We start from the raw sequence: 230686 nt of genomic DNA on the forward strand, positions 1-230686 counted from the left end.
AAATATACACTGTGATGTAATTATCATTGGAGGAGGATTTACCGGGCTTTCAGCTGCCTATCATTTAGCTAAAGTTGGAGTACATGTTGTTTTATTTGAAGCTTCACGTTTTGGTGATGGTGCCTCAGGGCGCAATGGTGGGCAATTGGGAACGGGGCATCGACAATGGGTAGAAACATTAGAGAAAAAATATGGTTTTGAACGCAGCAAAGCACTCTTTGATTTAGCTGAAGAAGCCAAAAGAGATATTTTATCTTGGTGTGCGCTACCCAATTGTCAGTGTGACTTTATGAGAGGACATCTTTCTGTTACCCATAAAAAACGTGAGTTAATATCTTATCAACGGCATGTAGAGATAATGCAACGTTATGGTTATTATGGTCTCACTTTTGTAAACAGGGATGAAACAGCTCAGCGGCTTGGTTCCTCTTTTTATCATGGTGGTATTTATGATGCAGAGACTGGCCATATCAATCCCTTAAAGCTGGTTATTGGATTGGCAAAAAAAGCAAAAAATGCTGGTGCTAAACTTTATGAAGAGACACAAGTCACTGCAGTGGAGCGTAACGGTGGTCACTGGAAGGTGACAACAGAACGGGGCAATATAAAGGCTGAGCATATTTTATTAGCGACAAATGCGTATAAATTAGGACTTCAACATTTTGTTGAAAAAAATATTTTTTCTACCCACTCTTATATTGGAGCAACGGAACCGTTATCAAAAGATACTCTGATTCTTCCGGGTGGCGAATCGGTAGATGATTCTCGTTTTATGGTTCGTTATTTTCGCAAAAGCATTGATAATCGTTTATTATTTGGCGGAGTAGAAAGTTATAGTCATCAATATCCCGCAAATTTAGATGACCGTATGCGACGGCAGATTGCTGAAATTTATCCTTATCTACACTCTATAAATCTGACTCATTATTGGGGCGCGACGGTTGCTATCACAGTTGAACGTATGCCTTATGTTCGCCAACTTTTCACAGGCTTAACTTATTGTGGTGGTTATTCGGGGCATGGTGTTATGCTTGCTCCTTTTCTAGGAAAATTATATGCTGAGTGGCTAACTGGGAATCGTGATCGTTTTGCGTATTTTCAAGATTTAAAGATTTCGCCTTTTCCAGGTGGGAAAGTTCTGCGTTATCCGCTTATATTTTTAGCGATGCACTGGTTTGCCTTGATGGACCATTTTTAACTTTCACACCATTTGCAATGAAGAAAATTATGGCTTGTTTAATATCTATCTGCTTTAATGATTAGAGCTTCTATAGAGTGTTTAAGCTTTTATAATTGAATGGGAAGAGAGACAGATTCATGGCGAGTAAAATTATTCCAGTCTCTCCCTTTGATTGTGTTGTTTTTGGTGGTAATGGTGATTTAACATCGCGCAAACTTATACCTGCTCTCTATCATTGTCAGTGTGTTGGGCAATTTAGCGAGCCGACACGTATCATTGGTGTTGCGCGCTCTGCCTGGAGTCATGCAGAGTATCGAAATTTTGTTCGCGCTTCTTTGGAAAAATATATTCATCCAAAAGATCTCAACCAAATTGAGCTAAACCGTTTTCTTGCACGTTTAACTTATGTTTCTGCTGATGTTACATCAAATCGGGGATGGCGAGATCTCACTGTGTTGCTGTCAAAAAATCCAGCTGATATTCGGGCTTTTTATTTAGCAGTCGGATCGCCACTTTTTGGTGAGATTGCGATGCGATTAGGGCAAAGTGATTTAATGACGCAGCAAACACGGATTATTATCGAAAAACCTATTGGCTGTGGTGTAAAAACAGCAGTTGAACTCAATGATATATTTGCAAAAGTATTTCATGAAGATCAAATCTTTCGCATTGATCATTATCTTGGCAAGGAAACTGTTCAGAATGTAATGGCATTGCGGTTTGTTAATACACTTTATGAGCCATTATGGAATTCCAACTATATTGATCATGTTCAGATAACGGTTGCTGAATCTCTAGGATTGGAAGGACGTGCAGAATATTATGAGAGTGCAGGTGCACTACGCGATATGGTACAAAACCATATGCTACAATTGCTCTGTTTGGTTGCCATGGAAATACCATTTACCAGTAAAGCAAATGCTGTACGTGATGAAAAACTGAAAGTTTTGCATTCTTTAACGCCTCTTGATATTCATAATGTAGAGCAAGAGACTGTGCGTGGACAGTATCTTTCCGGTACATTAAATGGAGTTTCTGTAGGGTCTTATCTTGATGATCTGGGAAAAAAAGTCAGTAAGAGCGAAACATTTGTGGCGTTGAAAGTGAAGATTAATAATTGGCGTTGGGCGGATACGCCTTTTTATTTACGAACTGGTAAGCGCATGTCCACGCGGATGTCTGAAATTGTTGTGGTTTTTAAACCTATCCCTCACAATATTTTTGAGACGAATTCGGGTGAAATTTTTTCTAATCGGCTTGTTGTTCGTGTTCAACCTGATGAAGGCGTAAAACAATGGTTGATGATTAAGGATCCAGGTCCTGGCGGTATACGATTTCGTCATATTCCATTGGACATGAGTTTTGCCTCTGCATTTTCTCAACGTAATCCTGATGCTTATGAGCGCTTGTTGATGGATGTTATTCGCGGGGATCAAACGCTCTTTATGCGTCGTGACGAGGTTGAGGCAGCTTGGCGTTGGATTGATCCTATTCTTGAGGGATGGCAAGCAATAAAGCAGCCCATTTATGGATATAGTGCTGGTTCATGGGGGCCATCTGCCTCAGCACTTTTGATAGAACGCGATGGGCGTATGTGGAATAATTTAATTTAGAGCAATAAGTATGCATGGAATGAATATTGACCGTTTGAATTTTGAAACACCTACTATCCTCGCTTTGGCATTGGCTGATCGCGTTGCAGCAGAGCTTAGTATAGCTATTCTTGAGCGTAAGCGTGCAACTCTAGCAGTTTCTGGTGGTAAAACACCAGAATTGTTTTTTCATTATTTGTCAAAAGCTGATATCGATTGGCAAAATATTATCATTACTTTGGTTGATGAACGTTTTGTACCTGCTCATCATGAACGTTCAAATGAGGATATGGTACGGCATCATTTGTTACAAAATTTTGCAGCGAAAGCGCATTTTGTAGGACTTTATTATAAGGCACTTACTGCTGAGCTTGCTGCTTTTTCGGCAGCCAGCCGTATCAACACTTTGCCTAGACCCTTTGATGTTGTTGTGTTAGGAATGGGGGTTGATGGACATACTGCTTCCTTTTTTCCTGATGCAGATCGTTTAAAGCAAGCGCTTGATCTTCAAACGCAGGCACTTGTTTTACCACTTCATGCAAAAAGTGCTCGTGAACCAAGACTCACACTGACTTTACCAGTCATCATACAATCTCGCTGCATTATACTCCATTTTGAAGGTTTTCAAAAACGCGATTGTTTTGAAGTGGTTTGTCAGGAAGGACCTGAAATGGAAATGCCTGTTCGCGCAGTTTTACGCAATGCCCATCATCTTATTCAGGTTTATTGGTCTCCGGATGAAAATGAAATAAGCAAAGTGAAAACATGATAGAGATGTAGGTAATACGCAATCTCTCTTACGCATGATGAGATGCGTAAATGAAAGGGAGAAAATAACATAGCACTTTCCAAGACAATTGCTACGGTGACACGAAGGATTTATGAACGTTCTCTTCCAACGCGAGAAATTTATTTAGACCGTATTGCTAAGGCACGAGCAAATCGTCTCAAGCGGAGTTTTTTGGGATGTACTAATCAGGTGCACGGTTTTGCGGCTTGTGGCCAAAGAGGCAAAGAGCATTTGAAGCGTAATATTGTTGGGAATATTGGTATTGTTACGACGTATAATGATGTGCTTTCCATTCATCAACCTTTTGAGTCTTTTCCTTACTTGATTAAAGAGGCTGCTCGTGTATTTGATGATGTAGCTACAAGTAGTAGGTGGTGTTCCTGCAATGTGTGATGGTGTAACACAAGGGAATGCTGGGATGGAGCTTTCTCTTTTTTCACCTGATGTGATTGCAATGGTAACAGCTATAGGCTTATTACATGATATATTTGATGCTGCACTATATCTTGGGGTATGTGATAAGATCGTACCTGGTTTAGTGATTGGAGCATTAACATTTGATTACTTACCAGGAATTTTTATTCCGGCTGGTCCCATAACAAGTGGTTAAAGCAATGATAAAAAAACAAAGATGCGCCAACTTTATGCGGAAAATAAGATAGACCGGCAAACATTGTTGGACTCAGAAGCTCGTTCTTATCATGGGCCTGGGACATGTACATTTTACGGAACCACTAATGTAAATCAGGTGATATTGGAGACGATGGGACTACATATACCGGGAAGCGCTTTTATCAATGCTAATACGTTGGCGTGATGCTTTAACGCAGGAAGCCACTAAGCGCGTACTTGAAATGGTAGCTCTTAGCGATGATTATAGCCCACTTGATATGATAGTTGATGAGTGCTCTTTCGTGAATGCTCCTGTAGGATTAAATGCAACGGGAGGAGCTACCAATTATACGATTCATTTGATTGCTATGGTTGCAGCTTGCGGTATACAGTTGACATGACATTGCAGAAATTTCATCAGTTGTACCTCTTTTTGGCACGAATTTATCCTAATGGTTTGGCGGATATAAATGAGTTTCATGCCAGCTGATGGTATGGGGTTTGTCATTCGCGAGCTCATTGAAGCGGGTCTAATACATGAATGATGTCTGTACAGTTTTCGGTACAGATCTTAACGCTTATGCAATTGAAGTAAAGCTTTGCGCTGACGGTAATATAGTACGTGAGCCTGCTCTTAATGAAAGTGGTATCATAAGATATTGGCAGGGTGGCAAAAACCGTTTCAATCTGGTGGTGGTATTCGCGTTTTATCGGGAGGTCTGGGGACAGCTATTATGGAAGTTTCATCTGTTAAACTTGAACATTGGCAGATTGAAGCGCCAGTTTTTGTCTTTAATGATCAAGAGGAACTACAAAAAGCTTTTCAATCTGGGAGATTGAACGGCAAAGATTCTAGTGCTGTCATACGTTATCAAAGTCCAAAAGCAAATGGTATGCCAGAGTTTCATAAATATTAACGACAATTTTAGGTCTTTTACAAGATCAAGGTCAAAAGGTAGCGTTAATAACGGACGGTCGTATGTCAGGTACATCAGGAAAAATTCCTACAGCAATCCACGTAACACCAGAAGCTTTAGATAACGGTCCCATTGCGCGTCGGTAAAATGGCGATATCGTTTGTCTTGATGCGTATGTAAGTAAAATAGAACTTTTAGAAGATTTATCAAAATTTAATGCACGAATAATTGTGCTTCCCCTGATTTTTCAAAAAATGAATACAGCGTTGGGCATGAACTTTTTCACATTTTTTTCCAATCCGTTAACCGTGCAGATTAGGGAGCAATCTGTTTTTACAACATACGTAAAATGTGAAAAAGACTAAAGCGATCTACATGCAATGAATACGCGTAAAACTTTTTAGAATTTTGGCACGAGTAGATTGTGTGCCCGAGCAGCTGCTTTAAGTGTATTGACCATAAGCATAGCAATTGTCATAGGTCCAACGCCTCCTGGAACAGGAGTGATTGCGCCAGCTTTTGATTTTATTTCTTCAAAGTCGACATCACCAACAAGACGTGTTTTTCCTACACCTTTTTCTGGAGCAGTAATGCGATTAATGCCAACATCAATAACAGTGGCCCCCTTTTTAACCCAGTCTTTTTTAATCATTTGTGGGCGGCCTACAGCTGCTACTAAAATATCGGCACTACGGCACACATCATCAAGGTCACGGGTACGACTATGAGCGATTGTTACGGTAGCATTGGCTGCTGTTAAGAGAGCGGCCATAGGTTTGCCAACAATATTAGAGCGTCCAACGACAACAGCATCAAGACCAGATAAATCTCGTCCACATTGTTGTTCAATCATCATCATGGCACCTGCCGGTGTACAGGGAATAATAGCGTCTTCAAGATCATTGGCTGCGAGTTTTCCTATGTTAATATAGTGAAAGCCATCAACATCTTTTTGGAAAGCAATAGCTTGTGTGATACGGTTTGTATTAATATGGGGGGGCAAGGGAAGTTGCACGAGAATGCCATGGATTTTAGGGTCAGAATTTAATATTGCAATGCGTTGAATGAGTTCTTGTTCTCGTGTCTCTTTCGAAACCATATGTTTGATTGAAAAAAAACCACACTCTTCGGCCTTTTTACTCTTTGATGTTACATATACTTGACTTGCGGGATCATCTCCGACAATGATAACAGCAATACCAGGTTGTATATTATAGTGATTACGGAGTTTTGTTGTTTCAGCCTTAACTTTTACAATAATCTCTTCAGCGAGTTTTTTTCCGTCAATAATATGATTCATAAGAGAGATCCTTTCGGTGGGGCTTGTTTATTTTTTTGTAAAACATTTGCTGACAACACAATAGAGTTTTATAGCAATATTCATGTAAGAGCGGTAAGAATGGTTCGATAGCATTTATATATTTTATAATTTTGAAAACTCTTAAGGTAATTGCTTTGTAATGAAGCAGCAACATTGCTGTGTAAATAAATTTTGAACAAGAACAAGAATAATGAAGTTATTAAATGAAATATAGCGAGTTTTAGGATTATAAGAAGTTTTTTTACGATCATTTGGATTTTTTTAATCTATTGTAGGGTTGAAAGTATAGAGGAAAATTGTGTGCGTCAGAATAATAAAATTTTTGAGCGGAATTTTTATTACAATTATTTTTTTGTTTGGGGTTGGTCTTCTTATTTTACCTTATCTTGTATCTACAGATATGATTCGTATCCGTTTAGCACAGGATTTGAGTGCTTGGACAGGCTATAATGTGCAATTACGTGATCCACCGCGGTTGAATCTTTTTCCTTATCCTAAAGCATATCTTTTCGGTGTTACTTTAACATCAAAAATGAATAGTATTATGCCGTTGATGGAAGCTGAATCAATAGAAGTTGATCTTTCTTTAATGGATCTTCTTTGGGGGAAGATTGCTTTTTCAGAGACACGAATTGTTCGTCCCCAATTTGTTATGGAAAAGCCTGTTAAAACAGTAGCGGATTTTTTTGATAGATTTTCACGCTCACAGGGTGCGTTAGGATTAGCGATACGCAATGTTCGTGAAATGTTGAAGCATAATCCTGATCATCCAGATATAAAGCGTCTTTTGAATCAGCCTTTTGGTCGGATTGCTATTGAGAATGGTGTGCTCGTGTATCATGATAGTATTTCCAGTGTAGCAGAAAAAATAACGGGATTAAACGCCACTTTAGATTGGCCCGAATCGACTCAAGAAGCACGATTTCGTGCAGATGCCCGTTGGCGTGGAGAGTTAACAAAATTATCAATTGATGCCGATCAAGCATTGCTGCTTTTAGCAGGAGGAAAAAGCCAGGTTAAGGCAAGCCTCAATTCTGTACGTGGTGGTATAACCTTTATAGGGCAGGCACGATTATCTGAATATTATAGCTTTGACGGGAAAGTATCGATGCGTTCTCCGGGTTGGAATCAGACATTAGCTTGGATTGGAGGCAATCAATTTTGGGGTTATAGGTTGAAAGCACCTATTGTATGGGAGTCTCGTTTTTTAGCACAGCCAATGCATATTCAAATGAATAGTATTACATTTACGATCGATACAGCAAATGCGCGTGGAGCTTTAGAACTTGATTTTCAAGACTATGTACCGATTATAATGGGATCTTTAGCATTTGATCATCTAGATTTTAACCTTTTGGGATCAGTATTTTCTTCTGTTAAAGAAGATAATCCACTCTTTGATATGACAATTTTTGACCGTATTGGAGTGGATATACGGCTTTCTGCACCACAAGCAAAAATAGGAAGTGTTGCACTCACGAATCTAGCTGCTACGGTACAAATGAGAAATAGACATGGCATTTTTGATCTTGGACATGCGAATGTTTTTGGTGGATCACTTCAAAGCAATATTGAAGTTACACAATCTGGTCAGAAAATTCGACTTGAAGGACGTACTTCAGGGAATGCCATTAATATACAGGATGCCTTAGCGGCTCTAGGAATTACCCCATTTGCACAGAGCGAAGCGAATTTTACTATGACAGTACGAACCTTTGCCAGTTCTTGGTCAGAAATTTTTTCAAAAATGCAGGGTGAATTAGCACTAGATATGTCCTCTGGTCGCCTATTAGGGTATGATTTGCATGATTTACAAACAAGGCTTTCAAAAAATGAACAATTTCTTTTAAGAGGTCATAAAACCCTTTCAACAGCTTTTAATTTTTGGAATATTCAAGCAAGCTTGTCGGATGGTACGATAAAGGTAACAGATTCATTGATGCGTACGGCAGACTGGAATTTATCCATTTGGGGAATAATTTCATCTTCTATCATGCAAGATCGACAAAATGATTTTACATTGCATGCACAATTGCGAAAAAGTCATAGTTCAGAAACTCTCTGTAGAGATGTCGAATGTCTTGCTAACAGTCTCGCGTGGCCTTTTACTTTTTCTCTCAGCTCTAAAGAGCAAGATCACGGTAGTTTTTGGGTTACAAAAGACATTGATGCAGATTGATCACCGGCCTTTATTATTAACATCAATAACGATTCTAGAAAATCTCTCAAAGATATTGCGTCGTTACAAAATTTTAGGGGTAAACTTGCCGATGTTTATTGAATTTCAGAAGAAATACCATAGCCATCTGTGGAGATTGTGTGCTTCCCATCTGCCCCAACAGATCCAATTCCTACAGTAATCAGGATAAAAACTAAGAAGGAGGTAATAGCGATAATTGTGGCTTTTTTAGCAGACATCTCTCTCTCCCATCATGCGGCCAATGATTGAATGCAATGGTGAATAGTGTGTTTTTATAAAATTGTCGATAAGTAGAATCACTGAGTGCTCTATTTGTTCCACCATTATCTCATAAAGCTAAAAAAACTCTATAGCCCTTTATATATTATAGTTCTATAGATATAATTTTTTCTTTTTGTTATATATTTTTCTTCATTTTCCTGATGATTATATTTAGCTTTAGCACGGTTTTTATGCGCATAAATTATAAACTTAAAAGATTATTTATCCGACAGCCACTTGCTTTGAACGGAGAAATAAAGATAGAGGGGGCACAAGCTTCTTATCTTATCCATGTTTTGCGGATGCAAGAAGGAGCCGAAGTTTTACTTTTTAATGGACAGGATGGTGAATGGCTTGCTAAACTCACTACCATTAAGAAAAAATTTGCTGTAGCCCAGCTTATTCACCAAGAAAAATTGCAAACGACGGGTTCAAATCTTATTTACTGCTTTGCTCCACTCAAAAATGCGCGTTTAGATTATATGGTGCAGAAAGCTGTTGAAATGGGAGTATCGACTTTGCAGCCTGTTATAACGCATCATACACAGGTTACGCGTATCAATATGGTACGTATAGAGGCTAATATTATTGAAGCTGCTGAACAGTGTGGTATTTTATCTTTGCCTGAATGTGTTTCTGCTGTCTCATTAGCAGAACTTTTGGTGCGTTGGGATGAGACACGGCCTTTATTCTTTTGTGATGAAGCACACAAGTCGCATAATCCATTAGACCTTTTAGAAAAGTACAAAAGTACGACGTCTGGTGTTCTCATTGGACCAGAAGGTGGGTTTAGTGAAAAAGAGCGTAGCTTTTTAAAAAAACATCCTTTTGTGATTCCAATATCTCTGGGACCTCGTATTTTGCGTGCTGACACTGCAGCTGTTGCCGCTTTAGCTCTTCTTAATGTTACCGTGGTGGATTGGTCAATTGATTGAGAAGCTCGTAAAATCATTCTAAACGACCCATTATAAATGATAAAACTGGTGATAGGATACAATAGGTTATGGCGCTTGATATAAGTGATGAGAGTGAAATTTATAACTTAGATTCCTTGGTGAGCTATTTCCAAGGGGGGTGTAAAGAAGAGCATGATTGGCGTATCGGTACAGAACATGAAAAATTTCCGTTTTATATAGATGGTTTTCATCCCGTTCCCTATGAAGGTTCAAGAGGGATTCGCGCAGTTCTAGAGGAAATGCGGGATGCTTTAGGATGGAAGCCTATTATAGATGAGGGGAATATTATTGGGCTCGTAGGACCTGTTGGTCAAGGTGCCATTTCTTTGGAGCCTGGAGGGCAATTTGAATTATCTGGTGCACCTCTGAAAACAATTGGTCATACGTATTGCGAGCTAATGGAACATTTAGCTCTTCTTAAAAAAATTTCAAAGCCATTGGGGATCGGTTTTCTCGGTATGGGTGCTAGTCCAAAGTGGACTTTAGCTGAAACTCCAAGGATGCCTAAATCACGTTATCAGATTATGACCGATTATATGCCAAAAGTTGGTCATAGTGGTCTTGATATGATGTATCGTACATCGACTATTCAGGTTAATCTTGATTTTTCATCTGAAGTTGATATGCGGCGAAAAATGCAAGTATCCATGAAGTTGCAGTCCATTGCGACAGCATTATTTGCTAGTTCACCTTTTACAGAAGGGAGTCCAAATGGCTTTTTATCTTGGCGCTCTAAAATTTGGTGTGACACTGATAATCAAAGGACTGGGATTCTTCCCTTTGTATTTTCGGAGTATTTTGGTTTTGCCGATTATGTTGAATGGGCTCTTGATGTACCGATGTATTTCGTGGTGCGTGACGGTCGTTATTATGATTGTACACATATAACTTTTCGTCAGTTTATGAATGGAGCATTAAGAGGACAGATTGCAAATCCAATGCCCAATATGGGAGACTGGATTAATCATCTATCAACTTTATTTCCCGAAGTGCGTTTAAAGCGATTTTTAGAAATGAGAGGTGCTGATTGCGGTTCTTGGAAGCGTATCTGTGCGTTGTCGGCTTTTTGGGTTGGGCTTCTTTATGATAGTGAAGCGCTTAATGAAGCAGAAGCTTTGACAAAAGATTGGTGTTTTGAGGAAGTTTTGAATATGCGCAAACGTGTTCCTAAAGGGGGATTAAAAACACCTTTTCGTCAGACGATTATTTTAGAAATAGCCCGTCAGGTTATGGCTATTTCGCGTAAGGGGTTAAAAAATCGTAGACAATATGATGCAGATGGTATGGATGAGACACGTTTTCTCGTTCCTTTAGAAGAGATAATTGCAATGGGTCAAACAGATGCTGATAAATTTTTATCTCTTTATCATTCTATTTGGGGCGGTACTGTGGAACCTATATTTTTAGAATGTGTCTATTAAGTTTGAAAGCAAAGAGAACTGCTTTGCACTTTCGAAAAAGTACAAAGTGTTGCTACTTCATTCGTGAACTCTCTTTAGAAAGATATCTCATCCTATTTTAAACGCCATCTTCGGGTATAGTTCATGGAAAGAGATAATAAAAAAATTATTAGGCACTATCATCTGTAAGTGGCAGACTCGTATCCTCAAGACATTATTTAAAGTTGTGTATCTGCTCTTGCGTTTAAGAACGTTCATAGGAGTGTTTTGTTTTTTTCTTCAATAGCTTTTACCGACACGCCAATCCTGCTAGTGATGTACAAGAGAATGATTTTTATTGTTCCACCGTGAAAGGGTTTAAAGTGAGGCAACTTTATGCTATTTAAGCTTCTTATTCAATGTATAAAACTATTAATTATCATTATAAATCAAAGTGTTATTCAAAAAAATGCTGTATATTTTAAATAAAGTGATAATGTAGGTTGCTGAGAATAACAATAATACACTGGGGCATGATGATTTGATATTACATGAAAAAATAAAGCATGGAATTGTCCAGCAGTTTATTTATTTTTTTGAAGAAAGATTTATTGCTTTAAGTAGCCTGCAAGGATGATAATATTATTCAAATAAGAAGAGATGTTTAAATTATTTTTTTAATATGGGGATCCCATGAGGCTATTTATGTTTTATCTTCTTTAAGCAGTTACTATTAGATAAAAATTCCCTTCTAACCTATAAAATTAAAAAATAATAATTTTTAAAAGCCTCTTGAGCTTTATATTTTATGTTCGGATAGCATGCATTGATTTTTAATTATGCATATTATTCGATATCAAGCATAATAATAGTGAGCATAAACAATGACATTTAATTTTTTCATCAATTTATTTCTGTTTATTATTTTTTTGTTATGGCTTGCTCAAAGTAGGGGGATGAAATGGAGCCTCTCGTTGCGTGTTATGCTAGGACTTATCCTTGGCTTGATTTTTGGCAGTGTTTTACAAATTGTTTATGGAGAAGGTGAAACCACTTTGTTGAAATCCGTCGAATGGTTTAACATTGTTGGTAATGGTTATATTTTATTACTCCAAATGATTGTTATGCCATTGGTTTTTATCTCTATTGTCTCAGCGGTTGCTCATTTGCATTCTATTTATGCTGTTGGTAAAATGAGTATAATGACAATTTCAGTATTGCTCTTTACAACTGCTCTTTCAGCGTTGGTTGGTATTTTGGTCGTTAATGTTTTTGGTTTAACGGAGAATGGTTTGGTACATGAAGAGCAAAATATTTCTGTTATTTTCGAGGATCGTATTTCTCAACTTGGAGATTTGAGTATTCCCAAAATGATTTTATCCTTGATTCCTAAAAACCCATTTTCTGAGTTAAGTGGAGCTAAACGTACATCAATTATCAGCGTTGTTATTTTTGCGTCCTTTTTAGGGGCTGCGGTTCTTCTTTTAAAGAAGGATGATCCGGAAAAAGGGGAAAAAGCGCTTTTATTTATTCAAGTAGCACAAGCTTGGATTACGCGATTAGTCCGCATTGTGCTTGCCTTGACTCCTTATGGTATTTATGCACTTATGACGAAGGTGGGGGCAACCTCGCATGTGACAGATATATTAAATTTATTGGTTTTTGTTATTTCTTCCTATATTGGTATTATCCTTATGTTTGGGATTCATGGCGTGTTGCTTGGTATATCAGGAATTAATCCGTTTCGTTTTTTCAAAAAGGTTTTGCCGGTTTTGACGTTTGCTTTTAGTAGTCGTTCAAGTGCTGCAAGCATTCCTTTGAATATCGAGGCTCAAACACAATGGATTGGTGTTCCACAATCCATTGCGAGTTTTGCAGCCTCTTTTGGGGCAACAATCGGACAAAATGGTTGTGCAGGCCTTTATCCAGCGATGCTTGCGACCATGATTGCACCCTCTATAGGGATTAATTCTCTTGATCCTACCTGGATTGCTACTCTTGTTGGTGTTGTAACATTGAGCTCTATCGGTGTTGCTGGCGTTGGCGGTGGTGCTATTTTTGCTGCATTGATCGTGTTGCCAATTATGGGACTTCCTGTTTCTTTGGTTGCTGTACTCATGTCTATTGAACCCTTAATTGATATGGGGCGTACAGCTTTAAATGTAAGTGATTCAATGTTGGCTGGAACTATAACCAGTCAGATGTTAGGGACAACGGATAAAAGCATTTTTGAGAAATAACTTGCGTGTTGAGTTTATGGCTTTTTTTGCTGTTTTGCTAAAACATCTGCAAGAGATATCTGTGCGGAGCCTGGTGGTATAGGTTTTTGCTGATTTGGGTGAGGAGCCCAACCAGAAAGCCAAATAAAAGAAAAATGTGCGCGAATACGACCATCAGGATCGCTAAATCGTTGTGCGTAGATTTCAGCTGCACGGAGAAAAAAACGCTTGGATACAGGACGCCGTGAGCGCTTTATAAGTGCATTTTGCATTCCCATAGCTTTAAGATCATTTATGAGATCAAACATTGTATTGTAGCGTATTGTGACATCTTCAATGTCTACGACAGGTAGAGAAAAACCAACACGCTGTAAAAGAGCGCCTACCTCACGAATGTCGGCAAAAGGATAGATTCTAGGACTTACTCCGTCATAGATTTCAATTTCAGCTTGTAGGAGACATTCGCGTAATTCTCTTAGTGTACCAGCTCCAGCCATAACAGCCAAGAATAAGCCATCTGGTTTCAGAATATTTTTTATCTGACTAAGAACACCAGGGGTATCATTAGTCAGTTGTAGTGAAAGAAGTGAAACAACAAGATCACAATAATTTTGAGGAAAATCAAGAAATTCTCGATAACGTAAATGGAATTTTTTGTCATGGCTTTGATAAAGCATGTCAGTTTCAACGCGTTCTATGGAATGGACTTTTCCAGATCTCAATAAAGCTTGTGCGGCAAGATCTGTATGGCTGTGTAAATCGAGAGCTAATGCAAAGAAACGGTCAACAGTACAAAGACGTTTATAAAGATCTTCAGCCATGTGAAACAGTAAAAAATCATATCCTTCTTTTGCTTTTTGGAAAGCACGTTTGCGAAATTGTTCAATGCGGTCGTGATCAAAAATTAAAGGATGCGCCATATTATTAAGGTCTTTCGATTTGTAATGCGTATGTCTTAAGAAGGTTCATTTTTAAGCAAGCTCTGTCAAGTTTATGATGTGAAAGAAAAACAAATTTATAAGAAGTAAGAATTTTTAAAGGAATTAAAGTTAAAAAATACAAAAGATTTTTTTTGTATGGGGAAGCTATAAAAGCCTGAATTAACGATGTTATGCTTTCAAAAAATGGCTTTAAACGGCGGGAGTATATTAAGTAAATTCATTGAGCGTTTGCTGACAATTTTATATCCACCAATTTGTCCTGGATGTAAGCAAAGAGTTTCTGCTTGCGGTACTATTTGCTCTGAGTGTTGGAAAGGCCTTCAGTTTATCACAAAACCTTATTGTCCTGTTATGGGAACTCCTTTTGTTTGTGATATGGGGGATGGTTTTCTCAGTGGTGAAGCTCTTAAAAGCTGTCTTCCTTTTTCACGTGTTCGCTCGGCTATTGTTCATAAAGGGATGGCGCAAGTTTTGGTAACGCGATTGAAATATAGTGATCATATAGAATTAGCATCTTTTATGGCTCATTGGATGGTATCTGCTGGGCGCGAGATTATTGATGATTGTGATGTTATCATATCTATTCCTTTGCATTTTCGTCGTTTTTTGAAGCGACGTTACAATCAATCTGCAGAGCTTGCCCGTTATATTGCCATAGCGCAGAAGAAAATTTTTAAGCCCGGTTGGCTTGTGCGTTGTAAACATACTCGTTCGCAGGTGAGTTTATCTGCTAGGGAACGAAAAATGAATGTACAGAATGCCTTTGAGGTGCCACATAAAGTTAAAAAATATCTAAAGGGGCGTTCTATTCTATTGATTGACGATGTCTTCACAACAGGTGCAACCGTTACAGCGGCAGCTGCAACATTAAAATGTGCAGGTGCACGGCAAGTTGATGTTCTAACATTTTCTCGTGTACTAAAAGAGGCTTCTATATTTCCTAATTCTTGAGAAGAGTTTTAAGTTGGCAATATTTTGAAAACACTGGAGAATAACACTATGAAACAAATAATACTTTATACACGACCGAACTGCCCTTACTGCACGAAAGCACGTGATTTGCTTGATAAAAAAAAGGTAAAATATACAGATATTGATGCGTCAACGTCTCTTCGCCAAGAAATGGTGCAGCGAGCGAATGGACGTAATACATTCCCACAAATTTTTATAGGTGATTATCATGTCGGTGGTTGCGATGATCTATACGCTTTAGAAGATGAGGGCAAACTCAATTCTCTGTTGCAAGACGTACAGAAATTGTAAAGCATGCTCACCGAAGATTTTGTGCCAGAAGAAGATAGTTAACATCCATATCTTTTGAGCGATTCCAGCTGTCGTTTAGCAGATTATAAGCAATACCAGTCTGATCAATGACAGTGAGAGCATTTTTTGATAAGAGATTTTTTAATTCCTGAGGTTTTAGGAACTTTTTATAGTCATGGCTTCCTTTCGGGAGCCAACGTAAAATATATTCAGCGCCTATAATAGCTAGTCCCCATGCTTTCCACGTACGGTTGAGTGTTGAAACAAACATCAACCCTTGCGGTTTAAGCATTTTTGCTGTGGCAGTTATAAAAAGGTTAACGTCAGCGACATGTTCAACAACTTCCATATTGAGGATAACATCAAATTGCTCTCCTTTATTGGCTAGTGCTTCTGCGGTAGTGGTACGGTAATCAATGGAAAGGCCATTTTGAGCTGCATGGATTTTCGCGACTTCAATATTCGTTTGTGCTGCATCAGCGCCTACAACTGTAGCACCAAGACGTGCCATTGGTTCGCATAGCAAACCACCTCCACAACCAATATCAAGAATTCTCAAATTTTCAAAGGGCATAAGTGACACAGGATCGCGATGGAATTCTAAACAGATTTTTTCTCTAATATAAGCAAGACGTGCTGGATTGAATTGATGAAGTGGGCGAAATTTTCCTTGAGGGTCCCACCATTCCGCAGCAATACGTGAAAAACGATCAATTTCATTTTGATCAATAGTGGTAGACGTTTCATTTATCATGTCGCTCTCCTTTTACTTTTTTTGACCAAGACAGGTGGATTTTATTATAAAGTCAAGGGAAATTAATATAAACATAACTAAACTTGCACAAATTGTAGATATTCGGTATGTGAAAAAACAATTTGTTGATACGGTAGTAAGATCTTATCCGTATTATCGTTTAAGATAAGAAACGCAAAGGTGAGAGTGTTATTGATGGCACGTATTGTCATGAAATTCGGTGGGACATCTGTGGCAAATATTGAACGTATTCATAATGTTGCACGGCATGTCAAAAGAGAGGTAGAAGCCGGGAATGAAGTTGCTGTTGTAGTATCTGCGATGGCTGGAAAAACCGATGAGCTTGTTCAATGGACGTATGATGCTTCACCGATGCATAAAGATGCTTACGAATATGATGTGATTGTTGCTTCTGGTGAGCAGGTAACAGCAGGTTTATTAGCTCTTACACTCCAAGCAATGGGAGTAAATGCTCGTTCATGGCTTGGTTGGCAAATTCCTATTCATACAGATAGTGGGCATGGTAATGCACGTATCAAAGATATTGATGGATCTTTTTTAATACAATGTTTTAAAGAAGGTCAGGTAGCAGTTATTGCTGGTTTTCAAGGGATAGCTCCGGATAATCGGATTTCTACCTTAGGGCGTGGAGGATCAGATACGAGCGCTGTTGCTATAGCGGCAGCTATACAAGCTGATCGCTGTGATATTTATACAGATGTGGATGGCGTTTATACAACAGATCCACGTATAGAACCTAAGGCACGTCGTTTACCAAAAGTTGCTTTTGAAGAAATGTTGGAAATGGCTTCTCTTGGGGCGAAAGTTTTACAGGTTCGTTCTGTTGAATTGGCAATGGTTCATAAAGTCCGTACCTTTGTGCGCTCAAGTTTTGAGGATCCCGATGTGTTAGCCATGGATGATCCAATGAATTCTTCTGGAACACTTATTTGCGATGAGGATGAAATTGTGGAACAACAAAATGTTACAGGTATTGCTTTTGCTAAGGATGAAGCGCAAGTTTCACTCCGTCGGCTTGCAGATCGCCCGGGGATTTCTGCAGCAATTTTTGGTCCCTTAGCCGAGGAGCGTATTAATGTCGATATGATTGTACAAAATATTTCTGAAGATGGTTCAAAAACCGATATGACTTTTACTGTACCGTCAGCAGATGTAGATAAGGCGGTTGCGCTTCTTAAGAAAAATCAGAAAGAGATTGGATTTGATGTGATCCAATTTGAAAGCGATCTTGCCAAGGTATCTGTTATTGGTATCGGAATGCGCAGTCATGCAGGTGTTGCTGCTACAGCATTTAAAGCTTTGGCTGAAAAAGGGATTAATATTCAAGCAATCACAACTTCGGAGATTAAGATTTCTATTTTGATTGATAGCGCTTATACTGAACTTGCGGTCAGAACATTACATGCTGTTTATGGACTTGATAAGGGCTAAGCATTTTTTTAGCTCTAAACAAATTTTCAATAATATGGAGCGTTTATATATATGTAGCCAATCGTCAATTTCTTGCTAAGCATTTAATGGGAGAGAGAAAGTATGCTACATGTTCAAATATATCTGCGAATTAGAAATCTTTGTGAATGCTCAGCAAAATGATAGAATCTTTAGATTTGATTTTTCAGATTGTTCATGAAATTACGCAAAATGGAGTTTGATAGGATATATTCCATTGAGGTTTTGCTTTTCTCAAATGATTATTGAAAGCTTTATGGATGTCCTGTAGATTAATTTATTCTTTGCAGAAGAAATAAAAATCTGAGCTCAAAATTTGTTTAGCAATTATTCGTAGAGAATACTCTTAATGGGGAGATGTATACAAACCTTCTTTTCCCTTTGGCATACTGATTTTTATAGTTCTCGATAAATCAAATGACATATGTTTTATTATAAAAAGTAAAGTTTGCGCAATGATCGTAAGAATGTGTTGAGACGTTTGAAATTATCATCTACTTTACTACAAACACTTGTCAATGAGCAATTTGTTTTGTATTTCTTTTGGGGTGGTTATCCCGATACACAAATCCAATTGCATTAATCAGTTAAGATTTTGATATTTTATCAGATGAAGACATATTATTGCAAACAAGCCACACGTTGTTTTTGGTTAGATCGCTTTCATAAAGTTAATCAGTAAAGTACAATAATAGATTTCAAAGGAGATGAGCTTTTTCTTTTGTTCGTTGATGGAAAATAAAATAAGCCAGCATGTTTTTCCTTCTTTATTTTTTTGATTATGCTAAACTACAGCGCAGCAACAAGCCAACTTTCTTTTAAGAGGTTAGCATAAAGGGTATTATTTTATTTGATTTATCGAGAATTATCAGGCACTTTTTTATTGCGCTTGATGTAAAAAACACCATATCCAAGGCCGATAAGAGCAGATAAGCCGGATCCACAAAGGACACCAATTTTTGCAGAATCAAGTAAAATGATATCTTTAAAAGCAAGCATTGAAACAAAGATAGACATTGTAAAGCCAATTCCTGCTAAAAATCCAATAAGCAAAACACCTGTCCAAGTCATTTGGGGAGGTAGGCGGCATAGCCCTGATTTTACTGCTAAATAACTGGCAGTAATAATACCCAAAGGTTTACCAACAAAGAGACCAATAACAACACCAAGCACAATAAATAGTGATTCATAAGAAGAAAGGTCAAAATTTGCAAAACTGACACCAGCATTTGCAAAAGCAAAAATTGGCATCACACCGTATGCGACCCATGGATGCAATGCTTTTTGAACACGCGTGACTGGCGCAATCATATCGCGTTGTCCTTTGCGCATTTTTTTCAAGGCAGTTGAAATATGATGTAGGTCTGTTTTTGCGTTTTTTTCTTGAAGAACTTGCATTGCATTACTTAACATGGTGAGTGGAGCTACAAGGGTGCGGGTAGGAAAAACTGGAGTCATCATGCCTAAAATCACACCAGCAAGTGATGGATGAACACCTGTTGCCATTAAACCCCACCAAATGATTGCGCCAGGCAGAACGTAAAGCCATGCCGATGCGAGTCCAATCCATTGAAAAAAGAGCACCAAAACAATACCCACTGCTGCAATAACGAGACCACTAGGATCGATATTTGTTGAATAGAAGAAAGCAATAATAAGAACGGCGATAATATCATCAATAATTGCTAAGGAGAGGAGAATGATATGAAGGTTAGAAGGAATTTTTTTCCCAAGAAGAGCAAGAATACCCAGCGCAAAGGCAATGTCTGTTGCTGTTGGGACAGCCCAACCATGTGTATGTCCTCCATTAAAGTTAAAGCCGAGATAAATAATTGCAGGGAGGCAAACTCCACCTACTGCTGCAACAATTGGTAAAATTGCTTGTTTAAAATCAGCGAGAGCACCTTCATGAATTTCACGCCGGATTTCCATTCCCGCGACGAGAAAGAAAATAGTCATGAGAGCGTCATTAACCCAGAAATGTAAGTCCCATGATAGGTTAAAATGGCCAAAGCTGAAGCCGAAAGGTGTATGCCAAAAGGATTCATAAAGAGAAGCATATTCAGAATTGGCAAAAATGAGTGCCGCAGCAGCAGCTAATAAAAGAACAATACCGCTGAGAGCTTCAATATGGAGAAAACGCTCAATAGCAGAAAGCGCTTGATTTGTGACACGAGAAGCACGATTAGGCAGGCGATTTGAAGGTAAATCAGACATGAACAACTCCAACTATCGGCAATTCTATAAATATATATGTTTTTGCAAAAACCACCCTATACAGTACTCTTTTGTATCATACAAAAGAAAAAAGGGGAATAAAGCACTTAAATTTATAGACAAGATCATCATATTGAGAGCTGGATATGTCTTTTAAGGTGAGATTTCATTCTTGACAGTGAGATGTAGTTTGCTCAAAGCTGTGGAAAAATCATTTTGTAAGATATATCCAAGATCCGTTATTGTGAAACCATTGTTGTCTTTCGCTTTAATTTTAATGATCAATGTTTGTGGATTTTTGGCAAATTCACCTAAAGATTTTGAAATATTTTCAGCTTTATCATAATCTTTTAAAAATATTTTTGGGCTTTGTGTCATCATCAGATAGAAATTATCATAAAGTTCTTTTTTGAGATCATGTTTTTTGTCATTAAGATTTTGTGCAAGATAAGAAAAAAGCTTATCAATGAAACCAACATCCGTATAGCGGATACCAATATCCGTAACACCAATATCTTGAAAAGCAGCAATCATTAAGTCTTTTTGAGCAGAAAAAAGCCTTTCATCAACATTAACAACCTGTGCTGATATTTCTCCAGATCCAACATTTTTTATAAAAGACATTGTATTAAGAAAAAGCATACGTTTTTTTTCATCATAAGAAATATCTAATTTTCCCGAAAAATCAAAGCGCTCAAGATTGAGCTTTTTGAGCAAATCTAAATCTTTTTCGTTCATTTTTTTAGAAACAACTGAGAGGTTGTTAAAAGAGATAAAAAGTTTTTTTGGTATAGGCTGTTTCCATAAGCTTTGCTTAAATTCAAGTGAATCAAGAGTTTCTTTAAACTGTGGTGTGTCAAGGGAAAAGTTACGCACTTCTGTATCAGATAAAGTAACGGTAGAGAAGTTATTTATAAGAATATTATGTATTGCTTTTTTTTCAGCTACAGGATCATTTTTTTCTTGTGTATTCAAGTAAGCATCAACCAATTGTTGAGGTGTTTGTTTTGACAATCCCACTTTAAAACCAGATGTTTTCAATGCACCAACAGTCAGAGAAATATTTTTCTCTTTTCCTTCAAAAATATTAACTGTTAGATTTTTTAGAGAAATAGGACCAGTAATGTTTTTTAATTGATTGACAGACTTACCTTTTCCCAGAAGAAGAGCATAGAAATAGTTTATATCAATATCATGTGCTTCTATTGCACCACTTTTAGTCATCAGAGGTATCTGTTTGTCACCATCTACAACGATCGCTTCAAGGTCCATATTTTTGATGTCAACAGAACGAATATGACCATTTCTAAAACCAGAAAGCTGAAAATCTTTTATCTCAAATTTTTCAACGCGTTTATTTGTATTGTATACAGAAAGCTGTATATTTGGAGCGATGATTGAGGAAATATCAATGCGCATAATGGATTGCAAAAGATGCGGTGTGATTTTGCGATCTTTTTCTTTTAAAAGGATGCTATTGAGAGAAATTTGGGGAATTTTTATACGAATATCGTTATGCTTATTATTATATCTTAAATCAACATCATAGAGTGTGAAGGTTCCAGGAATAAAAAAAATAGGAGGGCGGGCAGAAATAGCACCAATTTTAAGTGATGTACCTGAAGGAACTGGGAGCGTAACATTTGTCAAATTAATTTTTCCTAGAATACTAATTTCAGATGTCTGTGCTTTGATAGAATGGCGGGCTATTTCTCGTCTGACAAAACTGTCAAGATAAGGCTTTGTTATATAGAATCCACCGACAACTATAATCGCTAAGATAGCAATAAATCCAAGAATACAAGTTAGCCAGTATTTTAGATTACTTCGATATCCACTATTAAGATTAGCCATCATTTCTTCTTTCGCTTTGTATTACTCTTTAATGAGGATGGAGATGAATTTCTTAAAGCAACAACAAAATTTTAGACATCGTGTGCATTGATTTTAACAATCTACTTTCACCCTTTTTTATATCATGTAGAGTCATTCTCATCTTTTTTACAATACGCTTTTATCAAATGTCACCAATTTTCTTTAATTTCAGGATTTTATAACAAGCACATATAATAGGCAGAGAGAATGATATGCTGGTCATAATTTTTACCATTTTCAATTATTCTAAAATATACTCATGTTTACTTTTATATTGCTGCTGTTTATTGGAACAGCTAATAAAGAGGCGTATATGTTATTCATTGTCATTTAATGGGGAGAGATAGGTATTATGACAGAAGATCAAATAATGGCCTTTTCTATCATTGGTCTTATGATGGTTGTTTTTATCTGGGATCGATTCCGTTATGATCTTGTCGCTATTTGTACATTATTGATTTCTTGTATCGTTGGCCTTGTGAGCCCGAAGGAGGCGTTTAGCGGTTTTAGTAATGATATTGTTATCATTGTGGGGAGTGTGTTTGTTGTCAGTACGGCTGTATCGCGTTCTGGTATAATGGAATTTATCATCCAACGGATATGGCCAGATGTGAAATCAGTGCGCCTTCAATTGGCTTTTTTGGTTATTTCTGTAGTATTTTTGTCAATGTTTGTTAAAAACATTGGTGCTTTGGCTATCATGCTTCCAGTTGCTTTTCAATTTGCTCGTCGTTCTCAGGTTTCACCCTCTGTCTTTTTAATGCCCATGGCATTTGGTTCTTTGTTGGGTGGTCTTATGACACAGATAGGGACTTCTCCTAACGTTGTTATTTCAGCTATGCGGGAACGTTTAGTGGGGGCTCCTTTTACTATGTTTGATTTTACACCGGTTGGTGCAGCTATTGCTACTGCTGGTGTATTATATTTGATCTTTTTTTCTTGGCGTTTGCCTGTGCGTGTCCGTTCAGGGGTATCGTTTGATGATGCAATCGATATTCGCAACTATGTTTCAGAAGTGCATATTCCAACAAATTCACCGATTATAGGAAAAACCATTGTTGATCTCGTTAAGCCATCGGGTGGTGATGTCATGGTGATTCAAATCATTAGAAACAAAGCCTCTATTTCACCATTACCAGATTTTGTTTTGTCTGAAAACGATATTGTTTTGCTAGAAGGTTCGCATACAGGGTTAGATAGTGTGATGAATTCTGCTCGTTTAGAATTTTCTACGGGTCGCACTCTTTCTGCGGGCGATAAGGATAGCGACATCGATATTATTGAAGCAGTTGTCACCCATAATTCGCCTCTTATTGGTGTGAGTGCGAAAGAATTTTCGATCTTTGATCGCTATAATGTAAATTTTCTCGCATTAAGTCGTCAGCATGAAAGGGTGCGGGGAAGGCTTGGCGATATTGTTTTCCATCTTGGAGATGTGATTGTTTTGCAAGGGCAGGATATGGTTATTCCAAATTTGTTACGGGAATTGAAATGTTTGCCCTTAGCCAAACGTAATATTGTATTTGGTAATTTACGGCATGGTTTCGTCTCTTTGGTTATTCTCTTTATAGCGATCATTTGTACAGCTTTTCATATTGTACCAGTTGCCTTTTCTTTTTTTTCTGCTGCTGCTACAATGGTTATTTTTCGCGTTTTGCCAGCGCGTGATTTGTATCAAGCATTAGATGGACAAATATTAGTTTTATTAGCAACTCTTATTCCCGTAAGTGAAGCGCTAGAGAAGACAGGATGTACAGATCTTATAGGTCAGTGGCTTAGCCAATTAGCGGTATCTTTCCCACCATCTGGTGCATTAGCACTTATGTTGGTGACAGCCATGTTGGTAACGCCATTTTTGAATAATGCAGCGACAGTTATGATGGTAGCACCAATCGCGTCAAGTTTTGCTCATTCTCTCCATTATAGGCCGGAAGCTTTTCTGATGGCTGTTGCAATTGGTGCGGGGTGTGAGTTTCTTACACCTATTGGACATCAAAGTAATATGCTCGTGATGGCACCGGGGGGATATCGTTTTAGTGACTACCCACGTTTTGGTGCTCCGTTGGCGGTGTTAATAGTCATTGTTGCTGTCCCAATGCTTATGTGGATTTGGCCATTACAATGAAGTATTTTAGAAATTATGAGTATCAATCTAAAAAGTCACCAATCAGATAAAGACAAGCTGAAGAGATATATTTATGCAAAGAGTTTTGCTGAAGGTTTGGATTTTGAATTGCGCTCTATCATAAAGCTCCAACATTTCTTTCATTTTAAGAATACAATTTGTTTATTTTATTATAGAAATTTTCAATTATGGAAATTAAGTGATATCTCTTTGAGTAAAGATTTTTTTAGTAAATTGCTTTTCTACTGCGATTCTACAACTAAGAGTTTTGAAAAATGCAATATATAACTATTGATCTTAAAGCTTTTAAAGGTGATTGCTTCTGTGTGATAATGAGGAGGAGGCTCAAATAGTTCTTGAAGTTATAGGCAACATACATGATAGAGCTGAAGGCAGTGATAATTTTTTACAGAATAAATAAAGATATATGCACTACAATCTAAACAAAAAGACTGTTACATCGTTTTTTATTGATACAGTTGTAAAAAAGTCGCGTCGATTCAGATGGCGCGCATTGACTTAAGGCAACGGGTGAGAAGTTTTAAGTTTTTTAGTGAATTAGGACTACCATCTTTGTCCATTTATGCGTAAAAGCTCAGAAAAGTAATTTTTTCAAGGTATGATATATGTCGTATGATAGTTTTATTGCTGAAGTTAATGCAGAATTTCGTCAGGAAAAGGCTCTTGCTTTTTGGAGACGTTACGGTTTTTCGATGATTGGGGCAGTCATTCTCTTTATACTGATGATCGTTGCCTATCAAATTTATCATCAGGAACAAATAAAGAGAGCCAGTCATATCGGTGATACATTTGTCAAAAGCCTTGAGTTTGCAGATGCACGTCATTTTGACGAAGCAATAAAGCAATTGGAAGATGTTAAAGCCTCTAACTTTGGGGGGTATCCTTTTCTTGCTCGTTTACGTGAGGCTTCTTTACTGATGGAGAAAGGTGATGTTGTTAAAGCGGTGGAAGTCTTTGATTCTGTTGCAGCTGATGAAGCAGCACCGCAGATTTTACAAAAAGTTGCAAAAATTCGGGTGGCTTATATTTTAGTTGATACAGGGACCTTTGATGATGTCAAAAAGCGCGTCAAAGATATGGCGAATGATATTGATCCTATGCGTATGTCTGCAAGAGAGGCTTTGGGCTTAGCAGCATATAAAGCTAATAAAGTGGGTGAAGCAGTCGATTATTTTCAAAAAATTTCTCAAGAAGGTGCTTTAGGATCAAAAGTGATAGATCGGGCTCGAATTATGCTTGAGCTTATACAAGCTGAGGGCAAGGTGAATAAGGAATAAATTTATGAGCCTTACCATTGCTATAGTTGGTCGCCCTAATGTTGGTAAGTCAACACTCTTTAATCGTTTGGTTGGGAAAAAATTGGCTTTGGTTGATGATAAGCCAGGTGTTACGCGTGATCGGCGTATTCATGCGGCAAAACTTCAAGATCTGCGTTTTGATGTGATTGATACAGCTGGGCTAGAAGAAGCAGGTGATCATACACTTGAAGGCCGTATGCGTTCTCATACAAAAGCTGCTATTGATGAAGCGGATCTTATTTTATTTGTATTTGATGCAAAAAGCGAGATCACGCCGAGCGATTTAAATTTTGCTTCATTGGTTCGCAAATCAGGCAAACCAATAGTGCTTGTTGCCAATAAGTCTGAGTCAAAGGCAGCTACAGGGGGAGAATATGAAGCGTGGTCATTAGGTTTGGGCGAAGCTTGTCTAATATCTGCTGAGCATGGTTTGGGGCTTACGGATCTTCGTGATGCGATTATAGATGCTGTTGGGAGGGAGCGGGCTTTTGAAAGCAATGAGGAAGAAGAATATATTGCTGTACAACCTGCATCTTTTGGTGATGATGTGGATGCTTTGCAGGATGAGGGATTTGTTTACGATGACAGTAAATCTATTCGAATTGCAATTGCGGGTCGCCCAAATACGGGAAAGTCAACCCTCATCAATAGTATGTTGAAACAAGATCGCTTATTAACAGGTCCTGAAGCAGGGCTTACACGTGATTCTATTTCTGTAGATTGGGAATGGCGTGGTCGTTATATTAAACTTTTTGATACTGCAGGTTTGCGTCGAAAATCAAAAATTCAAGAAAAATTAGAGAAACTTTCCGTTGCTGATACTTTACGCGCAATTCGTTTCGCAGAGGTGGTAGTAATTGTTTTGGATGCAACTGCACCTTTTGAAAAGCAGGATTTACAAATTGCTGATCTTGTGATTCGTGAAGGGCGGGTTCCACTTATTGGTTTTAATAAGTGGGATCTTGTTGAAAATAGTCAGGCGACATTGATTAATTTACATGAACAATGTAACCACCTTCTCCCGCAGGTTCGTGGTTTAAGAGCCGTTCCTTTATCGGGTCAATATGGTCACGGGATTGATAAATTGATGGAAAATGTCATTATGATGCATCGTATATGGAATCGTCGTATTTCCACGGGGAAATTGAATCGATGGCTTGAAACGGTCGTTGCGCATCACCCACCACCTGCAATTTCAGGACGTCGGCTTAAGGTTAAATATATAACACAAGTTAAAACACGTCCTCCTGGATTTGTAATTTCTTGTTCGCTACCAAAAGTAATGCCTCAATCGTATTTACGTTATCTTTCCAATGGATTACGTGATACGTTTGATATGCCTGGTGTACCAATTCGTATATCATTACGGGCATCTGGTAATCCTTTTGCACCACGTTCCAAAAAGAAATAATTTTTCTCTATTTTTTAAGTGAATGAAATCTACATTTGAGAACCGGTTTAAAAAATATGCTTTTTTATAAAGTAATAGATTGATTTACAAAAATGATTTATCGTTGTAGTGAATAGAGACATCGAATACGGTAATACTTTTATACTACAACTTCTCTTAATTCGGAGTCAAAGAGATCTTTTATTCATATGTTATAAAGGGAAGTAATGTGTGAATTAAAATTGTTTGAGAAAAAAATACAATTTATTTAATGAATTATCTTAATGCGGATTAGGTACAATAACTGGAGGCTAGAAGAAATAGTTATGGCACGGGCTTGTATGAAGGAAGTTTTTAGTATTTATAATTGTTCGATAGGTATGCTTATTTTACGTCTGACCTTTTAAACCAAAAACAAAATTTTTTTCTAAATCTATCAATATTTAAATGTAGAGAAAAAGACTAAAAAAATTGATTACAGTTGTACAAAGTGGTGTAGTAAGCATATTAAAAATCGTGTTTACGTAAATCTATCGCATAACGTGTCTCGATCCTAAACTTCTATTATGCATTAAAAGAAATAGAAGTCTTATTGGTGCCATTTTTTATTTATTAACGATGGATGAAATGTACAATATTTCTGAAGGATATTTTCTCACTATATTTTCAGAGTTATGGCTTTGAGGACAGATAGAGTTTGCTAAAGATGATGTAGCAACGGATTTTCTGCAGGCAGTGGTTATTATTTAAAAATATGAGTGATGGAGATTTATAAAATTGGAAGAGATATTATTTTGCGATAATATTGTGATAGATCTCTTTTAGCGTCTTGACGAATAAATTCGTGAACAATATGATGCTTACGGTTTTGAGAGATACGTTTTTACTCTGCTTTTTGACTAAGGAGCTTGGTTATGGCAAAGGGTGAAGGGCCCGTTATGCCACTGAAGGAAGTTGAAGGAAAAAAGCCAGAGAGCTGTCTTCATTCAGAGGATTTAGAATGTCGTAGTAGGAACTTAGGGTTAGCTTTAATGCGTAAACAAGCATTAAAGAAGCAGAGCTATAAAAAGAGGGGGGGAGAGAAAAAAGGGAGAATTGCGTATGCGGTTAAGCTTTCCAGTGAGTTTCTGGGGAGTGTTATTGTTGGTGCTGTTTTGGGGCTGGGGTTTGATAAGATAGCAGGTTCATTACCATGGGGATTGATATTTTTTCTTTTTCTTGGATTTGCTGCTGGTATATTGAGTATTCTTCGGTCTGTGGGCTATGTTACCCCCAGTCAGTTAGGGCAAAAAGGCGTATTGCGCCAAGGTAAAGGGACCGATGAGAGGTCCGATAAATGAGGTTAAAGTGACATCGCACGCTCCAGATCCTATCCATCAGTTTGAGGTTTCGCGGCTAATTAAGATTTCTATAGGAAATATGGATTTGTCGTTTACAAATGTATCATTGTTTATAGTGGCTACAGTTGTTCTAACCTCAGTTTTTCTCTTTATTTCATCATCAAGTCGCGGGTTGGTTCCAACACGAATGCAGTCTCTTTCAGAAATGGCGTATGAATTTGTAGCGTCAACTTTGCGAGAATCATCTGGTGTGCAGGGAATGCAGTTTTTTCCTTTAGTTTTTTCCCTGTTTAGTTTTATTTTGGTTGCTAACTTTATTGGCCTTTTCCCTTATTTTTACACGATTACTTCTCAAATTATGATCACATTTTCGCTGGCGATGTTGGTAATCTTGACGGTGATTTGCTATGGTTTTTATAAACATGGGACCAGTTTTTTGAAACTGTTTGTTCCCAGTGGTGTACCGGTGATGATTTTACCTCTTGTAACGATGATTGAGGTTATTTCTTTTCTTTCTCGTCCTATCAGTCTTTCACTTCGTCTTTTTGCTAATATGCTTGCTGGTCATATTACCCTCAAAGTATTTTCTGGTTTTGTTGTCTCAATGATTGGGGTAGGGGTCGTAGGTATTGGCGGTTCGATTTTACCACTTATTATGACCGTAGCGATTACCGCTCTTGAATTTTTGGTTGCATTTCTTCAAGCTTATGTCTTTACGGTTTTAACTTGTATGTATCTTAATGATGCAGTTCATCCAGGACATTAATAAAACTGGCGGTTTTCCGTCAAATGGTGCAATTTCGCTTTAAAGGAGAATAATATGGAATTAGTGCTTGCAGCAAAATATATTGGTGCTGGTCTTGCTTGCTTTGGTATGGCAGGGACAGCTTTGGGTCTGGGAAATATTTTTGGTAGCTATCTTTCTGGTGCATTACGCAATCCATCAGCAGCCGATAGTCAATTTGGCCGCCTAGTCTTTGGTTTTGCTGTTACAGAAGCTTTGGGTATTTTTTCACTGCTCATTGCTTTGTTACTTCTTTTTGCGGTTTAATCGGCTTTAAGAAGGGTATGTCGATTTTCTATACGAGAGGTAGGCATACCCCTTTGGCTTTAGTAGAAGAAACATGAGTTAATTGTCATCAGTTTAAAGAGCTTTAGTAAGTTGTTTGAAGGATAAAAGAGGATGTTGGTTTCCGGCACTTATGAACAGACCACTAAAACATCGATAGGACATATCAAGAATGCAGCAGAGCATGTAGATCGTGTATTTCCACCTTTCGATTTTGTACATTTTGGTTCACACCTTTTTTGGTTGGTAATTTCTTTTGGGCTTTTTTATCTCTTCATCTCTCGTGTGATTGCACCACGTATTGGCGGTGTTATTGAGACACGTCGGGATCGAATTGCATCTGATTTGGATCAGGCAATGCGTATGAAACAGGAAGCAGATACCGTAGTTGAAACTTATGAGCGCAAATTAGCAGAAGCCCGTTCTCAGGCGTATGTTATAGCCCAGGCTGCTGGTGAGGAAATAAAAGAAAAGGCTGAGCTTGAACGAAAGGAAATTGAAGCAAGTTTAGAGAAAAAGTTAACAGATGCTGAAAGAAAGATAGCGAAAATACGAGATAAAGCTATGCAAAATGTTGGCTCAATTGCTGAAGAAGTAGCCCTTGAAATTGTAAAAAAATTGATTGATGTTGATGTTAACAAAGAGTCAGTTCGTTCAGCTATTAAAGCTGCAGATTACTAAAGGATATAAAAATGACTGATACTTTTTGGGCTTTTGTTGGGTTAGTTCTTTTTTTGGCTCTTTTAGTCTATTTCAAAATTCCGCAGATGGCTGTCTGTCACCTTGATGCACGAGCAAAACGTATCAAAGATGAGCTTGATGAAGCTCTTCGTCTTCGTGAGGAAGCACAAGAGGTGCTTGCTGAATATCAGCGCAAACATGTGGAAGCAGAGAAGGATGCCCAAGAGATTATTGCAGCAGCTAAGCATGAAGTTGCAGCTGTTATTGCTGAAGCTCGTACAAAAGCAGAGGAATATGTAAAGAATCGCAATAAATTAGCAGAACAAAAAATTGCTCAAGCAGAAGCTGATGCGATACGTATGGTTTCTTCATCTGCAATCGATTTAGCGGTTTCTGTTGCCCGTACGCTTATTACAAAAGAGTTGGATTCTAATAAAGCAAATGAACTTATTAAAGAGTCTCTTAGTGAAGAATCCCTTATCAAGGTGAAAACGTATCTTAATTAATGGTAATTGAGGCATTCAAAGAATTGATCCTTCAGCAGTAGAGCTTCTTTTCAGTGCTGAGAGTGTTGTTTCTTTTAGCCTTATCTTGTGGTATTCATTTGTATACTTAGTTTTAAAGAAAAATGTCTGCGGTTCTTAATATCATTTTTCAATTATGATTCATTCATATGACTTTTATAAAAGTGTGTGTGCGATGTTCATTAATGCTGCCTGTGTGAAGGGTTATAAGGCAGGATATCAAAGGGTATCATTGTTTTTACTTTTACTTTATGAAGGTACAAGGGTAGAATCTTCATTTTGTAGTTTGGTTTAAAATGTTGTGATTGCTCTTGCATTTAGACAATACATAAAGGCCGTATTTATTCTTTTCTTAAATAGTTTTGTCTATATTCTTCCCCTTGTGAAGTGTAAGTAGACGGTTTTCTGTTCATATTGAGAGAGTTTAAAGTAGGGGAGACTTATACTATATTCTATTTTAATATGTAAAACGATAGATTATCATTGTAAATCAATATATGTCTATTTTATGATTTGCACGGCTTTTTTATGAATTGTTATTTATACTATAAATTCTACAATGACTTAAAATTGTTTCAAACCTTATATTGGAATTTTCTCAGAATGTTTCATGCTAAAAAAGAGAAGAATTTTATTTTATCATTTTTCCAATTTATAGAGTATTTCATTTTAGATTATAAGTTTTGAGAAGTCTGCTACCGCTTCTATAATGATACGGATACGTTTGAGAAGAGCGAGACGGTTGGTGCGAATACTGGGATTTTTATCATTCACCAATACTTTTTCGAAAAATGTATCGATAAATTTTCCAAGCGGTGCCAATGTATTGAGTGTGTGGGATAAGTCTGCTGCACTGATGTGATCAGGAATCTTGCTTTCTATTTCAATGATTGCTCGATAGAGTTGTTTTTCTTCTGTTTCAATAAAAAGCCCAGAATTAATTTCGTTTGTTGTTATTGTATCTCTTTGGAACTCATTTTCAAGAAGGTTTGCCGTGCGTTTCACAGCGGCTAAAAAACTGCTTCCATCATCTGTATTGATAAAAGCAATGAGTGCTTCGACGCGACGTGTGACTGATAAAAAATCATCAACATCTTCCTTTAAGACTGCTTCAATAGCATCATAACGAACGCCTTCCTCTTTTAGATAGATTTTCAAACGTTCATGGAAAAAAGCTAACAGATCTGATAAAATATGTTCTATTTTTTCTAGAAATAGATTGTGCGCTTGCATATCTTCTTTGTGATATATCTCATATTTAATTTTTTGTTGTAGGAAAAGGTTTGCTGCCAAATGAAGCAGTGGCATAAGATTTATTTTCCAGTCATGCAAAAGTACAAGTCTAATAATTCCCAATGCTGCCCGCCTTAATGCATAGGGATCTTTTGAGCTGGTTGGTTTTTCATTAATCAGCCAAAAACCAACAAGCATATCAATTTTATCGGCTAGTGCAATTGTTATAGCAAGAGGTTCTTTCGGAATACGATCTGTTGGTCCTAGGGGTTTATAGTGATCTTCAATTGCTTCAGCTACGCGAGGATCTTCGCCCTGAAGAAGGGCATATTTTCGTCCCATAAGTCCTTGTAATTCAGGAAATTCTCCGACAACTTCGGTTTGCAAATCAGCTTTTGCGAGCACTGCTGCACGTTTAGCTAACAGTGGATCTGCTTGTACCAAAGGGGCAATTTTTTGTGCTAGGACTACGATACGCTCTACTCTTGCACCCTGCGTACCTAATTTTGCATGAAATGTTACATTTAAGTGATCAAGTCGTGCCATTCTTTGATCGAGAGGTTTTTTTAAATCAAGATCAAATTTTTTGACCGAAGATTCCAAGTGTTTTATATCGGGCAAATCACGCTGGTCTGTTTGCCAAAAATAGAGTGCGTCAGAAAGACGAGCGTGGACGACTCTACTATTTCCCTTAGAAATTTCTTTTCCTTCATCACTTGCAAAGATATTAGAAACGAGAATAAAATGATGAGAAAGTTTAGTCTCTTCGCCTTGTTTACGGGTTACAAAACATTTTTGATTAGCGCGAATGGTTAAGCGAATAATTTCTGGAGGAATATCAAGGAAAGATTTGTCAAAACTCCCCATAAGCACAACAGGCCACTCAACAAGTCCGGCGACTTCTTCTAAGAGAGCATTATCTTCAACCAATTCTAAACCGTTTGCAAAGCAAAGATTTTGAGCATCTGCCGAAATAATATTTTTTCGCCTTTCTGCATCGAGAATAACTTTGTGGGTTTTAAGTTTGGTAATATAATCCTCAAAGCGACGGACTTGAAAGGGGGTTCCATCACTTAAGAAGCGATGACCATAGGTCATATTATTACTTTTGAGAGAACCAACGGTAAATGGAACGACATATGTTTCACCAATTTCTGGGCCGAAGATGCAAAGGATGTTTTGTAAAGGTCGAATCCACTTTAATGCTCCACTCTTTGCTGAATCTTTGCCCCAACGCATAGATTTTGGCCATGGAAAGTTTCGAATAATATTCGGTAAAATATCGGCAATAATTTCTTCTGCCTTTCGACCTTTCTTTATGATTTTAGCGATATAAAAATCACCTTTTTTACTATCGTGCGCAATGTGTGCTTCAGAAATATTGCTCAGTCCTGTTGAGCGTAGAAATCCATCAATAACATGCTGTGGTGATTTTGTACTAGGACCTCTCCGTTCTTCATGGATATCTTTTGAGCGTATAGAAAGACCGCGTATGTCTAATGTTAGTCGACGAGGTGTCCAATACTCACGAGCAGCTTTATAGGTCAAACCTACATCTATAAGTTGATCTGTAACAGATTTTTTGAGATCTGCCGCAGCTTTTCGTTGCATGCGTGCAGGGATTTCTTCGCTGAAAAGTTCAAGAAGGAGATCGGACATTAGGCTTCTCCTTTAGTGTGTATTTGACCAGCTCCTGTAAGTAAAAAAGCTTCTCCACAGCGGCGTGCAAGATCGCGAACACGAAGAATATAACTTTGTCGCTCAGTTACAGAAATGACGCCACGTGCTTGCAAAAGATTAAAGATATGGCTGGCTTTAATACATTGATCATAGGCTGGAAAAACACACAGATGTTGACTATTCTTTTTATTTGGTTTTCCAGCTTCAAGGAGTGCAATGCATTCGCGTTCTGCATCAATAAAATGCTGGTGTAGCAGTCTGGTATTAGCAAATTCGAAATTATAGTATGAATATTCCTGTTCTGCTTGTAAAAAAGCATCTCGATAACTTATTTTGTTTTCTCCATCCAAACCATTAAAGTTAAGATCATAGACGTTATCAATACCCTGGATATACATTGCTAAACGCTCAAGCCCATAGGTAAGTTCTCCTGAAACTGGAGCACACTCAATGCCACAAACCTGTTGAAAATAAGTAAATTGAGAAATTTCCATTCCATCGCACCAGCATTCCCATCCGAGCCCCCAGGCGCCGAGTGTTGGACTTTCCCAATCATCTTCAACAAAGCGAATGTCATGAAGTTTTGTATCAAGACCGATGGCTTGTAACGACTTGATATAAAGTTCTTGTAAATTGAGAGGAGAGGGTTTGAGGAGCACTTGGAATTGATAATAATGCTGTAAACGATTTGGATTTTTACCATATCGCCCATCTGTTGGGCGTCGAGAGGGTTGGACGTAAGCCACTTTCCAAGGGCGTGGTCCCAGTGAGCGCAGTGTTGTGGACGGATGAAAAGTTCCAGCCCCGACTTCTATATCATAAGGTTGCAAAATCGCACATCCATAACAGGCCCAATAATTTTGCAAAGTTAAAATAAGTCCCTGAAAAGAACATTTAGGATTAAGATATTCAGGCAATTTCACGCTTTATACTCTTTAATGTTTGACCATAGATAGTGACCAAAAGAATTTCAGCCTCTATATACTTGTCTATTGTTTCATGTGCTTATGGTCAAGCATCGTTGTTGATTATAAGCCAAATTTCAATTTTTTTCGGATTTTATCGGAGTCTTTTGCTTCTCCATCAATTGCATGATTCCACTGAAATATTGCTTCACGTTTACGCCCAACTTGCCAATAAGCATCACCTAAATGATCGTTTAATGTTGGATCCTCAGGTTGCAATTTAACAGCATTCTCTAATATTTGCACAGCCTTGTTATATTGTTTGAGTTTGTAATAGGCCCATCCCAGAGAGTCTAGAATGTAACTATTTTGCTCCTGTAATGTAGAAGCTTTTTGCAGCATATGAAGTGATTCTTCAAGTTTTTGATCACGATCAACAAGTGAATAGGCTAGATAATTAAGGACTTGCGGTTGATTGGGGAAAAATTCAAGTGCTTTTCGCAGATCAATTTCAGCTTTTTGCCATTGATCTAACCGTTCGAAAGCAATACCACGCTGATAAAAGAGCTTCCAATCATCTCGTTGAAAATTTTTTATTTGTGTAATAGCCTGATTCAGGGTTTGGATAGCTTCAACAAATTTATTATCTTGTATATAAAAGGCAGTTAACGTTATCAGAATAGGACGATCATTAGGGAAATTTTTCTTTAATGAGGTCAGTAATTTGATAGCTTCGTTGTAATTATTGTAATCTGCAAGCAGAAATGCAAGTTGAAGCTGTCCATCTCTATAATAAGGAGATTTGGGTGGTAAAGCTTGGTAAAGTTTAATTGCTTGATGAGGATCGCCTAATTTAGCAGAAAGATGTGCGAGTTGAAACAGTGTTGCGTCATTTTGAGGACATAAAGCAAAAGATAACTGATTGAAAATACGGGCAATTCGTCCTGAGTTTTTGTGATTGAGGGTTGTTCCAAAGTTGTATAATACTTCACCTGCTCCTTGTTGAGGTGTTTTAACTAATCTTTCTAAGGAAGCGCTTTTTTCAATTTTTTCTCGGATATTTTTGAGCACTTCTCGGCCTGATAACATTTGTTCGCCGTTCAGAAGAGTCTGAAGAGCTTGATTACGCATATTATGGCGCAATTGGAATGAAGCATAAGCTATGATAATACGTTCATAAGTATTAGGAGCTATAAGATTCCCTTGTTTATTATTGAGCGCTTGAATAAAATATTTTTTTGCAGTTTCTTTATGTTCCGCAAGATCGTTCATAAGTGCGAGATGATAATGTATGAAAAGGTCATACCAACCAGGTCCTTTGAGCTTTTCAAGATCAGCGATTGCCTGGGATTTTTGTCCAGATCCGAATGTTATCCACGCACCGATGAGTTCAGCTATTGGGTTATTAAGTGCAGGAGGATCTTTTAATTGTAGAAAAAGCTTGGCATTTTTATAGTCTTTTTTGATAAGACTTTCTACAGATAACGCTAAGGAAACAAAAGGAGTTGTAATACCTTGCGCCTTTAGTTTTTGGGCTTGTTCAATAGCTTCTTTAAAGGTTCCTATGGAAAGCATGGCCTCAAGGAGTTCTTTTTGTGTTTCTATGTTATCAGGTTTATAAACGAGCGCTTGCTTAAAATAATCTATGGCAAGATCTGTTTTATTTTCATGATTTGCAACTCTCCCAGCCAGATAAGCACCTGTAAATGAAGACGCATTTATAGGGGCGTTTATTTTACTGTAGGTAGTGGATGACATCAGCATGACACCCGCAATAAAAAGGGTAAAAAAGCGGGATATTGTTGCACTGCACATAGAACTCATCCTTTTCAAGATAATCAGTCGTTTTTGTGGTTTATAGATCATATCCGATTACTTTGTTAAAAAATATTGTGATTTTTACAAATAATTCAGTTTATACGCGCAATACAAAAGTCAACAGTTTCAATAAGAGCTTTGTAAGCAAGGTTTTTATTCATTGATGCAAGAGCGTCGGTTGCACGCGTTCCATAAATGCGTGCTTGTTCTATTGTATCTGTGAGGCTATCATATTTTTCTATCAAGTATTGTGCGTGAGCGAAGGCTTCATTATTATTATTGCCGTTTTCAAGAGCTTGTTTCCAAAATGCTTTTTCTACCGTATTGCTACGTGTGTATGCAAGAATAACGGGCATTGTAATTTTGCCTTCTCTAAAATCATCCCCTATATTTTTTCCCAAATGTTGAGTAGTACCACCATAATCAAGTGCATCATCAATCAATTGGAAAGCTAATCCTAACAATGTTCCATATTCACGCAATGCAAAACGCTCTTTATCTTTATAGCCAGCAATAATTGGCCCCACTTCAGCGGCAGCTGAAAAAAGTGCTGCTGTTTTTGCATTGATGACTTTAAGATAGTCTGAAGCACTGGTTTCTATATTTTTTGCAGCAGAAAGTTGCATAACTTCACCCTCAGCAATAATTGCAGCAGCATTTGCTAAGACTGAGAGCGCTTCTATAGAACCAACATCGACCATCATTTTAAAAGCTTGCCCCAACAAAAAATCACCCACAAGTATACTTGCCTGATTGCCCCAAATCATTCGTGCAGTAGATTTTCCGCGTCGTAAATCGCTTTCATCAATCACATCATCGTGTAACAAAGTTGCTGTGTGCATAAATTCAACTGCTGTAGCAAGTTTTATATGCCCATGATCGTGATAACCAAACATATGAGCGGAAGCTAATGTGATCATTGGGCGTAACCGCTTCCCACCTGATGAAATAAGATGGTTAGAAATTTCCGGGATCATTTCAATCTCCGATTTCGCCATAGAGAGGATGAGTTGATTCACGCGTTCCATATCATGTTGGGTAAGATTGATGAGAGATTGGAGAGACATTTGATTATTTCTTGTTTGATCTTGTTTTGTGGCTACACTCAATGTGTTTACTCCTGGAGTATTACGATGGACAGATATGAGTTTTATTTTTTCTACTAGCATAAAGGGGGTTTTGTTTTGATACAAGCTTTTGATAGCACTTTAAAACAGAAGTCTTAAATGATAACCGGTAAGGAATGTTTTTTAAGCTTGTTTAATATTGTTGTTTTGAAGTTATAGAAAAAATTTGAAACAGCTTTGTTTAAAAAGCATTTGATAGGCAAAAGCACAGTTTACTAAAGATGAACATTAGGTTTTCAAATGGATGAAATAACGAATCAAAGTGATGAAACAATTGACAGCTTTCATCGCGGAAAGTTTTATTTGGTTCAACCACGTAAATATGGTCATCGTTCTGGCATGGACGCTATGTTATTAGCTAGTTTGGTTCCTAATAATTTAAAAGGAAAGGTTGTTGATTTAGGTGCTGGTGCTGGTGCAGCAGGATTAGCAGTTGCTTCGCGCTGTCTGAAAGTTCATGTTACGTTGGTTGAACGATCAGCTTTTATGGCATCTTATGCAAAAAAGACACTTATGCTAAAACAAAATGAAAAGCTCGCTGAGCGAATTTGTTTGCTAGAAGCAGATGTTACTTTGAAAGGCAAAAATCGTTTAACAGCAGGGTTGACAGATAACTCTTTTGATTTTGCTATTATGAACCCGCCTTTTAACAGCCCTGCGGATCGCAAAACACCTGATAAGCAAAAATCTGAGGCACATGTTATGTCTGAAGCGATGTTTGATAATTGGTTGCGGAGTGCGGCAGCAATTGTTAAGCCAGGTGGATGTTTAGGATTAGTTGCACGTCCGCAATCGCTAACTGATATCTTGTATGCTTTAAAAGGGCGCTTTGGTGGTATCTGTATAATTCCTGTTCATGCACGTGCGACATCGGTAGCAATTCGTATTTTATTTTATGCAAAACGGGGAAGCAGAGCGTCTTTATCCGTATTACCTGCGTTGGTTATGCATGAGGATGATGGTCACGCTTTTTCACCACAGATTGATGCAATCAATAACGGACGTATAAGTTTATGGGAACTTTTAAAATGATATCTTGTGTTTTCTGGTTTATTGCTTAAATTTAAAATGAATCTTTATTTTAGGGAGACTTTAGATTTGTGTGAAATTTTATTTTTAATTGCAATGTGGGGATTGATTGGCGCTTTTGGATATTATCGTGTTCTTCCTTTTTGCTGTTCTTGCTTATTTAATACTCATTGAGGAGATATTGTTTTGATGTTTATCAAAAATCTTATTCCGCATCGTTTTTGTTCTAATAAACTCGAAATTCCTGTTGTTCGCCTTCAGGGAGCAATTATAGATTCAACACCATCGATAGCACGCACACTTTCTTTAGGTAAGTGTGCAAATCTTTTAGACAAGGCTTTTGCGTATAAAAAGGCACCGGCTGTCGCAATCATTGTCAATTCCCCCGGTGGTTCGGCTGTGCAGTCGCGTTTTATTTTTAAGCGTATCCGTGATTTAGCAGAAGAAAAGAATAAACAGGTTCTTGTCTTTATTGAAGATGTAGCTGCATCGGGTGGTTATATGATTGCTTGTGCGGGAGATGAAATTTTTGCTGATCCTTCTTCAATTGTTGGTTCTATCGGAGTTGTTTCAGCATCCTTTGGTTTTCCTGATCTTTTAAAGAAAATTGGTGTTGAACGGCGTGTTTACACAGCAGGGAAAAATAAGGTTACATTAGATCCATTTCAGCCTGAAAAGAAGACAGATGTTGAGCATTTGAAGTCTTTGCAACTTGAAGTTCACCAAACTTTTATTGATTTGGTTAAAAAACGGCGTGCAGCAAAGTTATCAAATGATCCAGATCTTTTTACAGGGATGTTTTGGAGTGGAAAGAAAGGCGTTGAACTTGGCCTTATTGATGGATTGAATGATGTACGATCTGTTATTAAGGAGCGGTTTGGGGATGATACCAGGCTTCGCTTAATTACACCTCCAAAAAGTCTTTTAGGGCCTAAAATTCCTTCAGGAGTTGCGGCTTATACAATTTATACCGCAGTTGATAGCGCGTTAATGGCAGCACAAGAACGTGCGCTTTGGCAACGTTATGGTTTATGACTGGGAGTATAATTCGGGAGAGAATCAAGAAAGTAAATAGTTTTACCTAAAAACGGTTGTGAGAAAGAAAAAACTTAAAATGATACGAATGTTTGCATTCAGTTTATTGTGTATAATAGCTTCCCGTGTTTATTGTTTGTTTAGGAAAAGATTACAGAGGACATTACAGAGTGTTTATTGTACAGAGTTTAAGCAAAATACGAGGAAAAGGGGCGCGTTGGTAAAGGATTCTTGTACGGGTGAATATTACGTCAGATGATACAAGATGTACGGGCTTCGTTTAAAAAGCGTTGTTATATATTTACACCCATTAAGTTGAATCTCGCTTTGCATGTTGTTGGGCAACGCGCCGATGGTTATCATTTAATAGAAAGTTTGGTCTATTTTAGTCTCAACGGTGATTGTCTAAGTTATGCGCCTAGTGAAGGCGATCATTTTGTCTTAACAGGTCCATTTGCAAAGGGGCTTGTTTCTTATTCAGACAATCTGGTTATTCGTGCACGTGATTTCATGTGCAAGACATTTCCTAGAAATGCTAAGCCTGCTTTTTTTCAACTTGTTAAAACGTTACCAATTTCTTCAGGTATTGGTGGTGGTTCAGGGAATGCTGCTGGTATTATAAGCATATTACGTCAACAGTGGAATCTTAATTGTTCTTGTGAAAAATTGGCAGAAATGAGCTTAATACTTGGTGCTGATGTACCGATGTGTCTTCTTGCGTTGGAATATCATCAGCCGCTTTTTGTGCAAGGAATTGGTCAAGACATTATACGATTAAAAGAGGCGTGTCCTCTTGCAATGGTGTTGGTGAATCACGGTCAACAGATTGCAACGAAAGCTGTTTTTAAGGCTTTGGAGAAGCACAATCATTCTTCTTTGAAAATTGATCCGGCGGCGCTGAAAACTGTTGATTCATTGGTTGAATCTTTACAAGAAACGCGTAATGATCTTTTTGTATCTGCTTTAAAAATTGCACCTCAATTGTCCGAAGTATTATCTATATTAGATGCGTGTGGTTCTCTTTTTTCTCGTATGTCTGGGTCGGGAGCGACTTGCTTTGGTATTTTTAAAGATCAGCAAGCAGCTCAAAAAGCAGCTCTTTTTATTAAATCGGTACATCCAAGTTGGTTTGTAAAGCCTATCATGACTTTAGGAAAGATTTGTGAGAAGTAAATATAAGGATAAAAATTTTGTTTGGTAACGATTTTATCACATTGAATGGAGCGATTAAGCAATAGAATAAGTATTTTTCTAGATTAAATTGGCAATGCTAGGCTAGGCTAGCATTTTAATAAAGGAAGCAAATAGCAGTGTAGAAGAATCCATATTGTGTTCTTGTATTTTTGTGTTTATGCAAAAGTTTATGAGAATGTTTGAAGGAATATTTTTACTGTAGAGTTTGCGGAAAAGAGGCCATCTGCAAAGATGGATATATGCTTTATTGTATTTGTGATTTATAAAAAATGTTTAATTTATCGTTTCAACCAAATTTCTCATGTGAATTGGATTTGCAGAAACAGGGTTTTTTTCATATAGCAGGTGTTGATGAAGTGGGACGTGGTCCTCTTGCTGGACCTGTCGTGACAGCGGCAGTAATTTTGGATAAAGACCATATTCCTAGGGGATTAAATGATTCAAAAAAACTTTCTATTTTACAACGTAGAAAATTGTATAGCGAAATTTTACAAAGTGCATTAGCGATTTCAGTCGCTAGTCTTTGTGCCCATACAATCGATCAGTCTAATATTAGAAAAGCAACTTTAGAAGCCATGCGTCGCTGTCTTACAGGATTAGCAATACCAGTTCACTATGCACTCATTGATGGACGTGATATTCCTTCTGAGCTACCATGTCCGGCAACTGCTTTAATTAAAGGCGATCAACGTTCGATTTCAATTGCAGCAGCATCTATTATTGCTAAAGTGACGCGGGATCGGATGATGGAATGTGCAGGGCAAGTTTATAAAGGTTATGGTTTAGAAAAACATGTGGGTTATGCAACATTAGCACATCGTACTGCTCTTGATAAATATGGACCAGTTGTGGGATTACATCGTTATAGTTTTGCACCCCTTAAAGGGCGCTACAAGGATGATATTTTATGACAATTCTGCCTCTCAATAGTGCTTCGATAAAGGAGGCGGTTGCACTTCTTGCACAGGGGAAATTAGTCGCTCTGCCGACAGAAACTGTTTATGGATTGGCAGGTGATGCAACCAATGGAAGGGCAGTATCTTCTATTTTTTCTGCAAAGAGTCGTCCACAATTTAATCCTCTTATTGCTCATGTAAGTAGTATCGACATGGCGGAACGCTACGTTGAAATTGATTTTCTTTCACGTCGATTCATGGAGGCATTTTGGCCAGGTCCTTTGACATTGGTCTTACCTTTAAAGATACAGCATAATATCCATCCTTTAACTACTGCTGGTTTGGATACATTGGCTGTCCGTTTTCCAGATAGTCGTTTTGCAGAAATTGTAGAATGTTTTGGTCGACCTCTTGCTGCTCCTAGTGCGAATCAATCTGGACGTCTTAGTCCTACTTCGGCTGAAGCTGTTTTTGCATCTTTAGGGGAGGTTATTCCTTTAATACTAGATGGAGGACCTTGTAAAATAGGTCTCGAATCAACGATTGTTAAGGTTTGTAGTGAAGGTATTTATCTTTTGCGTCCCGGAGGGCTTTCGGCTGAAGAGATTGAAGAAATTGCTGGAAAATCGCTGAAACGGATAGATCCGCGGGCTGCGATTGAGGCACCAGGTATGTTAAAATCGCATTATGCACCAAATGCCGCGATTCGTTTAAATGTGAACAAGGTGGAAAGTAGTGAAGCACTTTTAGCGTTTGGTCGAAAACGTATTATGGGAGCTGAAAATGCTGTTTCTGTTTTAAATCTTAGCGAGAGTGGACAGTTGGACGAGGCCGCTTCTCATTTATTTCAATACATGAGAGAATTGGATTCATTCAAGGTGAGATCGATTGCTGTAGAACCTATTCCATCATACGGATTAGGTGAGGCTATTAATGATCGTCTCATACGTGCTGCGGCTCCAAAGGAAAAATGAAGATGGAGCAGACGTTAATTGAGAAATTTATAGAAATTGTTGGTATGGTGCACGCTATAACAGATCAGGCGTTGATTGCACCCTATTTGCTTGAAGAACGCGGACTTTTTCATGGAAAAACACCATTACTTTTACGGCCATCTTCTACCGCGGAGGTGTCGTCAATTATGCGGTTGGCTAGCCAAACACGTACGCCGATTGTGCCTCAGGGGGGAAATACAGGGCTTGTGGGGGGGCAACAGCCAGATGAGAGAGGAAACAGCGTTCTTTTATCCATGGAACGATTGAACAAGATAAAATGTATAAATCTTGAGGGTAATTTTGCTGTGGTAGAGGCTGGTGTTGTTTTAAAAGACCTGCAGAAAAAAGCAGATGAATTAGATCGTTTTTTCCCTCTTTCTTTAGCTTCGGAAGGCTCTTGCCAGATAGGGGGAAATCTTTCATCTAACGCTGGAGGAACAGCTGTCTTGGCTTATGGCAATATGCGTGAGCTTTGTCTTGGTTTGGAAGTGGTTTTGCCTGATGGCCGTATTTTGGATGATTTACGTTTTGTAAAGAAAGACAATAGTGGTTATGATTTGAAAGACCTTTTTATTGGTGCCGAAGGCACTTTAGGCGTTATAACAGCAGCAGTTTTAAAGCTTTTTCCAAAGGTTAAAGGAAAAGCAGTTGCCTTTGTTGGTTTATGCAGCCCGGCTAAAGCTCTAGAGTTTTTCTCTCTTGCTCAATGTCGTAGAGGGGGGATGTTGACAGGTTTTGAGCTGATGGGAAAACTTAGCCTGAAAATGGCTTTAGATTATAAGATGTGTGAGAGGTCGCCTCTTGAATATGAACATGAATGGTATGTATTGATTAATATTTCATCATTAAAGGATGAGGATGAGGCATTATCAGAACTCAGTATTATTTTAGAAGAAGCTTTAAAGGATGCAGTGATAGAAGATGCAGTTGTTGCGCAATCGTTAAAACAGCAAGATTTTTTTTGGCATTTGCGTGAAAGTATATCCTCTGCCCAGAAATTAGCGGGAGGATCCATTAAGCACGATATTGCGGTGCCACTCGCCTCTATTCCTGATTTTATTTCTGAGGCAGCACATATTGTTGAAGATATTATTCCAGGTGCACGGGTAGTTTGTTTTGGTCACATGGGCGATGGAAATTTACACTATAATATTACACAGCCCGTAGGAGCTGATACTACTGCATTTTTGCAGTTATGGTCACGAATCAATCATAGCATTCATAGTTTAGTGATGCATTATCAAGGCGCATTTTCTGCTGAGCATGGAATTGGTCAACTTAAGCGTGAGGAACTTCGCACTTTTAAATCACCTGTTGCGTTGGATATTATGCAAGGGATTAAGAAAGCGCTCGATCCTTTAGGGATTATGAATCCCGGAAAAATATTATAATTCATGAAAGATGGATTTTGTCATGTGTTTTTGTTTAGATTTCAATAACCAAAAAAGAAACCAGTTGTTTTTTATTCAATCTTTTAATAATTCAATGAAGAAAAGCTGTTAAATGGTGTATATTATTAAGATAAATTGGGACACTGTATATGGCTAATCAATGCTTTAATCAGGCAAAAGCGGTGCTTGAATTTCGTTTAGATCCGTGCCATTTGCCACAAACAACAGCGTATTTTTCGTCAAAAACGGGCAATCAAATAATTTGTTCGTTAAGTGAGCGCGGTGTTTTTTTAAAAATAGATACTCCTTCAAGCTTATCACGTTTAGTACCGTCTTATCATTTCAAAGGAATTGTGGCACGTACTGTAAAAACGCATTCGGGAGAGAGAGCCGTTGCATTAGAACTGCTACATAGAGATGAAGAAGCATGCATCCCACTTTTAGTTTCTAGGGATTTAAATAATATTCTTCTAGATTGGCGATTATGGGCAGATACTTATGATCTTCCTATGCTTATGGTCAATGAAGATAATCGTATCATGGTTGTCAAAGATCGTTCTGATTTACGTCGATTTTTTTGTACAACGCTGCATTCTAAACAAAAGCGCTTTTCAATTCGTTATAACAATCCGTTGGGTTTACGATTGATGATTGCGAATCGGGTTGTGTCACAGAAACCATGACGTACATTCATTTTTTTCTGTTGTGTTACTAAACGCGTTTATTTTGCATTTTATTGACTGTAATGAGAATTTTATTTCACAAGATAAATTTGCAGCAAGCACTTGCGTTAGATATTTTCTTCCATTGTGGTTTTCACAGCAATGCCTTTTTTCTAAGACAGCTAAGCTATTATCTTAAAATAATAGAAACACCATTATTAACAAATAGAAACTTTGATTTTATGGCATCATTAAAGTATTGAGCAGTTATAAGAGAAAAAATTCAGGGTTTTCGCTATGCAAAGGCAATAATAGGAGATGATATTTATTTTTAAGCCTGCGTAAGTAACAATTTATTTGTCAATGGGTATATCGAAACGCTGTATTCTTGCAGCGAAATCTATTCAATTTGAAGAAGCAAAAACGGTGAACAAATAAATTTTTTAAACAAATATAGCAATAAGATAACTGCATGATTACAATTTTTATAGCCAGAATTTTTTTATTTTATCCGTTTTATGGTGGGCGTGAATAACTTATTCATGGTATTTTATTTTTCAGAAAAGAATTCGCTCTTTTTTCTGGAATAACGAGAAATATGAAAAGTCAGTAGATTTGTGCATTATGCTATTACGTAAAAGGATTAAAACCATAAAAAAGGAACGCTCAAAGGGTTTGGTTTTTTCGTGCTATGGCTCTCCATCCAATATCGCGGCGGACAAAGCCTTCGGGCCAATCAATACAATCAACAGCTTCATAGGCATGTTTTTGTGCCTGCATAACAGTTTCTCCTGTTGCTGTTATATTGAGAACGCGTCCTCCATTAGCAATGAGTTCTCCATTGCGTAATGTGGTGCCGGCTTGAAAAACCTTCACATCAGGGAGAGCATCTACCTTATCGAGATTACGGATAACAGTACCTTTTTGGGGAGAGCCAGGGTAACCTTTGGCAGCCATAACAACAGTCAAAGCGGTTTTTTCAGACCATCGAAGATTTCTTTGTGCAAGATTTCCTTGAGTTGCAGCGAAAAGAAGAGGAAGAATATCATCTTTAAGACGCATCATTAAAACTTGACATTCAGGATCACCAAATCGTACGTTAAATTCGATGAGTTCAGGTCCTTTTTGCGTTATCATCAATCCAGCAAAAAGAACACCTTTAAAGGGAGCTCCCATAGCGCTCATACTCTGTAGAGCTGGTTCAATAATTTCTTTAAGGGTACGATTAGTCATTTCTTTGGTCATGATAGGAGCTGGTGAATAAGCTCCCATTCCACCAGTATTTGCTCCAGTATCACCATCTCCTACACGTTTATGATCTTGTGCTGATCCAAAGGGAAGAGCAATTTTACCATCACAAAGGCAAAAGAAGCTTACTTCTTCACCTTCAAGAAAAGATTCTACAACAATTTTTTGTCCTGCATCACCAAAGGCGCTTTCGAAGCAGGCGTCAACTGCACTAAATGCCTCTTCTATTGTTGTTGCAACAACCACGCCTTTACCGGCAGCTAAGCCATCAGCTTTAATGACAATGGGAGCACCTTGTTGACGAATGTAAGCTTTGGCTTTTACAGAATCATTAAAGCATTGGTAAGTTCCTGTCGGAATGTTATTTTTGTAGCATAAATCTTTTGTGAAAGCTTTGGAACCTTCTAGCTGAGCAGCTTTTTGAGTCGGTCCAAATACACAGATATTAGCTCTGTTAAGGGAGTCTGTTATACCAGCAACGAGTGGTGCTTCTGGTCCAACAACTACGAGGTCAATAAAATGTGTTTTACAAAATTCAATGATGGTAGGATGATCATCAATGTTTAAGTCGATATTTTCTCCAAGTTCCATCGTTGCAGGATTTCCAGGAGCACAATATAATTTTGTTAGCAGTGGTGACGCTGCTATTTTCCATGCTAAAGCATGTTCTCGTCCGCCTGAGCCGATAAGAAGGATGTTCATTGCTTTGCTCCTATTATAGAAGATGATTAAATAGTTGTTCTTGTCATAAGAATGCAATATCTCTATCGCAAGATCAAAGGTATTATTTGATGAAAAAAAATAAAAATATTGCACATATTCAATCCTGTGAGCATCAGGGGCGGGTTATGGATGCATCCTCTAAACAGTGGGTCTACCATTTTCTTCCTTCTTCTTTGTGGTTTTATGCTCAATTGGCACGTTGGGATCGGCCTATTGGATGGCAACTGTTGATGTGGCCTTGTTTTTGGTCAACAACAATGGCCTTTCTCTCTTATGAAGTACCCCAATTGCCTTTTTTATCAATGCTTTTTCATTGGTTTTGGTATTTATTTCTTTTTTTTCTAGGTTCTATAGCTATGCGGGGTGCGGGGTGTACTTGGAATGATCTTATTGACCATAAAATTGATTCTCAGGTGGAGAGAACACGTTCTCGCCCATTGCCAACAGGTCATGTGAGTCGTTTTCAAGCAAAAGTTTTTGTATTGGTGCAATGTTTAGTTGGTTTATGTGTTTTATCGCAATTTAATAGATACAGTTTTTTGCTAGGCATTTCATCATTGATAGCGGTTGCCTTTTATCCTTTTATGAAACGCGTAACATATTGGCCGCAGTTTTTTTTAGGTATCGCATTTAACTGGGGGGCATTAATGGGATGGGCAGTTGTGTATGGAAGTCTGAGTTGGGCACCGATTTTGCTTTATGGAGGATCCATCTTGTGGACGATAGGGTATGATACAATTTACGCGCATCAAGATAAAGAGGATGATGCTACGGTTGGTGTACGTTCTACGGCACTTCTGTTTGGTAAGGGTACTAAGCGAGCTTTGGTGTTTCTCTACAGTGGCTTTATAGTGCTGGTCAGCTTAGCGTTTTATTTGGCAAATGTCCCAATTGTTAGTTTTTTGGGGATTTTGGTGGCAAGTATCCATATGTTTATTCAAATTAAAATCATTGATATAGATGACAGTTCAAAATGCTTAAAGCTTTTCAAATCGAATTCATTTATTGGTTTTGTGGTTTTTGCTGGTTTAGTATGCGGTGGTATATGGATGATAGTTTATCCTACAGTTTAATGAAAAATATTCCAAGGAATAAAATCATGTTTTGTTTGGTGTTGAAAATAAAGGAAATAAAAACCTATGGATACTTCATTGTTTTTAAAATTTCTTATTTTGAACTTTAATTTCATACGCTGTTTGCATTCTATGGTTAAGCCTTTTTATGCTATCCTCAGAAATTTCTTTCTATACAATATTGCAATTGTTTCGAATTTTAATAATTTATCTAGGTTAGAATTGAAATAGATCTGCACGATGATAGAAAAATCAACCACTTTTTTCTTAATACAAATTATACTTTTTCAATTATGTCATCAGGGTTGAAATCTACAAGATTGTTTTCTTCTTCTGTACCCCGTTTAAATATTGCTGATTATTTTACTAAGAGTCTACTGAATACGGACTTTTCGTTTAAAATAAATCTTTATAACTATATTTTTTTTCAAAATGTGCGGGAGAAAAAAGATTATTATAAAAAAATCATAGTGAAGGTATAATTATCTTGTTTAAATTGAATTGAGTGATCTACTCCTTTAATTTAGCAAAGAGTTTTTTAATTGTTGGAAAAAGTCTTCATCATGTTAAATTTTGGAGAATTAGGGGTAAAGTTTTTGCTTTTGCCAATCATCGTGTTCAATAGAAATGCGTGTAAAAAGTAAGCGGTCATGTAAACGAAATGGTCGATCACGCCAGAATTCAATAGAAAATGGTTTAACCCGAAAACCAGACCAATAAGGTGGACGCGGGATATTCCCTGTCGCATAACGTGCAGTATATTGAGCAATTGCTTTTTCGAGGACAAAACGGTTTTCCAATGGTCGCGATTGTTTGGATGCCCATGCGCCAATTCGACTACCCCGTGGTCGTGATTGGAAATACGCATCTGCTTCTTGAGTAGTGACCTTTTCAACAATACCGCGAATTCTGACCTGGCGACGAAGCGATTTCCAATGAAAACCTAAAGACGCTTTCATTGATTTTAAAATTTCTTGTCCTTTTTGGCTTTCATAATTGGTATAGAAGACGAAGCCTTGAGCACTGTAATCTTTGAGAAGAACCATACGGACGTTAGGCAAGCCCGTTTCATCAACTGTTGCTAATGCCATAGCATTAGGATCATTTATTTCACTTACTGTTGCCTCTTCAAGCCACTTTGCAAAAAGTGCAAAAGGTTTTTGCATTTGCATAAAGTCATTGTCTGTTTGTACTGTATTGTTCATGGGATCTCCAAATATCAGTGAGTATGAATGGAAAGCTCTTTAATTTACTTTGTTATCAAGAAATAAAGTGCTGTTTTTTTTATTTATGGTATTTTAACTATCTTTGTTTTTAGCATAGAATGCAACAAACTATATTAAATAAAATATCTATTCTATCTGGTATTTTAGTTTCTTGATAGACATATAAAAGGGAGAAAAATCGTTCTTTACAATAGGCTAATAGAACTGTGAGGGATATTGAACAACATATCAGTTAATATTTTAAAAACGAAAAAATTGAAAAGAGGACAATATGCGTGATCCGTACGCGATTTTGGGTGTGGCACGTACCGCAAAATCGCAAGAGATTAAATCGGCATTTAGAAAATTAGCAAAGAAGTATCATCCAGATCATAATATAGATGATGCAAGAGCTAAAGAGAAGTTTTCTGAAATTAATCAAGCTTATGAAATTATAGGTGATAAAGACAAAAGGGCACAGTTTGACCGCGGTGAAATTGATATGGAAGGAAAACCCCTTTATCAAGCTTATGGTGCCGGTGAAAATTTTAGCAATAGTCATAATCCTTTTTCAGGAGGTGCAAAAGGTTTTGATTTTGGTTCTGCAGGTGGTGCAGGTTTTGATGCGAGTGATATTTTTCGTGACCTGTTTGGAAGGGGAGGAGGCTTTTCAAATTCTACACGGTATAATCGACCTCAACAAGGGGCGCATGTTCATGCCAATCTTTCTATCACATTGGAGCAAATGGTTGGCGCCGAAAGGGTGGAAGCTGTTTTTCCTAATGGAAAAAGGTTAAAAATTAAGCTTCCAGATTATGTTGAAGATGGTCAAACTATTCGTTTAAAAGGTCAGGGCGAAGAAGTGGCTTATGGGCAATCGGGAGATGCTTTAGTGACCATTCAGATTCAAAAACATCCTCGTTTACGAGTTGAAGGTAGGGCACTTCATCTTGATTTACCTGTTTCTCTGAAACATGCTGTTCTGGGAGCAAAAGAAGAAGTTCAGACTTTAGAGGGGCGTGTGGTTCTAACTATTCCTGCTTGGTCAAGTTCTGATCGTGTTTTACGGTTGAAAGGGAAAGGTCTTCGTTTAAAAAATGGTAAAAGAGACGATCTTTATGTGCATGTTCGTATTATGTTGCCGGAAGGTGGAGACGCTGGGTTAGAACAATTCTTGCAGATACAAAGAAGTTAACTTTCAAGTTCTATAAGACGTAGTTTTTGTTTTTGATTCTAAACCAATTACTTGAAGAAAAAGTTGACCTATGCCATAGGCAGATAAATAATATTCATTTTAAGTAACAATGGGGCAGTGCTAATGGCTAAAGGTAATGGTTTATTGTACGGCAAGCGTGGTTTAATTTTGGGATTGGCCAATAATCGCTCTATCGCTTGGGGGATAGCAAAAGCTGCGAGTGTTGCGGGAGCAGAGCTTGCTTTCACCTATCAAGGTGAGGCGATGAAAAAGCGTGTTGAGCCTTTGGCTGAGGAAGTAAAAGGGTTAGTTTGCGGTCATTGTGATGTTTCTGATAGTGCATCCATTGATGCAGTTTTTAAAGTCATAGAGAAAAAATGGGAAAAACTTGATTTTTTAGTTCATGCTATTGGTTTTTCTGATAAAGATGAATTAAGCGGCCGTTATATTGATATTAGCGAATCAAATTTTATGATGACCATGAATATTTCCGTTTATTCCTTAACGGCTTTGGCAAAGCGTGCAGAAAAATTGATGTTAGATGGTGGTTCAATTCTAACGCTAAGCTATTATGGTGCAGAAAAGGTCGTTCCCAATTATAATGTGATGGGAGTTGCAAAAGCGGCTCTTGAAGCAAGCGTGAAATACCTAGCAGTAGATTTAGGTCCTAAGCGTATTCGTGTTAATGCTATATCTGCTGGACCGATCAAGACGTTAGCTGCCTCTGGCATTGGTGATTTTCGTTATATTTTAAAATGGAATGAATATAACGCTCCCTTACGTCGTACGGTGACAATTGAAGAAGTGGGTGATTCTGCTCTTTACTTTCTTTCAGATTTGTCTCGTTCTGTTACGGGTGAGGTGCACCATGTGGATTCAGGTTATAATATCATAGGTATGAAAGCTGTTGATGCACCAGATATATCCGTCGTTAAAGAATAAAGTTTATTTTACAAAGCTTTTTCGATAACGGTGGTTTGACCGGATTTAGAACGGCCAATTATCTTTGGGGGCGGAGTCTCTGTTTATGTGCAACGCGACAGAGGCTGTAGTTGTGTGTATTTGACGGAGAAACGGGGCATTTTTCATGTCGCATAATACATTTGGTCATTTATTTCGTGTAACGACATGGGGTGAAAGTCATGGTAGTGCTCTTGGTTGTGTCATCGATGGTTGCCCTCCAGGGATTGCTTTCACTGTTGCAGAAGTTCAAGCTTATCTTGATAAACGCAGACCAGGACAATCAAAATATACAACACAGCGACAAGAGTTTGATAAAGTAGAAATACTTTCAGGGACTATTGTTCAGGACGATGGAACAACATTGGTTACAATGGGGACACCAATTTCTCTCTTGATTCGAAATATCGATCAGCGTTCTAAAGATTATGGTTCGATTGCTCATCAGTATCGTCCTGGTCATGCAGATTATACTTATGACATTAAATATGGCATTCGGGATTTTCGAGGTGGTGGGCGTGCTTCAGCACGTGAGACGGCAGCACGTGTTGCGGCAGGTGCTATCGCTCGTAAAGTGATTCCTGGTTTGATTGTACGGGGAGCTGTGATAGCAATTGGTCCGCATACAATTAACCGCGATCATTGGGACTGGTCAGAGGTTGATAAAAATCCTTTTTTTACACCTGATGCAGAGATGGTACAGGTTTTTGGTGATTATATAGATAAGGTCCGTAAAGATGGTTCATCTGTTGGTGCTGTTGTTGAGATTATTGCGGAAAATGTTCCTGCAGGTTTAGGGGCACCTATTTATGCAAAACTTGATCAGGCTATTGCATCGTTGCTCATGTCGATTAATGCGGTGAAGGGTGTTGAAATAGGAGATGGTTTTGCAGCAGCTCGCTTGAGGGGAGAAGAAAATGCAGATGAAATGCGGATGGGAAGCGATGGCAAACCACTCTTTTTATCCAATCACGCAGGCGGTATTTTAGGTGGAATATCGAGTGGACAACCAATAATTGCACGTTTTGCTGTGAAACCTACTTCATCAATTTTAATACCTCGTCGTTCAATTGATATTGATGGTAATAATGTAAACATTGTAACGAAGGGACGTCATGATCCCTGCGTTGGGATTCGTGCTGTTCCTGTTGGTGAAGCAATGGTTGCTTGTGCTATTGCTGATCATTATCTAAGACATCGCGGTCAGGTCGGATAATTTAAAAGGTAACAATAATGGCGTATGATGAAAAAAAAATTATTTCAGCACTTCAAGCTTTTGAGCGTGGTGAAATTGTTGTGGTTATCGATGATAATGACCGTGAAAATGAAGGTGATTTAACGGTTGCTGCTGCCCATTGTACAGAAGAAAAGATGGCATTTATCATTCGTCATACAACAGGTATTGTTTGCGCTCCTATGCCAAAAAAAGAAGCACAACGGCTTCATCTTACTCCTATGGTGCCAGATAATGATTCTGCGTATCGTACCCAGTTTACTATGACTGTTGATTTTAAACATGGAATAACAACGGGGATTTCAGCACACGATCGTACATTAGCGGTGCGTAATCTTGCTAATTCGAATGCTGGCCCAAACGATTTTGTTCGTCCTGGACATATTTTTCCTTTAATTGCGCATGAAGGAGGGGTTCTTACGCGTTCAGGTCACACGGAAGCAGCTGTCGATTTATGTAAATTAGTTGGTTTGCCCCCTGTTGGTGTTATTGGTGAATTGGTCAATGATGATGGGAGCGTTAAACATGGAGATGAGATTACAAAATTTGCACAGGACAATCGTTTGCATATAATAACAGTTGCCGATTTGATTGCTTATCGCCAACGTAAAGAAATCTTGATCAGGCATGTTGGAGAAATGCCTATCGAAACATCAATAGGCCCAGCTGTTGTGCAAAGTTATCAACTTCCTTGGGAAGCAGTCCAGCATATCGCAATTATTTTTGGCGATATCTCTGATGGTGAGGATATTCCTGTGTGTTTGCATCGCGAAAATATTTTGAATGATATTTTTGGGCAATTTCCAGATATTACAGCTATCATGCAACGTATGATGGAAAAAGCAAAGCGTGGTGTGTTTGTTTATTTGCGTGCAGAATCTGTTAATGTACAATCAGCTGCAGGCATTCAGAGGATTATACAAGAAGGTTCGGAGAAGCATGTGCAGGCAATCGAACGCGAAGAAGAATGGCTCCAAGTTGGTTTAGGATCACAAATTTTGAAAAATTTAGGAATCAGTTCTGTTATTGTATGTGCTCCTAAAGAGCGCCATTATACAGATTTAGAAGGTTTTGGAATTCGTATATCCAAAATAGATGCGTTGTGAGGATTGTATGAAACAAGAGCTAAAAAAGGGGGATATTACAGTATTGAGCTTTGAGGAAGCACTTAAGCAGCTTGAAGATATTGTCGAGAAGCTGGAACGTGGGGATGTTCCTTTAGAACAATCAATTGATATTTATGAGCGTGGTGAAGCTCTCAAAAAACATTGTGAGAAACTCTTGAAAGTAGCTGAAGCCAAAGTTGAAAAAATTCAGCTTTCAGAAGAGGGATGTCCGGAAGGCGTAGAGCCTCTTGATTCTGAATAATATTGAGTCATTGGGTGATATTTATTGCAAGATGGGAGATGTCGTAATTGATTTTAATATAGTGTGTTTTATCGGTTTTTTTTATGAAATAAGTGAGTAAAAATCATCAATCGTCACCGATAAGAGAATATTTTTCAATGGAAATATGCAAAACTATAAACAAAAGAGAAGAGTAGGTGTATTCTTACCATTTCACTCTCTTGACGATGTAATAATAAGGAGTTTTTTTTGTCACGGACATTGACACCATTACTTGACCGTATTCGTTTACCACATGATTTGCGGACACTGCCTGAGTCTGATTTGGTAAGATTAGCCAATGAGTTGCGAACGGAAACAATTGATGCGGTTTCCGTAACAGGTGGTCATCTTGGTGCAGGGCTTGGTGTTGTTGAGCTCACTGTTGCATTACATTATGTTTTTAATACGCCAGAGGATAGGATTATTTGGGATGTTGGCCATCAAACCTATCCACATAAAATTTTAACGGGGCGTAGAGAGAGAATTCGTACATTGCGTCAGGAGGGTGGATTATCAGGTTTTACGAAGCGTTCAGAAAGTGTGTATGATCCATTTGGTGCGGGTCATTCTTCTACTTCTATTTCAGCTGGTCTTGGCATGGCAGTGGCTAGTGCTTTAAAATCAGAGGAAAGGCGCAACATCATTGCTGTCATTGGTGATGGTGCTATGTCTGCTGGTATGGCTTATGAAGCGATGAATAATGCTGGTGCTTTAGATGCGCGTTTGATTGTTATTCTTAATGATAACGATATGTCTATTGCACCACCTACCGGTGCTATGAGTGCGCATCTTGCACGATTGGTTTCCCGTCCTTCTTACCGTAGTTTGCGTGAACGGGTAAAGGTCCTAGGCGAAAAATTACCTAAATTCTTTTTAGATAAAGCACGTCTTTCAGAAGAATTTGCGCGTGGCCTTTTGGTTGGTGGGACCTTGTTTGAAGAGCTTGGCTTTTACTATGTTGGACCAATAGATGGGCATAATTTAAAGCATTTATTGCCTGTTTTAAAAAATGTTCGCGAATATCCTTGTGGTCCTGTTTTGGTGCATGTGGTTACACATAAGGGTAAAGGGTATGCACCTGCGGAAGTGTCATCTGATAAATATCATGGTGTAAATCGTTTTGATATTACAACAGGTAAACAGGTTAAAATACAAAGCAATGTTCTTCCTTATACGAAGGTCTTTTCTAAGGCTTTAATAGAAGAATCCTGCCATGATGATAAGATTGTTGGTATAACAGCGGCTATGTCAACGGGGACAGGCCTTGATGCTTTTGCTGAAAAGTTTCCTGAAAGAATGTTTGATGTTGGAATTGCTGAACAGCATGCAGTAACTTTTGCGGCAGGACTTTCTTGTGAAGGTTATAAGCCTTTTGTTGCGATTTATTCTACTTTTCTACAGCGTGCTTATGATCAGATTATTCATGATGTATCGATTCAAAAGTTACCCGTGCGCTTTGCGATTGATCGCGCAGGTTTTGTGGGTGCAGATGGTGCGACACACGCTGGTAGTTTTGATATTGTTTTTTTAACCACGCTTCCTGAATTTGTGGTTATGGCACCTTCTGATGAAGTCGAACTGATGCATATGGTGCGTACTGCTGCAGCTTATGACCAGGGACCAATTTCTTTTCGTTATCCGCGTGGTCAAGGTGTTGGCATGGATTTACCACAGCGCGGTGAGTTAATAGAGATTGGCAAAGGGCGTGTTCTGCGTGAGGGAAACAGGATAGCTTTGGTGTGTTTTGGAACGCGGATGTCGGAAGTATTGGTTGCTGCTGATACGTTGGCTGCAGAAGGATTATCTACAACGGTTGCAGATGCACGGTTTGCGAAGCCTCTGGATAAGGATTTGATGCGTCGTTTGGCACGTGAGCATGAAGTATTAGTGACAATTGAAGAAGGTGCAATAGGCGGATTTGGAGCACACTTATTACAATTTTTGGCGCAAGAAGGACTCTTAGAACATTGTTTGAAAGTCCGCACATTAAAATTTCCTGATGAATATTTGAGTCACGGTTCACCAGAGAAAGTCCTTTCACGTATAGGGCTTGATGCTGTTGGTATTATCGATACAGTTTTTACTGCTTTAGGACGCGAGATTAGGACAATACAGAAAATTTGAGTATGAAATGGTCGCTAGAAAAAGGCTCGATATTCTTTTAGTTGAAAAAAAATTTTTTACTACACGGTCACGGGCACGTGATGCCATTGCACGCCAAACTGTTAAGGTTAATGGTGAAATCATTTTAAAAGCTGGGCAAATCATTTCGCATGACGCGAAGATTATTGTTTGTGATCCAGCACAGAATTATGTGTCACGTGCAGCATTAAAATTGATTAGTGCACTTGATGCATTTCCAATTGTTACGAAGAAAGTGACCGCTCTTGATATTGGTGCATCAACAGGTGGTTTTACACAAGTTCTCTTAGAACGTGGAGCAGCGCATGTTATTGCTGTTGATGTTGGTCATCATCAATTGGATATACGTTTATCCGGTAAGAGTACAATAACCTTATTAGAAGGTCTAAATATCAGAGATTTGAAACGAGAACATTTAGGGAGTCATGAAATTGATCTCATCGTCTCAGATGTCAGCTTTATTTCTCTTAAACTTGCCTTACCTTCTGTTTTGTCTTTAGCCAAGAAGGGAGCTCAAGCTGTTTTATTGGTAAAGCCTCAATTTGAGATTGGTCGTAAGTATCTTGGTAAAGGCGGAGTATTAAAAGATCCCTTAATGGCTAAAAAAACTGCTGAGAGGCTTTTTGATTGGCTGAATTTGCAAAGGGGCTGGAGTGCGAAAGGTTTGCTTCCCTCACCTATTGCAGGTGGTGATGGTAATCTAGAATATTTGTTGTTCGGAGAAAAACAAGAATAAATAACAATATCATGATTAATCATATGGGAGCAAATGGTACCGGTGTCGTAAAAACATGCCATGGCTTGATTTATACTCCTTTTACTTTGCCAGGATAATATGTTGAAATTGCTGTTCATGGAAAATATGCGATACCCGTAGCCTTAAAGGAAAAATCGCCAGAACGTATGATGCTCTGGGCCGGTATTTTGGCGAATGTGGAGGATGTGTACTGCAGCATTGGCATGCTGATGCTTATTCGCATATGGAAACGATAGCTGGTTGTGGATGCATTGAAAGAATATGGACTTGATGTTGCTGTTTCGCTTTTAATTGAATGTAAACCTTATAGCCGACGGCGAATGATTTTAACAGCAGCTATGATCGCAAGGTCATAGAGTTGGTTTTAACCGTCATTTTTCTTGGGAAATTATTGCTTTTGAGGAATGTCCCGTAAGTTGTCCAGAGATTACCTCTAAACTGGATGATATTAAGTACTCCATGTGCTTTTTAAGCAATCGTGCAAATCGGTTTCATATTACCATAACATAGGTTGAAAATGATTTAGATGTTACTTTAAACGGGTGTATTATACACGATGAGTCACTTCGTCAGAAAATGGTGTGTGCGGCCCTTTCATGCGGGATTACGGGGTTATCTGTTGAAGGTGAAGTTTTGATTGAACAAGAAAAGCCATTGATTTACTTCGGAGATGCCTGTGTTGAATTTTCAGCTGGTGGATTTCTCCAAGCGATGCCTGACGCAGAAAATATCATAGGCAATATTATTTTTAACCACTAAAAAAAGCAAAAAATACTCTTGATTTATTTTCAGAGATGGGAACATTTGCTTTACGTATTGCAAAAAAGGTGAATGTGTATGCGGTAGAAAATAATAAGGCAGCATCAGCAAATTTAGATTCAGCAGCACGTTTTGCAACAGGTTTAAAAAAGTAACTTATAAAAAACGCGATCTTTTCCGTCGTCCATTTTTTGTGAAGGAACTTGAGCTTTTTGATTGTGTTGTTTTTGATTCTCCACGCACTGGTGCAGAAAAACAAGTACGTGATTGGCTAAGACAACAATACCACGTGTAGTGGCCATTTCGTGCAATCCTGCTACACTTTTTCGTAATTTATCTCTTCTTATTGCGAGTAATTATACAGCAGAACAAATTATATCGATTGATCAATTTTTATGGTCACCACATGTTGAAGTTATCGCACTTTTGAGCAAGTGTAAAGCAAAGACAAGTCAGAAGCTTTAGTTTCAGTTGAAAAGCTCTTTTTAATTCTATTGGGAATTTTTAAAACAAATTTATTTCGCTTTTTATAAAATAACGCATAAATTGAGTTATAACGATAATTTATCTCTTTTCAGATTGAATGAGAATACTGAATACAATAAGAATTTTCATTTATTTTTTCTTATTATGAGTGATAAAAAAGCACTTCTTTGCCTCTCAAAAGCAGGAGCAACATATAGATAAAAACTACCGAATAAAAGACTCATATGTATCTCTTATGAATTATCTTAACACAAAAGGATATAATAATTGGGAGATGGTAAATATAATGCTGTTACAAGTTTATTATGTCATAAGTGCTGTTCCACCAATTGTCATATTGTTAATTCGCAGATGAGGTTGTCCAACACCAACAGGGACATTTTGGCCAGCTTTTCCGCACATACCGATACCATTATCAAGTTTACTATCGTTGCCAATCATAGTGATACGTTTCATAGCATCTGGTCCGTTTCCGATAAGAGTTGCCCCTTTGATTGGTGCACAAATTTTACCATTTTCTACTCTATAAGCTTCAGTACATTCAAAGACAAATTTTCCAGAAGTAATATCAACCTGTCCTCCGCCAAACGAAACAGCATAGATACCGCTTTTGAGCGAGGATAGAATCTCTTCAGGTGTTTTGTCTCCTCCTAACATCATTGTATTAGTCATCCGCGGTATTGGCGCATGTGCATAGGATTCACGTCGTCCATTTCCGGTTGGATTAACCCCCATAAGTCGAGCATTTAACCTATCTTGCATAAAACCAACGAGTTTTCCATCTTCAATAAGAACGTTATATCCTGAAGGGGTTCCTTCATCATCGATAGTGAGTGAACCACGACATTGGGGAATTGTACCATCATCAACAACTGTAACACCTTTTGCAGCAACTTGTTGGCCCAAAAGTCCGGAAAAAACAGACGTCTTTTTACGATTAAAATCACCTTCCAAACCATGGCCTACGGCTTCATGAAGCATAACACCGGGCCATCCATTGGCTAAGACAACATCAAATGTTCCTGCTGGTGCTGCTTCTGCCTCTAAGTTTATGAGAGCCATACGTAAGGCTTCATCGGCAGCTCTTTTCCAATTTTCTTCACAAACAAATTGGTGGAATGTTTGCCGTCCCCCACATCCATAGAAACCATTTTCACGCCGATTCCCTTCCGCTGCAACCACAGATATAGAAAGCCGCACAAGTGGACGAATGTCACGAACCAAATACCCATCTGCACGTAAAATTTCAACATGCTGCAGCGAACCGGAAAGAGAAACCGTCACTTGATGTAATTTATCATTTTTTGCACGTAAATAGGCATCAATTTTTTGCAAAAGTATACTTTTTTCTTCAAAGGAAGGAGCATTAAGAGGATTATGTGGTTGATAAAGTCTTTTGTTTGTTTGTTGAGGTGCTGCACTATAAGGTCCTGCATGATTATTATAGGTAACAGCTTTCGCTGCTTCACTTGCACGTTTAAGTGCAGCGGCTGATAATTCACTAGAGTGCGCATATCCAGTTGCTTCTCCAGCAACAACGCGCAGACCAAATCCCATATCTTGATAAAATGAACCATTTTTAAGTTGTCCATTATCAAATAAAAGGGTTTCACTTTCTGTATACTCTAAGTAGAGTTCTCCATCATCAGCATGATAAAGTGTTTCTTGTACAAGTGATTGCACTTTAGATGAAGCAATATCAAAACGGTCAATCAGAGATTTCATAGTGGTTGTCCTATTTTCCTGAGTGCTTGGAAAGTTTCCATTTGCTTTGTTTGAGAAAGTTATAAAGCATGCTATGAGGTTTTTATCATCCAATATGCATGAATTTTATTTATGTTTGTAGGGTTGCATAAGCATCACTAAGTCCCTGGAGATCAAAGAGTCCTCCAACTGCTTGCTCAGGAGTTGTGAAAATAAAGTAAGTTGCCACTTTACCTTTAAAAAAGAGCTGTAATATGTCTTCTTTGAGAACAGCTTCAGCAACACAATTATCACCAAGACAACGACGATATTCTATTCTTCCCATATTTTTATCGTCGATTTTAAGTCCGACACCAGGGCGTAATTCAACGTAGCTCGGAGCAAAAACACGCATTAAAGCACCCTGATTTTGAGGGAGTTTATAAAATGTAACACGCAGAGTAATGTCATGGCGATTTTGTGTGTGGACATTTTGTACAACTTCACATTGCATATTAGGTGTACCGGGCGGTAGAGAACAAACTTTTGTCCATGCACCGTAGGTTTGTGGAGCAGGAACATTTTGCATATGTAATATCTGTGCAGTAGCATGATTGGTAAAAACATTACAAAGCGTGTAAATAACAGTACCAACAAAGAAAGTTTTTTTTAGCAATTTATAAAGTATCACAGAAAACCCTAATCACATCAGCATTACACTATTACGCATAACTCTGCATAAAAATAAACTCTTGAACCGAGATTATAACACAAAACCGTTATTTACCCAAATATATTAATCCATATACACAAAATCAAATAAAAAATAAAAATATTATGTCATAGAATACCAAGCTTTTAGCATTATTTTATGATAGGTTTGTGGTGTAAGAAATGATGTGTGTTGAGAAAATGTATTTTTGTTGCAAATATTTTCGTTTGTTTTTAGGGGGTAGGTATAAGAGAGGTACCCTAGTTTTCAAAACACTATAATATTAATTAGTCATTCCTATATATTAGAGGGTATTTACTTGTGGATGACAAAAATGGGAAAGGTCTTTGGGTGGAATGTCTGTTTCAGGAAAACTATCGGATGTAGGTGGTAAATCAATTCCGTCAAGACCCGGTATTGGTGATTATATCACGCTATTAAAACCGCGTGTTATGTCACTTGTTGTTTTTACAGCTCTGGTTGGACTTTTGGTGTCACCTGTTCGTATGAATCCTTTTTATGCATTTTTAGCAATCTTGTGCATTGCGATAGGTGGTGGTAGTGCAGGGGCACTTAATATGTGGTATGATGCTGACATTGATGCAGTAATGGAACGTACCAAAAATCGCCCCATACCTACTGGCAAAATCAGCCCTAGGAAGGCATTTATTTTTGGCATGGCTCTTTCTATATTTTCTGTATTAATTATGGGGAGCTTCATTAATTGGTTTTCAGCAATTTTTCTCGCATTTACGATCTTTTTTTATGTCGTTATCTATACAATTTGGTTAAAGCGTAGAACGCCACAAAACATTGTTATTGGCGGTGCATCTGGAGCTTTCCCACCAATGATTGGTTGGGCTGCGGCAACGGGGTCAGTGAGTATTGAGAGTTTTTTATTATTTTTAATCATTTTTATGTGGACTCCACCACATTTTTGGTCTCTTTCTCTTTTTTCATCTCTTGATTATGATGCGGCGGGCATTCCTATGATGCCTAATGTACGAGGTGAAAATTCAGCAAAAAAACAGATCTTATTTTATACTGTTCTTATGGCAATATGTGCAGCAGGACCGTGTATTACCGGTTTGGGAGGTATTTTTTATGGTATTTTTTCAACAGTTCTGGGCGTTATTTTTATTTATTTTTCTTATCGTTTGTGGAAAGCCGATACCCAAGAAGCAACTATTTTAATGGCGAAAAAAACATTTTTCTTTTCATTATTTTATTTAGCTGCTCTCTTTGGAGTTCTTTTGATTGAATCCCTTGTATGGTATTTTATTAGTTCTTAGTACAGCGAATGAAAGTGTAAATTTAAAGGAATTCTTCTGCAAGAAAATGCTCTAAGAATATGCTATATGATATACTATTATAGAAGAGGATGATAATGCCAATTTTTCTCTTTATACTGTGTTCTGTAATATATAAAAAGAGTTTTTTGAGTATAGGGTCAAAGTGAAAGATATGAAGGATGATTTATGACGGTACTTCCTCCTTTAACAATGCGTCTTTGCGGTCCTCGTGGATTTTGTGCAGGGGTTGATCGTGCTATTCAGATTGTCCTCCTTGCATTGAAAAAATATGGTGCTCCAGTGTATGTTCGTCATGAAATTGTGCACAACCGCTACGTTGTTGAAGGATTGCAGCAACGCGGAGCCATTTTTGTTGAAGAACTTGATGAGATTCCAGAAAAATATCGTAGTCAACCTGTTGTCTTTTCTGCCCATGGTGTGCCTAAATCTGTACCAGAAGAGGCGCGTCGCTATAATTTATTTTATCTCGATGCAACATGTCCATTGGTTTCTAAAGTTCATAAGCAAGCAATACGGCATCAACGTCATGGTCGTCATGTTATACTGATTGGCCATTCTGGCCATCCTGAGGTGATAGGAACAATGGGACAACTTGAAAAAGGGGCTGTAACATTAATTGAAACAATCGAAGATGCTTTAAATTATCAACCAAATGAGCCGGATAAATTAGGATTTGTGACACAAACAACACTTTCTGTGGAAGATACAGCAGAGGTTCTCAATGTGCTACAGCGACGTTTTCCTACATTGGAAGCTCCGGCTGCTGAATCAATTTGCTATGCTACTACGAATCGACAAAATGCTGTTAAAGCAGCAGCATTGGGGAGTGATCTATTTTTAATTGTTGGAGCACCAAATTCTTCTAATTCACGACGTTTGGTAGAAGTCGCTGAAAGGTTTGGTGCACAGCGTGCTGTTTTAGTTCAGCGTGCTGATGAAATTGATTTTGATCATTTAAGCGCTCTCTCTGTTGTAAGTCTTTCAGCAGGGGCTTCTGCTCCCGAGATTATTGTTGATGAAATTATTGCAGCTTTTCGTGAGCGTTATAATGTTACGATAGAATTGGCTGAAACAGTGGTGGAAGCAGAAAAATTTTTGGTTAGTCGTGAATTACGTGATGTCACTTTGACGCTTCAAGATATGGCTTTTGTTAATGGTCGAACTGAAGTGCTGAAAAATGAAAGTCAGAATACATATATGCCTATAACGAAAGAAAAGTAATGGCAGTTTATACAGATATTCATGCAAATGATTTGAAGATATTTTTGACACGTTATTCAATAGGTTCGCTTTTATCCTATCAAGGGATAGAGGAGGGAATCGAGAACTCTAATTTCATGTTGTATACGACAGAAGGGAGATTTATTTTAACGCTTTATGAAAAACGTATCGCAAAGGATGATTTGCCCTTTTTTTGTAACCTTATGCAGCATTTAAGGCAGCATGGAATTCCTTGTCCTCAACCAGTAGTGCAAAATGATGGGGCAACCATTGGTGAATTAGCCGGACGTCCTGCTGCTATTATTACTTTTCTAGAAGGAATGTGGATTCGTCAACCCAATGCATGTCATTGTAGCGAGGTGGGAACTAGTTTAGCGCAATTGCATTTAGCGGGACAGAGTTTTTCACTCAGTCGTAAAAATACTCTTTCTGTTATGGACTGGAGGTTATTGTGGGAACAGTGCCAAACGAGTAACGATACATTGTTAAGAGAGTTTGGGCAAAAAATTGATATGGAATTAGTTTTTTTACAAGAAAATTGGCCGTCAAATTTACCAACAGGCATTATTCACGCTGATTTATTTAATGATAATGTGTTTTTTTTGAATCATCGTCTTTCTGGGATTATAGATTTCTATTTTGCTTGTAACGATTTTTTGGCTTATGATTTGGCTATCTGCTTGAATGCTTGGTGTTTTGAACCGGATCATTCCTATAATCTTACCAAAGCACGTAGGTTATTGGAAAATTATCAAAAAATAAGGCCATTACTCTCTTTAGAGTTGAATGCAATGACGCTGTTGGTGCGTGGTGCGTCTTTACGTTTTTTACTCACACGCCTTTATGATTGGTTTAATACACCGTTAGAAAGCTTTGTCGTTAAGAAAAACCCACGAGAATATTGGCACAAGCTTTGTTTTTTCAGTAATGTATGTTCACTGAGTGAATTAGGTTTTTGAATTGTATGTTGAATCAACAAAAAGTCGTTGAAATTTATACCGATGGCGCTTGCTCGGGTAATCCTGGAGTTGGAGGGTGGGGCGCGATTTTGCGCTGGAATGGCCATGAACGTGAAATTTATGGTGGAGAAGCGCACACAACCAACAATCGGATGGAACTGATGGCAGCGATTTATGCATTGAAGGCACTTAAAGAACCTTGTTCGGTCGATCTTTATACGGATTCAGTTTATGTACGCAACGGTATTTCTAAGTGGCTTAAAGATTGGAAGAGAAATAATTGGTGTACTGCGTCAAAAAGTCCCGTAAAAAATATAGAGTTATGGCAAGCTCTTGAAGATGCCTGTTCTCGTCATACTGTCAGATGGCATTGGGTGAAAGGACATGCAGGACATTTTGATAACGAGCGTGCAGATGTACTTGCTCGGAAAGCAATTACCGAATATCGTGAAAACAAATATTTTTCAAAATAGTCTTTTTTACAGAATTTTTTCTTTCATTACGGAGCAGCAAGAGGGATCGATGGTGTACGGGGGATAAATGTTCCGCTTAAGGCCTGATTCTTGAAGGAAACTGTATAAAAGACTGTTTTAGTTTTGTCTTTTTCTGAGAAATAAATAGGAGCGCTAAAGAGTGTGTACTCTGCATTTTCACTTATTTTTTTTGCTGGTCCGATTTGCATTTCTCCTCCATCTAAAAAAAGAGAGGAAGGTGTAATGTTATTATTATTTTGGATTTTTATGAAAAGGGTATTTGTTTTTTTTTCAGCGCTTATTTTAAATTCATGATGCGTTGTAAGGGGTAAGGCATCTTGAGCCTTCTTTAACAGAGATAAAGGGAGGTGTTTGTTTTTTTGAATGGGTGTAGAAAAATCAAAGTGAACAGTGAGAGGAAGACAGATTTTATGACATAATCCAAGAGTTAAAGTACCGCTTAAGTTTTTATTTGAGCCAGAAATACTGAAAGGTAATACTACTTTGTTTTTGTAGCCTAATGACCAGCCATTTTCTGTTTCATAAAGCTGTGGGACGGGGTAAAAGATTTCATAAGAGACCTGTTGGTTAAAGTTAAAAAATGGTGCCATACCTGAATTACCTGGATTACGCCAGTAAGTTTTCCATTCTGGTTCCAGAATAATTTCAATAATACCCTCTCTTGTTCCAGAAAGAGAGGGTTCGGTAATAGCTAACCTGATACGACCACCATCTGATTCGTACCAGGATGTTGCAAAAAGATATATATTTTGTTCTGTTTGAGCACGGACAGGCATGTTAAATAACTCTAAAATTACAAACGTTAAGCTTAAAGTAACTAAAAAGCTTCTATAAAGACAAATTAAGCTATTATGTGAACTTATAAATATTTGAAATTTTGTCATTGGAGCTGTATTTCCCTATTATACTAACTGAAGTAAAATTTGTCGTGTAAATTATGGAGAATAACAGATTGATGAAGCAATGTAATGGCTTTTTGGGTGGACAGTTGCTCATAGCAATGCCAGGAATGAATGACAAACGCTTTATTCGTTCTGTTATTTATATTTGCGCACATTCTGATGCTGGTGCTATGGGGATTATTCTCAACCAATTGCACCATATTGATTTTCCAGAGCTTTTACTTCATCTTGGGGTCATAAATAGTGGTCAAAAAAAATATCTTTCTGAACCAATAAAAAACTTTCCAGTACGTTATGGCGGTCCTGTTGATCCTTCACGGGGTTTTGTACTCCATACCGATGATTATGCCTGTGAAGAAACTGTTTCTATTGCCGATAAGATCTGTTTCACTGCAACAATTGATATATTAAAAGCAATCAGTTGTGAAAAAGGTCCTCAACATGCACTCTTAGCATTAGGTTATGCTGGTTGGAAAGCCGGACAGCTCGAGGCAGAAATCTCTACAAATGGTTGGTTAATCAGTCCCACATCTCCTAGTTTCCTTTTTGAAAGCGATTTAAATCGTAAATATGATGAAAGCTTGATCCGTATGGGGATCAACCCTGCCTATCTCGCTTCTGAAATGGGGCACGCTTAGAATTTCGCTATTTCTGAATTTTTGGTTTGACACAGTGTTCTATCCAGTATGTTTAATTGTATAAGGAAAATGATTTTGAACGAGAGTGATTAACTCTTCGATGGCGATTGGTTTTGTCACAAGTGTGCTTTGAACATATTTACAACCTTCTTGGCGTAGGAAGAGTGCTTCTTTTTCATTTTCAACGCCTTCTGCGATGATTTGTAAATTAAGATCAGTTGCCATATTAATAATAGACTTGAGAACAAGCTTTTTCTTAAGAGAATCTATAGAGATAAGCGAACGATCTAGCTTCACCATATCAAATGGATAACGGACAAGGTAAGTAAGTGACGAATAACCTGTTCCAAAATTATCGAGCGCAAGATTCATTCCAAGCGCTTTAATTTGTTCAAGAAAGTGTGCTGATTGTTCAGGGTTTTTTCTTAAGACAAACTCGGATATTTCTATCATCAAGCCCCCTTTGTTAAGTGAGTGGCGAAGTAGAACAGAACGCAATCGGCTGATAAAGCGGGGATGAACCATTTCTGAACTTGGTAAATTGATTGAAATAAAGAAAGATTGTTGAGAAAATTTTTCTTGTACATTTGTAAGATCAATAATGGCATTATCGATGATAAATTGTGCCAAATCCATAACGATTTGTTCGTTTTCTACGATTTTAATAAAATCAGAGACATTGAGATTTCCATAATTTGGATGATGCCATTCTACAATTGTTTCAAAGCCAATAATGTGTCCATCTGATAAATTAAGAATAGGATGATAGAGAATTTTTATTTCATTACGTTTTATAGCATAATGAATATCTTTCGCCATTGTATTATGTTCAATGCCCAATGTGCGAAAATTGGGACGAAAAGGTTCAATATGATTACCACCCATTTGTTTTGCATGGATCATCGCTAGTTCGCTATCATTTAAAATATCTTTAGCACTCGATCTATTTTCACTCCATGTAACCAACCCAATTGATGTTGAAAGCGTTATTTGTTTTTCTGTAAGTGAAATAGGCGCTGAGATTGTTTTATGCAAGTGATCTGCAAATGCTGCAATTTTCTGCGGTTCAGTTTCACTGAGTAAAATGATTGCAAAGCGGTCTGCAGAAAGACGTGATAAAGTATCTTGAAAATTAATAAGACGGTTCAAACGGCGTGCAATGATGAGCAATACAGTGTCACCAACAGCTATGCCTAATTTGCGATTAATTTGACGAAAATTGTCAAAGTCAATCATAAAGACAGTTGGTCTAATTTTGATATTTGCTTTAGCTAAAGAGATATAGTTTTGTAGCCTGTCGAAAAAAATTTGTTGATTAGGAAGACCTGTTAAGCTGTCATGAATTGCATCATGCAAGAGACGTTCTTCGGCTTTTTTATGGTTGGTAATATTGACAATACTTCCAATGACACGTGTAATTTTTCCGTCTTTTTGCATAGCGGGGCGTGCACGAAGAGAAAACCAGTGATAATAGCCACCGCCGGAAGAGAGTCGAAAAATTTGGTCAATACGTCCTTTTTTATTTTTAAGAATAATATCCAATACAGCTTGAAAACGCTCACGATCATCATAGTGTAAGGCTGAAATCCAGTTACGCATAGAACCATTGAGTTTATGGGTTTCAGTACCCAAAAGGGTTGCCATATTCGGGTGCACAACAATGCGATCACGTTCGACGTTCCAGTCCCAAATGATATTTCCAGCCCCTTTTGCGGCAAGTACTTGTTGTTCAAGATCGGAAAATATTCCTTCGTGGAAAGCATCATTGGAAAAAGTTTGTTGCATAACAGTAAAGCTGATAAGAAGAACAATGAGTACTAATCCTCCTGCTAATGCTGGTTGGATAATATCATTATTTAGATATCCTGCTATGCAAGTATAAGCTCCAAGACACCAGAAGCTAATAAGCAACCATGTTGGAATAAGCATGATTGCACGGTCATAGCTTCGGATCGAAAAATAACTGATTAAAATGATACCAAGCATCGCAGTGAGACCAAATGACAGACGGGCGATGCCAGCTGCTCTGGTTGGATCATAAATAGCAAATGCTCCAAGACCACAAAAAGCAATGGTCCATACAATTGCACCATAACTGAAGTGATAGTGCCAACGGTTAAGACATAAATAGGTAAAAAGAAAAATAAAAAGTGTAGCAGCAAGTGCTACTTCTGTCCCAGCACGCCAGATTGGTTGCGTTGTTAATGTCACTGCAAAGAATTTATTTAAAAAGTTAAAGTCGATACCAATATAAAAGAGCACTGCCCAAGCAACAGCAGCTGTTGCAGGAAAGAGTCCTGTTCCACGAACAACAAAGAGCACAGTTAGCAAGAGTGCTAAGAGACCTGATATACCAAGAAGAATACCATGATAAAGTGTATAAGAATTAATTGCATCTTTATAGGCTTCAGGCCGCCATAAATAGATTTGTGGTAGATTTGCAGAGTTAAGTTCAGCAACAAACGTAACAACAGCACCAGGGTTCAGTGTAATACGAAAGATATCAGAGTTTGCACTAGGCTGACGATCGAGAGAAAAACCTTCACTTGGAGTGATGGATTGAATCCGCGCCGACCCGAGGTCTGGCCAAAGAAAGCCTGAATGAGCCATACGATAGTGAGGGGCAACGATAAGACGATCGATTTGTTCATCTGTTGGATTTGCAAGAGAAAATACAGCCCAATTTCCAGAAAATTTTTCACTTTTCGCCTGCACTTCAATACGCCACACAATCCCATCTGGTCCCGGTGCTGTACTTGTTTGAAAGATAGAACTGTTTGTATGGTAAATTTCTATTGCTTTTGAAAGATCAAGAGCTGCATCTTGAGAAGAAATTTTAACGGGTTCAATTGCCTGTACTGGCGTAAGGTGGATAAAAAAAATGATGACTACAATGAAAATGATGTCAATAATTTTACACAAACTCTTCACAATGTCCCACTCTCAGTATTTTAGATATTTAATTTTTAACTTAGATTCTTGAGAAAAACGTCCACCTTTTATACTTTGTTCTACATGACAAACAGTCATTATTTTCTTTTGAAAAGTTGTAGAATTTGATACAAAATAAACCAACTTCCATTTGCTTCAGTGAAGCTTGAAGACGACAAAGTTTCATATTTTATAAGGCAAAATTAAACCATGGGTTTTCAAATTTCAATAGATACACCTTTACTTACCAAATACTTTATCACATGACGCAGGAATTGGGTAGCTTTGTCCAGCTGCTTGATAGACATTTCCCAAACTTATTTAGTGAAAAGTACTTTTGAGGTAAATTTTATCATAAAAACCTGTGCATGTTTACTATGCTGTTGCTTTTAAAAGTAATTTTTATATATCCAATATGCATAAAACATTTTGGAAGAATTTTATTTGATCTTACTTTATTTTGTAAGAAAGAAGAGATGTCAAATCCTCAAAATTTATAAGGGGGCCAACGGGTCCGACAGCAGCTAACGTTGGAGTAGAATTGATAAAAAGGCGATGCGCTAAATCAGTTAATCTGGCAGTAGTAATGAGATCTAAGCGTTCAATTGTTTCAGATATTGAAATTGGTCGACCGTAAAGAAGCATTTGGCGTGCAATGAGATGTGCATGACTAGCTGGATTTTCTTGCGACATTGTAAGGTTAGCCCGGTATTGCGCTTGTGCACGTTGAAGCTCATTGGCATGAATATTTTTGCTTGCTTTAGAAAGCTCATCAAGAATCATAGGAAGCAGTTTTTTTAGTCCTTTTTGTGTAGTGGCGGCATGAACGCCAAAGAGACCGGTATCTGAAAATCCCCAATGAAAAGCATAAATAGAATAGCATAATCCACGTTTTTCTCTTACTTCTTGGAAGAGGCGCGATGACATGCCTCCACCAAGAATAATGGAAAGAATTTGGGCAGTGTAAAAATCACGTGCGTGATAAGCGCGCCCTTCAAAACCAAGCACAATTTGTGTATCCATTAAATCACGATATTCACGAAAATCACCACCGACATAATTCGCAAGGTTGGTAAGGGGTGCTGTTGAATGAGAACGAAAGGTGCTGAGACGGCTTTCAACTTCTTGCAGAAATTTTTCGTGCTGTACAGCTCCTACTGCAACTACGATCATACGATCTGCACTGTATTGTTTATTCATAAAATTATGCAGGTCAGCGGATGTAAAGGATTGTAGTGTTTTTGGGGTTCCTAAAATAGAGCGACCAATCGATTGGTGACGAAATGCTGTTTCAGTAAAGTGATCAAATACAATATCATCAGGAACATCGTGAGCGGCACCAATTTCTTGAAGAATAACTTTTTTTTCTCGTTCTAATTCGTCTTCGTCAAATTTTGAATACATCAAAATATCGGCAAGAATGTCAATCGCAAGAGGGACATCATTTTTAAGTACGCGCACAAAATAGGCAGTTGTCTCAATACTAGTTGTAGCGTTGATTTCCCCACCAACATCCTCAATATTGGTTGCAATTTGAAAGGCTGTACGGTTTTCTGTTCCTTTGAAAGCCATATGTTCAAGAAGATGAGCGATACCATGTTGTGTGAAGGTTTCATTGCGTGAGCCAACTTTAACCCATATTCCGAGTGCTACACTGTCAATTTGTTGCATTGTATGTGTGGCGATAGTCAAACCATTACTAAGGCGACTGATATCTACACCCATTTATTTACGACTCCATTAAATAGGCCAAATACCTCATTTAAAGGGTATTGGAGTATTGTTGATTTGAATTAATGCAGCTAAGTTCAATAAGATGCACGCGATTTTAAAGAAATATAATCTTTGACTATTTTTTCATCATTAGCAAGACCTATAAAATGTTCTTCGCGTTCCATTAAATTATTGAGACAAGGTGGCCATGGAGGGTTAAATCCACAAGCATTTTTGATAGCATCAGGAAATTTAGCAGGATGAGCGGTAGAAAGGACGATCATCGGAATATGGGGTTGCTTGTTTTCGCGGGCCACTTTTAGTGCAACAGCTGTATGTGGATCAGCGATATAGCCACTTTCTTTATAAACACTGTCAATTGTTTGTGCTGTTTCAGTTATGTTACTTTTTCCGGCAGAAAACAGAGAACGAATATTTTTGATTTGTTTTTCATTAAGATTAAAACGTCCTGATTTTTTCAACTTTTCCATCGCCTTGCGAATCCACATTGAATCACGATCACCACTTTCAAACAGTAAGCGTTCAAAATTAGAAGAGACTTGAATATCCATAGAGGGTGATGTTGTATGGGTTATGGGACGTGTTTCATAAGTACCGTTGGCTAATGTACGTACGAGGATGTCATTATCATTTGTTGCAATGACGAGTTGGGCAATGGGTAAACCCATACGAGCAGCAACATAACCTGCAAAAATATCACCGAAATTTCCAGTAGGAACAGTAAATGAGACGGCTCTATCAGGAGCACCCAAGGAAAGTGCGGATGAAAAATAATAAACAATTTGCGCCATGATACGCGCCCAATTTATGGAATTAACTCCTGCAAGCGCCCTTTTTTGACGGAAATTATGGTCATTAAACATTGCTTTAACGAGTGCTTGGCAATCATCAAAATCGCCTTCAATGGAGATGGCATGAACATTTGTACTGTGATTGGTTGTTATTTGTCTCTGCTGAATAGGTGATACGCGTCCTTTGGGAAATAAAATAAAAACATCTGAGTTTTCTCTTCCAGCAAAGGCCTGTATTGCAGCACCACCTGTATCACCTGATGTGGCAGCAATAATTGTTGCGTGTCTCTTTTTTTTAATCAGAATGTAATTCATTAAACGAGAAAGAAACTGCATTGCAACATCTTTGAATGCTAAAGTAGGTCCGTAAGAAAGTTCAAGGATAAATTCATCTGTTCCAGTCTGCCGTAATGGACAAATTGCTGGATGATGAAAAGAAGCATAAGATTCAGCAATTATATTTTCAAAAATGGTATATTCAATTTCGTTATTCACAAAAGGCCAAAGAATTTTTTGAGCGATTGTCGCATAGGATTGGCCACGAAGCGTTCGTAATACATCAAATGATAATTGGGGAAAATCTTCTGGAAGATAAAGACCACCATCACGAGCCAGTCCAGTCATGATAACTTCAATAAAGCCTAAAACAGGTGCTTCACCTCTTGTGCTGATATATTTCATAAGTTTTTTCCTTTTTTTATTTTCTGCAAGTTGGTGAAGTTATTTATCCATGTTTTTAATAATATTTAATTTATTAAATAAAAGAAACCTTTTTGTTTATTATTGTAAATAATGAAAAGCAATGAAATTTATCCTTTCGGGTATTGAGATATAAAAGAATAATATTTATGAAAATTTCGTCGTAGTTGAGGAATCTTTTTCTATTATTCGTTCACGTATTTCATATTTCCTGTTCATTAAAAAAAACTCCTGAATATTAAATAAATACTCAGAATAGTGTTTTTCAAATATCTTTCTTGTAAAAATCCAATTGTTTTTAGTTATTTTTATTCTTACTTTTTATCATTAACTCATATAAAAACTGATTTCTCTTAAATAATATATCATGAATCATACTGGAGGATTTATAAGGTTATTTCATGGCATTCTATGCATAAGCTGCATATCTGAAGTAATTTTTGTTTCATCCAAATATCAATTTTCGTGCTAAAAGATATTATATTTGTGCTATGCAATGTTGTTGTTAATAAGTAAGATTATTCATAGAGAGAGCATAAAAAACAGCCTACCCAATTATGTGAGGTAGGCTGCAATTTAAATACACTTTAAAAAAAACAAAAAAGTAAGCAAATAAACTTCAGATTATGTGGCTTGAGTTTTACCTATTGCCCACCCGATTATCGCACTGAATATGGCCATAACAGAACCGGTCAAAGCTCCAAAACTAAAAGCTCCTACTGTAGTAAATAATCCCAGCGTAATGGGTTCAAATACAACTTTCTCAAACTTTTCTTCAAGGGCGTTTTCATTTTTTGCTTCATGAGTAAAATCTGGCAAATGGAAAGTAACCATATTGATTGCGTTATTTTTTTCTTCTTCCATTACAGAAACAAAACTATCTGGTTGATGGTTACTTCTTAAATAGTTTGCATGAACACTCACAACCTGTGAAAGAAAAAAAGCAACTAATATAAAAATATTTAATACGTTATTTTTAAATATCTTGACCATAATTCCACCTCAAATATTTTACTATGTTTATATTGAATAATGTCAGCATATCAGTGAACACACAAAGAGAAAGACGAGAGCATTTAAAGCACTCGTTGATTTTAGTGGAGCAATACACTTTATCATCAGTGATGATTAACAAGCACATAACACATTTACTGCTTAATTTTACACCAAAGGTCCGCTCTTTTGGGAAGTTCAATTTTCAAAAGCTGATTTGATAAGTATGACTATTTTACCTATTATCAATCCTAATAGCATGCTTGCTGCACTTGTTACATACCCAAGTGCCATACCAACTCCAAAAGTTCCTATTGTAACGGGTTCAAGTACTTTCTCGATTTTTCCTTCAATAGGAACCTCATTTTCTACTCCATAATTTAAACTTGTGGCATAGAAAGTAGCTATATTGACTGTATTTTCGTTTCTCTGTTCTGTTACAAAGAACTCTTTTTCATGAGAGTCATTATTCAAATATTTTGCATTAACATTCACAATTTGTGAAAAAGAAAAAGCCAGCGCAATAAAAACACTTAATACATAATTGTTAAATATTTTTACCATAATTTTCACCTCCAAATACTTCATTTAGTACAAGCTGGGAAATGCAGAGGTTTTGATGTTCTCCACAGACTTTCTGTTTGTAGCAAAACACAGCAACCCCATTATGTAACTTTTACAATAACTAACGATACATAATGAAGCCGTTTTTAAAACTGGATATTAAGCAAATTTATCCAAATATTGCTACTAGGTCTTTTACCCATTCTAGTACAGATCCTATGATATTGAGTACATAGCTAATAGCCAATAATCCTAATGCTACCGTTACAACTTCAACTACGTTTTCAACTTTTCCTTCAACTTTTGCTTCATAACTTACAGCTGGAATACGGAAACCATCCGTATTGCCTGCTTTTCCCTTTTCATTTCCTATTATGGAAATAGAAACCCCTCCTTTTTGAGAGACATTTCTAAAATAATTTGCATGAACATGCACAACATGTGAAAAAGAAAAAACAAGTGCAACAAAAATACTTAACAGATAATTTTTAAAAACTTTGAACATAACTTCTACCTCAAATATTCTTTACTTAAATAAGTAAATAGATACAATGTAAATACACAAATTATGACAAAAACTAACCACACTTTTGACACTATATATCATTATGTATTATCAGTCAACAATAAAAATACATAATGATATATAATTGTATTTTAAAAAAATTATGATTAAAGGTAGTATCGGTGTTTATAAAAAATTATTTCTTAAGTATTTTAAGACAAATTCGTAAGAAAGCTATGATCTCTCAAGGGAGATGATGGGTGTTTATAATGCGCGTATAAACTATGTTTTTGAAATACGTTACCGTAAATCATATATACAATAATAAATAAAACATATTTCATTTTTCTGTTATATAATTTATTTTAATATTTAAAATAAAGAGTGTATTTTAATATTTGAGTTTATATATGTTTTTAAAAATATATTTGAATATAAATCTTTTATAAGAAAGATTTTAAGTTTTTTATGGGGAAAAAATATGAATATACCGTTTATTATTTAATGTTTAGTACACAATAAATATGAAAATGATGATAAGCTTTTGTCAAAAGATCAAATACTAAATTTATTGACAATTTTTTTCATAATAGCGATGACTATTGGAGCGTATATTTTGCAAAACGGTATCGAAACGTCACCTAATCGTTGTATCTATTTGTGTTGTTATGATCTGGAAGTGTATCATACTGCATGACAAATTTTGTATAGATTTCTTATTATGCAACACTAAAAATGTACATTTTTTACAATGAAACACAGCTCAAATCGGATGTCGATGAAGGTTTCACTAATATGTCTAGAAAACTGCGTACTGTTTACCATAGGCAATCAATGTAATTATATCTTATATATCTTAACTTTTATAGACATAATTTATAAAATAAGTGTTATTCATTTCCGATTTTTGTTGTCGATTTTTTTCGTTTTAATGGAAGCACCAGGAATGTCTTTACATACCTAAAAAATGTTTTTATTAAAAAATGAAAGTTTTTGATAGGAGTTTTTGGCAGGATTAAAATGAGTATTTGTGCTCATTCAAAAGAATTCTGTCCTGAAGGCTATACCATTTGATAGTATCTTAAACGTAATGAACTTTTTTGAATACTACTTTTTATATGTATTTGAGGATTTAAGCGTAGCATTTTTATCTTCTGCAAAGATTGGCGAAAAGTTTTACCTGTTGGAGTGGAAGAAAAAATCACTGTACTCCACACTTTAGATGGAGTGAGAACAACAGTTTTATAAAAGAAACTAATATTCGTCGAAAGATGTTTACAATCAAATCTTCCGATTCGTTCAGATATAAAATCATTGGTATATTTATTAGAAATTTGAAACGGTTTCCCTCATATAATGTAGCAAATTCAAAGCATGAATAAAAAAATCCTGCAAAAGATTATCTTTTATAAAGGTACATTTAAAAATCTTATTCCCCAATTGTTATTTGTATACACTGCAACTGAAGATATATAAGATCACTGGAGTCATACGCACATTAAATACACAGAACATCCCTTAAGGAAAAAGAACCTTGATAAAAACCCTTCTTCCCTTCTTTAAGAGAATTTATAAACTAGTATATATCCAGAAGATTTTTTTATGATAAATCTTGCCATGCCGCCATTGCCTCTAAGACTTCTGTTAAATAAGCGTGTTTGGCGATAACTGTTTCAGCTCCAGCTTCTGCAAGTATATTAGAGTGTCCAAGGTAGCTATGTGATCCTCCAGTAAAGCCGATGACACGCATGCCTGCAGCAGTAGCTGCATGTACACCATGAAGTGAATCTTCTATAACAATAGTATTTTTGGGCTCTGCGTGTAATTGTTGTGCGGCAAAAAGAAAAACATCAGGAGCGGGTTTCGTTTTTTTTGTTCCAACTTCAGGAGCGGAAAATATTTTATCTTTACCATAAAAAAGATCGTACAGATCAACGATCTTGAGCATCTCTTTTATATCTATATTCTTTGCATTAGAGCAGATACAGTAAGGATAGCGCGTTTGAATGAACTCTAATACTTCTCTTATACCATCAATAGGACATAATTCAGTTTTTATCTGTGCTCGAAAAAGATCTGTCATTTGAGTTATAAGATGAGCAGAAATTGGTTTTTCTGTTTCTTGTTCAATTTGTTTAAGAATATCGCGAAAAATAAGTCCCGCATAACGTTCACTCAATTCTTCAGGTGATATTTCATATCCTGTTTGTTTAAGTAATTGAGATCCAATTTTTGCTGCGAGATACTCAGAGTCTACCAGAACTCCATCACAATCAAAAATAATGAGATCTATTTGAGGCATGAGGCATTCCTTTACATATTTTATAGCTTGAAACTTTCATGAAAATATCATTTGAGAGGACCTTATTTCATAAAAATATGCTTTGAAAGTGTTTCTTATTCATTTGATAAATAAAAGACATAGGGACAGTATGTTGAAAAGAAGAAAAATAGAGAGATGTCGGCATGCAATTTTTAAAAAGAGTAAAAACAAATATCAGTTTTGCAGAAATTTAACGATACGTTTACTCTATTTTGTAAATATGGACGAGTAACGCGGGCCTATAAACGATTTTGATTGATTATAGGACAAATTCAGTTCATTTCGTTGGGTTTTCTATGACAGTTATTCAGCTTCAAAAAGATATCGTTCGTACTCCTTCACAGATACCATGGCGCAATAAAATTTTCAAAGGGGATTGTATTGCAGTACTAGAAAAACTTCCAAAACATTCAGTAGATGTGATTTTTGCGGATCCTCCTTATAATTTGCAATTGGATGGTGCTTTATATCGTCCAGATCATTCGCTTGTTGATGCAGTTAATGATGCATGGGATCAGTTTGAGAGTTTTGCTGCTTACGATGCTTTTACACGCGCATGGTTGCTTGCGTGTCGTCGTGTGTTAAAACCTAACGGGACGGTTTGGGTTATAGGATCTTACCATAATATTTTTCGGGTGGGTACGGCATTACAAGATTTGGGCTTTTGGATGCTTAATGATATCATTTGGCGTAAAAATAATCCTATGCCTAATTTTCGGGGACGCCGCTTTCAAAATGCGCATGAAACACTTATTTGGGCTGTGCGGGACCAAAAGGATAAAAAATACACATTTAACTATGATGCTTTAAAGGCAGCAAATGAAGATCTACAAATGCGTTCAGATTGGCTTTTTCCTCTGTGCACTGGAGCTGAACGTTTAAAAGATGAGGCGGGGCGTAAATTACATCCAACACAAAAACCACAAGCATTATTAGCACGGATTATTATGGCTTCTAGTAAGCCTGGTGATGTCATTCTTGATCCGTTTTTTGGTTCAGGAACGACGGGTGCTGTTGCCAAACTTTTAAGGCGTGATTTTGTTGGTATTGAACGTGAGCAAGACTACATTGATGCGGCATGTGAAAGGATTGCTGCAGTTAAACCTTTAGAAAGACCAGAATTAGCAATTTTAGATAGAAAAAAAGCAGAACCACGCGTAGCATTTAATAGCTTGCTTGAAGCAGGTTTACTCCATCCAGGAGAAGTTCTTTATGATCGCAAGAAGCAAGTATCTGCTATTGTAAGGGCAGATGGTACGATCATGCATGATGGTGAAGCGGGCTCTATTCATGCAATGGGGCGAAAAGCGCAAGATTCACAAAGTTGTAATGGTTGGACTTTTTGGTATTATGAGGAAAAGGGACAGTTGAAATCCATAGATACTTTAAGAATGATAATACGTTCACAGATGTTGAGAACTGGTGTTTTGTGAAGAAAAATTAAGCTGATAGCATCATTACATGAATCAGCTTTCAACGTTGCATTCTTGTACTCAGATGCTTGATAAAGAGGGACATCTGCTTTTTTATTAATATTTTTGTGCACATACAAATTCTGCTTGTGATTTGCAGGTGAATGTTTGTTTGATGATTCATTATAACAGGGGACGGGAATGAGAAAATCTCATTGTATTCGAGGATTTTATTTAAATTGAAAACAGTGAATAATCATTACAAACTGCTATGTCTTATGAAGGGTAGTGTGAAGTTTTGTATATTAAACTAAAAAATTCATTGATAAGGGTTATTTGGATCCAAAAGAATCGGGAATCGCTACAGAAATAGCTTTTTTCATAACTGTAGGAAGTGCTTCTTCGGTGAGATGATGGATATCGCACCACCAACCATTTTTATGATTCATTTTGCGAATACTGTTAGTATAATAAACGTCAAGTTTCAAAGAAAAGTGGGTAAAAATATGCGTAATTTGTCCTTTGAATTGCCAGTTGGCATTAAAGGGTGCATTCTGGAGTCCATTTTCACCGTTTATTCCGATATTGTTAGGAATCTGAGTCATTCCACCGAGAAGTTTTTTTCCCTGTCTTTTTTCCAAATAAATTTGCCTCTTTTCATTCAGTACAACAAAAGCAACGGCAATTTTTGAAGGACGTTCTTTTTTAGGTGCTTTGACTGGAAAAGCCTCTACTGTTTTCATCTTTTCTGCTTTGCACGGACTTTGAAGAGGGCAGAGGGAACAAAATGGTTTACGTGGTGTACAAATGATTGCTCCAAGATCCATCATTGCTTGAGCAAAGTCACCAGGACGATCTAAAGCAGTAATTTCTAGTGTTTTTTCTTTGATTTCAGCTTTTGCTCTTGGCAATGCTGAAGTGATAGCAAATAAGCGGGTTACGACGCGTTCAACGTTACTATCAACAACTGCTACAGGCTGGTTAAAAGCAATTGCGGCAATAGCTGCAGCAGTGTAGTCTCCAATACCTGAGAGAGTCCGTAATGCTTTTACAGACTGTGGAAATTGTCCTCCGTAGTTTTCCACAAGTTGTCTGGCACAATTTTTAAGATTATGTGCACGTGAATAATAACCAAGTCCAGCCCATGCCTTCAGGATATCATCTTGTGAAGCTTTTGCTAAAGAGGAGAGGTCAGGCCAAAGTTTCAGAAATTTTTGAAAATAAGGTTTTACAGTTTCGACCGTTGTTTGTTGAAGCATGATTTCAGAAAGCCAAACACGGTAAGGATCAGGGCGAATGCCTTGTGTTTGTTCTTCTGGAGTAATACGCCATGGCAAAAGTCGATGCTTCCGATCGTACCAAGAGAGGAGGTGCGAAGAAATTTCATGCATATTTATTTTTAACCATAGGAAAATATAAAATGCAAAAGGAAAAAACGTTTGTTTTACAATTCATATTTTATTTTGCCTCTTTATTAAAAAAAATGGTTGGACGAGAATTGGACTTTGTTGGTATTTAATAAAGGGTGCTGTGTAAAATAGTTTTTGAACAAAAGAAATTGCTATAATTGAGTTGATGAATAAACGATAATCTAAAAAAATGAGAAACCAATTTGAAAAGCGCTATTTTTATTCTCTTGCTGAGACGGTATCCAAAATGCTCGATCCAGTTTTACGTAAACGGACAGGACTTAATGTCGAACTGATAAAACATTGGCCACAGATTGCAGGTTATGATATCGGTGAACATACAATGCCGATTAAGATTATTTGGAAATGTCGTGCGGCTCAGGATGAAGTTTTTCAACCTGCAACACTTATTGTAGCATGTGAAGGGTTTACTGCCTTGAAATTGATGCATGAAACAAATGAATTGCTCCATAGAATTAATGTTTTTTTTGGGTATATTGCTATTGATCGTATCAAGATTGAGCAAAGATATATATCTGATCCAACAAATTATGTACCGGTGATGTCAGATCCGAATGAAAACGATAAAAACCATCTCAAAAAAATGCTTGAGGGAGTTAAAAACGAAAATTTACGCCAATCACTTTATAAACTTGGCTGTTGCATTTTTGCAGAAAAAAATAATAAATAGTAAGGTGTTTTATATATTTTCCTTTAGTGTATGAGAATATGTTAAATTCTTATTCGTTTAATAACAACAGAAAAGTATTATTTATGATAAAGAGTCGTTCTTTTTTGGCCTTCGGAATCATTTTTCTCTTAATGGCGGCTGTACAGATCAGTACAACTGTTGTTGTCGCTAGTGGCACTAAACCAGTTTCAACTGTTGATATGGCAGAGGTCCTTCAATCAGGAAAAGTGGAGGATCGGTTTGAGGGAGAGGCAAATGCACCAGTGACAATTGTTGAGTATGCTTCATTGACGTGTATTCATTGTGCGCATTTTTATAATGAAGTACTTCCCCAAATTCGGAAAAAGTATATCAAAACAGGAAAGGTAAGACTTATTTTCCGAGAATATGCTTTTGATCCTAGAGCAACGGCAGGTTTTATGTTGGCACGATGTGCACCAAAAGATCGCTATTTTCCGTTGATAGAAACTTTATTTCAAAAGCAGCATGAGTGGGCTTGGGGGCAGGATGCTCTAACACCGTTGAAGAAAATTGGCTTAATGGCAGATTTTACAGATGAAAGTTTTACTGCTTGCTTGAAAAATCAGACCCTTTTAGATGAAGTGAATGCATCTTTGGAGCGTGGTAGAGAGCTTGGTGTCACAGCAACACCTACTTTTTTTATCAATGGGAATAAATATGAAGGTGCCATGTCGGTAGAATCTTTCTTTTCGATGATTGATAGTTTTCTCAAAAACTAAATTTTCCTTACAGAAGATGGGTATTAGTATTTGTAGTTATTTCCCTATTGGAAAGGTTGGTTTTGTGCATTTATGGAGCAATATTTTTTTGGGTGTGGCCAACAGTGAAGCGAATCATTACTCGTGATGGTGAACCTAGAAATCAAATAATATCTTGATGCTGATATGAGAGGACTTATGCGATGACAAAGTGGGTTTATAGTTTTGGGGATGGCAGTACAGAGGGAAGTGCAAATGAGCGCAATCTTCTCGGTGGTAAAGGGGCGAATTTAGCAGAGATGAGTAATCTTGGTTTGCCTGTACCTCCCGGATTTACACTTACAACAGAAGTTTGTAATTTTTATTATTCACATGACAAATCATATCCAGAAGAATTACGAGAAGTTGTTAAGCAGGCACTAAAACGGGTTGGTGAACAAACAGCGCGTGAATTTGGTAATGAAAAAAAGCCACTTTTACTCTCTGTTCGCTCAGGTGCTAGGGTTTCTATGCCAGGAATGATGGATACAGTGCTAAATCTTGGTATGAATGATGAAACTGTAAAAGCAATTGCTTTACAAGCTAATAATGAACGTTTTGCTTATGACAGTTATCGTCGTTTTATCCAGATGTATTCTAATGTTGTTTTAGGGTTGGAGCATTCGTATTTTGAAGAGATTCTTGATGAGTCAAAAGCACGCAATAGTTATACTGTTGATACAGAGATGACAGCAGATAATTGGAAAGACGTTATTATTTCTTATAAGACATATGTTGAAGAGAAGTTAGGAAAGCCTTTTCCGCAAGATCCTGAACAACAGTTGTGGGGAGCAATTGGAGCAGTTTTTTCAAGTTGGATGACAGCGCGTGCGGTTACTTATCGTCGCTTACATAGTATTCCTGAAAGTTGGGGAACGGCAGTTAATGTGCAAGCTATGGTTTTTGGCAATATGGGAGAAGATTCAGCAACGGGTGTTGCTTTTACACGTAATCCGTCAACAGGGCAAAAAGAACTTTACGGTGAATTTTTAGTGGATGCGCAGGGTGAAGATGTTGTGGCGGGAATTCGTACTCCCCAAAATATTACAGAGAATGCACGTATTGTTGCAGGTTCAAGTAAGCCATCTTTAGAAGAGATTATGCCAGGAGCTTTTGAAAAGTTACGTCAGATCGCGCAAAAGCTTGAACGGCATTATCGTGATATGCAAGATCTCGAATTTACAATTGAAAAAGGTAAATTGTGGATGTTGCAGACTCGTTCAGGTAAGAGAACGGCTCGTGCAGCTTTAAAGATGGCGATTGAAATGGTTGAGGAGGGGTTGATAAGCCGTGAAGAGGCGGTAATGCGCATTGATGCAAAATCGCTTGACCAACTTCTCCATCCAACCCTTGATCCCAAAGCAGAGCGTTTTGTTATTGCACGTGGTTTACCTGCTTCTCCAGGAGCGGCAACGGGTGAGATTGTTTTTACTTCAGAAGAGGCAGAAAGTGCATCTGCAGAAGGCCGCAAAGTTATTTTAGTGCGCGTAGAAACAAGTCCAGAAGATATTCATGGGATGCACGCTGCAGAAGGGATTTTAACGACGCGCGGTGGTATGACAAGTCATGCTGCTGTTGTAGCACGTGGTATGGGAAAGCCATGTATTTCTGGTGCTGGAAATGTGCGAATTGATTATAATACAAATACGATGTTTGCTTCAGGGCAAAGCTTTAAAAAGGGTGATATCATTACCATTGATGGTGGAAGCGGGGAAATTTTTAAAGGGAAAGTTGCGATGTTGCAACCTGAGCTTTGTGGAGATTTTGCAAAATTGATGGAGTGGGCTGATGGGATACGGCGTATAAGGGTTCGCGCCAATGCTGAAACACCATCTGATGCACGTATGGGGCGTTCTTTTGGGGCTGAAGGTATTGGACTTTGCCGTACTGAACATATGTTTTTTTCTGGTGAACGTATTGTTGCCATGCGTGAAATGATTTTAAGTAATGATGAAAGTGGTCGTCGTAAAGCGTTGAATAAACTTTTGCCAATGCAGCGCTCAGACTTTAGCGAATTGTTTGAAATTATGTATGGTTTGCCTGTTACTATTCGTTTGCTAGATCCACCATTGCATGAATTTTTACCAAAAACGGATGCAGAAATTCTTGATGTTGCAACGGTTATGGGTGTTTCTGCTGATGTGCTTTCTGAACGTGCACAGCAGTTGCATGAATTTAACCCTATGCTTGGATTACGCGGATGCCGTTTAGCTATTACTTACCCAGAAATTGCGGAAATGCAGACAAGGGCCATTTTTGAAGCAGCTGCAGAATCTGCTCAAAAATCTGGATCTCCTGTTATGCTTGAGATTATGGTGCCGCTTGTTGCGCTTAAATCTGAACTTGATTTTATAAAAGCGCGGATTGATCAGGTAGCTGTTGAAGTGATGAAAGAAAAGGGAAGCAATATTCAGTATATGGTTGGGACGATGATTGAGCTTCCAAGGGCAGCTCTTCGGGCAGATCAAATTGCAGAGACTGCGGAATTCTTTTCATTTGGAACAAATGATTTGACACAAACTACTTTTGGAATTTCACGTGATGATGCTGCTCCTTTTTTGGCGACGTATTTTCAGAAAGGACTTTTAGAGCAAGATCCTTTTGTCTCCATTGACCGTGATGGAGTAGGGGAGCTTATTTCTATTGCAGCACGGCGTGGTCGCTCAAAACGTGAAAAAATTAAACTGGGAATTTGTGGTGAACACGGAGGTGATCCTGCTTCTATTGCTTTGTGCGAAGAAAATAGTCTGGACTATGTTTCATGTTCGCCTTTTCGGGTACCAATTGCCCGTTTAGCAGCAGCACAAGCCGCGATAGCAAAAAAGACATAGAGGTTTTGAGTATTTTCATTGTGTGGCAGTTCTTGTTGCATTTAGGCGATTTATAAGAGATATATTTACTCCTTTCTTAAATATTTATTCACGGGTTCACTCTTCTTGTTGTATGCAAGCTGAATGCTTTTTTCGATTTATGATAAAGGGAGTAAGAGAATTTGACTATATAAGGTGCTTTTTTGCAAATTGCCAAAACAATATCTTATTTATAAATCAATGTATTAATTGTGGTATACAGAATAAATTGTATGTACTCTTCATTTTTTTGTAAAAAAGAATTTCCAAGATATGCTGTGATTTGTATGTATGAAAGAGAAGAAAGTGTGTCTTTGATGTCTTGATAAGAAAAAGCATAAGGCAGAATAGTGCATTATCGTCATATTTTTAGTGTTTGCTTTATAAGCTAGAGTTTTTTTAATTCAACAAACCCACTTCACGCATCTTCATCAAAACGGCGTGATCAATCTTACCTGTTATAGGAAGATCAAACATTTTTTGAAACTTTTTTAAGGTCTCTCTTGTCTTTTCATCTTCTATACCTGTGACGATAACCTCTTGATTGCCGAAAATGCGTAAAGCCTTTTGTACTTGTATAATATCTGTAGTAAGAGGCTCTGAAATAGTTTTTTTTGAGCGTGGTATATCTTTTGTCTTTGTTGTTTCATTTGCCATTTCCATTTCGCTCTGCTTAATTAATACCGTGATCTCATCAGTTGTGGGGTTAGGGAAAATATCGTTTTGAATTTCTTGAGTAGTTTGTTGTTTCCATAGCGCTATGGCGTGACGCATTTTAGGTCCCTCTACTCCATCTAAAGGACCATCATAAAGTCCTAGTTTTGCGAGTTTTTTTTGCATTTTTAGTGTGCTTTCCGATGGAGAATGCGAAGATGAGTTTTTACTTAGATGGTTTGCAAAAGGTACAGAAGTAATACGAGAAACTGCGTGAAATTTTACTTTTTTTTCGAGTAAAGGGGAGTTTTGCTCTATACCTGGAGCAAATGTGAATTTCATTTTAGTAAAGATATCTTGACGCGTTATCATTTGTGAAAATAAAGCATTAAATGAAATAAATCCAAAACTAATTATAAAAAGAAAAACTCCCACAAAAAATAAAGTATTTTTGCGTGTATAAAAATAAAGTGTTTTAGCTATCCAAAAAAGAAAACGACCGCTCATAAGAAAAAACGTTATAACAAGGCTACTATAGCGTTTACGTTTTTTCACGGTTTTTGTTCTGCGTGCTTTGGGTTTTTTTGTCATTATTTTTATTTTTTATTCCAATTGCGATTGTTTCCTACACAGAATAAATAGAGATGATTCTCGCTTCTAGTGAGAGGAAAATACGTCTATATTATCGTTCTCTCCTTACAAATTATTAAAATAAATAAGTTTATCACACACATATATAAGCTGGTAAATAGACAACAGCTCTTATGCAATTTTTGTAGTTTTTATTCTACAGCATTTTTATTATGAAAGAGCGCTTCCAACTATGTGATATCATTTTACACTTATAGGTCACACTACCATATATTATCATTTAAACGGAAAGTGCTATATTATTTCCTTATTTTTTTCGCACATATATTTTATAGGACTTGAGATCAAATTGAAAAACATTCACTGATCACGCTGTATAGTTCAGAACAGCTCGTATTTCTTTTAAATACCCCATGTATCAGAGGGTTACATTCCTGTACAATGGTTTCATGAGCACGATTTTTTCCCAATATCATATACATTTTAATATAAATCCACCTTACTAATATTCAATAAATTTCATAAATGTTAACAAAAGTGATTTTAAAATATCTGTACGAGAATAAGCCAGCTACTTAATCCTTAGAGTTTTATAACTGTACTTTCTTTTAAAATATAAAATTACATTGTCTTATAAATATTCTAATACTCATGCATTTGCTATAATTATTACCTATAGCTTTTTCTGTCGTAGCAAATCTTTTCCCATTATATATAATGAGAGCGTAAGCTGGCGTATTTTCAACGCTCTTATTTTTTGCTGTATAATTTTGACATTAATTTTTAATAGAAAATAATATATCCCGTTTTTATACAACTCTATCATACATGATGTACATTTGCTAAAAAAATATTCAATTTCATAAAATACTAATTTTATAAATTTTTTATAAAGAAGAAGAGTATAAACTGTTGTTTTTGTTTCATTTACAACTACAGTACATTGGTTGCCTATGATACGTTTTTTGATTAAGTTATCACTTTTTCTGTTTTTTGTTTTTGTTATTATTTCATTGTTTGTAGCAAAGCCGAGCAGTCATCATTTTTCTTCTGAAAGAAATAGCGAGACAACAACGAGTGATGTGATTATTGCTTTCAAGGAAGCTTTAAATGATTTTGGAACATTCTGTGATCGTAATGTAGAATCTTGCAAAGTCGGAAAGTCCTTTTTAAATTCACTTAGTGAACGTGCATATTATGGTGCACGAGCAACTTACGAATATTTAGGACGTATATTGGATGAGAAGAATACAGTGGCTTCTCCGAATATTACTCCCAAAGTAAAAACGCAAGAGCGCAGATAACAATAGAAACATACAGTATCATCCTGAAATGAAAAACTTTAACATTCATCATTGAGGTTATGCTAAAAAGAATAAGAACTTATCTGTCCACCAATTACATACAACATGATCATAAAAAAGACAGGACTGAGCTTATGGTAGAAACAATCGATAATATTATAGAAAATTTTTCTTTTTTGGAGAATTGGGAAGATCGTTATCGTTACGTGATTGAACTCGGTCGTGAATTGCCGCCTTTTCCTGAAAGCGCTCGAAACGATGCTCACAAAGTATCCGGTTGTGTTAGCCAAGTATGGCTTTTAGCTTCACGCAATAATTCAGAAAACCCAATATTAACGTTTCAAGGTGATTCTGATGCCCATATTGTGCGTGGGCTTATCTACATTCTACTTGCTTTCTATTCAGGTAAAAAAGCCTCTGAAATTCGCAATGCTGATGCTGAAGGGCTCTTTGAAAAACTTGGTTTAAACGAAAATCTTACACCACAACGATCAAACGGCTTGAAATCAATGATTGAACAGATTCGTAACGAAAGTTATGTATAAAACTAACATCTCATAGCGAAAACCGCACAGAATATCTAAAGAAAGTGCACCTACTAAAAAGCAATTCTTGTAAACCAGAGGTAACCACTTTTTTGAAAAATGCAATTACTTACTTTTCTTCCGTTTACTTTTGCGTCCAAGTCCCATTTCTTTTGCCAGAGCTGAACGCGCTTTTGCATAATTGGGCGCTACCATAGGATAAGAACTATCCAATTGCCACTTTTCACGATATTCCTCTGGCAACATTCCATAATGTGTCATGAGATGACGCTTCAAAGATTTAAATTTTTTTCCATCTTCAAGGCAAATGAGATAATCTGGAAAGATTGAACGCTTTGGGTTAACGGCGGGCCTTTGCTTTTCAACTTCAACTTCTGTTAATTCCACATTCCCTGCTTTACGAAAAGCGGCATGAACATCAGCAATTAAACTTGGCACTTCAGTCGGTCGGATAGAATTATTACTCACGTAGGCAGCAACAATATCAGCAACCAATGTAATAACTAAATTGCTTTCAGTCTCTAAGACTGGACGCTGTTCCATTCTTGTTTCCTTTAATTTAAAATTGAGTAATTTAAAATCGAGATACGGCACATATACTCATAATACAGAGATCGCATGCACGTAGATTTCATATTGTACAAAAATCTTTTTTGTCAATTCAATTATTCTATAAAATTGCAAAAACACAAAAAAATCAAATAAACACCTATTTTTAGTCATAATATTCAATAAGAAGAGCTAATTTTTCACCTTTTAGAATATAGTCTTATTATATAAAACATCATGCATAATATAAAATATATCATAAATATAATAAATAATATAGCACAAAGTTATTTATTTTATAGAAAATGTATAAATAAAACTATTGAATATTAAAATATTATATATAAATTAATATTGTTATTTACTAATTTATTATTAAATTTAATTAATTTATAGTTTCCACTATAATAATTCATTATTAAATATAAAAAGTAGATTATACAGTTTTTAAATTTTAAATAACATATTTTATAAAATAAAAAATAAATATATATGTAATATACATATAATATTATTAATTAATACACCATAATGTTTTATAATGAGACATGAAATACTTTTTATTTACATGAGATAATATCAAGATTTTAAATATATTAATAAAATAAATTTTATTATATATATCCTAAAGTCATTTCTACTGTTTAAAGAAAAATTCAATTTTGCTACAAAATCGCCTTATTTTTTTTAGTCTATTATATTTTATATTAGTCTATTATATTTTATAAAAGCAGCATTACACGTATAGAAGGTAATATCTATGATATGCGATAAACAGAAATACATAGTGTCATTGTAAAAACTATTGCAGCTACGTTTTTACAAGTAAGCAAAATTTGTAGATTGATGCACTTGCATAAATGATATGATTCTAACATATAAACGAAATCATCAACATCTTTTACATAGGATCGTGTATGACCAGCTCTTCTGTAATTCCCCCAAAAGCGCCCAAAATCATTCATCAAGAAACATATCACGGTATTTGTCGTGTTGACCCTTATCATTGGTTACGTGCATCTAATTGGCAAGATGTTTTTAAAAACCCTCATTGTCTTGACGCAAGCATCCGACATCATCTCGAAAATGAAAATTCTTATCAAGTTGCTCAAATGGCTGATACAAAGCCAATACAGGATTTGCTTTTTACTGAAATGAAAAGCCGCATTCAGGAGAATGATAGTTCTGTTCCTATAAAACATGGTCCTTTTGCTTATGGATTTTCTTATGTGACCGGTGGCCAACAACCACATTATTTTCGTACACAAAGGAATGGAGGAGAAAAGAACATTTACCTTAATGGTGATGTTTTGGCTGAAGGGAAAGAATATTTCAATTTTGGTTCGGTTCAGGAAGCTCCTGATCATACACATGTGGTATGGACCTATGATGATACAGGGGCAGAGTTTTATACAGCTAAAATTCGTAATTTTGAGACATTGTCTGATTGTATGGACACAATCACTGATACATCTGGTCAAATTGTATGGGATGCTAAATCTGAAGGTTTTTTCTATACTAAGATGGATAAAAATCATCGGCCTTCAGAGCTCTATTATCACCGATTAAACACTGATCAATCACAAGATAAGCTCGTTTTTCGTGAAGATAATCCAGGATTTTTTTTACACGTAAGCGGTTCTAAGCTTAATGATGTTATTTATATTAATATTCATGATCATGAAACATCAGAAATCTGGTTGATCCCTGCTGAGGCGCCTTTTACTACTCCCCAATGTGTACGAAAACGACAAAAAGGTATTGAATATTCGCTTACAGAAGGTGGTGATGTTTTTTATATCCTGACCAATCTAGATAACGCAAAAGATTTCAAGATTATGGTAGCACCATATAAGTCTCCACAATCAGAAAATTGGTCTGAGTTTGTTCCACATCGGCTTGGGTGTCTAATATTATCCCATGATGCTTATCAAGATTTTCTTGTATGGATAGAGCGTTTTGAGGGTCTTCCGCGTATAAAAGTAATGGAACGTACCACTAAAAAAATTCATTCTATTACTTTTACTGAAGAAGCTTATGCTTTAGGTCTACAAGGGGCTGCAGAATATAACAGTCCAACCATTCGCTTTTCCTATTCGTCTATGACAACACCTGATCAAGTGTTTGATTATGAGATGAAGAGTCGCAAACGAATGCTTTTAAAAACGCAAATAATTCCTTCTGGACATAATAAAGACGCATATATAACACGACGTCTTACAGCAATAGCAGACGATGGCGAGAAGATTCCTATTTCACTTTTTTATCATAAAAATACCCCTCTTGATGGTAGTGCGCCCTGTTTGCTTTACGGTTATGGGGCCTATGGAATCTCCATCCCAGCCAGTTTTAATAGCAATGTACTTTCTTTGGTGAACAGAGGTTTTATTTACGCTATTGCCCATATTCGTGGAGGAAAAGAAAAGGGAGTTGAATGGTATGAGAAAGGAAAACACTTCTTTAAGCACAATACATTTACAGATTTTATTGCTTGTGGGCGTTATCTTGTAAACAATAAATTCACTTCTCACGACCGACTCATTGCTCAAGGTGGTTCAGCAGGAGGGATGTTGATGGGGGTCATTGCTAATATAGCTCCACAGGATTTTGCTGGAATCGTAGCGAATGTGCCTTTTGTTGATGTTTTAACTACCATGTTAGACGCTTCATTGCCACTCACCCCTCCAGAATGGCCCGAATGGGGGAATCCTCTTGAATCAGAAGAGGATTATAAGCTTATCACTTCCTATTCACCTTACGATAATATCAAAGCTCAAAACTATCCCCCTATACTTGTAATGGCAGGATTAACAGATCCTCGTGTAACTTACTGGGAGCCTGCGAAATGGGTGGCAAAATTACGAGAATTAAAAACAGATAATAATGCGATTTTATTACGCATCAATATGGACTCAGGTCATGCAGGTGCAGCAGGACGTTTTTCAAAGTTAGAAGAAGTTGCATATATGTATGCGTATATCCTAAAAATAGCGAAAAAAAACGATATTCATTAAAACGTCTTTAATTTCTTTAAAAGGCTCCAATCATTCATGAGATTTTGGAGCCTTTCATAAAAATAAAAAACTAAATTTAAAATCCATACTCTTCATAAAGTTTCAAAACATAATCCCAGTTAATTAAACGATCCACAAAAGATTCGAGATATTTTGGGCGCGCATTACGATAATCAATGTAATAGGAATGCTCCCACACATCGACACCCAAAATAGGTTGAGCATTGTGAACTAAAGGATTTTCACCATTAGGCGTTTTCATAATCTCAAGTTTGCCGTCTTTAACAGCAATCCACGCCCAACCAGAACCAAATTGGGCAGCACCAGCAGCAATAAAATCAGCACGGAATTTGTCATAACCACCTAGATCAGCTTCAATAGCTTTTGCTAATTTTTCAGGAAGTTTTTGACCACCACCGTCTTTTTTCATCCACAGCCAAAAATGGTTGTGATTATAATATTGTGCTGCGTTATTGAACAACGCAGTATTTTTTTCAAAACTTTTTTTAACAATATCTTCAAGGCTTTCATTTTCTAAGCCTAAATCTTTCACAAAATTATTGGTATTAGTAAGATAAGCGAGGTGATGCTTATCATGGTGATATTCAAGCGTTTCGCGTGACATATAAGGGGAAAGGGCATCATAATCATAAGGCAACGGCGCCAATTCAAAAGCCATTTAAAAATCTCCTCGATTCTAATTAAAGCTCGCTTCACAAACTTCATTTGCCATTTACCGAATCTAAAAGCAAATGTTGAATACCTCTTTATATGAAATTAATTTTGACGATCATCTTTTCATAAAGGTATTTCTAAGTATACGCGCTTAATCAACTAAAATACCATTAGTTTATAGTATATTGTTTTTCAAGATTTTTTCCATCTGTGAACTCAAAAAATATCATATTTTATTTAAGAATGGTATACTATTTCATTGAAAGCCATAAAGGTAAATTTATATAGCTATTCAGGTTTGTTTTTTGTTTCCTGAAATTATTGTCAAAATACCACACCAATTGTTTTCAATATTTGCGAAGTTTTTCCACCCCTATTCATGAGTATACCACTATTTTATCACAGTATTCGTAACAGAGTGTGAGCGATTCTATTTCGGCAAATACTATAGATTTTTGTATAGACTTTAGAAACTTTTATAAGTCCAATGGCATTTGATAGTTTACAGATATTTGTCTTCAATGCGCTAATGCGCTTGTTTATGAGAACATAATTTTATGTTTTTCACGCATTATTCGCCTAATCTGTAAGTAAGGTCAGATGAATTGGTTTACATAGAACGACTAAAAATAGAGACTGTGATTAAGAAGCCCCAAAATCATCAACGCGTAAAGTCTCTCTGTTTCATTTAGAGAGCTTAGATTTGAGTGTATAAAGAAAATTGCAGTCCATAATATCTCTAAATACATCAGTAAAGCACAAAATTTACATTTCATGTTGCCATAAAATGGATAAATAAGATAGCAAAATATGAAAAATATCAAATAACTGATAGTTTAAGAGCCATTCCTTATGTTAAAATGATATGCTAATATGGTTTTCACGCATTTTGCATCAAGACAACACTAATAAAATTTCAAAACTTTATGATAAAAAAGTAAAAGCTTTTATTTTCAGATATTGCGCATAGTCGTGGGAATCGCTATAAGGTGCAAAAATAGCTGTGAGCGTGTTTTTCTTTTGGGGTATAGCCAAGCGGTAAGGCACCGGTTTTTGGTACCGGCACTCCCTGGTTCGAATCCAGGTACCCCAGCCAATATAATCAAATCAATAGGTTGTATAAAAGTTCGGGATTTTAATTCCGTTGATTTTGTTGAGTTATTTTTCTGTCTATCCCGAACCTTTTTGTAGATTATTCTCAATCATTTTATCCAAATATGTAATCAGATTTTCTAGTATCTTCCTGACTCTTATTTTTATTAATCGTATAGTACTAATATACGATAAGGGGCGCTAATGGCAATTGTGCGTTTCAAATGCAAGGACTTAAAATTATTTTATACAAAAGGTTCCACAAAAGCTATTTGGCCAGATTATGTAAAGAGATTATGCGTTATCTTAACGGCTTTAACAAGTGCTACGACGTCTGAAATGTTGAGAACACCTGCCTTTAAAAAGCGTCCTCTTAAAGGTACGCTTACAGGATACTGTTCTATATGGGTGAATGGAGCTTGGCGTGTTACTTTTCGCTTATAGGAGCAGATGTGGAGCTTGTTTATTATCAAGATTGCCATTGATGAAAGGAACTAAAACAAATGATGCATAACCCCGCACATCTGGGCAAAGTTCTAAAAGTAGCTTTCTTAGAAGAAATGGGGGTAACAGTACAAAAATTAACTGATCATCTCCATATGACAAGAGCTTCTCTATCAAGAGTGATTAACGGTCATGCTTCTATGAGTACCCAACTTGCAGTGAAATTAGAACTAGCTGGTTTTAGTAAAGCAAAATTTTGGTTGGATATGCAAACGAATTATAATTTATGGCAAACAATGCAACAGACACAACCACCTATTTCTCCTCTGGTTTCTAATGCACCTCAAACGTCGCTTTGATTTCGTTTATAATTTTGATGGGGCTTTGGTTTGTTTTTTAGCTGTCGCACATTGCTCTAACCTTTTTGAAGTTTTTTTTATGGCTTCTCTTGCGAGGCGTTTTCTATCGACTGTTTTGGTATGAAGGGATACTATTTTATCTTCTGTCCAGCCAAAAAGCGCTTTCATTTGCAAAACTGTAGCACCAGCATAGCAGCGTGTGGCTGCTAATTTTCGCAATCCGTATGCCGATTTTTTTAATCCCTGTTGCATTATATGTTCTCAGCGTATCCCGTTCTGATCCATATGGATCAGATTCCGCCGTACCAGTTAAAAAAGCCTGAATCCTATGATAATGTACCAATTGAACAGCTTTTCTAGTTTGGTTATTAACTTGGGGAGCTTGTATCTGAGTAGTACTCTCCGCGCAACTGAAAAGAAACATTTCAATAATGTTTATTTCTAATAAAACTGCTTTTTTGAAAAATAACATTAATTCCCCCCCCTCCTTTTTATTAATCGTCAGTCATGTAATTGATTCGTTTGGTAGATACAATGATATCTCATTTGTTGTTAAAGACACTAAATTTAGGTGTGTAAAATAAAAAATACACAATATCGTGATTTTTTTATTGTCAGGATGGGGCAATAGTATTTTATAGCGTTGCTGTACCTGTCGGGTTGCGTCTAAAATTACGGAAAAGGTATAACCTCTCTTATAAGTTTATCTGATTGTTCAGAGCTCTGCTTTTGCGGTTTTTTTTATTGTCTTATTTACAATTTATTGTTTTATTTACAAAAAGAAACACATATTAAAATCACCGAAAAACTTGCAAAAAGAACGCCCTCAAAAGCGGGTCAAGGGTGAGTAAAAGGTGTGCCAAATAAAACAACACGTCTTTTGAAAGAGGCCGCTCTTACCGCTTGCTTTACTTGTAAATATCGGTATAAGCTTTGGTACAATCTTAATCTGTCTCGTTGTCATGAACCAAAGGTGCTATTGCCACGCGCCCTATCATTTAAATCGCACCACCATCCTCCCCTGTCACTTGCAAAGGCAACACATTACCAAGCAATGGCTAAATAAGCCGTGGAGTATTTGAGTGCTTATTTTTCTAGATAAGAGACCGTGTACACAATGTGAGTTTTGAAAGCGCTTTAAATGATGAGAGTTTTGAAATGCAAGTAATCCCCTAATCAAGGGGTGGTAGCTGTCAAGATGCGGATAGAGGCAGTGCGATGTATTCTCCTCTCTGTTTGGTTTAATGAAGAGACGACCCTAGCGGGTCGTAGGGCACTAAATTGGTATCATGAGAAATGGGATGAGAAACGCAATATTGGTTTAGGGGCCGAGCATGATTGATCCAGTCATGGTGCGGATGCTTTTGGTTTGATATGCATTGTTTATAAAGCTTTTCTGCGCACTGAAAAGGTGAGATGCAGTTTATAACCTCCTGATAACAAAGAGGATCGTCCAGTACATGTGTGCAAAACAATAGTGATAAGATTAAGTTTAATAACGATATAAATGTATCTTTTATGATTTTATTATTTTTTTAAATATAATTTTGCACTTTATCTGAAGTACATCATAATAAATTTAAATATATAAAATTTGCAGTTCAAGTTTATATATTAATACAAATTAGCTTTTCTTTACTATGAAGGTTATAACATAAGTAGTTATCTCTATAAAAAGAACATGAAGAGTCTTGTAGAGGGATGATTAAATGGTGCAGTTGGAGGCTTTCTCGATGGAGTAATGGCAGCCAGAATAGAAGGAGCTAGTTGAGCCGTTGCAGGTAATTACCATCAATGTCATCGATAAAGTGAAGGAATGCTGTTTCTAATTTATTGGAAATAGCTAGAAAGATATTTCTGAGATCGGTAATATTGTGAACATAATTTAAAAGCTATGGCACAACTGATTTTAGAGATATCTATGATAATATAGATCTTATTTTGATTTTTTTGTTATGAATGTTATCTATAAAGTTATAAATTTATTTCTTCTGATAATTATAGGCATTTTTGTATGTACTTTGTTATTTAGATTTAACCATTATAATTGGCAATAAGCTGTAGAAAAGCGCTATACATAGAAATTATGGTATTTATAATAATACATGATTTTTATTATATCATCTAATATATTATTTATAAAATTAAATAATTATTATATATTTAAATAAACTATAAAAACATCATTAATGATAATAAGTATTATTATTTATTATATAAATTTATAATATATGTATTTTAATGTCTTAATGAATTTATTTCCTTATTACAAAATATACGCCTATAAGGGATATCCTTTAGCTTATTGTATCAATCCCATTCTCTAATTTTATACTAAGATCTTTCATGGTATAAAACAATTTACGATGGTATATGAATTGAGAGTTCTAATTCAAATATCTTAATTTATGCATTGGAAAGTTTCTATAAATGGGGGAATATTGTCAAGAGATGGCCAATGTGCTTATGGGAGTTGGCAGATGATAAGTTATTTGTTCGTTTCCGCACAGTGAAAACTTTATTTTATAGATAAACAACGTTACAAAAAAGAGCATACAATAGTTTTAAATTTTTACTCATCATCTTGAGGAAGAGGGAGTGAAGCGATTTCTGTATCAAGTGCATCCATAAAATTGATAATAAATGCAGCATTAGACCCAAAATCTCTCGGCAGATAACGCGAAGCAGAGCGCATATCAACAAAAGTTGTATCACCCTCATCGGTCAAACGTATTACAATGTCCGAAATAAAACCAAGGTAAAAAGTTTTTGCTATCGTTTCGATATAAATCTCATTTTTTTCACCTTTAAACTTCCGTTGAGCCACAACAGGCCAATCGTAAGTTGCCAAAACATTGAGAACTGAATTGTGAATACGATCAGATGAGCCATCATAGCGGCGTCCTGACATTTCTGGCCATTTCGACATTTGTAATGCTGCTTGTTCAACCAAAACATTCTTAAGCAGTAAAGCATCACGGGGACGTGCTGCGCGAAAAAAAGCTGGTGGGTTTTGTGTATCAGTAGAAACATCATAAAGAGCTGGAAAAGCAAACCAAAATACAAAAAATAACACTAATGGTGTAGCAGTGATCAATGAATAAATGATCCCTTTTAAAGCTTTCATGCCTCCTAGAGCACCATACATCCATAAACTATAAAGTGCTTTGAATGCAAGAAAAAGAGCAATAGCAACACAGCAGGCAGAAATGATAATGAGAATGATGAAATCAATGACATTAATTACAGAAAAGCGCTGTAACAGGATTGAAAATAACAAAATAAAGAATGCTAACCCGCCAAAACGAGGAGACCACACCGCTGCCCTTGAGATTAACCGAATATATTTTTTTTGCATGAAGTGTTCTTTTCCTCAACTGTAAACCCTAAGCAAAATTTTTTTCAGATTTTGTATCTTAAAAAGCTTCTGGTCATACAACAAAAGTAAAGCACTGGTTTTTGAGATCAAGGGTATATTATATTCGTCAAATTTCCAGTAATTATTTTAGTGCCTTCATTGAAGGTAATAACCATTCTTTTTGTAGTTTATCATAATATCTGGCCAGTTTTATAAGAATAATTTGTAAGCACATAGAAATAAATTCAGAGAGAAAGCTGTCATATTTGAACTTTAAGTAAGTACTAACAAATTATCTGATGATGATTGAATGAAAGTTCTTAATTACTTAAAAATTAATATTGAAAATTTAGATAACATATAAAGAAGTAAATAATGAATGATCACTATGAAACAACAGATATCTTACCTTATGAAACTAAAAGATGAGCTTATCTGCAACAAAGATCGTATTCTTTTTCATATTTATAATCAATAGATCGTTTTTCATGTACTTGTTTGGCAAGATTTATATTTTAAGAAGCAGTTGTTGTAGCGATCATGATGAATGATTTTTTTACTGCAACAAAAAATTCAGTTTTTTAAAGTTGCAATAAGAATTGCATTTTCATTCTGATATTCAGTTGATGAAGGTTGAAAATAACCATTTTGATATACTTTTATTCACGCTTATAGAAAGAAGCATTTGTGCAGTAAAGATTACTGTACTTTTATTCATTCAATATGCGACAGGTTGCAGATGAAAAGAAGGCTTCGCTTTCTTTCTTTGCAAGGAAGGAGGGGGCGAAGATACGTAAGAGTGCAAAACCTTTATTCAAATTTTTAGCAACCAAAACTGAATTGACATTGTTTTTAGGCTTTGCTTGTTTGAGCTCTATAATTTGTATTGGTTTTCCAATGATAAGATCGAGTGTAGCATCAGGGGCCGTTCGATCATTAAGACTGTAGAAAATAATTCCGTCGTGTGTGTAGGCTGCGAGTGACCAAAATTGTGTTGTCTTCAAAGCCTTTAAATGAACAGGGCCATTTTCAAGATCAAATCTGCAGACTTTAAGAAGGAAGAGCGGATCGGTAGTCTGCTGAATAGGATTATTTGCATCCAGGTCAACAAATTGATAAGGGGCTCCTGATTTTTTAAGCTCTGTCCATATATTATTTTGTACCCAATAGGGTATGAGAAAGAGAACGCAAATATGCACAATAGTAGCGCCAATAATTGCAAGAAGCGCGGCGTGAATGAACCTAATCACAGTTTATTTGTCCTGATGGAATCTGTTCTACCGATGGCATCGTAAGCTTTTGCAATGCCGTTGCAGAGATGATTGAGGTATCGTATAAGGTGAGAATAAGCCCAAATTCTTTTTGGCTAACTGTTGCAAGCCAATTGCCGATTTGCGGTTGTGTTGAGATGTTGATGCGTAACGAGCCATCACTTTCATAGGTAATGTTGTCGGTATAGAGTTCGAAAGGTATTTCTTTAGATGCAGTGTACGGTTTGAGTGATCTGTCAGCTGTATAAACGGTAAAAAGACGTGCTTCAGGGATGTGGCCTTTAAGTAAGTAATGGCAATGGGGGCGTAGTGGACGTCCGTGGGTATCTTTCCAAATTTGGAAAACAAGACCTTCTGTGCGTCCAATTGAAATATCACCTCGTTTAGCAGTGCGTGCGCGAGTGTAGGGATCAGTGTTGGACGTTCCCACTTGAGGGTAAGCACTCCATTTGCCAATTGTAAAACGTCCAAAATTATTAAAGGAATTGAGTACATAATCAACACTCAATGTTCCGCATAAAATGGAAAAAGCAAAAATGAAAAAGGGCATTATAATTTTGACAAACATGATAAGATATCTCGAATTCAAGGTTTTGAGGTTCCGATAGGTTCCCTTTTCAAAGAGAGTGCAGATGTTTTTTTTAGATTGTTATTAATCAAACTTACAATATTCAATGTTTTAGGTGAGAGCCTGTAGGGTATTGGGGGTGCAAATTCAGAATCATTATGGGAAGGGAGTGTTGGTGGTTGATAAGGAAGGAGAGAGTCTTTAACACCATAGAGTTGTTTGAGCATGATGTTCTGATGTGCAACAAACATGATGTGATGCCATATCATGGCAGGAACACCACCGCCAAAAGCGCGATTCATTGGTGAAAAATTATCATTACCCATCCATACAGCTCCCGTATAATTACCGGTAAAGCCAACAAACCACGCATCGCGATAGGATTGTGATGTTCCAGTTTTTCCGGCAACAAGAGTCATGGGGAGGGCGGCGCGTTTACCGGATCCTCGTGTTGTAACACCAACCATCATTTGGTTCATATAAGCTGCTGATTGGCTACTGAGGACTCGATGAAGTTTATTTCCGTTATGCTCAAAGTCCCATATCACATGCCCATCTATTGTCCTAATTTGCGTGAAAACATGGCGATTTCCAGCCATTCCTCCATTAGCAAAGACATTAAAACCGGTTGCTTGATCCATGGGTGTCATATTGGATGTACCCAGAATCATAGTTTTATGTGATAAAATATGTGCATCAATCCCCATATTTTTGATAAGATCTATGATAGGTTTTGTATCACGGTTAAGATATTGGTAGGTCAGATAGACAGGAACTGTGTTGATGGAAAAAGCTAGAGCCGTTGCTAAATCAATTTTACCAAGATAACGACCAGAGTTATTTTTTGGTGACCAGCCTCCCCAATTGATGGGAGCATCTAAGACGATTGTTGAAGGGGATAACCCATGTTCCATTGCGAGTGCATAAACATAAGGTTTGAACGAAGAACCAGGTTGTCTCCCACCTTGTGTTGCTCTGTTAAATTGGCTTTTTTTATAATCTACACCTCCAACAATTGCACAGACAGCGCCGTTATTGTCGAGTATAACGGCAGCAGCTTGTGTGACGTGATATTGTTGACCATATTGCTGTAAATGATACGCTATTGATTCCTCTGCTGCTTTTTGAATATTCGGATCGAGAGTAGTTTGAATAATTAAATTATGGCTTGGAAGTTGGTCAGCCATTTTTTTTACTTCGTCAAATGCCCAATCAAGAAAATAATCAGGTTGCGTAGTTTTTATTTTTGGCAGTGCTCTGGCAGGATGACGATGAGCGTTGATAATTTGGCTCTCAGTCATAAAACCACTATTAACAAGATTAGCAAGGACCACATTGGCACGTGTTTGTGCGGAATAGAGGTGACTATGAGGAGCATATTTGCTTGGGGCTTTGAAAAGTCCTGCTAACATAGCAGATTCGCTGAGGGATATATAACGTATGTTTTTTCCAAAATAAAATTTTGCAGCTGCTGCAATACCAAAATTATTTCCTCCCATATATGCACGGTCAAGATAAAGTTGTAAAATCTGTTTTTTGCTGAAATTTGCTTCTAGCCAAAGAGCAAGATAGGCTTCTTTAATTTTGCGTGTTATAGTTCTCTCATTTGTTAAAAACAAGTTTTTTGCTAGTTGCTGGGTAAGAGTTGAACCACCTTGAACAATGCCCTTAGCTTGCATATTTTGCGAGATTGCTCGTGTAAGCCCTTGTAAATCAATCCCCCAGTGATTGAAAAAATGTCGATCTTCTGTTGCAAGAACCGCTTTAATAACATAATCGGGCATTTCTTCAACAGGAACAAACACTGTTGGTAATGCACCGCGGTGACCGATGGGATTTCCATAGCGATCTAGAAAAAGAATAGAAAATTTTTTAGGTAAAGACCAATTTTCTTTTGTTAATTGGAAAACAGAAATACCAACGATGGTGAAAAGAGCAAAGCCAATCAATCCTAATGTCAGCGTTTCATCGAGAATTTCTACTATAAAACGTTTCCATCCTCGGATACGAAAAGATTGTGAGATGATTTTTGCTCTATTCCAGAAGAAACTGTGGGCAGATCGTATGCGATAAAGCACTGTATCGAATAGTGCATCTAATTCAATAAGTGTAGGGCTGAGAAAGAGTTTATGATGTTGTCCTTTCTTTTTTTTAAAAAAATTAAACATTTAAAGAGAGCCCATTGCAAAGTAACGCAACCAAACAAATCTATAGTAATTATATGGAGCGAAAGTAATTTTTTGCTATAGTGCTAACAGAGAAAGCGTTTATTGTTTATATAGTGATATTTTATTTATCATAAATTATTTATACAGTTTTTATATTTATTTAGAATCATCTTTTTTCATTATTTTATAATTTTTAAAAAGATTTTAGTTTGAAATTTTTAGCGCCATTATCTTGTTACACAGAGGGTAAATTATTATTCTGATGTAGTTTTTGAATAAAGAAACATTGTTCATCCTCTATTCATCTAAAATGAATTATGAAATATCTATGATGAAAAAATTTTTCTTATTCATAATAATAGTAGTTTTTTTAGGGGCGGATTCTGTTCTAGCTGCTGGTTGTGCTGAAGTAGGTAGAAAAGTTGCTGCCCAAGAGAATGGAGTTTTGGTTCGTTCAAAACCGGTTGTTCAGGATGGAAAGGATATGTGTATGATTGTGGTTGTTGTACCGGCCCGTGAGGGTGAAAAGCTGCGCCGTGTTGAAATTTTTGTTCCCGCCGATTAGCGTTTGTCAGATGTTGTGATGCGTATTTTAATTGTCGAAGATGATCGAAATCTCAACCATCAATTAGCAGAAGCTGTGAAAAGTGCGGGTTACATTTCAGATAGTGCTTTCGATGGTGAAGAGGCTTATTTTTTAGGGAGCACAGAGTCTTATGATGCTGTGATACTTGATATTGGTTTACCACATATAGACGGAATTCGTGTTGTGGAAAAATGGCGTGCAGAAGGGTACAGCATGCCTGTTTTGATGCTAACAGCGCGGGATCGTTGGTCTGATAAAGTGCGGGGGATTGATGCAGGTGCGGACGATTATGTTGTTAAGCCATTCCATTTGGAAGAAGTAATGGCGCGGTTGCGGGCGTTAATTCGTCGAGCTACTGGTCATGCGACAAGCACGTTATGCTGTGGTAGTGTTATGTTAGATACTAAAACTTCTCGTGTTTTTGTTGATGGCCAGTTGATTAAATTAACATCCTATGAATTCAGGCTTCTTTCATATCTCATGCATCATTGTGATAGAGTGGTTTCAAGGACAGAGCTTATCGAACACCTTTATGATCAGGATTTTGATAAGGATTCAAATACGATTGAGGTTTTTGTAGGTCGCTTACGCAGAAAGCTTGGAGTGGATTTAATTGAAACTATCCGAGGGATGGGCTATCGCGTGAGAACACCAGGTGATCAATGAATGTTTTAAAAAAGAATAACCGGCTTAAAAGGCTATTTTTTTTCGTTAGTAGATCTCTTAGTTTACGCGTTATGATCTTATCAACATTATGGGTTGTTATTTCGCTTTCATCGATTTCTACAGTCAGTATTTTATTTTACAGACGCTCAAGTGAACAAAATTTAGAGCGTATTCTTTTTGCTCAGCTTTATAGTCTCATCGCCACGGTAACGGTGTCACCAGAGGGGAATTTAAGAGGGAGTGTTGGAATTGATGATATTCATTATTCAGATCCTACAATGGGGTGGTATTGGGAAGTTGTTGCAATATCAGATAATCTAAAAGGAAGATTAACTTCTCCGTCATTGGGAACAGGGGAAATATTTTCACCAAGTGAGGCCGATATACCTTTTGACAACAAATTCTTTCGTTCGTATCGAATCAAGGGAGGTGATGGACAAAATCTACAGGTCATTGAGAGCGATGTTGTTCTTGATAATCAAAATCGTGTTGCACGTTTTCGCCTCATTGGGAATATCGATGAAGCACATGCGCAAGTACAGGAATTTCAGAGGATTTTACAAATTTTTCTTTGGAGTTTTGGTATAGGGAGTGTTCTTATTAACATTGCCCTTATTTTCTTTAGTTTTCAGCCGTTAAAGCTTATTCGACGTGCATTGAATGATATCCGCAAAGGCAGGGTTCACTATGTCAATACAGATTTAGTAAGCGAAGTCATGCCGCTAGCGCAAGAAATGAATGCTCTCATCAACAGCAATCAACGTATTATTGAACGGTTTCGCACACAGGTTGGTAATCTTGCACATTCATTGAAGACTCCCCTATCAGTGATTATAAATGAGGTTGATAAGATGGATGGAGAACAGGTTCTTTTACTGAGAGAGCAAACGCAAATAATGCAAGCCCAAATTAATCATTATCTTCAGCGTGCACGGATTGCCGCACAATGCGATAGTATCATTTATCATACATCCGTTCGCAGAGTAGTTGATCGTTTAATACGAGTTATGGAAAAGCTTAATCCTGAAAAAGCTTTTCAACTTGTTATGGAGGACAATGATATAATTTTTTCTGGTGAAAGGGAAGATTTAGAGGAAATTTTAGGGAATTTGATTGAAAATGCTGCTCAGTGGTCTCGCACAAAAGTTCTGATTTCTTGTCGTGTAGAAGAAAATATCGAAAAAGCAGAATCTTTTAATATTTTCATAGAAGATGATGGCTCTGGTTTAACAGAAGACAAAATTGATGAAGCTTTAAAAAGGGGACGTCGATTTGATGAAAGTAAGCCAGGGACGGGATTAGGGTTATCGATTGTTTCAGATCTAGTTAATGAATATGGTGGAAATCTTTTTTTGTCACGTTCTGCTTTGGGTGGGTTATGTGTAAAAGTTGTATTACCAAAGCGGGGATAAACATATTTACTTTTTAATCAGAAAATATATGTTGAAATTTGTAAGCATGCAGTAGTCTTTTTACAAAGATTAAAGAGAGCAGAGTATTATTTTAGAATTTTAAGTGATAATATCTGTTCATGATGAAAATAGAAAAATAAAATTTTGTTGTCCTTGATGCATATGAGAAAAATAAATGATAAATTTTATGATACTATCCATAAGAAAATGGAAATCTCTCGTTTTACATCAGTGTTTTCATGCATAAGGGAAGAGTATAAATTGTCTACATTTTTTGATTTTCGGATTGGTATCAAAGTGATATGCTGTTACTAGTTTTGGCCGCATTTTTTCTCATTTTTCTAGCATGTATTCTTTTTCTTTCGCTCCATAATTATGGAACAAAAGAAAAGCGGAGAGCTGGTACCATTAAGAGTTATAGAAATTATGTGTATTCGATTGGTTTTGATAAGACTTATACCCATTATAAAAATAATCATATTCTTAAAGCTTTAAGTATTTTGTTTGTTCTTCTTGTGACGTGGAGCATTTACGGTATTATAGGTAATCCAGAAGCTAAAAGTTATTATTTTAGCACCTTAATGGACAAAGATCCAAAAACGCTTAGTAAGCAGGAACAGCTTGTTCGTCTACAAGCCCTTTTTTTTCGCACACCCTATGATGGCAAGTTAGCAGATGTGTTAGCACTAGGGTACCTCGAGGGAGGTCAATTTCAGGATGCAGTAAACACTTATTTAGATGCACTGCGCTTGAATGGAGAAACGGCTCCAAGACTTGTGGGATATGGGTTGGCGTTGGTTGGTTATGGGGGTGGAATAATGACGCAAGAAGCACAAAATGTGTTTCATAAAGCAGCGGATTTAGCACCAAAAGATTTTTATCCTCGTTTATTAATCGCTGAAGCGCTTTATCAGGCGGGGAAGTCTGTGCAGGCAGTACAGTTTTTACAAGATTTTCTTAATGCAATGCCTGAAAATTTTACAGGACGATCACGTGTTGAAGCCATGATCATGCGGTTACGTGATGTATCTGATTAAAATACTGAGAAAAGTAATTTTAGCCAGTTTAGGTTATTAAGCAGGAGAGGGTATTTAAGAGTGTTGAGATTGGATAAAAAGTCGCGTCCATATGCAAGATATGTCAAGCTTCTTTGCGAGATAAGGCATGTGAATAGTAAATGTTTTTATATACTGCATTTATAAAAGAATTTTCGCAGACAATCTATGAAGAGCTACTCATTCCATAACTCTTCTTCATTGAGGAGTGTTTTAAAGCAGCGAAAAAAAAAGCGATTGCTGCTAGTCTTATTATATTGTTTGATTATAGCAATTGCAGCGAGTCTTATTATGTATGCAATGCATAATACAGTAAGTTTTTTTCGAATGCCATCTGAAATTACAAGAGAAGATATTATAACGGGACGTCCTTTACGTTTAGGCGGTTTTGTTGAAAAGGGAACGGTTGAGTATGTTGGAGAGAAGGGCGTTGTTTTTTTTGTAACAGACAACATAAAACGTGAAAAAGTAACTTTCAATGGTATCTTACCTGATCTTTTTCGTGAAGGTCAGGGGATTATCGTGGAAGGATATTTCGATAAACAGTATTTTTTTATAGGGACGCGTATTTTAGCAAAACATGATGAGACTTATATGTCTAAAGAAACAGCTGATCGTTTAAACAAACATCACAATGTGGAGAAATAATTCGGTTGTGCTTGTCGAACTAGGTCATATTTTTTTATCTGCAGCCTTTGCAGTAAGTTTACTAGCAGCTTTTTTACCTGCTTTGGGGTTTTTGTGGAGGGAGCGTTCGGTAATGCAAACAGCTATTCCCCTAACATATATTACCTTTACATTATTGTTCTTATCTTTTTTGATTATTGTCTACGCCTATGTCGTATCTGACTTTTCTGTTTTGAATGTTGTTGAGAACTCTCATTCGGAAAAACCGATGTTGTATAAAATCACTGGTGTTTGGGGAAATCACGAAGGATCCATGTTATTATGGGTTTTGAGTCTCGCTTTCTTTAGCACATTGATGGCATTGTTTAGCCAACATGTGCCAGAACAGTTTAAGGTACTCATTTTAATATGCCAAAGTTGGATCACAAGCGCTTTTCTTTTATTCATTCTTTTTATGTCTAACCCCTTTTTACGTGTTAATCCACCAGCATTACAGGGAAAAGATCTCAATCCTCTTTTACAGGATATTGCTTTAGCAATTCATCCACCACTTCTTTATTTAGGTTATGTTGGTTTTTCCCTTTGTTTTTCTTTTGCAATAGCAGCATTAATTATAGGACATGTTGATGGGCTTTGGGCGCGGTGGGTTCGTCCTTGGCTTTTACTTTCTTGGTGTTTTTTGACATTAGGTATTATGGTTGGGTCTTATTGGGCTTATTATGAGCTAGGATGGGGTGGTTATTGGTTTTGGGATCCAGTTGAAAATGTTTCGTTTATGCCCTGGCTTTCAGGAACGGCTTTTTTGCATTCTGCTCTTGTGCTTGAAAAGAGAGAGACATTAAAAAGTTGGACTTTATTTTTAGCCCTTCTTACTTTTTCCCTTTCTCTTATGGGAACTTTTCTTGTTCGTTCTGGTTTTTTAATATCTGTTCATAGTTTTGCTGTTGATCCAACACGGGGGCAGGCAATTCTTGCACTTTTATTCTTCTTTACAGGGGGGGCTTTTTTTCTTTTTGCTTTGCGCGTACCTCTTTTGAAAACAGGAAGATTATTTCAGCCAATTTCACGTGAAGGTTTTATTGTTTTAAGTAATTTATTACTCATAACGATAACGGCAACGGTATTAATTGGTACGCTCTACCCTTATTTTATTGAGGCATTTACCGGACAAAAAATTTCTGTAGGTGCCACCTTTTTTAACATTACCTGTGGACCTTTAATGATGTTATTATTGTTATTGACTCCATTTGGGTCAATGATGGCATGGAAACGCGGTGATTTTCTCGCAATTTTTGAACGGCTATGGTTTGTTTTTGCATTAGTTTGTGCGATCTGTTTTATAACATTTTATGCTACATCTTTGCGTGATATTTTTGCTGTTTTAGGAATTGGACTTTCAGCTTTTGTTTTTTTAAGCAGTGTAGCTGTTCTTTGGGAGAAGAGTGGACATCGCAAGACAGCTTTTAAGGTGCGGGTTAAGAGGTTTATTGGATTACCATGGTCTGTTTTTGGTGCTGTAATGGCGCATATGGGGTTAGGCGTTACATTATTTGGTATTACTTGTGTTGCAACTTTTACACAAGAGCGTATTCTAACCATGCATATAGGGGATATGGTAACGATAGCAGGTAAAACGCTTTATTTTGATGAAGTGCACGATAAGTCTGGTCAGAATTATTCTGCAATGGAGTTCCATTTTACAATACATGAAAATAAAAGTGCTATGCGCAAAGTAACAGCGTCAAAGCGGTTCTATTCAAGCCAAAATACCTCAACAACGGAAGTTGGTATTCAAAATCATGGCTTATCACAGTTATATATTGTGCCAGGACGTATAGATGATCGGGGACTTGTTGTGCATATATGGTGGAGACCTTACGTAATGTGTGTTTGGTTGGGAGTGTTCATGATGGCTATAGGAGGAGGCCTTTCTCTTCTAGGTTATTGGTTCCGCATCGGGGGACGCAAAAGGAAGTTTCTTGCTTTAACTTTTTTGAAAAGGCATTGAGATGAAAAATATATTGCTTTGGACTTTATTTTTTTTAATCATAATTTTTCCTTTGCAGTTAGTCATAGCAGTGGAGCCGGATGAAATTTTAAAGGATACAGTTCTTGAATCACGCGCACGAGATATTTCATCACGTTTGCGTTGTCCCGTTTGCCAACATCAATCAATTGATGATTCAGATACTCCCCTAGCACGTGATTTACGGCTTTTAATTCGAGAACGATTAAAAATGGGCTATACTGATCAACAAGTTATTAATTTTCTTGTTGAGCGATATGGTGAATTTATTCTCCTAAAGCCGACATTTAATAGAACAACTTGGTTTTTATGGCTGTCACCTTTGATCATTCTTATCATTGGTGTAAGCACCATATTTTTTCAGATAAGGCGACGAAAATTCAAAAATAATGATTTTGAATGTAGATGAAGAAAAACAGTCAAAAATACTATTATACTACAAGGAGATGCTATGTGAAGAAAAATTGAGTTTTTAATTTGTCATTCAACTTTGTTAATAATGATATGTTGTTATGTACTTAAACCTTACGAAACTTTAACAATTTAGACAGAAAACAGTAAGGTCTACTGTTTTATAAGTGATCGCATTCTGAAAAATATTGTTTATAGGAGCATATGCCAAATGGTTAAAAAAACTTTCTTTAAAACATTAGCCGCAGTGAGTTTTTCTGCTGCGTTGGAAAGTGCACTGTTTTTTAGTGGATGTGGATCAAGTTTATGGACAACAACGGCTCATGCAAATTCTGTCTTGACTTCATTAGTACAACAACAAGGGTTTGCAGATATTGTTTCTCAAGTAAAACCTGCAGTTGTTGCAGTGCAAGTGAAGAGTAATAAAAAGAGAGAAGAGGGATTTTTTAGCAATTTTTTTAATGGTCCAGGTATTGATCAGTTGCCAGATCAGCATCCTTTGAAAAGGTTTTTTAAAGAGTTTTATGATTTAAATAAGCCTAAAAACAAATTTTCATCGCGTTCACAGAGACTTCGTCCTATAGCTTTTGGATCAGGTTTTTTTATCTCGTCTGATGGTTATATTGTGACCAATAATCACGTGATTTCTGATGGCACAAGTTATTCTGTTATTCTTGATGATGGTACAGAATTAGATGCAAAGCTCATTGGGAAAGATCCGCGAACTGATCTTGCAGTCTTGAAAGTAAATGACAAAAGAAAATTCCCTTATGTTGATTTTGGCGATGATTCAAAGCTTCGCGTTGGTGATTGGGTTGTTGCAATTGGAAATCCATTTGGCCTTGGTGGAACTGTGACAGCAGGTATTGTTTCGGCACGAGGACGTGATATTGGCACTGGTGTTTATGATGATTTTATTCAGATTGATGCAGCTGTTAATAGAGGAAACTCTGGTGGTCCAACTTTTGATCTTGATGGGAAGGTTGTTGGAGTTAATACAGCAATTTTTTCTCCTTCCGGAGGAAATGTTGGAATCGCTTTTGCTATTCCGGCAGTGACAGCAAAACAGGTTGTGCAACAACTTATTGAAAAAGGTTCAGTTCAGCGTGGTTGGCTTGGAGTTATGATTCAGCCTGTGACAAAGGAGATTTCTGATTCGATGGGTCTAAAAGAAGCCAAAGGTGCTTTGGTGACTGATCCACTGAAAGGGCCGGCAGCAAAGGCGGGTATCAAGGCAGGTGATGTCATTATTTCAGTGAATGATGAAAAAATTAATGATTCTCGTGAACTGGCAAAGCGTATTGCAAATGTGAGACCGGGGGAAACTGTGACTTTGAGGATTTGGAGATCTGGTAAGGAGGATAATATCAAGGTTAAACTTGCTTCAATGCCTGAAGACGAAGGTAAGAATGAGAAGAGTTCAAAATATTCAAATGAACATAGTGACTCAGATGAAACATTGGAAGATTATGGTTTGATTATTGCTCCTTCTGAGGATGGTGTAGGGTTGGTTGTAACTGATGTGGATGCGGATTCAGACGCTGCGGATAAGGGAATACGCCCCGGTGATGTGATTGTGACAGTTAATAATAAATCTGCTAAAAAGATCTCTGATATTACCGATGCAATCAAGAATGCTCAAAAGCTAGGGCGATCAGCCATACTTCTACAAGTGCGAACAAATGATCAAAATCGTTTTGTTGCTCTTCCAATTTTCAAAAAATAACCCTTTGTTTGTAGTAGGGCGGAAATCTTATAGATTTTTGTCCTACAGCGCAATTTGATAAGAATAACGGAGATACGTTTTATGAAGATACTCGTTATCGAAGATGATTGTGAGACGGGGCGTTATCTCGAAAAAGCTTTTTTGGAGGCAGGACATTCAGTTGATGTTGCCTATGATGGCGATACCGGATATGCTTTAGCTGAAACAGAAAATTATGATGTTATGGTTGTTGACCGGATGCTTTTACATCGTGATGGGCTTTCTATTATTTCTGAATTGCGTGCTAAAGGCAATGAAACACCCGTTCTCATTCTTTCAGCTTTAGGGCAAGTAAATGATCGTGTGACGGGTTTGCGTGCGGGGGGCGATGATTATTTAACAAAGCCTTATGCTTTTTCTGAACTTCTTGCGCGTGTTGAAGTGTTACAGCGGCGTAAAAATCCTAAAGAAGCAGAAACGGTTTATTGTGTAGGAAATCTTGAGCTTGATCGTTTAGCACATACAGTGAAACGAGGTGAGAGAAATATCGTATTGCAACCGCGAGAATTTCGTTTACTTGAATATTTGATGCGATATGCTGGACAGGTTGTGACACGCACTATGCTTTTAGAAAATGTTTGGGGTTATCATTTTGATCCGCAAACAAATGTCATTGATGTTCATATATCCCGTTTGAGAGCAAAAATTGAAAAAGACTTTGATGTCCCTCTTCTGCATACAGTGCGTGGGGCTGGATATATGTTGAAAGCACCAGATAACAAAAAATGAATCGTCTGATCAATATAATGCGCACAACTGCGGTAAGGCTTTCAGCACTTTATATTTTATTGTTTGGGTTAGTTGCAATAGGGCTTTCCATTTATATGACAGCTTTTTCTGCTTCGTTGTTAATGGAGCAAACGGAGCAGGCTTTACATGAAGAATTAAGATATATTGAAAATGCTTATAATTATGGTGGGCTCTCTTTATTAATACGCACTATTGATTATCGTTCACGGCAACCAGGAGCTTTTCTTTATCTTGTTACTGATCCTATGGGGCGCATTTTAGCAGGCAACGTTGCGCGTATTGAATTAGGTCTTTTGAAGCATAATGGTTTTATTGCAAATTCTTTTTTGTATTCACGTTTTGGAGAACATGGCAAAACAAGTGAACACCGTGCTTTGGCAATTGTTGTTGCTTTGCCCAATGCTATGAAGATTCTTATAGGGCGAGATTTGGATGAACCAGAACGTTTTGCAGCAGTTATTCGTAAAGCTGTCATGATTGCTCTTGCGGCAATGGTTGGAGGGGCTTTACTCATATGGTTTTTTGTTGGTAGACGCGCATTACAAAGGATTGATCATGTCACAGCTGCATCACAGCGCTTAATGGATGGTGATTTCAGTGGGCGTTTGCCTATTTCTGGAGTAGGTGATGAGTTTGATCGATTGTCTGCTAATCTTAATGTTATGTTAGATCGTATTGAAGAATTAAATGTTGGTTTGCGTCAAGTATCAGACAATATTGCTCATGATCTGAAAACACCGCTAACACGCCTTAGAAATCGTGCTGAAGAAGCGCTTTCTGTGCAAAAGACAAAGCTTGAATATCGCCAGGTACTTGATGCTGTCATTGCTGAATCAGATCAACTTATTCGTACCTTTAATGCGATTTTAATGATTTCACGTATTGAAGCTAGCAGTGCAATTGAGCATCTTGAGGTTATGAATATGAAATTGATCCTTGAAGATGCCGTTGAAATTTATGAACCTTTTGCTGAAGAATCAGGTATTTTACTTCAGTTAGGAGATACATTTGATAAAGAGCTTAAGTTAAATCGTGAGCTTATTGCGCAGTCAATTTTTAATCTGATTGATAACGCGATTAAATATGCATCTGAAGATGGAAGGAAGACACAGGTTTGCTTATCGATGGAATATCGTGATGGACATGTGTTAGTTGTTATCAGCGATAATGGTCCAGGAATTGCAGCCGGTAAACGTGAAAAAGTAACAGAACGCTTTGTTCGCCTTGAAGAAAGTCGTACACAGCCCGGTTTTGGTATTGGTTTAAGTATAGCAAAAGCTGTTATGAAACTTCACGGAGGTGAGTTATTACTTGAAGATGCAAATCCAGGGCTTAGGGCTGTTTTATTATTTCCCTAAAAGATGTTTTTGCTGCATTACTTGAAGAGCTATAATTATTTTTCCTTAGAATATAATGCAATAGAAAAAAGATGAAATACTTTTCTAGGGGAGTATAGATGAAAAATGCTTTTTTAAAAACAGAGCTTCTCTCTTTATGTCCACTTGATGAGAGTGGTTTTCAATGGCTAAGAAACCTTGAAGAACAAGCGAAGCAAGAAAATTTAGAGTCGCTCGTTTCCATCATTTTAGAGAAGGGAAAGCAAATTGAATTTATAAGTGCGGTCATGACTTTATCTCCTTTTTTGCGTGAAGTTTTAATTGCTAATCCATCTTATCTTAGTCCATTATTGCATATTGGTATAGAAACAAGATTGAGCGAAATTATAGATGATATTTCTCTCATTGATAAAAGTGAATCCATACATGAAACTTTATTGATGGCTGCTTTAAGATGTAAAAAAAGAGAAGCACATGTTCTCATTGCTTTAGCTGATTTGAGTGGCGTCTTTACTTACGAAATTTCATGCACTTGGTTAACACGTTTGGGGGAAGCTGCATTAGGTGTAGCGCTGCGTTTTCTTTTAAGAGAAGCGCACGATCATGGTAAGATAAGTTTGTTGAGCCGTGATGATCCAGAAAAAGACTGTGGTTTAATCATTTTAGGAATGGGAAAATTGGGGGCAGGAGAACTGAATTATTCTTCTGATATTGATCTTATTGTTTTCATTGATGAAATGTCACCTCATATTGGTGATCTTTCTGAGAGTGTTGATGTATTTTCTAAAATGGTACGCCGATTGATCCGTATCATTCAAGAGCGTACCGTGGATGGATATGTTTTCCGTCTCGATTTTCGCCTTCGACCGGATCCAAATTCAACCCCTTTGGCCTTACCAGTAAGGACTGCGTTGCGTTATTATGAAGGACGTGGACAAAATTGGGAGCGGGCAGCTATGATTAAAGCACGTCCAGTTGCTGGTGATAAGAAGGCTGGCTTTAACTTTCTTAAAGAGCTTTTTCCTTATGTATGGCGGAAATATTTAGATTATGCTGCTATTGCTGATATCCATTCGATCAAACGTCAAATTCATGCATATAAAAATTATGGTCAAATTGCTGCTTATGGCCATAATGTAAAATTAGGGCGTGGGGGTATTCGTGAGATTGAGTTTTTTGTCCAGACACAACAACTCATTGCTGGTGGGCGTTTTCCTCAATTACGTGGTCGCCAGACAGTTGCAATGTTAACAGAACTTCACAAGCTTGGTTGGATTAGTGAGAGAACGAGAGATAGCTTGATAAAAAGTTATGTTTTTTTGCGAAATGTGGAACACCGTATCCAAATGCTTGCAGATGAACAAACGCATATTCTTCCAAACGATGTTTCTCAATTCACAAGTGTTGCATATTTGATGGGCTATCAAGAGAAGAGCAGTTTTATCCGTGATTTATTAAAAACGCTTCAGGTTGTTGAAAAGCATTATGCAGCGTTATTTGAGAACGAGCAAGAACTTGGTTTAGAAATTGGCAATTTAGTTTTTACAGGAGAAGAGGATGATCCAGAGACATTGATAACATTAAGTCGTCTAGGTTTTGAAAGAGTGAGTGATATTTGTCGTATTATGCGTACACTCCACTGTGGGCGCTATAAAGCTACGCAATCTGCCGAAGCGCGTGAGAGATTAACGGAATTGACTCCAGCACTTTTAAAAGCTTTTGGCGCGACAAAACGGGCTGATGAAGTGATGTTGTGTTTTGATAGTTTTTTACAAGGTTTACCTTCTGGAATTCAACTTTTTAGTCTTTTACAGTCCAATCCCTCTCTTTTGGATATGTTGGTGCTTATCATGGGAGCTGCTCCACGTCTTGCAGAAATTATTACACGCAAACCACATGTTTTTGATGGGATGTTAGATCCGACTATTTTTTCAGAATTGCCTACAAAGGCTTACTTAGAAAAACGGCTTGAATGTTTTCTTGAGGGTGTTTCTTCTTATGAAGAAATTCTTGATAATTTAAGGATTTTTGCTGATGAGCAACGTTTTTTGATTGGTATTCGGATTTTGAACGGAGCAATTACAGGAGAAAGAGCAGGCTTTGCATTTACTGCACTTGCCGATCTTATGATTGCAAAAACGTTTGCTGTAGTTAAAAAGGAATTTTCTCGTCTTCATGGCAGTATTAAAGGAGGACATGTTGGCATACTGGGTATGGGGAAATTGGGAAGTCGCGAATTAACTGCTGGTTCGGATGTTGACCTTATTTTGCTTTATGAACATGATGAGGATGCTGAAATATCTGATGGAGAAAAACCTCTCTATATTCCTCAATATTATACCCGTTTGACACAGCGTTTGGTTACAGCTTTATCTACTCTTACAAGCCAAGGTGTTCTTTATGCCGTTGATCTAAGATTACGGCCATTAGGCAATAAGGGGCCTGTTGCTGTTTCTTTTCAATTTTTTAAGAACTATTATCGCGGGCAAGCGTGGATATGGGAACATCTTGCTTTAACACGAGCACGAGGCATCGCTGGGGATTCTGATTTTTTGCAAAAGTTAGAAAATGAAGTTTGTACAATTATTGCTTTTCCTCGTGATAAGAAGAGTGTTGCAAAAGCAGTATGTGAAATGCGTACTTTGATTGAAAAAGAAAAACCGCCAAAAAGCCGATGGGATTTAAAAACGATGCTTGGTGGTATTATGGATCTAGAATTTATTGCCCAATTTGCTGTTATTACGCATGTGATTGATTTTCGGATTGGAGCAACTACAGAGAATATTTTAGCGCATTTACCGAATAGTTTTCTTAATCAGTCATTTATTTTTGATTTACATCATGCCTATGGTCTCTATACGAATTTGAGCCAAATTATGCGGCTTTGCTTAAATGATTTTCTCGATCCTAGTGATATGCCACCTGGATTAAGTGATCTTTTATTAAGCAGTGTTGGAGAGCCTGATTTGCTTCGTATTGAAAAATTGATTGAGGAAACTAGGCAATCAGTATGTTCAATTTTAACACATATAATGAAACATTAAGGGTATTTCATGATTTTCTCATATTATCTTTTTATGTTTTATTTAATTGTGTATTTCAGAGAACTAGATGGTGAACGTTGTGCTCGGTTGGGTTTTTCATGTGGATTCAAAGAATTACTATTCTCAAAGAGCTCATTCTAAATTTTATTGTTTGATTCAGACAGATAAAATGCGCTTTTTTACCTTTTGGTAGCATGATACTTGTTCGCTGGCTTTTCCTAGTTAATGCATATAATGGTACGATATCGCTTATCTATAAAGTATATTAAATTTAGAACATTCATGAACTGAGAGATTCTACAAAGTTTTTTCAGAAAAAAATGGGCAAGGATAGCTTACTGCATAAATTTATAAAGCACATTACGAAATTGCAATCCTATATCGCTTCTTTCTATAGCTATAGCGGAAGTATACTGAGAAGAAAGTCTCTCTTAATTAAACTATTATAACATATTTCTTCCAGGCTTTTTTGGATTTTTAAATAGAGATTTTATTTTTTGGGTTATTGTATCATTTTTGCTACAGATTTTTTAAAAAAAATATGAAACTATTTAAATGTTATGTGTCACATTAGCTTTTAGGGGAGCAATTATGACTACAAAATACTTAATCACAACGTCTATTTTTTCTTTAGCTTTAGTTTCTGCAGTACGAGCAGCAGATGTTAATATACCAGAACATCCGGTGCCTATTGTTGCAGCCCCTGCTTTTTCTTGGACAGGCTTTTATCTTGGAGGCCAAATTGGTGGTTTTTCCGGTAAAACAAGTGCAAATTATTTAGCAGATAAGGCTACAGGGAAATGGGATCCAGTTAAAAAGGAATATTTACCTAAGTTGTCTGGTTTTGTCGGTGGTATTTATACAGGTTCGAATATTGATATCGACAATGGTTTTATTATAGGTATTGATACGGATATAATATGGTCTGGCCAAAAGGATACAAGGGATATTGATTCGCCAAAAAAAGGTCAAACTGGAAAACCAAGAGTTTCAGAAGAAACAACTCTAACAAATCCTCATGATGATCATGCAGCAGCTTCTACTAAAACTGTACAGCATACTTTAAAACAAAAGTGGTCTGGTGCTACGCGAGTACGAGTTGGTTTCTCTGCTGATCGTTTTATGCCTTATGTTGCTGGAGGTGTTGCTTATACGCAGCTTCGTAGTATTTTTTCTACCAAGGCATCTGATGTCCCAAAGGGAGAAGTTGATTTTTCTGACTGGTTGCATGATGAAAAAAAGACGATGATTGGTTATACCTTTGGAGGTGGTTTTGATTTTGCAATGACTGATAGTGTTATAGTGCGTGCGGAATATCGTTACTCAGATTTTGGTAAGAAAAAGTTCATACATGACAAAATTGAAATGAGCTATAAAACGAATGATTTTCGCGTTGGTGTAGCGTACAAATTTTGAAGTATTGCAAAATTAAATGATTTTAAAGTCCCATTTTTGAATGGGGCTTTTATTTTTCATAGATGTGCTGAAAAATATTTTTTTAAGGAGATAGATATCATCTTATGTAGAATATCTTGAACAGCGGTTCTTCCTATTTTTATGTTATAAAATACTTTACTTGAGGTACAAACAAGAACACAAATACAGAAAATTTTAAGATAATAAGCGTATATTCAAGATATCGCTCAACCGATAGCATAAATAAATATAATTTGCAAAGATAAATGAACAAAAAAGGTCTACATCGTACATTTTAAAACGTCATTGAAGAACTGATTTGAGTATTTTGTGATTTGTAATAGACATAATATAGGATGATATTGTTGAAATATATAATATAAGTATTTTTATGAAAGTGCTTGATAAGCAAACAGTAGAGAGAAATTCGAAGCAATAACCGAAACGGAGAAAGCGTAATGATCTCTTACGCTCTTAAAATAAAAGCTATAGTTCTTCATATTAGGTGCGAGAGCAGCAAATGCAAATGATATTTTCTTACTTCAATTTTTATGAAAAATAAAAAAATCAATTACTTGCGTATCGTAAGAGAGGGAGATGTATAAATAAAACCTGTTTTGCAACAAGTTGAATACGGTTTATAGAACATTTTAATGCAAAATTCATCACACCATTTTGGAATGAGAAAATATAATTATAATTACTGGTTGATTATTCCATAAGTGTAAGATATTGTAGTACACAATAAATTGTGTGCTTGTATTCTCGGAGATTTTTTTATATCCTCTATATCGTGCAGGTTAATCTTTTCCTATCAGAAGATAAACATTTTTTTGAGATTTAGGTAAAAGTATCTGCTGAGTTTATTTTAATATACTAAAATTATAGGTTTTAAGATGGTCATACATTTGATTTTTTATAATCTATTAAGATTCAAATATAAAAATATTAGGTCTTTTTATTGTTTTCTACATTACCCTATTCCATAAAGTAGGTAAAGAATAATTTTATCGTACCTTATAAAGAGGGCAGTGAGAAAAATTTCTTTCATTTATGGTGTTCAAATCTTGAGAAAAAATAAAAAAGGAAAAATGCTGAATATTCCCCAGCAGAGAATATTTTGTCTGAAAAATGTCTCAATAGGAGGGCTTTTGGTGGCAAAGTCCCAAGAAGGGATCTGTAATATAGCGTTAGGAGATACGACAGAACAATTATTACAGGAATTTACAGGTCGTTTTGCTGATGTAAAACAAGTGGATGATGATCACATCTTTAAAAGAGAAATTGCATATATTGTAGCAATGATAGAAACGCCTAAGTTGGTAAAGAAACATGATTTCTCCTTGGATATAAGTAGTACGGTCTTTCAACAGAAAGTATGGAGGGTATTATGTGAAGTGCCATGTGGTGAAACAATTTCATATCAAGCATTAGCACAACGTATTGGTATGCCAAAAGCTTTTCGAGCTGTTGCTCATGCATGTGCGCGTAACGAATTGGCACTAATCATTCCTTGTCATCGCGTGGTACAAAAGAACGGTTTTATCTCTGGATATCGTTGGGGTATTTGGCGGAAAAAGATTTTGTTACAACGGGAAAAAATGGGGAAATTTAACTTTGCTTAATTGGCATTGTAATGGTTACAGTTGTACCTTTCATTTCTTTAGAGATAATTTCAAGTTTTCCTTTATGTAGTTGTAGCAAAGAGCGCGAAATAGCTAGTCCAAGACCTGATCCAGTATGGGTTTTCGTGAGTTGATTTTCAACTTGTTCAAAAGGCTGTCCGAGTTTTTTTATTGCTGATTGAGGAATGCCAACTCCTGTATCTTTTATTTTACAAACAAGGTTGTTTTTTTTCTTAAAAGCGCAGATATCAATTCTCCCACCAGAAGGTGTAAATTTAACAGCATTTGAGATGAGATTGAGGAAGATCTGTTTCATAGCACGACCATCAACTTCTGCGTGGAGTTCTGGAGCAATATTGGTTGTAACAGAAATATTTTTTTCTTGGGCCTGTGGAGTAAGTGTTCGTGTGGCTTCACTGATGATGGGTCCAAGATCAATATTTTTACAATCGAGGGTAAATCTTCCAGCTTCGATTTTGGACATATCAAGAATATCATTGATAAGGGTTAAAAGATGGGTTCCTGAATTATAAATATCATGCATATATTCTTTATAGCGTTGCGAGCCAAGAGGTCCAAAGGTGGATTGCAACATGATATCTGAAAAGCCAAGAATGGCGTTAAGTGGAGTGCGCAATTCATGGGACATATTGGCTAAAAATTCTGATTTAGCTTTATTAGCACTTTCAGCGCGTTCTTTTTCTTCTTTCAGACTTTTATTAAGTTTTTCAACTTCTGTTGCACGTTGTTGAGCATTTCCTCGAGCACGTTTGAGTTCTTGAATGAAAGAAAAAAGACGTCTTTCACTGTCTTCAAATTTTTCCTGTTGTTGTTTAAGTTCAGAAATATCTGTACCAATGCAAACAAGTCCTCCATCTTGGGTGCGTCGTTCATTAATTTTGAGCCAACAACCATCTGCAGTTTGGCGAATACTGGTTAAGTTACCAGTACCGTCGTCTTTGAGAGGATACTCATTAATTGCGGGGCGGGCCATAGCTTCGACAGTTGCACGTTGAATTCCTGATTGTAAAACCTGTTTAGGGATGGCTGCATATTCGCAAAATTTGCTGTTAGACATAACCAGACGTCCTTCTGAATCCCATAATACAAAAGATTCTGAAATATTTTCAATCGCATCGCGGATACGAAGATCGGCTTGTGCTGTTTCTTCCGCAAGTTGACGCTGCTCACTAATATCAAAGGCAATACCCACCAAATGAGGCTCTTCTTCATCTGTAACTTCAGCACGAATGCGCATCCATACATAATGACCATCAGCATGAAGCATGGGGACATTAATATCAATATGCTTTTTTTTACCGCTCATCAATTCCTGAGCAAGATCAAAAAAATTGGTATCATTGGGGTCAATAATGGCAGTAATTTGTGAAATTGAGAGCAATGCATCTTGAGGCACATAACCGAGCATTTCATAAATTGCCCGTGACCAGTAAACACGTCCGCTTGCCATATTCCAATCCCATAAACCACAGTGTCCACGTATCATTGCCATATCAATGCGGTTTTGGGTTTTTTCTGAAATCAGATTTGTATTGCGCGCTCTTATAATTTGATTGTAATAGGCGTAGAGGAGAGCTAAAATAACACTACTTGTTCCTATGAAAAGGGTCATATTTAGCGCAAAAATTTTGCGCCATTTCATGTAGGTATGTTGCGTTTTTTCGCTGATGAAGACGCCATATTGTCCATTTTCTGTTTGCTGAAAGGAAGCGAGAGCAGAATCGTCTTTACCTATTGTGATTTTCATAATTCCAGCATGTTGTCCCAAAGATTGTAAAGCGATACTATCAGAGGTAAAATTCTGTAAGGGCTTTCCTAAAATAATCTCTGAATTGGATGCAGCCAGGACATCGCCTTTTCGATCAACTATGGCAATAACAGTGTTGGGATTTATAAGACCTTGATGACTAAAATTGGTAAGAATATTTTGTAAATGGGTATGAGAAAGAGTAATGACTTTTCCTCCTTGATTAGTGGCAAGTAAGTCACGATCAATTGTATTGGTAATATGAGAGGCTAAGAGAGTGAGAGTAGAATGTGTATTTTTATCAATCGTATGGCGCCAATCATAGATTGATATGAAACGAATTGCTGCTAGCACAACAAGAAATATAATAATGACAAATGGAAGTGAACGTCGCAGCCAAGGTTCAGTAAAGAGAAATTTTTGAGAGGCTGGGCCAGAAAACAGATTGATATGCTGTGTTTGCGCTTTATGATTTTGAGCGCTCGATTGGGAATCAGCATATATCTCCGTTGGCGCATTATATGCGTCCAATTTAGCCATTTCTCGTTCCTTTAATTACAGAATAATATATTTTAAACACTGCTTCGATATTCATAATAACCCGATCGAGTGCAATGAATCAAAACGGGAGTCCTCTGTCCAGTCTTTTTTTAGAAAAAATAATTTTAGTTTTATTGAATGTGGATTATGGAAATGAAAAAAAACCTTAAAATGATCTATAAATAGGTTTCAATAACCTGTTTATGTGCTTAGTGTTCTCGTTTAGCATGTTGATATTATTTTATATGAAATATTATAATATATTGATTAATAAATATTTTTTTATTTTAAGCAAGAAGACGATTTATGATATCAGTGACATCGCTTGATAAGTGAGAAGCTTCTGCAATTGTTTTTAATGCAGTTTCAAATTTTTGCTGCCGAATGGGTTCTAATTGTCTCCAAGAACGCATCATAGTGAGTAATCGCGAAGCAAGTTGTGGATTTTTTTTGTCAATTTCCAAAATGATTTGGCAGAGAAAATTATATGATGCACCATCAATTCTATGAAAACCCGTTAGATTATGAGAGGCAAAGACACCAATCAAAGCTCGTACACGATTGGGATTATCTTGTGAGAAAAGCGGATGCTGCATAAGTTTTTGAACACGACCAAGTGTTGATGCTCCTGCAACCATTGCTTGAATGGAGAACCATTTATCCATGATCAAAGGATCATGCCGATATTGGTTTTCAAAGTCATTTAAGGCATTTTTCGCCTGCTCACTCTCGTTAAAGCGCTGTACTAAGATTGTTATACTGGCTATACGATCGGTCATATTATTCGCTGTTGCATATTGTGTAGCAGCCCGATTTGGCCGGGCTTCGACAATGGACAGATAATCTAACATAATATTTCGTAATGCCCGTTTTCCAGTTTGTACAGTAGTTGGTGAATAGGGTTCATTGGTTTCCATTTGTATATAAACTTTTGTGAAGAGCTCCTGATGTGTATGTGCGAGTGAAGTTAAAAATTGGTTGCGCACATGGTGAATACGTTCTGGATCAACATTTTTGCCGATTGTATGGGCCAGTTCAATTTCGCTTGGTAAACTTAAGCAAAACGCACGAAATTCCGGCTCAAGGCTTTCATCCGTAAGGATATTTTCAATCAATTTTAGCAAAGTAGAGGGCATTGCCTCGTTTTCTTGTGTTTTATTTTGAATAGCTTGAAGCAGGGCTTGTGTCATCAAGCGGTTAAGCGACTGCCAACGATTAAGCTGATTGCTATCATTTTGTGCAAGAAAGATGAGTTCACTTTCATTGAACGGCGTTTGTAGATTGATAGGCGCAGAAAAATCTCTAAGTAGTGATAAAACAGGTTTTTCGCTGAGCCCCCTTAATGCGAACGTTTGGTTTTCCTGGGATAGAAGCATAATATCTGATTGAATATCTGCATCAGCCTCATAAGTGAGAGATTCTCCGTTGTGTCCTAAGAGACCAAAAGCGATAGGGATAAGCATAGGCTTTTTTGTGCTTTGCTTTGGTGTTGCTGGAATATGTTGTTTTGCATGAATTGTGAGAACACCATCACTATAATGATGGTTCATTTCCACATTGGGCGTACCTGCTTGTTCATACCACAGCATAAATTGTGAGAAATCTTGATGAGAGACTTCAGCAAAGCAGGCAATAAAATCTTCAATTGTACAAGCTTGCCCATCATGACGTTGAAAATAGAGATCCATTCCTTTGCGAAAGAGAGTAGGGCCTAAAAGGGTATGCACCATGCGCACAACTTCTGCACCTTTTTCATAAACGGTTGTGGTGTAAAAGTTGTTGATTTGGCTATATTGACGAGGCCGTACAGGATGGGCAAGTGGACCAGAATCTTCAGTAAATTGCATAGCTTTTAATGTTTTTACATTTTCAATTCTCTGTAAGCTACGTACATTTTGATCTGAGGAAAATTCTTGATCACGGTAAACAGTTAAGCCCTCTTTTAAACAGAGTTGAAACCAATCACGACAAGTAATACGATTACCCGTCCAGTTATGGAAATATTCATGAGCAATAACGCGTTCGATATTTCTATAATCATGATCGGTTGCTGTTTCAGAATCCGCAAGAACATATTTATCATTAAAGATATTAAGCCCTTTGTTTTCCATAGCACCCATGTTAAAGTCGGAGACAGCAACAATATTGAAAACATCAAGATCATATTCGCGTCCAAAATGTTGTTCATCCCAACGCATAGAACGTTTCAGAGCATCCATTGCATAGGCTGCGCGTCTGGTTTTTCCTTTTTCCACATAGATACCAAGTTTGATACGCCGACCAGAGATGGTGATAAAATGGTCTTCTAACTTATCAAGATCACCACCAACTAAAGCAAAGAGATAAGATGGTTTAGGATAAGGGTCTTCCCAAATGGCAAAGTGACGATTATTCTCAAGAGTTCCTGTTTCTACGAGATTTCCATTGGAAAGTAAGATGGGGATTGTTTGAGAATCCGCTTCAATTTTTACCCTGTAAGTAGAAAGAACATCTGGGCGATCATAAAAATAAGTAATACGACGAAAACCTTCTGCTTCACATTGTGTACAATAAACACCATTTGAAAGATAAAGTCCCATGAGTTGGCGGTTGCTTTCAGGGTTCAGTTCCGTCACCAATTGCAATGTAAAAGGAGCTGCTGGTGGAGTTGTAATTTCTAAACGTGAAGGGGTGGCTTTATAAGCATCCTCAGACAATGTTTCGCCATTGATAGCGACAGAAACTAATCTGAGCTCATCACCAGAAAGCACAAGAGGTATTAATTCTTTTGTATTGTGACACGGTTCTATAGACAATATAGCTGTAACAAAGGTTTTTTTTGGTGCCAAACGAAAGTGCAACTGTGTTGTAGGGATAGCATAAGGAGTTGGTTGATAGTCTTCTAAACGATAAACGGGAACCGCTAATTGTTGCATAATTTTTCCTATTCGTATTTTTAAAGTTAAAGAATTGCAAGAATGTTTATGTTTTGAAGCAAGGGTAGAATTAAGGGGTTACAAAAGGCTATCCAAGCGATTTTTTACTTCTAAAAAGTCTATCCATGTAAGCTTTTTTTGGCTAGGAGTTCGGAGAAGATAAGCGGGATGAAAAGTTGGCATAACAGGTATTTTAATGTTATTTTCGCTTTCATAAGTGAACCATTTCCCCCGTGTCCTTATAATGCCATTTTGAGATCCCGTAAGAAACTGCATCGCAACTCCTCCCAGTGCTATGAGGATACGTGGATTGGCTAAATAAATTTGTCGTTCGATAAAAGGGCGACATAATGCGACCTCTCTTGATGTTGGTGTACGATTTCCTGGTGGACGCCAGGGAATTGTGTTGGCTATGTAAACATTCTCTCTTGTTAAACCAATCGATGCGAGGATTTTATTAAGCAATCTGCCCGCTTTTCCTACGAAAGGAGTTCCCTGTATATCTTCCTCTCGTCCTGGTGCTTCTCCTATGAGCATGAGCGGACTACCCGCTGTTCCATCTGAAAAACAGGTATTTTTTGCCGTTAATTTTAACGAACAGTCATTAAACGCGAGGAGAGCAGATTTTAATTCATCAAGTGTATTCGCCCTTTTTGCACTCTCTACTGCTAAAGGTTCCCCTTGCATGATACCAGGATTCGACAGTGGACGATTATCTCGCTTTATGGTTGGTGATGTTTGTTGATGACAAGAAATATTTGTTGTCTGTGTTGATTTTTTTTCTGAGCAAATAGACTGATTAAAGTGGTCAATAGGTGAATCTGTCAGAACAGCATCTGCACCACTTTCTTTATAAAAGTTTAAGAGTTCTTCATATGAAATTAAGCGCAGCGTTTGGTTTAACATTTTATCTTTTCTGATGATCTATTGACTATGAATAGACCAAACAACATTATTCTTCAAGCTTTTTGATGTTATTTATTCATAATTTATGTCTGAAACAATAATAAGCTCTTTTTTTGACAAAAAAAGAGAAACTGTAAAATGAAGTTACTCTCAATTTTATGCACTTTGTCGATGTGTTATCTTATCCGTCAAGCTATACATATACAAGATAAGCCTATAATAAAAAAAATTACCAAACGCGTATGGTATAAATTGAGAGATTCCAGCAATTATATGGTAAATTTATAAACTAAAAAACAAAATTTTATATTACAATTTATTATAATGCAAACAAAAAAATCTATATAAATCTCAAACTATAGTAAGAAGTTTTAATCATATGTTTTAATCATATTATGAAGTAATATGAAGTTTTTAGGAACATTTCTGTTTGTTATTTAAAAGTAATGTTTGAATATAGGCTTTTGCATTTTTTATGGCTTGAGTCATAGGTTCATTCAATGCCAAATGTGCCGCAATAGCGCTTGAAAGAATACAACCTGTTCCACGCATTGTTCTTGTTAAGCGCGGAGTAGAAAGATTGATGATTTCAGTTTTATTAATAAAGCTATCCGTTGCAATGGGGCCTTCTGCATGACCACCTTTTATCAAAACAGAGCGTGGACCAAATGATAGGAGCTTTTTTGCTTGTTCTATTGCTTGCTTATGACAAGATGCTAATGGACTTTGGCTGAGAAAAGCGAGTTCTTCTCTATTAGGTGTTAAAAGGTCGACGTGAGGAAGAAGTTTGTTGATCATAATTTCTATGATTTTTTCCGTTGTCAGTTTTCCCCCTGATGAGGCAACAAGTACAGGATCAAGAATAACCGGAATATGGGGATAGTCTTCTAAAACATTACAGATTGCTGCGATAATTGATTTTGTTCCTGTCATACCGATTTTTATTGCGCTTATAGGATGAGCCTCCAAAGCTATACGCATTTGCGCGGCAACGAGTTTTTCACTCATTGGCACAATTTCAACAACGTGGTTATCATCTTGTACGTTAACACAGGTGATGGCTAAATTTGCTTTTATTTGAAAATGTGCAGCTGTTTCTATGTCACGAGTAATACCAGCGCCTCCTGTTGGATCAGTTCCTGCTATAATAAGAATAGAAGGTATCAACGCCATGCTTGTGTTATCTTTATCCATTGTTGAACACGTTCTTTAGGCTTTTTGTGAAGAATAATATCCGTTACAACAGCAACACTATTTGCTCCTGCGCTTAAAACACCAATTGCACGCTCTGGTGTTAAACCACCAATGCCCACCAAAGGTAAAGTACCAATCTGCTTTTTCCATTGTTTGATTTTTTCTAGTCCTTGAGGTTGCCATTTCATTTCTTTTAGGATTGTTTGATAAATAGGACCAAGGGCAATATAGTCAGGATGAACAGAGAGTGCGATGTCCAATTCCTGTTCATCATGTGTGCTAAGACCAAACTTTATACCGTTTTTACGAATTGCGGAAAGGTCAGCATTGCTTAAATCTTCTTGCCCAAGATGAATAAAATGACATTTTTCATTAATTGCTATTGTCCAATAATCATTAATAATTAATTGTGCTCCCAATTTATCACAGATGTTTTTTGCACGCCTAATATGTTGAATGATCGTTTTAAGATTTTCATTTTTCATACGTAATTGTACAAGCTTGACGCCAAGAGGAACTAAACGTTCAACCCAATCTGCGCTATCAACGATGAGATAAAATGGATCCAGTTTCATAAAAATACAGCTTTTCCGATAACTGGTGTTGAAGGAACGGCTATATCGCGTGCTTCGAGAATGCCTGCTCTATAGCCTATACGCCCTGCTTGAACCGCTTTAGAAAATGCTTCAGCCATTAAGACAGGGTCACCTGCTTTCGCAACTGCAGTGTTAAGAAGCACTGCATCATAACCAAGCTCCATAGCAACAGTGGCATGTGATGGGCGTCCAATACCGGCATCAATAACAAGAGTAACATCAGGGAGATAGGCACGAATAGAACGCAATCCATCAGTGTTATGAGGACCTTTGGCGGATCCAATAGGGGCACACCAAGGCATAATGACTTGGCATCCAACGTCCAAGAGCTTTTCAGCAACAATGAGATCATCTGTTGTATAGGCGAAAATTTTGAAACCTTCACTGTCTAAAATTTGTGCTGCTTCGATTAAGGAAAAAACATTTGGTTGTAAGGTATCAGGATTACCGATAATTTCGAGTTTAATCCAAGAAGTTTTAAAGAGATCTCGTGCGAGTTTTGCTGTTATAATAGCTTCCTTAACAGTATAACAACCAGCAGTATTGGGAAGAACTGTTATATCTAATTCTTTAAGAAATTGCCAAAAGTGTCCCCCTTGTTTTCCCCCAGCAGTTTCTCGGCGCAATGAAACTGTTACAATTTCTGTACCGGATTTACAAATAGCATCACGAAGAATTGCTGGTGAAGGATATTGCGCTGTTCCTAACATAAGACGAGAAGAAAATTGACGTCCATAAAGATTCAGCATAATTTTAGCCTCCCTGCATTGGGCTTAAAATCTCAATTCTATCCCCTTCATGCACGATAAATTGGTTTCGTTCCTCTACGGGAACAACTTCAGCATTAACAGCGGTAGCCAGCCAGTTTCCTTCATAGCCCAATTCTTCAAGCAATAGATTAAGCGTGATGACTTCTGTTTGGATTGCTTCACCATTGACAAATATTTTCATGTTTTATTCCAATACTAATTTCATTGCGCGTTTCGCCATTTCTGGAGATAAAAGAAAACCATGTCTATAAAATCCATTAATAGAAATACGGTTACCATATTTGTACACGGAAGGGAAGTTATCAGGATAGCATGGTCGTATACCAACGCCAGATTCAATAATTTCTGCTTCTGCGAAAGCAGGATGCAAGGTATAAGCAGCATTGAGTAATTCCATCATTGACCTGACCGAGATGGCACCATCAAAATCACTTTCAATCATTGTTGCACCAATCATAAAAATATTATTTTGCCGGGGCACAATGTAGAGAGGAATGCGTGGATGAAGGAGGCGAATGGGGCGAGAAATTTTAATATCCGTGCTGCGTACGAGAAGCATTTCACCGCGTACGCCACGTATATTTTTATCCTTTCCTAAACGCGCTATTCCAGTTGCATCGACAACAATATCAAAATTTGTTTCAGATGTTTCTATATCAACAAAACGTGCTCCATTGTTTATAAGATTTTCCTTTAAAGCCATAAGTGCTGCGCGAGGGTCAAGATGTGCTTCATTTTCATAGAAAAGTGCATTGTTAAAGCATTCCGCAAGATCTGGTTCAAGTTGAGCTATCTCTGCACGGTTTATAGTTTTATAATTGTGTGTGCGCATTGCAAATCGTTCAAGTTCTACCTTGTCTCGTGTCGGTGCAATAACTAAAGTACCTTTTCGGATGACAAGATTGGGGAGTGTTTTTTGCCACCAATCTATGGCTTCTATACCAAGATCTTCAACAATTTGTTTTGTACTTTCTCTTTCACAGTAAGGTGCAAGCATTCCTCCCGCATACCAACTGGCAGTCCCTATAGGAGAATGAGGAGGAGCCGATAGAGTAACAGAAATACCTTTTTTTTGTAACATAAAGGCAACTGTTAATCCGCCCACACCTGCACCTTTGATAAGAATGTTTTTCAACTGTTTACCCTCTTTTTTGAGCTGGAAGAGCCTCTACATAAAGATCACCATGCTTTTGATATTCTTTAGCCATAGCAACCATACCTTCATCTTTTGTTTTTCTTATTGCTACTGTCTCGCGAATATCATGGGAAATACGCATGGAACAGAATTTCGGTCCACACATGGAACAAAAATGTACCAATTTATGGGCTTCTTTAGGCATGGTTTCATCATGAAGAGTACAGGCTGTTTCTGGATCAAGAGAAATATTGAATTGATCATGCCATCTAAAATCAAATCGTGCCCGTGAAAGAGCATTATCGCGCAATTGTGCCCTGGGTAAGCCTTTGGCAAGATCAGCAGCATGTGCGGCAATTTTATAAGTGATCACGCCAGTTTTAACATCATTTTTATCGGGGAGCCCTAAGTGTTCTTTAGGCGTTACATAACACAACATAGCTGTTCCAAACCATCCAATCATAGCGGCACCAATTGCCGAGGTAATATGATCATAACCAGGGGCGATATCAGTGGTCAGGGGGCCCAAAGTATAAAAAGGTGCTTTGTGACAGAGATCTAATTGTTGTTCCATATTTTCTTTAATTTTGTGCATTGGGACGTGTCCAGGTCCTTCAATCATAACCTGTACGTCTTTTGCCCAGGCAATTTTTGTTAATTCTCCTAAAGTCTTAAGTTCGGCAAATTGGGCTTCATCATTTGCATCGGCAATAGAACCAGGGCGCAGTCCATCTCCTAAGGAAAGAGAGATATCATATGTGCGTGCAATATCACAAATTTCATCAAAATATTCATAGAGAAAACTTTCTTTATGATGATGAAGGCACCATTTTGCCATAATTGAACCACCCCGTGAGACGATACCTGTTATGCGATCAATAGTGAGAGGAATAAATGGTAATCTTAATCCCGCATGAATGGTAAAATAATCAACACCTTGTTCTGCTTGTTCGATAAGGGTATCACGAAAAATGTCCCATGTTAAATTTTCGGCAATACCTTGTACTTTTTCGAGTGCTTGATAAAGAGGAACAGTTCCAATTGGAACCGGTGAATTTCTAATAATCCACTCACGAATATTGTGAATATTACGCCCTGTTGAGAGATCCATAACCGTATCTGCTCCCCAACGAATGGCCCAAACCATTTTATCAACTTCTTCTGCCATGGATGAAGTAACCGCTGAATTGCCAATGTTAGCATTAATTTTAACACGGAAATTACGTCCAATAATCATTGGTTCACATTCTGGATGATTGATGTTTTGGGGAATAATAGCGCGTCCGCAGGCAATTTCATTACGGACAAATTCGGCAGTATAAACTTCTGGCATTAATCCATTCAATGGTTCATTAGATTGTGCTTTTTGCTGATCTTTTATTGTTAGTCCTTCATTTTCTCGTATAGCCACATATTCCATTTCTTCGGTAATAATGCCTGCACGTGCATATGCCATCTGTGTAATGGCTTTGCCATTTTTTGCTCGTAAAATAGGTCGCCTTTTTTCAAAGGTTGGGGTAGGGGAAGTATGAGAGGTTAATCCATTATCTTCAGGTTTAACTGATCGTGCAGGATAAGATTCAGTATCAGCGCGTCTAGAGAGCCAAGGTAAACCAATTGCTGGTAAGCCTTTTGTAATATCAATCATCATATCTTTATCGGTGTATGGGCCGGAAGTATCGTAGATGTTTAAAGGCTCCTCACCGCTGCCATCGGTCAATAAAATCTCACGCAGGGGGACACGTACATCAGAAAAGAAGGGACTTTGTTGATAAATTTTACGTGAAGCAGGAAAGGGGTGGCAACGGATTGATGGAATCTTTTTTTGCATAAATTTTTTCCTCATAAACACATAGTTCAAAAATAGGTAGCGATGTTAAGGAGGGGAAATATATTCAAATTATCAATCATGTGTGCTTGAATGAAGTGGTGTATATAATATTGCTTTTATACCAAAACACCTGAGAGAAAAATCAAGAAACTTTATTGAAAAATTGATAGCATGATCCCCCACTTAAAGAACTTTTATTTGTAAGACCATGGTTGGCTTAAATGTTTATATTGTCAATCGCAAAGATATGTTTTTAACGATTTTTATATATTTGTTAGAAAGAATAGCAGGTATTATAAAGTAGATAATGATAATATTAAAATTTTTTATAAGGAAAGGATAAAAGAAAAATTTATTACTAAAAAGGTGGGATTTATACTTAGAACTTCCATTAATTTTTATTCTTCACTTTTGTATAAAAGGGCATCACACTATTTTCTATTTAGCGAAAAGTGCTTTGAGTTGTGATACTTTTTTTCCTAAAATTATGGCACGTACTATTTTGTTGCGTATTTTTTTAATCTGTGTGCTCATTTTTTGTTATCTGCTCGGTTGCAAACTTTTAAAATATATCATCAAAGCTATGTGAGGTAAAAATCTTACTGCTTTTATCACAGATGACTATTTTATCTCCAATAGGAACAGAACAATATGAGATTTTATAGCTAGCTTGGCTAAAATAGAATAACATTTGTTTGGAATTTGTTGTTTTGTTTTTAAATGGATAGTATTTTTGTATATTTTTTAAAGAAGTTGTGGTTAAAGTTGTTGCGAATGCTGATAATAAAAGCAGCAATGAGGGTTTGATCTTAGTTATAAGCGTGGCAAGGGTATATTTCTTTGTACTTACTAATTGCAGAAGTCATTTTTCAAGAGCTTTAGAGAGATAATGAAATATACGAAATTATGATTGTCAGGTTGAGGGATCGTCGATGAGATTTTGAGGCAATCGCATAGTTTTTCAATTTTTAGATTCCGCTCATAATATCGTGAATTCGATAATCAGAGGTGTTTTTCTGTATTGGTTTAATAGGGCAGAATTGGCTATTAAAACAGTTTGCTGAAAGTTTATTCTTGTATTTTGTTATGAGCAAGGAAAATTCCTAATAATTGCAAGGCTTTATTTAGAGTGATTGATCGCTTTTGCAGAAAAAATCTATATATAATAGAAGATGTAAACAATCAATCGTGCTAAGTGTTGAAGAACAATGGGCAATTATAGCGGGTCGATTTTTGAAGATCGATAATGCGTATTTTGTAAAGGGTAGCGCGCAGATTTATGTTTTTCAATTTATGGAAAGCGGTTGAATATATCCTTCAGGTTTTATGGAGGTACGTGATAAATCATTATTATATTGAGGATATTTATTTCCAAATTAAAGGATTTTATTCTCAAATTAAGTTGAAACGTATGAATTTACTCTATTGGATGCTTTCTAATCTATAGGGCACCAGACTACGAATAGGCAGCACAAAAGGGTGATGGTATTGATCTGAAAAAATTCTTCAGGAAAAAACTTAATGAAACGAAATATATATCAAGAGGTATCTGCGTGTAAAGAAAAACATGATGGGTTGTGTATGGAAGCCAGAAAAAATTTTTAAAATTTGTTTGATACGAAGAATAATTGCTATTGTTATATATCTCATGAAAATAAGACATGCGAGCACAAGAAGATCTTGAATGTTTCTATTAAGTAAAATCTTGAAGGTTCGTGAGAATAGGCATTTTTCTGAGTTTCTGTGGAAACATGAGTCTTCTTTCAAGAAATGACCATATTATGATACAAAAGAGAATTCATTTAAAAATGAAATGACTCAGGAATATATCTGTGTGTTTTATTTTTTATATATTTTAAAGCTTTGATTTATGCAAACAGCTTCTTAAGAAAGTACGTGCTATTTCATGGGCATGATGCTGTTTGAGGCAGTATAAATGGAATATCTGCTTTAGGTAATTCAGAAACGATTAAAGCACAGTTGTAAACATCATGTAGATTTTGTGTTGTCAAGACGGTAGAAGCACTACCCTGGCAGTAAATTTCTCCTTGTTTTAGTAATATCATTTTATCCGCATAATGTGAGGCGAGGTTGAGATCATGGAGAACGGCAAGAACGCTACCACCACAACGGGCATAATTTTTGGCAATATCCATAACAACAAGCTGATGTTGAATATCAAGGCTAGCAGTAGGTTCATCTAATATCATCCAACGAGAAACTCCATGATAAACTGGGTCCCATATTTGGCAAAGAACACGTGCAAGTTGCACCCTGGCCTGTTCTCCACCTGATAATTGGTGATAGTATCGATCGCCATAATCAGCAAGACCGACGCGTTCTAAAGCTCTTTGAATAAGATCTTGTAGTTCAATTTTGGAAATGGTCAATAGGCTTACAGAGAGACCAAGTGCAACCACTTCATGGACTAAGAATGGAAATGTTAGCATTGTTGATTGCGGTAGCACTGCGCGCATCTTCGCCATTGTACAGTTTTTTGTTTGGCTAACATCATAACCATTTAAGGTCATTTTTCCACTATAAGAAAGCTCCCCACTTAGCGCTTTGACAAAAGTACTTTTCCCAGATCCATTAGGACCAATAATGACGGTAAGAACCCCACTTTTAGCGTGAAGGTTAATATTGTTAAGAATCTGCTTTTTTCCGCGTTGAACGCTAATATTGATTGCCTCGATCATGAAAAATTAATTCCTCTTTTGCATATGAGGATCCAAAGAAAAAAAGGGGCACCGAAAAGCGCTGTCACAATTCCAATCGGTAATTCTGCAGGGGCGACAATTAAACGTGCAAAGGTGTCAGCAAAAATAAGCAATGCTGCGCCCAAAAGCGCAGAACAGGGAATAAGATAACAGTGATCGGGACCAATCAACTGACGTAAAATATGTGGAACAACAATACCAACAAAACCAATGCCACCACTAACGGCAACGGCACTACCACACATAAAGGCAACAAGGAAAATAGCAATATTTTTAATCCGTTGAATATGGAAACCAATATGGCCAGCAACAGCTTCTCCAAGAGCCATAGCATTAAGCGCTCGTGATAAAAGAGGTGAAAAAAGAAGACCAATACAGATAAAAGGGAGAATAAGCCAAACTTTCAACCATGTAGCACCAGCAAGAGAGCCAAGATTCCAAAAAGTAATATCACGTAACTGTTGGTCATTTGCGACAAAAATAAGTGTTCCCACAACAGCACTGCTTAAAGAAGCAAGAGCAATACCTGCAAGAAGCATTGTTGCAATAGAAGTAAAATTATGATGTGTTGCTATTGTATAAAGAACAATTGTTGAGAGAAGACCACCAAAAAAGGCGCCTATGATAACTTTATAAGGCTCTAGAAAAGGTGCCAATGAAACTGGAAAAGTAATCCCGATAACAATTGCTAAAACAGCGCCAAGGCCTGCACCTGCTGAAACGCCTACAATTCCAGGATCTGCAAGAGGATTACGAAAAAGTCCCTGCATAAGAACACCAGAGACAGCTAAAGATGACCCAATTAGTAACCCCAAAAGAACACGAGGAAGTCTAATGTCGACAAGTATAAGATAATCACGCGTTTTACTACTCATTGAAAAATCTTGCGTAAGCATTGTGTGAAAAAAACCAAAGAAAGAAACATCCGAAGCACCATTCAAAAGTCCATTAAAAATACTGAGGATAAGGAATATGATAAGACTTAACAATACAACCTTTCTCAAATTTGCGCGGTTTACTTTTTTCTTCTCTTTTGGTTCAGATTCATACACTATAGATGGACTATCTCCCATATTTATCAGCTCTTACCATTTTGGTTTGCACCATAAAATATATTAATAAGTTCTCTCGATGCATCTCCAGTGCGTGGACCAAATCCTAAAAGATACATAGCATCCATCTGTTTAATAGCATGATTTTTTGCTGCATTTGTTGCTTGAACTGCTGGTATAGCCAAAACCTTCTCAAGAGCAGTTGATTTTTCACCATAATTCGCAAGTAAAATAACATCAGGATTTGCTTCCAATAATGCTTCACTATTTAGGAGTTTATATCCTTTATAATTAGTGATGGCATTGATGCCACCTGAAAGTTTTATCATGCCATCAGCAGCTGTACCGGTTCCAGATGCCATAATGCGCCCATTTTGCACAGATAGAATACAAAGAACGCGCTTTGGTTTTGTCACTTTTTCCAAAAGCACATCATTATCTACAAAGTTACGGCTTAACTTTTTAATGAGTATATCTGCTTGCTTTTCTCGATGAACGGCCCTGCCAACGATACGAACTTTTTCTAACACACTTTCACGAGAGTAGTTTTCGGGCACGATGATTATAGGAATCGAAGTTTTTTTTAGAATATCAATCGTTGAAGCAGGGCCACTGCCTTCAATAATCAATATACCCTCTGGAGCACGTGATAAAACACCTTCAGGTGAAAGAGCACGCATATATCCAAGCACAGGAAGTTTGAGTGCGTCTTGTGGATAAACACTTGTACTGTCACGAGCGACAAGCTGATCTTGAGCTCCTAATTCATAAATAATTTCTGTAAGAGAACCACCAATAGAGACGATCCGTGCATTTTCAGAGAAGTGCGCTGTAGGTTCAGCGATCACTTGTTGAGAAAAAGTAGAAAAAAAAAGCAATATAAAAACAAAAAGGATGCTTAGCAATCTATGCAAAAAAAGTGTAATCATACCCTAATTTACCTCTCTAAGCGATTATTGCTTTTGACATAGAGGAAGACCACTCAATAATGAGCGCCAATCTTCACGTTCTTTTTGGCCTTCCTTTCGCATACCAAAGAACTGAATAACCATTTCACCATTTTTATCGAAAGCTTCAAGTGAACTGACATAACCATCGCTGACAGGTTTGCGAACACACCATACATTATCAATACCAGCAAGGAGTAAATGCATATCAAACTTGTGATCAAGAATATTAATCCATGGCCCCATTTGCTTAATATTCTTTACTTTTCCACTGAAAATTTGGATACATCCCCTATTCCCAATAAAACACATAATAGGCACTTCCTGCTCTGCAATTTGGTGAAGCAGTATTTCAACAGCTTCTACCTTTAATTCATCGGCGAATTCATTGCCAGCATATTTCACAGCATCACGGCGACTAATTTTAAATTCAGAAATAATCCTATGGAGTTGATGTACATCGGTCATATTTCGCCAACGGTTCCGGAATTGTTCAATATCCAATTCTGCCGTATCAGATTGAATTGGAAAAGGAGCAGGAAGGATATCAAGAACAGGCGATTGCTCTTCATGAAGCAACTTCTCAACAAGTTTATTCCATTCTTCCATGTTTGTAGCATCTTTGGAATAGAGCTTAAAAATAGCAACACCATATTGATCAAAAAATTGCAAACTTTTCGTAGGCTTTCCAAGAATAATTACATCATATTCAAAACCAAATTTCCATTGTCTTGAGAAAATACGTAAATCAATTTCACCAAGCGTGATAGGGGTATGTTGGCTTTGAACAACTTTTTCAAAACACCCTGTCATTTCATGAACAGCATATTCATTACGCGTTAATGCCATAATTTTTCCAAGACGAGGAGCGGCCTCGAGCAGAGTAGCAACATCAGTTTGTAGTCTTCTCGCTTTTCCTATTGTACAATAAGCAGCAACAAGTTCTGCTTCAGATATACCAATAGAGACTGCAAAATCACGATTCCGCACCCCCTTTTTTTCTTCACGCAAACGAATAATCATTTCGGCTGTATATGACATAGACTTTCCTTATGTTATTTTTAGAGGGTTAATTTTTAAAATTACATAATCCGAAGGCACTGGGTTGAACCACTCTCGACGAACAGCTCAACCCATCATAAATAAGCCATCTATTGCCAACAGCAGAACAACCAAAAATCGATAAATCAGAAGCAATTAAAGATTCCCTTTCAAATCCTCGTAGTTTAAAGAACAAAAACGCAATAACGCTCCCCTTTATCGATAAAACTTTTTACTGGTCTAATAGTTAACAGAAGTAATTAAAACTTTTGCACAAACGATACTTTAAAGTTACGACCAGGTTGGCTATAATAATCTACCGGTACTGTACTTTTTCCAGAAGGAAGGTCTGACACATTCCAGTATTTTTCATTGAAAAGGTTATAAACACCTGCTCTTACAGTTGGTCCCTTTTCACCAAATGGCTTCCACCAACCTAACATATCAACAGTATTATATCCCGGGATTTTCTGGTTATCAGATCCTTCAGCAACTTTATTACGTTTGGCCGCTAAAGTAAGTATAGCATCTATTCCCCAAGTGGCTTTTGTATATCCTAACCCGATAACTGCTTTCAACGGTGGGATAGAGTTAAGATATTCATTTTTGTCAAGATCTTTTCCTTGTGAATAAGCAAGGGCGACATCACCATGGAACCCATTGTAAAGGGATAAATATACCTTTGCTGAAGCACCCAAAATACGTACGCGCGAACGGTTCATATAATGCTGACGTGCAAACCTAAACTCCTCTGATGGGCCTTTATCCATGGTATCTATAAAGTTTTTATACTGATTAGCAAAAGCATTTAATGAACCACCAAAATTCGCATTTCCATATCGTATGCCAACATCATATCCATTGCTTGTTTCTGATTTAAGATCAGGGTTCCCTTTCACATAATAAAAGGGAGGCTTGATGTAGGAAAGGTAGAGTTCTGGAGCACGTGGTGCGCGAAAAGCTTGTGCCCATTGAGCATAGAATGTCACTTGATCATAAACATCCCACTCTACACGTAATTTAGGAGAAAAACGCGAACCACTCCTTTCAGGGGGGGATTTGTCGGAAATGAGTGCTTTTTCATAAGACAAGGTTTTTTGAGGGGTATATTTATACCAATCATAACGAACCCCTGGTGTTATACGGAAACGATTATCAGCTAAACCGACCTCATCTTCGAGAACTAAACCAACACTATAGCTATCCGTGTCCGGTGAATCTGATCGATTAGCAGGTAAAAAAGCACACGCATGCGCATTTTCCTTTAAATGGCAACTGTCTTTACCAAACATATAATGATGAAATTTAGAAGATAAAATATTCGTAGCAAGCTTTAATGTATGACTTCCCGAACCAATATTTACTGTTTTGAGAGCATAAGCATTAAGACCATAACTGGTATCACGTACTAAATTATCTCTTAAATAATCTCCTTCTGGTGCCTTAATACGAAATCCATGCATAGTGTGATTATTCAACTGTCTTTGCCAATAAATCTGCCCACGAAATGCATCAAGGAATGTATCTTTATTGCCGCTATAGTTATAGGAAATGGACAAACGCTCACGGCGCTTATTATCCTGGTCATAAACAGAACCTGGGGCATACCTTGCTGATGCATTTAGCGAATGCGTATTCCTACTATCGCCAAAACGTTCTGCTGTAAAATCAAGTCGGTGGTTATCATCAAAGTATTGATGAATTTTAAATAGCAAATTACTTTTGTCAAAATTGGCTGGATTTTTACGTGTACGTTCTGCATAACCGTTTACGGTTCCCATATTTTTGCGTTCATGGCCTTCCATATAAGACCCTTGGAAAAGTAAGAATGTTTCATAATTACGCACAGCAAAAGCTTGACTTACACGCCAACTGTTATCAACAGAGTGATAACTACTTTTTATAAGGCTCCCCCATTTCTTTCCTTCAGAAATAAGGTCTTCAGGATTAAGGGTGCGTAAAGCAACAACTCCTCCCAGAGCACCAGATCCATAAAGACTAGAATCTGATCCTTGAACAATATCAAGTGTAGAAAGTGCATCAAAGTCAAACGTTGTATTTCCACTGTTTCCCCGTATTATATCCGAAACCCATGGAAGAGTAATGCCATCCATTGTTGTGAGAACACGCTGCGCATCTAAACCACGAAGCATAAAACTACTATTGCTTGTATTGTAAGTTATGGATGGATCAAGACGACTAACATCATGAACATCACTTACTTGTTTTTCGCTAATATCCTTAGCGGTTTTACGACTAGTCAGAATGGTCACTGAACCTGAAAAATCCTCTATTTTTTTTCCTTTAATAATAATCGGTTTCAGTTCAGTTACAGCGTTTTTATCGCTGTTTTGTGCAAAAACAAATGAAGGTATACAGACCGACAATGCACTTAAAATCACACAACTTTTATGGATATTCTTTTGTCTTATTCGCATAACACATCACAACCTTTTTTTAAAACCCCTCCCTACCTTGAAACTTTATTCATATAAAAAAGCTTGACACACCAATTACAAATAGCCCGCCAAGCAAAAATGGTTTTGAATTGTACACAAAACCACGAGGAGACCATATTAAACATGATAAAATCAGTCAAGAAAAAAGTTGTAATTTAAAAAGAGCTTGTTTTAATGAAGTTTAACACCAATATTAAGTCTAGAATAACGGTAGAAAACTATGATTGTTGCAAATACAAGGCGGTTATTAGCTCTTTGGATTGGAGGGTTTATTTGTGCTTTCTCTTTGCATATAGTATTGGGAGCACAGTTTTATTTCTATAGTACTGGCGTAAGCAATAACACGCTCTCATCTACGATTACGTTAACTTTTGTACAAGAGCCTCTCTATTCAGGTAATGATGCGGATTTGTTAGATATTGATACAGATTTGTCGAATGTTGGTACAGATCTAGAAAAGATGCAACTTGATCCTTTAGAACGGGAGTCAGATATATTAGAAGCAGTGAATGAGCTTCGGCCGGAAGAGCCTCAGCATATTGTAGAAAAAGATAATTTTGCGGTTCTCAAATCTTTAGAAAAATCACTGCCTCAAAAAGTGGAACATAAAGTACTCGTCAGAAAACCGATACCAATGCCAAAGGCTGTGGTAAAGCGCTCTACTACAAAATCAGTACGTTCTTCTATTACTGCTCAAGGTGGCGATGCCGCAACACTTGAGGATGCATTGTTAGTAGAGTGGTTAGCAAAGGTACAAGCGCAGTTAGAAAGGCAAAAAAAATATATTGTGGGACAGCGGATCAGTCGTGCAAAAGGAACAGTAAAGTTAGAGTTTAGAGTGCATGAGCAGGGGAGTATTTTTTCCAGCCGTGTTATCGTTTCCGCTGGTGATCTAGAACTTGATCGATTAGCTATGGCAGTACTTAAACGTGTGGGCTCTTTTCCTCCTCCTCCGCCATCAAAAGTGAACAAAATTATCAGAGTATCCTTGATATTTAGCTAATTTTCGCGAATTTTCCGGTTAATTTCACATACTTTATATTTACAATTGCCACAATATTACGGTTTATGAGTTGAAAAATAAGAATGAATAACTTTAGGTAGATCAAGATTGTATGACTCTCATTGGCCGGAAAGGAGAGCAGCTTTTATATCTGTTTTTCCAGTAAATCTTGCTTTGTAAACTCCATAATTTTCCATGACACGCATCACATAATTACGTGTTTCTGTATAGGGAATTCGTTCGATCCAGTCGATGACTTTATCAAGAGATTGCCTTCGAGGATCACCATAGCGTTTTATCCATTCATCGACACGACGGGAACCTGCATTATAACTAGCAAGAGTCAATATATAGGATCCGTTAAAACGTTCCAGTTGTTCGCGGAGAAAATAGATCCCTAATGTGGTATTATAACTGGTATCACTACGTAGTTTTTTTGGTGACCATATGATCGAATATTTCTTGGCAAGAGTTTTTGCTGTCAATGGCATTAATTGGAGTATGCCTTGTGCACCTGCTTTTGATATGGCTGTTGGATTAAATTCACTTTCTTGTCGCGCAATAGCATAAACAAGCGCTTGTTCTATGGCAGCAACATGAACAGAGGTTGGTATCGCGCCTATAGGATGGGAAAGTGCACCAACATTTTTACCTTGAAAAACAGCAGTTTTTCCGATTTTGAGGCTGGTATAGTAGTCACCATTTTTTTCTGCCATCACAGCTAAAAGAGCTAATTCGCCAGGGCTTTCTATTTTTTGGCCAAGTTCTCTATAAAAAAATTTAGCAAGATTAGCATAGCCAGCCGCTTCAAGGCGTTGAATCGCTCTAATGGTTTCTCGTGCACTAAAGCGTTGCCGTTCAGAGTCTGTTGGTTTGGGAAAAGAAATTTCGAGCTTTTTTTGGTTCAGTCGTGCAGCTGCTAATTGACCATAATAAGTTGTACCAAAACGGGCTGCCCGATGGAAATAATTTTGGGCATTTTTATGTTCACTTAGAATTTCTGCTGCTCGTCCCATCCAATAGTATCCACGGGATAAAGAAAGAGGTGAAGAAGATAATTGAGGGATACGTGAAAAATGGTGCATTGCCAATTGAGCATCATGAAGAAACCGGAGTGCATACCATCCTGCATGAAATTCAGTATCAACCGCTAATAAAGATGTCATACTATTGTGTGTAGCAACGAGTTGATAAGCAATTTTAGGTTTGTTTAAATCAAGCATTTCGCGAGAAAGGGCGCGTCGCTCTTTCCATAATGCGTGAGGGTTCATAAGTTTTAATGCATCTTTTGATGTGTTCATCATGAGTGTTGCAGCTGAACTATATTGTCCAGTTCGTCGAAGATGACGAATTTGAGCGAATTGTAAGAGGGGATTTTTTTGCCATGACCGCTCCACAGCGCGCAATTTTTGTGTGGCTCTGGGATCATTTTTTTCAACAGCCATAAAAGCATTAAAAAGCGATTGAGCATGGGCTAATTTTGCAACGCGTCCTGCTGAATCGAAGTAATGCTTATAAAGCATAAATTGCATGCGTTTCAAATGATCAATAGGTTTTAATATAGTATGTGCATTTTTAAGAATAAGCTCTTCTTCTTTTGCATTGAGCTTTGTTTTATGCCACCACGGTGCAATGATTTTTTGAGCGCGAACGGTTTGTCCAGTTGCAATAAGTGCTTTGGCGAAGAGAGCCATACCTTGCGCTGTTAGGGGAGAATGATGCGCAAATTTTTTGAGGATTACATGTGTAAAATTGGTTTCATTAATAAAAGCACGTTCAGCATTACGTTGCATAATGTCTATGCCTGGCCATCCATCTAGCTCTTTGATTGCATTGAATATTTCAGAGCTTGGGATATTGGTTTGACTTGATATACCTATAGCCCATGTCAAAATATGATAATCAAGGCTATTTTTTTCTAGTGAATTACGAAGGCTTATTGTTTTTGCAATATCGTTATTGAAAAGCGCGTCTAAACCCGCTTTAAGTTGCCTGAGAGTGGAATTGTTATTGTATGTAGGGGAACTATGGGGTGCTATGTGAGGCTGTCTAAGGGATTTTTGATCTTCCTTTTTTATGACGGTAGGGCGAACTAAAGGGATTGGTGCTTTCCCATGCAAGAGGGATGTTTGTGCGCACGCACTTGAAAATAAAATTGTTGTTGCCAGTATAGGTGCAGGAAAGGTTTGTAGAAAAAAGGGGGCAGAAAATGCACGCATAAAGAAAAAACCTTGAGATTTTACTTTTTGAAATTACTCAATAGTTTTTAGAACAGAAGCATGAAAAACGCGTTAATGTAAGCTGGTACTTTAAAAAATAGGTTCGGAATTGAAAGAGATACATATTAAATCTTAAGGGAACTATTGTGAAATTCCATCTTGCTTCAATCAAAGAGCAAGATTATGCTCTATTTAAATTTATAAGGCGATTATTAAAAAAATAAAAGCGAACATTATAGGGAGTTTATCATGCTCAAGGGAGCTATAACTGCGCTTATCACACCATTTAATGATAAGGGCGCTATCGATGAGAAGGCATTTTGCAATTTTGTTGAGTGGCAGATTGTACAAGGTATTAATGGTGTAAGCCCTGTTGGAACGACAGGTGAAACACCAACTTTAAGTCATGAAGAACATAAGAGAGTTATAGAATTGTGTGTTGAGCAGGTTGCTAAGCGTGTTCCTGTTATTGCTGGAGCAGGATCAAATAGTACAAGTGAAGCTGTAGAACTTGCGCAACATGCGCAAAAGGCAGGTGCAGATGCTGTTTTGGTTGTTACACCCTATTATAACAAACCTAATCAAGCCGGTTTATACACGCATTTTTCTTCCATTGCGAGGGCTATTTCTATACCTATTATCATTTATAATATTCCCGGTCGTTCTATTATTGATATGGCTGTGGAAACCATGAAAGATCTTTGTCGAGATTTTAAAAATATCATTGGTATTAAGGATGCGACGAGCAAAATTGAGCGTGTGAGTGAACAACGTGAAAAGTGTGGTAAGAATTTTATACAGCTTTCCGGTGATGATTGTACAGCATTAGGTTTTAATGCGCATGGAGGTGTGGGGTGTATTTCGGTCGCATCCAATGTTGCTCCAAAACTCTGTGCAGAGCTTCAAGCTGCTTGTTTACGTGGTGATTATAAAACGGCACTAGAATTAAATGATCGTCTGATGCCTCTTAATCGTGCAGTCTTTATTGAACCCAGTCCCGCAGGTATTAAATATGCCGTTGCAAAATTGGGGATTTGTGGGAATACTGTTCGTTCCCCGATTGTTCCATTAGCAGATACCACAAAAAAGATTATTGATGAGGCTCTATGCTATGCAGGTCTTCTTAAAGAATAAAATAATATAAGGTAGCCATGAAAAAAAAAAGAATGCGCCAGTACGAAAAATAATTGCTGACAATCGTAAAGCTCGTTTTAATTATGAAATTCTTAATAATCTTGAAGCTGGTATCGTACTTCAGGGGGCGGAAGTAAAATCTTTGCGTTCCAATCAGGCGAATATTGCTGAGAGTTATGCTAGCTTTGAAAATGGGGAATTATGGTTAGTGAACAGCTATATTCCTGAATATACGCAAGCTAATCGTTTTAACCATGAACCACGTCGTTTACGTAAGTTATTAATTTCAAGACGTGAAATGGCACGCTTTTTTAACGCGACTTCTCGTGAAGGAATGACCCTTGTCCCTCTCAAACTTTATTTCAATGAAAAAGGGCGTGCTAAGTTGGAAATTGCTCTGGCACGTGGGAAAAAGCTTCATGATAAGCGTGAAACCGAAAAGAAACGCGATTGGGGACGTGCAAAAGCAAGGCTTTTAAAAAGATATGGATAACAAGATCGATTTATGTATTCCTTTTATAGGAATGCTTGGAAAATTTCAGCATTGGTCAAGATACGTTTTTGCTGCTTCGAAGATTTGATGAAACATAGTGTCTGTTAAGCGGCCAGTGTTAGTATTATAGCGTGAACAGTGATAGCTTGAAAAGATGCGTAATCTGCCAATGTTGTTTATCTCTCCATGTCCGAAAGGATGGGCTAAAATTTTTGCATTAAGGGCGCGTAGTGTTGAATGATGCGCAATAGTGCCAAGGGTGATAACAGCTTTAAGTTTAGGAAGACTTGTTAAAAGAGGCGAAAAAAAAGTTCGGCAAGTGTTAATTTCTGTACCAGTGGGTTTATTTTCTGGTGGAACACAACGGACTGAGTTAACAATTGCTACATCAATCAATTTCAGATTGTCGTCGGCTCTTTCTTCAAAGGTCCCTTGAGCAAAACCATACTTTTTTAAGGTGGAATAAAGTAAGTGCCCAGCATAATCACCAGTGAACGGGCGTCCAGTTCGGTTTGCCCCACGTAATCCAGGAGCAAGACCAACAACGAGAAGACGTGTTGTGGATGCACCCTTATAAGGAAAAAATGGGCGCACTGGTGCATTATGCCAATCCGGTTCTTTCAAACGCCAGTCGGAGATGAACTTGTGCAAACGTGGGCATAAATTACAATTTTGTGGTGGTTCTGGACAAAGCGATGTTGATTGGCGATTCATGGGTAGGCATTCATCATTTTTATAAATTTTTTTGCATTACTTATAGGCTATATGACGGATCACGTTTTTGTAAACAACCATGATGAATACAAATGTGTTACTTAACAACAGAAGTTTAACATGAAATTATTATCTATTATTTTCCAAAGAGTGACAATCTACTTAGTGATTTATTCGATGAATAAAACAGGAATGAATAGGATGTTTAATGCGATAAAATTTCTTATCTTCAATGAAGATATTATCATAAATAATATGTATGGGAATATCGTTGTTACAAAAATTTTTTTAATAAATTTGAATGGTTGGTATCATTTTAAAGAATGGACTCTCTAAAGATAGAGAGGAGCTTAAACCGGTAAGTGTAATTTTCTGTTTGAATTCAGTACTCTTGGAGCTTTTTATTTTAGAATGGTACTGATAACAAATTTGAAGAGGCTATGCACTTTGTATAGAGCTTCTAAGAAATTTTTAATACGTTCTTTGAGTAAAAAATATTAAATCTTGCATTGTTTTTCTTGTGTTTTATTTTGTTTATTGTATATATTTTATACTCATTATGAAATTTTTGAATCTTTAAGAAAGAGGCATAAATGGCCCGCGTAACGGTAGAAGATTGTGTTGATAAGGTTGATAACCGCTTTGAGTTGGTGCTTTTAGCCGGGCATCGGGCGCGTCAAATTTCACAGGGTGCGCAGATCACGGTTGATCGTGATAATGATAAAAATCCAGTAGTTGCTTTACGTGAAATAGCAGAAGAGACATTATCGCCTGCCGATTTGAAAGAAGATCTTATTCATTCGTTGCAAAAACATGTGGAAGTAGATGAGCCGGAAATAGCAAGTGAATTTATTACGCATTCAGGTGAAGCTGAAGGTGTTTTTGGGGCATTAACGGAAGAGGAAGGTGGTTCGTTCGATCATATGTCGGAAGAAGAACTTTTAGCGGGTATTGAAGGTTTGGTTGTTCCGGAAAAGAGTGACGATTATTGAGTGCATCAGTTTATATTACGGAAGCGAATATACGTTATCATCCGATGGGTGGTTGTTTTTTTTATTTTTTATTGATGAAATGTTCATATTCAATAAGGGTTAGATTTGTGAAAAGATAAAGGATATGCTCGTATGATGCGTCAGTGTGAGCTCGTTGGGCGTGTTCAACGTTATAAGTCTGACGTGGATGAGGCTCTGTTAAATAGAGCCTACGATTATGCAATGCGCAAGCATGGTCATCAAAAACGTGCTTCGGGTGATCTTTATTTTTCTCATCCTTTAGAAGTAGCCGCTATTTTAACAGATATGCGGCTGGATGAAGCAACCATTGCCGTCGCTCTTTTGCATGATACAATTGAAGATACGAGTGCTACACGAGCAGAAATTGATCAGCTTTTCGGATCTGAAATTGGTAAGTTGGTTGAAGGGCTCACAAAACTTAATAAGCTTGATCTTGTATCGAAGAAAGCGGTACAGGCAGAGAATTTGCGTAAACTTCTTATCGCTATTTCTGACGATGTTCGTGTTCTTTTAGTCAAACTTGCTGATCGTCTTCATAACATGCGCACCCTTGGTGTTATGCGTGATGATAAGCGTAGGCGAATTGCTGAGGAGACAATGGACATTTATGCGCCACTTGCGGGTCGCATGGGTATGCAGGATATGCGCGAAGAGTTAGAAGATCTCTCTTTCCTTTATTTAAATCCAGAAGGTTACCGAACGATTACCAATAGACTTTCTGAATTATCAAGGCGTAATCGTGATTTACTTTCTAGAATTGAAAATGAATTGACAAAACTTTTTTTCGAGAATGGCATTAAAGCAGATGTTAAAAGCCGTCAGAAAAAATCTTATTCAGTTTTTCGTAAAATGGAAAGTAAGGCGTTATCTTTTGAACAATTGTCTGATATTTTTGGATTTCGTGTCATTGTTGAAACAGTGAACGATTGTTATCGTGCTCTTGGTGTTATCCATACTACGTGGCCAATGGTACCTGGTCGTTTTAAAGATTATATTTCTATACCAAAGCAAAATGATTATCGTTCCCTTCATACAACGATTGTAGGGCCATCAAGGCAACGTGTTGAGTTGCAGATTAGAACTGCTGCGATGGATGAAATTGCTGAATATGGTGTTGCCGCACATTCCATTTATAAAGATCACGGTTCTAATTATTCGACTTCAAAATTATCAAACGAAACCAATGCCTATGCATGGTTACGTCAAACAATTCAATCTTTGTCAGATGGGGATAATCCGGAAGAGTTTTTAGAACATACAAAGCTTGAGCTTTTTCAAGATCAAGTTTTTTGTTTTACTCCCAAAGGCCGGTTGATTGCTTTTCCAAAAGGCGCCACCCCTATTGATTTTGCTTACGCAGTTCATACGGATATTGGTGATTCTTGTGTGGGAGTAAAAATCAATGGTCGTATTATGCCTTTAATGACGAAATTAAAAAATGGTGATGAAGTTGATATTATACGTTCACAAGCTCAAATTCCACCGGCAGCGTGGGAATTTCTTGTTGTAACAGGCAAAGCGCGCTCAGCCATTCGCCGAGCAACCCGCGCAGCGGTACGTAAACAATATTCAGGTTTGGGATATCGTATACTTGAGCGTGCGTTTGAGTATATGGGAAGACAATTTTCAAAAGACGCTCTTAAGCAGGTGTTACCACGTTTAGCACGCAAAGACGTGGAAGATGTATTGGCTGCTGTTGGACGTGGTGAATTACTTTCTGCTGATGTGATTAAGGCGGTTTATCCTGAATATCAGGATCATCGTGTCGTACAAAAATCATCTTTTCGGCCAGGGGAAGAAGGTTGGTTTAACATTGAAAATGCTCAAGGTATGATTTTTAAAGTTCCAGAAAATGAAAAGGATGCGACGGTAGAGAAGTATCAATCCAAAGCATTACCTATTCGAGGAACACGTGGTGATATTCCCGTACGCTTTTCTCCTGAAGGCGCAGTACCGGGAGATCGAATTGTTGGCATCATGCAGCCAGGTGCTGGAATTGTTATTTATCCGATACAGTCTTCAGCTTTAATGGCTTATGATGATCAGCCAGAACGATGGATTGATGTCCGCTGGGATATTGATGCCCAAATGAATGAACGTTTCCCTGCTCGGATTAATATTTTGGCTGTTAATAGTCCTGGTTCATTGGCAGAAATTACGCAGGTGATTTCTGCCAATGATGCCAATATACAAAATTTATCTTTTATCCGTACAGCACCAGATTTCACGGAAATTATGATTGATTTAGAAGTTTGGGATTTAAAACATTTGAATCGTATTTTTTCTCAGTTAAAAGAGGCCGGTTCGATTAGTGCAGTGCGGCGAGTTCACGGATGAAAAAGAGAGATTTTGCGATGAATACACAAGATGTAATTGATATTTTTAAACAAGCAGATGCTATTCTGGAAGGGCATTTTATTTTAACATCAGGTCGTCATAGTGCTATTTATATGCAGAAGGCGAAAGTATTCATGCACGCTGACTTAACGGAAAAGCTCTGTCGTGGATTGGCTGAAAAAATCAAAAGATCTGTCGAGGGCAAAATTGATTACATAGTTGGTCCCGCAATTGGTGGCCTTATTCCCTCCTATGAGACTTCACGTCATCTTGGTATTCCTTCTCTGTGGGTAGAGCGTGTAAACGGTGCATTTGAGTTGCGTCGTTTTGAGATGAAGAAGGGTGAACGAGTTGTGATTGTTGAAGATATTGTGACAACAGGTCTTTCCATTCGTGAAACAGTTGAGGCTTTGATTGCAGCAGGAGCAGATGTGGTAGCGAGTGCATGTATTCTTGATCGTTCTGGGGGTAAGGTTGATGTCGGAGTTCCATTGATTTCACTTGCTCAATATGAGATAGCATCTTATGCAAGTGATGAACTTCCTGCTGAACTCGCAATACTTCCAGCAATCAAGCCAGGAAGTCGAAATATTTGATTGTCTTTCTATTTTTTTTTGTGCAAAAACTTAGGGCAATTCATTTGAATCATGCGGATTATTTTATTATCATGAAATGTAATTGAGAGTTAAATGCTTTTTCGTCGTCGAGAACCAGTAGATTTTGTAAAGCGTATTCGACTTTGGTTATGGCCACGTCGTTCATTTTCTCGCTCATTTGCTTACATATGTAAGCGTATTTTACGTATATCAGCGACGCCGCATAAAGTTGCATTAGGGTTTGCTATTGGTATTTTTTTAGCTTGTTCTCCCCTTTTTGGAATGCATATTTTTTTGGCAATATTTTTTTCTTGGCTTTTACGCGCAAATTTTGCAGCATCAATTATTGGGACGATTTTTTCTAATCCCCTTACATTTTTGTTGATTGTTATGGCTGATTATAAGGTAGGTTATTTCTGTTTATCGCTTTTTAGCAATGTAAATGAGATTTCTCTTTCGCAAATTCGTGCTCTTTTTAATGGCTTGACATTGTCAAATGCATCTCTGCTTTTTAAGGGAGCATGGGACTCAATCATGCGGCCGATGATTTTAGGTGGTACCCTTTTAGGTTTTATCTTTGGTGGTTTATCTTATATAGGTGTTTATAGAGCAATCGTTCGCTTTCAACAAAAGCGATATCAAAAGATTATAAGAAAAAAGCGTTTGTGGCAAAGAAATTCGGGTGATACTGTATGATCATTGGTCTTGGAAATGATCTGGTTGATATAAGACGTATTGAAAGAATGCTGATTCGTTATGGCGACCGTTTTGTTGAGCGTATTTTTACCGACGTGGAGCAGATTAAATCTGAAAATCTTCAAAAAAGATTTTCTTCTTACGCCAAAAGATTCGCTGCCAAAGAAGCATGTGCGAAGGCTTTGGGGACAGGAATTGCTTGTGGAGTAGGTTGGAAAGACATGGGAGTAGTCAATTTACCATCCGGCAAACCGATCATGAGACTAACAGGTCGTGCACAAGTGCAATTAAAAAAGTTATTGCCTCCCCATTATGAAGCAGTCATTCACCTGAGCATAACGGATGATTTTCCTTGGGCACAGGCATTTGTTATTATCGAGGCTCTGCGTGGATAGATATAGATAGTGTAGGAGATTGTGCTTTTGTTATTTGAACATTATGGTAAAAGTGAATTATATCTGTGAAGGGAAGGTAGTCTGTAATGATTCAGAAAGAGAAAATGTATAAAAGGAAAGAAAAAGGCGGAATTTTTGAATTTATTTTAGTTTTAATACAGGCTCTGTTTTTAGCTGGACTTATTCGCACACTTTTTTTTCAGCCTTTCAGTATTCCTTCCGGTTCAATGCGTCCTACTTTGCTTGTGGGGGATTATCTGTTTGTTTCAAAATATGCGTATGGATATTCTCGTTTTTCTATACCCTTTTCTCTTCCTCTTTTTTCGGGACGTATTTGGTCATCTCAGCCTCAGCGTGGAGATGTCGTGGTTTTTCGTTTACCCAGTAATCCAAATATTGATTATATAAAACGTGTTGTTGGGCTGCCGGGTGATCGTATACAAGTTCGTCAAAGTGTTCTTTATATTAATGATAAAGCTGTTTCACGTCACTTTATGGGGAAGATTCATAATTCTGATATAACAGAAGTTAATTATCCTGTTGACGTCTACCGTGAGACACTGTCCAATGGTGTTAGTTACAATACCCTTGATTTAGCTTTTATTCCGCAGGTTGATGACACAAAAGTTTTTGAAGTTCCACCAGGGCATTATTTTATGATGGGTGATAACCGCGATAATTCAGATGATAGTCGTTTGGATGTAGGATATGTGCCAGAGGAGAATCTTATTGGTCGAGCAAGTGTGATTTTTTTCTCTATTAGTAATGGTTCAAGTGCTTGGCAGATTTGGCGTTGGCCCTTTGATGTACGTTGGAGTCGTTTATTTTCTCTTATCCATACTGTTCATGATTTGCCGCTTGTCAAGCAAGGAATCAGCGATGAGGCATCCAATGATTGATCAGCTTGAAAAGCTGATGGGGCATCGTTTTAAGGATGAAGAGAAATTAAAAAGAGCATTAACGCATTCTAGTGTACAAGATTCAGAACAGGGGAATTATGAACGATTGGAGTTTCTAGGTGATCGTGTTTTGGGGCTTTTGATCGCAGAAATGCTCTATCAATTTTTTCCGCAAGCAAGTGAAGGTGAATTATCAGTACGTCTAAATGGTTTGGTGAATGCGCGGACATGTGCTGATATTGCACGAGAAATGGGTTTGTCTGAAATGATTCATGTTGGTTTTGAGATGAAAAACTTTGAGAGACGCCGGCTCATCAACATGCATGCTGATGTAGTAGAAGCTTTAATTGCTGTAATGTATTTAGAGGGAGGATTGGAGAGCGTTCGTCCTTTTATTCAAAGATATTGGCAAAATCGGGCAAAACAAATGGATGCTGGTCGACGTGATGCCAAGACAGAATTACAAGAGTGGGCACATATGCAGGGCAACGCACAGCCACATTACCGGGTTATAAAGCGTTCTGGTCCAGATCATGATCCTGTTTTTATGGTAGAGGTAAGCATTTCTGGTTTTGCTCCAGAGATTGGGCAGGGTAGTTCTAAAAGATATGCTGAAAGGATGGCAGCTGAGAAAATTTTACGACGAGAAGGGATATGGGAAACAATGGGAAAATGACCATGGATGCCGTTATGAAAACGCGTTCTGGTTTTGTTACACTTATTGGAATGCCTAATGCTGGAAAATCGACATTAGTGAATCAGTTAGTTGGGAAAAAGGTTTCAATTGTAACGCATAAAGCACAAACGACACGAACTCTGATCCGCGGTATTGTCATTCATGATAGTACGCAAATTGTCTTGGTTGATACGCCGGGTATTTTTCATCCTCGTAAGCGGTTGGAGCGTGCAATGGTATCTGCTGCTTGGGGGAGTGCTAAGAGTGCTGATATTCTTTTAGTTTTGATTGATGTTCAAAATGGTTTTTCGGATGATGTTTATACGATGTTAGATATTGTGAAAGATATGAAACAGAATAAGATTCTTGTCCTAAATAAAATTGATACAGTTGCTAAAGAATCTCTTTTAGCTTTAACTGCTAAAATTAATGAACACGTGAAATTTTTGCAGACATTTATGATTTCTGCTTTAAATGGTTCTGGTTGCAAGGATTTACTTCATGCGTTGAGTAATATGATGCAGGAAGGACCATGGTATTATCCAGAAGATCAAATTTCGGATATGCCTATGCGTCACATTGCTGCTGAGATTACGCGTGAAAAGCTTTTTCTTCGCCTTCACGATGAACTTCCCTATTCTTCAACAGTTGAAACAGAAAGCTTTGAAGAGCGTTCAGATGGTTCAGTTAAAATTAATCAAGTCATTTATGTAGAGCGTGATAGCCAGAAAAAAATTGTTTTAGGGGCAAAAGGCGATACAATTAAAGCGATTGGTCAAGCAGCACGTAAGGAATTGATGGAGGTCATGGATCAAAAAGTTCATCTTTTTCTCTTTGTGAAAGTGCGTGATAATTGGGATAGCGATCCGGAACGTTACCGTGAAATGGGATTGGATTTTTTAAATTAAAATGAAATGGAAAGAACAAGCCATTATCCTTGGTACACGCCAATATGGTGAGACAAGTATTATCCTTGAGATTATGACACGTCAACATGGCCGTTATATGGGGGTGGTAAAAGGGGGGCGTTCGCGTCGTATGGCAGCACTTCTTCAACCTGGGAATTTTGTTGAAGCTGAATGGTGGGCGCGTTTAGACGAACATTTGGGACTTTTTCGGCTTGAAGCGCTTGATTTGCATGCGGCACAATTAATAGTTTTACCAGAAGCACTTTATGCTTTGCAGGTGATAGCATTTCATTTGCGTCTTCTTCCTGAACGTGATCCGCATCCTATTTTATATGATATGTTATATCTTTTTATGCAGCATTTCGATGAATCGTTTGCAAACGCAGAATTACTTGTACGTTTTGAAATGCGGCTTCTTGAAGAACTTGGTTTTGGCCTTGATTTATCCCATTGTGCTGCAACAGGCAGCAGAGAAAGACTTTATTATGTATCACCAAAATCAGGACGTGCTGTATGTGAGGAAGCGGGGCGTCCTTGGAAGGAAAAGCTTTTAATTTTACCACAGTTTCTTGTGCAAAGAACGAATCGTCCTGTAGATTTTAGTGACATAATAAACGGCTTTATTTTAACAGGTTTTTTTTTAATGCGTCATGTTTGGGAACCACGAGACATAAAACAGCCATCGATACGCATGAATTTGATACAATTGTTTGAACAGCGATTTCGTATGCAAGCATTAATTTGTTAATTTAAGAAACACTGAAGAGAATGTGAAGATGCAAATCTTAAAAACAATTGCTGAAATACGGCAATGTATCGCCAAAGAACGGCGTTTAGGATTTTCGATTGGTTTGGTTCCCACTATGGGAGCGTTACATGCGGGGCACCTTGCATTGGTGCAGCAGGCAAAAGCAATGTGTGGCCGAAGTATAGTTTCCATTTTTGTCAATCCAAAGCAATTTGGTCCCCATGAAGATTTTTATCAATATCCAAGAGATTTAGAGGGCGATTGTGCTTTGTTGAAAAAAGCAGGCGTTGAGTATGTTTTTGCACCTTCTGTAGAAGAAATGTGGCCACCGGGAAATCAGACAATTGTGAAGGTGGAAAAGTTGTCACGTATTTTGATGGGGAGGTTGCGTCCGGGGCATTTTTGTGGAGTGGCCAGCGTTGTTGCTAAACTTTTTAACATTATTCAACCAGATAAGGCTTTTTTTGGGGAAAAGGATTTTCAACAAATTTTAATTATTCGACGTATGGTTAAAGATTTGGCCTTTCCTGTTGAAATTGTTGGAGTTCCTATTTTACGGGAATCAGATGGCGTAGCCTGTTCTTCACGCAATCAGTTTTTAACATTAGAAGATCGCAAAGCGGCAAAAATTATTCCTAAAAGTGGTAAAGCTGCTGAAAAGCTTTATCGTCAAGGAGAACGATCGGTTGATAAATTACACAAAGTTGTTCGCGATATTTTACAGCAAGAATCGCGCGCGATCATTGAATCTGTAGATTTACGGGATATAGAAACCTTATACGTGGTCAAAGGAAAATTAGATAAACCTGCAGTTTTACTTTTAACTGTTCGTTTTGGTACCGTGAGGCTTATTGATCAATACATATTGCAGGAGAAGATTGAGCATGAGTGTACATAATAAAACGACGAAACGTATCACTTCTGTTGAAATACGCTCAAGAAAGGGGCAAAAGCCGATTGTTTCTTTAACGGCTTATCAGGCTTATACGGCGCGGATTGCTGATCCCTATTGCGATTTTCTTTTGGTTGGTGATAGTGTTGGCATGGTCGTATATGGATTTGAGACAACGCTTCCTGTTAATTTAGATATGATGATTTTGCATGGGCAGGCGGTTGTGCGTGGATCTCAAAGAGCTCTTGTCGTTGTTGATATGCCTTTTGGTTCTTATGAAAAAAGTCCAGAGCAAGCTTTTTTGAATGCATCGCGTGTTCTTGTACAAACAGGGTGTGGTGCGGTGAAGCTTGAAGGTGGTGCTTATATAGCAGAAACAATTGATTTTTTGTGTAAACGTGGCATTCCAGTTATGGGACATATCGGCCTTACTCCACAGGCGGTGAATCGTTTTGGTGGTTTCAAGACGCAAGGGTGCAATGGGAGTGATTGGCAAAAGATTGAAACTGATGGGGTAGCGATTGAAGAGGCTGGTGCTTTTGCTGTTGTTGTGGAAGGGGTTGTCGAACCCTTAGCGGTGAGGCTTACAGAAAAACTTTCTATCCCGACTATTGGTATTGGCGCATCCAATCAGTGTGATGGACAAGTATTGGTTATGGAAGACATGTTGGGTTATGGCGCTTATGTACCAAAATTTGTGCGTCGTTATGGTACTCTTGAACAAGCAATGGAGATGGCAATCAAGAATTATGCAAAGGATGTCACATCCCGTGCTTTTCCAGCAGAAAGGGAAGTTTACAAACTGAAATAAAATCCAGTCTAATTGAAAAATATGACAAGAGAGCATTTGTTATCGCACTCTGAGTGTTTATATGCTTTTTGCTTGAGTTCAATTTGAGCGATGATTTTTGTCTTTTATTGCATTTACATATTATTTTATTTGCTCGTAAATACGTACGTTTTCAAAGTTTTTACTTTTACGGATGCATATTATAAAAAAATGTAGACTTAATGCTGTTCGTTTTTGCTGATTTGAAACGACAATTTATTATAACGGTGAGGATTATAGAATATCAGATATCTATAGGACAGTAGATGGAATAAAGAAATTTATTCTTTTTATACTTACCTTCAATAAGATATTAAGAAGATAAAACAATAACTTAATAGATTCTTTTTCCACTAACATGATAAAGGATGAATGATGCAAGGAGAATATTAGTTTGATCTCTGCGTATCAAGGTTGCTAAAACGGATTAGAAAAGCGTTCTCAATTTGTTGTGTAGAGTATGGTTGCAAATTAAGATCATCGAGTAAAATATTATCAGGAGAACCAAAATAGCGAAGGGCTTCTTCTGTATTAAATCCAGCAAGCGTGATAGCTTCGTAGAATGCAGCAATACGGTCGGCTTGTTTGATTTTTTTTAAGAGCTTTTGAGGAGAATCAACGGGGAGAGAAAAACGCATATGGATGGCATCTTGTATACGTTTTTCGATGTACTCATATTGTTTTCCTATAACAGCTTTAAAGGGCGAAATGATATCACCGATAACATATTCTGGTGCATCATGAAGAAGAGCACACAAACACTCATCGCTACATGATTGAGGAGAAAGTTTCTGAAATATTTGTTCTACCAAAAGTGAGTGTTGTGCAACAGAATAGGCATGTTCTCCTTGTGTTTGGCCGTTCCAACGCGCAACTCGGGAAAGTCCATGGGCAATATCTTCGATTTCAATATCAAAAGGGGAAGGGTTGAGCAAATCAAGTCGCCGACCAGAAAGCATTCTTTGCCAGGCACGTGCTTCTCCATTTCGTGATAATTCAGTTTTAGCCATTAGTGCATTTCCACAGTATTTTCAGGGAAGGTAAAATTCATATTTTCAGCAATATTTATAGTGACGGGAACATTTTTTACTGTAAAGGGGATATTGTTATCCATAGCATCTTTGACGTGGTCAATACGCATTAAAGCAAGAGCTTCGTTTGCAGCACATGTTTTCAAGTGGCCAAGTACCTTTGTTCCTGCTTCAACACTGGAACCTGGGATTAATTCATGTTGACTTTTTACGAGCAAAATACGACGACGGATTGTGCGGCGGTGATGCATTCGTGAAACAATTTCTTGCCCGATATAACACCCCTTATTGAATGAGAGTCCATTGATTTGATCGTAATTAATATCATGGGGAAAGACTTTACCTATTTCATAGTCTTGATCACTTTCTGCAATTGCGTAACGAACACGTAACCGATTCCAGTTGTTATGATATTCTGGAGCGAAAAAGGGTACTTTTCCATAGATTCGTATTACTTTTTCTTTTTGTGGAAATCGTTTATCAAGAAAACTTGAATCAAAATCTAAAGTGTCTGATTCATTATTCCAAAAAACTGTAATAATCTCTTGTAATGGTTGTGTAATTTCCACTTTTTTATGAAACTTATAGAGGAGCAGACGCTTATAGAAGCTATCAGCTAAAGAGACAATGATATCAATAAGATAACCGTCATCTCTTTTACCGATAAGAAAATCAGTAATGACTTTTCCTTGTGGGGATAAAAGAGCTCCAGGAAAAATTTCTTGTGAGCCAATTTTTGTTACATCTGTCGTGATAAGAACTTGCAAAAAATCTGTTGCTTCTTCACCAGTAACTTTAATAATTCTACGGTTTTTAAAGAGAATGGCATTTTGTTTTTTAATCATGGTTCTTGCCTTTCTATCCAAAGTTACATAATCGATAAAGAAAGGATATGTAAGGAGCACGGCTATGTTTAAAACATTTGATACAATTTTTAAAGGTGCAACAGTTGTAAACCATGATGGACAGTATAAGCGTGATATTGGTGTTACAAATGGCTGTATTGCTGAAATTGGTGATCTTACATGTGCATCTGCTGGTGAAGTGATTGATTGTACAGGACTACATATTTTGCCAGGTATTATTGATAGTCAAGTACATTTTCGCGAACCAGGCAATGAACATAAGGAGGATTTAGAAAGCGGCTCTTATTCTGCGGTGTTGGGGGGAGTTACAGCAGTATTTGAAATGCCTAATACTAATCCCTTAACCACATCAGAAGAAGCATTGTCTGATAAGGTAAAACGCGGATTTCATCGGATGCATTGTGATTTTGCCTTTTGGGTTGGAGGAACGCGTGAAAATGCACATGAATTGGCTGAGTTAGAAAGACTTCCTGGTGCTGCTGGAATTAAAGTATTTATGGGATCTTCTACGGGTGATCTTTTGGTGGATGATGATGAAAGTGTGCGCCTTATTTTGGAGAATACACGCCGTCGTGCGGCTTTTCATTCTGAAGATGAGGAAAGGCTTAAAGAGCGTAAAATATTGTGTATTGAAGGAGATGCATCATCACATCCAGTGTGGCGTGATGAGGTTGTAGCATTAAAATGTACACAGCGCTTAGTAAAAATCGCGCATGAAACGAAGGCGCGCATTCATGTTTTACATCTTTCTACTGCAGAGGAAATTGATTTTCTAAAAAAACATAAGGATGTAGCGACAATTGAAGTTACGCAGCATCATCTGACTTTAACTGCTGATGCTTATCAGCATTTTGGTACACTCATTCAAATGAATCCTCCAATCCGTGAGAGCCGCCACCGTGAAGCTCTTTGGTATGGTGTTCAGCAAGGTATTGTTGATGTATTAGGTTCTGATCATGCACCTCATACACTTGAAGAAAAACTACGGCCTTATCCTGCTTCACCTTCCGGTATGACAGGTGTGCAAACAACAGCGGCAATTATGCTCACACATGTCAATGCGGGAAAGATCTCTCTTGAACGTTTTGTTGATCTCACGTCGCATGGTCCTAGCCGCATTTTTGGTCTAAGCTGTAAGGGGCGCCTTGCTGTTGGATATGATGCTGATTTAACTATTGTTGATTTGAAGCGGGAAGCAGTTATTACAAATGCATTAATTGGTTCACGTGCAGGGTGGACACCTTATGATGGTCAAAAGGTTAAAGGTTGGCCTGTTGGGACTGTTATTCGTGGTATGCGCGTTATGTGGGAAGGTGAAATTATCACACCTTCGCAAGGTGAACCTGTTAAATTTATAGAAGCTTTAGTGTGATCACATAAAATTGATTGGATTTTATGAAACAACTTTATGGGCAAAAGGTACTCATGGTGATTTTATTGTACACATTAAAAGTATATTAAGGATTTATTCTTTAAAATTTGCCATAATTCATATCAGAATAAGCCTATCGATCTGGCCATTTTTAAGAGTATTGTCAGTGGGGTAGATCAAAATCAAGGGTTTGGTAATTTTTGTACAGGTTGACTGTTGTAAGACGTGATAAGGCTTTCAGATAAGGCTCTTCCTTCTTCAATATATCTTTGGTTTGCTTCAATTGCTGATTGTGTACAATGATGATAATTTTCTGAAAAAGCACGATACGCTCTATTAAATTCTTCATAAAAGTAAGCGCGTCTTTGCGGCATTGGTTGTTCTGCCTCAATCAGTACATGCATGTAGTCATACCATTGATTTGTTGGAGTACTGCAAAGATTTTGTAGAAAGTGAAGGGATCCCAAAATTTCTGCTAGCCGTAACAATTTTGTCTCATAGGATGGTGATTGTTGTGCAAAAATTGGCATTAAAGTTAAAAAAAATATTAAAAAAATGATATTTATCAATATATTACGCATTAATTTATTTGCTTCCCTTTAATAAATTGCTGTATCATTACAATCGCGCAAAATGATTTTGTCATAGAGCATATGTTAAAAGATAGGACGCAAATGAATTTATGCATCATTCTTAATAACTGGTATGTTGTAAAATTTAGGGCATGCATAGAGAGTCAGGAAAGTGCTAAAGAGATTTATTGAAAATTCTAACAAAGCTTTATATGATCAAAACTTCAAATTTTCTGTATACAATTTGTTTTTCATGTAAATTTAGGTTGTATTGCACATTACAGATTTTCTTCTGTGACACTTTTTCCTCGAGAAAAAGTATGTATCGATAAAAACTCTTATCCAATCCAATGAAGTGGATTGTTTTTGTGACAGATGAACGATACAGCCTAGAGGAAAGGGGCAACTATGAGAATTTTACAAAAGCGATCGAAATTTTTAGCTTAAACCGCATAATGCAATGATTTTGGATAAGATTTATCTTAGGAGGCGGCGAATAATATCGCTAATGGAGTATAAGGATGAGAGAGTTGCGATTTTATAATACGCTTACACGTAAAAAAGAAAATTTTATACCGATAGATGCGACGAAAGTACGTCTTTATGTTTGTGGTCCAACAGTTTATGATTATGCGCATATAGGTAATGCGCGTCCTGTAATTATTTTTGATGTTTTATTTCGTTTATTGCGTCATATTTATGGAAATGATCATGTTATATATGTACGCAATATTACAGATGTGGATGATAAAATTAATGCACGAGCAGCTTGCGAATATCCAGAGTTAGCACTTAATGATGCTATTCGTCGATTGACGGAGCGTACTTATTCTCAATTTCAACAAGACACAAGAGCACTTGGTTGTTTGTTGCCAACCAGTCAACCACGTGCAACGGATCATTTGGAAGAAATGCGCTCTTTGATTGAAAGGTTGCTTGAAAAGGGGCATGCTTATAAAGCAGAAAATCATATTTTATTTTCTGTGAGTAGTATCAAAAAACATCCCCATTATGGGTCATTTGCAAAACGTTCGTTGGATGAAATGAGAGCGGGTGCGCGTGTTGATGTTGCTGCTTATAAAAGAGAAGAGATAGACTTTGTTTTATGGAAGCCTTCTGCGGAGGGGGAACCAGGTTGGGTATCACCAGCAGGAATTTCTGTTTTAGGGCGTCCAGGGTGGCATATTGAATGTTCTGCAATGTCAATGGCGAAACTCTTAACACCCTATGGTGGTGGTTTGACTTGTGATGATCCAACAGCAAATATTTTTGATATTCATGGTGGTGGACTTGATTTGATTTTTCCTCACCATGAAAATGAAATTGCGCAAAGTTGTTCAGCTTTTGGAACTGAGCGAATGGCTAATCTTTGGATGCATAATGGTTTTTTGCAGGTTGAAGGCAAAAAGATGTCCAAAAGCCTTGGTAATTTCGTGACTATCCGTTCTATTTTGGAAAGTGATTTTTTTGAGTTTAATGACATTTCGTCAGATGAAATAAAGCAAAATTGGGCAGGTTTGTCTGCGCGTTTTTCGATGTTACAGACACATTATCGTGAACCGTTAAATTGGACAGCTGAGCGCTTAGCAAACTCTAGTCGAGAACTGTATCGTTGGTATGAATTGCTTCGTTATAAAAAGGGTTGTATGGAGAAGAACGAATCTCTTGATAAATCTTTAATAAATGCACTCAGTGATGATCTTAACACTCCGAACGCGTTTGCTCTTTTACGCAAGTTTTATAAAACAGATGATGCTATATCTCTGGCAAATGGGATGAATTTATTTGGGCTCTTGCGCCAAGAGTGGGTGAGAGATGGAGAGTGCCCATTGTTTATGAGAAAAGCTTCTCTTGATTCAAAATTTATTAATCAACGCATTGCTGAAAGGCTGCGACTTATCCATAATAAAGAGTGGGCAGCTGCGGATACAATTCGTGATGAGCTTGCAGCCGAGGGGGTTATTTTAAAAGATGAAAAAGACCCACAGACCGGCGAGCGTGTGACAATGTGGGAAATGAAGCGATGATAATTTGCCTATTCCAGCAGCTCTCATAAAAAAGGGAGAATATGATGGAATTTATATATAGTTATGGGCATGTCGCATTTAAGCTAGCTGTAGGTCTTATTGCTTTTCTCGTAATTTTAAGAACAACCGGCCGTGGTAGTCTTAGTCAAATGACACCCGTTGATTTGGTGAGTAATTTTGTAATGGGGGGTATTATCGGAGGGATGATTTATAATCCCAATATTAGTATTTTTCAATTATTGGCTGTTTTGTGTATTTGGCAAGCTTTGCTTACATCGCTCAATTTTTTTGCACGCTATTCTGTTTTTTTTCGTCGTCTTGTTGCAGGTCAGAATGTCACATTAGTTTTGGATGGCGTATTTCAAATGGATAAAATTAAGAATTTGGGTATTACCGTCGATGATTTGATTACAATGTTGCGCATTAAAGGCTGTAGTTTACATGAAGCAGCTTTTGTTCATTTAGAAACCAATGGCGATTGTTCTGTTGTTAAAAAAGAGGAAGGTAAAAAGTCTGTCATTCTAGTACAAAATGGTGAAATTTTCGATAAAGGTCTTAAAGAAATTGGTAGATCAAAGACATGGCTTCAAGCAGAATTGAAAAAAAAACGTATAAAGGCTGAGAATTTATTTGCAGCAGAATGGTATGAGCATACAGACCAAAATAATAAACCTCATAAAGGATTATTTCTTGTTCCTTTTTCAAAAACAGTCTAACTTCGGAGATGTATACGTATCGTTTACAGAATGTAACCTATAAACGACAAAAAAGAAAATATTGCGATGCCTATTGAGTCGATGGTAGAAAAGTAAGGGCTTTATGAATCAAAATAAAACGATAAAAACTGTATCATCAGATACAGGCCATACTTTGCGTACACTTTATAATCTATGGCCTTATATGTGGCCAGTGGGACGCCGTGATTTAAAAGTGCGGGTACTATGGGCACTATTTTACCTCGTTTTAGCTAAGCTGTTTCTCATATCTGTACCGTATTTCTTTAAATATGCTACGGATGCACTTGATGTAGGCTTTAAGTTCTCTATGCGGGAGGCATCAAGTTATATTATACCTATTATGCTGGTTTTAGCATATAATGTTACACGTATTGTTCAAGCTGCATTAAATCAGTTACGCGATTCTTTATTCGCAACCGTTGGTCAACATGCCATCCGTCAGTTAGCCTATAAGACCTTTGTTCATGTTCATGGATTGTCTTTGCGATTTCATTTGGAAAAGCGAACTGGTGGGCTTTTTCGTGTGATTGAACGTGGTACAAAGGGAATTGAAGCTATTGTTAGATTTTCAATTCTGAACACAGTACCAACGGTTTTAGAGTTTATTTTGACAGCATTTGTATTCTACATAAACTATAGTTGGCGTTATTTTTGCATAGTTGTAATAATAGTCAGTTTATATACGTGGTTCACAATCAAGGCGAGTGATTGGCGTATTCGTATTCGGCAAGCAATGAATACAGCAGATACTGAAGCTAATACGCGTGCTGTTGATTCTCTTTTGAATTTTGAAACAATTAAATATTTTTGCAATGAGACTCTGGAAGCACACCGATTTGACTCTTCTATGGCAAATTATGAAAAAGCAGCGACCAAAATTTGGACATCATTAAGTTGGCTTAATTTTGGTCAGGCTCTTATTTTTGGTATTGGGATGGCTATCTTGATGTTGATGTCAGCTTACGAAGTTTTTCGTGGGGCACAAACTGTAGGAGATTTCGTTTTTATTAATGCGCTTTTGATACAGTTTTCCATTCCATTAAATTTTATTGGTTCAATTTATCGTGATGTTCGACAAGGTTTAACTGATATTGAAGCCATGTTTGATCTTTTAGATGTTAAGCAAGAGATTGTTGATAAATCAAATGCTGAACCATTAGTGGTGAGGGATGGTACTATTCGGTTTAATCAGGTAAAATTTTCCTATGATCCATCTCGTCATATTCTTAAGGATATTGATTTTGAAGTTCCTGGAGGCAAAACAGTTGCAATTGTTGGACCATCTGGTTCTGGTAAATCGACTATTTCTCGATTACTTTTTCGTTTTTATGATGTTGACGCGGGTTCCATTACAATTGATGGACAAGATATCCGTGATGTAACACAAAAAAGTTTGCGTGAAGCTATCGGTATGGTGCCGCAGGATACCGTATTATTTAATGATACGATTGCATATAATATTTACTATGGACGCCCAAGTGCTACAGAGGAAGAGATGCGTAAAGCTGCTGAAATGGCACAGATATCAAAATTTATTGAGATGCTGCCAGAAGGATTTCAGTCTATGGTAGGTGAGCGTGGACTTAAACTATCAGGTGGTGAAAAACAACGTGTGGCTGTTGCACGGACACTGTTAAAAGCTCCTCCACTTCTCATTTTAGATGAAGCAACTGCAGCTCTTGATACAGCAACGGAACAGGAAATTCAACAAGCATTGGATGTTGTTAGCCGTGGGCGTACAACATTGATAATTGCACATCGTCTTTCTACTGTGATAAATGCTGATGAAATTTTAGTTCTCAAAAATGGCCGTATTATTGAAAATGGAACGCATGTAGAGCTTTTACGTAAGAAAGGTTTGTATGCTTCAATGTGGAATAAACAGCTTGAAGTCTCACAAGCTGAAGAAAAGTTACGCAAAATACGTAAAGAAGATTAGATGGGTATTATTAATCGTAAAAAATAAACTGCGCAAAATGTGGACCATAACTTTATGTGGAGTGATTGATGAAGTACATAAAAGAATAAGGAGGAACAAAAAGATTTATTACTTGTTTTAAGTTATACTATGAATAGGAAATTACATGAGTATTCTACAATCTATCCATAATGGCTTTGTACCAATTCATAAAGAAGGTTACCCTTTTATTATAGCGTTTTTTATCATTTCGCTCATTCTTGGTTGGGTATGGAGTCCGTTATTTTGGTGTGGTATGATTCTTACTGTGTGGTGTATATACTTTTTCCGTGATCCAGATCGTGTCATTCCTTTGAATGCAAATTGGGTTCTCTCTCCTGCTGATGGGCGTATCTCATTCGTTGAACCATGTATCCCTCCAGAAGAATTGGGATTAGGTAAGGAGGAAATGATCCGTATTTCTGTGTTTATGGATCTTTTTTCATGTCATATCAATCGTATTCCCATAAGTGGTACGGTAGAGTCTATCATTTATCATCCAGGTCGTTTTATCAATGCTGAGCTTGATAAGGCTAGTCAATTTAATGAGCGTAATGGGATGGTGATTGACAGCAAACATGGTAAAATCGGTGTGGTACAGATAGCTGGGATGTTTGCTCGCCGGATTATTTGTTGGTCAAAAGAAAATGACTCTGTTATCACTGGAGAACGATTTGGATTGATTCGTTTTGGTTCTCGTCTTGATATTTATATACCAACGGGAGTAAAATTGCGTGTTGCGGTTGGCCAGACAGCAATTGCTGGGGAGACAGTTTTAGCTTCTTTTGATGATAAGAATTCTACAACTGACTTCAGATTTGATTAGGACGAACAATGAAAAATTTTTCACTATTTTCTTCATTTAATCCTGAGGGACAGCATGATGATGTTGTAAATCGGTGGCGTTCACCTACACCAATGCGGTATGTCATCCCCAATATCATCACTATTTTAGCTATTTGCGCAGGAATGAGCAGTGTGCGTTTGGCTTTTGAGAATCGCTATGAAGCTGCTATTTTAATGGTGCTTTTGGCAGCAATCTTAGATGGCGCCGATGGTCGCATTGCTCGTTTAATGGATGGGAGTTCATCTTTTGGAGCGCAGATGGATTCTCTTGCTGATGTGATTAATTTTGGTGTTGCACCTGCTCTTATTGTTTACTCTTTTGTTTTGACTCAAGCGCATCAAGTTGGTTGGGTAGCAGCGCTTGTTTATTGTGTTGCTTGTTGTTTGCGATTAGCCCGTTTTAATGTGATGTTGGATAATGCTGATATACCAAAATGGAAGGAAAGTTATTTTGTTGGTGTTCCTGCCCCAGCAGGAGCATTATTGCTTTTATTGCCAATGTATTTAGGAGTTCTTGGCTTGAAGCCAAGTTGGAGCTGGGCATTGTTTTTTAGCCTTTATACTGTGATCATTGCTTTTCTTTTGGTCAGTCGTTTACCAGTATGGAATGCAAAGACAATTGATCAAAATTTGAGGCGTGATATTGTTGTACCGTGCATGTTGGGTATTGTTATTTATGTAGGCTTTCTTGCAACGTACACATGGCACACTTTATTGATTACTGCTGTTGGCTATATGATTTTTCTTCCCTGCAGTTTTGTGGCTTATAATAAGCGCACTGCTTTGGAAGGAAAAAAGGTCAATGCTAAAAATCTCAAAGAATCGTAGAGCGTTATATTTTGTTTCTGGGAATAAGAATAAAAGTAGAGAAAAATTTAACTCAGGTTGATCATTTTTCTTCTATGTTTATGGTTTTAAAAAGCATGCTCTTTAAGAAGAATAATCCGCCATAGCACTACTCATTCATGAACTTGTTTAAAAACTCTCTTATTGTTTCCAATCTCATTTCATAACAGGATATGAAGGGTATAATGCAAAATTTACTGTGCTCTACCGTCTTTATGCATATTAAAAAAGGTACGAACTGACACTATCAATTATTGTTTACTAGTTTCCAATGTCATGACTTCTTTTGCATTGGAGGAATTTATGAGAGGCGTGATTGCTCTTTTCTAAACGATTTTATCCACACGTTCATTCCAATTTATAGCATACAAACGAGCATTTTTTCTGATTTATATATACAATGAGAAGGGGTGAAATGAGAAAATCTTACTAAAAATCGCATTATAAGATGAATTATTTTTATAAAATAATATGTCGCCTTAATCAGGTACATGATAATCTGCAAACCGATTTTTACGAACACTAAAGAGTTTACCCGTTTCTTTTAAATCAGGTGAGAACAAGTGCGCTATCTTTGCTGCAACTTCTTGCGGTGAAGGGAGAATTTGAGGATCTTCACCAGGCATGGCTTGTGCACGCATAGCAGTGCGTGTTGCACCAGGATCAACACAGTTAATTTTAATAGGGGTTTGCTTTAATTCTTCTGCCCAGCAACGGGCAATAATTTCTAAAGCAGCTTTAGAAGCTGCGTAAGGTCCCCAAAAAGCACGTGGAACATGAGCAACACTTGAAGATAACAGAACCGCTCGTCCAGCATCAGATTTACGTAACAAAGGTTCAACAGCTTTTATTAAACGCCATTGGCTGATAAGATTTATTTGAAAAACATCTTCAAATACTGTATCATCAATATGTGCTATTGGTGAGAGTGTTCCAAGAACTCCTGCATTTGCAACCACGATATCGAGTTTTTTCCAGCGCTCAGCAATAGAAACGCTAAGAGCACCAATATTTTCCATATGGTGTAAGTCGAGGGGGACGAGTGTAGCAGAAGTACCTGTTTCTCGAATTTTATTGTCAAGCATAGTGAGTCCACGCACTGTGCGTGCAAGGGCGATAATGTGAGCACCACGTGTTGCGAGTTCTAATGCTAAATGGTAACCAATACCTCTTGAAGCACCGGTAACAAGTGCAACCCGACCAGAAAGACTAAAATCAATTTTTGCCATCATTAATTTCTTGTTTTAAGGACAGATGATTGATGAATTTGGGGAATACTTTCTTGATCAACTAGATTTGTAGGATAATGTCCGGTAAAATAGTGATCAGTAAATTGTGGATCAGTGTTATTTCTTTTTTCTCCTGCTACAGCAAGATATAGACCATCTGTTGAAAGAAATTCTAATGAGTCAGCACCAACAAAATTACACATGGATTTTAAGTCCGGATATTGATTAGCCAACAAGCTTTCAACTTTGGGTGTATCAATACCATAAAAATCAGGATAGAAAATCATAGGGCTGGAAACGCGCATATGCACTTCTTTTGCTCCGGAATCGCGGAGCATTCGTACGATTTTAAGGGATGTTGTTCCACGCACAATGGAGTCATCAACGAGAATAACACGTTTTCCTTCTATCACAGGACGATTTGCAGAATGTTTTAATTTTACCCCAAAAGCACGAATTTGTTGTGTTGGTTCGATAAAAGTGCGGCCAACATAATGATTGCGAATAATGCCAAGCTCAAAAGGAATTCCAATCTCTTGTGCATAACCAATTGCAGCAGGTGTTCCGCCATCGGGAACGGGAACCACAACATCACCCTCACAAGGTGCTTCTCGTGCCAAATAGATTCCCATATTTTTACGTACCGTGTAAACACTGCGTCCTCCCACAATTGAATCAGGACGTGCAAAATAAACATATTCAAAAAGGCAAAGTTTTTCTGCTTTATCACTCTCTGGTTCTATAGTTTTTTTCGTAATTTCCCCATTTTTCTGTATTTCACAGATGATAATTTCCCCATTTTTGACATCACGCACATATTTTGCTCCAATAATATCAAGTGCACATGTTTCAGAACAAAAAATTGGTTTACCATCAAGTTCGCCCATCACGAGAGGTCGAATACCTATTGGATCGCGTGCAGCAATAAGTTTGGTACGTGTTAGTGCCAACATGGCATATCCACCTTCCACTTGCCGAATAGCATCAACAAAACGGTCAGATGACGATTCATAACGCGAACGAGCAATGAGATGGAGAAAAACTTCTGAATCTGATGTTGATTGACAGATGGCACCAGAAGCAATGAGTTCGCGACGTAATGTAAGACCATTGGTAAGATTACCATTATGGGCAATAGCAATACCTCCAGCTTTTAATTCAGCAAAAAGAGGCTGGACGTTGCGTAATGCTATTTCTCCAGTTGTTGAATAACGTGTATGCCCGATAGCACGATTCCCCGGTAAACGAGCGAGCGTTGCGGGGTTTGTATAGTGATCACCAACAAGACCGAGATGCTTTTCTTGATGAAACATTTTATTATGATAAGAAACAATCCCAGCTGCTTCTTGCCCACGATGCTGAAGCGCATGGAGTCCGAGAGCTGTTAATGTTGCTGCATCTTCATGACCAAGAATACCAAACACTCCACATTCTTCATGAAGGATATCATCATCTAATGAAAAATTCTGACAGGAAATATCGTTTTTTGTCATCATATTCTTTCAATTGTGCTATGAGGAATGATTATATCATACTTCACATAATTATTTAGAATTTTTTGCCTATAACGAACTATTCTCCATTTTGCCGAATTATCTTTTCAGGAGGGTTCTGATCCTGTGTATGAGCGTTATCTCTTTTAAAAACTTTTTCCGCTTTTTCGAGAACAGTGTCGAGATCTTTTGGGAGTATTTCCCAAACTTTTTGTCCTAATGAATCTAAGAAAGGTTTTGTTGCTGCATTTTTTAACCAGTTCGCCTGGTGTTCAGGTTTAATAAGTGCGTTAATAAGGAGCATGCCGATGAGCATAATAAATAAACCACGAAGTGCTCCAAAAACAAAACCGATAGTACGATCAAGAATGCCAATTCGACTATCAATAATAAAATCCGAGATCTTCATTGCAATGATTGAAGTGATAATAAGAACGATAATAAAAATCGTAACCAATGTTGTGATCAATGCGATCATTTTATTAGAGAGATATTGCTCAAAGAAGGGCAATATAGGCTTGAATAAAAACAGTGTGGCACCGGCTGCGATTGCCCAGGAAACCAAAGATAGAACCTCGCGTGAAAACCCACGGAACATAGCGAGAAAAGCGGACAACAGGATGAATACTACGACAATTCCATCAAGGACTGTTATGATCATTCGTTTGTTCCTTATACATAAAGTTGTGTTCTTTTAAGTTAGTATACAAATGCGTTTCTTGTTATGCCATTTTTTATTCTTATAGCAAGGACCTTTTGTGTTTTGTAGAGTTTTTTCTATATTATCATGCGTGTAGTGCGGAGCGTTTTTTATCGGCAAGTAATAGCGGCAACTAGTTCAGGAAGGTCGGAGAATGTTTTTTGTTGAAAATTGAGTAATTTCATTTTTTCGGTTGTAGTAGTAGGGTGAACTACCCCTTGAAAACCAAGTTTTTTTGCTTCATTGATGCGCTGGGCTGAATGTGCAACGGCACGGGTGGCTCCTGAAAGGCTGATTTCACCAAAATAAACATAATCTGTTGGAAGAGGAATATTTGCAAGAGAGGATACCAAAGCTGCTGCAACAGCTAAATCAGCTGCTGGTTCTGATATGCGATATCCGCCTGCAACGTTAAGATAGACATCGTGTTGTCCAAAGCGAATTCCACAATGGGCTTCTAAAACAGCAAGAATCATTGAAAGACGATTTCCATCCCATCCTACAATAGCGCGTCGTGGTGTTCCAAGTGAGGAGGGAGCAACAAGCGCTTGAATTTCCACTAATATTGGCCGTGTTCCTTCCATTCCTGCAAAAACAGCGGTGCCCGGAGCTTTTTCATTTCGTTCACCTAAAAAAAGTTCAGATGGATTGATGACCTCCCGTAATCCTTTATCAGACATTTCAAAAACACCAATTTCATCCGTTGGTCCGAAGCGATTTTTTATAGTTCTAAGGATTCGATAATGATGTCCACCTTCACCTTCAAAATAAAGAACGGCATCAACCATATGTTCGACAACACGGGGGCCTGCAATTTGTCCATCTTTTGTTACATGGCCAACAAGAACAACAGCTGTTCCTGTTTTTTTGGCAAAGTGGATCATTGCTTGAGCGCCGATACGCACTTGTGTAACGGTACCAGGCGCTGAATCAGCAGCATCTGACCAGAGAGTCTGAATAGAATCGATAATAACCATATCAAGGTTTTTATGTTCGCTTAAAGTTGCAAGAATATCTTCAACATTGGTTTCAGCGGCAAGTTTAACCTCTGTATTGGCAGCTCCAAGTCTTTGTGCACGTAAACAGATTTGAGCAATAGCTTCTTCACCTGAAACGTAGATAACATTATGTCCCTTTCGCGATAAAGCAGCAGAAGCTTGTGTCAGCAATGTTGATTTTCCAATACCGGGATCGCCACCAACAAGGAGTGCTGATCCACGGACAAACCCCCCACCTGTAACACGATCAAGCTCAGCGATGCCAGAATGGATACGTGGGGCATCTTTAAGATCGCCAGAAAGGGACGTTAGTGCGACAATATGTCCTTTGCGAATATTTTGCATAGGGCCAGTGCCGATGCCGCTATTCACATTTTCTTCGATAAGGGAATTCCATTCGCCACAAGCACTACATTTTCCTGCCCAACGTGAATAGATAGTACCACAATTTTGGCAGATAAATTGAATACGGCTACGTGCCATGATGATTTAAACCAATTTGTTCTGGAAGATAATTGCTATCTGCCAAATCGCTAAAGCGTGTGAAATCAGACTGAAAGGCAAGATGAACAGTTCCTGTTGGTCCATGGCGCTGTTTTGCAACAATAACATCAGCTTTTCCAAAAGCTTTGTCCATTGTGTTTTGCCATCTTTCATATTCAAGAGTGCCTATCTTTGGTTCTTCGTTTTTGAGATAATATTCTTCACGGTACACAAAAAGAACGATGTCAGCATCTTGCTCAATTGAACCAGATTCACGTAAATCGGAAAGTTGTGGGCGTTTATCTGTTCGATTTTCAACTTGTCGTGAAAGCTGTGAAAGAGCAATGATAGGAATATTCAGTTCTTTTGCCAATGTTTTTAATCCTGTGGTAATCTCTGTAATCTCTTGAACACGATTTTCTGAGGAACGCTTTGAATGGCTTGTCATAAGCTGGATATAGTCAATAATCAGGACATCCAAACCATGTTGCCGTTTGAGACGTCGTGCACGAGCAGCTAGTTGCGTAATTGATATACCACCAGTTTGATCAATGTAAAGCGGTGCTTTTTGTAAGCGATTCATTGCACGGATGATTTTAGAAAATTGTTCTTCTGAAATATTCCCCCGCCGGATATCAGAAGAAGAGACCTCTGTTTGTTCGGAGATAATACGGGTTGCAAGTTGTTCTGATGACATTTCAAGCGAGAAAAATCCAACAATACCTCCCTCATTTTTTTCTGTTTTGCTATTATGATTGCAAGCATTGGCAATATTAAAGGCAATATTGGTAGCCAATGACGTTTTTCCCATACCAGGGCGCCCAGCGAGGATAATTAGATCAGAGGGTTGTAATCCACCCATTTTTTCATCAAGTGTTTTAATGTGAGTAGCTATCCCTGATAAGTGTGAAGAGCGTTTTTTAGCAGCGCTTGCCATATCAATAGCTTTTTTGACAGCTTCATTAAAATTTTCAAATCCACCACCATATTTTCCTTTTTCTGCTAGTTCAAACAACCATTGTTCAACAGTTTCAATTTGTTGACTGGGTGTAAGTTCTACAGGGGCATCAAAAGCTGTATTGACAACTTGAGTTCCAAGATTAATCAAAGAGCGCCGGATAAAAAGATCATAGATAACCCGTCCATAATCTTCGGTATTAATGATTGTTACTGCTTCTTTTGCTAAACGAACAACGTAATTGTATACGGTGATATCACCAATTTTTTCGTCTGCTGGAATAAAAGGCTTGATGGTAACCGGATCTGCAACTTTCCCTTTTTCGATAAGGTGAGATAAAATATCGTAGATTTTTTGATGCAATGGCTCAAAAAAATGTGCTGGTTTTAGAAAATCTGAAACGCGATCAAGAGCACCATTATTGATGAGAAGTGCGCCAAGCAATGCTTGTTCAGCTTCAATGTTATGCGGGAGTTGCTGAAAAGAAGAGGAAACTTCTTTTTGTAAAGAGCTGAAATTGACAATGCTTGTTTCTTCCATAACAGTTTTTTCCACTCAAATTTCATGTTTAGCTACTTAGGTGTGTACCAAAAGGATAGAAAGAAAATCTTCATTTTAAATTAAAATTACACTTTTAATTTTTCAGACTTTCTTCGATTGCTTATTCAGCATCTGTGTATTATCTACATGCAATTTATTCCTTTACATTTTATTTTTATAATATGTAAGTTTTTCGTATTATACCTCTGATATTATATGGCGCAAAAGTTTCAATATCAGCATGTGTAAAGTTGCTTTTCTTTATCATTAGAATTTATTTTAGATGAAATAAGGATGTAATCAACTGACCATTGTACACAAATACCACTCTTTTTAAAAAGCAGGGATTTGGGTAATTATCTTCTGTTTCTATCTTGATAAAAGCAATCTATGAGAATAATTATGCTTACCATGTTTATAGTTCCTAGTGTAGTATGTTTTTACACAATATACTAAACACTGCTTTCTCATAAGAATGTAGTTTTCTAACGATAAAACAATAAAATGCTTAGTCTTTTAAGCTAAGCATTTTACAATGCACCAGTGCATTAAATGATAGAAAAATAAAAAATACAAGACAGAAAATAAAAATAGCAATTAAGCTTCTTCATTCATGCTTTTTGCATCATTCTCATGATGTTCCTCTGCTAATAACTCTTCCTGATTTTCTTCTATCAATTCTTCCTGAATATCATATATGGCTTCAGCAGAGGTTAAATTTTCACCTTCCGCTTGGCGTTGCGCTTCACTCTCTGAACGTGCAACATTAATGATCACAGAAATTTGAACTTCAGGGTGTAGGTTAAGAGTGATTGTATGGAGACCGATAGTTTTTATTGGATGATTTAGTTCCACTTGATTGCGTCCAATAGAAAAACCTGCATTTGTTATAATTTCAGAAATATCACGTGTTGATACAGATCCGTAAAGTTGCCCCGTTTCACCAGCGGAACGGACGGCAATAAATGATCTACCATCAAGTTTTTCAGCAACTTTTTGTGCTTCACTTTTGCGTTCAAGATTACGTGCCTCGAGTTGAGCGCGCTGGATTTCAAAGTGTTTTTTATTAGTTTCATTTGCGCGTAAAGCTTTCCCTTGAGGCAAAAGAAAGTTACGTGCATAACCATCTTTAACTGAGACAATATCACCCATCTGACCAAGACGAGGAATACGCTCAAGTAGAATAATATCCATAGTTTTTCCTTTCGAATAAATAAATTAATGCAGTTTTTTGCGTGATTGAAAATTGTATTGAATAGCCGCCCAAATACCCATTAAAAGCATCATGAAAGAAATAGGCGGAGCAAAGACAACGGTTAAAATGGCAATATAAACAAGAGAGAGTATAATAAACCGGCCGTTAATCCCTTTCGTAATGTTGTGGAGATATGCTAGACCACTGATTGATATAATGACAGTGTATGCGGTACTAAAGACACGCGTAATTAAATTAACAGGAGTACTCAATTCAACCATTGATGCTATGCAAACAACAATGAAAATAAAAATTCCAGAGATTGGAAGGCGGAGAGTTTGGCTCCAATCATCACGGGGTCTTTTCAGCCATTTCATGTGTTGTGCTGTTATTATAGAAAAATAAAGGTTACCAATGAGAAAAACCAAGCTATAAATAGTCAAAGCAACAGCAGTCAAAGTTGCTGTATGTGTCATTAAAAGATCACTAAAAGCGCGTATATCAGTTTCTTTTATTGACTGTGATTGTTGCATAGCTTGTGCTATATTTTCGGTGATTTTTTTCGCAATGACGGGTGTGGAAGGACGGGTTTGAACATAGAGCCCAATGAAGGTCGCCATAAGAGCGATAAAATTGGTTAAATGAAAAATAACAGATGATAATGGGTACCATATCAGTGTATTTTCTTTTTGTGCTGGTCGTGCAAGCCCAAGAAGCCAAGAACCATAGACAGCAGGAAGGAAAAATAACAGCATAAAACCAAGAGCAATATAGGTATTAGTTGTGATGACAAGAACAATCGTAGCGCTTATGAGAGCAATAAGGCTAGCTAATGTTCCTTGATTAAACGCAACAATAAAAATTGGAAACGAAAGAAAACAACCAAGAAAAAGAGAAAAATAGGGCGCAATATTCGCAACACTGATGATTGCCATTCCTATCACGACAGCAAATAACCCTGCTAAAACACCGGTCATTAATTTGTAAATATGAAAGTTTTCCATTTATCGCTGTCCTGCCTGCTGCAGTTAGAGGCATTATAATACCCCAACTTCCGGTATTGTATATATCCTAATACAGCCTATAATCAACCATATCACTAAATTACACGAAAAAAAGCGACTGGGGAAATTCCCCAGCTGCAGAATATACTAATAACTTACCTTACAATATATGGAAGTAAACCTAGAAAACGAGCACGTTTAATGGCATTGGCCAATTCACGCTGTTTTTTCTGGCTGACAGCTGTAATTCGTGAGGGAACGATCTTTCCACGTTCTGAAATATAACGCTGTAATAATTTGACATCTTTATAATCAATTTTGGGAGCATTAGCACCTGAAAATGGACATGTTTTACGACGACGATGAAAGGGACGCCGTGCTGCAGTTTGATTCATATCAGTCATCATTCTACTCCTTCTATGGCATCTTCACGTTGACGACGCGGGGAGCGAGGACGCTCTTCATCTTGACCAGCATGACCATTATGATCAATACGTGAAAACATAGCAGATTTCTCTTTTTCGTGTTTTTCTACGCGAATGGTCATGTAACGCAAAATATCCTCATTGATACGCATCTGACGCTCAACCTCAGCAATTGCTGCAGCTGATGCGTCAATATTAATCAGTACATAATAAGCTTTACGATTTTTGCGAATACGATACGCAAGGGGACGAAGACCCCAATTTTCTACACGCCCAACGTTTCCACCGTGCGCTTCAATGACACCTTTGTAGACATTCAAAAGTTCATCAATTTGCTGCGGTGCAATATCCTGTCGGGCAAGGAACATATGTTCATAAAGAGCCATTATTTTGCCTTTCTCCAATTAAACTTTACCGGTTTTAGCGCAAAGCCTCTGCGACTTGTCTTTTTTGGACATCCAAAGAAGAAAGGACGCTTTTATAATTCGAGACATTCGAGAGCGGAGACACAGGAGGCCGGAAACACTTCGTCTCCTACTGGTCATTTTTCAGTCCTCCGTTCAACCTCCAGCTAAATACCGGTAACGAACGCTTGATATTTACAGTTTATCTCCAAAAATAGCAAGTTTATGCACATAAAAAAATTGATTTATTGAATCTTGATATATTTTTCATATCACTTTTTTATGAAGAGACGATACTTTAAAGCTATAAACATGAAGGAGAAAAGAATGGATTTTTTCAACAGGATTGACGTTGCACTTTTTGGAATACTTACTGGCAATCATCAATCTTGGTCAGTTTTAGTGTTGTTTAGTATTTTTTGTGCAAAGTTTTTGATTTATATCATTCCACTACATCTTTTTACGTTGTGGTTTTGCGGTGAAAATATGGAACGACGCGTGGCACTAAGTATTTGCGTGAGCATTTGTATGGCTCTTGTTATAGGTCATCTTATTTCTCTTATTTATTTTCATCCACGCCCATTTGTTATGGGTTTGACAACACCACTTCTTTTACATCGTCCAACAGCTTCTTTTCCGAGTAATCACGCTTTGACTATTGCATCTTATATGGCGAATCTTTATTTTTACCGGTACAAAATTGCTTCTCAGTTTGCAGCGGTTTGTTTATGCTTGATTTGTTGGGCACGCGTGTTCGTTGGTGTACATTACCCCTTTGATGTTTTAGCTGGTACGTTTTTAGGAGGTTTTATCAGTTGGGCTGTCGTTCGGTTTATAGCACCGTATTTCCCTAAGTTTTTATATCAAATTCCACCATTAAAGTATAACTTTAAAAAAGGTATTCATTCCAAATAAGGTGCTTTGTCTTGATTTGTACCGATGAATAAGAGCAAAAGAAAATAATTTAATGGCACATTTTTAGGAGTCGATTGATGGTGGCAGCTTTTATTTTTCCAGGGCAGGGGAGCCAGCTTGTTGGTATGGGTAAATTGCTTACAGAGCAATTTGTTGCAGCACGAATGGTTTTTGAAGAAGTTGATGATGCTTTAGGTGAGAAATTGTCAGATATTATTTTTGAAGGGCCAGCAGATGTTTTGACCTTAACTGCAAATGCGCAACCGGCATTAATGGCCGTATCCATGGCCATTATTCGTGTGATGGAACAATTGGGGCTTAATATAAAGGAAAAGGTAAAATTTGTTGCAGGTCATTCTTTAGGCGAATATTCAGCTCTTTGTGCTGCTGGTACATTTAGTCTTACTGATACGGCAAAACTTTTACGCATACGTGGAAATGCTATGCAGGCTGCTGTTGCTGTTGGTGAAGGTTCTATGGCAGCACTTATTGGTTTAGATGAGCAAGATGTGGAAGAAATTTGCAAAACCGTTTCTAAAGAAGGACTATGCCAGATTGCTAATGATAATGGAGGAGGGCAAATTGTTATTTCAGGTGATACACAGGCGGTTGAGGCAGCAGTAAAGATTGCGTCAGAAAAAGGTGCTAAACGTGCACTTCTTCTTCCTGTTTCTGCACCTTTCCATTCAACCTTAATGCAATCTGCTGCTGATGCCATGAAGAAAGCACTTTTAACTGTTAGCAAAACTGCTCCTCTTATTCCTCTCATTGCTAATGTTTCTGTTGCACCAGAGAGTGATCCAGAGCGTATTATGACACTTCTTGTTAAACAGGTGACAGGAAGAGTGCGATGGCGTGAAACAATAGAGTGGATTGGTGCGAATGGGGTTGATACGCTTTTTGAAGTTGGGTCTGGGAAAGTATTAACAGGTTTAACACGTCGTATTAACAAGGATATAAAAGGATTAACAATTGGAACAGCTGGAGAAATAGAAACAGCACTACAGTTGCTTGATGTTTAATCTATAAGGAGTCTAAAAATGTTTAAATTAACAGGTCGTAAAGCTCTTATAACGGGAGCATCGGGAGGAATCGGTGAGGCAATAGCACGTTGTTTTCATGCACAAGGAGCAATTGTTGGACTCCATGGAACACGTGAAGAGAAGCTTAAAGAAATGGCTGCAGATCTGGGAAAAGATGTTTTTGTGTTTCCTGCTAATCTCTCTGAGCGTGGATCCGTCAAGTTACTGGCTGAAACGGCGGAAAAAGAAATGGGCGGTGTGGATATCTTGGTTAACAATGCTGGAATCACCCGAGATGGTCTTTTTGTACGTATGCAAGATCATGACTGGGATGATGTTTTAGCAGTTAATTTGACAGCCGCTTTTACTTTGACGCGTGAATTGACACATTCTATGATGCGGCGGCGTTATGGAAGGGTTATTAACATAACATCTATTGTTGGTGTGGTCGGAAATCCTGGACAAACCAACTATTGCGCTGCAAAAGCGGGTTTGATAGGCTTTTCTAAGGCATTAGCGCAAGAAATTGCTTCACGCAATATCACAGTTAATTGTATTGCTCCAGGATTTATTAAGTCCGCAATGACGGATAAACTTAACGAAAGGCAAAAAGAAACTATTATGGCGGCGATTCCAATGAAGCGCATGGGAAGCGGGGAAGAAATAGCTTTTGCTGCCGTTTATTTAGCAAGTGACGAAGCATCATATGTAACAGGTCAAACATTACATATCAATGGCGGAATGGCAATGATCTGAGCACTTTCTTTATTCTACATTGATTTATAATCTGTATTATTTTAGTAGTAAGAAGTAAAATGGGGAAATACATCTATTTCTTTAACAGGGTAAGTTAATCGATTTATGTCAGAATGTCATATTGGTTCATTTTGTAGGGGATATCCACAGGATATTTTAAATCACTGCTAAAATATTTAGAGGTAATGCATCTATTGCTTGATTAGATGACCCGATATAGTTAACCAAATTATAGGAATAATATAAACTTGAGGATTTCAACATGAGTGATACAGTAGAGCGCGTTAAGAAAATTATCGTGGAGCATCTTGGGGTGAATGCAGATAAAGTAGTAGAAAATGCAAGCTTTATCGATGATTTAGGAGCAGATAGCCTTGATACGGTTGAGCTCGTTATGGCTTTTGAAGAAGAATTTGGTGTAGAAATCCCAGACGAGGCTGCTGAAACAATTTTTACAGTAGGTGATGCAGTAAAGTTTATCGAGAAAGCTTCTGCATAACAACTAAGAGGCAAAAGCATTTTACGCTTTTGCCTGCATTCTTTAAGGCTATTTTGAAAATAGAGCTTTGAGAGGTAAAACGCAATTCAAGGTTAGAGATTATGAGACGTGTTGTTATTACTGGTTTAGGATTGGTATCTCCATTAGCTGGTGATGTCGAATATAGTTGGAAAAGGCTTCTTGAAGGGAAAAGTGGTGTTCGACGTATTACTGAGTTTGATGTGTCTGATTTACCATGTCAGATTGCTGCACGTATTCCTTTGGGCGATGGAACAAATGGTACATATAATGCCGATTTGTATATGGATCCCAAGGAACAGCGTAAGGTTGATGCGTTTATTGTTTATGCAATGGCTGCTGCTGGTCAAGCACTTGCAGATGCTGAGTGGTGTCCCACGAGTGATGAAGATCAAGTTTGTACAGGTGTATTAATTGGTTCAGGCATTGGTGGCATTGAAGGTATTGTTGAAGCCGGTTATACGCTTCGTGATAAAGGGCCACGGCGTGTTTCTCCTTTTTTTATTCCAGGGCGTTTAATTAATCTTGCCTCTGGCTATGTATCTATTAAATACGGTTTGCGCGGTCCTAATCATTCGGTTGTAACAGCCTGTTCGACAGGTGCGCATGCAATCGGTGATGCAACGCGTTTGATTGCTTTGGGTGATGCAGATGTCATGGTGGCAGGGGGTACTGAATCTCCAATAAATCGGATAGCTCTTGCTGGTTTTTCTGCTTGCAGAGCTCTTTCTACTCGTCGTAATGATCATCCTGAACAAGCATCACGTCCTTATGACGTCGATCGTGATGGTTTTGTTATGGGTGAGGGAGCTGCGATTGTCATTTTAGAAGAGCTTGAACATGCAAAAAAACGCGGTGCTCGTATTTACGCTGAGGTTATTGGCTATGGTTTATCTGGCGATGCTTATCACATTACGGCACCTTCAGAGAGCGGTGAAGGTGCGCAGCGTAGTATGATCGCTGCTCTTAAGCGTGCACAAGTGGATATAAGCGAACTTGATTATATTAATGCCCACGGAACTTCAACGATGGCAGATACCATAGAGTTGGCGGCTGTTGAGCATATTTTGGGGCATTATGCGCCACAAGTATCTATGTCATCTACAAAGTCGTCTGTGGGGCATTTACTTGGTGCGGCTGGTGCCGCTGAGGTTATTTTTTGTGTTTTAGCTATACGGGATAATATAGCTCCAGCAACACTTAATCTTGATAATCCATCAATTGAAACAAAAATTGATCTTGTCCCACATAAACCGCGCGAGCGAAAGATTGATACGATTCTTTCAAATTCCTTTGGGTTTGGTGGTACAAACGCGTCTTTAGTAATGCGGCGTTTTGGAGAATAGTAAATATTTTTATTCGTTTTTGTGTTTTCTATTTTATTATGAAAGTTAAGTGAGAGATTGTCATTATAATACCTAAAAACTGTTGAGGGTGATAGTTGTGTCCGATGTGAAAAATGACAGACCGCTGAAAGACGTAAATGATTCCTCTTCGAATCATAAGGTAGATAATAGTGGTATGTTAGCACATAAGAAACAAAAAAAATCATCTATCGTGCGTAATCCATTGGTCATGCTGGGTCATTTTTTTCTGATGCTGATTATGGTTGTTATTTTAGCCATAAGTATTCCTCTTTATATTGGAAAAAGTATTTTTGAAGGAAAGAGGAGGGCGGAGGGAGAGCAAGTTGTTCTTATCTATCCTGGAACAGGGATTCGGGAAATTGCTTCATTACTTGAAAAACGTAATCTCATTCGATCGTCAGATGTTTTTGTTTATGGGGTTGGTTTCCACCAAAAAACAACACTTCTTAAGGCGGGTGAATATTTAATTCCAGCGCATGCTTCAATGCGGGATATTATGGATATCCTTGTGAAGGGCAAATCCATCGAATACACTTTTACAATACCAGAAGGTTTAACGGTTCAACAAGTTTTCGATCGGTTAGCGGCCAATAAAATTTTGATTGGGGATCTTCCAAAAGTTTTACCCCCAGAGGGCAGTTTGATGACAGATACTGTTCATTTTATTCGAGGAACAACGCGTAAAGAAATTATAAATAGATTACGTGAAGAACAGACGAAATTAATTCACGCTATATGGGCTACGCGCTCACCTAATTTACCAATAAAATCCATTGATGAATTTGTCATATTGGCATCGATTGTTGAAAAAGAGACAGGAGTTGCAGCAGAAAGACCGAAGGTTGCAGCGGTGTTTTATAACCGTCTTGCAAAACATATGCGTCTTCAATCGGATCCGACAGTTATTTACGGTCTCTTTGGTGGAAGAGGAATGCCATCCGGTCGTACAATTTACCGTTCAGATCTTGAGAAAGAAACACCCTATAATACTTATAAAATTGATGGTTTGCCACCAACAGCTATTGCGAATCCGGGTCGGGATTCTTTGAAAGCGGTGGCGCATCCACCAAACAGTGATGCGCTCTATTTTGTAGCTAATGGTTCAGGCGGACATGTTTTTTCTAGAACTTTAGAGGAACACAATATGAATGTTCGCAAATGGCGTGCATTAAAAGCAACACATTAATTTGTGGGACTGTAGAAAACGTATGATTAAAGTTGTGAAGAAAAGTAGAATAGTATGATGGCATTCTTTGAGGATGAATTGCGTGCTAAAAAAAGAAATCAGCGTCGCGGTTTTTTGTTTATTCTTTCTTCACCTTCAGGAGCCGGTAAATCAACTCTTTCTCGGTTACTCTTGAAAGAGGGGAAATTAGAGCTCTCTGTAAGTATGACGACACGGCAAAAGCGTCCTAGTGAAGTAGATGGCCTTCATTATCATTTTATTTCAAAGAAAGAGTTTGAACGCAAGCGTGATAATAATGAGTTTATTGAATGGGCAGAAGTTCATGGTAATTATTACGGAACTTTACAGAAAAGCGTTGAAAATGTGTTGAATGCTGGTCGGGATATGTTATTCGATATCGATTATCAAGGCACCAAACAGCTGCAAAAAAAGATGCAAGGGGAGACTGTATCTGTTTTTATTCTTCCACCATCAATGAAAGAGCTCATTTCACGTTTGCATCGTCGAGCAGAAGATAGCCAGGATATCATCGATTTACGTTTAAAAAATGCACAAACGGAAATACAGCATTGGCGTTCTTACGATTATGTTGTCATTAATAAAGATCTAAATCAGTCTATATCACTTATTAAATCAATTTATTTAGCCGAAACAGTAAAACGCGAGCGCTGCCCCTTTCTTGAATCTTTTATTGATGGGCTTATTTCTGAAAAAATTGATTAATGTGCTTATATTTTGAAAAGAAAGAATAAGCGAAGAATGAGTTTTTAGATCACCAAATTGGCTAAAGTTACAAATTCAGAAATTGAAAGCGTTTCAGCACGGCGCGTTCCATCGATTCCAGCTTTTTCTAAAAGCATTTCACCTCCAAGAGTTTTAAAATTTTGACGAAGCATTTTTCGTCTTTGTCCAAAAGCGGTTTTTGTGACAAAACTTAATTTTTGTGCGGAGCAGGTGAGAGGTTGTGTCCGCGGAATGATATGCACAACGGAAGACATTATTTTGGGTGCTGGTATGAAAGCTTGAGGAGGGATATCAAAAGCAATTTTGGCAGTGGTACGCCAGCCAGTTAAGACACTAAGACGCCCATAATATGCAGATTGAGGTTTTGCTGTAATACGTTTTGCAACTTCACGCTGAAACATTAATGTCATGGATTCATAAAAAGGAGGCCATGGTTCAGCTAATAGCCAATTTAATAAAAGTTGTGTTCCAATATTGTAGGGAAGATTTGCAATAATGCGTGGTTTTTCTGGAGATATTTTAAAGAGTTGTGAGAAATCTTGTTTTAGTGCATCATTACAAATAATTTTTAGTTTTTGTGGATAGTGTTTTTCTATCTCTAAGAGAGCTGGTATACAACGTTCATCACGTTCTATCGCTATTACAATGGCACCTTTTGCAAGTAAGGCGCGGGTAAGACCTCCAGGACCAGGTCCTACTTCAATAACAGGTTTCCCTTCTATATTTCCTGCTTGATGAGCAATTTTAGATGTGAGATTAAGATCGAAAAGGAAATTCTGGCCCAAGGATTTATGAGCTTGCAATCCATATATATCAATAACCTCACGCAGGGGAGGGAGATCATCTATTAGCATGGTATCAAACTATTTTCCGAAAGTTGATTTGCAAGTTTAAGAGCAGCAATAAAGCTTTCGGGAGAGGCTATCCCTTTATCAGCAATATCAAAAGCAGTTCCATGATCTGGAGAAGTACGAATAAAAGGTAGTCCTAAAGTCGTGTTGACAGTAGTATCAAAATCCAATGTCTTAACAGGGATAAGGGCTTGATCATGATACATGCAAAGGGCAACATCATATATTTTTCTTGCGCGTTCATGAAACATTGTATCGGCAGGCAATGGACCCACAATATTGAGACCTTGCTTTTTGAGATATTCAATAGCAGGGGTAACAATTTCAATATCTTCTTTCCCCATTGCACCTTCTTCTCCAGCGTGAGGATTAAGGCCTGCAACAGCAAGACGGGGTGAAGTTATTTTAAATCGTGTTCTTAAATCGTGTTCAGTAATAAGTGCCGTTTGAATAATGAGATGACGAGTGAGCTGTAAAGGAACTTCTTTGAATGGAACATGAACAGTAATTGGTACGGTCTTTAATCGAGGTCCTGTTAACATCATAACTGGATGATAATATTTATTGGAGTTTTGATAAGCCAAATCTGCTAAAAACTCCGTATGACCTGGAAATTGAAACCCAGTATCGTAAAGGTTCTTTTTTGCAATTGGACAAGTAACCAATGCAGAAGCATAACCATTTTGAATCAATTGAACACCACGTTTAATCGCCTCAATTATTCCAGCAGCATTATTCGATGAAGGTGAGCCTGGTTGGTCACTCTGTCGATTTTCTAATGGTATTACAGGAAGAGCAGCTTGAAAATTTTTCACAAGGTTATTTGTTAAAACAGTTTCTATTTCAACATCTATCTGTAAAAAATGAGCACGCGAACGCATAAAATCTGGATCAGCAAGCAAAACAAAAGGTGGAACCTGACGCGTAAAACGCAAGTTCCATGCTTTTAGTACTATCTCAGGACCAATTCCGGCAGGATCACCACCACTAACAACAAGTACAGCCATTACGAGTTTTTAATACGTGCCACCCGACGCAATTCTTCTAAATATTTTTCGCTTAATTTTTCAAGTTTCTGCGGGTTCTTCTGTTTACTATCTTGAAGAGAAAATATCAATCGGGCCACGTAATCATCAGAAACTCTCTTTATTCTGCAGACAGCAAGCGCCTCAATCCCATCAGATGTTTCCTGAAATTGAGTCATTTTTCCGGCGGGTGTTGCCAGGATAGCCTGCTCCCATGCACTGGGAAGCTGAGGTTCGAGAAATTTTCCTAAATGGCGGATAGTAACATCTAAAATACCCCTTGCTTGGTCCTGGGCGTTAGCACATCCCCGGAAACGTGCACGAAAATTGTTTGCTTCTCTTTGACGTCTTTCAAAAATTTCTGCACGGCGATGCGCAGGAATAACAAAAATAATGCGCTGTAGTGTATATTCATTGGTTGAAGGTTTTACACCACCATTTTTTAATATTCTGCGTACAGCTTCCTGTTCAGTAATCATAACAGTTTCGGCTTGATAGCGTGCATTAACAAGCCGCCCCCATCCTATTTGTCCACGGATATAATTCTTAAAGTGTTGCACTGTGATATCATTTTGAATCAAAATCTGATTGAGCTGATCAATGGTCATATTATTTTGCATTGCAAAGTTTTCAAAAGCATTATCAACCTCATTATTGCTTACCTCAATACCACGACGCTTTATTTCAACATTTTTAAGGGTTTCATTAATAAGCTCACTTTTAGCTTGTGCAACAAGATTACCCTGTTTTTGTTGCAATCTAAGAAAAGCAGCACGCCTTTGAATATCGTAATTAGTGATAGGATTACCATTGACCGTGATAACAACGGCAGTTTGCGCGAAGACCGGTGAAATTAGAGATCCATTTATCAATAGGTTGCTTACACCCAAAGGTGCAATACAAAATAAAACAAAAATATGCTTTTTCAATTTGTTCATAGAAGTAAGCTTTCGCATTAGTTTATTAACTCTCATCCGTTAATCAAAATATACGTTTTTTTTCCTAAAAACAATGATAAGTTAAGTTACCTATACATTCTCTTTATAAATTTGAGTTTATCTTTTTTCCAATGTCTACAATTGTACGCAATGAAAGAGAGAAATTAAAGTTTTGCAAAGGTGTTTTTTTTCCTGGATCAATAACCTGCTGATAACCGAATGTTAGTCCAAAACATTCATCTGTATAGTTCAAGCTAATTCCCCGCTTTATAAATGTACCGGATACTAAATCATAACCAGCATTGCTATTAAGAGTCCAATAGTTAGCTAGTTTAATACCAGTTTGAAAAGAAATCTCTTGTCGATCTTGTGGATATTCATAGTCTGGTTGGCTTGCAATATAGGTATATTGTATAGCCGCCCCAAAATTTTGCCATTTCTGTGATGCTTCAATTTCACTCCGGCGGATTTTCCCAGTTTTTTTATCAAAACGCCCACGTGTTTCTAGGGAAAAACCACTTTTATAGTTTGCACCAAACATTGCAACATAGTCTGAACGTGTTGCCTCTAAGCTGGAATGAATGCCTGTATTAACAAAATCCTTCTCTGCAAAAGAATTTTTTCCTGCAAGATGAAAAGATTGTCCAACAAGACCATAAAAAGACCAATCATTGTTAAAATTACCAGAGTATCTTAAACCTATATTGGCTCTTGTTCCTCCTTCTACACGATCATAACCAGAAAACTTATCACGTTGAAAAAGGGTAGTTGCATCGAATACAAAGCTTTGTGCATCTTCATTGGGGATTTGTCCGATATATGGTTCATTATTGCGTATAAAAATTTGTGCAGTTGATTCTATAATATGCGTGGAATTTTGTAATGTAATAAGGAAGGGGTAGCGTAATTCTAGGCCAGCAGTTGCCATGCCACGAAGTGCTGAGTTACGAAGAGTGGATAAGGAATCATTCGCTATTAAAGCAGTATTGTTTTCATGTACATTTGTTGTAATGATATCAGCACGTAAAGAGAGAAGAGGGGTTAATATAAGTCCGTTGCGCATGTTAAAGCGCTTTTTCCATTCAAGCTCATTTGTTAAACGAAAACTGTTTCCAGCAATACCAGAAAGTCTAGCTGTGCTGAGGGGATTCCCGTTCCAGTCAGTAGAACTAAAGTCGGCATGACGGCGATAGATTGACTGCATATTGCTGTGAAAAGTGAGTTTTCCATTGTAAATTGGTTGATCTGGTGTAAGAAAATAATCGATGCGAGGAAGGACCCACGCTTGTCGAGAGTGACGTTCATGGGGATTATTCAAGATTAAATCTTGAACTTTGAAATGGTAAAAACGCATATCAAAGTAGTTTTTTCCTGTAAGACCATTTAAATAAAGCTGAGAGAGTTGTGTAAGATTGTTATAGTTTTCAAGTTTATAAGCACGACTAAAATGTCTATCTGATTGTGCGAGAACATCCCATCCATAGGTCCAGCGTGAATTAATACGAAAATCACCCTTTGTTGCGAGCATATAACGGTTTTTATGTTGTGCATCAATTGTATCATTGTGAAAGCTATCTGGCTTCATTTGATATATATGCGCAAAGCGAATATTGTAATTACCTGTTTTAAAACGTTGGCGCCATTCACCTTCGGTTAAAAGCCCTTGTTTTGTATAGACAGTAGAAGAAAGTGTAAAATCATAATGAGGTGCGAGATTCCAGAAATAGGAATTTTTTATACCCATACCGAGATAATCGGCATAATAAAAATGAGGGGCAAGGAGACCGCTAGCACGCTTCACAGTGGGATCATTAATCTCAAAAGTTGGAAATTGTAGAATCGGTGCACCAAAAATTTCAAAACGGCTATTTTCAAATCGAATTTTTTTGGTAACGCTATTCCATATAATCTTTCTTGCTTTGATTTTCCACAAAACCTCTTTATCTGGTTTATAAGTGCAAGGCTCACAGGCTGTATATGTAGCATTGTTAAAGGCTGTTACCCCACTGTTCCTGCGTGTAGCACTTTCTGCTGCAAAATGGACATTACTAGCGGTATCAATGCGTAAGGCATTTACGAATCCTTCACCAAAGTCTTTGGTCATATCAATTTGATTGGAATAAATTTTGTTACCGTCTTGTTGAATAACTTCAACATTACCTTGCGCTATGATCCGTCCTGTTTTTTGATTGTAAGTGACTTTTTGGGCGATAACTTTGTTGCCATCATATTCGATTTGGACATTGCCTTGTGCAGAAACAGTGTTTTCATCACGGTTATAGATAAGTTCATCGGCGGAGAGTAAGAGAGGGCTTACCGGATTTTGGATACGATTTTGAGTAACAGGATGAGGGCTTTTTGCGTGTGCTGAACAGGATAAAAACACACCTAAAAAAAAGCCCACGGCACTTTTAAGGGCAAGCACGCTTAATTTTGTGAAAATCACTCTTTTACTTATTAATGCTTTCACTTAACCATCCTCTTTATGAAGTAAAAAAGAGATTCCTAAAAATAATGCAATAACAACTGGTATCCAAGCTGCAATAATTGGTGGAATATATCCCACATTACCAAAAGCTTGAACGAGTACGGAAATAACATAAAGCATGAATCCAGCCAGTACGCCTCCAAGAATCAATGTTCCAGATTGTTCAAAGCGTGTAAAGGTTAAAGATACAGTTGCTGCAATGAGAGTCATTGCTACAAGCAATGCAGGTAATGCAATCAAAGATTGTAAATACATATCAAAATTATTGGCAGAGTAACCAAAGGAACGTGCGATCATAATTTTTTTTGGCAATTGGTAAAATGGGATAGTCGCTGGATTCACTAAACGTTCAGTTAAAAATTCAGGTTTTATATTGGTTTTTATTTCAAATGTATTAAATTTTTTCGGAGGATATCCTATTTTATAAATTGTTCCATCTGTTAGCAGCCAAGCACCGTTTGTTAATGTTGCTTTTTTTGTATTAATCCAATTTTTAACCGTAGCATTATCGTTGTATTGTACAAAGGTTGCATCGATAAGAGAAAGTCCTTGGTCGGTGATAGATTTAGCACCAATAGTTGTTCTACCTAAATTTGTACGTTGCGTTAACCATGGGATACGCGTATTATGAAGAGATGTCAGTACATTATTACTACGCCACTCAGTCATCATTTTTTCTGCTTGAGAAAATCCCCATGCTGCAAGTGGATTAATAAGAAAAATTGAACATAACCCAAAAAGAAAAGCTCCAAAACAAGCAGGCATAAGAAATTGCCATGCAGAAATACCAATTGAGCGAGTCACAACAAGCTCAAATTTTCTATTAAGCAAGATCAGCATTACCATCGCAGAAAAGAGTGCAATAAAGGGAATGAGTTGTTGGATGATAAAAGGGATGCGTAAAACAGAGATAAAAAAGGCATCTTTTGCTGTATAACGGGGAAGGTTAGATAGCCGACCAGAGTTTTCTGTAAAGTCGATCAAAAAAGCAAGAATCAAAATTCCTCCAAAAAAATAACAAGTTATTTTTAAATAACGTATAAAAAAATACCGTCCAAGCGTCCACCCAATCATGATACCTTATCCGAGGGATATTGAGATTTTCGATGTTCAAATTTTCTGATCAATTTTTGAAAAGCTATTTGAATAACTTCATTAAGTTTTACGGGGATACCGATTTGATGATTTGTTAAAAGCATGAAAAAAATCAGAATACTCATACCTATAGGGGTAATATAAAGAAGAGGAATGTATGCAATATCACTTTTTGCTTTTTCAGCGAAAAAATATCCTATCCAATATACCAGTAAAGAAAAGGCAATTGCAGAAAAGTTCGCAGAGTTGCGTGCTTGTCGATATGAGCGTGTATCTCCTGCTGCTGCTAATGCAATTAATGAAAAAACAATTGGATAGAGCCACTCGGTAAGCCTGCGATGAAACTCAGCTTTATATTGGAGAGGTTTTCTCTGATAGTAAGAGTCCTTTGGATCAGGGTTTAGCAAATAAGAAAGCGGGCGATCTTTTGGGTAAAATGTTGGTGTTTTATCATTGGGGATGAATTCACCTAGACTAAAAGTATATGAGCTGAATTGCACGATTGAAATGCTGTCATTTTGATGGTTGATTCTTTCTATTTCTCCGTTGTTAAGGATGAGAAAATTGCCGTTTTTATTGCTTACAACTGATGCGTCTGTTGCATAATAAAAAAGATCAGTTTTAGGATCACGCTGATCGGCAATGAAAAGACGCCCAAGTGTTCCATTTGGATTGCGTTCACCAATTTCTATATAAAGATTATTGGCTAGTTTTTGGAAGCTACCTTCACTAATAAAAAGATTAATAAGATCAAAATGGGCACTTGCAAGCATTTGTCGCATATTAAGACGCGCTTGAGGGACAACAAAGTTAGCTATAGAAAAGGAAGCGCACGATGCTACAATAGCGAGAAGAAGAACAGGTTTCCAAACAGTACTTTTGGGAAAACCTGAGGCACTGATGATTGCGAGCTCTGAGTCTTTATTCATTGCCGAAAGAGTGCTCGTAATTGCAATCACTAATGCAAATGGAATGACAAGAAAAATAACAGATGGAATCAATGAGAGTGAAAATTGCAAGACTGTTAGGAGTGTTTGTTTGCTTGTTGTGAGAAAGTTTATCCTTGCAAGAATTTGTACTGTCCAACTAATACTGATTGCTGCAATCATGACAGCACTAAATAGGGTAAGAACACGTTTCAGAATGTAGAACTCAATAATACGCATTAGATTGGATAACGTCCTCAGTTTTTAACTAAAAAGTAGATATTCTACATTGCCTTGAATGAAAAATATAATCAAACTTAAAAAAAATGTCTTTACATCTATTGCACATTTTTACCAAATAAATAGTGTAAGGTATTCGTAAGTTTTAATCCATTCTATCATATATTTTATTTTTGATAGTAGAAAAGCTCGAAAACGAACTAGGATGAACCTTTTTATTAACTTAAAAAATGATAACGTGTCTTTTTTTTCTTTAAGACACATGAAAACAACGATAGAATACACGATCTCAAAGAGAGGAAGTATTGTATTTTTAATCAGTTTCTTTTGTGCTGGAGAGAATAGAAATTTTTTCAGAAAGATGTTGACTTTTTATAAATGGTGATGAGGTTTTGGAAAATGGATGTTCTGTTCTATCATTTAACACAGTCAACGCTGGGAGATATTTTACCAACGCTTGTGGAGCGTGCAGTAGATCGTTTTGGTAAAGTGACAATACAATTTGTGAGTAAAGAACAGCGCGATGCTATGGATACGCGTTTATGGGTTTATGCTGATGAAGCGTTTATTGGGCATGGAACTGACTGTGATCAATATCCAAACTTTCAGCCTGTCTTTCTGACCACAGGACAGGAAAATCCGAATGATTCAAAGATACGTTTTCTTATAGAAGGAGCTGTTTGTGTGGATGTTGATGTTTATCAGCGGCTTGTAGTGATATTTGATGGTCGAAATGGTGAACAGTTAGATCTTGTTCGTGCACAGTGGAAAAAATATAAAATGGAAAATCGTAATTTAACTTATTGGCAACAGACTGAAGATCGCTGTTGGGAAAAACAGGCTTGATGCGTGTAGCATCTATTATTTTGATTTTCATAGGATTGATAGTAATAATGAATCAGACACTCCTTATTGCAGAAGGATCAGTGGGAGGCCGTTGGGTTATTGTTATTTTTCTTCTTGAAGTACTAAAGATGTGGCTTAAAATCAAAAAAATAAATAGCAATGACGATGAACATTGATCGAATTTTGCTTGTTTTATGGGCTGTAATGTTAGCGTTTTTTTGTGTTTCGTGGTTGGGGACGACGCATATCCTATCGCAAATATTTCCTATAGTTTATATTGGGAATATAGCGGATGTTTTATTTTTTTTTCTGAGTGTACTGTTTGCTGGAATACTGTGGTGGAGTGTACCACAACCAATGTCTTTAAAAATGAAAATGGCGGCATTTCTGCCGCCAGCATTCATTTTATTATGCTTCATTTTGCTCTAGCTGGATATTTCATCATCTTTAAATCCGACAAAACAAAGCAATGAAATGAAAGAAGAAAGAAGTAAATAATAACCGATATAAGAAGAATCAAAATGTTGCACCAAGTATTCTGCAATATAAGGTGCGAAAGAACCTCCAACAATACCGGATAAATTGAAGGTTACAGAGGCACCTGTGTACCGAATTTCTGTTGGGTATGGTGAAGCCAAAACAGCACCAAGCGGGCTATATACCATTCCCATGATTGATAGGCCAATAGTAGACATTGCAAGGATTCCTAAGATTCCAGAGTTTAAGAAATAAGGAACTGCGAAAGAATAAATACCAAGGATAACTGTAACCCAGATCATCAAAGTTCTACGTCTAACACGATCAGCGATTTTTCCAGTGAGAACAGTAAAAATTGCGCAGAAAACAGCACCGATAATCTCTACTTCAAGAGCTTGGTAAAATGGTAATTGTAAATGGTTTGTTGCATAGCTTAACAAATAAGCACTCACCAAGTAAAATAGCACAAACGTTGCCATACCACAAAACGTGCCAAGAAATAGAATCCTTGGATATTTTAAAAAAACATCTATTATAGGAGCTTTGACACGTTCTTTACGTTCAAGAGTCTTTTTGAATGCGACTGTTTCGTTTATTGAAAAACGAACCCATAACCCAATAATCATAAAAATCACTGAAACAATGAAAGGAATACGCCATCCCCATGCTAAAAGCTCATCATGATCAAGAAAGTGCAACATGCCTAAATAAACAGCAATAGACGAAAACAAGCCAAATGGAACACCTAATTGAGGAAACATCGCATACCAGCCACGCTTTTCCGGAGGGGCATTTTCTGTTGCGAGAAGAACAGCTCCCGCCCATTCACCCCCTAATCCCATACCTTGTCCTATACGGCATAGCGTTAAAAAGAAAGGTGCCCACCACCCTGCGGTTTCATAGGTAGGAAGGAAACCAATAACAGCTGTTGACAAACCCATAGTCAGAAGAGCAGCGATAAGTGTCGCTTTACGTCCAATTTTATCTCCAAAATGCCCAAAAACAACTGATCCTAAGGGACGAGAAAAAAAAGCCGCCCCGAAGATTAGGAAGGATTGTAAAATAGCAAGCTGGTCATTTTGTGCTGGAAAAAATACATGAGGGAATATGAGGGCTGCGGCAGTCCCAAAGACATAAAAATCAAAGTATTCAATCGTTGGTCCAATAAGGCTTGCAAATAAAATACGACGAGGAGAATTTTTTTTGCTTATACCTTGTATTTCTGAGTTTATAGACATGAATAGAATGTCCCTTTCAGTATATGACAAATGAAATTATGAAAATGATTTCTCACAATTACAAACAATTACAAAAATTTCAAGACAGTGTCGAATCGACATTACTTATGCTTCTAATGCATAAAAGCAACAAATACAGCATAAGATATGGACAATTGTCTAGTAGATGCAACAAAACTAACTACAACAAAAACACCATTCTAAATGCCATAATTTAAAATACCATAAAAAATAAAAATATATTTCTATAAATAATATCATCTCTTTAATTTTGTATTGTTGTTTCTCTTAAGATACGACACTACCCTAGTCTGTTTATGGATAAATTTGTTTTTTTTTAGATTTAGTGTTCAGTTTCTCAAAAATATCCAAAAAATCTTTTTCTGGATGCAATTAAAACACTTTTAAAGTGTATCAATGAAATTATTTACAACTTTTAATTATAAATAAGTTTATTGATATCCACTGTAATATTTGATTAGTTAGATTTTAGTGTACGGACTGCTTCCTATATGATGATGTGTCATATTGAGAAACATGAAATGAGGCAGCTACATCGTAGTATTTTTATATATACATTTTCTAAATGCATGGAATTTTTTATTTGAAATTATAAAGTATGGGTAATGCAACGCAAATTAAAGTTAAATTTGGAAGCATTGATGGTTATCGTTTCTTTGTAAAGATTGTAAGTGCAGCTGGAGTAGCTGCGCCGGAGAAGAAACCATTAATATCAATAGGCATCAGTGAACATCTAGAAGAAACGAAAAAATTGTTATCAGAAATGAAGGGATTAAAAGAAAAAAGAGGGAGATCAATAACGAACCCAATAAGTTATGATAATATTGTAGGCTTATATTACCGACCATAATTCTGAAGGATTTGGTGAAAAAGTAAATAGTTTCAACTACAAGAACGCAGTATATTCCATTAATAATACGGTTCAAGAAGGGGGAAGTTCTATATTAGTGAGGTGCGTCTCGGTAGGGATACGGCAATTGAAAGCGGTGGTATTGAGTTTGATAAAAGTATGAGCATGGCATAACGTGCCGTTATTAAGGAAAGTAGGAAATAATTGTTGGTGAGAAGACAGTTGCGGAAGGTGCCAGAATCTATGGTGGTGAGCAGCTTGTTTTCGAAGGTAGTTGTGTGAACGGTGGAATTGTGGAGAGCAACGCTTAAACAGCAGAATTTATGGTCAAGGTGGAACACTAGGATTGCAGAGTGTGTATGATGATGGAATGATTGTAGGAGTGAATTATGAAAAGGGGGCTATAAAATCCTTACTAAATGGTTGGCAAAAGATGATAATTTTGCACAAAAGGGTATTTTTTAGCAGTTAATGCTGAAGTTTTCGCAGGTATGAGCAAGAGGAACGGCAGATATTGTTACTTTATACCGTCATACTGCTCAAGAAGTTCATGATGGTGGAGTTGTAAAAAAATCTAACAATTAACAGAGGAAGCTAATTCATGATTTTGGACAGCCTTATCTTTACGCTGGAGATGATAGTTTTTATACTGAATATAAAAATCATCGAACTATAGCAAAAAGGTATCAATTTAAAAAGGGCAAATAACAAATTATACTCTATGTCTAATGGATATGGAAACACAGGGGCTTACATTAGGAAATTAAGCGGTGTAGGAAATATTATTTTTATTCCTAAAAGATCTAAACTATATGATTCTCAGCTTTATGTTGATGATCTATTTTACAGTATATATTTCGATTTTAATGTCGTTCTTGCAGGAAAAGATGGTGGTTATCTCTTTCATTAATGAGGGAGGAACTCATACAACAAGTGTTGTAGATTCTGCTATTGGAATTGTTTGTCCTTCTTCAGCAGAATTTGGTTTAAGTGTTGAACAAAGTGGAGAAACACATTTTATACTGAGAAGCTTTTCTGGTACAAATGTTAAAGCTTATTGATGGCGGAATCTGTACATATTGGTTTAAAACAGAGAAATGGTGAGGATAGGGTTAAAGAAATTAGTGTTTATCTCCAGTATTTATTGATAATTTTCCATTTGTTAATGGCTTACTATATAGTAGAGGTAGGTCGTCACAGCATTTAAATCAAAATCAATCGGTGTCTTTTCTTTCAAATCTTACAAATCCCAGAGATGCGGTGAAGAAGGCTTCACGCTTGAACATTAGCTATTTGTATTCGAGGCGTAGTATCAATCTCGTATGCCTTCAGCTGCTTTATCTCTGAAAGATCAGGTATCAAGTTCGGGTAGTCAAGTTCATTTTTCTGACGAGCAACAGCAGCTTGTTATTTTTGCAGATACTTCATTGATAGTCGATAAAATGATTGTGCACTTAAGCGATCAAGACCAACTTTTTCTCCAATCCCGTAAGCAAATATCAGTTTCTCAATTTTTTGACTACTTTCCTCTGCGGATGCGGTGTTGTATTATGACTGTAACGCCTGGGCTTATTTTTCATCATGAACTACGGGTTTGTACAGACTAGGAGAGGAATTTTAGGTAGAAGTAAGAAAAATGCAGTTTTCTAGACATATACGATTAAAAGTAAAGAAAACATTGCTACAGGTCAGGAAGCTTTTAAACTTGAGTAGGCGAGTATAGTCATAAGTATCAATAGTTTAAATGAGCTGGTGAACGGAGATGTTTGTATTAGGTAATTTTGGCAATTATAATCAAGTACGCGTCGCGTTGCACAGACATGAGGCGATGTCAGTGGTATAAATACTTAATAATGTTGAAGTTATACGGCTTATTTTGATTATAATGGATGGTATCTAGATGATATTTTAAAATACAATCATTATCAAAATACTCTGAATACTGTTTCTATGAATGGTTTAACGATTGAAGAAAATGATAATCACTGGTTGGTAGGGTGGTTATTTGAAGCTAGTGGTTATTTCACTAAGATGTCTCAGAGCAAGTTGAGTGCAGCTTTATGGGCAATTCATGTGGTTGCAAGTTGAAGTAAAAAATAAAACTTTATAATGAAATGGTAAGTGATATAAATCCCTTCACATCCTTATGCGGTGAGGTTTGTTTATCATTAGGGTATAAATTCAGATCGGAGATGCTTTCCTTATCTCTGGTTTATGTTACGGCAGCATGATTGCGTGAGAATAAAGAGGACAACTACACAATGATTAATCACTTGCATCAATTTTCCACTGGCCTATCAGGGAATGCAGGTAAGATAGGGGTTGGTTTGAGCAGTTTAGTTCGTGACGGACTAAAATTTTATGCGGAGGCACATTATGTCAAAAGGCATAAGACAAAGCAGTTATTGCAAGGCATTTTAGGAATGCACTATAGTTTCTAACTATGTGTTTTTTTGAATTAAATATTTGCATGGTCCGGGAACAACTTTTGAGGGATTGTTTATATACGGTTTAGAAGAGATCATGTGCTTTGATTGTATAGGGTATTTTTTGTAATTTACTTTTTTATTTGATAAGGCCTTTCTGAAAGAGTACCGAAATAATAAAGAATTATCGTGTGCTCTCAATTAAAAAGTACTCCAAAGGGTACAAAGAGTAGTTTTCGCAAGAGGGGGAGCGATATTGGGAAAAATTGTTATAATCTTAGGTTGAAAATATATTGTACAGAGCTAATTACACTTGATGTCTAATCAGACACAAGGGGGGGAGAGTATAGCTATGCAATATAACTGGAAACAAAGTTGTTGGGCGCTTATGGTGTGCAGCTGTTTTGTGCAAACAGCTTCTGCAAGTGAGGGAGCGAAACAACTTTTTTGTGAGTTTTCAAGTAATAATGAGAGAGCATTTCATGGCCATTACAATGAGGTCGTGAAAAGAGAAGAGTGTATAAAAGCTAGGGAATCTACAAGTGATCTTGTTGTAGGAATGCACGGCAGATCTGGCGTTTTTGAAAAACTTAATGGTGTTACTGCAAAGGAAAACACTAAAATATTGGTGGGCAAATTAAAACAGTTTAATGGCAATATTGCTGGCAGTGCTGGACAGAATATGCAAGAAAGAAATATTGGGATACTTAAAAAGCCTGAACTTATATTTATTAAAGATGGAGCGATACTGGAAAATTTTATACTCGATAATAATGGAAAAGCTTATATTTCTAATGATGGTGAGCGAGATGATCCAGGACGATCTATCAATAACACGGTGAGGGATGGTGCAGAGATTTATGTTCATGCAGGGGGCCGCAGTAAAAATAGCAAAATTGAACATGGTGGCATTGAAAGTGTTTATGCTTCAAAAGGAAAACAAGGCTTTTCAACAAATGCTGTCGTTAAAGAAGGAGGGCAGCAAAGTGTTGGCGATGGAGGAAAAGTCGAGGGAACAGAAATCTATGGTGGGGAACAACTTGTTTTCGGGGAGGGTGATGTTGGAGGACAAATTAAAGGGAGTAGTGCTTATAATACTCTCATTCATGGTCAAGGAGCAATGCTGGGGCAACAAAAGATATATGATGGCGGAGAGGTTTGGAATACGAAAGTGATGAGAGACGGCGTACAAGAGATTGCAAAAAAATCTCAAAGCGCAAAAAATGGTGGTTCCGCGTTTGATACACAAATCTTTGGTGGCGGTAAACAGCGTATCTTAAGAGGAGGTAAGGCTATTGGAGTCACGTTAAATGAAACTGCTATTCAAGAAATATATGCTGACGGATTTGTAAAAAATCTAACAATGAATGATGCGGCAAAATCGTTTATACATGCTGGGGCAACATTAGAAGGTGAAATCCTAGTAAATCATTCTGGGCAGCTTCATCTTTATGCTGGAAATGATCAGCATCGTACTACAGCGGAAGACATCATTTTAAATGGAAGAGATACAAAATTATATTCTATTACCGATGAGTTTGATGGTAAAAGTTCTTTCATTCAGAAATTAAGTGGTGAAGGGAGTGTTATTTTTGCGTTTACTGGCTCTGATCCATATTACTCTCAGCTTCATGTTAATAATCTTTCTGGAAGTTTACATTTCGCTTTCAACACCACTATTGCACAGAACCGTGGTGATTATCTTGTCATTGAGAATGGTAAAGGGAGTCACACAATAAGCGTTGCTGATTCTGGAGTTGAAATCACTGATCCTTTTTCAAATAAGCGTGATTTAATTATGGATCGAAGTGGTGAAGCGCATTTTTCTTTGACAGATTTCTCTGGTGAAAAAATTCATGCTATCGATGGTGGGACCTATATGTATGATTTGAAACAGAAAAAGGACGAAAATGGGAAAACTTGGTTTTTGTCTGCGAACCGCATCAGTGGACCAGATCCTTCATTTTCTGATCCGACAGACCCGTTTTCCCCTGTTTGGTCATCAACAACTCCTTCAGTTGATGCAGCACTCTCTACAGTGGTAGCTCCTGGACTTATTTTTAATAATGAACTAGAAATTATGCGTGCTGGGAGAGGAGCTCTAAACAAAAACAGGAAAGATACAGATCTATGGGCTTATGCAATTAAGAGTAGAGAACGTGTTACTACAGGCCATACACATTTTAAGCTTGAGCAGACAGGTATAGTATTTGGTGCTGATCAGTTGAATGAACTGGTACATGGAGATTTGTATGTTGGTGGTTTTGGCAGTTATGATCTGGGACGTGTTGCACATACAAGAGGTGGTGATAGCAATCTAAATACTTACAGCATTGGAGCATACGCGACTTATTTTGATCATCGTGGATGGTATTTGGATGGTATTTTGAAATACAATTATTTCCGAGATGATCTGAAAGCTATTTCAACAAATGGTATAGTTGTTAAAAGCGATTATAATCAGTGGGCGATAGGTGGGGCATTTGAAATAGGTTGTCGTTTTGAGCCAGCACAAAACACTTGGATGCAACCTTACGTTAAACTAACAGGTTTGCAGGTTGAAGGTAAAAAGATCACGCTTTCTAATAAAATGATAGCTAATATAAGTCCGTTGACTTCATTGCGTAGTGAAGTTGGTTTAACCGCAGGGCATGAGTTTGTTGTGAACGGAGAAACTTCATTAATGACTTACATTACGGCAGCTTGGTTACGTGAGAATATAAATAATAATCATACGATAATTAACAACCGACATAAATTTATTACGGATTTATCAGGAAATGCTGGTAAACTGGGAATTGGTGTGAACAGTTTTGTCAATGATAAACTAACACTTTATGTGGAAGCACGTTATCTAAAAGGCCATAAGATTAAGCAGTCACTTCAGGGTATTTTAGGGTTACGCTATAGTTTCTAACTATGTATTTACTCTTTGACCTACTGCAGCATGTGTAGGCTAAAAGCACGATGTTTAGAGCATTTTTTTCAGAGGAGAGGGCTTTTGTAAAAGCTGTATATTGGACTTTTTCTTGTAACTTTCTATCTCTTGAATAGTACCTTTGATGAGGAGTATTTATTGATTATAAAATGCGATCCAACCTTTTTTAAAAAAACTATACCTTTTTTATGATAGGATAAATAACTACAAAATTTCTTCTTTATTAAAGTTTTCTTGATAATTAATTGCGCATTTTTCCACAGTCTCTTGGCAAAAAGCTTCTCGATCGCTATAGAACGGCCAAATAATGTTATAAACGCAATAAAGGTGGTGAAATGACTGTAGAACGTACTTTTTCAATGATTAAGCCAGATGCAACGCGTCGTAATTTAACAGGAGCAATTACAAAGATGCTTGAGGATGCAGGGCTGTGTGTTATTGCATCTAAACGGGTGTGGATGAGCCAGCGTGAAGCTGAAAGGTTTTATGCTGTTCATAGGGAGCGCCCATTTTTTAGTGAATTGGTTGAGTTTATGTCTTCTGGTCCAACAGTTGTACAAGTTTTAGAAGGTGAGAATGCAATAGCTAAAAACCGTGAAGTGATGGGTGCGACGAATCCTATGGAGGCGCAAGAAGGAACGATTCGTAAAGTTCATGCTTTGTCGATTGGTGAAAATTCTGTTCATGGTTCAGATAGCCCTGAAACTGCAAAAATAGAAATTGCTTTTTGGTTTTCAAAAGTGGAAATTGTTGGTTAATAAGAGCATATATGAAAAGCAAAGAATCCCGAAACATGCTGTTTTGGGATTTACTTTATAAGATAAGGTTTAAATTTTTTAAAAAGAGTACGTAAAGCGTATAATTTTTCATGTGATAACGTGTTTTAAGCCAGCACGAAAATAATCCCATCCTGTCCACAATGTGAGAAGAGCAGAAATCCACAGCATGGTAATGCCGAATTCCACCGTATAAAGGAAAATTTTATTACCGGCTGGTCCTGCTAAAAGAAAGACAATGGCTATCATTTGTACAAATGTTTTCCATTTTGCAAGACGAGAAACGGGAACACTGACTTTCAATTCAGCCAAATACTCACGTAGTCCTGATACAAGAATTTCCCGACAGAGAATGATAATAGCTGCCCATAGTGTCCACCCAGCGATAGTACTGTCTGCTGCAAGCAATAGCAAACAGGCAGATACGAGAAGCTTATCTGCGATTGGATCTAACATGCGACCAATATTGGATGTTTGTTCCCAAATACGGGCAAGGTAGCCATCAAAAAAATCAGTAATAGATGCAACAATAAAAATGGAAACAGCAGCCCAACGTGCGATATCGCTTGATTGTAGTCGTCCTTCTAAAAAAAAGCAGGCAACAACCATTGGCACTGCGATGATCCGCGCATAAGTCAAAATATTTGGAAAAGAAAAAGTATGATTTTTCATAGAGCTATTTGCAATTCTTTGTAAAAGATGATTTATTTTATAAACGTAACAAGGCAAAGATCACGAAACAAGCTTATTTTTCATTAAAATAACTATGAATCTTTTGTGCAATGGTAATGGAAATTCCTGTAACTTTTATTAAATCTTCAAGTGAAGCACCGGCAACAGCTTTGGCACTTCCAAAATGGTGAAGCAACGCACGCTTTCTTGTTGGACCGATATTAGCAATTTCATCAAGAGGATTTTTGAATGTTGTTTTTTTCCGTTTTGCTCTGTGCGTTCCAATTGCAAAACGATGCGCTTCATCGCGTAGGCGTTGTAGAAAATAAAGGATAGGATCATGTTGGGAAAGCGTGAAGGGTCTTTTACCTTTTATAAAAAATCGTTCACGCCCCGCGTTACGATCAGCACCTTTAGCTATACCAACAACCGTGATGAGATCGTCTAATTTTAATTCAGAAAGTATTGTATGCACGCTATTTATTTGTCCTTCACCACCATCGATTAATATAAGATCAGGCCACATAGGAAAAGAATCACTAGTTTGCCTTTTTATATCATTGCATTTATTAGGTAAGTTATGTTCTTTGATAAGACGTAAAAATCTTCGTCTCATAACTTCTTTCATCATTCCAAAATCGTCACCGGGTGTGATATCGGTCGAGCGAATGTTAAATTTGCGATATTGATTTTTAATAAACCCCTTTTGGCCAGCGACAATCATCACACCTACTGCGTTTGTCCCCATAATATGAGAATTATCATAGACTTCTATACGACATGGCGTATGAGGTAGTTGGAATATTTCAGCAAGACTCTGAAATAATTTTGTATGTGTAGTTGTTTCAGCAAGCTTGCGTCCAAGTGCTTCATACGCATTGATATAAGCATGATGAACAAGAGTTTTACGTTCACCTTGTTTGGGTAAAGAGAGAAGTATTTTTCGGTTTGCTTTTAAACTGAATGCTTCTGTAAGAAGTGCTTTTTCTTCGATTGTTTCAGATAAAAGGATAAGTTTTGGAAGAGGTTTATCATCGTAGAATTGGGCAAGAAAACTCGCTAAAATTTCAGTACGAGAAAAAGATGGATCTGCTTTAGGGAAATAGGCTCTGTTTCCCCAATTTTGTCCCATGCGGAAAAAGAACACTTGAATGCAGGTCGCTCCCTCTTGTTGCGCAATTGCAAATACGTCTGCTTCTTGTATCGTTTGTGGGTTAATACCTTGATGACTTTGTATGTGAGAGAGAGCAGATAAGCGGTCACGATAGGCTGCTGCTTGTTCAAAATCAAGGTTTTCTGCAGCGTGATGCATAGCTTGAACCATATCCTTCTTAACAGATTGGCTTTTTCCTGAAAGAAAAGCTTTTGCTTCTTTCACCAGTTTTCTATAATCACTATTACTAATTTCATCTGTACAGGGTGCAGAACATCGCTTAATTTGGTAGAGTAAACAGGGGCGCGTCCGGTTTTCAAAAACTGAATCGGTACAGGTTCGTAATAGAAAGGCGCGTTGTAAAACGTTAATTGTTTGTGTCACAGCACCTGGAGAGGCAAAAGGACCAAAATAATGAGCTTTTCTTGTTCGAGCACCACGATGTTTGTAAAGTGCAGGTGCGCGATGATCATCAGTGACAATGATATAAGGAAAACTTTTATCATCACGCAGTAACACATTAAAACGTGGATGTAATCTTTTGATGAGATTAGCTTCTAGAAGGAGCGCTTCTGTTTCTGTATGAGTCACAATAAATTCCATATGATATGTCGCGTGAATCATGCGGGCAATACGGTTATTGTGTCCTTGTTTACGTGTGTAGTTTGAAACGCGTTTTTTAAGATTACGTGCTTTACCAACATAGAGAACATCACCTTTTTCATCAATCATTCGATAAACGCCTGGCTTATGGGGAAGGTGTTTGGCAAATTCTTGTATGAGTTTGGCACCTTTAAATTGATTTTTATCATTTCCATAATTAGCATTATCCCATGTAATGTGAGAGAGAAAAGGAAGCTTTTCTCTTTCATTTTTAGAACAAGTTATATTGTTTTTCAGGACCATTTAGTTCATCCGGAAGTGTTTTTTGTTTTTCATATGAAACGCTCTTATCTATCATGTATATAATGATGGTCATTTATCCTATAAAATAATGCATTATGACATGAGATCATGCAATTTTGGAGTTATTTTACTTTGCATAAAAAATATGAGGGCTATTTTTAAAAAATTTTACGAATTTGCCAACGCTGTCTATTGTGGATAAGAACAACAAATCTATGATGATGAAAGGCTACATTAAAATAAGTTTTGTTTTAAAAAGGCAAATTTGTACTGCTGACTATGATCTACATTAGGGGCATAGTTCAAAATGTCAAGGAAACTGATATTCTAGGATTGCGGTATTTCTCAACGGTTTCATATCTTTGATTTTTATAAAAAAGATTTTGATTTAAGGTGAAAAAAATTAACATAATGAATGTTCCTTCTGGATCCATTCATGCGTTATTCGTGCATTTTTATCTTGTCCAAGACGAGCGAGAAGAAAGGGACTCAATTTTTTTACTTCTTCTTCAATAAGGTAGGGAGGATTGATAAGAATCATACCACTTCCATTCATTGTAGGTGGTAGTGAGCTTTTTCGAATACGCATTTCAAGTTGTAGAATTTTTGGAATTCCTGTTTGATAAAGTGCATAAAGAAAATTTTCAATTTCTTTATCATATTTAACAGGATACCATAAAGCGTAGACTCCTCCAGGAAAACGACGATGCGCTTTCACCAATCCCTCAATAAGGCGGGCAAATTCACCAGGTTTTTCAAAAGGAGGATCAACAAGGATAAATCCACGTTTTTCTTTTGGTGGCAAATGCGCATTTAAAGAAAGCCAACCATCTAAATGCAAAACTTTTGTTTGATAATCACCGGAAAAACTTTTTGCTAAAATGTGGTAATCTTCATCATGCAGTTCAATTGCGGTTAGTCGATCTTGTTTACGCAATAATTGGCGAATAACAACCGGAGAGCCAGGATAGAAGAGAATTTCTTTTTCCCCTTTATTGAGTTTATCAACAATATCATACCATGGACCAAGGAGCGCTTTTAAATCTTCTGGGATAGGAGCTGAAAAAAGCCGTTGGGCACCTTCGCGCCACTCTCCCGTTTTGCGTGCTTCTAAAGAAGAGAGATCATAAATGCCGATTCCAGCATGCGTATCTATAACACGAAAAGCTTTTTCTTTATGTTTGAGATATTCTATAATGCGGGTGACAATAATGTGTTTAAAAACATCGGCAAAATTGCCAGCATGATAAATATGCCGATAATTCATAGATAAATTCTATCCTCTATACGACTGCTTACTAAATTTTTCTCTTAACATTAGATAATAATTTTATATCAATAAATACTCTATGTAGAGATAAAATCGTCAAAAGAGCATATAGAGCTAGTAAAAAAACGCTAATATAATAGTTTTACAATTATTTTCTATATTTTGATGTTCATACAATTTGTATGAATGAGAGTAAATAAAAAGATTTCGAGTCTTTTACCATGATGTGAACAAGAGAAGAGAGAAAAAATTTCAATTGAAGTCTTTGTCATTTATCTTTGTGAAAGATTCTTAAAATAATTTTCACATTGATGAATAAACTTATCAACGATTTGAAAATTGATAAATTTTAAATGCCTAGTAAAATTAAATGTTTGATAAAAATATTATAAGATTGATAAACTCCCTTCTTTACAAATTTTCCATGATTCGATGAGAAAGAGCAGTAAAGATATGATCGTGGTGTGCTGCATGGATTATGTCTCGATTTCATATTTTTAGTTTAATAAGATTTGGCATTAACGCTAATTGTTTTCCTATTTTAGATATTCCTTGGAGTACATGATATGACGCAGAATGCGTGTTTATGCTCGGGAGAAAGAAACAGGTACAGCTTTTTTAGAAAGTGCGTTGGCTCAAGGGCTTATAGGTGGTGGAGCCAGTAATGAAACATATTTATGGACATAGACGAATGAGTGCTTTCTAATACGCATTTGCGTTAGCACATATTGATGTCCCACTTTATATTTTGGAAAAATACGATTTTATGACTTTTAAAAAATTTAGTTTATGTACCAGTGCTGCAATAACGACGCATATTGTTTATGAAGCGATTGATGATAAAATTCTTGCAAGATTGTCTAAGGAGCTATCGAGAACATTATCCGTGAGAGGGTAGGCCTTGACGGGCTTTTAATATCAGATAATGTATCAATGAAAGCTCTGTCAAGGTTACGTTTTTAGAAAATTTTTCAAATTTAACACGTAAAATTTTTCCGACAGACCCATGATATTATCCTGCACGGAACGGTCATTTACAAGAGATGTGCGCGACTGTCCGGATAACACCATTTTAAAAGTAAGGATTGGAACGTGCGTATAGTGTTTACAGGAGCATTTTACCACTCGATAAATAGATAAGCCTGCTTTAAGAAAGGAGTTTTCACGCCTTTTTAATTTTATTTTAAAGAGCTTTATTATTTTTAATGTATCTGCCATTTATTATAATATGCTAAGCAAAAGAGAAGAAAGCTTAAAAAGTTAGTTTACAATAAAAAGCACATGATGACTTTGAACTTGAGAAGAAAATATACGAGTAAAATATGATTGTATTTGACACATTTCTCAGAGTAAACATGAACAAATGAAATAAAATTGAAAAGCAATGAGAGAGAGTGATGGGTAATATTTTTTCACCAACACATTTAATTGTAATTTTGTTGATTATCCTTGTACTTTTTGGGCGTGGTAAGGTTTCTGAATTAATGGGCGATGTTGCTAAAGGGATTAAAGCTTTCAAAAAGAATATGAAAGAAGAAGAGGAAGATATCGAGAATAATCTAAAAATGACCGATACTTCCAAAGCAATCGATATTGAACCTCAAAAATCTGAACTGTTATCGGTAAAGCGTTCAGTAGCACGCGGGAAAACTCCTTTTTCTTCTAAAGGGAGGAAGGCATCTGATGCTAAAAGACAGCATATAAAATGATAAAGACACAATTATAATAGTATACATTATTTTTTTAATGAGAAAGTCGAGTATAAACGATGTTTGGGATTGATGGATCAGAGTTGCTTGTGATCTTACTCGTTCTCATTATCGTCGTTGGACCAAAAGATCTACCTAAAATGCTAAAGACAATGGCAAAAGCAGTAGCTTATGTACATTCAACAGCGAATGAATTTCATCGCCAGTTTGATGATGCAATGAAACAAGCCGAGCTTGATGATTTACAAAAGACATTATCGGATAACAATGATTTTAATTTAAACAAGGAGTTAACAGAGACATATAAATCTATTCATGATGAGATGGAGGGTATCCACGATAATTTTGATATAGAGATATCACATCATAAATCAGAAAAAGAGAAAGAAATTTTGCGATGTAACCAGAATCAAGTCAATGAAGATTTGACCGTGTCCGTAGAGTCTAAGGATTCTAAAAGTATTTCTCTAATTTCTAAAGAGAAAGAAGATGTGTCATGAATGTTAAGAAAGACGAAGTTGATGCCAATATGGCACCACTTTTAGAACACTTTATTGAACTCCGTCAGCGAATTATTGCTGCTCTGCTCGCATTTCTAGTAGCTTTTATTCTGTGTTTTCTTGTCAAAGATTATATCTTAAATTTTTTGATATGGCCTTATCAATGGGCAATGAAAATATCAGGTGGTAATCCTGAGAGTATTCGTCTGCAATCAACGCAAGTGTGGGAAACGTTTTTAACGAAAATAAAACTTGCTGCTTTTGGAGCGATTATTTTATCCTTTCCTTATACAGCTTTTCAATTTTATAGCTTTATCGCACCAGGACTTTATAAAAATGAACGTATGGCTTTTTTACCATTTCTCATTGGTGGACCAATTTTATTTTGCATTGGAGGGGCACTCGTTTATGTTCTATTGGCACCAATAATGCTTTGGTTTAGTCTTTCTCAGCAATTTCTTCCAGATGTCCATTTAAGAATAGAGTTTATAGTCCGTATTGCCGATTATTTAAGCTTCATGACATCATTCATTCTAATTTTTGGTTTGATTTTTCAATTACCTCTTGTGACTAGCCTTTTAACCAAAGTTGGATTTGTAACTTCTCATAGCCTGGTATCTAAACGAAAATGGGCTATCCTCATCTCTTTTATAATTGCAGCGATAGTAACTCCCTCGGATTTTTTTACTATGTTTGCAGTAGCTTTACCAACGGTAGCTCTTTATGAGATCTCAATTTTAATTGCTTACTGTATAGAAAAAAGAAAAAAATCCTCTTAAGAGGGGTGTGTATCTTGTGTATAGGAAACAAATAGAAACGATGCAAATGAGGAATTTTTATGCTAGATATTAAGTGGATTCGTGAAAACCCTGAAAAATTAGATAAAGCACTGGAAAATAGAGGTATTGGGCCGCAAGCAGAAAGATTGATAAAACTTGATTTTGAGCGTCGCTCGTATGTTGCTAAAGTACAATCAGCACAGGAACGTCGCAATGCAGCTTCAAAGGAAATAGGACAAGCTTTAGCTACGCGTGATCAGAAAATGGTAGAACGTCTTAGAGCTGAAGTTGAAGAGATCAAAGTTTTTCTTTCTTCTGCTACAGTGGAAGAAAAGCGGTTAACTGAAAGTTTTGAGAAAGCTCTTTCAGAACTCCCGAATATTCCATTGGATGATATTCCAAAAGGTAAAGATGAAAATGATAATGTTGTCATTCGACATTTTGGTACTCCCCCAACATTTGATTTTATAGCAAAGGAGCATTTTGATCTTGGTCAAAATCTCAAACAGATGGATTTTGAGCGCGCAAGTCGTTTATCAGGGACACGCTTTACAGTACTTTCAGGGGCATTGGCGCGGCTTGAACGAGCATTAGGTCAATTTATGCTTAATGTACATGTTGAGGAGCACGGTTACACAGAGGTATCGGTGCCTTTTCTTGTTCGTGAGGAGATTGTTTACGGAGCAGCTCAATTGCCGAAGTTTGCTGATGGTCTTTTTCAAACAACGGATGGACGGTGGCTTATTTCTACAGCTGAAGTACCGTTAACAAATTTGGTAAACAATGAAATTCTTGAGATATCAGATTTACCATTGCGATTTTCTTCTTTAACTCCCTGTTTTCGCTCGGAGGCGGGAGCTGCAGGTCGTGATACGCGTGGCATGTTGCGTCAGCACCAGTTTTGGAAGGTAGAAATGGTATCGATTACCACTGAAGAGCAATCTTTAATAGAGCTGGAACGTATGACAGAGTGTGCAGAAGATGTATTGAAACGTCTTGGTTTGCCTTTCCGTACCGTAGTTCTTTCTACGGGTGATATGGGATTTGCAGCACGTAAAACTTATGACATTGAAGTTTGGCTTCCGGGTCAAGGATGTTATCGTGAAATTTCCAGCTGTTCAGTTTGTGGAGATTTTCAGGGGCGACGTATGAATGCGCGGTATCGTAAAGAAGGTGATAAAGCATTACATTTCGTTCATAGTCTTAACGGTTCTGGTACAGCTATTGGACGGTGTCTTATCGCTATTCTTGAGAATTATCAGCAAGCTGATGGATCAATTATTGTGCCAGATGTTTTACAACCCTATATGAAGGGCATGCGTTTGATTACCGCCTAATTTTGTAAAAGGATAACTGATATAGTTTTATTACTAGAAAGATGATGATCTGCAAATGCAAGGTTTTGCCATTTAAAAAAATGAGTTGTACTTATAAAAAAAGTGCTACTTCATTGGAGAATAAATAACGCTATGGGGCAAAGGGATATTTTACGATTTCGTGAGGAATTAGCCAGTCTTGTGCTAAAAATGCGCAGTAAAGGAATTGATGATGTCCGCTTTTTTTCGGCATTTGAGAAAATTCCGCGTCAACAATTCGTTGCTATTCCTTGGATCAACAGTGCTTATGATAATAAAATTATTCCCATTGAGTGTGGTGAATATATGGAACGTTTGGAAGAGCAGCTTTTGATTCTTTCTGCATTATCGTTGAAAAAAAAGCATCGCATTTTAGAAATTGGCACAGGATCTGGCTTTTGTACTGCTCTTATGGCGTGTTTGAGTGACCGTGTGACAACAGTTGATCGTTATAAAACGCTTGTTGATTTGGCACACCAAAAATTTCAAAGCTTGGGACTTGAAAATATTATTATACGGCAAATTGATGGAAGTTGTACTGTTACAGGTTTTGGATCATTTGACCGTATTCTTATTTGGCCATCACGTTCTGATGAGCCAAAGGAATTTTTAGAAATTCTAGCTGAAAATGGGATTCTCATTCAAGCTATAGGGCCTGATGAAGGGGTACAAACAGTGACGCGCTATATGAAAATTGGCAGTCGATTTGAGCGTTTAGAAATGTTTCAGGTACGTTACCAGCCTTTTATTAAAGGCATTGCGGAAATACTTTAATTTTTAGATTTAAAATCCTGCGCAAATTATTTTGTCTTTTTATTTTTATGATAAATTCATTTTGATCTTATTATAAAGATATTTATGAATAAAATGCCCAATTTTAACTCTTAGGTAAGATTAGAGAGTTTTAATAGAATGAGTTGAGTATTGACGAGTGGGCAAAACTATGTGTTTAAAAGTTTTGGGTAATATTTTCCGGCGTAATTTTCAAGGAATGGTTTTTTTAGCGATGATAATGGTTTTTTCGGGGTGTAGTTCCGGTACGCAACGTTTCGCTAATATTTTTTCTCATCGTGGGGTATCTACGCGTTCAAATATGTCTCCAACTATGCCCGCAGATCCGCGAATGCTATCGTATGGTGGTATGATACAAAGTGCTGAATTGCCACCTGTGGATTCGAAGGATGATTCATGGACCGATGGCAATACTTTGTATACGAATTCTTCACAACAGGATGGGACACCTTCCCCAGATAGTCGAATTATGGGGACGCCGCCACGCAATCTTGGAACGCTTTCTCGTTCACAAGCGGATGCTTCTTCTATCTTTCGGAAAAACTCTTATATTGTTCAAAGTGGGGATACACTGTTAAGCATTGCACGGCAAATGGGGGTCAGTGTTGAGGCATTAAGATTAGCAAACAGTATAGGCAGTAATTCTGTTTATATTGGTCAGGTACTGGTGATTCCAAGTAAACGGACAATGGCAGCTTCAAATGCTCACAATGGTAATTGGCAATCATCAACAACGGATCCTTCTTTCCAGTCTCAAGTAACGTCTTCCATAAGACATAAGAAAGGTCCGCATATATATAAGGCTCCTGTAACAACTGTTCCTTTTACAAAAATGAATAGATCAAATATTGAGAAGAATTCTTCCAGACAGATGATGCAATTGAGTCATGAAACTGGTTTGTCAGATACCATTACGACTACAGATAATATTGTTGCTCCGCAAGCTACAGGAATTTCTAAGATGCGTTGGCCGGTACGAGGGCGTTTATTAAGCCAGTTTGGTCAGAAAAAGGGAACAGCAACGAATCGAGGAATAGATATTGCTGTGCCTGAGGGCTCATCAGTAAAAGCAGCGGAAAATGGTGTCGTTATTTATGCAAGTGATGGGTTAAAAGAGCTTGGTAATGTTGTTATGATTCGACATGAAGACAATATTATTACTATTTATGGATGTAACAGTAAGCTTGTTGTTAACAGGGGACAGAGGATACGACGTGGTGATGAGATTGCTAAATCCGGTGTTTCAGGAAACGTTAAAACACCACGTGTTTATTTTGAAGTACGTAAGAATTCGTTGCCTGTCGATCCTATCAAATATTTAGAAAACTAATTTATAATGATTTGATTTTGAAAATCTATAGTTTACTAGGCTTGCAAGCAAAAAAATCAATTTTCTTAACTTAAGTATATCTTAATGCAAAAGATCATATATTTGAGAAGAGTTATCAGTGAGGTGTGTTGGAAGGGGAAGAAAATTAGTTTGTATCATTCATTTTTCCAGTGAATAGCAATGCTCATATTTATACTATATAAAAAAGGACATAAATCTGTTTTTTTAAAGTTTTTTCTCATTGCCTTCTGTCTCTCAAGGATTTATCTCCTTTTTATAAAGCCGTGACTACATTGTGTAGTTATTGCTTCGTATGAGAGATTCTCTGTTTGCATGATAAATCTCTGGCAGGGCTTTTTTTTGAGCCAAAAGTTTATTTTAGTAGAGTGGAAAATACCTGAAGTTTAATCTATAGGAGATAAAAATGTTTATAACTAACGCTGGTGCTCAAGTTGCAGGTGGTGTTTCCAATGGGGCCTCATTTGTTAGCTATGTCCCGTTTATTTTGATTTTGGCAATTATATATTTTTTTATGATTCGCCCACAACGTGTGCAAATGAAGAAGCGGCAGGAAATGCTTGATGCTGTGCGTCGTGGTGATACCGTGATAACGGGTGGTGGTATCATCGGTAAGGTGACGAAAGTTTACGATGAGAGTGGTGAAATAGAGGTAGAAATTGGTGATGATATTCGTGTTCGTGTTATTCGCTCAACATTAGCTGATGTTCGCGTTAAAGGTGAACCCATTTCGGAAAAAAAATCAAAACTTAATGCTAAAACAAAAGCATCACAAAAATCTAAATCTAAAACTACAAAAAAGGCAAATGTGAATGCATCTAAAGAGAAAGAAGCTATATTAAAGGAAAAGGAATCTTAAATCATAACTGTAGTTTATCAGGTTCTTTTACAACGTATTTTTATAAAAATAGGTGTTTTGTATAGAAAAAATTGCACTGTAGGAATAGTTTCATAGTTGGTAAATGATATAGTATTTTGTTCATTTTTACAGACTATTTAAAAAATATATATTTTGGAGTATCGCAGTGAATTTCCTTATCCTTTAAATGATGTCATTATTTTGTATAGCAGCAGTCTCTTATTTTGAAGTAAATAGGCCGAGGTAAATTTTTTTTCGAGATAGATCCGTCTAAACGAACGTAGCATTTAACTGCGGCTTACTGTGAAATCTTTAATAATTGTTGTATTGCTAAGGCAGTATTGCATATAAAAGATTTTGCATCAAGATATTGCTATACGGGTTATGGTTCATACATAAATGTTCAAGCCCTTTCCTGATTTTTAAGGGAGATAAGAAAACGCGATTGGATCTTCAAAAATAAAGGATGCTTATTGATGTTTCATGCAATTCAACTTCGTGAAGCGCATTTTCCGGGGCGTGCGCCTATTGATGCTTATGGAAATGGAGGTTTCCGTTTTGCTGATATGTCACACAGAGGTTCTATTATTTGTGTACCATCAGGTATTTATGGTATCGATATGATAGGTCCTCTTCCTACTCAAGAGAATATGTCTCGTGTTTTAGAAGAGGCCTCTGAGATTGAAATTTTACTCATAGGAACTGGAATTGAATTGTTGCGATTACCTGAGAAGTTACGGGTACTTTTATGGGAACAGCGTATTTCATCAGATGCAATGAGTACGGGAGCAGCAGTACGTACATTTAATGTTTTGTTAGCTGAGAATCGAGCAGTTGCTGCGTTATTGTTCGCGGTAGAATAATGTTTTATTCAATAAAATAAATGTATTAATATGTTATGAAGAAATTATATGATTATAGTGTTATTACTTCCTTTGATCACTTCAAAAGCGGAACTACTATAATCAATATACATCTTATATAAAAGAATCTCATACTGTAAGTTGTAAGAGTGGTGGCTTACGTTCATTGTACGTTGCTGTTAATCATTGAATTCTATTGCTGATTTTTTTATATCTGCTTGAGACAAATATTATAAAATAGAGGCTGATTCTATTATGAATGAATGTCTCAAGTCTAATAAGACAGGTTTTATCGAAAAAGTTATCTGTTAGATTTGTTGTTTTGTATCACGCACTACAAATAACAGCCAGTCCTACAGCAAAGATTACAAATGAGTTTCATAAAGAGAAAAAGTTTTTATTATTCTTATCAATGTACATTCAATTCTATTGAGTATCAATAGACAAGTACGGATGAGTATAAATACTTAGTATTAGCAAAAACACGCTGTAATTTATGAAGAATGGTTTATGAAAACTTATATTTTAGCAATGTTGCAGTACTAGTTGATAAATATATTGATGGTGTCGATTTTAGCTCTACAGATGAAGCAGTTGATGATATATTTATTGAAATTAGAAATTCTGGCATTGAAAGGTAAGTATTCTTCATCAATTACACCTAAAAATGTTATATGAATGAGGTCTGATGTAATTAACTCGTATGTTCCAAAGTGATCACCTACCTACTCTTTTATTTCAATTTGAATACGAGTGTAAGCGACAAACTTTCGTAGGATTTTCTCTATTTGCTCATTCATTATTTTAAAATATGAATAAAAATAGAATGTTAATTGCTAAAAAAGGAAGTTAAAAGGTGTCATAGAATGATCGATTCCCTTCCTTATTATCTTAATATTTTACGCGCCACAGATCGTGATCGCTATATATCGGTTTTATTTGCGCCTAAAAAAAAGCGTAAAGCATTGGCTGCTCTTTACGCTTTTAATGTAGAAGTTGTGCGTATTCGCGAAACTGTACACGATCCGCTTATTGGTGAGATGCGATTACGCTGGTGGTATGATTCTATTGCTAATGGTGAAATGCAAAAGAATAAAAACAATCCGATTTTGAGCGATTTGTTTACGGCAATGCATCTTTTTAATTTACCCAAGACAGCTTTTTTACGTTACTGCGATGCGCAGATGTTAGATCTCTACCACAATCCGATAGCAACTCTTTATGATCTCAAATTCTATTGTGGCGAAACAGCGAGTATCATTTTACAACTTTCTTGTCAGATATTGGATCCTGATACGGCTCAAGATTTTACAGACATCTCTGAACAGGGAGGGATTGCTCAAGGATTAAGTGGGGTGTTACGTCTTTTATCATTTATGCAATCACGCTATCAGTATTATTTACCTGCTGATATTCTAGAGGCTGTGGGGGTAGATAGGGAAGATTTGGAGTCTAATCGTGTCAATGATAAACAAAAGTGCCACATCATTGAAGCTATGGTAGCATTGTCGCGAGATCATTATACCAAATTTTACGACCATGCTAATGCTTTGCCTAAAATACTTAAACAAGCATTTCTTCCGTTAGCAATTATACCAGCGTCTCTTCAAAAAGCGCTACGGTTGGGACCCGCCGTTTTTCAAGAAAGCGCAACTTTACCATTAATGCACCGTTATTGGTTGATAACAAAGGCAGCAATAGGTGGTAATTTTCCAAAGATATTATAAGAATAGCAGGATGTTATCGGGAATGGGGGAATTAATAAATACGTTAAAATAACAACAATATTATAAATCCAAATCTTTTTTTGTTATTTAAGAAACATCACTAACGCGTTAGTTAAGATGGCCTTAGAACAGTTGGAGATTGAATTTATGAAGATAAAAATGTTGTGTATTCCTTTTAGTATTTTTGCGTTTTTTCAGTACTATTGTCGATAAATGATTTCGAGAACATAAAACGTAAAATCAAATTTATGCAATACATCAGCCATTTTTCTGGTGATTAGTCCGCAGTCTTTAAATGTATTGATGGTGCATCATCTTACAATAAAAAATAATTTCCCTTTTGTACAGGATACATTCTTTATTGCACTGAAAAAACGATTCTCCAAATTGCATCCGTTACTTTTCTGCAAACTCATGAGTTTACAGAAAAGCTTATTATTTTTACAGACATCATTCATCTTGATATTAGCGAAAAAAGTTCATATTACTTTTTTAATTATAGCAAAAGCCCTGTTCGCAATTCTGTCGTCTAAATACCAAAAACCATTTGCCAGATTTTTACTGAAGAGTGTTGAAAATTTGATGATAAAGAGTGCTATTAATTTCTAAAGGGTGCTCTTTATTGGCAATTTGTAGCATTTCTAATTTTAAATCTTCTCTTATTATCATATCTATGTTGGTACGGATATCAGGTGAAAGGGTATGAGGGGCGGTATCTTGAGGCATGGTAACGGTCTTTATTTGATAAACAATACGGTTTGTTGTGACCGGACCTTTCACTATGCCATAATGACCTTTGGGACCAGAAAACAATGCTTTAATACCTTCAGCTCCAAAGATTTCTGATGAATCTTGGCGCCGTAAGGGGTGTGTTGTTTGTTTTTCTACACCAAATGTATGAGCAAGAGAAACGAGACTTTTTCCTTCAGAGAGCTGCTGAAGAGCATCTTTGGCTTTTTCATCAAGAAGGCGTTGAGTTTCTTCATTTTTCCATTGAGCAAGCACATCTTGTTTGGCTTCTTCAAGTGTTTTATCGCGAGCAGGAATAATTTTATCTACCTTATACCAGAGATAACCACCTTTTTGTAAAGAAAGAGGATCAAGATCGACTCCTTCGTTTGATTTATAGAGAGCATCCAGTAAAATATCTTCCTGGGGCAAATCCATGGGTATTGTGCCCTCAATTGTTTTTCCTGTTTTATCAATGGTAATTGTACGCAGAGGTAATTTATATTGGTTAGCAAGCTCTTTAAGAGAAGCCCCCTCAAAACGTGCATTTTCGATTGCTGTATAATTATTACGTATAGCATCCATAGCACGATTTTGAGCGAGTATTTGACGAATATTTTCGTCCACTTTTTCAAAAGGAATAGAGACTGAAGGTTCAATATGTGTTACGCGAATGATAACGGGACCTTGTATAGTATTGATTACAGTACTGACTTGCCCTTGTTTGAGTTCAAAGACCTCAGATGCTATATAACTAGGAAGTTCATTTTCTGTGAGAGGCCCTTTCTTTATATCATTGAGAGTCTTATTCTCAGCTTTAACCAGTGCGTCAAAACTCAATCCATCGGTTATTTTTTTCGCCGCATTATCAGCAGCTTCGCGTGTAGGGAATTGCAATTCTTCAATTGTGCGTTTTTCAGGAATCATAAAACGCGAGGCATTCTGTGTATAATAAGCTTTCATCTCATCTACTGAAATATCTGCAGGTTTAATAATCTCAGCTAATGTCATAGATAATAAAGAAACAGTGCGGTATTCCGGAGTACGAAATTCATTTTTATGGGTTTCAAACCATTTTTGCAACGTTTCTTGATCGGGATCAGAAATTATTTCTTTGTCTTTTAGGTCAATAAGGAGATAATCAGCGGTACGAGTTTCTCCTTGATAAAGAGCAAGTGCTTTATAAAAGAGATCTGGTGCTTTCATCCCAGATAGCGAAGCTGCAATGAGCTGGTTACGTTTCTCTTGTTGGGTATAATAATCAAGAAAATTATTTTCACTGATACGTAAACGCTGAAGATAGTTATGAAACAAATTCTGATCAAAGACGCCATTTGTTTGAAACATATTATCAGCACTAAGAATACGCGCTATTGCGTCTTTTGAAAGACTAATTTTCATCTTACGTGTTTGTTCGTCAAACAGTATATTTTGTTGTAACTTATTGAAAACAAAGGCAGGTATTTTATATTGCTGTATTTCGTTTGGTGTAAACATTCGTCCAAGATGAGACGCGAGTGCTAAACGTGCGCTTTGATCGGCGAGTGTGAGACGATAATCATCAACAGTTATCGTAGATTTTCCAGAAGTAATAAGGTCTCTTTCACTCTTTGTATGTAACTGTGGTATCCCCCATAAAATGATGAAGCATAGGAGCAAAATAGCAAGAAAAATTCTAGAAAACCAAGAATTTGTAGCATTTCTTATGATGTCAAGCATCGTTCAATTCCATCTTTTGGCATAAGTTTTTATCAAAGCAGTGATGGAATTTGCAATAAAGACACGAAAGATGCAAGCTTAAAGACTTGCTTTCGTTTTATAATTTGATACCTAAAAGATAAATAACACATTGTAATGGCTTTTGAGGTGAAAATATGTCTCCAAATATTCGGCCTTTTGTTGCTGGAAATTGGAAAATGAATGGAACTGGTGAATCGCTTGGAGAGTTGCGTACTATTGCTGCTGGCATTAGTTCTGATTTAGATCATTTGTTAGAAGCACTTATTTGTGTTCCAGCAACACTTTTATCGCGCGCTGTTGATGCATCAGGTGGTAAAAATCTTCTTTTAGGGGGGCAAAATTGCCATTTTGATGATCATGGCCCTTATACTGGAGATATTTCAGCTTTTATGCTTAAAGAAGCAGGAGCAAGTCATGTCATTATTGGGCATTCAGAACGTCGTACGTTTTATCAGGAAAGTGACATAATGGTTCGTGCTAAAGTGCAAGCAGCATGGCGAGCAGGTCTTGTTGCTCTTGTTTGTATTGGTGAAACGCTGGAAGAGCGTAAAAGTAACAAGGTACTGGATGTTCTCAAGCAGCAGCTTGAAGGATCTTTGCCAGATGGCGCAACAGCAGAAAACGTCATTATCGCTTATGAACCAGTATGGGCTATAGGTACAGGCAATACAGCCACTTCAACAGATGTGGCAGAAGTACATAATTTTATTCGCAATAAGATGCGCTCTCGTTTTGAGAATGAAGGGAATAAGATACGATTGCTTTATGGTGGATCAGTGAAGCCATCTAATGCATTTGAGCTTTTAAGCATTGATCATGTCAATGGTGTTCTAATAGGTGGAGCAAGCTTAAAAGCGGTTGATTTTTTAACTATTTGTGATGTTTATCGCAAATTATAACAGAGGAATCTTTGTTCCCCCTTGGATTATGTGTTATTTATGTGTAAATAGCCATGAAAAGTTATTTAAAGAGCAGGGTTTATGCAAACAGTACTTATTGTTATTCATTTTTTGGTTGTTATTGCTTTGGTGGGTGTTATACTTATTCAACCTTCGGAAGGTGGTGGGTTCGGTGTAAGTAACGGTTCTGGGTTGATGAGGGTGCGTGGGTCCAGAAATCCGTTAACACGTTTAACCGCTATTTTGGCATGTTGCTTTTTTACAGTGTCCATTGGACTTACCGTTGTGGGGAATATATCGAACTCCAGTTCTGATATTCTTAAGCGTATACCTGTTAATTCAAAACAAAACTCTGAAAATAAAGGTATTCCAGGAGCAGTACCATCCTCAGGAGGTGAGTCTCAGCCTTCTATTCTTGAACAGCTGGGAGGTGCTTCGGTTTCACCTCAGGAACAAAAACAGCCTACAAATCCTAAAACTGAAAGTCCTGTTCCACCGATTCTTGAAAATCCAGTTCTGAATGATGATGCAAAGTAATTTTTTCAAGAAAGTATAGATTTTTTAAAAGGTGATTTTTTACCTTTTTTATTTTATAGAAGAAAAATAGTTTCTTTTTGCATTTTTTGCTGGAAAAATTATTATAAACCGCTTATCACCATAGGCCCATGGCACGTTATATTTTTATTACTGGTGGTGTGGTTTCTTCTCTGGGAAAGGGCATTGCTGCAGCAGCGTTAGCTGCATTATTACAGGCTCGTGGATATCGTGTGCGGCTTCGCAAACTTGATCCTTATTTGAATGTTGATCCGGGTACGATGTCGCCTTATCAGCATGGCGAAGTTTTTGTGACCGATGATGGTGCAGAAACCGATCTTGATCTTGGCCATTATGAGCGTTTTACAGGGTGTTCTGCAAATAGCCAAGATAATATCACAACAGGGCGTATTTATCGCAATATCATTGAACGAGAACGGCGTGGTGATTATTTGGGGGCAACAGTGCAGGTTATTCCTCATGTTACCGATGAAATTAAGAGATTTATTACGACAGAAAACGAAGAATTTGACTTTGTTTTGTGTGAAATAGGTGGAACAGTTGGTGATATTGAAGCAATGCCTTTTCTAGAAGCGATTCGTCAGCTTCACAATGAATTACCGAGGCAAAGTGTTATTTATGTACATCTCACATTAATGCCCTATATTCTTTCAGCGGGAGAATTAAAGACCAAACCAACACAACATTCTGTTAAAGAATTACAATCAGTTGGTATTGCTCCTGATATTTTGTTGGTACGTGCGGATCGGCCTATTCCAGAAACAGAGCGGAGCAAATTGTCCCTTTTTTGTAATGTTCGTCCCAGTGCAGTTATTCAGGCATTGGATATGCCAACGATTTATGATGTTCCCATAGCGTACCATAAAGAGGGGTTGGATTCAGAAGTTCTTGCTGCTTTTGGAATGAATCCGACATCTAAGCCTAAAATGGATCATTGGGAAGATATTACACATCGGATTCACCATCCCGAAGGAGAAGTTACAATTGCTGTTGTAGGGAAATATACCGGATTGAAGGATGCTTACAAATCTCTTACCGAGGCAATTGCCCATGGTGGTTTAGCCAATAAAGTGAAGGTTAATATTGAATGGATTGATGCAGAGCTTTTTGAAAGAGAAGATCCTACATCTACTTTACAAAAGGTTCATGGGATTCTTGTACCTGGTGCTTTCGGAGCGCGTGGAACAGAAGGAAAAATGCGAGCAATTCAATTCGCGCGGGAGCGTAAAGTTCCATTTTTAGGTATTTGTTTTGGCATGCAATTGGCTTGTATAGAAGCTGCACGCAATATCGCAAAGATTGAGAATGCTTCATCAAGTGAATTTTGCGAAACCAAAAATCCGATTGTAGGTCTTATGAGGGAATGGCTCAAAGGGGATATTCTTGAGAAACGTACACAATGTAGCAATCTTGGTGGTACAATGCGTCTTGGTGCTTTTGCTGCCGAATTAAAAGAAAATAGCCATATCGCCAAGATTTACGGGATGACAAGGATTAGCGAGCGACATCGTCATCGTTATGAAGTAAATGTTGATTATAAAGACAAGTTAGAACAGTGTGGTTTGATTTTTTCTGGTATGTCTCCCGATGGTATTTTGCCTGAAACAATAGAATATGTAGATCATCCATGGTTTATTGGTGTTCAATATCATCCAGAACTGAAATCACGTCCATTTGATCCACACCCACTTTTTACTTCTTTTATTGAAGCCACTATAGAACAAAGTCGATTGGTTTAGTTCATAAATGGGGTTATTTGTTTTTTGAGGAATAAAATGTCTAAACCAAATACCATTGTGAAAGTGGGAAATGTTATTTTTTCAAATGAAGCATCTCTTTCCTTAATTGCGGGACCATGTCAGATGGAAAGTCGAGATCATGCTTTTGAAATGGCTGGTCGGATTAAGACAATTGCAGATCAAGTTGGCATTGGGTTTGTTTATAAATCGAGTTACGATAAAGCCAATAGAACATCTTTGGGTGCGGCACGTGGTATTGGTCTTGAAAAAGCAATGACTATTTTTTCTGATTTGAAGAAAGAGTTTGATTGTCCGGTCTTGACCGATGTGCATACAGAAGAGCAATGCATGGTTGTTGCTTCTACGGTAGATATTTTGCAAATTCCTGCTTTTTTATGTCGTCAAACAGATCTTTTGATAGCGGCTGCTAGAACGGGATGTATTATCAATATTAAAAAAGGTCAGTTTTTAGCCCCGTGGGATATGGAAAATGTGTTAAAAAAGGTCACACAAAGCGGGAATCCGAATGTTATGATTTGTGAACGAGGCACTTCATTTGGTTATAACCGGCTTATTTCTGATATGCGTTCATTGCCTATTTTGCGTTCATTGGGTGCTCCTGTTATTTTTGATGCAACACATTCTGTTCAAGAACCGGGTGGTCAAGGTGATTCATCTGGTGGACAGCGTCAATTTGTTGAAGTTTTAGCGCGTGCAGCTGTTTCTGTAGGGGTGGCAGGCATTTTCTTAGAAACACATCAAGATCCTGATAATGCCCCTTCTGATGGACCTAATATGGTTAAAATTGATCATTTACAAAGGCTTCTTGAGACTTTAATGGAGTTTGATTATCTGTCAAAAAAGATGAATTGAATAGAGAGAATATTGTCTCATTATGGAGCTTAAAATGAATCAAGACTTTTGTTGGATAAGGAAACGCACATGACTATAATTGTCGATATTATTGGACGTGAAGTACTTGATAGCCGAGGCAATCCAACGGTAGAGGTTGATGTTCATTTGGAAAATGGCGCTTTTGGTCGCGCTCTTGTCCCTTCAGGAGCATCGACAGGAGTACATGAAGCTATAGAGCTTCGTGATGGTGGCATACGCTATCAAGGAAAAGGCGTTGAAAAAGCAGTCTCTGCAGTGAATGGTGAAATTCTTGAAGAGCTTGGTGGACGAGATGCAAGAAATCAAATCGCTATTGATCAAGCAATGATTGCCTTGGATGGAACACCAAACAAGGCGCGTCTTGGTGCTAATGCGCTTCTTGGTGTGTCATTGGCTGTTGCAAAGGCTGCTGCGGAATCATTAGGTTTGCCGTTGTATCGTTATATTGGTGGTGTACAAGCACGTGTTCTTCCGACACCTATGATGAATATTATTAATGGTGGTGTTCATGCTGATAATCCAATTGATTTTCAGGAATTTATGATTATTCCTGTAGGAGCATCTACAGTGAAAGAAGCAGTTCGCTATGGAGCTGAAGTTTTTCATGTATTAAGGAAACGTCTAAAAAATGCAGGCCATAATACTAATGTTGGTGATGAAGGTGGTTTTGCTCCCCAATTTAAAGGTGCGGAGCAGGTGATTGATTTTATTATGGAATCTGTAATAGCGTGTGGATATAAACCAGGTGAACAGATTGCTCTTGGTTTAGATTGTGCTTCAACGGAATTTTATAAAAACGGTTCGTATTTTTATAAAGGTGAGGGGAAATGTCGTGATGTCCAGGAACAGGTAGATTATTTGGCGCGACTTGTTGAAACTTATCCCATTATTACAATTGAGGATGGGATGGCTGAGGATGATTGGGAAGGCTGGAAATTACTTACGGATTCGATTGGTAAAAAATGTCAACTTGTTGGCGATGATTTATTTGTAACAAACTCTGCACGTTTGCGTGATGGTATCGAAATGGGAGCAGCCAATTCTATTCTTATTAAAGTGAATCAGATTGGCACATTGAGTGAAACGCTTGACGCTGTAGAAACGGCGCATAAAGCAGGTTATCGTGCCATTATATCTCACCGTTCAGGTGAAACGGAAGATTCTTTTATTGCAGATCTTGCTGTTGCAACAAATTGTGGGCAGATTAAAACGGGCTCTCTTGCACGTTCGGATAGATTAGCAAAATATAATCAGCTCATTCGTATTGAAGAAATGCTAGGAAATCAGGCATGTTATGCTGGTAATTTTCATCGTCGATAATTATGGATATAAGATTTTAAATTGATGTAATTTATATTATAGAATTTAACTCTTTTATCAAACATATACGCAACGATTTTATAGGTGTTCAAATATGAGAGGTATAATTATTAGTCAGGATCAGGGGAACTACCTCGTTTCGGGTGATGATGGTAAGCGTTATCAGTTTGCAACCTGGGATTGGTTAGGAAAAAATCCACCCAGGGTAGGTGATACCATTGATTTTGTGTGTGAAGAGGATAGTATTAATTCTGTTTTTCCATTGTTGCAAAAAGATTCAGAGCTTTCAAAAGTCATGTTAGCACTCATTTGTTGGTTCACTGGTATATTTGGTGTTCATCGTTTTATGGTTGGTAGAGTGAAAACTGGTGCTTTAATGCTTGTTCTGTCTCTAACGGTTATCGGTTTAATGATTACAGGGGTTTGGGCAATTATTGATTTTGTAATCATTGTCGCTGGGAAGTTTACTGACAAAGATGGGAAGCAAATTATACATTGGTAGAAATTGTATATTGTAATATAAATATAGAGAGCAAGTAGCATCGTTTGGTTTCTTTGCGGTAAATGTGCTGAGTATATGATATCAGATTCCTCAGCTATATGTATTTGATGATGAGATATGAGTAAAAATGATACATGATTAAATAAAAAATATTGCAAGATATGGTGCTATCTTATGGGGCAAAATAGGGACATGGGGCAATGAAAGTGTGTTTTGTGTTTCTATTTATGGCAGTGGGGGGATGGATTATTGGCGGATTTTAAACTATTTTAATTTCACATTTATCACGGCAAGTACGGATTGTGTTTCCGCTGTGAGGTTAATTAGCATATTATCAAATTAAAAATAACCTCTTTATAGATGACATGTGAGGAACAGCGTTATAGATGCTGAAAGATGGAAGGTGTGATTATCAGTCAGGATCAAGGAGCTCGTCTTATTGCGGTTGGTGATAGTAATCGCTATAAATTTACGGGTTGGGATCAGTTGGGAAAAATGCAGCAATAGTAGGGGATAGCATTGATTTTATATGTGAAGGTGATGCCATTAAATCTATTTTCTCTATAGCATTTGAGAACCAGTGACGACAATAAAGATTGATGTTGGCGATTGTTTGCTTTTTTGGCAATGCTTAATTATACCTTGGGCATTTATTGATTTTATCGTTATTTTAATGGGGAGTTTTAGAGATAAAGACGGGTATAAAATCCAAATTATCAATAAGTATGTATATAGGTGTAACGATTGGCTGATATGGCAGATCTTTTGGGGTATAATGTATAGTAGGAAATTATTTTTGTAGCTATTTGGTAATGAGGTATTAATCAAAATTATGCATAGTTAGGCGAAATATTAAGAGGGTTATGCTATAAAGACTGTGCTATTTTATGTGGACAAAGCAGAAACGCAGATCAATCAAAATGCGCTTTGTACTGCCGTTTATGACGGTGGGAGTTTTGAGTTATTTCAGTTATCACATTTATCACGGTGAGTACGGGTTGTATTCACGCCGTGAGGTTAATCAACATATTATTGAATTAGAAAAGGAACTTAACAAAGTAGAATCTGAACGGATATCCATTGAAAAGCGTATCTCTCTTTTACGCAATGGGCATATTGAAAGAGATATGTTGGATGAGTATATTCGAAAAAATTTAAATTTTTCTAAGCCAAATGAACTGACAATCCTAACTCCTTGTAAATGATATTAAAAGTGAATGAGAAATCACTTGGTTTCAAAAAATATTTTAAAACAATTTCCTATGATAGTGTTTGAGCTAATTGATAATACTTGTAACTTGCGTTTGTAAAGGTTATTCCTAACAATCATAAAAGGGAGTTTAGTATGGCAGAAAGGTCTAAAAAAGGTTCTGCGTCGGTGTCGCACACTGCATTATCAAACACCACGAAGAGGGCACCAATAGCGCATTTTACAACACAAGAAGAAATTGATGCTTATCGTGAGATGCTTTTAATTCGTCGTTTTGAAGAAAAGGCAGGACAACTTTATGGCATGGGGCTTATTGGTGGTTTTTGTCATCTCTACATTGGACAGGAAGCTGTTGTTATTGGAACATTGAAGGCAGCTAAAAAAGGTGATCAGGTTATCACCTCTTACCGTGATCATGGTCATATGTTGGCGGTTGGGATGAGTCCACGTGGTGTTATGGCAGAACTAACGGGGCGTCAAGGAGGCTTTTCCAAGGGGAAAGGGGGATCGATGCATATGTTTTCTAAAGAAAAGAATTTTTATGGTGGGCATGGCATTGTTGGTGCACAGGTTCCAATAGGTTCTGGTTTGGCATTTTCGAATCAGTACCTTGGTAAAGATAATGTGACATTGGTGTATTTTGGTGATGGTGCTGCCAATCAGGGACAGGTTTACGAAAGTTTTAATATGGCTTCACTTTGGAAGCTTCCTGTTATTTATATTATTGAAAATAATCAGTATGCTATGGGAACATCTGTTGCGCGTGCATCGGCAGATACTGATTTTTCTCGTCGTGGTCTTTCTTTTGAAATTCCAGGTATTATTGTTGATGGTATGGATGTTCGTGCAGTAAAAGGAGCTGCTGATGAAGCAATTTCTTGGACGCGTTCGGGTAAAGGACCGATCATTCTTGATATGCAGACTTATCGCTATCGTGGCCATTCTATGTCTGATCCAGCAAAGTATCGTTCAAAAGAAGAAGTTCAGAAAATAAAAGAAGAGCACGATCCGATTGATCAGGTGAAGAATCGAATCCTTCGACAAGGCTTTGCAAGTGAGGACGATTTAAAGTCTATTGACAAAGAGGTGCGTGCGATTGTTGCGGATGCGGCAGATTTTGCGCAAAAGGATCAAGAGCCAGATGCTTCTGAGCTCTATACTGATGTTTTAATTTGATGCGAAGGAAGCGAGTATGTCTATTAATATTTTGATGCCAGCGCTTTCACCAACAATGGAAGAAGGTAAATTATCCAAATGGCTCAAGAAAGAAGGTGATAAAATTAACTCTGGTGATATCATTGCTGAAGTTGAAACAGATAAAGCGATGATGGAAGTAGAGGCTGTTGATGAAGGCACTCTTGGTAAAATTTGTGTGCTTGAAGGTTCTGAAGGTGTGAAGGTTAATACTGTGATTGCGGTGTTGTTGGAAGAAGGTGAAAGTGTTGAGAGTATTTCACAAAATACCGATTCTTTAAATACACAACAGAAAACCGGTAGTGGATCTTCTTCTTTTTCTTCATCAGTGCCAGAGCGTCCCATTTTGGATACTGTTCCTGATTTTGATATTCCAGCAGGGACACAGATGGTTACAATGACGGTGCGTGAAGCGCTTAATCAGGCCATGGCTGAAGAAATGCGGCGTGATGAAATGGTTTTCCTATTGGGAGAAGAAGTAGCGCAATATCAAGGTGCTTATAAAGTGAGCCAAGGTTTATTAGAGGAGTTTGGTGCACGCCGAGTTATTGATACACCAATTACAGAACACGGTTTTGCAGGATTGGCTGTTGGTGCTGCATTTGGAGGGTTACGTCCCATTGTCGAGTTTATGACGTTTAATTTTGCGATGCAGGCAATTGATCAAATTATTAACTCTGCTGCAAAAACCCGTTATATGTCTGGTGGACAAATGACTGCTCCTATGGTTTTTCGTGGTCCCAATGGTGCTGCTGCACGTGTTGGTGCTCAGCATTCTCAGTGCTATGCTGCTTGGTATGGTCATGTGCCGGGTCTTAAGGTTGTCATGCCTTATAGTGCAGCAGATGCAAAAGGTTTGCTAAAAGCTGCTATTCGTGATGATAATCCTGTTATTTTCCTTGAAAATGAGATTTTATATGGTCATCAATTTGACGTTCCTCAAATAGATGATTTTGTTTTACCTATTGGTCGTGCACGGATTCATAAATCGGGACAAGATGTTACGATCGTTGCATGTGGGATTGGAATGCATTATGCAATTCAAGCGTTGCCTGAAATTGAAAAATTTGGTATTGATGTTGAATTGATTGATTTGCGAACTATTCGCCCAATGGATCTTCCAACAATTGTTTCTTCAGTTAAAAAAACAGGTCGTTTGGTAACAGTTGAAGAGGGGTATCCTCAATCATCTGTCGGAACTGAAATAGCGACGCGTGTTATGCAGCAGGCTTTTGACTATCTTGATGCGCCAGTTGCTACAATTTCTGGTAAAGATGTTCCGATGCCTTATGCTGCCAATCTTGAAAAGTTGGCTTTGCCAAACATTGCTGAAATTGTTGTGGCAGTTAAGGCTGTGACTTATGAAGCATAACGGAGGAAAGCACTATGCCCATTAAAATTACAATGCCTTCGCTTTCCCCAACGATGGAAGAAGGAAATTTATCAAAATGGAATGTTAAGGTAGGTGATAAAGTTTCTTCTGGTGATGTTATTGCTGAAATTGAGACCGATAAGGCGACGATGGAAGTCGAGGCTGTTGATGAGGGAATTGTCGCTAAGATCGTTGTTCCTGCTGGAACACAAGGCGTTAAAGTGAATAGTTTAATTATTGTTCTAGCAGAAGAGGGTGAGGATTTAGCTGAGGCTGCAAAGGCAGCAGAAGAGGCTTCTTCCTCTTTTGCAAGCAAAGAATTAGAGGATGCAAAACAGACAGATCCAAAGACAACACAGATATCTCATGTGTCATCGGTTCAACAAGTGGTGCAGCAAGATAAAAAGAGTATACGTCTTTTTTCTTCTCCCTTAGCGCGGCGATTAGCAGCTCAGCATGGTCTCGATTTATCCCTTATTTCCGGAAGTGGTCCCCATGGGCGTATTATCAAGCGTGATGTAGAAAAAGCCGCGAGTGGTGGTGCTCTTGAAGATTCTGGTTCATCACAAATCAGACAGTCGATAGTATCAAGTGTGTCTGATGAACAGATACTGAAACTCTTCAAAGAGGATGAATATATATTCACCCCTCATAATAATATGCGTAAAACAATTGCTAAGCGTTTGGTTGAATCAAAGCAGACAGTACCACATTTCTATGTAACAGTAGATTGTGAACTCAATGCATTACTAGAACTTCGTATGCAATTGAATGCTGCGGCACCAATGGTTAAGACGCAAGAAGGACCAAGGCCTGCTTATAAGCTTTCCGTTAATGATATGGTTATTAAAGCTGTTGCGCTCTCTTTGAAGGTGGTTCCCGATGCGAATGTTTCTTGGCTTGAAGGTGGAATACTTCAGCACAAACACTGTGATGTGGGGGTGGCTGTTTCTGTTCCGGATGGATTAATTACTCCCATTGTTCGTCATGCAGAAGAAAAGTCTTTATCGATTATTTCTAATGAGATGAAGGATTTTGCAAAGCGTGCACGTGAGCGCAAATTAAAAATGGAAGAATATCAAGGAGGAACAACAGCTGTATCAAATATGGGGATGTATGGTGTGAAAAGTTTTTCTGCTATACTTAATCCACCGCATGCGACAATTTTTGCTATTGGTGCGGGTGAACAGCGTGCTGTTGTTAAAAATGGTGCTTTAGTGATTGCAACAGTCATGTCTGTTACACTTTCTGCTGATCATCGTGCTGTTGATGGTGCACTCGCAGCAGAGCTTGCGCAGACTTTTAAGAAGATGGTTGAGAATCCCTTAGCGATGCTCATTTGAGCTGTGTAAAAGTTGTTCGCATAGATTATTTATACGTGTGGTATGTTAATGTGATAAAAGCAGATTTAAAAAATTTTAAGGGCGGTGTTACTGCTGCTTCTGATTTAGAAAAAGCATTTATGTGAAGCTTAGAATGAAAAACACAAGAAAATTCTATCATATTGTTTTTTAGTTTTAAGCGCAAATAGTGCGTATCCGTTTTGTGTATATCCATGGAGGGATTGCGGTGGCGAATCTTTATGATGTAATTGTGATTGGATCGGGACCTGGCGGGTATGTAACCGCGATCCGTGCGGCGCAATGTGGTTTCAAGACTGCGATTGTTGAGCGTGAACATCTCGGTGGGATTTGCTTAAATTGGGGATGTATTCCAACAAAAGCACTTTTGCGTTCAGCGGAAATGAAGCATTTTGCTGAACATGCGCAAGATTATGGTCTCAAGCTTAATGGTTCGATTGAGGCAAATATAAAAGATGTTGTGGCACGTTCGCGCGCAGTTTCAGCACGTTTAAGTGCTGGTGTTGGTTTTTTGATGAAAAAAAACAAAATCGATATTATCTGGGGTGAAGCAAAGCTTACTAAGAAAGCGAAAGGGGGACAGCTTGCAGAGATTGTGGTTTCTTCATCATCCAAGCCAATTATGCAACCGCAAAATCCAGTACCTAAAGGAACATTAGGAGAGGGAGCTTATCAAGCAAAGCATATCATTATTGCAACGGGTGCACGTCCTCGTTCTCTTCCCGGTATTGAGCCAGATGGACAGCTTATTTGGACTTATTTTGAAGCTATGATTCCCCGCACAATACCAAAATCACTTTTGGTGATGGGATCTGGGGCGATTGGCATTGAATTTGCTTCTTTTTATCATAATATGGGAGCAAAAGTCACGGTTGTTGAAATGATGCCTCACATCATGCCGGCTGAAGATATTGAAATTTCGACATTTGCTCGTAGACAGTTAGAGAAAAAAGGCATTCACATTCTAAGCCAAGCCAAAGTAACAAAGGTTGAAAAAGCTGCCGATTCTATTACTGCACATATTGATGTTAAGGGTAAGAGAGAAACAATCACAGCTGATCGATTGATTTCAGCTGTTGGGGTTCAGGGTAATATTAAGAATCTGGGGTTAGAGGAGCTAGGTGTAAAAACCGATCGTGGATGCATTGTGACTGATGAATGGAGTTGGACAGGTGTAGAGGGAATCTATGCTATTGGTGATGTCGCTGGCCCCCCTATGTTGGCACATAAAGCAGAAGAAGAAGGCGTGATATGCATTGAACATCTTGCAAGTTTGGAGAATACGCATCCGCTTGATAAAAGAAAAATTCCAGGCTGTACATATTGCACACCGCAAGTCGCCTCTGTAGGGCTTTCTGAAGCAGCTGCGAAAGAAGCAGGTTATGATATACGTGTTGGTCGTTATTCCTTTTCAGCGAATGGCAAAGCTATCGCGTTAGGTGAGGATCAGGGATTAGTAAAAACGATTTTTGATAGAAAAACAGGACAGCTTCTTGGTGCACATATGGTAGGGGCAGAGGTAACAGAATTGATTCAAGGTTTTGTCATTGCCATGAATCTTGAAACAACCGAGGAAGAATTGATGCATACTGTCTTTCCACATCCGACCTTATCGGAAATGATGAAAGAAAGTGTATTGGATGCTTATGGTAAAGTTTTAAATGCTTGATGACTGGACTGTATGAAAAATTTTGTGTTCCATTTTTCATTGACATTCCATATTGATAAGACAAAAGGCTTAAATGGTTACGGTTGTTGATAAAGTTACGAATAGACGTTTACGTCATCCTGAAAAGGCACATCGTCCGGATACAAGCATTCAAAAAAAACCGGATTGGATTCGTGTAAAAGCACCAACATCACCGGTATATAGGGAAACGCATGGTATTGTGCGTTCTCATAAATTAGTAACCGTATGTGAAGAAGCAGGTTGCCCAAATGTTGGTGAGTGTTGGAGCCAGCGGCACGCCAGTTTTATGATTTTGGGTGAAATATGTACGCGGGCGTGTGCGTTTTGCAATGTTGCAACAGGTATTCCGCTTGCTGTTGACGATAATGAGCCAGAACGTGTTGCAGATGCTGTTGCACAGATGAGATTAAAGCATGTCGTTATTACATCGGTTGATCGTGATGATCTTGCAGATGGTGGTGCTGAGCATTTTGCGAAAGTTATTTATGCTATTCGTCGAAAAACTCCCAAGACAACAATTGAAGTTCTCACACCTGATTTTCGCCATAAGGATGGAGCTTTAGAAACTGTTGTTGCCGCTAAACCCGATGTTTTTAATCATAATTTGGAAACAGTTCCTTCTAAATATTTAAAGGTTCGTCCAGGGGCACGTTATTTTCATTCGGTTCGGCTTTTACAACGTGTTAAAGAGCTTGACCCGACAATCTTCACAAAGTCAGGAATTATGGTTGGACTTGGGGAGGAGCGAAATGAAATTCTTCAATTGATGGATGATTTACGTTCCGCTGATGTTGATTTTATGACAATTGGGCAATATTTGCAGCCTACCCGAAAACATCATCCGGTTATTCGTTTTGTGCCTCCTGAAGAATTTGAATCTTTTGCCAAGATTGGTAAAGTAAAGGGGTTTTTACATATGGCTTCCAATCCTCTGACGCGTTCATCTCATCATGCAGGCGATGATTTTGCGATTTTGCGAAAGGCGCGTGATGAAAAATTTGCCTTACAGAGATAGTTATGCCGATTTTTACAATACATCGGCAGATCACCCATAGTGCCAGTGAAATGTTTGATCTTGTTGCAGATATTGAGCGTTATCCTGAATTTTTACCAATGTGTGAGGCTTTGATAATCCGTTCTCGCAAAGAATATGGGAAAAAAATATTGCTTCTTGCTGACATGACAGTTGGTTATAAGGTTATCCGAGAAACTTTTACGACCCAAGTATTTCTTCAGTCGGAAAAAAATCTTATAGAGGTTAAATATATTGATGGTCCGTTCAAATATCTTGAAAATCGCTGGGCTTTTCATGATATCGAGAATACTAATGCGTGTAATGTGGAGTTTTTTATTGATTATGAATTTAAAAGCAAGATGCTTGGATTAGTGATGGGCTCAATGTTTGATATTGCTTTTCATAAGTTTACTGATGCTTTTGAAAAGCGTGCACATCAAATTTATGGATATCCAGCAACATAATTTGTTCAGTTGATATTTTTGCATGACACCTATCGTTAATTATGGGCTGTAATTGTGGCGATGTAAAATCTGAGAATCGAGTTGTTGGAAATTTCATTGAAGAGCTTGTAAGATCATTTTCAAAGCATTTTTAACGGCTGTATAACGGATAGCCTTACGATCAAGATTACCAAAGCGCATTTCTGTATGTAAAGTTTTATGATTTTTATAAGCAACTGCAAAATGTACAAGTCCCACAGGTTTGTCGAGACCTGCTCCTCCTGGGCCAGCGATCCCTGTTACAGAAACAGCAATTTCGGCTTGTGAATATTTTAATCCACCTTCGGCCATTGCAAGAGCCACTTCTTTTGAAACGGCACCATAGATTTTTATAAGCTCAGTACATACACCAACAAGGCGCGTTTTAGCTTCATTTGAATAAACAACAAATCCACAATCAAGTACATCCGATGATCCCGCAATATTGGTGAGATTTGCAGCAATAAGTCCCCCTGTACAAGATTCGACAGTGGTTAAAAGTAAACCTTTTTGGCGACAAGTTTTCAGAACTTCACGTGCTTGTTTTTCACAAAAATATGTCATTAGGGAATTTCTCCTGGATAAAGGACGCTTGCTGTTGCAAAAGCTACAATGCCTTCGCCACGACCAATAAATCCAAGCTTTTCATTTGTTGTTGCTTTTATAGAGATTCGATCGGGTGAAATTGTAAGCATATTCATAAGATTTTCTACCATTCTATGACGATAGGGGCCGATTTTAGGGTCTTCTGCAATCAGTGTGATATCAACATTGGCAATACGCCCTCCTGCCTGTTGAACAATATCAAGAGCATAACGGAGAAAAATTTCTGAAGATGCATTTTTCCATTGGGGATCAGAAGGAGGAAAATGTATACCTATATCTCCTGCACCTCGGGTAGCAAGAAGGGCATCTGTTAATGCGTGAAGAGCGACATCAGCATCAGAGTGTCCATTTAATTTTTTATGAAAAGGAATTTCTATACCACATAGTATAAGGGAAGTTCCTTCCTCGAAAGAGTGAACATCATAACCATTGCCGGTGCGGATATCAGGGAACATTTGCATTTTCTTTTTGAGATGTAAATATGCATTATTAAAATCTTCGTGCCATGTAATTTTTATGTTGTTAGGATCTCCAGGAACGGTACGCATAGGAATCCCAAACCATTCGGCAATTGCAGAATCATCAGTGAATTCTTTTTTGCAAGCTTGTCTTGCTTTTTCATGGGCAGCTAAGATGTTTTCAAAGGGAAAACACTGCGGGGTTTGCGCACTATAAAGATGGGTGCGTGGAATCGTTTCTAAAACATGATATGTATCATTTACGCGTTTGATGGTGTCAGAGACAGCAAGAACGGGGAGCACACCTTCTTGGTGGTTGACGGTGATATGGATTTTTTCGAGGAGTTGGTTTTCGATAAAGGGACGTGCACCATCGTGAATATGCACATATTGAGGCTGAAAATTTTTAAGTGCATAAAGCCCATTTAATGTGGACATCTGACGCGTATTCCCTCCTTCAGCAATAATAAGGTGCTCTTTAAAATCAGCAATAGCTTGCGCACAGATGTGATGATCTTCTGGATGAATAACAAGAACAATCGTTTTAATGGCTGGATGCTGTACAAAACAGCGCACAGTATGACAAATAACCGGTTCTTTTCCTAGAAGTCGGTATTGTTTTGGAATTTTTTGTAGAGATCCTGCCCTTTCACCGCGTCCAGCGGCTAATATTATCGCTGCAATAGAAATGTTTAATCTCCTTTTTGATAGCTTAATTTATTGTTTTGTGGTCATCAACTTTAAATTTTTTTTGAGAGATTGGTCGTTTTAAATCAGCAAGAGATATCACTGACAATGCATCAAAAAAAGCGTTTAATGCTTTTTGAAGTGCAGTATTTAAACCACAAAAATCTATCAATGGACAATTCGATTCTGCAGTATCAAAACATTCTGCCATGGAAAAATTATCTTCTGTTACTTTCACAACATCAGCTACCGAAATCTCTGCTGCGGGTTTAGCTAATTTTACACCACCATTACGTCCTCGTACTGTTTGTATAAAACCTGCTTCAACAAGTGGTTGAAGAATTTTGAATAAAAAAAATTCGGAAACAGCATATGCCTTGGCAATTTCTGGAATACGACTGAGAGATCCCTGATTCTCTGCACAATACATAAGCATCCGGAGTGCATAATTTGTTTGTTTGGTTAACCGCATTTCATCTCCCTTATCAACTTTCACCGAACACACTTTAATTTACACATATTTTGAAAATGTAGAAGTTCTTTCTCTCTTTGATAGATTGGCTATATTTTAAAATGCGGTATTGTCAATTTTTATTACAAGAGGTTATATGGGGACAATGAGACAAGGTCAACGTAAACTCGTCATGAATACAACATCTATAACAAATCTCCAAGATATAGATCAAGATACTTCTAACGATGAGTTATATCGTTTAAGTAAGGTGTATATCTTTTTAGGTATCACAATCATTGTGTTATCTTTGCTCACAGCGTCTGTTTCGTTTATCATTCTTATTGGATTAACGTCTGTTGTTCCCAGTAGAACTGTAACCCTTATTCTTATAGGGATTAATAGTGTTTGGGTTCTAGGGCTTGTGATCATTGTTTTTTATGAGATGATTCCCATCATTCGTGCATGGCGTTCCAGGCGTGCAGGTTCGCGTCTTCATGTGCGCCTTATTTCATTGTTTGCACTCGTCGCAACGATGCCGGCTGTCGCTGTGGCTCTTGTATCGGGCCCTGCACTGAATTTAGGGCTTGATCGGTGGTTTGATACGACCACACGGCAGATTGTGGGTTCTTCTATTGATTTAGCAAATGCTTATGCGGATGAAATGCTGCAAAATTTGAAAAATTTATCCTATGCTATGGCATTTGCACTTGATAATAAAAAGCTTTTAGAGCGGAGTCCAGCTGAGTATAGGATGCAATTGACGCGTCATGCTATAGGACGCAATCTGCGTGGTGCATTTTTGTTAAGTTCAAGCGGAACTATTTTTATATCGAGTAATCTTGGTGATGAGGATAAACTGCCGATTCCCCCTTCTCATCTTATCGAGCGCGCAACGAGTGAGAGGCCTTTTTCTTTCCAACCGGGCGTTCATGATTATTTTGGCATTATTCTAAAATTTACCAATATCCCAAATACATTTTTGTATTTGGTGCGCGATGTTGATAAAGAAGTTTTATCTGCTTTGCGTTTGACGGAAGTTAATACAGATCGTTATCGTGATTTAAATGAAAATCGTCTACTGACGCAAGTTGCGTTTGGTATGCTTTATCTGTGTCTTTTTTTTAGTTTATTCTTATCAGCCATTTGGGCTGGTATTGCTGTTGCTGACCGTTTGGTACGTCCTATTCGTCTTCTTATTACTGCTGCTGATGATGTGGCTTCTGGGAATATGGAAGTTTTTGTGCCAGTCCGCGCAAGGGATGGGGATATTGGGCAGTTATCGAAAACTTTTAATTACATGGTCAGTGAACTCAAAAGTCGGCGCAATGAGTTGATCGCAGTTCGTGACCAAATTGATGAGAGACGGCGTTTTTCTGAAGCTGTTTTGTCTGGTGTCACAGCAGGGGTGGCTGGCATTGATGATAATGGTGATATTACAATTATTAATCGGTCTATGGAAACGATGTTTGATATTCGCTCTAAACAAGTTATTGGGCACAGTCTTTTATCATTAAGTGGTGAAATTTGGCAGGTTTTTCAGTTTGCGCGTTCGCTAGAACGTAAGAATCATCGTGAGCAGGTCACTTTAAGTGTGGCAGGACAGGAACGCGTTTGTAATGTACAAATTACAATGGAAGAAGATGACGGACAGGGGCAATCCTGGGTTCTAACGATTGATGATATTACAGACCTTGTTGCAGCACAGCGGACATCAGCATGGGCAGACATTGCACGCCGTATTGCACACGAAATTAAAAATCCTCTTACGCCTATTCAGTTATCGGCTGAACGTATTCGTAAACGTTATAACAATGTTATTACACAGGATCGGGAAGTTTTTGAACGATGTATTGATACGATTATTAGACAAGTTGGAGATATTGGGCGTATGGTTGGTGAGTTTTCTTCTTTTGCACGTATGCCAAAACCGCAAATGAATGTTTTAGATATACGCGGATTAGTGCGTGAAGCATGTTTTTTGATAGAAGTGACGCGACATGATATTCATTTTGAGCAAGACTTGGGAAGCGTACCGCTTGTGGGGGCATTTGATAATCGTCTCATTGTGCAGGCTTTTTGCAATGTTATTAAAAACGCAAGCGAATCTATAGATTCGGTTATGCGAGAAGAAAATATCCGCGGTCATATTTTTGTACGTTCTTATTGCAAAGAAGGATGTGTAGTTGTGGATGTTATTGATAATGGCAAAGGACTTCCTAAAGAACAAAGACAAAAATTGTTAGAACCTTATATAACAACACGGGAAAAGGGAACAGGGCTTGGGTTGGCCATTGTGCGCAAAGTTATTGAAGACCATGGTGGTTCTATGGAATTGCATGATGCGCCAAAGAGTTTTTATGAAGGTCGTGGTGCAATGATCCGTTTGATATTTCCGGCGGATGGAGCTAAGCATAGTAGTATTGCACAAGCCACAAGTCGTAAGATAGGGGAATAGAATGGTATCAGATATCTTAATTGTTGATGATGAAGCAGATATTCGTGAGCTTGTTGCTGGCATTTTAGATGATGAAGGTTATGAAACACGTGTTGCCTGTAATTCTGACGAAGCTTTAGCACAAATTAGTGAGCGTATTCCAAAACTCATTTTTTTAGATATTTGGTTACAAGGGAGTCGTCTTGATGGGCTAGCGCTTCTTGATGAAATTAAAAC

General features: G+C 37.4%; 194 protein-coding genes, 1 tRNA gene and 5 pseudogenes (2 of these 200 running past the window's edge). 127 read left to right on the plus strand and 73 right to left on the minus strand.

What is annotated here, in order from left to right:
• From J7R07_RS01120 to edd, 4 genes and pseudogenes are all read left to right on the plus strand, one after another.
• Window positions 1–1198, plus strand: partial view of an NAD(P)/FAD-dependent oxidoreductase gene (locus tag J7R07_RS01120; RefSeq protein WP_208435096.1) — the 3' portion only. Its footprint begins 86 nt before the window's first position; 1198 of the gene's 1284 nt are visible here — the last part of the coding sequence; the start codon falls outside the window, past its left edge; its stop codon occupies window positions 1196–1198.
• Between the two features lie 119 nt (window positions 1199–1317).
• Window positions 1318–2793: a glucose-6-phosphate dehydrogenase gene (gene zwf / locus J7R07_RS01125; RefSeq protein ID WP_208435097.1), complete on the plus strand. Its 1476-nt coding sequence runs from the start codon at window positions 1318–1320 to the stop codon at window positions 2791–2793.
• Window positions 2794–2803: 10 nt separating this feature from the next.
• Window positions 2804–3541: a 6-phosphogluconolactonase gene (gene pgl / locus J7R07_RS01130; RefSeq protein WP_208435098.1), complete on the plus strand. Its 738-nt coding sequence runs from the start codon at window positions 2804–2806 to the stop codon at window positions 3539–3541.
• Window positions 3542–3610: 69 nt separating this feature from the next.
• Window positions 3611–5410, plus strand: a pseudogene (gene edd / locus J7R07_RS01135) (phosphogluconate dehydratase).
• 81 nt (window positions 5411–5491) lie between these two features.
• Here the strand turns inward: edd and folD are convergent.
• Window positions 5492–6391 carry a bifunctional methylenetetrahydrofolate dehydrogenase/methenyltetrahydrofolate cyclohydrolase FolD gene (gene folD / locus J7R07_RS01140; RefSeq protein ID WP_208435099.1) on the minus strand — a complete coding sequence of 300 codons (900 nt, stop codon included), beginning with the start codon at window positions 6389–6391 and terminating at the stop codon, window positions 5492–5494.
• A gap of 319 nt (window positions 6392–6710) precedes the next feature.
• Between folD and J7R07_RS01145 the strand changes: the two genes are divergently transcribed.
• Entirely contained in the window at window positions 6711–8591 is a 1881-nt protein-coding gene (locus J7R07_RS01145; protein WP_208435100.1) for an AsmA family protein, read from the plus strand.
• A gap of 95 nt (window positions 8592–8686) precedes the next feature.
• On the opposite strand, the gene J7R07_RS01150 is transcribed toward J7R07_RS01145, so the two are convergent.
• A complete protein-coding gene (locus J7R07_RS01150) occupies window positions 8687–8830 on the minus strand; it encodes a hypothetical protein (protein WP_208435101.1) in 144 nt (47 codons plus the stop codon).
• A 234-nt stretch (window positions 8831–9064) separates the two neighbouring features.
• Between J7R07_RS01150 and J7R07_RS01155 the strand changes: the two genes are divergently transcribed.
• The 3 genes from J7R07_RS01155 to J7R07_RS01165 all read left to right on the plus strand — a co-directional run bounded on the left by J7R07_RS01155 (window position 9065) and on the right by J7R07_RS01165 (window position 13448).
• The gene (locus J7R07_RS01155; protein WP_208435102.1) at window positions 9065–9808 is read left to right on the plus strand and encodes a 16S rRNA (uracil(1498)-N(3))-methyltransferase; all 744 of its coding nucleotides are present in this window, start codon (window positions 9065–9067) and stop codon (window positions 9806–9808) included.
• Between the two features lie 68 nt (window positions 9809–9876).
• Window positions 9877–11250 (plus strand): glutamate--cysteine ligase, encoded by a 1374-nt coding sequence (locus tag J7R07_RS01160; RefSeq protein WP_208435103.1) that lies wholly within the window; start codon window positions 9877–9879, stop codon window positions 11248–11250.
• An 842-nt stretch (window positions 11251–12092) separates the two neighbouring features.
• On the plus strand, window positions 12093–13448 hold the full coding sequence (locus J7R07_RS01165) for an L-cystine transporter (RefSeq protein ID WP_208435104.1): 1356 nt from the start codon (window positions 12093–12095) through the stop codon (window positions 13446–13448).
• 14 nt (window positions 13449–13462) lie between these two features.
• On the opposite strand, the gene J7R07_RS01170 is transcribed toward J7R07_RS01165, so the two are convergent.
• The gene (locus J7R07_RS01170; protein ID WP_208435105.1) at window positions 13463–14347 is read right to left on the minus strand and encodes a methyltransferase domain-containing protein; all 885 of its coding nucleotides are present in this window, start codon (window positions 14345–14347) and stop codon (window positions 13463–13465) included.
• A gap of 186 nt (window positions 14348–14533) precedes the next feature.
• Between J7R07_RS01170 and J7R07_RS01175 the strand changes: the two genes are divergently transcribed.
• Window positions 14534–15319: a ComF family protein gene (locus J7R07_RS01175; protein ID WP_208435106.1), complete on the plus strand. Its 786-nt coding sequence runs from the start codon at window positions 14534–14536 to the stop codon at window positions 15317–15319.
• Between the two features lie 48 nt (window positions 15320–15367).
• A complete protein-coding gene (gene grxC, locus J7R07_RS01180) occupies window positions 15368–15631 on the plus strand; it encodes a glutaredoxin 3 (protein WP_208435107.1) in 264 nt (87 codons plus the stop codon).
• 7 nt (window positions 15632–15638) lie between these two features.
• Here the strand turns inward: grxC and ubiG are convergent, their stop codons facing one another.
• Window positions 15639–16385: a bifunctional 2-polyprenyl-6-hydroxyphenol methylase/3-demethylubiquinol 3-O-methyltransferase UbiG gene (ubiG, locus tag J7R07_RS01185; RefSeq protein ID WP_208435108.1), complete on the minus strand. Its 747-nt coding sequence runs from the start codon at window positions 16383–16385 to the stop codon at window positions 15639–15641.
• A gap of 195 nt (window positions 16386–16580) precedes the next feature.
• On the opposite strand from ubiG, the gene J7R07_RS01190 reads away from it, so the two are divergent.
• Window positions 16581–17837 (plus strand): aspartate kinase, encoded by a 1257-nt coding sequence (locus J7R07_RS01190; protein WP_208435109.1) that lies wholly within the window; start codon window positions 16581–16583, stop codon window positions 17835–17837.
• Between the two features lie 873 nt (window positions 17838–18710).
• On the opposite strand, the gene nhaA is transcribed toward J7R07_RS01190, so the two are convergent.
• Both nhaA and J7R07_RS01200 read right to left on the minus strand, forming a co-directional pair.
• Complete coding sequence (gene nhaA / locus J7R07_RS01195; RefSeq protein ID WP_208435110.1) at window positions 18711–20072, minus strand: Na+/H+ antiporter NhaA; 1362 nt, start codon at window positions 20070–20072, stop codon at window positions 18711–18713.
• A gap of 153 nt (window positions 20073–20225) precedes the next feature.
• On the minus strand, window positions 20226–21926 hold the full coding sequence (locus J7R07_RS01200) for a hypothetical protein (RefSeq protein ID WP_208435296.1): 1701 nt from the start codon (window positions 21924–21926) through the stop codon (window positions 20226–20228).
• A gap of 373 nt (window positions 21927–22299) precedes the next feature.
• Between J7R07_RS01200 and J7R07_RS01205 the strand changes: the two genes are divergently transcribed.
• The 8 genes from J7R07_RS01205 to J7R07_RS01240 all read left to right on the plus strand — a co-directional run bounded on the left by J7R07_RS01205 (window position 22300) and on the right by J7R07_RS01240 (window position 30377).
• Window positions 22300–24072, plus strand: a complete 1773-nt coding sequence (locus J7R07_RS01205; protein WP_208435111.1) for an SLC13 family permease — start codon at window positions 22300–22302, stop codon at window positions 24070–24072.
• Window positions 24073–24698: 626 nt separating this feature from the next.
• Window positions 24699–25370 carry a DUF2659 family protein gene (locus J7R07_RS01210; protein WP_208435112.1) on the plus strand — a complete coding sequence of 224 codons (672 nt, stop codon included), beginning with the start codon at window positions 24699–24701 and terminating at the stop codon, window positions 25368–25370.
• Window positions 25371–25374: 4 nt separating this feature from the next.
• The gene (der, locus tag J7R07_RS01215; RefSeq protein ID WP_208435113.1) at window positions 25375–26802 is read left to right on the plus strand and encodes a ribosome biogenesis GTPase Der; all 1428 of its coding nucleotides are present in this window, start codon (window positions 25375–25377) and stop codon (window positions 26800–26802) included.
• Between the two features lie 893 nt (window positions 26803–27695).
• On the plus strand, window positions 27696–28121 hold the full coding sequence (locus J7R07_RS01220; RefSeq protein ID WP_208435114.1) for an AtpZ/AtpI family protein: 426 nt from the start codon (window positions 27696–27698) through the stop codon (window positions 28119–28121).
• Between the two features lie 7 nt (window positions 28122–28128).
• Window positions 28129–28887 carry a F0F1 ATP synthase subunit A gene (locus J7R07_RS01225; RefSeq protein ID WP_208435297.1) on the plus strand — a complete coding sequence of 253 codons (759 nt, stop codon included), beginning with the start codon at window positions 28129–28131 and terminating at the stop codon, window positions 28885–28887.
• Window positions 28888–28941: 54 nt separating this feature from the next.
• Window positions 28942–29172 carry a F0F1 ATP synthase subunit C gene (locus J7R07_RS01230; protein WP_006589457.1) on the plus strand — a complete coding sequence of 77 codons (231 nt, stop codon included), beginning with the start codon at window positions 28942–28944 and terminating at the stop codon, window positions 29170–29172.
• A 132-nt stretch (window positions 29173–29304) separates the two neighbouring features.
• The gene (locus J7R07_RS01235) at window positions 29305–29871 is read left to right on the plus strand and encodes a F0F1 ATP synthase subunit B (protein WP_208435115.1); all 567 of its coding nucleotides are present in this window, start codon (window positions 29305–29307) and stop codon (window positions 29869–29871) included.
• 11 nt (window positions 29872–29882) lie between these two features.
• Window positions 29883–30377, plus strand: coding sequence for a F0F1 ATP synthase subunit B (locus tag J7R07_RS01240; protein ID WP_208435116.1), 495 nt, complete (start codon window positions 29883–29885; stop codon window positions 30375–30377).
• Between the two features lie 687 nt (window positions 30378–31064).
• Here the strand turns inward: J7R07_RS01240 and glyS are convergent.
• The 4 genes from glyS to J7R07_RS01260 form a co-directional block, all read right to left on the minus strand.
• The gene (gene glyS, locus J7R07_RS01245; RefSeq protein ID WP_208435117.1) at window positions 31065–33287 is read right to left on the minus strand and encodes a glycine--tRNA ligase subunit beta; all 2223 of its coding nucleotides are present in this window, start codon (window positions 33285–33287) and stop codon (window positions 31065–31067) included.
• Complete coding sequence (locus J7R07_RS01250) at window positions 33287–34231, minus strand: glycine--tRNA ligase subunit alpha (protein ID WP_208435118.1); 945 nt, start codon at window positions 34229–34231, stop codon at window positions 33287–33289. The genes glyS and J7R07_RS01250 overlap by 1 nt, the downstream gene beginning before the upstream one ends.
• Window positions 34232–34336: 105 nt before the next feature.
• Window positions 34337–36028, minus strand: coding sequence for a tetratricopeptide repeat protein (locus J7R07_RS01255; RefSeq protein WP_208435119.1), 1692 nt, complete (start codon window positions 36026–36028; stop codon window positions 34337–34339).
• Between the two features lie 95 nt (window positions 36029–36123).
• Entirely contained in the window at window positions 36124–37200 is a 1077-nt protein-coding gene (locus J7R07_RS01260) for a polyprenyl synthetase family protein (protein ID WP_208435120.1), read from the minus strand.
• A 198-nt stretch (window positions 37201–37398) separates the two neighbouring features.
• Between J7R07_RS01260 and J7R07_RS01265 the strand changes: the two genes are divergently transcribed.
• The 7 genes from J7R07_RS01265 to J7R07_RS01295 all read left to right on the plus strand — a co-directional run bounded on the left by J7R07_RS01265 (window position 37399) and on the right by J7R07_RS01295 (window position 44381).
• Window positions 37399–38190 (plus strand): tRNA1(Val) (adenine(37)-N6)-methyltransferase, encoded by a 792-nt coding sequence (locus J7R07_RS01265; protein WP_208435121.1) that lies wholly within the window; start codon window positions 37399–37401, stop codon window positions 38188–38190.
• A gap of 186 nt (window positions 38191–38376) precedes the next feature.
• The gene (locus J7R07_RS01270; protein WP_208435122.1) at window positions 38377–39222 is read left to right on the plus strand and encodes a S49 family peptidase; all 846 of its coding nucleotides are present in this window, start codon (window positions 38377–38379) and stop codon (window positions 39220–39222) included.
• 255 nt (window positions 39223–39477) lie between these two features.
• On the plus strand, window positions 39478–40395 hold the full coding sequence (locus J7R07_RS01275; protein WP_208435123.1) for a 4-(cytidine 5'-diphospho)-2-C-methyl-D-erythritol kinase: 918 nt from the start codon (window positions 39478–39480) through the stop codon (window positions 40393–40395).
• A gap of 290 nt (window positions 40396–40685) precedes the next feature.
• Complete coding sequence (locus J7R07_RS01280; protein ID WP_208435124.1) at window positions 40686–41327, plus strand: ribonuclease HII; 642 nt, start codon at window positions 40686–40688, stop codon at window positions 41325–41327.
• Complete coding sequence (locus J7R07_RS01285) at window positions 41324–42286, plus strand: L-threonylcarbamoyladenylate synthase (RefSeq protein WP_208435125.1); 963 nt, start codon at window positions 41324–41326, stop codon at window positions 42284–42286. The genes J7R07_RS01280 and J7R07_RS01285 overlap by 4 nt, the downstream gene beginning before the upstream one ends.
• A gap of 2 nt (window positions 42287–42288) precedes the next feature.
• Window positions 42289–43698: an FAD-binding oxidoreductase gene (locus J7R07_RS01290; RefSeq protein WP_208435126.1), complete on the plus strand. Its 1410-nt coding sequence runs from the start codon at window positions 42289–42291 to the stop codon at window positions 43696–43698.
• Between the two features lie 149 nt (window positions 43699–43847).
• Window positions 43848–44381 (plus strand): DUF6101 family protein, encoded by a 534-nt coding sequence (locus J7R07_RS01295; protein WP_208435127.1) that lies wholly within the window; start codon window positions 43848–43850, stop codon window positions 44379–44381.
• Window positions 44382–45026: 645 nt separating this feature from the next.
• Here the strand turns inward: J7R07_RS01295 and purD are convergent.
• On the minus strand, window positions 45027–46310 hold the full coding sequence (purD, locus tag J7R07_RS01300; protein ID WP_208435128.1) for a phosphoribosylamine--glycine ligase: 1284 nt from the start codon (window positions 46308–46310) through the stop codon (window positions 45027–45029).
• Between the two features lie 89 nt (window positions 46311–46399).
• On the opposite strand from purD, the gene ubiA reads away from it, so the two are divergent.
• Entirely contained in the window at window positions 46400–47404 is a 1005-nt protein-coding gene (gene ubiA / locus J7R07_RS01305) for a 4-hydroxybenzoate octaprenyltransferase (RefSeq protein ID WP_208435129.1), read from the plus strand.
• A gap of 581 nt (window positions 47405–47985) precedes the next feature.
• On the opposite strand, the gene pdxH is transcribed toward ubiA, so the two are convergent.
• On the minus strand, window positions 47986–48609 hold the full coding sequence (gene pdxH, locus J7R07_RS01310; RefSeq protein WP_208435130.1) for a pyridoxamine 5'-phosphate oxidase: 624 nt from the start codon (window positions 48607–48609) through the stop codon (window positions 47986–47988).
• Window positions 48610–48901: 292 nt separating this feature from the next.
• On the opposite strand from pdxH, the gene J7R07_RS01315 reads away from it, so the two are divergent.
• The 8 genes and pseudogenes from J7R07_RS01315 to J7R07_RS01350 all read left to right on the plus strand — a co-directional run bounded on the left by J7R07_RS01315 (window position 48902) and on the right by J7R07_RS01350 (window position 57510).
• Window positions 48902–49804, plus strand: a complete 903-nt coding sequence (locus J7R07_RS01315) for a DnaJ C-terminal domain-containing protein (protein ID WP_208435131.1) — start codon at window positions 48902–48904, stop codon at window positions 49802–49804.
• Window positions 49805–49927: 123 nt separating this feature from the next.
• Window positions 49928–50746 (plus strand): enoyl-ACP reductase FabI, encoded by an 819-nt coding sequence (gene fabI, locus J7R07_RS01320; protein WP_208435132.1) that lies wholly within the window; start codon window positions 49928–49930, stop codon window positions 50744–50746.
• A 145-nt stretch (window positions 50747–50891) separates the two neighbouring features.
• Window positions 50892–51980 (plus strand): chorismate synthase, encoded by a 1089-nt coding sequence (gene aroC, locus J7R07_RS01325; protein ID WP_208435133.1) that lies wholly within the window; start codon window positions 50892–50894, stop codon window positions 51978–51980.
• A gap of 17 nt (window positions 51981–51997) precedes the next feature.
• Window positions 51998–53104: a 3,4-dihydroxy-2-butanone-4-phosphate synthase gene (ribB, locus tag J7R07_RS01330; protein ID WP_208435134.1), complete on the plus strand. Its 1107-nt coding sequence runs from the start codon at window positions 51998–52000 to the stop codon at window positions 53102–53104.
• 7 nt (window positions 53105–53111) lie between these two features.
• Entirely contained in the window at window positions 53112–53366 is a 255-nt protein-coding gene (locus J7R07_RS01335; RefSeq protein ID WP_208435135.1) for an exodeoxyribonuclease VII small subunit, read from the plus strand.
• Window positions 53367–53594: 228 nt separating this feature from the next.
• Window positions 53595–55511: a 1-deoxy-D-xylulose-5-phosphate synthase gene (dxs, locus tag J7R07_RS01340; RefSeq protein ID WP_208435136.1), complete on the plus strand. Its 1917-nt coding sequence runs from the start codon at window positions 53595–53597 to the stop codon at window positions 55509–55511.
• Window positions 55512–55518: 7 nt separating this feature from the next.
• Window positions 55519–56265 carry a TlyA family RNA methyltransferase gene (locus tag J7R07_RS01345; RefSeq protein WP_208435137.1) on the plus strand — a complete coding sequence of 249 codons (747 nt, stop codon included), beginning with the start codon at window positions 55519–55521 and terminating at the stop codon, window positions 56263–56265.
• A pseudogene (locus J7R07_RS01350) lies at window positions 56262–57510 on the plus strand (class I SAM-dependent RNA methyltransferase). Before J7R07_RS01345 ends, J7R07_RS01350 begins: the two are co-directional and overlap by 4 nt.
• Before the next feature lie 324 nt (window positions 57511–57834).
• Here the strand turns inward: J7R07_RS01350 and tldD are convergent.
• A complete protein-coding gene (tldD, locus tag J7R07_RS01355) occupies window positions 57835–59256 on the minus strand; it encodes a metalloprotease TldD (RefSeq protein ID WP_208435138.1) in 1422 nt (473 codons plus the stop codon).
• Between the two features lie 109 nt (window positions 59257–59365).
• On the minus strand, window positions 59366–59905 hold the full coding sequence (locus J7R07_RS01360) for an invasion associated locus B family protein (RefSeq protein ID WP_208435139.1): 540 nt from the start codon (window positions 59903–59905) through the stop codon (window positions 59366–59368).
• A gap of 377 nt (window positions 59906–60282) precedes the next feature.
• On the opposite strand from J7R07_RS01360, the gene cyoE reads away from it, so the two are divergent.
• From cyoE to rnhA, 4 genes are all read left to right on the plus strand, one after another.
• Window positions 60283–61218 carry a heme o synthase gene (gene cyoE / locus J7R07_RS01365; RefSeq protein WP_208435140.1) on the plus strand — a complete coding sequence of 312 codons (936 nt, stop codon included), beginning with the start codon at window positions 60283–60285 and terminating at the stop codon, window positions 61216–61218.
• A 186-nt stretch (window positions 61219–61404) separates the two neighbouring features.
• Window positions 61405–62460, plus strand: coding sequence for a 4-hydroxy-3-methylbut-2-enyl diphosphate reductase (ispH, locus tag J7R07_RS01370; RefSeq protein ID WP_208435141.1), 1056 nt, complete (start codon window positions 61405–61407; stop codon window positions 62458–62460).
• Entirely contained in the window at window positions 62460–63419 is a 960-nt protein-coding gene (locus tag J7R07_RS01375; protein ID WP_208435142.1) for a homoserine kinase, read from the plus strand. Before ispH ends, J7R07_RS01375 begins: the two co-directional genes overlap by 1 nt.
• A gap of 5 nt (window positions 63420–63424) precedes the next feature.
• A complete protein-coding gene (gene rnhA / locus J7R07_RS01380; protein WP_208435143.1) occupies window positions 63425–63892 on the plus strand; it encodes a ribonuclease HI in 468 nt (155 codons plus the stop codon).
• 26 nt (window positions 63893–63918) lie between these two features.
• Here rnhA and J7R07_RS01385 read toward each other — a convergent pair whose 3' ends face one another.
• On the minus strand, window positions 63919–64797 hold the full coding sequence (locus J7R07_RS01385; protein ID WP_208435144.1) for a protein-disulfide reductase DsbD domain-containing protein: 879 nt from the start codon (window positions 64795–64797) through the stop codon (window positions 63919–63921).
• A gap of 71 nt (window positions 64798–64868) precedes the next feature.
• Here J7R07_RS01385 and J7R07_RS01390 point away from each other — a divergent pair, with 71 nt between their 5' ends.
• The gene (locus J7R07_RS01390) at window positions 64869–65453 is read left to right on the plus strand and encodes a YqgE/AlgH family protein (RefSeq protein WP_208435145.1); all 585 of its coding nucleotides are present in this window, start codon (window positions 64869–64871) and stop codon (window positions 65451–65453) included.
• Between the two features lie 39 nt (window positions 65454–65492).
• Here the strand turns inward: J7R07_RS01390 and J7R07_RS01395 are convergent, their stop codons facing one another.
• The 7 genes from J7R07_RS01395 to J7R07_RS01425 all read right to left on the minus strand — a co-directional run bounded on the left by J7R07_RS01395 (window position 65493) and on the right by J7R07_RS01425 (window position 75972).
• Window positions 65493–68384: an EAL domain-containing protein gene (locus J7R07_RS01395; protein WP_208435146.1), complete on the minus strand. Its 2892-nt coding sequence runs from the start codon at window positions 68382–68384 to the stop codon at window positions 65493–65495.
• A gap of 450 nt (window positions 68385–68834) precedes the next feature.
• Window positions 68835–70109 (minus strand): M16 family metallopeptidase, encoded by a 1275-nt coding sequence (locus J7R07_RS01400; protein ID WP_208435147.1) that lies wholly within the window; start codon window positions 70107–70109, stop codon window positions 68835–68837.
• Window positions 70110–70192: 83 nt separating this feature from the next.
• Window positions 70193–71590: a threonine synthase gene (thrC, locus tag J7R07_RS01405; RefSeq protein WP_208435148.1), complete on the minus strand. Its 1398-nt coding sequence runs from the start codon at window positions 71588–71590 to the stop codon at window positions 70193–70195.
• A gap of 642 nt (window positions 71591–72232) precedes the next feature.
• Window positions 72233–72601 carry a hypothetical protein gene (locus J7R07_RS01410; protein WP_208435149.1) on the minus strand — a complete coding sequence of 123 codons (369 nt, stop codon included), beginning with the start codon at window positions 72599–72601 and terminating at the stop codon, window positions 72233–72235.
• Window positions 72602–72799: 198 nt separating this feature from the next.
• Complete coding sequence (locus tag J7R07_RS01415) at window positions 72800–73165, minus strand: hypothetical protein (RefSeq protein ID WP_208435150.1); 366 nt, start codon at window positions 73163–73165, stop codon at window positions 72800–72802.
• 169 nt (window positions 73166–73334) lie between these two features.
• Window positions 73335–73670 carry a hypothetical protein gene (locus J7R07_RS01420; RefSeq protein ID WP_208435151.1) on the minus strand — a complete coding sequence of 112 codons (336 nt, stop codon included), beginning with the start codon at window positions 73668–73670 and terminating at the stop codon, window positions 73335–73337.
• Window positions 73671–75270: 1600 nt separating this feature from the next.
• Window positions 75271–75972, minus strand: a complete 702-nt coding sequence (locus tag J7R07_RS01425; protein ID WP_208435152.1) for an HAD family hydrolase — start codon at window positions 75970–75972, stop codon at window positions 75271–75273.
• A gap of 317 nt (window positions 75973–76289) precedes the next feature.
• On the opposite strand from J7R07_RS01425, the gene J7R07_RS01430 reads away from it, so the two are divergent.
• Window positions 76290–77426 carry a site-specific DNA-methyltransferase gene (locus J7R07_RS01430; RefSeq protein ID WP_208435153.1) on the plus strand — a complete coding sequence of 379 codons (1137 nt, stop codon included), beginning with the start codon at window positions 76290–76292 and terminating at the stop codon, window positions 77424–77426.
• A gap of 311 nt (window positions 77427–77737) precedes the next feature.
• On the opposite strand, the gene mutY is transcribed toward J7R07_RS01430, so the two are convergent.
• A complete protein-coding gene (gene mutY, locus J7R07_RS01435; RefSeq protein ID WP_208435154.1) occupies window positions 77738–78796 on the minus strand; it encodes an A/G-specific adenine glycosylase in 1059 nt (352 codons plus the stop codon).
• A gap of 208 nt (window positions 78797–79004) precedes the next feature.
• Here mutY and J7R07_RS01440 point away from each other — a divergent pair, with 208 nt between their 5' ends.
• The 3 genes from J7R07_RS01440 to ppdK all read left to right on the plus strand — a co-directional run bounded on the left by J7R07_RS01440 (window position 79005) and on the right by ppdK (window position 83094).
• On the plus strand, window positions 79005–79505 hold the full coding sequence (locus J7R07_RS01440) for a DUF721 domain-containing protein (RefSeq protein WP_208435155.1): 501 nt from the start codon (window positions 79005–79007) through the stop codon (window positions 79503–79505).
• A gap of 83 nt (window positions 79506–79588) precedes the next feature.
• On the plus strand, window positions 79589–80245 hold the full coding sequence (locus tag J7R07_RS01445; RefSeq protein ID WP_208435156.1) for a DsbA family protein: 657 nt from the start codon (window positions 79589–79591) through the stop codon (window positions 80243–80245).
• A 182-nt stretch (window positions 80246–80427) separates the two neighbouring features.
• Entirely contained in the window at window positions 80428–83094 is a 2667-nt protein-coding gene (gene ppdK, locus J7R07_RS01450) for a pyruvate, phosphate dikinase (protein ID WP_208435157.1), read from the plus strand.
• Between the two features lie 417 nt (window positions 83095–83511).
• Here the strand turns inward: ppdK and J7R07_RS01455 are convergent, their stop codons facing one another.
• Window positions 83512–84357 carry a peptidoglycan-binding domain-containing protein gene (locus tag J7R07_RS01455; protein WP_208435158.1) on the minus strand — a complete coding sequence of 282 codons (846 nt, stop codon included), beginning with the start codon at window positions 84355–84357 and terminating at the stop codon, window positions 83512–83514.
• Window positions 84358–85310: 953 nt separating this feature from the next.
• Here J7R07_RS01455 and J7R07_RS01460 point away from each other — a divergent pair.
• Together J7R07_RS01460 and J7R07_RS01465 are read left to right on the plus strand one after the other, a co-directional pair.
• On the plus strand, window positions 85311–85661 hold the full coding sequence (locus tag J7R07_RS01460; protein WP_208435159.1) for a DUF5330 domain-containing protein: 351 nt from the start codon (window positions 85311–85313) through the stop codon (window positions 85659–85661).
• A gap of 134 nt (window positions 85662–85795) precedes the next feature.
• On the plus strand, window positions 85796–86206 hold the full coding sequence (locus J7R07_RS01465) for a SufE family protein (RefSeq protein ID WP_208435160.1): 411 nt from the start codon (window positions 85796–85798) through the stop codon (window positions 86204–86206).
• 105 nt (window positions 86207–86311) lie between these two features.
• Here J7R07_RS01465 and J7R07_RS01470 read toward each other — a convergent pair whose 3' ends face one another.
• Window positions 86312–86749, minus strand: a complete 438-nt coding sequence (locus tag J7R07_RS01470) for a Ros/MucR family transcriptional regulator (protein WP_208435161.1) — start codon at window positions 86747–86749, stop codon at window positions 86312–86314.
• A gap of 923 nt (window positions 86750–87672) precedes the next feature.
• Between J7R07_RS01470 and J7R07_RS01475 the strand changes: the two genes are divergently transcribed.
• Window positions 87673–89769, plus strand: a complete 2097-nt coding sequence (locus J7R07_RS01475) for a S9 family peptidase (protein ID WP_208435162.1) — start codon at window positions 87673–87675, stop codon at window positions 89767–89769.
• Between the two features lie 76 nt (window positions 89770–89845).
• Here J7R07_RS01475 and J7R07_RS01480 read toward each other — a convergent pair whose 3' ends face one another.
• Entirely contained in the window at window positions 89846–90448 is a 603-nt protein-coding gene (locus tag J7R07_RS01480; RefSeq protein ID WP_208435163.1) for a superoxide dismutase, read from the minus strand.
• A gap of 1017 nt (window positions 90449–91465) precedes the next feature.
• Here J7R07_RS01480 and J7R07_RS01485 point away from each other — a divergent pair.
• The 3 genes from J7R07_RS01485 to J7R07_RS01495 all read left to right on the plus strand — a co-directional run bounded on the left by J7R07_RS01485 (window position 91466) and on the right by J7R07_RS01495 (window position 92339).
• Window positions 91466–91540, plus strand: a tRNA-Gln gene (locus J7R07_RS01485).
• Window positions 91541–91740: 200 nt separating this feature from the next.
• Complete coding sequence (locus J7R07_RS01490) at window positions 91741–91980, plus strand: type II toxin-antitoxin system RelE/ParE family toxin (RefSeq protein WP_246464814.1); 240 nt, start codon at window positions 91741–91743, stop codon at window positions 91978–91980.
• 59 nt (window positions 91981–92039) lie between these two features.
• Window positions 92040–92339: a HigA family addiction module antitoxin gene (locus J7R07_RS01495; RefSeq protein WP_208435164.1), complete on the plus strand. Its 300-nt coding sequence runs from the start codon at window positions 92040–92042 to the stop codon at window positions 92337–92339.
• Between the two features lie 6 nt (window positions 92340–92345).
• Here J7R07_RS01495 and J7R07_RS01500 read toward each other — a convergent pair.
• Window positions 92346–92582, minus strand: a pseudogene (locus J7R07_RS01500) (hypothetical protein); the annotation flags it as partial.
• A 613-nt stretch (window positions 92583–93195) separates the two neighbouring features.
• Between J7R07_RS01500 and J7R07_RS01505 the strand changes: the two are divergent.
• Both J7R07_RS01505 and J7R07_RS01510 read left to right on the plus strand, forming a co-directional pair.
• Window positions 93196–93405 (plus strand): hypothetical protein, encoded by a 210-nt coding sequence (locus J7R07_RS01505; protein ID WP_208435165.1) that lies wholly within the window; start codon window positions 93196–93198, stop codon window positions 93403–93405.
• Between the two features lie 35 nt (window positions 93406–93440).
• A pseudogene (locus tag J7R07_RS01510) lies at window positions 93441–93681 on the plus strand (PBSX family phage terminase large subunit); the annotation flags it as partial.
• Between the two features lie 1230 nt (window positions 93682–94911).
• Here the strand turns inward: J7R07_RS01510 and J7R07_RS01515 are convergent.
• The 4 genes from J7R07_RS01515 to J7R07_RS01530 form a co-directional block, all read right to left on the minus strand.
• A complete protein-coding gene (locus J7R07_RS01515; RefSeq protein ID WP_208435166.1) occupies window positions 94912–95697 on the minus strand; it encodes a DUF1499 domain-containing protein in 786 nt (261 codons plus the stop codon).
• Between the two features lie 710 nt (window positions 95698–96407).
• A complete protein-coding gene (locus J7R07_RS01520; protein WP_208435167.1) occupies window positions 96408–96947 on the minus strand; it encodes a DUF1254 domain-containing protein in 540 nt (179 codons plus the stop codon).
• Window positions 96940–97536 (minus strand): DUF1214 domain-containing protein, encoded by a 597-nt coding sequence (locus J7R07_RS01525; protein ID WP_208435168.1) that lies wholly within the window; start codon window positions 97534–97536, stop codon window positions 96940–96942. Before J7R07_RS01525 ends, J7R07_RS01520 begins: the two co-directional genes overlap by 8 nt.
• Before the next feature lie 17 nt (window positions 97537–97553).
• Complete coding sequence (locus tag J7R07_RS01530; RefSeq protein WP_208435169.1) at window positions 97554–99704, minus strand: transglycosylase domain-containing protein; 2151 nt, start codon at window positions 99702–99704, stop codon at window positions 97554–97556.
• A 328-nt stretch (window positions 99705–100032) separates the two neighbouring features.
• On the opposite strand from J7R07_RS01530, the gene J7R07_RS01535 reads away from it, so the two are divergent.
• From J7R07_RS01535 to J7R07_RS01595, 13 genes are all read left to right on the plus strand, one after another.
• Window positions 100033–100269, plus strand: coding sequence for a hypothetical protein (locus J7R07_RS01535; protein WP_208435298.1), 237 nt, complete (start codon window positions 100033–100035; stop codon window positions 100267–100269).
• An 18-nt stretch (window positions 100270–100287) separates the two neighbouring features.
• Window positions 100288–100956 carry a response regulator transcription factor gene (locus J7R07_RS01540; RefSeq protein ID WP_208435170.1) on the plus strand — a complete coding sequence of 223 codons (669 nt, stop codon included), beginning with the start codon at window positions 100288–100290 and terminating at the stop codon, window positions 100954–100956.
• Window positions 100953–102368, plus strand: a complete 1416-nt coding sequence (locus J7R07_RS01545) for an ATP-binding protein (protein WP_208435171.1) — start codon at window positions 100953–100955, stop codon at window positions 102366–102368. The genes J7R07_RS01540 and J7R07_RS01545 overlap by 4 nt, the downstream gene beginning before the upstream one ends.
• Before the next feature lie 302 nt (window positions 102369–102670).
• The gene (locus J7R07_RS01550; RefSeq protein WP_208435172.1) at window positions 102671–103405 is read left to right on the plus strand and encodes a tetratricopeptide repeat protein; all 735 of its coding nucleotides are present in this window, start codon (window positions 102671–102673) and stop codon (window positions 103403–103405) included.
• Window positions 103406–103591: 186 nt separating this feature from the next.
• Window positions 103592–104071 carry a cytochrome c maturation protein CcmE gene (gene ccmE / locus J7R07_RS01555; protein WP_208435173.1) on the plus strand — a complete coding sequence of 160 codons (480 nt, stop codon included), beginning with the start codon at window positions 103592–103594 and terminating at the stop codon, window positions 104069–104071.
• Window positions 104072–104078: 7 nt separating this feature from the next.
• Window positions 104079–106058 (plus strand): heme lyase CcmF/NrfE family subunit, encoded by a 1980-nt coding sequence (locus J7R07_RS01560; protein ID WP_208435299.1) that lies wholly within the window; start codon window positions 104079–104081, stop codon window positions 106056–106058.
• A 1-nt stretch (window position 106059) separates the two neighbouring features.
• On the plus strand, window positions 106060–106485 hold the full coding sequence (locus J7R07_RS01565) for a cytochrome c-type biogenesis protein (RefSeq protein WP_208435174.1): 426 nt from the start codon (window positions 106060–106062) through the stop codon (window positions 106483–106485).
• A 213-nt stretch (window positions 106486–106698) separates the two neighbouring features.
• On the plus strand, window positions 106699–108213 hold the full coding sequence (locus J7R07_RS01570; RefSeq protein WP_208435175.1) for a Do family serine endopeptidase: 1515 nt from the start codon (window positions 106699–106701) through the stop codon (window positions 108211–108213).
• 81 nt (window positions 108214–108294) lie between these two features.
• Window positions 108295–108981, plus strand: a complete 687-nt coding sequence (locus J7R07_RS01575; protein ID WP_208435176.1) for a response regulator transcription factor — start codon at window positions 108295–108297, stop codon at window positions 108979–108981.
• Window positions 108978–110360, plus strand: coding sequence for a sensor histidine kinase (locus J7R07_RS01580; protein ID WP_208435177.1), 1383 nt, complete (start codon window positions 108978–108980; stop codon window positions 110358–110360). Before J7R07_RS01575 ends, J7R07_RS01580 begins: the two co-directional genes overlap by 4 nt.
• Window positions 110361–110458: 98 nt before the next feature.
• Window positions 110459–113383 (plus strand): bifunctional [glutamine synthetase] adenylyltransferase/[glutamine synthetase]-adenylyl-L-tyrosine phosphorylase, encoded by a 2925-nt coding sequence (locus J7R07_RS01585; protein ID WP_208435178.1) that lies wholly within the window; start codon window positions 110459–110461, stop codon window positions 113381–113383.
• A gap of 591 nt (window positions 113384–113974) precedes the next feature.
• Entirely contained in the window at window positions 113975–114799 is an 825-nt protein-coding gene (locus J7R07_RS01590) for an outer membrane protein (RefSeq protein ID WP_208435179.1), read from the plus strand.
• A gap of 1091 nt (window positions 114800–115890) precedes the next feature.
• Window positions 115891–116424, plus strand: coding sequence for a methylated-DNA--[protein]-cysteine S-methyltransferase (locus tag J7R07_RS01595; RefSeq protein ID WP_208435300.1), 534 nt, complete (start codon window positions 115891–115893; stop codon window positions 116422–116424).
• On the opposite strand, the gene J7R07_RS01600 is transcribed toward J7R07_RS01595, so the two are convergent.
• From J7R07_RS01600 to J7R07_RS01665, 14 genes are all read right to left on the minus strand, one after another.
• Window positions 116411–118732, minus strand: a complete 2322-nt coding sequence (locus J7R07_RS01600) for a sensor histidine kinase (RefSeq protein WP_208435180.1) — start codon at window positions 118730–118732, stop codon at window positions 116411–116413. The two genes, J7R07_RS01595 and J7R07_RS01600, sit on opposite strands and share 14 nt — an antisense overlap.
• Window positions 118733–119019: 287 nt before the next feature.
• Complete coding sequence (gene pepN, locus J7R07_RS01605; protein WP_208435181.1) at window positions 119020–121647, minus strand: aminopeptidase N; 2628 nt, start codon at window positions 121645–121647, stop codon at window positions 119020–119022.
• A 78-nt stretch (window positions 121648–121725) separates the two neighbouring features.
• Window positions 121726–122553, minus strand: a complete 828-nt coding sequence (locus J7R07_RS01610) for a uracil-DNA glycosylase (protein ID WP_208435182.1) — start codon at window positions 122551–122553, stop codon at window positions 121726–121728.
• 414 nt (window positions 122554–122967) lie between these two features.
• Window positions 122968–123726: a hydroxymethylpyrimidine/phosphomethylpyrimidine kinase gene (locus J7R07_RS01615; RefSeq protein WP_208435301.1), complete on the minus strand. Its 759-nt coding sequence runs from the start codon at window positions 123724–123726 to the stop codon at window positions 122968–122970.
• Window positions 123717–124322 carry a thiamine phosphate synthase gene (locus J7R07_RS01620; RefSeq protein ID WP_208435183.1) on the minus strand — a complete coding sequence of 202 codons (606 nt, stop codon included), beginning with the start codon at window positions 124320–124322 and terminating at the stop codon, window positions 123717–123719. Before J7R07_RS01620 ends, J7R07_RS01615 begins: the two co-directional genes overlap by 10 nt.
• Window positions 124319–125092, minus strand: a complete 774-nt coding sequence (locus J7R07_RS01625) for a thiazole synthase (protein WP_208435184.1) — start codon at window positions 125090–125092, stop codon at window positions 124319–124321. The genes J7R07_RS01620 and J7R07_RS01625 overlap by 4 nt, the downstream gene beginning before the upstream one ends.
• 4 nt (window positions 125093–125096) lie before the next feature.
• Window positions 125097–125294, minus strand: a complete 198-nt coding sequence (gene thiS, locus J7R07_RS01630; protein ID WP_208435185.1) for a sulfur carrier protein ThiS — start codon at window positions 125292–125294, stop codon at window positions 125097–125099.
• Between the two features lie 3 nt (window positions 125295–125297).
• Window positions 125298–126248 (minus strand): FAD-dependent oxidoreductase, encoded by a 951-nt coding sequence (locus J7R07_RS01635; protein WP_208435186.1) that lies wholly within the window; start codon window positions 126246–126248, stop codon window positions 125298–125300.
• Window positions 126249–126252: 4 nt separating this feature from the next.
• Window positions 126253–128079, minus strand: coding sequence for a phosphomethylpyrimidine synthase ThiC (gene thiC, locus J7R07_RS01640; protein ID WP_208435187.1), 1827 nt, complete (start codon window positions 128077–128079; stop codon window positions 126253–126255).
• 1904 nt (window positions 128080–129983) lie between these two features.
• Window positions 129984–130778, minus strand: a complete 795-nt coding sequence (locus J7R07_RS01645) for a heme ABC transporter ATP-binding protein (RefSeq protein WP_208435188.1) — start codon at window positions 130776–130778, stop codon at window positions 129984–129986.
• Complete coding sequence (locus J7R07_RS01650) at window positions 130775–131872, minus strand: FecCD family ABC transporter permease (RefSeq protein WP_208435189.1); 1098 nt, start codon at window positions 131870–131872, stop codon at window positions 130775–130777. The genes J7R07_RS01645 and J7R07_RS01650 overlap by 4 nt, the downstream gene beginning before the upstream one ends.
• A 5-nt stretch (window positions 131873–131877) precedes the next feature.
• Window positions 131878–132780, minus strand: coding sequence for a heme/hemin ABC transporter substrate-binding protein (locus J7R07_RS01655; protein ID WP_208435190.1), 903 nt, complete (start codon window positions 132778–132780; stop codon window positions 131878–131880).
• A 24-nt stretch (window positions 132781–132804) separates the two neighbouring features.
• Window positions 132805–133839: a hemin-degrading factor gene (locus J7R07_RS01660; protein ID WP_208435191.1), complete on the minus strand. Its 1035-nt coding sequence runs from the start codon at window positions 133837–133839 to the stop codon at window positions 132805–132807.
• A 260-nt stretch (window positions 133840–134099) separates the two neighbouring features.
• Complete coding sequence (locus J7R07_RS01665) at window positions 134100–136277, minus strand: TonB-dependent hemoglobin/transferrin/lactoferrin family receptor (protein ID WP_208435192.1); 2178 nt, start codon at window positions 136275–136277, stop codon at window positions 134100–134102.
• A 241-nt stretch (window positions 136278–136518) separates the two neighbouring features.
• On the opposite strand from J7R07_RS01665, the gene J7R07_RS01670 reads away from it, so the two are divergent.
• Window positions 136519–137301, plus strand: a complete 783-nt coding sequence (locus tag J7R07_RS01670) for an energy transducer TonB family protein (protein WP_208435193.1) — start codon at window positions 136519–136521, stop codon at window positions 137299–137301.
• 119 nt (window positions 137302–137420) lie between these two features.
• Here the strand turns inward: J7R07_RS01670 and J7R07_RS01675 are convergent, their stop codons facing one another.
• On the minus strand, window positions 137421–139520 hold the full coding sequence (locus tag J7R07_RS01675) for a lytic transglycosylase domain-containing protein (RefSeq protein ID WP_208435194.1): 2100 nt from the start codon (window positions 139518–139520) through the stop codon (window positions 137421–137423).
• A 249-nt stretch (window positions 139521–139769) separates the two neighbouring features.
• On the opposite strand from J7R07_RS01675, the gene dapA reads away from it, so the two are divergent.
• Window positions 139770–140654 (plus strand): 4-hydroxy-tetrahydrodipicolinate synthase, encoded by an 885-nt coding sequence (dapA, locus tag J7R07_RS01680; protein ID WP_208435195.1) that lies wholly within the window; start codon window positions 139770–139772, stop codon window positions 140652–140654.
• A gap of 22 nt (window positions 140655–140676) precedes the next feature.
• Window positions 140677–141147: pseudogene (gene smpB / locus J7R07_RS01685) on the plus strand (SsrA-binding protein SmpB); the annotation flags it as partial.
• 45 nt (window positions 141148–141192) lie between these two features.
• Here the strand turns inward: smpB and J7R07_RS01690 are convergent.
• Window positions 141193–141861, minus strand: a complete 669-nt coding sequence (locus tag J7R07_RS01690; RefSeq protein WP_208435196.1) for a uracil-DNA glycosylase — start codon at window positions 141859–141861, stop codon at window positions 141193–141195.
• Window positions 141862–142454: 593 nt separating this feature from the next.
• Between J7R07_RS01690 and rpoZ the strand changes: the two genes are divergently transcribed.
• The 11 genes from rpoZ to panB all read left to right on the plus strand — a co-directional run bounded on the left by rpoZ (window position 142455) and on the right by panB (window position 151832).
• A complete protein-coding gene (gene rpoZ, locus J7R07_RS01695; RefSeq protein WP_208435197.1) occupies window positions 142455–142853 on the plus strand; it encodes a DNA-directed RNA polymerase subunit omega in 399 nt (132 codons plus the stop codon).
• A gap of 132 nt (window positions 142854–142985) precedes the next feature.
• Entirely contained in the window at window positions 142986–145211 is a 2226-nt protein-coding gene (locus J7R07_RS01700) for a RelA/SpoT family protein (protein ID WP_208435198.1), read from the plus strand.
• Between the two features lie 17 nt (window positions 145212–145228).
• Complete coding sequence (pyrE, locus tag J7R07_RS01705) at window positions 145229–145807, plus strand: orotate phosphoribosyltransferase (RefSeq protein WP_208435199.1); 579 nt, start codon at window positions 145229–145231, stop codon at window positions 145805–145807.
• Between the two features lie 93 nt (window positions 145808–145900).
• The gene (locus tag J7R07_RS01710; protein WP_208435200.1) at window positions 145901–146503 is read left to right on the plus strand and encodes a DUF2062 domain-containing protein; all 603 of its coding nucleotides are present in this window, start codon (window positions 145901–145903) and stop codon (window positions 146501–146503) included.
• Window positions 146500–146898: a holo-ACP synthase gene (gene acpS / locus J7R07_RS01715; RefSeq protein ID WP_208435201.1), complete on the plus strand. Its 399-nt coding sequence runs from the start codon at window positions 146500–146502 to the stop codon at window positions 146896–146898. Before J7R07_RS01710 ends, acpS begins: the two co-directional genes overlap by 4 nt.
• An 86-nt stretch (window positions 146899–146984) precedes the next feature.
• Window positions 146985–147797, plus strand: a complete 813-nt coding sequence (gene lepB, locus J7R07_RS01720; protein ID WP_208435202.1) for a signal peptidase I — start codon at window positions 146985–146987, stop codon at window positions 147795–147797.
• A complete protein-coding gene (gene rnc, locus J7R07_RS01725; RefSeq protein WP_208435203.1) occupies window positions 147778–148473 on the plus strand; it encodes a ribonuclease III in 696 nt (231 codons plus the stop codon). The genes lepB and rnc overlap by 20 nt, the downstream gene beginning before the upstream one ends.
• Before the next feature lie 2 nt (window positions 148474–148475).
• The gene (era, locus tag J7R07_RS01730; RefSeq protein WP_208435303.1) at window positions 148476–149381 is read left to right on the plus strand and encodes a GTPase Era; all 906 of its coding nucleotides are present in this window, start codon (window positions 148476–148478) and stop codon (window positions 149379–149381) included.
• A 1-nt stretch (window position 149382) separates the two neighbouring features.
• Entirely contained in the window at window positions 149383–150129 is a 747-nt protein-coding gene (recO, locus tag J7R07_RS01735; protein WP_208435204.1) for a DNA repair protein RecO, read from the plus strand.
• Between the two features lie 28 nt (window positions 150130–150157).
• Window positions 150158–151027 (plus strand): pantoate--beta-alanine ligase, encoded by an 870-nt coding sequence (panC, locus tag J7R07_RS01740; RefSeq protein ID WP_208435304.1) that lies wholly within the window; start codon window positions 150158–150160, stop codon window positions 151025–151027.
• Window positions 151014–151832 (plus strand): 3-methyl-2-oxobutanoate hydroxymethyltransferase, encoded by an 819-nt coding sequence (gene panB / locus J7R07_RS01745; protein ID WP_208435205.1) that lies wholly within the window; start codon window positions 151014–151016, stop codon window positions 151830–151832. The genes panC and panB overlap by 14 nt, the downstream gene beginning before the upstream one ends.
• A 407-nt stretch (window positions 151833–152239) precedes the next feature.
• On the opposite strand, the gene J7R07_RS01750 is transcribed toward panB, so the two are convergent.
• Together J7R07_RS01750 and ygfZ are read right to left on the minus strand one after the other, a co-directional pair.
• A complete protein-coding gene (locus J7R07_RS01750; protein ID WP_208435206.1) occupies window positions 152240–152860 on the minus strand; it encodes a YfbR-like 5'-deoxynucleotidase in 621 nt (206 codons plus the stop codon).
• Window positions 152860–153726, minus strand: coding sequence for a CAF17-like 4Fe-4S cluster assembly/insertion protein YgfZ (gene ygfZ, locus J7R07_RS01755; RefSeq protein ID WP_208435207.1), 867 nt, complete (start codon window positions 153724–153726; stop codon window positions 152860–152862). Before ygfZ ends, J7R07_RS01750 begins: the two co-directional genes overlap by 1 nt.
• Window positions 153727–153790: 64 nt before the next feature.
• Here ygfZ and J7R07_RS01760 point away from each other — a divergent pair, with 64 nt between their 5' ends.
• The gene (locus J7R07_RS01760; RefSeq protein WP_208435208.1) at window positions 153791–155119 is read left to right on the plus strand and encodes a dihydroorotase; all 1329 of its coding nucleotides are present in this window, start codon (window positions 153791–153793) and stop codon (window positions 155117–155119) included.
• Between the two features lie 182 nt (window positions 155120–155301).
• Here J7R07_RS01760 and J7R07_RS01765 read toward each other — a convergent pair whose 3' ends face one another.
• Window positions 155302–155700, minus strand: coding sequence for a TIGR02301 family protein (locus J7R07_RS01765; protein WP_208435209.1), 399 nt, complete (start codon window positions 155698–155700; stop codon window positions 155302–155304).
• Window positions 155701–156212: 512 nt separating this feature from the next.
• Here J7R07_RS01765 and cysS point away from each other — a divergent pair.
• The 5 genes from cysS to pssA all read left to right on the plus strand — a co-directional run bounded on the left by cysS (window position 156213) and on the right by pssA (window position 162086).
• Window positions 156213–157718: a cysteine--tRNA ligase gene (cysS, locus tag J7R07_RS01770; RefSeq protein ID WP_208435210.1), complete on the plus strand. Its 1506-nt coding sequence runs from the start codon at window positions 156213–156215 to the stop codon at window positions 157716–157718.
• A gap of 44 nt (window positions 157719–157762) precedes the next feature.
• A complete protein-coding gene (locus J7R07_RS01775) occupies window positions 157763–158434 on the plus strand; it encodes a DUF421 domain-containing protein (protein ID WP_208435305.1) in 672 nt (223 codons plus the stop codon).
• A gap of 103 nt (window positions 158435–158537) precedes the next feature.
• Complete coding sequence (locus tag J7R07_RS01780; RefSeq protein ID WP_208435211.1) at window positions 158538–160394, plus strand: ABCB family ABC transporter ATP-binding protein/permease; 1857 nt, start codon at window positions 158538–158540, stop codon at window positions 160392–160394.
• Window positions 160395–160539: 145 nt separating this feature from the next.
• Entirely contained in the window at window positions 160540–161238 is a 699-nt protein-coding gene (locus J7R07_RS01785; RefSeq protein WP_208435212.1) for a phosphatidylserine decarboxylase, read from the plus strand.
• Between the two features lie 8 nt (window positions 161239–161246).
• Window positions 161247–162086, plus strand: a complete 840-nt coding sequence (gene pssA / locus J7R07_RS01790; RefSeq protein WP_208435213.1) for a CDP-diacylglycerol--serine O-phosphatidyltransferase — start codon at window positions 161247–161249, stop codon at window positions 162084–162086.
• Window positions 162087–162583: 497 nt separating this feature from the next.
• Here the strand turns inward: pssA and J7R07_RS01795 are convergent, their stop codons facing one another.
• The 9 genes from J7R07_RS01795 to rpsF form a co-directional block, all read right to left on the minus strand.
• Window positions 162584–163333 (minus strand): SDR family NAD(P)-dependent oxidoreductase, encoded by a 750-nt coding sequence (locus J7R07_RS01795; protein WP_208435306.1) that lies wholly within the window; start codon window positions 163331–163333, stop codon window positions 162584–162586.
• 2 nt (window positions 163334–163335) lie between these two features.
• Window positions 163336–164829: an amidophosphoribosyltransferase gene (purF, locus tag J7R07_RS01800; RefSeq protein WP_208435214.1), complete on the minus strand. Its 1494-nt coding sequence runs from the start codon at window positions 164827–164829 to the stop codon at window positions 163336–163338.
• Window positions 164830–164905: 76 nt separating this feature from the next.
• Entirely contained in the window at window positions 164906–165487 is a 582-nt protein-coding gene (locus J7R07_RS01805) for a CvpA family protein (RefSeq protein ID WP_208435215.1), read from the minus strand.
• Window positions 165488–165636: 149 nt separating this feature from the next.
• The gene (gene radA / locus J7R07_RS01810; RefSeq protein ID WP_208435216.1) at window positions 165637–167007 is read right to left on the minus strand and encodes a DNA repair protein RadA; all 1371 of its coding nucleotides are present in this window, start codon (window positions 167005–167007) and stop codon (window positions 165637–165639) included.
• Complete coding sequence (locus tag J7R07_RS01815) at window positions 166997–168505, minus strand: replicative DNA helicase (RefSeq protein WP_208435217.1); 1509 nt, start codon at window positions 168503–168505, stop codon at window positions 166997–166999. The genes radA and J7R07_RS01815 overlap by 11 nt, the downstream gene beginning before the upstream one ends.
• Before the next feature lie 597 nt (window positions 168506–169102).
• On the minus strand, window positions 169103–169699 hold the full coding sequence (gene rplI, locus J7R07_RS01820; RefSeq protein WP_208435218.1) for a 50S ribosomal protein L9: 597 nt from the start codon (window positions 169697–169699) through the stop codon (window positions 169103–169105).
• Between the two features lie 24 nt (window positions 169700–169723).
• Window positions 169724–170704 (minus strand): hypothetical protein, encoded by a 981-nt coding sequence (locus J7R07_RS01825; RefSeq protein WP_208435219.1) that lies wholly within the window; start codon window positions 170702–170704, stop codon window positions 169724–169726.
• A gap of 155 nt (window positions 170705–170859) precedes the next feature.
• Window positions 170860–171108, minus strand: coding sequence for a 30S ribosomal protein S18 (rpsR, locus tag J7R07_RS01830; protein WP_208435307.1), 249 nt, complete (start codon window positions 171106–171108; stop codon window positions 170860–170862).
• A complete protein-coding gene (gene rpsF / locus J7R07_RS01835) occupies window positions 171108–171515 on the minus strand; it encodes a 30S ribosomal protein S6 (protein WP_208435220.1) in 408 nt (135 codons plus the stop codon). Before rpsF ends, rpsR begins: the two co-directional genes overlap by 1 nt.
• A gap of 345 nt (window positions 171516–171860) precedes the next feature.
• Here rpsF and J7R07_RS01840 point away from each other — a divergent pair, with 345 nt between their 5' ends.
• From J7R07_RS01840 to gmk, 7 genes are all read left to right on the plus strand, one after another.
• Window positions 171861–172448 (plus strand): undecaprenyl-diphosphatase, encoded by a 588-nt coding sequence (locus J7R07_RS01840; protein WP_208435221.1) that lies wholly within the window; start codon window positions 171861–171863, stop codon window positions 172446–172448.
• 77 nt (window positions 172449–172525) lie between these two features.
• Entirely contained in the window at window positions 172526–173470 is a 945-nt protein-coding gene (fabD, locus tag J7R07_RS01845) for an ACP S-malonyltransferase (RefSeq protein ID WP_208435222.1), read from the plus strand.
• 18 nt (window positions 173471–173488) lie between these two features.
• Window positions 173489–174226 (plus strand): 3-oxoacyl-[acyl-carrier-protein] reductase, encoded by a 738-nt coding sequence (gene fabG, locus J7R07_RS01850; RefSeq protein WP_208435223.1) that lies wholly within the window; start codon window positions 173489–173491, stop codon window positions 174224–174226.
• A gap of 262 nt (window positions 174227–174488) precedes the next feature.
• Entirely contained in the window at window positions 174489–174725 is a 237-nt protein-coding gene (locus J7R07_RS01855; RefSeq protein ID WP_208435224.1) for an acyl carrier protein, read from the plus strand.
• Window positions 174726–174826: 101 nt separating this feature from the next.
• Window positions 174827–176089 carry a beta-ketoacyl-ACP synthase II gene (gene fabF / locus J7R07_RS01860; RefSeq protein ID WP_208435225.1) on the plus strand — a complete coding sequence of 421 codons (1263 nt, stop codon included), beginning with the start codon at window positions 174827–174829 and terminating at the stop codon, window positions 176087–176089.
• A gap of 97 nt (window positions 176090–176186) precedes the next feature.
• Window positions 176187–177296, plus strand: a complete 1110-nt coding sequence (mltG, locus tag J7R07_RS01865) for an endolytic transglycosylase MltG (protein WP_208435226.1) — start codon at window positions 176187–176189, stop codon at window positions 177294–177296.
• Window positions 177297–177353: 57 nt separating this feature from the next.
• The gene (gene gmk / locus J7R07_RS01870) at window positions 177354–178019 is read left to right on the plus strand and encodes a guanylate kinase (protein WP_208435308.1); all 666 of its coding nucleotides are present in this window, start codon (window positions 177354–177356) and stop codon (window positions 178017–178019) included.
• Between the two features lie 44 nt (window positions 178020–178063).
• Here the strand turns inward: gmk and rsmA are convergent, their stop codons facing one another.
• From rsmA to lptF, 6 genes are all read right to left on the minus strand, one after another.
• Complete coding sequence (gene rsmA / locus J7R07_RS01875) at window positions 178064–178894, minus strand: 16S rRNA (adenine(1518)-N(6)/adenine(1519)-N(6))-dimethyltransferase RsmA (RefSeq protein WP_208435227.1); 831 nt, start codon at window positions 178892–178894, stop codon at window positions 178064–178066.
• Complete coding sequence (gene pdxA, locus J7R07_RS01880; protein WP_208435228.1) at window positions 178888–179898, minus strand: 4-hydroxythreonine-4-phosphate dehydrogenase PdxA; 1011 nt, start codon at window positions 179896–179898, stop codon at window positions 178888–178890. The genes rsmA and pdxA overlap by 7 nt, the downstream gene beginning before the upstream one ends.
• On the minus strand, window positions 179898–180854 hold the full coding sequence (locus tag J7R07_RS01885; protein ID WP_208435229.1) for a SurA N-terminal domain-containing protein: 957 nt from the start codon (window positions 180852–180854) through the stop codon (window positions 179898–179900). Before J7R07_RS01885 ends, pdxA begins: the two co-directional genes overlap by 1 nt.
• 103 nt (window positions 180855–180957) lie before the next feature.
• The gene (locus J7R07_RS01890) at window positions 180958–183324 is read right to left on the minus strand and encodes an LPS-assembly protein LptD (protein WP_208435230.1); all 2367 of its coding nucleotides are present in this window, start codon (window positions 183322–183324) and stop codon (window positions 180958–180960) included.
• Window positions 183325–184416, minus strand: a complete 1092-nt coding sequence (lptG, locus tag J7R07_RS01895; protein ID WP_208435231.1) for an LPS export ABC transporter permease LptG — start codon at window positions 184414–184416, stop codon at window positions 183325–183327.
• On the minus strand, window positions 184413–185603 hold the full coding sequence (lptF, locus tag J7R07_RS01900) for an LPS export ABC transporter permease LptF (RefSeq protein WP_208435232.1): 1191 nt from the start codon (window positions 185601–185603) through the stop codon (window positions 184413–184415). The genes lptG and lptF overlap by 4 nt, the downstream gene beginning before the upstream one ends.
• Window positions 185604–186002: 399 nt before the next feature.
• Between lptF and J7R07_RS01905 the strand changes: the two genes are divergently transcribed.
• Genes J7R07_RS01905 through J7R07_RS08320 form a run of 3 tightly spaced genes read left to right on the plus strand, consistent with a single transcriptional unit; the run spans window position 186003 to window position 186878 of the window.
• A complete protein-coding gene (locus tag J7R07_RS01905; protein WP_208435309.1) occupies window positions 186003–186449 on the plus strand; it encodes a DNA polymerase III subunit chi in 447 nt (148 codons plus the stop codon).
• A gap of 47 nt (window positions 186450–186496) precedes the next feature.
• On the plus strand, window positions 186497–186625 hold the full coding sequence (locus J7R07_RS08480) for a hypothetical protein (protein ID WP_281384535.1): 129 nt from the start codon (window positions 186497–186499) through the stop codon (window positions 186623–186625).
• Window positions 186615–186878: a hypothetical protein gene (locus tag J7R07_RS08320; protein WP_246464817.1), complete on the plus strand. Its 264-nt coding sequence runs from the start codon at window positions 186615–186617 to the stop codon at window positions 186876–186878. The genes J7R07_RS08480 and J7R07_RS08320 overlap by 11 nt, the downstream gene beginning before the upstream one ends.
• On the opposite strand, the gene J7R07_RS01910 is transcribed toward J7R07_RS08320, so the two are convergent.
• Window positions 186875–188164, minus strand: a complete 1290-nt coding sequence (locus J7R07_RS01910; protein WP_208435233.1) for an MFS transporter — start codon at window positions 188162–188164, stop codon at window positions 186875–186877. The two genes, J7R07_RS08320 and J7R07_RS01910, sit on opposite strands and share 4 nt — an antisense overlap.
• A gap of 619 nt (window positions 188165–188783) precedes the next feature.
• Here J7R07_RS01910 and J7R07_RS01915 point away from each other — a divergent pair.
• The 7 genes from J7R07_RS01915 to ndk all read left to right on the plus strand — a co-directional run bounded on the left by J7R07_RS01915 (window position 188784) and on the right by ndk (window position 195157).
• Entirely contained in the window at window positions 188784–189035 is a 252-nt protein-coding gene (locus J7R07_RS01915) for a hypothetical protein (protein ID WP_208435234.1), read from the plus strand.
• Between the two features lie 887 nt (window positions 189036–189922).
• The gene (locus J7R07_RS01920) at window positions 189923–190096 is read left to right on the plus strand and encodes a hypothetical protein (protein WP_208435235.1); all 174 of its coding nucleotides are present in this window, start codon (window positions 189923–189925) and stop codon (window positions 190094–190096) included.
• 261 nt (window positions 190097–190357) lie between these two features.
• Window positions 190358–190642, plus strand: coding sequence for a hypothetical protein (locus J7R07_RS01925; RefSeq protein WP_208435236.1), 285 nt, complete (start codon window positions 190358–190360; stop codon window positions 190640–190642).
• 343 nt (window positions 190643–190985) lie between these two features.
• Window positions 190986–191123, plus strand: a complete 138-nt coding sequence (locus J7R07_RS01930) for a hypothetical protein (RefSeq protein ID WP_208435237.1) — start codon at window positions 190986–190988, stop codon at window positions 191121–191123.
• Window positions 191124–191266: 143 nt separating this feature from the next.
• Window positions 191267–191476: an autotransporter outer membrane beta-barrel domain-containing protein gene (locus tag J7R07_RS01935; protein WP_208435238.1), complete on the plus strand. Its 210-nt coding sequence runs from the start codon at window positions 191267–191269 to the stop codon at window positions 191474–191476.
• Window positions 191477–191777: 301 nt separating this feature from the next.
• The gene (bafA, locus tag J7R07_RS01940; protein WP_425489176.1) at window positions 191778–194378 is read left to right on the plus strand and encodes a BafA family autotransporter; all 2601 of its coding nucleotides are present in this window, start codon (window positions 191778–191780) and stop codon (window positions 194376–194378) included.
• Between the two features lie 356 nt (window positions 194379–194734).
• Window positions 194735–195157 carry a nucleoside-diphosphate kinase gene (gene ndk, locus J7R07_RS01945; protein WP_208435239.1) on the plus strand — a complete coding sequence of 141 codons (423 nt, stop codon included), beginning with the start codon at window positions 194735–194737 and terminating at the stop codon, window positions 195155–195157.
• A gap of 108 nt (window positions 195158–195265) precedes the next feature.
• On the opposite strand, the gene pgsA is transcribed toward ndk, so the two are convergent.
• The 3 genes from pgsA to J7R07_RS01960 form a co-directional block, all read right to left on the minus strand.
• Complete coding sequence (gene pgsA, locus J7R07_RS01950) at window positions 195266–195847, minus strand: CDP-diacylglycerol--glycerol-3-phosphate 3-phosphatidyltransferase (RefSeq protein WP_208435240.1); 582 nt, start codon at window positions 195845–195847, stop codon at window positions 195266–195268.
• A gap of 73 nt (window positions 195848–195920) precedes the next feature.
• A complete protein-coding gene (uvrC, locus tag J7R07_RS01955) occupies window positions 195921–197906 on the minus strand; it encodes an excinuclease ABC subunit UvrC (RefSeq protein ID WP_208435241.1) in 1986 nt (661 codons plus the stop codon).
• A 403-nt stretch (window positions 197907–198309) separates the two neighbouring features.
• Complete coding sequence (locus J7R07_RS01960; protein WP_208435242.1) at window positions 198310–199173, minus strand: 23S rRNA (adenine(2030)-N(6))-methyltransferase RlmJ; 864 nt, start codon at window positions 199171–199173, stop codon at window positions 198310–198312.
• A gap of 1400 nt (window positions 199174–200573) precedes the next feature.
• Between J7R07_RS01960 and tatA the strand changes: the two genes are divergently transcribed.
• From tatA to J7R07_RS02010, 10 genes are all read left to right on the plus strand, one after another.
• A complete protein-coding gene (gene tatA, locus J7R07_RS01965; RefSeq protein WP_208435243.1) occupies window positions 200574–200885 on the plus strand; it encodes a twin-arginine translocase TatA/TatE family subunit in 312 nt (103 codons plus the stop codon).
• A gap of 59 nt (window positions 200886–200944) precedes the next feature.
• The gene (gene tatB, locus J7R07_RS01970) at window positions 200945–201385 is read left to right on the plus strand and encodes a Sec-independent protein translocase protein TatB (RefSeq protein WP_208435244.1); all 441 of its coding nucleotides are present in this window, start codon (window positions 200945–200947) and stop codon (window positions 201383–201385) included.
• Complete coding sequence (tatC, locus tag J7R07_RS01975) at window positions 201382–202164, plus strand: twin-arginine translocase subunit TatC (RefSeq protein ID WP_208435245.1); 783 nt, start codon at window positions 201382–201384, stop codon at window positions 202162–202164. The genes tatB and tatC overlap by 4 nt, the downstream gene beginning before the upstream one ends.
• Before the next feature lie 59 nt (window positions 202165–202223).
• Entirely contained in the window at window positions 202224–203501 is a 1278-nt protein-coding gene (serS, locus tag J7R07_RS01980; RefSeq protein WP_208435246.1) for a serine--tRNA ligase, read from the plus strand.
• 132 nt (window positions 203502–203633) lie between these two features.
• Window positions 203634–204293 carry a protein-L-isoaspartate(D-aspartate) O-methyltransferase gene (locus J7R07_RS01985; RefSeq protein ID WP_208435247.1) on the plus strand — a complete coding sequence of 220 codons (660 nt, stop codon included), beginning with the start codon at window positions 203634–203636 and terminating at the stop codon, window positions 204291–204293.
• Window positions 204294–204462: 169 nt separating this feature from the next.
• Entirely contained in the window at window positions 204463–205641 is a 1179-nt protein-coding gene (locus J7R07_RS01990) for a M23 family metallopeptidase (RefSeq protein WP_208435248.1), read from the plus strand.
• Window positions 205642–206065: 424 nt separating this feature from the next.
• A complete protein-coding gene (gene yajC / locus J7R07_RS01995) occupies window positions 206066–206518 on the plus strand; it encodes a preprotein translocase subunit YajC (RefSeq protein ID WP_208435249.1) in 453 nt (150 codons plus the stop codon).
• A 476-nt stretch (window positions 206519–206994) separates the two neighbouring features.
• Complete coding sequence (locus J7R07_RS02000; protein ID WP_208435250.1) at window positions 206995–207381, plus strand: Mth938-like domain-containing protein; 387 nt, start codon at window positions 206995–206997, stop codon at window positions 207379–207381.
• A gap of 503 nt (window positions 207382–207884) precedes the next feature.
• Window positions 207885–208022 (plus strand): hypothetical protein, encoded by a 138-nt coding sequence (locus tag J7R07_RS02005; protein WP_208435251.1) that lies wholly within the window; start codon window positions 207885–207887, stop codon window positions 208020–208022.
• Window positions 208023–208247: 225 nt separating this feature from the next.
• Window positions 208248–209108, plus strand: coding sequence for a phytoene/squalene synthase family protein (locus J7R07_RS02010; protein ID WP_208435252.1), 861 nt, complete (start codon window positions 208248–208250; stop codon window positions 209106–209108).
• Window positions 209109–209666: 558 nt separating this feature from the next.
• Here J7R07_RS02010 and J7R07_RS02015 read toward each other — a convergent pair.
• Window positions 209667–211556 carry a peptidyl-prolyl cis-trans isomerase gene (locus J7R07_RS02015; protein WP_208435253.1) on the minus strand — a complete coding sequence of 630 codons (1890 nt, stop codon included), beginning with the start codon at window positions 211554–211556 and terminating at the stop codon, window positions 209667–209669.
• A gap of 155 nt (window positions 211557–211711) precedes the next feature.
• Here J7R07_RS02015 and tpiA point away from each other — a divergent pair, with 155 nt between their 5' ends.
• From tpiA to J7R07_RS02085, 13 genes are all read left to right on the plus strand, one after another.
• Window positions 211712–212476, plus strand: coding sequence for a triose-phosphate isomerase (gene tpiA, locus J7R07_RS02020; protein WP_208435254.1), 765 nt, complete (start codon window positions 211712–211714; stop codon window positions 212474–212476).
• An 81-nt stretch (window positions 212477–212557) separates the two neighbouring features.
• Window positions 212558–213013 carry a preprotein translocase subunit SecG gene (gene secG, locus J7R07_RS02025; protein WP_208435255.1) on the plus strand — a complete coding sequence of 152 codons (456 nt, stop codon included), beginning with the start codon at window positions 212558–212560 and terminating at the stop codon, window positions 213011–213013.
• Window positions 213014–213141: 128 nt separating this feature from the next.
• The gene (pyrG, locus tag J7R07_RS02030; RefSeq protein WP_208435256.1) at window positions 213142–214770 is read left to right on the plus strand and encodes a CTP synthase; all 1629 of its coding nucleotides are present in this window, start codon (window positions 213142–213144) and stop codon (window positions 214768–214770) included.
• Between the two features lie 36 nt (window positions 214771–214806).
• Entirely contained in the window at window positions 214807–215643 is an 837-nt protein-coding gene (gene kdsA / locus J7R07_RS02035) for a 3-deoxy-8-phosphooctulonate synthase (protein WP_208435257.1), read from the plus strand.
• A gap of 69 nt (window positions 215644–215712) precedes the next feature.
• On the plus strand, window positions 215713–216984 hold the full coding sequence (gene eno, locus J7R07_RS02040) for a phosphopyruvate hydratase (RefSeq protein ID WP_208435258.1): 1272 nt from the start codon (window positions 215713–215715) through the stop codon (window positions 216982–216984).
• A 94-nt stretch (window positions 216985–217078) separates the two neighbouring features.
• Window positions 217079–217486, plus strand: coding sequence for a TM2 domain-containing protein (locus J7R07_RS02045; RefSeq protein WP_208435259.1), 408 nt, complete (start codon window positions 217079–217081; stop codon window positions 217484–217486).
• A gap of 887 nt (window positions 217487–218373) precedes the next feature.
• Window positions 218374–218691 carry an FtsB family cell division protein gene (locus J7R07_RS02055; protein ID WP_208435260.1) on the plus strand — a complete coding sequence of 106 codons (318 nt, stop codon included), beginning with the start codon at window positions 218374–218376 and terminating at the stop codon, window positions 218689–218691.
• Window positions 218692–218831: 140 nt separating this feature from the next.
• Entirely contained in the window at window positions 218832–219872 is a 1041-nt protein-coding gene (gene pdhA, locus J7R07_RS02060) for a pyruvate dehydrogenase (acetyl-transferring) E1 component subunit alpha (protein ID WP_208435261.1), read from the plus strand.
• Between the two features lie 16 nt (window positions 219873–219888).
• Complete coding sequence (locus J7R07_RS02065) at window positions 219889–221262, plus strand: pyruvate dehydrogenase complex E1 component subunit beta (protein WP_208435262.1); 1374 nt, start codon at window positions 219889–219891, stop codon at window positions 221260–221262.
• A 14-nt stretch (window positions 221263–221276) separates the two neighbouring features.
• Window positions 221277–222605 (plus strand): pyruvate dehydrogenase complex dihydrolipoamide acetyltransferase, encoded by a 1329-nt coding sequence (locus tag J7R07_RS02070; protein ID WP_208435263.1) that lies wholly within the window; start codon window positions 221277–221279, stop codon window positions 222603–222605.
• 226 nt (window positions 222606–222831) lie between these two features.
• The gene (gene lpdA, locus J7R07_RS02075; RefSeq protein WP_208435311.1) at window positions 222832–224292 is read left to right on the plus strand and encodes a dihydrolipoyl dehydrogenase; all 1461 of its coding nucleotides are present in this window, start codon (window positions 222832–222834) and stop codon (window positions 224290–224292) included.
• Window positions 224293–224365: 73 nt separating this feature from the next.
• Window positions 224366–225328, plus strand: a complete 963-nt coding sequence (gene lipA / locus J7R07_RS02080) for a lipoyl synthase (RefSeq protein ID WP_208435264.1) — start codon at window positions 224366–224368, stop codon at window positions 225326–225328.
• A 2-nt stretch (window positions 225329–225330) separates the two neighbouring features.
• The gene (locus J7R07_RS02085) at window positions 225331–225792 is read left to right on the plus strand and encodes a type II toxin-antitoxin system RatA family toxin (RefSeq protein ID WP_208435265.1); all 462 of its coding nucleotides are present in this window, start codon (window positions 225331–225333) and stop codon (window positions 225790–225792) included.
• Window positions 225793–225885: 93 nt separating this feature from the next.
• On the opposite strand, the gene J7R07_RS02090 is transcribed toward J7R07_RS02085, so the two are convergent.
• Genes J7R07_RS02090 through rirA form a run of 3 tightly spaced genes read right to left on the minus strand, consistent with a single transcriptional unit; the run spans window position 225886 to window position 228033 of the window.
• Complete coding sequence (locus J7R07_RS02090; protein ID WP_208435266.1) at window positions 225886–226374, minus strand: CinA family protein; 489 nt, start codon at window positions 226372–226374, stop codon at window positions 225886–225888.
• A complete protein-coding gene (locus J7R07_RS02095) occupies window positions 226374–227564 on the minus strand; it encodes a bifunctional 2-C-methyl-D-erythritol 4-phosphate cytidylyltransferase/2-C-methyl-D-erythritol 2,4-cyclodiphosphate synthase (RefSeq protein WP_208435312.1) in 1191 nt (396 codons plus the stop codon). Before J7R07_RS02095 ends, J7R07_RS02090 begins: the two co-directional genes overlap by 1 nt.
• Window positions 227565–227586: 22 nt before the next feature.
• Window positions 227587–228033 (minus strand): iron-responsive transcriptional regulator RirA, encoded by a 447-nt coding sequence (rirA, locus tag J7R07_RS02100; protein WP_208435313.1) that lies wholly within the window; start codon window positions 228031–228033, stop codon window positions 227587–227589.
• Window positions 228034–228205: 172 nt separating this feature from the next.
• Here rirA and J7R07_RS02105 point away from each other — a divergent pair, with 172 nt between their 5' ends.
• Together J7R07_RS02105 and ntrX are read left to right on the plus strand one after the other, a co-directional pair.
• A complete protein-coding gene (locus J7R07_RS02105; protein ID WP_208435314.1) occupies window positions 228206–230470 on the plus strand; it encodes a sensor histidine kinase NtrY-like in 2265 nt (754 codons plus the stop codon).
• A gap of 1 nt (window position 230471) precedes the next feature.
• Window positions 230472–230686, plus strand: the 5' portion of a protein-coding gene (gene ntrX / locus J7R07_RS02110; RefSeq protein ID WP_208435267.1) for a nitrogen assimilation response regulator NtrX. 1144 nt of this gene lie beyond the right edge of the window; the window shows 215 of its 1359 coding nt (coding positions 1–215); it begins with the start codon at window positions 230472–230474; its stop codon lies off the right edge, out of view.

The sequence above is a fragment of the Bartonella phoceensis genome, assembly GCF_902825145.1.
In the GTDB taxonomy this organism is placed as follows: Bacteria; Pseudomonadota; Alphaproteobacteria; order Rhizobiales; family Rhizobiaceae; genus Bartonella; species Bartonella phoceensis.

Bases quoted from the DNA above. Each gene is read 5' to 3' on its own strand.
- zwf (WP_208435097.1), top strand. From the start codon at position 1,318: ATGGCGAGTAAAATTATTCCAGTCTCTCCCTTTGATTGTGTTGTTTTT.
- pgl (WP_208435098.1), top strand. From the start codon at position 2,804: ATGCATGGAATGAATATTGACCGTTTGAATTTTGAAACACCTACTATC.
- folD (WP_208435099.1), bottom strand. From the start codon at position 6,391: ATGAATCATATTATTGACGGAAAAAAACTCGCTGAAGAGATTATTGTA.
- J7R07_RS01150 (WP_208435101.1), bottom strand. From the start codon at position 8,830: ATGTCTGCTAAAAAAGCCACAATTATCGCTATTACCTCCTTCTTAGTT.
- J7R07_RS01155 (WP_208435102.1), top strand. From the start codon at position 9,065: ATGCGCATAAATTATAAACTTAAAAGATTATTTATCCGACAGCCACTT.
- J7R07_RS01160 (WP_208435103.1), top strand. From the start codon at position 9,877: ATGGCGCTTGATATAAGTGATGAGAGTGAAATTTATAACTTAGATTCC.
- J7R07_RS01165 (WP_208435104.1), top strand. From the start codon at position 12,093: ATGACATTTAATTTTTTCATCAATTTATTTCTGTTTATTATTTTTTTG.
- J7R07_RS01170 (WP_208435105.1), bottom strand. From the start codon at position 14,347: ATGGCGCATCCTTTAATTTTTGATCACGACCGCATTGAACAATTTCGC.
- J7R07_RS01175 (WP_208435106.1), top strand. From the start codon at position 14,534: ATGTTATGCTTTCAAAAAATGGCTTTAAACGGCGGGAGTATATTAAGT.
- grxC (WP_208435107.1), top strand. From the start codon at position 15,368: ATGAAACAAATAATACTTTATACACGACCGAACTGCCCTTACTGCACG.
- ubiG (WP_208435108.1), bottom strand. From the start codon at position 16,385: ATGATAAATGAAACGTCTACCACTATTGATCAAAATGAAATTGATCGT.
- J7R07_RS01190 (WP_208435109.1), top strand. From the start codon at position 16,581: ATGGCACGTATTGTCATGAAATTCGGTGGGACATCTGTGGCAAATATT.
- nhaA (WP_208435110.1), bottom strand. From the start codon at position 20,072: ATGTCTGATTTACCTTCAAATCGCCTGCCTAATCGTGCTTCTCGTGTC.
- J7R07_RS01200 (WP_208435296.1), bottom strand. From the start codon at position 21,926: ATGGCTAATCTTAATAGTGGATATCGAAGTAATCTAAAATACTGGCTA.
- J7R07_RS01205 (WP_208435111.1), top strand. From the start codon at position 22,300: ATGACAGAAGATCAAATAATGGCCTTTTCTATCATTGGTCTTATGATG.
- J7R07_RS01210 (WP_208435112.1), top strand. From the start codon at position 24,699: ATGTCGTATGATAGTTTTATTGCTGAAGTTAATGCAGAATTTCGTCAG.
- der (WP_208435113.1), top strand. From the start codon at position 25,375: ATGAGCCTTACCATTGCTATAGTTGGTCGCCCTAATGTTGGTAAGTCA.
- J7R07_RS01220 (WP_208435114.1), top strand. From the start codon at position 27,696: ATGGCAAAGGGTGAAGGGCCCGTTATGCCACTGAAGGAAGTTGAAGGA.
- J7R07_RS01230 (WP_006589457.1), top strand. From the start codon at position 28,942: ATGGAATTAGTGCTTGCAGCAAAATATATTGGTGCTGGTCTTGCTTGC.
- J7R07_RS01235 (WP_208435115.1), top strand. From the start codon at position 29,305: ATGTTGGTTTCCGGCACTTATGAACAGACCACTAAAACATCGATAGGA.
- J7R07_RS01240 (WP_208435116.1), top strand. From the start codon at position 29,883: ATGACTGATACTTTTTGGGCTTTTGTTGGGTTAGTTCTTTTTTTGGCT.
- glyS (WP_208435117.1), bottom strand. From the start codon at position 33,287: ATGTCCGATCTCCTTCTTGAACTTTTCAGCGAAGAAATCCCTGCACGC.
- J7R07_RS01255 (WP_208435119.1), bottom strand. From the start codon at position 36,028: ATGTGCAGTGCAACAATATCCCGCTTTTTTACCCTTTTTATTGCGGGT.
- J7R07_RS01260 (WP_208435120.1), bottom strand. From the start codon at position 37,200: ATGCTAGTAGAAAAAATAAAACTCATATCTGTCCATCGTAATACTCCA.
- J7R07_RS01265 (WP_208435121.1), top strand. From the start codon at position 37,399: ATGGATGAAATAACGAATCAAAGTGATGAAACAATTGACAGCTTTCAT.
- J7R07_RS01270 (WP_208435122.1), top strand. From the start codon at position 38,377: ATGTTTATCAAAAATCTTATTCCGCATCGTTTTTGTTCTAATAAACTC.
- J7R07_RS01275 (WP_208435123.1), top strand. From the start codon at position 39,478: ATGATACAAGATGTACGGGCTTCGTTTAAAAAGCGTTGTTATATATTT.
- J7R07_RS01280 (WP_208435124.1), top strand. From the start codon at position 40,686: ATGTTTAATTTATCGTTTCAACCAAATTTCTCATGTGAATTGGATTTG.
- J7R07_RS01285 (WP_208435125.1), top strand. From the start codon at position 41,324: ATGACAATTCTGCCTCTCAATAGTGCTTCGATAAAGGAGGCGGTTGCA.
- J7R07_RS01290 (WP_208435126.1), top strand. From the start codon at position 42,289: ATGGAGCAGACGTTAATTGAGAAATTTATAGAAATTGTTGGTATGGTG.
- J7R07_RS01295 (WP_208435127.1), top strand. From the start codon at position 43,848: ATGGCTAATCAATGCTTTAATCAGGCAAAAGCGGTGCTTGAATTTCGT.
- purD (WP_208435128.1), bottom strand. From the start codon at position 46,310: ATGAACATCCTTCTTATCGGCTCAGGCGGACGAGAACATGCTTTAGCA.
- ubiA (WP_208435129.1), top strand. From the start codon at position 46,400: ATGAAAAAAAATAAAAATATTGCACATATTCAATCCTGTGAGCATCAG.
- pdxH (WP_208435130.1), bottom strand. From the start codon at position 48,609: ATGAACAATACAGTACAAACAGACAATGACTTTATGCAAATGCAAAAA.
- J7R07_RS01315 (WP_208435131.1), top strand. From the start codon at position 48,902: ATGCGTGATCCGTACGCGATTTTGGGTGTGGCACGTACCGCAAAATCG.
- fabI (WP_208435132.1), top strand. From the start codon at position 49,928: ATGGCTAAAGGTAATGGTTTATTGTACGGCAAGCGTGGTTTAATTTTG.
- aroC (WP_208435133.1), top strand. From the start codon at position 50,892: ATGTCGCATAATACATTTGGTCATTTATTTCGTGTAACGACATGGGGT.
- ribB (WP_208435134.1), top strand. From the start codon at position 51,998: ATGGCGTATGATGAAAAAAAAATTATTTCAGCACTTCAAGCTTTTGAG.
- J7R07_RS01335 (WP_208435135.1), top strand. From the start codon at position 53,112: ATGAAACAAGAGCTAAAAAAGGGGGATATTACAGTATTGAGCTTTGAG.
- J7R07_RS01345 (WP_208435137.1), top strand. From the start codon at position 55,519: ATGGTCGCTAGAAAAAGGCTCGATATTCTTTTAGTTGAAAAAAAATTT.
- tldD (WP_208435138.1), bottom strand. From the start codon at position 59,256: ATGAAATCTCTGATTGACCGTTTTGATATTGCTTCATCTAAAGTGCAA.
- cyoE (WP_208435140.1), top strand. From the start codon at position 60,283: ATGTCTGTTTCAGGAAAACTATCGGATGTAGGTGGTAAATCAATTCCG.
- ispH (WP_208435141.1), top strand. From the start codon at position 61,405: ATGACGGTACTTCCTCCTTTAACAATGCGTCTTTGCGGTCCTCGTGGA.
- J7R07_RS01375 (WP_208435142.1), top strand. From the start codon at position 62,460: ATGGCAGTTTATACAGATATTCATGCAAATGATTTGAAGATATTTTTG.
- rnhA (WP_208435143.1), top strand. From the start codon at position 63,425: ATGTTGAATCAACAAAAAGTCGTTGAAATTTATACCGATGGCGCTTGC.
- J7R07_RS01385 (WP_208435144.1), bottom strand. From the start codon at position 64,797: ATGACAAAATTTCAAATATTTATAAGTTCACATAATAGCTTAATTTGT.
- J7R07_RS01390 (WP_208435145.1), top strand. From the start codon at position 64,869: ATGAAGCAATGTAATGGCTTTTTGGGTGGACAGTTGCTCATAGCAATG.
- J7R07_RS01400 (WP_208435147.1), bottom strand. From the start codon at position 70,109: ATGGGTGTAGATATCAGTCGCCTTAGTAATGGTTTGACTATCGCCACA.
- thrC (WP_208435148.1), bottom strand. From the start codon at position 71,590: ATGAAATATATCAGCACAAGAGGTGAAGCACCTGTTTTAGGCTTTATT.
- J7R07_RS01410 (WP_208435149.1), bottom strand. From the start codon at position 72,601: ATGGTCAAGATATTTAAAAATAACGTATTAAATATTTTTATATTAGTT.
- J7R07_RS01415 (WP_208435150.1), bottom strand. From the start codon at position 73,165: ATGGTAAAAATATTTAACAATTATGTATTAAGTGTTTTTATTGCGCTG.
- J7R07_RS01420 (WP_208435151.1), bottom strand. From the start codon at position 73,670: ATGTTCAAAGTTTTTAAAAATTATCTGTTAAGTATTTTTGTTGCACTT.
- J7R07_RS01425 (WP_208435152.1), bottom strand. From the start codon at position 75,972: ATGCCTCAAATAGATCTCATTATTTTTGATTGTGATGGAGTTCTGGTA.
- J7R07_RS01430 (WP_208435153.1), top strand. From the start codon at position 76,290: ATGACAGTTATTCAGCTTCAAAAAGATATCGTTCGTACTCCTTCACAG.
- mutY (WP_208435154.1), bottom strand. From the start codon at position 78,796: ATGCATGAAATTTCTTCGCACCTCCTCTCTTGGTACGATCGGAAGCAT.
- J7R07_RS01440 (WP_208435155.1), top strand. From the start codon at position 79,005: ATGAGAAACCAATTTGAAAAGCGCTATTTTTATTCTCTTGCTGAGACG.
- J7R07_RS01445 (WP_208435156.1), top strand. From the start codon at position 79,589: ATGATAAAGAGTCGTTCTTTTTTGGCCTTCGGAATCATTTTTCTCTTA.
- ppdK (WP_208435157.1), top strand. From the start codon at position 80,428: ATGACAAAGTGGGTTTATAGTTTTGGGGATGGCAGTACAGAGGGAAGT.
- J7R07_RS01455 (WP_208435158.1), bottom strand. From the start codon at position 84,357: ATGACAAAAAAACCCAAAGCACGCAGAACAAAAACCGTGAAAAAACGT.
- J7R07_RS01460 (WP_208435159.1), top strand. From the start codon at position 85,311: ATGATACGTTTTTTGATTAAGTTATCACTTTTTCTGTTTTTTGTTTTT.
- J7R07_RS01465 (WP_208435160.1), top strand. From the start codon at position 85,796: ATGGTAGAAACAATCGATAATATTATAGAAAATTTTTCTTTTTTGGAG.
- J7R07_RS01470 (WP_208435161.1), bottom strand. From the start codon at position 86,749: ATGGAACAGCGTCCAGTCTTAGAGACTGAAAGCAATTTAGTTATTACA.
- J7R07_RS01475 (WP_208435162.1), top strand. From the start codon at position 87,673: ATGACCAGCTCTTCTGTAATTCCCCCAAAAGCGCCCAAAATCATTCAT.
- J7R07_RS01480 (WP_208435163.1), bottom strand. From the start codon at position 90,448: ATGGCTTTTGAATTGGCGCCGTTGCCTTATGATTATGATGCCCTTTCC.
- J7R07_RS01490 (WP_246464814.1), top strand. From the start codon at position 91,741: ATGGCAATTGTGCGTTTCAAATGCAAGGACTTAAAATTATTTTATACA.
- J7R07_RS01495 (WP_208435164.1), top strand. From the start codon at position 92,040: ATGATGCATAACCCCGCACATCTGGGCAAAGTTCTAAAAGTAGCTTTC.
- J7R07_RS01515 (WP_208435166.1), bottom strand. From the start codon at position 95,697: ATGCAAAAAAAATATATTCGGTTAATCTCAAGGGCAGCGGTGTGGTCT.
- J7R07_RS01525 (WP_208435168.1), bottom strand. From the start codon at position 97,536: ATGTTTGTCAAAATTATAATGCCCTTTTTCATTTTTGCTTTTTCCATT.
- J7R07_RS01530 (WP_208435169.1), bottom strand. From the start codon at position 99,704: ATGTTTAATTTTTTTAAAAAAAAGAAAGGACAACATCATAAACTCTTT.
- J7R07_RS01535 (WP_208435298.1), top strand. From the start codon at position 100,033: ATGATGAAAAAATTTTTCTTATTCATAATAATAGTAGTTTTTTTAGGG.
- J7R07_RS01540 (WP_208435170.1), top strand. From the start codon at position 100,288: ATGCGTATTTTAATTGTCGAAGATGATCGAAATCTCAACCATCAATTA.
- J7R07_RS01545 (WP_208435171.1), top strand. From the start codon at position 100,953: ATGAATGTTTTAAAAAAGAATAACCGGCTTAAAAGGCTATTTTTTTTC.
- J7R07_RS01550 (WP_208435172.1), top strand. From the start codon at position 102,671: ATGCTGTTACTAGTTTTGGCCGCATTTTTTCTCATTTTTCTAGCATGT.
- ccmE (WP_208435173.1), top strand. From the start codon at position 103,592: ATGAAGAGCTACTCATTCCATAACTCTTCTTCATTGAGGAGTGTTTTA.
- J7R07_RS01565 (WP_208435174.1), top strand. From the start codon at position 106,060: ATGAAAAATATATTGCTTTGGACTTTATTTTTTTTAATCATAATTTTT.
- J7R07_RS01570 (WP_208435175.1), top strand. From the start codon at position 106,699: ATGGTTAAAAAAACTTTCTTTAAAACATTAGCCGCAGTGAGTTTTTCT.
- J7R07_RS01575 (WP_208435176.1), top strand. From the start codon at position 108,295: ATGAAGATACTCGTTATCGAAGATGATTGTGAGACGGGGCGTTATCTC.
- J7R07_RS01580 (WP_208435177.1), top strand. From the start codon at position 108,978: ATGAATCGTCTGATCAATATAATGCGCACAACTGCGGTAAGGCTTTCA.
- J7R07_RS01585 (WP_208435178.1), top strand. From the start codon at position 110,459: ATGAAAAATGCTTTTTTAAAAACAGAGCTTCTCTCTTTATGTCCACTT.
- J7R07_RS01590 (WP_208435179.1), top strand. From the start codon at position 113,975: ATGACTACAAAATACTTAATCACAACGTCTATTTTTTCTTTAGCTTTA.
- J7R07_RS01595 (WP_208435300.1), top strand. From the start codon at position 115,891: ATGCTGAATATTCCCCAGCAGAGAATATTTTGTCTGAAAAATGTCTCA.
- J7R07_RS01600 (WP_208435180.1), bottom strand. From the start codon at position 118,732: ATGGCTAAATTGGACGCATATAATGCGCCAACGGAGATATATGCTGAT.
- pepN (WP_208435181.1), bottom strand. From the start codon at position 121,647: ATGCAACAATTAGCGGTTCCCGTTTATCGTTTAGAAGACTATCAACCA.
- J7R07_RS01610 (WP_208435182.1), bottom strand. From the start codon at position 122,553: ATGTTAAACCAAACGCTGCGCTTAATTTCATATGAAGAACTCTTAAAC.
- J7R07_RS01615 (WP_208435301.1), bottom strand. From the start codon at position 123,726: ATGGCGTTGATACCTTCTATTCTTATTATAGCAGGAACTGATCCAACA.
- J7R07_RS01620 (WP_208435183.1), bottom strand. From the start codon at position 124,322: ATGAAACTGGATCCATTTTATCTCATCGTTGATAGCGCAGATTGGGTT.
- J7R07_RS01625 (WP_208435184.1), bottom strand. From the start codon at position 125,092: ATGCTGAATCTTTATGGACGTCAATTTTCTTCTCGTCTTATGTTAGGA.
- thiS (WP_208435185.1), bottom strand. From the start codon at position 125,294: ATGAAAATATTTGTCAATGGTGAAGCAATCCAAACAGAAGTCATCACG.
- thiC (WP_208435187.1), bottom strand. From the start codon at position 128,079: ATGCAAAAAAAGATTCCATCAATCCGTTGCCACCCCTTTCCTGCTTCA.
- J7R07_RS01645 (WP_208435188.1), bottom strand. From the start codon at position 130,778: ATGATCGAGGCAATCAATATTAGCGTTCAACGCGGAAAAAAGCAGATT.
- J7R07_RS01650 (WP_208435189.1), bottom strand. From the start codon at position 131,872: ATGGGAGATAGTCCATCTATAGTGTATGAATCTGAACCAAAAGAGAAG.
- J7R07_RS01655 (WP_208435190.1), bottom strand. From the start codon at position 132,780: ATGATTACACTTTTTTTGCATAGATTGCTAAGCATCCTTTTTGTTTTT.
- J7R07_RS01660 (WP_208435191.1), bottom strand. From the start codon at position 133,839: ATGTCATATACAGCCGAAATGATTATTCGTTTGCGTGAAGAAAAAAAG.
- J7R07_RS01665 (WP_208435192.1), bottom strand. From the start codon at position 136,277: ATGCGAATAAGACAAAAGAATATCCATAAAAGTTGTGTGATTTTAAGT.
- J7R07_RS01670 (WP_208435193.1), top strand. From the start codon at position 136,519: ATGATTGTTGCAAATACAAGGCGGTTATTAGCTCTTTGGATTGGAGGG.
- J7R07_RS01675 (WP_208435194.1), bottom strand. From the start codon at position 139,520: ATGCGTGCATTTTCTGCCCCCTTTTTTCTACAAACCTTTCCTGCACCT.
- dapA (WP_208435195.1), top strand. From the start codon at position 139,770: ATGCTCAAGGGAGCTATAACTGCGCTTATCACACCATTTAATGATAAG.
- J7R07_RS01690 (WP_208435196.1), bottom strand. From the start codon at position 141,861: ATGAATCGCCAATCAACATCGCTTTGTCCAGAACCACCACAAAATTGT.
- rpoZ (WP_208435197.1), top strand. From the start codon at position 142,455: ATGGCCCGCGTAACGGTAGAAGATTGTGTTGATAAGGTTGATAACCGC.
- J7R07_RS01700 (WP_208435198.1), top strand. From the start codon at position 142,986: ATGATGCGTCAGTGTGAGCTCGTTGGGCGTGTTCAACGTTATAAGTCT.
- pyrE (WP_208435199.1), top strand. From the start codon at position 145,229: ATGAATACACAAGATGTAATTGATATTTTTAAACAAGCAGATGCTATT.
- J7R07_RS01710 (WP_208435200.1), top strand. From the start codon at position 145,901: ATGCTTTTTCGTCGTCGAGAACCAGTAGATTTTGTAAAGCGTATTCGA.
- acpS (WP_208435201.1), top strand. From the start codon at position 146,500: ATGATCATTGGTCTTGGAAATGATCTGGTTGATATAAGACGTATTGAA.
- lepB (WP_208435202.1), top strand. From the start codon at position 146,985: ATGATTCAGAAAGAGAAAATGTATAAAAGGAAAGAAAAAGGCGGAATT.
- rnc (WP_208435203.1), top strand. From the start codon at position 147,778: ATGAGGCATCCAATGATTGATCAGCTTGAAAAGCTGATGGGGCATCGT.
- era (WP_208435303.1), top strand. From the start codon at position 148,476: ATGGATGCCGTTATGAAAACGCGTTCTGGTTTTGTTACACTTATTGGA.
- recO (WP_208435204.1), top strand. From the start codon at position 149,383: ATGAAATGGAAAGAACAAGCCATTATCCTTGGTACACGCCAATATGGT.
- panC (WP_208435304.1), top strand. From the start codon at position 150,158: ATGCAAATCTTAAAAACAATTGCTGAAATACGGCAATGTATCGCCAAA.
- panB (WP_208435205.1), top strand. From the start codon at position 151,014: ATGAGTGTACATAATAAAACGACGAAACGTATCACTTCTGTTGAAATA.
- J7R07_RS01750 (WP_208435206.1), bottom strand. From the start codon at position 152,860: ATGGCTAAAACTGAATTATCACGAAATGGAGAAGCACGTGCCTGGCAA.
- ygfZ (WP_208435207.1), bottom strand. From the start codon at position 153,726: ATGATTAAAAAACAAAATGCCATTCTCTTTAAAAACCGTAGAATTATT.
- J7R07_RS01760 (WP_208435208.1), top strand. From the start codon at position 153,791: ATGTTTAAAACATTTGATACAATTTTTAAAGGTGCAACAGTTGTAAAC.
- J7R07_RS01765 (WP_208435209.1), bottom strand. From the start codon at position 155,700: ATGCGTAATATATTGATAAATATCATTTTTTTAATATTTTTTTTAACT.
- cysS (WP_208435210.1), top strand. From the start codon at position 156,213: ATGAGAGAGTTGCGATTTTATAATACGCTTACACGTAAAAAAGAAAAT.
- J7R07_RS01775 (WP_208435305.1), top strand. From the start codon at position 157,763: ATGGAATTTATATATAGTTATGGGCATGTCGCATTTAAGCTAGCTGTA.
- J7R07_RS01780 (WP_208435211.1), top strand. From the start codon at position 158,538: ATGAATCAAAATAAAACGATAAAAACTGTATCATCAGATACAGGCCAT.
- J7R07_RS01785 (WP_208435212.1), top strand. From the start codon at position 160,540: ATGAGTATTCTACAATCTATCCATAATGGCTTTGTACCAATTCATAAA.
- pssA (WP_208435213.1), top strand. From the start codon at position 161,247: ATGAAAAATTTTTCACTATTTTCTTCATTTAATCCTGAGGGACAGCAT.
- J7R07_RS01795 (WP_208435306.1), bottom strand. From the start codon at position 163,333: ATGGCAAAAATTGATTTTAGTCTTTCTGGTCGGGTTGCACTTGTTACC.
- purF (WP_208435214.1), bottom strand. From the start codon at position 164,829: ATGATGACAAAAAACGATATTTCCTGTCAGAATTTTTCATTAGATGAT.
- J7R07_RS01805 (WP_208435215.1), bottom strand. From the start codon at position 165,487: ATGATCATAACAGTCCTTGATGGAATTGTCGTAGTATTCATCCTGTTG.
- radA (WP_208435216.1), bottom strand. From the start codon at position 167,007: ATGGCACGTAGCCGTATTCAATTTATCTGCCAAAATTGTGGTACTATC.
- J7R07_RS01815 (WP_208435217.1), bottom strand. From the start codon at position 168,505: ATGGAAGAAACAAGCATTGTCAATTTCAGCTCTTTACAAAAAGAAGTT.
- rplI (WP_208435218.1), bottom strand. From the start codon at position 169,699: ATGGATATTATTCTACTTGAGCGTATTCCTCGTCTTGGTCAGATGGGT.
- J7R07_RS01825 (WP_208435219.1), bottom strand. From the start codon at position 170,704: ATGGAAAACTTTCATATTTACAAATTAATGACCGGTGTTTTAGCAGGG.
- rpsR (WP_208435307.1), bottom strand. From the start codon at position 171,108: ATGACTGATATGAATCAAACTGCAGCACGGCGTCCCTTTCATCGTCGT.
- rpsF (WP_208435220.1), bottom strand. From the start codon at position 171,515: ATGGCTCTTTATGAACATATGTTCCTTGCCCGACAGGATATTGCACCG.
- J7R07_RS01840 (WP_208435221.1), top strand. From the start codon at position 171,861: ATGGATTTTTTCAACAGGATTGACGTTGCACTTTTTGGAATACTTACT.
- fabD (WP_208435222.1), top strand. From the start codon at position 172,526: ATGGTGGCAGCTTTTATTTTTCCAGGGCAGGGGAGCCAGCTTGTTGGT.
- fabG (WP_208435223.1), top strand. From the start codon at position 173,489: ATGTTTAAATTAACAGGTCGTAAAGCTCTTATAACGGGAGCATCGGGA.
- J7R07_RS01855 (WP_208435224.1), top strand. From the start codon at position 174,489: ATGAGTGATACAGTAGAGCGCGTTAAGAAAATTATCGTGGAGCATCTT.
- fabF (WP_208435225.1), top strand. From the start codon at position 174,827: ATGAGACGTGTTGTTATTACTGGTTTAGGATTGGTATCTCCATTAGCT.
- gmk (WP_208435308.1), top strand. From the start codon at position 177,354: ATGGCATTCTTTGAGGATGAATTGCGTGCTAAAAAAAGAAATCAGCGT.
- rsmA (WP_208435227.1), bottom strand. From the start codon at position 178,894: ATGCTAATAGATGATCTCCCTCCCCTGCGTGAGGTTATTGATATATAT.
- pdxA (WP_208435228.1), bottom strand. From the start codon at position 179,898: ATGGCTGTACTTGTTGTTAGTGGTGGTGATCCTGCCGGAATTGGTCCT.
- J7R07_RS01885 (WP_208435229.1), bottom strand. From the start codon at position 180,854: ATGAACAAATTGAAAAAGCATATTTTTGTTTTATTTTGTATTGCACCT.
- lptG (WP_208435231.1), bottom strand. From the start codon at position 184,416: ATGATTGGGTGGACGCTTGGACGGTATTTTTTTATACGTTATTTAAAA.
- lptF (WP_208435232.1), bottom strand. From the start codon at position 185,603: ATGCGTATTATTGAGTTCTACATTCTGAAACGTGTTCTTACCCTATTT.
- J7R07_RS01905 (WP_208435309.1), top strand. From the start codon at position 186,003: ATGGATGTTCTGTTCTATCATTTAACACAGTCAACGCTGGGAGATATT.
- J7R07_RS08480 (WP_281384535.1), top strand. From the start codon at position 186,497: ATGAATCAGACACTCCTTATTGCAGAAGGATCAGTGGGAGGCCGTTGG.
- J7R07_RS08320 (WP_246464817.1), top strand. From the start codon at position 186,615: ATGAACATTGATCGAATTTTGCTTGTTTTATGGGCTGTAATGTTAGCG.
- J7R07_RS01910 (WP_208435233.1), bottom strand. From the start codon at position 188,164: ATGTCTATAAACTCAGAAATACAAGGTATAAGCAAAAAAAATTCTCCT.
- J7R07_RS01915 (WP_208435234.1), top strand. From the start codon at position 188,784: ATGGGTAATGCAACGCAAATTAAAGTTAAATTTGGAAGCATTGATGGT.
- J7R07_RS01920 (WP_208435235.1), top strand. From the start codon at position 189,923: ATGGTGGTTATCTCTTTCATTAATGAGGGAGGAACTCATACAACAAGT.
- J7R07_RS01925 (WP_208435236.1), top strand. From the start codon at position 190,358: ATGCCTTCAGCTGCTTTATCTCTGAAAGATCAGGTATCAAGTTCGGGT.
- J7R07_RS01930 (WP_208435237.1), top strand. From the start codon at position 190,986: ATGAATGGTTTAACGATTGAAGAAAATGATAATCACTGGTTGGTAGGG.
- bafA (WP_425489176.1), top strand. From the start codon at position 191,778: ATGTCTAATCAGACACAAGGGGGGGAGAGTATAGCTATGCAATATAAC.
- ndk (WP_208435239.1), top strand. From the start codon at position 194,735: ATGACTGTAGAACGTACTTTTTCAATGATTAAGCCAGATGCAACGCGT.
- pgsA (WP_208435240.1), bottom strand. From the start codon at position 195,847: ATGAAAAATCATACTTTTTCTTTTCCAAATATTTTGACTTATGCGCGG.
- uvrC (WP_208435241.1), bottom strand. From the start codon at position 197,906: ATGGTCCTGAAAAACAATATAACTTGTTCTAAAAATGAAAGAGAAAAG.
- J7R07_RS01960 (WP_208435242.1), bottom strand. From the start codon at position 199,173: ATGAATTATCGGCATATTTATCATGCTGGCAATTTTGCCGATGTTTTT.
- tatA (WP_208435243.1), top strand. From the start codon at position 200,574: ATGGGTAATATTTTTTCACCAACACATTTAATTGTAATTTTGTTGATT.
- tatB (WP_208435244.1), top strand. From the start codon at position 200,945: ATGTTTGGGATTGATGGATCAGAGTTGCTTGTGATCTTACTCGTTCTC.
- tatC (WP_208435245.1), top strand. From the start codon at position 201,382: ATGAATGTTAAGAAAGACGAAGTTGATGCCAATATGGCACCACTTTTA.
- serS (WP_208435246.1), top strand. From the start codon at position 202,224: ATGCTAGATATTAAGTGGATTCGTGAAAACCCTGAAAAATTAGATAAA.
- J7R07_RS01985 (WP_208435247.1), top strand. From the start codon at position 203,634: ATGGGGCAAAGGGATATTTTACGATTTCGTGAGGAATTAGCCAGTCTT.
- J7R07_RS01990 (WP_208435248.1), top strand. From the start codon at position 204,463: ATGTGTTTAAAAGTTTTGGGTAATATTTTCCGGCGTAATTTTCAAGGA.
- yajC (WP_208435249.1), top strand. From the start codon at position 206,066: ATGTTTATAACTAACGCTGGTGCTCAAGTTGCAGGTGGTGTTTCCAAT.
- J7R07_RS02000 (WP_208435250.1), top strand. From the start codon at position 206,995: ATGTTTCATGCAATTCAACTTCGTGAAGCGCATTTTCCGGGGCGTGCG.
- J7R07_RS02005 (WP_208435251.1), top strand. From the start codon at position 207,885: ATGGTTTATGAAAACTTATATTTTAGCAATGTTGCAGTACTAGTTGAT.
- J7R07_RS02010 (WP_208435252.1), top strand. From the start codon at position 208,248: ATGATCGATTCCCTTCCTTATTATCTTAATATTTTACGCGCCACAGAT.
- J7R07_RS02015 (WP_208435253.1), bottom strand. From the start codon at position 211,556: ATGCTTGACATCATAAGAAATGCTACAAATTCTTGGTTTTCTAGAATT.
- tpiA (WP_208435254.1), top strand. From the start codon at position 211,712: ATGTCTCCAAATATTCGGCCTTTTGTTGCTGGAAATTGGAAAATGAAT.
- secG (WP_208435255.1), top strand. From the start codon at position 212,558: ATGCAAACAGTACTTATTGTTATTCATTTTTTGGTTGTTATTGCTTTG.
- pyrG (WP_208435256.1), top strand. From the start codon at position 213,142: ATGGCACGTTATATTTTTATTACTGGTGGTGTGGTTTCTTCTCTGGGA.
- kdsA (WP_208435257.1), top strand. From the start codon at position 214,807: ATGTCTAAACCAAATACCATTGTGAAAGTGGGAAATGTTATTTTTTCA.
- eno (WP_208435258.1), top strand. From the start codon at position 215,713: ATGACTATAATTGTCGATATTATTGGACGTGAAGTACTTGATAGCCGA.
- J7R07_RS02045 (WP_208435259.1), top strand. From the start codon at position 217,079: ATGAGAGGTATAATTATTAGTCAGGATCAGGGGAACTACCTCGTTTCG.
- J7R07_RS02055 (WP_208435260.1), top strand. From the start codon at position 218,374: ATGTGGACAAAGCAGAAACGCAGATCAATCAAAATGCGCTTTGTACTG.
- pdhA (WP_208435261.1), top strand. From the start codon at position 218,832: ATGGCAGAAAGGTCTAAAAAAGGTTCTGCGTCGGTGTCGCACACTGCA.
- J7R07_RS02065 (WP_208435262.1), top strand. From the start codon at position 219,889: ATGTCTATTAATATTTTGATGCCAGCGCTTTCACCAACAATGGAAGAA.
- J7R07_RS02070 (WP_208435263.1), top strand. From the start codon at position 221,277: ATGCCCATTAAAATTACAATGCCTTCGCTTTCCCCAACGATGGAAGAA.
- lipA (WP_208435264.1), top strand. From the start codon at position 224,366: ATGGTTACGGTTGTTGATAAAGTTACGAATAGACGTTTACGTCATCCT.
- J7R07_RS02085 (WP_208435265.1), top strand. From the start codon at position 225,331: ATGCCGATTTTTACAATACATCGGCAGATCACCCATAGTGCCAGTGAA.
- J7R07_RS02090 (WP_208435266.1), bottom strand. From the start codon at position 226,374: ATGACATATTTTTGTGAAAAACAAGCACGTGAAGTTCTGAAAACTTGT.
- rirA (WP_208435313.1), bottom strand. From the start codon at position 228,033: ATGCGGTTAACCAAACAAACAAATTATGCACTCCGGATGCTTATGTAT.
- J7R07_RS02105 (WP_208435314.1), top strand. From the start codon at position 228,206: ATGAATACAACATCTATAACAAATCTCCAAGATATAGATCAAGATACT.